Raw genomic sequence first — 169871 nt, 5'->3', positions numbered from 1 at the left:
AAAACGCTTCTGAGCCCGAATGATCACGCGCTGCTGCTGATCGACCATCAATCGCAAATGGCTTTCAACACGAAGTCGATTGACATCACCATCTTGCGCACGAATGTTGCGATACTCGCTCACGCGGCGAAGAGCTTCAAAGTCCCGACGATCATCACGACGATTTTGAAGGATGCCTTCCGCAGGTCCGCTGTTCGGTGAAATCACCGATGTCTTTCCGAATGCGGACGTCGCCGACCGAACCACCTCGAACGGCAGAAGGTGAAATCACCGGAATCGACCGGCAGAATCACTTCGGTTCTACGGATGCGAAACTGCTTATCCTTCCCAATGTCCGATAGGCATCGCGGTGCGAGAGACTTTTCAATCTGGCTTGCCCGGTTGTTGCCATAACGCGCGCGGATCGTTGCCGCCATCTCCGGTCCGCCACCAGCGGGACGATGAAACAGGATCGTAGCCAGATTTGCGCGTGGAACTCTCACGAGCTGGCACGAAGGCGCCGGCATCGTCGGATCATCCGCGAAAAACCTTCCAACCTGAGGAGCGGAGCCAGATAACCGGCGAACAGATTGCCCTTGTTTTCAAGATCGAGCTCGAACCCCTCCGTCGGAAAGATGGTTGCACAGCCTCTTGTCCCGCTCTGGTCATGTGCAAATGAGATGGCAGACCTCTTGAGAATGAAAAGTCCCCCGATGCGCCCCTTCGCTTCGCGGACGACCCATAATCCATCAGTGTTGCGCCCGATGAAGAAGGCGGGGATAGACCCGCTAATGACGTTCGGGTCCAAAAGTCCAAACTCTACAGCAGGCGTGTCGGCCTGACTGGTTGGCGAAACGTTGAACCGGATTCCGCGCAGGTCATCACGCCGCGAGTGGATGTGCTTGACCGCCGAGGCGGCGTGCTGCATCCGTCTGCTGACAAAGGCGTCGAGCATCGCGCGGCAAGCATCTGGAAGTTTCCTGATCTGCTCCCAGACTTGCGCGCTGCGGTAGGTGTTCACAGTGGTGCCCATCGCGGCCTCCTCACGAGTCCCACCTCTATGATGTGCCGATGAGCATAGGAATGCGAGACGGCTCGTGATGGTCCGGCATAGGGACGGTATAAAGACTGGGCAGGCGATTGGCGGGTCGTCGCCCTTATGCGACGGCTATGCAGGAACCCAGCGAACCGTCTCGATTTCCTATGCGTGCTTGTCCATCCTCATCCAATGACAGGTCTGGCCATGGAACACGAAGATGGCGCACTACCTTATCCATGAGGGCAAATATCCTGGCTCGTCTTACGGCGGCGAGGGTGAACAGCAGCTGCGCGGCTATCGATTTGGCCGAGGCTGCAGGAAATACAGTCCAGGTGCATCCGCGCCCAATCGCGCGAGCTGCTATTTGAGAGATCTGATTCGGTCGATCGCAGATGCAAAGCTGCGTCGCATACGACGTGAGCTGGAGCTTCGGGGCGTACGGCTCGAAGGGCCGAACGATGTGTGGATCGCCAGTTCTCTGCGTGAAGGCGATAGACGCAAGTGGGTCAGGGCGGTGCTATGACGGTACTCTCGCGATTGGCCGCAGACGTTCGTTCGCTTTCACGTAAGGCCATTTCCATGCTGCTGCAGTTTCTGTTTCCATCCTGGTACGAAGCGGAGAAGTACCAGCCACAGAAGCATTACATGCGTGGTCCTGGACCGAAATGGCGCGCCAAACATCTTGCAAACGGGGGCTCGTCTCGGAAGAGCTGAACCCATGTCACTGCCTGCGCCGGACTAGGCGCTGCGGCGCGACGGCAGGCCCCGCGTTCGCCATGGAGCACTGTAAGCCCTTGACCGCTTGGTGGAAATCCGCTCCGGCTGTCCGATCTTCAAGACAGCTGTAAGGGCGCGCTTCAGAAGAGAATCGTCAACTCGCGCGAGGTATTGGTGCAGCAGTGTTTCAGCGCCAACTTCATTCGAGTCCTGAATAGCCTCGCATAACTCTGTGTAGGTCCGCCGGAAGTCGAAATCCGACCGATCATCCTGCGGGCTGCCGAGCCTATCGATTGCATTGGCGATCGCGAGCACGCCGAGCCGATCGGCATTGTCCCGCGTCAGGGCGAAGCGCAGAATTGCCAAATGCCAGGAGCGCAACGTCCTGGAGTGCCACTCGGTGGGATCTTGCTGATCCATTATGATTGCCCCTCTGGCGACCATCACAAAGAGGTATCAGGCTTGAGCGGCCCGGCCAGATCGTCATCGATCACGGCGATAGCCTTGGCGAGCGTAGCTTTGGCGGGGTCATCCAAGGGCACGATCGGCAGACGCGTGCCGGGATCCATCAGGCCGAGCAAGCTCAACGCATATTTTACGCCGGCCGGGGTGTCGTTCGAAACGCAGCACTCCAGCGGAACCAGCGTCTTCTGAAGGTATCTCGCGATCTGCAGCCGCCCCAGCCTCAGGTTGGCAAAAATGGCCTGGCACAGGTCCGGCGTCACATTCGAGATGATCGAAATGCTGGCATCGCCGCCTTCGGCAAGATAGGTCAATGCTGTTGCATCGTTTCCGGACATCAGCCGAAAATTCTGTGGCAGCATAGAACGCAACCGCATGGGACGGGTAACATCGCCTGCCCCGTCCCTCAATCCGATGAATTGTTTGGTTTCAGCCAGCCGTATAAGCGTGTCGTCAGCCAACTCCCGGACGGTCCGCGCAGGGATGTCGTGCAGGATTATCGGTAATTCAGTCGAATCCGCGATCGCCCAGAAGTGCGCGTAGAGGCCATTCTGCATCGGCTTGTTATAGTAAGGTACGACCGAAAGAACCGCATCGGCGCCGGCTGCTTCCGCGCGTCGTGTCAATTCAATGGCGCGACTGGTGCAGTTCGAGCCTGCGCCCGCAATGATCCGCACTCGGCCGCTTGCGATCTCGACCGCCGCGCGGATGATCATGTCCCGCTCAGCCGTTGAAAGGGTCGAGGCTTCCCCGGCAGTCTCGCAGACCACCACGGCGGAAGCGCCAGCGGCGATCTGGCGCTCGCAAAGTCGCCCCAAGGCTCGCAGATCGACGCGGTCTGCGTGATCAAACGGAGTTGGGAGATCAGATATGTAACCCGTCAGCCAGGCGGTCGCGGTTAGCGGCGAGATCACGCTGCAGGTTCCATTTGAGCGAAGCCTTGCCGATCGGCGGAAAGCACAAGTCCGCGACGGCACCTCACGCCAGCTTCAATCCGAAAGCCCAGCTGGTGCAGCTTGTGTCGTATCTCAATCGCGAGCTTGCCTTCGCGAGACTCGATCAGAATTGCGACAGCCGAATTCGTGCTGAGAAACGGCGAAGCCTGGGCAAGCGCCGCCACCGGATTCTCGCCTGTGACCAGACCGATCGCATGCTGCCGCCTCGGAGCGGGACATGTCACAGGGGTGGAGACCCGACAGAATCCGCGCCGCCGCAGCGCGAGATATAGCTCCATGCTTTCGCTACCAGTAACGATAATTCCACGTAGACTGGAAGGGCGCGTGAGCGCGATCATGGTGTCGACGACCTGCTCCTGGTCCAATGCGAAACAAGGCTCGGCCATTGCGGTCTCCTGAATTTGCGCGGTCGCATCAGGTCACGCGTCAAGCTCGATTTCGCGTGACAGTTCGATGATCGTTTCGAGATGGCGGCCGTTCTCGAAAGAGCGTATTTGATAGCTTCGGCGCGGTTGACGAACAGGCCGCCAAACAAGCCGTTCTGTTCGCGGGCAATCCAGTTGCCACGCCGGTCCCTGCCGATAAGGATAACGTTGGATACAGCAGGGCTACACGAGGGAGGTTCGACAGGCTTCACGGTCATAGTCCTGCCAGAGAATTCGATATGTACGCTCTTCAGCGACCGTCGCGATCCGTTCTCGACGATCTTTGAAAGATTGTCGGCACGAAGCCGCGTCACTTGACGGCTTTCAATATCGGTCCAGTCGGATATGAAATCGATTGCGAAGGCATGCCCATCTCATAAGAGCCGCATAAGGTCTCCTCTGGCTTCATGTGGAACGCATTCCTTGTCAGGGCCGTCCAATGCGCGGCCGCAGCCATGCCATGATCACATCGTGCGGCGGCCGCCTGCTGCGAGGCAGATGGTGCCGTTGCAGAGCCGTTTGCGCAAAAGCGCTCGCTTGCTGAATTGATTGTCGCTTCTCGCGGGCAAGTGATGTCCACTCACGAATAATCGCGCGGCGCGGGTTGGACTTTGCCATCTGGATTCTCCTTGAGAGTGCGGCGGCGAGACAGTGCGCAACGGGCTCCCGCCGCCATCCCCCATTCCCTTTGGGCTAATACCGTTATGCCGCCTTCGTGAGCGGAGTGTCTCGCTGTGCCCGCGCCGAGAGTGCACAGCCGCAGTCATGCACGGTCGCCTGCTCGATGACGTAGCCGCGCTTCTCGAGTGAGGCGCGGAGGCTTTGATTGGCCGCAGGCTTCTGGGCATCGACCCAGACCACCAGGACCCCGGCCGGACAAAGAAACCTGCCGAGCCAGTCCAGCGTCGTCTCAAGATCGGGGAGGCTCCGTCGTCGCCAATCAATCAATGCAACATCGTATTGACAGGCGGGACGACCGCAGCTTCCGGTCGATGCCGCTCCGACGTAGCCGCGCCGATGCAGCTCAATCATCATCTCGGTGCTCTTTGATCCGGCCACGAGGATGCGGTGCTGCGTCGAGCAGTGCGCGAGCGCGATCATCGGATCAATAATTCTGTCGCCAGTAGCGACCCTAGAGGTAGCCATGACATCACCTATACTCGTTACCCTTCCATTCTCGCGAATCCAGGCCGATTGCGCTTTGGAAAGGGCGCTGCGCATCGAAGCCGCGGAACGTCCGATGCTTTGGTGCGCCCGCGGATGTTTCAATCGCTATCGTAGGCTGGAGAGTGTTTGACTCATGCGCGCAATATGCATGGGATCGCATATGAATTCGAGAGAGGCGCAGGACCGATCGTATATTCGCCGCATAGAATTGCGGCGACGTCAGAGTGCAGATGCGTGCGCGAAAATGTTGATCAGGGAAAACATGGCCGCGTAACCGACCATGTCATCCCAATGATTGAGAGTTGATCCGAATGGCCGTTCTCGTCTGACAGCAGCAACGACCGAACTGACGATCATAGCCATCCAGGTCAGCGTGCCAAGGCTTCGGGCAAACCCAATGCTGCTGAACGCGGCAGCGCTCACCAGGATGATTGTAGTCGCCGCAAACCGGATCAGGACCCGACCGGATCCGAGTTGCGGCAGATGGTGAGGCTGCGCCAAAGGTTCGAAGCTCCGACGACGAAAGATAGACGGCTTACGCGAAATTATCGCAGCAAAGGGGAATGGAGTCTGAGCTCAGTTTGCCGGACGCTATGCGAACGCTTGTGCCGCTTGACGCGGTAGCGGTCGCAGCTTCGATAAGTGCGGACAGGATCGCCAGGGCGAGGTCCGGATGCCGGGCCTCGATCGATTGATTGAGCCAGTCAGGAAGTTCTCGCTGGCGCGAGAGCGCGCAGTGCCATTGGCCGGCGATGCGCCGGAGCTGCCAGAGGGGCAGCTCCAAGTCGATCAGCGCCAGCGCGGCGTCGGTCCAGGCGTGGGCCTCTGCCAAGTGCTTAAGGCGCAGCACCTTTACGCTGCGCCCCTGAAACGGAGCGCGCCGGCAGATGACATCAAGAATTTCCTTCATCAGTCCGGGCGTCACATCATCGGCAGCGCGCAGCTTCTCACTGAGAGCCAATGAGGCGCAGTTTTCAGAGGCAAGTCGCATGGCCGGTTCACGCACGAGGTCGTGGCTCAGGTAAGAGCGTTGACTCAAGAGAATGGCGCAAAGCGGATTTAAAAGCGATACGAACCAAAGAGCCCAGGCATAAACGCGGCATAAAGTGCCGCTCGCTCGACGTTGGTTCCGGGCTCCTTTATGGGATTCAAATAGCTTTCCATCCGCAGGTTTCTCGAAAACATAGGCGCGAAGTGGCAATGAACGCAGAATTACGGCGAGGGGCAGGATCGCCGAATGATCCGCCATTGATGTATCGCAAGATGCCTTGCCGAAATGCGCAGGAAGCGTTCGCAAGGTGGCAAACAAGGTGCGCATCACAGGGCAGCTGATAGAGGCACCCACCGGCGCGCATTGCGGGCGGATCATTTTGACGGTAGCGTCGAGGATATCTTCGATCTGCAGGACGAAGTCACCAGGAAGGTTATCGGACCGATCTCGCCGAAGCTTGAACAGGCCGAAATCGAACGTGCCAAGCGCAAGCCGACCGAAAGGTTGGCCACTCACGACTATTTTCTGCGTGGTATGGCCAATATCTATCAAGTCAGGAGACAGGCCAACTTCGAGGCTCTGCAGAACTTTCAATGGGCGATCGGCACGGACGAAAATTTTGCAACGGCCTACGGGATGTGCGGCTATTGTTACGTCTGGCGGAAGGCAAATGGCTGGGCAAGCGATCGGGAAGGAGAAGCCGCCGAAGCGGAACGATTCGCCCGCACTGCGGCACGATACGGTGTGAATGATCCGGTGGCCCTTGCTCATGCCGGCTACGCTCTTACCTAAGTGGTTGGAGCCCTCGACGATGGCGCTGCTCTGATCGAGCGTGCGCTCGTGCTCAATGGCATCTTGGCGCCGGCATGGCGATTTAGCGGATGGGTTAGTGTCTTTCTTGGCGAGCCGGACCGTGCGATTGATCATTTGCAGCGCGCGATGCGCCTGAGCCCGCTCGATCTGCTCATCTTCATCGTGCAAACCGGCGTAGTGCTGGCTCACTTCTTTGGCGGGCGCTACGGAGAAGCGCTGTCCTGGGCCCATAGAGCCTTGAGACACAGCCACAACTATGTGACGGCAACTATAATGACCGCAGTGAGTGCGGCACGGGGCTGCGCTTCAGCATCCAGGCCAGTGCGATCTGGCCGGGCTTTGCGCCCTTTTCCTTGGCAAGCCTGTCGACCGCGCCGCCAGGCTTCGCAAGATCGCCCGCCGCGAGCGGATACCAGGGGATGAAGCCGATCCCGTTCGCCTCGCAATAGTCGAGTACGGCCTCGTCAGCTCGGTCAGCAAAAACTCGCGTTCGTCAACGCGCACGCCGATCGGCGGACGACAAGCCCCGACCGCCTGGTGAGGCCAGCATCGCCCTTTGTTGTTCAGGCGGGGACGGTCATTCCCGCTGCTCTCATCACGGGAATCCGGTCTGACTTGCCGGGACAGATCACGGCGCAAGTGACAGAAGCGGTATTCGATACTCCGACCGGGCGTGTCAGGCTAATTCCGCAAAGAGTGCGGCTGATAGGGACCTACGATACAGAGGTCGCATTTGGGCAGTCACGTGTGCTCCTGGTCTGGACCCGGCTCATCATGCCGAATGGGCGCTCGATCGTGTTGGAGCGGCAGCCCGGCGCGGATGTCGCGGGATATTCCGGCCTTGAGGACGAGGTCGATTACAATTGGAAAGAGTTACCCGGAGCAGCGGCGCTATCGACGCTGCTCACCGTCGGGACTGAGGTGAACTCGGGGACGGACGTTAACAATACCAACAGCGCCATCATTCAGGCGCTGCGGCGTGGGGCAGGGGACTCCCTTAATCAGACCGGTCAACAAGTTGTTCGCCGCAATCTCAACATTCAGCCGACATTGACCATTCGACCGGGATTTAAAGTGCGGTGTTGATCGCGATCTCGCGCTCGAGCCGTACCGAGAATGACAAAAATGGCAAAGCTGAGGATAACAGGGCTGACCGAGGATAAACCGGTAAAGGTCACGCTTGAAGTGCCCGCAAGTGTTCACCGCGATCTTGTCGCATATGCGAAATCCTGGGACAGCAAAGCGCCCACCCGATCAGCGATCCCATCAAGCTGATTGCACCGATGCTCGCACGATTCATGGCGACGGATCGAGCGTTTGTGAGGTCACGAAAGTTGCGTCAGCAAGCGAACAAATAATCCGCATAGAGGTAATCCGACGAGACCTTCCGGCGAGCTCGCCAACCCATGAACCTTCACCCGGAAGCGGATCACACTTAGCGATCTTGGCACCAAACTAGACTTGGTTGCCGTCGACTGTTGGAGGACCGATTATCGCACGTGCACTCCCTTTTCCGTGTCGCGCCGACAACGGCTCCGTATTGCCAAAGTGGTCGGCTCTGGAGGCGAGCGCCATAAACCTTCGTATCGTTCCTGGCCCCATTTGGATCAGCGGCGATTACCCACGTTCAATTGATCCGCTGATCGCAATCGACTTAGGTTTTATGCGTTGGAAGAGCGCACGGGGTTCATAGGTGCGACTGTGAGAAGGATGATCGACGAACACGTCGATAGTCGCCAAGCGGAGAAGACAATGCCGAACAGCTACGAGAGCCTTAGATCTAGCGGAACCGCGCGATGCGCAATTTGTCATGGCAAGTTTGGTCTCGTCCGGCACTACTCGTGGCGAACCCCGCTCTGTTCCAAGAAGTGCGTCGATTGCTTCACGGCTCGCAGGGAAAGTGACCGCAATTGGGCGGGCTGGTTCGAAATCGCGTTCGATCGGCTGACCGAGAACCGCACGGGGGCGCTATGACGGTCCAGATCTCACCACGAGGCAAGGAATATTTGGAGACGGCACCGACCTTGCTCCGCGCTGCCCAAACCATGACTGACTCAGTGATTGCGGGTCAGCTTAAGGCCCTTGCCGACGACTATCAGCGCCGAGCGGAGAAAGCTTCGCATGCTGATGCGCAAAAGGAATCTGCGCGGTCGTCTGGTAGCGTTGAACGCGCGTGGCGTACGTGACCTGATGGGCAGGTTCATAGGGCACCACGTAAGAAAATGCCTGGTATCGTTGGGACGGCCGGCCTAGTCGCGAGCTTCTATCGCTTCGACAGCATCTTCCGGCCGACTGATCCAGTAAGCGAGCAGCAGGACAAGGCACCCATGGTCAGTAGCGCCAATCACAGCGAAGGGGTTCTCCAGTCGTGATCAAAATCATCGCCGTGCTCTGCAGTCTCTCCTCTCCAGAAAATTGCCATGAGCAGACCGTCACTACCTCGGATTTCGCTGACGTTTCGATGCAGTCCTGCCTGATGGGGGCGCCGCAGCTCGCCGAGTGGATGAAGCAGCATCCGGCTGAGCGCCTGGCCGCGTGGCGATGCGTGGTTGGGAAACAGGATGGCAGCGCAGCTTAGATGTAATGCAGCTTTTCCTGACGCTTTGAATTACTTAATCGCAATGGCGGGACTACTGGCCGGGTCCCTTCGAACGCCACCAAGGCCTGTCAATCGACCAAGTCCCTTGCTACGATCTGGCCCCTTGCCAAGATTCCGACCCGGTCGTTCTGATCGAAGACACAAGAGAGCTTCAGTGTAAGGCTCGGGGGCCTTGCGGAAGGTCATCCAGAAAGCCGTTGTCTTGGTCCCGGGAACATGGCTCTGCCAGTTTGCATTGGCGCGACAGAGCGCTCGCTGGGATCGCTCCAAATAGTCAGATTGAGGCGGAGCAGCTGGACGCCTCATTTTGGGCAATCGGTACTGTGGAGTCCTATAGAGGCCGGCGCAGCAGCCAGTCGCGCAGCGAGACCGCAAGTGCTGTCAGGGCTAGGAATGTTAAGGAAAACCAGATGATCGCATATTGCAGGTGATGGTCGACGAAATACACGTGAAGCGGTCCGGGTTTCGGAACGCCACTCGCCGGCACCGGCGTCTCCAGATCGATATAGAACGGCGCGACTTCACCCCATCCGAGGGCCTGCGCCATCGCGAGATGATCGCGGCTGAACCACAGCCGCTTGTCATTCTCCAGGTTAGGCGTAAGCGCACCAGCCGGTTCAGGGAAGCGAATGTAGCCGGTCATCACGACGGGCTTGTATGTGATGAGCTGGGCCATCGCGGGATCCTGTTGGTCTCGGTCCAGCCTCGCGTTTGGCACGAATCCCGCGTTGATCGCTACGATTTCGCCAGTCGGCAGTCGCCCGGGAATGAACGCCCACGTGCCCGGACCTGAAATATCGGTGCGCTCGGGGGAGGCGGAACTGTAGACCATTGCATCCAGGCGGGGTTCATAGGTTGTGCTAAAGTTGACGCGCCGGAATTCGTCGCTCGCTGCGCTCAGGGAGTGCCACTGCGACGGATCGGGCAAAGGTACGGACGCCGTGCGAAGACGTTCACCCAGCGCCTCAACGAGCGTGCGCTCCTCGATCCGACGCTGCAGTTGCCAGATGCCCAAGCCCATAAACAGCGCCGCCATCGCTATCGTCAACATGGCGACGCGCCTGCTACCGTGTTGTCTGACGGTGTCAGTCATCGTAGGGCTCCAAGTCTCTTGCACTCCAATCGCCCGCCCTCGGGGAACATCGGACGAGATCGCTTGATCCGGTCCGCCAAGTCTCCGCGAAATGCCGAAGTCAAGCTGTGTCATGCAGCCGGATGCACGGAATCACCGGCGGGCGGCGCCTCTGGCAAGCCTTCGTGTACGTCGAGACGCGAGGGATTGCTTCTGTCGAGGATGGCTTTCGCCCGGGCCATTTCTTCGGCCGTGCCATGCGCCATAACCAGAAATCCGTCGGCCTTCAGGGCTGTCTCGTAGTCGAGCACGCTGTCTTTCGGGATTCCGATGCTGTAAAGCGCCGCCCCCAACGCGCTCAGACCTCCGACTAGCACCGCGCTTTCGATGGCGGAGACGATCACCGCGGCCAGGTATCCAAGGACTACGACAGGCCCCACCCCGGTGACGGTCACGAAGATGCCCCCAAAGAGCAACCCCCACAAACCGCCCCAGAATGCGCCGTACTTGCCCCAGAACTTGACCCGATCGCCTGTGTTATAGAATCTAACCACCTTTTCTTCGCTATGATAGCCCTTGCCGACTAGAGTGAGTTTCTTCATATCGAAGCCGGCCTCGGCCAATTTCCTTATGCCGGTCTCGGCGCCCGGATGATCGGTGAAGACGGCGATAATGGCGTCGTTCTGTGGCATTTGTTTCTCCTTCCGATCCGTGGAGTCCGTCGCGGTGGAAGAAGCTTATGGAACGAAAGCGAGAAGCTGAATCATCCAGGTGGTTGTTCGCGTGGCATCCTTGTATAAGGGCTCGAAACAAAGGTTCGATCTCAGGCCGCGGATGAACAGATTCCCAACGTGGAGCAGGAGAAGCCAAAGAGCAGGCCGAGCGAGCGGTCAGCGACACCAGTCGAAAATTGCGATGACTTAAGAGCGTTTGCGTCAAAGGGGATTCGCAAACTTGTAGCTCCGCGCTGTCTACCTACTTGACCTCCTGGGGCGCATGAAAGGAGCAAGAGACATGCGAACTTCTTTTGTAATTGTCGCAGCCACATTGATCACTGCTTCCGCAGCCTCCGCACAGAGCGCTAGCTCGGCTAGCACACCGCCCTCCGGTTCGGACTCTCAGCAGAGCTCGATTCAGAATCAGGCGCCGATCGGAACCAACATCCAGAAGAATCTGCAGGCAGCCGGCTTCACGAACATTCAAGTCATGCCGAGCTCGTTTTTGGTACGTGCGAAAGACCAGGATGGAAATCCTGTGATGATGGTCGTCAATCCGGATTCAGTAACGGCCATTACCGAGGTCGATCAAACGACAGGCCCGGCGCGCCAAGCTTCAAAACCGTAGACTTCGTTCAACCCGAGCAATGCCGCATGCAAGGCGAACGACTTGGACCAGCGCATATCTAGTGCGGGAGAACGGCAAATCCCCTGCTACGAGCTGAGAGTACGCGCATAGCTCTTCGGCCTTCGGGCCGCAGAGCTCTCGCCTGCTTTCCTTCCAAGAGATGGATTCGCAAATGGCGGTGCAGGACAGGCCTAGTTCCGGTAACACCAGCACGAACTGCTACGGGCACTCGCATTCCGCTCCGCATGTACGTTCCCGGCTCGTCCACGCGCATCATCAAGACCAGCCTGCCGTCACAGCGATAGACCCTGTGTGTGGAATGACCGTCGACCTAACCACGGCACGCCACAAGACCGAGCGAGATGGCAGGATTGCTTACTTCTGTTCGGACGGTTGCAGGACAAAATTTGCCGAAGATCCGGCAAGGTACGTCCAGGGCAAGGTGCCGGAAGCCCCGCGCGTCGAGGTCCCCGAGGGCACGATCTATACTTGCCCGATGCATCCGCAGGTCAGACAGGTCGGGCCTGGCAATTGCCCGATCTGCGGCATGGCGCTCGAACCAGAACTTGCAACTGCAGAGACGGAGCCCAACCCCGAGCTGATCGACATGACCCGCCGTTTCTGGATGGGGCTCGTGCTCGCCGTTCCTGTCGTGATCCTGGAGTTGAGCGGTCATCTCATCGGCGGCCACGGCTGGTTAGATCAATCGCTCACGAACTGGATCCAGTTGGTGCTCGCGAGTCCGGTCGTGCTTTGGGCGGGCTGGCCGTTCTTCGTGCGCGGCTGGCAATCGATCGTGACCCGAAATCTGAACATGTTCACGCTGATCGCGATGGGCACCGGGGTCGCGTGGGTCTACAGCGTCTTAGCAACTGTCGTGCTCGGCGTCTTTCCCGGGACGTTCACGAGCCCCGCCGCCGCGCCAGCAGGGAGCGCCAACAGAGCGAGCACCAGGAGGCTGCCATGGCTCTCCGCAGGATCTGAGCTAGCCATGCCAAGAGTGCTCGTTGTGTTCAGCTCTGCTCCGCCACTCTGAACGCAATGGCGGTCAAAGTCGCGCCCACGCCAAACATCAGCGCACAAGTGCCGACGAATGTAAGCGTGGTGTCGTTTGGGTTTGACCCCATGGCGATAAGTGCTCTCACGCCGAAGACCGGGGTAATGATTAAGATCAATGAGAAGGCAAGACCCAAAGCAACGCCCATGGCAGCGTGGGTGGCGAGCTGAAGAAGCACAGACGTATTAATCAGCCCTGATGGTCGATTGGTGCGCATTGATATGTCCGCTTTTGACGCAACTGAGACACCGAGTCTGGCCGCCGTGCCTATGACGACGTCAATTCGGGACTCGTGATAGGCGTGGTGACGCAGAACTACTCGAACGATCCAACTTACCTTTCGGCTCGAAAAGGAGCTTGCTCGAGTTTGCCGCCAATGATGTTCCGTTGCTGCTTCCGCACTCTGGGATCTCCAGGGCACAACTTGCTGCCACGCGGGCGCACACCATGATGTGATGTGCTTCATTTGGCTCTTGTGAGTTAGTCCTCTCCCTTTCCGGCGTATTTCTTGAGCCAATCCTTCATCCAGCTGATCTGCTGTCCCTGTTCTCTGATCACTTGCTCCGCGAATCTTTTAACTTCAGGGTTATGCCCGGTCTGCAGGACGACCTCGGCCATATCGACGGCGCCCTGGTGGTGAGGGATCATTCCGCAGATGAACCCGACATCAGGACTGTTCGCCATGATGCCCATCCGCATCGGTCCTCGCATCTTCACCATCGATTGACGATAGCCGTTCTGAGCCTCGCTCAGATTGGCCATGCCTTGGCCTTCCTGCGGCATACTTTGAATGTCCAGGCCCTGCTCGCTCCGGTGTGCAATTATCGGCACTCCTTGGGCAGGCTGTCCGCTGCTATCGGCATCGCCCTGCCATCACCCCTCGGCAGCGTCTGCTTCTGCTGGGCCGCCGCGCCGCAGGCGAGGGCGGCCGCAGCTGCAGCAGCAAGGATCAAAATACGGGTCGACATGGAATTCCTCCGGTATCAGTGCTGAAATGGGCATCGCGGTGAGCCCGACGCGCTCCGAAATGCCCCATCCGAATTGTAGACAGGCGCAGGTAGAGGAGCCGCGAAAGTCTCGCCAATGCCAACGCAACTAGATCCAGTCCCGATGATTGGCTCTATTGATATTGCGGCGTGCAGCTTCGCCTTTGCCCTATTCGTGATGTTTGGCCGCCGTCATTGAGTGCGCAACGTCCGTTTCTGACTCTGGCTGCATAAAAACGAACATCGAAATGCGGCGAGGATTACATCTTAGGATGCGGATCTCTGAGCCCGGAGGAAGAAAACGAAACTCTTGTATTAAGCCATCGATTCCTTTCGATAGAGAGCACTTACGTCCGTACAATTGAATGGCCAGCGTCCATCGACTTAGTCTCGCTCCCAATCGCGAATAGGAGGCGTCAAATGAGAACTGGAAGATGGAATAGCCGCAACAGGGTTACCAAAGAAATTTGCGAGCAAATCCTGCATGCTTATCTAGGCAATCCCATCAAAGGGACTGAACTTGCGATGAGCAACGGACTAACCGCCGCTTACGCATACGAGCTTGCTTATGAGCGCGGGTTATTGCCGACCCGCGATGAAAAGTGGCTTGGGCGCACCCATTCAGCGAGATTGGCATCAACATAATTGTCCTCACTCCCAAAAAAGCAACGCCTTGAGGCAATCAGAGCCGAGTCTGATCTGGGAAGTGTCCCAACGCGGCGGAGGCTGGCGGATCGTCTTTCAGTTGCAAGTACGTTTGCGGGCCTCGTGTCACACGGAGGGCTTCAATATGCGTTCCACCGCCGGCACAGTAAACTGAAAGACGGCGCCCTGGGGATGGTTCATGCTCGCCCACAAGCGTCCGCCATGAGCTTCCACAATCGAACGCGAAATCGACAGTCCCAAGCCCATGCCGTTGGGCTTGGTCGTATAGAAAGATTCGAAGACGCGATCGAGAGTCTCAGGCGCCAGTACCGGACCCGAGTCTCGCACCGTAACGAGGACCTCCCCCGTCTCAATTGTGCCGCTACCGATTATTAAGTCTCGCGCCTCCTCACCGAGGTCGCTCATGGCTTCGATCGCGTTGATGATCAAATTCAGGACGACTTGTTGCAGTTGTACCCTATCAGCTTGAACAAGCGGTAAGCCGTCCGCGAGTTCGACATGAACAGAGACGCTGTTCTTTAGCGCTGCTCCGCGCGTAAGCTCCATCACTTCGCGGATCGCTTCGTTAATTTCCAAGCGATCGCGCCGCGGTGGCGTTTTCTTGATAAGATCACGGATGCGGTTGAGGACCTCGCTTGCTCGATCTCCATCTTTCACGATGTCATTGAGTATCTGTCGCACCTCATCCAGGGCCGCCGTCGGGCCGTCAATAAAGTGCAAAGCGGCTCGTGCATTGGTCATCGTCGCGGCGATCGGTTGCTTCACTTCATGGGCGATCGAGGCCGTTAGCTGCCCCATTGCCGCAACGCGGTTCGCATGCGCCAGCTCCATCTGCACTTCGCGATATCGCCGTTCGCTCTTTTGCGCTTCAGCTTCGGCTCGCTCGCGCTCAGTGATGTCGCGTGACACTGAAAGCAGTTGTTCCGGCCGGCCGTCCGCATTGCAAATGGGAGTCGTTATCACCTCCCACCAGCGCGGAGTTCCCTTTGCTGATGGACAGAACGCCCGAAATCTCCCAATTCCTCCAGCCCGTGCCGTAGCGAGCGCTTGGCGTATCTTTGGGCGGTCTTCCGGCTGCCAGAAGTCGATCCAGCACGAACGCAGGTAAGGCTGGATATCGTCTATTTCGAGCAACTGCTGACCGCCGCTGCTCATGAACAGCAGGTTTCCATCCAGGTCCAGCACCTTGATGCAGTCCCTGCTGCTCTCGATGATCCTCCGCTTAAGCTCTTCGCTCGCGCGCAGCTCATCCTCGGCCCGTTTGCGCTCGCTCAAATCGAGCACGAAAGCGACACCTTGGCGTCCGCTTTCCTCGAAATCCGCCAAGCCAATCAGGACCGGCACACGACTGCCGTCCTTCCTAAAAAAGTCCTTCTCGAAGGGGTGCCAGCGCCGTGTCGACGTGCACTCCGGCGGCCGGAGCTCATCGCTTTCGAACCAATCTGGCGGCGCCAATTCCGTCCAACGCAATCGGCCCGCGGCGAGATCTTCGCGGTCATATCCCACGATGCGGAGAAACGCGTCATTGGCTTCAAGAATTCCGCCTTCGACCTCCCAGATGAAGATGCCGATGATATTGGCGTCGACCAGGCGCCGGATTTTGGCTTCGCGTTCCCTGAGATCGCGGTCCAAATGGGCACGTTGAATCGCAACCCCCGCCAGATGCGTGACCTGTTCTATGATCTCCTGATCACGCGGGGTTGGGCTGCGGGGCTCGCGGTAATACATCGCGAAGGTCCCGATCACCTTGCCTTCGGAGGAGATGATGGGAGTCGACCAGACGGCGCGATAAAGCGACAATGCGAGGTCGCGAAGGCCGTCAAACAAAGGGTCGCTCATGATATCGGGAACAATGACCTGTCTGGCGAAATACGCCGAAGGTCCGCATGAGCCGACGGTGGGTTGGACCGAGATGATAGCATCGACGGCTTCGACATAGTCTTTAGGAAGGCTCGGCTTGCCGACATGCCACAGACGGCCGTCCTCGACCAAGAGGATCGCAGTGAGCGCATTCTTTGTGTGATCTTCCACCAGTCGACAGAGGGAGTCGAGGATGCAAGGAAGCGAATCGCCTTTGGCCACCATCTCGAGAATGCGTTTCTCTCCAGCCAGCAAGGCCTCCGCCCGTTTGCGATCTTCAATGTCCATCAGGATTCCGTACCACCTGAGAATATTTGCCTGGTCATCTCGAAGCGGGTCAGCGCGCCCCAGGAACCAACGGTATTCGCCGTCGCCAGCGCAGCGGAAACGCGCTTCAGCTTCGAACGGCTCACCTGTGGCCAGGGACGCACGCCACTTGCGCAAATATTGCTCAACATCTTCTGGATGTATTGCGACCTGCCAACCTGCACCTGCGGTATCCTGCGCAGACAGGCCTGTATACTCGGCCCACCGCCTATTCGCGAATGCGTTGGAGCCGTCAGGCAGTGTTGTCCAGGCCATCGCCGGGATCGTTTCGATGACGTCGAAGAGCTGTTTGTCACCCGGACACACGGCTTCGCCAGCGCCATTCAGCTTCGTGCCGTCGCGGTTCATATGGCGAAATGGCGCCACGCTGGTCGGGGGCGGCTGGTGTTCGCCCCTGTTGCGTGCTTCGATTTCGAAGGAATCACCGTAAGGACCCAGGGAGCATTCAAGGGCAATGGCCCGGCTTGTCCGAAATAACGAACGTCTTCTTGCCAATCGCGTCCAAAATCGGCGTCACATCCACAATCGCGTCCTTGGTGCCACCGGCAATGACGGATAGATCTCCTGCTGCCGCAACATCAGGCCGCCCAAGCACTGGAGCGGCAACGAAGCGTTGCCCGGCACTCGCATGATCGGTCGTAAGGCGTTCGGAAAGGGCCACACTGATCGTGCTCGAGGAAATATGTAGACGACCCGCAGGAAGATTCGCAAGCAGTCCCTCGGGACCATATACGACGCTCTCAACTGCTGCGTCGTTGGCGAGCATCGTGACGACCGCATCAGCATCACACGTCTCAGAGATGCGCAACGCCGCAACCGCGCCCTCTTTCACCAATTCGTCGGCCCTGGCGGACGTACGATTATAAACGGTCACATGATGGCCTGCCCTCAGGAGCGAGGAAGCCATCCCGCTGCCCATGTGGCCAAGCCCTATGAATCCGACTTTCATCTTCTACTCTCCGTGGAGCGTTCAGTGGTGCCTACTGCACTGCTCGTGACGTGGGACGAGATATGGCGACCAGCCGCTCGAGAGCCTGCAACGTGAAGCCGAGGAAAGCTTGATCAAGCATCCCATCCTTTATCTTCGCGGCGACGCCCCCAATGACGACCTGCGGTCCCGCCACGATGCGAGCGGGGATGGAGAGAAGCGTCTCGTTGACCTGTGCCTGGGCGCGCACGCCGCCGGTAAAGGCAGGAGAGACCGATATTACCAGGACCGGCTTGTCGATCAGGACCGACTTGCCAAACGGGCGTGACGCCCAATCCAGGGCGTTTTTCAGGACACCGGGAATACCGTGATTGTATTCCGGAGTCGCAATGACAACGCCATCGCTGGCGCCAATCGTGTCGCGAAACAGCCGTACGTCATGGGGTGAGGCAGCTCCGTCCTCGTCCTCGTTGTAGAGAGGAAGCCGCAGATCGCAGATTTCGAGCTTTACGGCTCCAGGAAGATGTTCGCGCAGGGCCAACAAGGTTGCTCGCGAATAGGAGGCTTTGCGTAAGCTACCTGCCAGCCCGACGAGCCGCGTGGACGTTCCGACACCATGCATACTCAGTCTCCAGGTTGTGCGTCAGCAAGCCGGACATCGCCACAGCATGCGGCCTGAGCGTCCGGCAAGAAAAGGAAGCGGCAGTCCATTAAGGGCCGAATGGACCGCCGCGGCCTCGCTGCGGGAGGAGGTCAACACCAGGCTCCAATGATCTAGCAATCTCTAGAGGACGGAGCTTTGTCGTTGTTGCCGTGTTGGGCTTGATCTTGCGCTGATCAGCGTCCGCAAACGGGTCGCCCCCCTCACGTCCGCGCACATGGCCGGGAGAGCGATGCATGAAGGGCTGCATCCGCACTCCCAAACATCGTTCCTATCGGCCGCTCACAAGCTAGGATCGCTACTCTGGAACAGTGCTACGCATTGCGTTTGCACGGGCTGAGGCTCGATGACTCCCGAAGGAAAGGCTCGATGATCATTTTCGGGACAATCAGCCCGAAGGCCATGGCCAGCATGATCAACAGAGCAGTCACGCCATCCGTAACCGCTTCGGCAAGCAGACCGGGTGGCGCCTTCGCGCCAAGCGTTATCAAACTAACAAATCCACTGGCCATCCGAAAGAGATATACGCCGGGTATCAGAGAAACCACTGATGCGAAGGCGAAAGCCGCGAAGGGCAGGCGCAGTCGATCGGCGATCAGCGTAACGAGGATGCCGACAATCAGACATGCGACGAGTGCTCCCGCCTCGACGTTCGCACCAGCCATCGAGATCAGCGTCCAGCGTACGGCATGCGCAAGCATGCCAACCAGGATAGGAAATGGCAGCATCCGCCAAGGCATCGAGAAAAAGGTGCCATAAGCGGCCACAGCAACACCGGCTGCCAGGACGTCATAGACCACCGGTACCGGGATCGATGGCGGTTCCGGGGGCAAGGTCGCACCGCCGAGCGCCAATCCGGCCAGCAGACCGGTACAGATCATCAGGATGATCAAGCCCGCATAAGCAATGCGTGCAGCCCCCAGGCCGATGCGAAGTCGCGCAAGATCGATGGCGCCATTGAGAAGATGCGGGCCGGGTACAAGCACCATGCAGGGACACACCGCGACTAGCCGCAGAAGCGAACTCTGATCCAGACGCACCGCGATGGCGCCGATAATGCCGGCGAGAATTGCTGCGCAGAGCGGCTGAACGAGTGGACTTTGGCTGATCATGGCAAGGCCCCGGCGCAGAACTGCGCCGAGGCCGGCGCTGAAGGCGATTAGCGCGAGGCTGGGAAGATGCGCCGCCCCAAAAATCACGCCGAGCGCCGCCGCTCCAGCCGCCGCCATTAACGCAAAACGCAGGGTCGAGGCCGGCGGGTATCGCCCGATAGCTTCGAGGTCGGATTGCGCCGTACCAATATCGATTCCGCCAGCGTGGAAATCATCGACAAGCTGCATGACAGCGGCCACGCGGTGCATGTCCACACCAGCCGGTTCGGCCGCGAAAGACTCGTAACGAGAGCTCGTGTCATCGTCGGTTCGCAGCGTCAAATCACCCCAGCGAGGAATCAACGTGGCTCGAAGGCCCAGCGTTTCTCCCATCTGCGCGACGGCTTCCACTGTGCGTCGCGTGGTTTGGCCATTTTCAAACAGCAGTCTCGCCGCGAGCGACATCAACTTATCGGCCGGCGAAACGGCCGCCGGCTTCATCTGTTCCATCTGCTCGCACGCCATTTGCTTGCTCATTTCGCGGGGCGCCCAGATTGCGGATCGACCTGGACGGTTGCGGTCAGGCCGGCGACCAGGCGAATGCCATCAGGTACCTGATCGATCCGGATGTGCACCGGCACGCGCTGCGCAAGGCGTACCCAGGTAAAGATCGGGTTGACCGTGGCGAGACCTTGCGCGTCGGATTGCGCATTTGAGACGTTGATGCCACGCGCCACTCCGCCGACCTCGCCTTGCACGATCTGGCTGTAGCCCATCAACTTGATCTTCGCAGGATCGCCTTCGTGCATGGATCCCAGTTGAGTTTCCTCGAAATAGGCGTCCACCCAGAAGGAATCCGCGTCGACGACCGAGATGACGTTCTTTCCGACCGCGACGTAGTCACCGACCCGCGCCAAAAGGTTGGTGACCCACCCGTTCACGGGAGAGTGGATCTCCGTGCGATTGAGGTTCACCTTGGCTTGCTCGCGGTTGACAAGAGCCTGCTGGTATTGCGCTTGGGTCGCGGCAGCGTTGGCCTCATAGGTCTGCCTGTCCTCCACGGTCTCCGCCAGATCGGTCATCCTGCGACGCCGTTCCGCCTGTCGCTGCGCGTTATCTGCAGTAGCCTGAGCCTGCGCGACCGCGGCCTCCGCGAGCCGCAGCGCGTTCCTGTAATCGATCGGGTCGATCACCAGGAGCAAATCGCCCTTGTGCACGAACTGATTGTCGGTAACGGGCAGCTCAACAATGCGTCCTGCGACCTCTGGCGCCATGGTGACGACATAGGTGCGTACCGTGCCATCGCGCGTCCACGGCGCTCCCATGTACGCGTTCCACGTCGCCCAACCAAGCACCAAAGAAAGCCCGGCTGCGACGAGCGTGATCAAGAACGGGGTGATTCTGAGCCGCACCTTGTGCGGGGTGCTGGCTTTTGGCTGGACGGTGCGCACGACTCGAAGATCAGCATCCTTCCCCTCGAATTTGGCTTCGGCATCCGACATGGCGAGATCAATGGGCGATGACGAGTACAGTTGACGACAGCACGATGATATACACCGCGAACACGAACAGCGCCGGATGCCAGACGTGGACCAGCAACCCGATTCGGACTGCAATCCTGCGCAAGAGCATGATGACGAGCCACGCGACAACCATCAGGACCGAGATCGGCGAAACGTAGACGCCCAGCAGGTTGATCTCGACGAACTTCAAGTGAATGCCCCTGCGTCGAAATAAGCGCCGTGCCGGACCAAGGCGTCGCAGATCGCAAGGACCCGGCCGCGCTCTCTCAGCACAAGAGAGTCCTCTGGGCCGGTCACGCTGAGAGACGCAAGACGCTGATCGAGCACATTCAGCCCGGCGGTTGCGGCGGTGCTGTCTCCTCGTGCAAATGCCGCGAGCGCCGCGTCGAGTTCCTGGACCAAGGCCAGTCGAGGTGCGAGGCGGCGAAGCTGGATGATGTTGGTCCCGACCGACAACGCCGCGACGAGCTGCGCGCGCTGCAACGGCTCGGCTTGGTCCGGCAAAGCCTCGAGGCGGCTGTACATGCGGCCTTCCCAATCGCCTCCCGGCCGCTCGACAGCGGCAGTCGCGAGCCGGCGCAAATCGCACAAGGTTAGCGCCAGCAGCCGCTCGCTCCGCAGCGCCGGTGATAGCGGCGGCAGCAGGCGAAACGACAGCGCCGCGGCGCCGCACCCCGTAACGATCGCGAGCGCAGTGTTGTAGAAATGTACGGTATCGTAGCTCATCTGGTTGGCGGGCCCGAGCAGAGGCACGAAGTTGCCGGCCATGGGGGCGAACATCGAGGCCTGCCATGGTTGGGCCATCAGGGCACCCACCGGTATCAGGTAGAGCGCCAACACGATGCTCAAGCCGGCGAAGGTCGCGACGTTCGGCAATATCGCAAATGCGATGACCGCGGCGCAAACCGCGGCAAGGCCAGTACCCAGCGTGAAGTTGATCGCCTGGGCGTGGGCCTCGTCGGCCTTTGGCGCAAACACAATCACCGAAATGGCTGCCCAGGTGATGGCCACCGCGCCGTTTGGCCATTCGGTTGCGATCCAACAGACCTCGACGACGCCGATGGTGACAAATGCGCGGGAGGCGCTGACGAGTGCTGGTAACCAGTCGGGTACGTGTAGCCTGAAGCGGCCAGGACGAGAGGCGAGACGGGCAGGGCCGGCCACCAGCAAAGCCAGTCCATCAAGCACCTGGGAGAAGCCGGCCAGGACTCGGGCGGTCTGGTCGGCCAGCAGCCGCAGGGAGGGCGTGACGGGCGGCATGGCGATTAGCCTCCGCACCGCATCGTCACACAGAGCGCGCATCCCGATCGGATCGGTCATCCAGGGCATCGGATAGCCCCGCGACGCCGCCGACCGCAGCTCCCGTGGCACGTTGCGCAGCACAGCATCGGCCTCCTGCTGAGCGGCATCATCTGGCAAGCGCACAAGCCGCCAGACCACGGCGCACCAACCGGCCAGCGCCTCAAAGAGGCCATCGACCGCCGCCTGCAGCAGAGGCGAATGATAGCGAAGCACTGAGGATTCCCCCTTTACCTGGTCGATGATCGGGTCGAGCGCAATGACCTGCCGGACGAGCTCGCGGCGAACCGGCTGCATGTCCGACAGGGCCGATCCAGCCAGTGCCAGTGCCGAGCTGAACCTGCCCGCGATCTCGGCAGACAGGCCCGCGAGCAATCCAGCGAGCTGCCGCCGGGCGCCGCCGAAATCGGTCCCGGCGAGGACGATGCCGGCGCACGTGATGCCGATCCAGATCTCACTGACGCGGGTGATGGCAAAAGTGAAGACCTCACCGTTCGCGCCTCCGGTCGCGCCGAGCTCATCGCTGGCGATAATCGCGGCCGTGTAGCCGGCTAGCGCAGCGCCGTAGGCCGCGAAATTGCGCAGCAGCGTCGCGACAAGCGCGCAAGCCGCACCCCACAACGCCAAGCCGATAAGAAAGCCTGCGCGGCTTTGCGGGAACCACGCGGTCAGCGCCACGATGACCACCGCGCCCACCAAGGTGCCAATCATGCGAAACCACCCCTTGCGCAGCGATGCGCCAAGATGCGGCTGGCACACGAGCGCCGCGGAAGTGCCGGCCCAATATGCGTTGTCCAGTTGCAGCCAGAACGCGACGTAAAGGGCGAGGCAGACGGAGCCCCACAGCCGGACGCCAAAGAGCAATGATGGACCGGCGGCCCTGATCGCGCTTCTCAAAGCGCCTGATCGTGTCGCGGTCCTCGCGCCGATCAGGCTCGTTTCGTCAAGGAGGTCCGGCATTGGAAGTTGTCCCTAATGCGCTTGCGCGATGGGAGACGCCGAGTTGCGAGCTCGTTTCGAGCTTGGCTGCAATAGCCATGGCAAGCGCCACCAGCGCAAGACCGGCGGGCAGCGCCAGCGACCATAGACCTGTGATGGCCTGACACCCGGCGCCGACGCCACAGCCTACGACGAAGCCGGCGATCGCTAGTCCGGTGCGCCTCGCGCGCCCGCCTGCGTTCATCCTGTCGTTTCGACTGCGCCCGAGCAGAGCCTCGCCGAGATCCATGACGAAACGGGTGATATTTGTTGTCATCACTGCGGTGGACGGCGACCCCTTCAGCGAGATCTGCACGAGAGCATTCTGCACTGCCATCGCGGAGACGCCCAACATCCCCGCAACGGTCGCCGTTGCAGAGTTTAAATCGAGTGGCGCACTGCCGCCGACGCACAGGGTGAGAAAACCGGCAAGGAAGAGCAATTGGAGAAGGAGCAGGGGCTTGAGCGAGGCGACGTGCATTCGCTCCAGGCCTGCTGCCAGAAGTCGCGTCACAGCGAGCACGACAATGAATACCGGAACCGACAGCATGAGCGCCAATGGTGCCTCGTCACTGGCGACGACGTGCGCCGCTAAAATGACAAGATTGCCAGTGACGTGCGCGGTGAAGAGGCCGCCGAGCCCGAGAAAGCCAATGATGTCGACGCTGCCGGCGGTTAGACTGAACACCACTGGCAGAAGCGTCGCTGCAAGTGACCGCTCGATCAGGGACTTCGGGGTAACTGCGCCACTGGGCTGCCGTTGATCTTTCGTCATCGCACAGGCTCGCCGGTGATTCTAAAAAAGACATGTGAGGCGATCCACTTACATGCAACGCCGACTGCGATTCCGACGACCGTGTCGATCAGGCGCAACAACGGTTGATGCCATGCATTCAGGGGAGACATTCCAGCGACGACCATAACGACAGCAGTCGTTATCCCGGTCGTTACGATGTCGCCGCGCCGGTCCAACAGCATCATCGCCAGGGTTCCTATTCCGAGCAAGGCGGCCATACCCAGCGGGGTAAACGGAAAGAACCACAAATAGATCAGGCAGAGCGCAAAGCTGACACATGTGGCGATCAAACGCGCCACACCGGCCGTGAAGCTGTCTTGGCGCGTTTCGCGGAACACGAACACGGTGGCGGCCACAGCCCACATCCCTCCCAGCAAATCGGAATCTCTGTCAGTCAGAGGCTGAAGGGCATGGGTGATGAGCCAGTACGAGATCGCGCATGCGATGGCCATGTCCAAGGCGTAGACGACATCCCACAAGGACAGCCTTGTTAGTTTACTCATCGCATGCGCTCCTCAGCGAAGCTGATGATGTCTCGAACCGATCATGTGCACCGGAGCTATGCTCCGGCGAGCCCATGCCCGACCATCTTCTTGGGGTCGACGATCTCGTCGAAGCGCTTCGCGTCGATATAGCCGGACTGAAGCGCAGCTTCCCTCAAGGTCAGATCGTCATCATTGGCCTTGTGCGCGATCGCCGAGGCCTTATCGTAGCCAATCACCGGACTGAGCGCGGTCACCAGCATCAGCGAACGCCCAACCGTCTCGTCGATGCGCTTGCGGTTGAGCCGCGTTCCCTCGACCGAGAAGCGCCGGAATTTTTCGCAGGCGTCGCCGAGGATGCCGGCGGAATGCAGGAAGTTGTTGATGATGACCGGGCGCATCGCGTTAAGCTCGAAATTGCCCTGACTGCCGGCAAACGCTACCGCGTTGTCCTCACCGATCACCTCGATGCAGACCATCACCATCGCCTCGCACTGGGTCGGGTTGACCTTGCCCGGCATGATTGAGGAGCCCGGCTCGTTCTCCGGCAACAAGAGTTCGCCCAGGCCGCAGCGCGGCCCGGAGGCGAGCCAGCGCATATCGTTGGCGACCTTCATCAACGCAACCGCAAGCCCGCGCATCGCCGCCATCGCGGCAACCATCGCGTCGAGCGAGCCCTGCGCCGCGAATTTGTTGGGCGCAGTAATGAAGGGATGGCCAGTCAGCTCGGCGATTTTGGACGCAATCTCCTCGCTGAAGCCTGGAGGGGCGTTGATTCCGGTGCCGACGGCGGTCCCTCCTGCTGCCAATTCGAAGAGGTCCTTCTCGGAGAAACGGATGCGCTCCAGTGCGTCACGGATCTGACGCGCGTAACCCGACCACTCCTGTCCCACTGTCAGCGGCACGGCATCCTGCAGATGCGTCCGCCCGGTCTTGACGACGTCGCGCCATTCCTTTGCTTTTTCCTCGATGGCGTCTGCCAAAGCCTCGGCATGCGGCAGCAGATGCTGCTCAAGCTCCAGCACCGCGGCGATGTGCATCGCGGTCGGGAAGCTGTCGTTGGACGACTGCCCCATATTGACATGGTCGTTAGGATGGATCGGTGACTTGCTGCCGATCTTGCCGCCGAGTAGCTGGATCGCGCGGTTCGACAGCACCTCGTTGACATTCATGTTCGACTGGGTGCCCGATCCCGTCTGCCAGACATAGAGCGGAAAGTGTTCATCGAGCTTGCCGGCAATCGCCTCGTCAGCGGCGTGCACGATGGCATTTGCTTTGCCTTGTGGCAGACGGCCGGCTGCTGCGTTGACCAGCGCCGCCGCCTTCTTTACGTAGCCGTAGGCGTGATAGACCCGCTTTGGCATGCGGTCGTCGCCGATGGAGAAATGAACAAGGCTGCGCTGCGTCTGCGCGCCCCAATAGCGGTCGGCCGGCACGTCGATGCCGCCCATCGAATCGGTTTCGTGACGCTTGCCGGTCGCGCTGATGCCGACCGGGATATCGCGCAAGATAGAGGTTGTAGATTCGTTCATGGACATGGTTTCCGTTGGATGGATTTTGGGGTTTGTGGATCGCGCGATGGCTCGGAGCCGAGCGGCCTGAATTCGCTGCCCGGCTCTCTCTCGATCAGTACTGAGGCTTGTAGAGCTGACCCTCGATCCAGGCGCGGATGTCGCGCGGGCGCTCGACTTGCGCCAGGCCCTGATCGAACATGAACTCCGCGACGCGGACTGCGGTAGTTACTTCCTGCTCCAGGATGCTGGACTGGTCGGGAAACAGCATGCCCTTGGCGCGCAGCTCGGGGCCGACCTGGTCGGCGCACGCCTGAGCCGCTGCAATGAAGCAGGCATCAGTGAGCCTCTTCGGCCGTGCCACGTAGGTTGCGAGGCCGACCGCCGGAAAGATATAGAAGTTATTGGCCTGTCCGGGGTAGAAGGTCTCGCCGTTCAGCGTCACGTTGGGGAATTGCACCCCGGCCGCGAACAGCGCTTTCCCCTTTGACCAGGTATAGGCCTGCTCTGCGGAGCACTCCGCCTTTTCGGTCGGATTGGAAAGCGCGAAGATGATCGGCCGCTCATTGGCCCGGCTCATCGCCTCGACGACGCGCTGATTGAACGCGCCGCCCTTGGTGCTGACTCCGATCAGGATCGTCGGCTTCAGCCTCTCGATCGTTTCGGCGAGATCCTTGGACGGCGCCGCCTCGTGCGCATACACCTTCTGATCTTCCGATAGATCGGTGCGCGATGGCTCCAGCAACCCATTGATATCGAACATGGAGATGCGGCTGCGCGCCTGAGCCTCCGACAAGCCCTTGGTCTGCATGTCGGCTGCGATCAGATTGGCGATGCCGATTCCTGCGGAACCGGCGCCGAGAAACAGGATGCGCTGCTCGGTCAACGGCGCATCAAGGATCTGCAACGCAGTTATCAGGCCGGCGAGGGTCACGCTGGCGGTGCCCTGGATGTCGTCGTTGTAGCACAGCACCTTGTCGCGGTATCGCTTGAGCAACCTAATGGCATCGGTGCCCTTCCAGTCCTCGAAGTGGAGGCAGCAGTTTGGAAAGACCTCCTGAACCGCTTGCACGAATTCGTCGACGAGCTCGTCGAGTTCATGCTCGGACGGCGGCTTCTCCCGCATGCCGAGATAGAGCGGATCGGCGCGCAACGCGTCGTTGGTCGTACCAATGTCGAGCAGCACCGGAAGCAGGGTGGTCGGCGGCACCGCTGCGCAAGCCGTGTAGAGCTGCAGTTTTCCAATCGGAATGCCCATGCCATTAGCGCCAATGTCTCCAAGACCGAGGATGCGCCCACCCGTGGAGACGCAGAGAAAACGGACGTCCCGCTGCGGCCAGTTGCGCAGAACCTCGGCGATTCGGCCCTTCATGTCGCGGCTAATGTACATGCCGCGGGCGCGCCGATAGATGTGGCCAAAGGTGAGGCAGGCATAGGCCACAGTCGGGTCATAGAGGATCGGTATGAAGCGCGCCGGATCGGACATCACGGTCCGGTAGAACAGCGTCTCGTTTCGATCTTCCAGGCCGGTAAGATAGATGTATCGTTCGAGATCGGTCGGCTTGGCCTCCAGGTGACCCAGCACGCGCTCGACCTGATGGTCGATGGTGTCGACCGAATACGGTAGAAGACCTTCGAGGCCCCACAGGCTGCGCTCCTCGCGCGTGAAGGCCGTTCCCTTGTTGCGAGTAGGGTCGCTTAGCAACGCAAAGCCTTGCGGAACCGCAACGGCCTTAGCCTTGGCACCAATTTTTACGCGTTCACTCATGTACTTCTTCTCCTGTGGTGAAGTCGGTCGGGTTTAGAGAGTTCTGGGGCTAGGCAGAACAGACAGCGAGCGGACGCCCTGCGCGCCATGGATAAGCACGCCCTCAATGTCCGCCGTGGCGGAGGGACCAGTGTGGAAGCTGGCATAGTGCCGATCGCGGAATTCGGGTCGGCGATAGGCGTGATGCAGGTTGACAACGATGTCGGCGGGATCAAGCAGCACGATCAGGTGCTGGGCGAGGTACGCAACTGCGTTGACGTGTAGGTCCGTGTCGCTCAGGAGCACGGAACCAGTTTCGGCCACGGCAAAGGTAGCGCGGACGATCGCGAAATCCACATCCGCAAGGTCCTGCGTGGCATCGACTCTCGCGATATCGCGGTTGCCGGCGATCTCCGGCACGGTCGAACACACGACTTTCGCGCTTGCGATCTTCGCGCGCACCGGCGCGAGGACATCGCCGGTATCAGGCGGGTCGAGGAATATCCCTCCCATGCGCTCCAGGCTCTTTTTGAACGCGGAGAGAAGCGATGGGGGAGGGCTCTCGTCGAAAAGGGGAACGTGCGGCAGCGGCCGGTCGACTCGCGGCAGGTTGGCCCGGATCGACGCCAGGATATCATCGCGGCTCGTCATTGCTTGCCTCCGCGGTTTGCCTGGTACCAGCTGTGGAAGGTGTGCTTCGGCGGATGCGGCACCTCGCGGTGCTTTCCCCAGGCATTGAGGCCGTTGTAGATGACGAAGCGCGGCAGATGCGCCAGCGCAACATCAGCAGCCGCGATCGCAGCGCGGTAGGCTACGGGCCGGGACAGCAACTCGCCGGCGGCTTTCATCGCGGCTTTCTTGACCAGCGGGACGTCATGCCGCTTCACCAATTCCCTTCGCCAGGCGTAGATCTGCTCATGAATATTGATCCTCACCGGACAGACATTGCTGCAACTGCCATTGAGCGATGAGGCGAAAGGCAAGTTGCTGTACTTGCGTGCGTTGAAGGTTGGATCGATGATGAGGCCGATCGGACCGGAGTAGGTTGCGCCGTAGCTCAGGCCGCCGCTGCGCCGATAGGCCGGGCAGGTATTCATGCACGCACCGCAGCGGATGCATTTGAGCGAGGTCCAAAACTCTTCCAGGCCGAGACGCTCGGAGCGGCCATTATCCACCAGCACCACATGCATCTCGCCGCCAGCCCGCGGGCCGCGGAAGTGCGAGGTGTACTGCGTCATCGGCGAACCCAGCGCGCTGCGCGACAGCAGGCGAACAAACACTGCCAGATGTTCCAGGCGAGGAATGATCTTCTCGATACCGATCGAGGCGATATGCAGTTTCGGGACGTTAGCCGACAGGTCGGCATTTCCCTCATTGGTGCAAACGACGAAGGTGCCAGTCTCCGCGACGACGAAATTGCCTCCCGTCATGCCAGCATCGGCGGCGAGGATCAGCGGACGCGTCGCCTCGCGCTGCGCTTCGGCGAGATAATGGACGTCGTTGTTGTCGGGATCGGTGCCGATCGTGTCGGCGAATACCTTCGCCACATCTGTCCGGAGCTTGTGCACGGCCGGCACCACGATATGGCTCGGGTCTTCCTTGTCGAGTTGCTGGATGCGCTCTCCCAAATCTGTTTCGGTCACCTCAATCCCGACGGAAGCCATGTAATGGCGGAAGCCGCACTCCTCGGTCAGCATCGATTTGCTCTTGATCAGCGATTTCGCGCCGTGGTCGCTAAGGATGCCATGGACGATCCTGTTGTGCTCGGCGGCGTCGCGGGCCCAGTGCACATGAATGCCGTTCGCCCGCGCGTTGGCCTCGAATTGATCGAGGTATTCATCGAGATGGGTGAGCGTGTGCTCCTTGATGGCGGAGGCAAGCGAGCGGAGCTGTTCCCATTCCGGAATGTGATGCATTTCACGGTCGCGCTTCTGGCGCAGATCCCAGAGGCGCTCGTCATGCATCTTTTCGTGCTCGGGCGCAGCAATGAAGCGCGCAGCCGCTTCCGCCTGGTTGATCGGCCGATTACCGTGGACCTTCGCGCCGCGCGGCTGCGGTTCGGGCTGCGAGCGAAATGGTTTTGAGGCGCCCTCGGCGTGATCGAGGCGATGGCCGTCGCGGTAGATGGCATGAGTGTCCTCGGCAGCCACCATCTCTGGATGCAGGACGGCAGAGCCGGACGATTGCTCAGCAGGGCTGGTCATGCACTGGCTCCGTTCAATATTTCCGCGATGTGGATGAACTTGAGCGGCACGCCTATGCGCTCGGCGCAGCCTTGCTGATGCATCAGGCAGGAGCTGTCGGCCGATACGATGTACTCGGCGCCGGCGCGGGCATGATCGCTGACCTTGTCGTATCCCATCTTGGTGGAAACGACTTCCTCGAACACCGAGAAGGTGCCGCCGAAGCCGCAACACTCGTCAGGTCGCGCCGGCATAACGAATTCGATACCGTCGACCTTTGACAGCAGATCCATTGGCTTGGAGAAGAACGGCTCGTTCAGCTCGGAGGGTTTGGCGTGCTTAAGCCGGCGCAAGGTGCCGCAGCTGTTGTGCAGGCCGACGCGATGCGGAAACCTGGCCCACGGAAACGCATCGACCTTCAGGATGTCGTGCAGGAATTCGACGAGCTCGTAGGTGCGGGCACGAACCTGCTTCACCTCGTCGCTCTGCTCGATGGCGTCGAAATTATCGCGCACGTGGTGAACGCAGCTGCCGGACGGTCCTACAACATAGTCGAAGCCGGAGAAATTGCGCACGAACAGCGCCTCCGTAGCCGCACATTCGGCGTTGAACCCGCTGTTCGCCATCGGTTGTCCGCAACAGGTCTGGTCACGAGGGTACACGACCTCATGTCCGAAGCGTTCCAGCAACTCGAGAGTCGCAATGCCGACTTGCGGAAAGAAAGCATCGATGTAGCAAGGTACGAAAAGCCCAATTCGCATGTATTACTCCATTATCTCGGACGTATTGGATTTCACCTTTTTGTCGTCCTGCCGGTGCTCGACAGCGCTGCATTAAGCGGTATTTGTCGGAGCGATGCTGCCACCGGGCCTAACCACGCCACGCCGCGTCCAAAAGACTTAGGTTCCTTAGGCGCGTGTGATCCTAGCTCAATCTGCGGATGTTGCGCCGTGGTCATCTGAGTCCTGCTGCTTCTGGAATAACGCCGATGTGCGATAGAGGGAGGTTAGCTCCTAGCTGGGCACCTGTCTTTTCGGGGAGAGCACTGTGTTTTTCTCCGGAGCGCACGCTGCTGGGATGCTTGCGCCATCACTCAGCGGCAAGAAGTGTCCTGCGTGGCGAAATGCCAAAGCGGTTTTTGTAGCTGACGGAGAAGTGTGACTGGCTTCCGAATCCGCAGCGGTAAGCAACTTCTCCAAAATTGGTCGTGCCGTGATGGCGGCTGCCGATAATGAGCTGATGCGCCTGTCTCAGCCTTTCTTCTCGCAGGACCTGTCCGAACGTCGTGCCGTGAAAATGGAAGATCTTGTGCAAGTAGCGAACCGAAATTCGGTGATCGGCGGCGACGCGGTCTGGTGTCAACGAATGATCTGCGAAATTTCGTCGGATGTAGGCGTTGACCCGGTTGAACAGGGATGTGCCAAGGGTCTGCCTGATGAGGGCACCAGTATCCCCCTGATCATGGCATTCGATCATGAGGCAAAGCAGGTCGATAATGGAATCTTCGATCCGCGCGGTGTGCTCTGTCGGTTGCAGCTTGAGCACCTGCTCGCCGAGGGTGGTAATGGCGGGCGCTAACAGCGGGCTGGTGAAGTCGGCGCTTGCGCACAAGTCATCAATTCCGGCGATGCGGCCGGCAAGGCGCTCGCGATTAACCTTGAGCGTGATGCTCTCCGCAGCGTCGGGCACATCGACCACATAGGGCTCCGCTGCATTCAAGATGAAGACGCCGCCCGGCGGCACCAGGCACTCGCGACCGCGCTGCTCGAAGCGCCTCCCCTGGCGGGTCGGAAACGAGAAAATGAAATTTTCGGTTTTGTCGGCCTTCGCCGCCTCCCTGCGACGGATTATGCGGTACGCGTCCGCCCTGATATTCGAGACTCCCAGGACGTCCGATTGCCAAGCCCGAATTTCGCCGCGCACTCGATCGGCATGTGCGGACTGGATATCGAGCCGACAGTATACTTCGGCCATGGCCTGTCTCCAGGCCCCGACGCTCTGCTGTCCCTCCATGCCGGCGGTCGAGAAAAAGATGCTCTGCGTCATGGCATCCTTGGCCAAGAGGGACCCTCTATGATGGGGCGTGGCGAACCTGGTGTCGCGGGGACGATCGGCACTGCCCAAAGCGACTAAATACAATTCCGATGACTGGCTTTGTCGACTTTGCTGCGTTCGGCTTTGCGTTGCGCTGATTTGCGCATCATTGTGGCCGACGATAACAGCCGTCATATCGTTTCCCATTGCGTCGAGTACCCCAGCGTCAATGCAGCTTCACCGGTGGGCCGGCGCGATGCGCCAGAGCCCGGGCTAGGAGGCTCAGTACGGCACGCGGCGTGCCGCCGATCGCTCGTTCGTGCATGATGCGCAGCGAGAGGTACATGACCCGGGCAAACAGGCCGGCGACGAAGATGCTGCGGCCCGAAAGGAAACCCATCAGGTTTCCGACCGTGCTCCATCTGCCGAGGGAAACCAGCGAACCGAAGTCACGATATGCATAAGGCCGCAAAGTCTGGCCGCGCAAACGGCGCTCGATCTGGTGCGCCATATGCGATGCTTCTTGATGCGCCGCCTGCGCCCGCGGCGGCACTGGCGCTGATGAGCCTGGGCGAGGACAGGCGGCGCAGTCGCCGATCGCGAAGATCGCGGGATCGCGAGTCGTCTGCAATGTCGGCTCGACGACAAGCTGATTGATGCGATTGGTCTCCAAGCCGTCGAGTCGCCCTAACACGTCCGGAGCCTTCACGCCCGCTGCCCATACCACGAGCTCGGAGGCGATGAAGGAGCCGTCGGCGAGCGTGAGGCCCTGCGCCGTCACCTCCTTCACTTTGGCGCCGGTACGGACCTCGACGCCGATCTGGTCGAGGAGCCGTTGCGTCGCCTTCGAGATGCGCTGCGGCAGACCAGGCAGGATGCGCTTTGCAGCCTCAATCAAAACGATGCGGATGTCGCGTTCGGGGTCGATGCGATCGAGGCCATAGGCAACAACTTCTCGCGTCGTGCGATAAAGCTCGGCGGCCAATTCGGTGCCGGTCGCACCGGCGCCGACGATCGCCACATGAAGTTGGCCCGGCCGCACCGGGCCTGGCTGCGTCTGAGCGCGCAGACAGGCGTTGACCAGGCGTCGGTTGAACCGCTCCGCTTGCGCCGGCGTTTCCAAGGGCACGGCATATTTTGCGACGCCGCGCGTGCCGAAATCGTTGGTCACGCTGCCGATCGCCATCACCAATGTGTCGTATCCCACTGAGCGCAGCGGCGTGATCTGACGTCCTTCCTCGTCGACAGTGGCAGCGAGGCGCACTTCCTTCCTTTCCCGATCGAGCCCGATCATCTCGCCGAAGTGATAGCGGAAGCCGTGCCAATGCGCCTGGGCAAGGTAGTTGACCTCGTATTCGCCGGAATCGATGCTGCCGGCTGCCACAGAGTGCAAGAGCGGCTTCCATAGATGGGTCCGCGCAGAGTCGATCAGGGTGACCGATGCCCGCGAGCGCCTGCCGAGGCGATCGCCGAGTCGGGTGACTAGTTCCAGCCCAGCCGCGCCGCCCCCAACGACGACGACGCGGTGCAGCGCCGTCTCGCCAACGCGCTTGCCAGCGCGCAGCGTCGTCGTCTCGGAGCGCGGAGTTGGGCGCACCAAGTCATGATCGATCTGACGATCGAGGATCTCCGCCATCGATCTCACTCCAGATAAGTGGGACGGTAGACGCGGCTGCGGATCAGCGCGCCGATATCGTCCGGCCGCTTCACCCCCGCCAGTCCCTGGTGGAAAATGCACGCCGCAACCCGTTCGGCGACATGGAGCGACGCCTCAAGGATACGGCTCTGCGGCGGGTAGATCAGCCCGATCGAAAGGTTTTCCTCGGTGACCTGCTCGGCGAGAGCTTGCGCAGCAACCAGGAACATCTCATCGGTCACACGCGTCGCTTCAGTGGCAAACACCGCCATGCCCATGGCCGGAAAGATGTAGACGTTGTTGCCTTGGCCCGGCACGAAGCGCCGCCCGGCGATCTCGACCGGCGGAAACGGACTGCCGCTGGCGAAAATGGCCCGACCGTCGGACCAGCGATAGGCCTCCTCGGCCGTGCATTCGGAGCGGGAGGTCGGGTTCGAGTAAGGGAAGATAATGGGACGCTCGTTGATCCGGGCCATCGCCTCGATCACCTCGCGATTGAACAGTTTTGGCACGGCGCTGACGCCGATGATGGCAGTCGGCCGCACCGCCTCGACCGCTTCGACAAAAGTGGAGATTGGCGGTCGATCGTCGGCGAACGGCTTTTGAAATTCGGCGAGATCGGTGCGCGAGGTGACCAGCAGGCCGTTGATGTCAAATAGCGCGTTGTGGCGCCGCGCCGCGGCGAGGTCCATGCCCTCCCGCGCCATCGCGAGGCTGATCAGTTCGGCGATGCCCGTAGCGGCTGATCCCGCGCCGAGAAACAGGAAGCGCTGCTCGGAGAGCTTCTGTCCGGTAATGCGGGAGGCGGCGAGAATGCCGGCCAGCGCGATGCCCGCAGTGCCCTGGATGTCATCGTTGAAGGTGCAGACATTGTCGCGATAGCGCGCCAAAATCGGGACTGCGTTGAAGTTGGCGAAGTCCTCCCACTGGATGCAGCATTTCGGGTAGAGCTGCTGCACCGCTTCGACGAACTCGTCGACAAAGGCTAGATAGTCATCACCGCGCTCGCGGTGCTGGCGCAGACCAAGGTAAAGCGGGTCGTCGAGCAGCGCCTGATTGTTGGTGCCCACGTCGAGAACGACCGGCAGACAGCCTTGTGGCGGCACGCCGGCACAGGCGGTATATAGTGCCAGTTTGCCGATCGGAATGCCCATGCCGCCGGCGCCGAGATCGCCGAGACCGAGGATGCGCTCGCCGTCGGTGACAACGATGAAGCGCACATCCTTTTCCGGCCAGTTGGACAACAGCTCCTTCAGCCGGCCGCGCGCGGTGATCGGCAAGTACATGCCGCGCGGCGCCCGGAAGATATGGCCGAACTTCTGGCACGCCTCTCCGACGGTCGGCGTATAGACGATCGGCATGTAGGTCGCCGGGTCCGACATCAGGACGGCGTAATACAGCGACTCGTTGCGCACCTGCAGATCTGATAGAACGAGATATTTCTGCAGATCGTTGTCGAGCGCGGCGATTTCGGCGTGCCGGCGCGCCACCTGCAGCGCCATATTGGTGACCGCGGGGGGGAGCAGACCTTCGAGACCCCAGGCTCGGCGCTCCGCATCGGTAAAGGCCGTGCCCTTGTTGAGGCGCGGATTGTGCAGCAATTGGTAACCAGTGGGGTGGCCCAGCGTCGGTGCGGTCTTCTTGTTGATGAGTGCGGTCATCTACAATCACTCCGTCGAATTTGCCTTGATACGTCGCGGTATCGAACGCGTCAGATCCTTGCCGATGCTGAAATATCCAAGTGACCCATGCGTCGCTCACTCGCTTTGTGGGTGTTGCGGCGTTTTGCGCGATCTTGCCACTTCGTAAGTGATTGGCTGGGATCGCATCATGTGAACTGCTCCGCCATGATGATGGCGATGCTAATGGTTGCGACCGAGCCGACCGTACTCAGCAGCGTGGAGGCTGCCGCTTCATCCGAGTAGATGTGATAGCGCAGCGCGAGTACGGATGCGGTCGTTGCCGTCGGGATCGCGCCGGTCAGGAACAGCTCCTTGGCCGACGCTCCTTGAATGCCGAGCAACAGCACCAACCCAAGGAGGACGGCCGGCTGTCCGACGTTTTTCAATAGCGCGTTCAGCGCGACGTCGCGATTGATGCGGAAGCGTTGGCCGTAGAGGATCAGTCCCAACACGAATAGCGCGACGCCCGCGGCGGCCTTGCCGATCAAGTCAAACGAGAGCTGGAGAACCTGGGAAAGATGGACGCCGCTGAGCGCGAGCGCGGCGCCCGCGGCAGGCAGCCAGACCAGAGGCTGCTTGACCGCGCCAACAAGGCTGTGGGCGGCGAGTGACATCATGTTCCCTTTGGCAACGGTGCCCCCTGACCGATTTCGGCCAGGATGAGCGTGAGCGGGATCATGATCAGACTGGTTACGAGGTTGCCGATCACAACCACCGGCACGCCCTCCGGCCCCAGCACCGCCTCCAGCACCGGAAGCCCCGAATAGGCCATGCTGGGAAACGCGCAGGTAATCGCCTGCATCGCGCTTTCGCTTAGGCTATGGCGAAAGATCGCTCGACTGAGCATCAAAGCGAAGACGTAGGTGCCCATTAGTCCGACCGCAATCGCGAGCAGAAAGGGGCCATCTTTGAGCGCACTCGGAGAGACGCTCATTACGCCTTCGAAGAGGGCGAGCGGTAACGCAAAGTCGATGACGAATTTCGCAAACAGCGGTGCCGCGCTCTTCTTAATGATGTCAAAATGGGCTGCCAACCCTCCCAGAGCGACCACGAATACAACCGGCAGCAATGCTGATAAAATAGTCTGTGTCACGTTTCGGCTTTCTAGCGAGGGCTGCGGATCGTTTTGCCAACGGGAATGCGAACGCCGCGAGCCCTTCCGTTCTAGTAATTGTCCGTCGACGCAGCGGTCTTGCCTCTAAACACGGAGAGGCTGATGATCGTGTAGAGCAGCATGAGCGGGAACACGAAGAGACCCTCTCCCCAGAACATGAAGGCGAGGCTTGAGTGAGGGGCGGCCGCCTGTTCGATCGTGATCGAGAACGGAATCATGTAGGGCCAGAACGAGATCGCCAGCGTGCCAAAGGCCGCTGCGAAAATGACGGCGACCATCGGGAACGGCAGGGCGTCGTCGCGGCGATGAACGCTGGCGGCGAGGGCGATTGCGCCCAGCGCGCCGATCACCGGGAAGACGAATAAGGAGGGCCGGTCAAGCCATCGCGTCATGACCGGCAGGTGTTCGGCCAGGGCATAGGCGAACACAGCGATCAGGAAGACGAGCAGCGCAGCCGACAGATAAGGAATGAGGCGGTAGGCGTGATCGCGGACCTCACCCCCGCATTTCCGCACCAGCCAGCAGGCGCCGAGCAGTGCGTAGCCGATGCACAGGCCCGCGCCGCAAAGCACCGCGAACGGGCCAAACCAGTCGAATTCGCCACCAACATACCGGCCATCGGAGATTGGAAGACCTTCGACGAGAGCGCCTACCATCAAACCCTGGATGAACGTCGCGACCAGTGAGCCTGCCGCAAAACTTGCGTTCCAGATCCAGCGCATGCGTTTGGCCTTGGAGCGAAACTCGAAGGCTACGCCGCGCAGGATGAGCCCCGCCAGCATCAACAGGACAGGGAGATAGAACGCCGACATCAGAATCGAATAGACGAGGGGAAAAGCGCCCCAGAGGATCACGCCCGAGACGACGAGCCAGGTCTCATTGCCGTCCCAGACCGGCGCCACCGCACTGATCATGGCGTGCCGTGACGGCTCGCCTCTGGCTATGCCGAAGAGCATGCCGACGCCTAAGTCGAAGCCGTCCAGCAGCACGTAGATGAGAATGCTGATGGCAAGCAGCGTCACCCAGAACATGACCATCGCTATTCTCCTGGAACGTGAAGAGCTGCCGACGCCGCATCTGGTTCATCGACGACAGACAAGGGCCGGTTAGAGAAGGCGGCCGCCGGCGGCTGCACGAGGCGCCCAACCGGTCCTGCGCGCAGCAGCCGGTAGATGTAATAAATGCCGAACGCAAAGATGAAGGTGTAGATCGCGCAAAAGACGACAAGCGAGATCATGGCCGTCTGGGTCGTCAGGAACGGCGTCATTGCGTTCGCAGTCCTAAGTACGCCGTAAACAACCCAGGGCTGGCGCCCCACCTCGGCCGTGAACCAGCCGGTCAACGTCGCGATAAAGGGCAGCGGAAAGCTGAGAAACGTAGCCCAGAGCAGCGTCCGGTTTCGCGCCAATCGCCCCTTGCGGCTCAGATAGGCTCCGATCCAGGCCACGGCCAACATAAGGAAGCCGCAACCGACCATGATCCGGAAGGTGAAGAATGGAATGAGGACCGGCGGCCAGTCGTTCTCGGGAATGCTGTCGAGCCCAACCTCCGCGGCGTCGAGGCTGTCGGAGTCGATCAAGCTGCCCAGGGGTGGAGGCAAGGTGATCGCGAAGAGATTGCGCCGATTTGCCACGTCCGGCCATGCGAGCAGCACCTCGGATGCTGGCTGTTCATTGTGCCATCGCGCCTCGATGGCGGCCATCTTCGCGGGTTGGTAACGGACAACGTATTCACCGTTGAGGTGCCCGAACACGAGTTGGACCGGCACGAGCACCGCTGCCAAGTACAGGCCCATGCGAAGCATGATCTTCGCTTCAGCGATAAACGTTCGCCGCAGCAAATACCAGGCTCCGGCCGCAGCAACGCAGAACGCGCCGGTCAGGTAGGCGGCGAGCAGCATGTGCGGAAAGCGCGACCAGACCACCGAGTTGAAGATGATCTTGGTCCAGTCGTTCGGCGCGAACATGCCGTTCTCGACGACATAACCGAATGGCACCTGCATCCAGCTGTTGTTGATCATGATCCAGAACGCCGACAGGGTGGTGCCGAGCGCGACCATCGCGGTCGATAACAGGTAGAACCACGGGGCAACCTTCGGGCGGCCGAACAGCAGCACGCCAAGGAAACCTGCCTCCAGCGCGAAAGCGGTGAATGTTTCGTAGGAGAGAAGCACCCCTTGGATCGGTCCCGTCATCCGTGAAAAATCACTCCAGTTCGTGCCAATCTCGAAGGCCATGACGACCCCTGAGACGACGCCGAACCCGAACGCCACAGCGAAGATTTTGAGCCAGAACTCAAACAGCAGGCGGTAGGCCGGGCGCCCGGTTGCGAGATGGAGCGCTTCGAGCACGGTGAGCCAAGCTGCCAGGCCGATCGTGAAGGATGGAAAGATGATGTGAAACGAGACGGTAAACGCGAACTGCAGCCGCGACAGAAGAAGCGCCGTGATGTCCATGGTGCACGTGCCTTTATCGCCAGAGATTGGTCTTTGCGAGGTCGATGACCTCGTCGGCCCGGCCGCTCATGATTGCCTTCACCATGTAGAGCGAGAAGCCCTTCGCCATTTCGACGTGGATCGATGGCGGCACGGCAAGCTCTGTCCGGCTGACGACCGCATCGATGAGAACAGGGCCGTCGTGTGCGAGGGCAGCGGCTACCCCGTCCTCCACTTTGGCGGGGTCTTCGATCCGGATGCCGCGAATGCCGACGGCCTCGGCCATGGCCGCGAAATTCGGGTTCTTGAGCTCCGTCCCAAAATCGAGAAAGCCGGTGCCTTTCTGCTCAAGCTCAATGAAGCCAAGTGCGCCATTGTTGAACACCACAATCTTGGCGGGAAGGCCGTACTGCGCGAGCGTCAGCAAATCGCCCATCAGCATGGTGAAGCCCCCGTCACCGGAGAGCGAAATCACCTGCCGGCTGGGAAACGTGGCTTGCGCGCCGATTGCCTGCGGCATCGCATTGGCCATCGAGCCGTGCCAGAATGAGCCGATCAGCCGCCGTTTGCCGTTCATGGCGAGGTAGCGCGCGGCCCAGACCGTCGGCAGACCCACATCGCAAGTGAAGACCGCATCATCGGCGGCCAGGTCACTCACGGCCTTCGCGATCTGCTGCGGATGTATCAACTTGCCGCTGCCCGGGCGCGCAAGCTCATCGAGGCCTTTGCGCGCCTTGCGGTAGTGTTCGCGTGCTTGCGCAAGATGGCTATCATCTCGCTTCTCGTTGAGAAGCGGTAGAAGCGCGTCGATGGTCGCGCGCACGTCGCCGATTACGGCGAGATCAACCGGTGTACGGCGCCCGATGACTTCTGCCCTCAGGTCGACCTGCGCGATCTTCACTCCCGACCCGCGCGGATAGAACTGCCGATAGGGGAAGTCAGTCCCGAGCATGAGCAAGACATCGCAATCGAGCATCGCGTAATAGCCCGATGAAAAGCCGAGGAGCCCGGTCATGCCGACGTCGTACGGATTCTCCCACTGGACATGTTCCTTGCCCTTGAGGGGGTGAACGATAGGAGCCTTGATCCGCTCGGCGAGAGCCACGATCTGCTCATGCGCTCCCTGACAACCCGAGCCGCACAGCATGGTGACGCGGCTCTCTGAATTGAGCAGCGCGGCCAATTGATCCAAAGATTCGTTTGCCGCCGCCGCGGCGGGGCGGGCCGGCAGGAGATTCGCGGGCTGCGGGTCCGATGCTGCAAGCGCGGGCTGCAGCGCGACATCGCCGGGAATGACCACCACGGAAACGCCGCGGTCTGTGATGGCCTTGCGGATCGCGAGCTCCAGCGTACGTGGCATCTGATCGGCGCCGGAAATCAACTCGCAATAATGACTGCATTCCTTGAACAACTGCTCAGGATGCGTCTCCTGGAAATAGCCAGAGCCGATCTCGCTCGACGGGATTTGGGCGGCGATGGCGAGCACGGGCACGCGGGAGCGATGACAATCGAACAGGCCATTGATGAGATGCAGATTGCCGGGTCCGCAACCGCCCGCGCACACCGCAATGTCGCCGGTGAGATGGGCGTCTGCACCCGCCGCGAAGGCTGCGACCTCCTCGTGCCTCACATGGATCCATTCGATCTTGCCCTGACGACGGATCGAGTCCGTCAGTCCGTTGAGGCTGTCGCCTACGATGCCGTAGATTCGTTTGACCCCGGCCGCGACGAGGATTTCCGCGAATTGATCCGCCACCGTTTTTGACATGCTCTTGCTCGCGTCTGGAGGGGGCTAATTCCTGTACAGAGATAAGTCATGTCCGAAGCGTTCGGCTTGAGTGAAATTGCCATGTCACGGCGTGATTGCTTAAATGTCGCCTCGGAGCCGGCCGGGCGAACCAAGATTTGGCTTTGTCCCGTAAGCGAGCGGAACGACAAAGCGACCTTCGCCAAGAAGTTGGAGGCAAGTCAGCCTCATCACCGGTTTATTTCGGCGCGACATAGCGCGCTGGCGGCGCCATGAACTCCGGGCCGATCGGATCGGTAATCGTTTCGCGCAGGATGCGATCGATTTCCGCCTTTGCGGACGTATCGAGTTGCCAGCCGCTCACATCGTCGACCGGGAGCAGCTGCGCGGGGTTGCGCGCACCCCAGAGCGCCGTTGTGATGCCCTGGTCAAGCATCCACCGGATCGCCAGGTGGATAACACGCTTGCCGAACCGTTGCTGCGCAACCTGATCGAGCCGCTCTACGGCGGTGAGATATTGCGCGAAGCGCGGTGTTTGAAATTTCGGATCCTTGCGGCGCAGGTCATCCCCATCGAACTTGCTATCCGGGCGCATCCGGCCGGAGAGAAGACCGCGGCAAAGCGCCCCATAACCGAAAGTCGCAATATTGTTCTCGAGGCAATAGGGAAGGACGTCGGACTCGATGCCGCGCTCGAACAAATTGTACGGCGACTGGAGGACGTGCAACGGGGCAATTCGCCGGAACCGCTCCATCTGTTCAGTCGAAAAATTGCTGACTCCGATCGCGCGTATCGTGCCTTGCTCGAACAGTTCGCGCATGGCCTCGGCAGTTTCCTCGATGGTCACCAGCGGATCCGGCCAGTGCACCTGATAGATATCGATGTAATCGGTTCGAAGCCGACGCAGCGACTGCTTGACCTCCCAAAAGATTCGGGCGCGAGTGGCGTCGCGGAATACACGCTCGCCTTGCCATTCCAGTCCTGCCTTTGTTGCGATCAGCACGCGCGAGCGCAGGCCTCCCTCCGCAAGCGCCTTGCCGACGATCTCTTCGGAGCGGCCAAATCCGTAGACCGGCGCGGTATCGACCACGGTGACGCCATGCTCGATTGCACCGCGGATCGTTTTGATCGATTCCGCTTCATCGGTGCCACCCCACATCCAGCCGCCGATTGCCCACGTCCCGATCGTGACTCGCGATACCTGAAGCGACGTTCCAGGAATTTCAGCGCATTCCATCGCCGTTTCACGCGGCCTGACCTCGACAGCCTTGGCTTCACCATCCATAAGCTTTGCTCCTTCGCTTGACACAAGTGCAGCTCGCCCTGGAGACAGGACGGCCCGTCCTCGGTTCAGGTTGACTTCAATTGCGCGGGATCGATCGGTAGCGCGCGAATCCGCTTTCCGGTTGCGGCGAAGATCGCGTTGCAGATCGCCGGCGCAATTGGCGGCACTCCGGGCTCGCCGACACCGCCGGGAGGCGCGCTGCTCTCGACAAGATGGACATGCGTTTCGGGGGTGATGTCGGTACGAGCGACGAGATAATCGCTGAAATTGCTCTGTTCGATGCGTCCCTGATTGATGCTGATATTGCTGTAGAGCGCATTGCTGATGCCCATGATCACGGCGCCTTCGAGCTGCGCGCGCACGCGATCGGGATTGACGACGAGGCCGCAATCGAGTCCGATATCGACCCGTGGGATTGTGATCTGGCCGTCGGCGCCAACGGCAACCTGCACTACCGCGGCTGCGTAGCTCAGGAAGCTGCGATGGACGGCGACGCCGCGACCATGCCTCGACGGCAGACGGCTGCCCCAGCCGCTGTTTTGCGCGACCAGATCGAGAACTCCCCGTAGCCTTCCGGTGTCGGCCGGATACATATCAAGCGATGCGCCGTAGTTCGGATAGTCGACATGCATCGCAGCGAAATCGAGTTTGCGCGGCTCGCCCAATAACTCGCGCAGATATTCGAGCGGGTCTTTGCCGGCCGCATGCGCCAGCTCATCGGCGAATGAGCAGACCGCGAAGGCATGCGGAATGTTGTAGACCGAGCGATACCAACCAATCCTGACGTGATTGGCCGCCGGACCGTTCTCGCACCGGACGTTGGCGATCGCGTAGGGCATGTCGGTGACGCCCTGCTGCAGTTCGCCGGCGCTGCCGTATGTTACGTCCGGCTGAAACGTTGACTCGATCGCGGGAAAGACCGTGCGATGCAGCCAGGCCGATGGACGCCCCTTGGCATCGAGCCCGGCCTCCAGATGCTGGGCCGAAATCGCGTGGTAATAGTCATGCTGGATTTCGTCTTCGCGCGTCCACGTCACCTTGACGGGGGAACCGATTTTGCGGGACAGCAGCGCCGCCTCGGCCACATAGTCGGACTTCGACTTGCGGCCGAACGCACCTCCGAGCAGCGTGACATTGACGGTAACGTCTTCCTCGGTCAGGCCCAACACTTGCGCCGCGGTCGTGCGTGGCGATTGCGGGAATTGGGTTGGAGTCCAGATTTCGCATTTGCCGTCGACGAAGTGCGCGACAGCGTTCGGCACCTCCATCGGCGCATGGGCGTAATAGGGCACGAAATAATCTGCCGCGATGTGGTGCTTGGCGGCGCCTAGCGCTGCGTCGACGTTGCCTTGATTGCGAACGACCCGACCGGGCTGCTTCGCCGTCGCCTCGAGTTGGGCACGATACGCAGTCGAATCGTGGCTGGCGTTGGGGCCGAAATCCCAGGTGATCTTGAGCTTTTCGCGGCCCTGCTGGGCCGACCAGGTGTTGCTTGCGATGACGGCAATGCCGCCGAGCGGATAGAAGCCGGACGGAATCGGTGTTGCCGGAATCTCCACGACTTGCTCGACGCCGGGCACTTTCATCGCCTCGGTGGCGTCGAATTGCGAGGCTTTGCCGCCATAGACCGGGCAGCGCTCAATAGATGCGTACTTCATCCCGGGAAGGACGACGTCGATGCCATAGGTGGCCTTGCCACGAACGATGGCGTTGAGGTCAACGATCGGAACGGGCTTGCCGACGTAGCGCCATTCATTCGCCGGCCGGAAGCGCAATTCCATATGGTCGGGTGGTGCTATCTCAAGCGTTGCCGCGATCCTCGCGGCGTCGCCAAACGACAGCTGCCGTCCGCTTGGGACATGAACGATCGTGTGGTTGCGCGCCTGGCAATCGTTTGCGTTGACGCTCCAGACATGCGCCGCAGCCGCCTCGAGCATCTGACGGGCTGAGGCGCCCGCGATGCGCATCGGCTCGTAGAATTGACGTGTGCTGCGAGATCCATCGGTGTTCTGGTCACCATATTTCGGATCGCCCTGAGCTTGTACGATCTTGACCCGGGTCCAGTCGGCGCCGAGCTCATCTGCGAGCACCATCGGCAATCCCGTTTTGATTCCAGTCCCCATCTCCGAGCGGTGCGCAACGATCGTCACATCGCCGCTTGGATCGATCGTCAAATAGACGTTGGGTTCGAAGGCTGCGCCGGCGTGAGCTTCTGCCGCCACTGCCGGAAATTCCCGAAATCCGATCGAGAAGCCAAGAACAAGGCCGGCAGCGCCGCCTACGAATTCACGCCGGCTGAGATTTACGACAGTAGTCATCACATGGCCTCGGCGACTGACTTGATTGCCGCGCGAATCCGCACATAGGTGCCGCAACGGCAAATGTTGCCCGACATGGCATCGGTGATTTCCTGATCGGTCGGCTTGGCGGTCTGCTTCAGCAGGGCGGCCGCCTGCATGATCTGGCCAGGCTGGCAATAGCCGCACTGGGGTACGTTGTTGGCCTGCCAGGCGCGCTGCACGGGATGTGTGCCGTCAGTGCTCAGCCCTTCGATGGTTACAATCTTGTGCCCCGTGGCTGCTGACAGCGGCGTGACGCAGGAACGCACCGCGTCCCCGTCCAGGTGCACAGTGCAGGCGCCGCAAGCGCCGACGCCGCAGCCAAATTTGGTGCCGGTTAAACCGACAAGATCGCGGATCACCCACAGCAGAGGCATTTGTGGATCGGCGTCAACGTCGTGCACAGCACCGTTGATGTTGATTTGTGGCATATCAATTCTCGCAACACTGGTGAGATGAACGCAAGCTAATCACCATGGCGATGGCCCTCTTGAGGGTGCTTGCGGTTTATTGACCGCAGTTGCTGCGATCGTGATTTGGGTTCGGCGCTGACGGCGGCTAAGGAGCGCAGGAGGCTCGGTCGGTTTGACGAAAGCTGCTTCAGGCAGGAATTCGGCTGTTGGAGCAATTCCCAACAAGCGTTCCTGCCCGGCATCGCTGAGAACGCTGCGGGAAGGCGCTTCCACTTTTAGGACAATGCCGGAATGAATCTCTGGATCAGCTCGGCCATTGCAATGCTCGCCACGCTTAGCGCCGCGATTGTATGCGCGGAGGAGGCGAGCACGAATCTATCGCCGGCCGCGCTGGAGGAAATCGAGAAGGTTGAGGCTGATATTGACCGGATCGAGACCGAAGTGCTCCAGCGGCTATCCCCACCGCCGAATAACCAGGTGCAGCAGATCGAGCTGCTCGGCAAACTGATGCTCTACGATAAGGAGCTGTCGGTGAATCGCAACGAGGCATGTGCGTTCTGCCACACGCCTGAAACTGGCTTCACCGGGCCGATATCCGAGCTCAATCGCACCACCGGCTCCTATCCTGGTTCGGTGCGGACCCGCTCCAGCAACCGCAAGCCGCAGTCGCACGCCTACGCACCGCTTTCGCCCGTGTTGCATTACAATCCCGGCCAGGGTGATTTGGTCGGCGGCAATTTCTGGGACATGCGTGCAACTGGTCGCCGCCTGGGCAATCCCGCGGCCGAACAGGCCGAGGGCCCACCAACCAATCCGGTCGAGATGGGATTGCCTGACATCGCCTGTGCAGTATACCGGGCTTCACAGCGACCCTATCGCGGCCTCTTCGAGATGGTCTGGGGCGAGCAAGCCTTTGCAATTCAATGGCCGAATGATGTCGAGCAGGTATGCAATCGGCCGGGTCCGGCCACTGACAATGACAAGATGCCGGTTCACTTGACACCGGTAGATCGCGGCCGCGCCGCAGCCACGTTTGATCAGATGGCGCAGTCGATCGCGAGCTATGAGGCTTCCGCAGAGGTGACCGCGCTTACCTCCAAGTTCGATGCAGTGCAGGCGGGCAGGGCGCAGTTCACACCCCAGGAGCAGGCGGGTTACGCGCTGTTCCGCGGCAAGGCGCAATGTAACAATTGCCACCGCGACGGCGGCCCCGGCGAAGACCCACTGTTCACCGACTTCACCGCGAGCAATATCGGAACGCCCGCGAACCCATTGCTGCCCTATTACGCCGAAGCGCGACCTGATGCAGCGGGCTACCTCGCCAACCCGGCCGGCTCTTCTTATGTCGATCCCGGCGTCGCCGGCTTTCTCGCCACGGATCACCTGCTGAGCCAGCCTTCGGAAGTCGATGCGCACTGGGTGCCGCTCGCACCGCAGAACGAGGGGCGCTTCCAGGTCCCGACGTTGCGCAATGTCGACAAGCGGCCCAATGCCACTTTCATCAAGGCTTATGGACACAATGGCTATTTCAAGAGTCTCAAATCGATCGTGCATTTCTACAATACACGCGACGTCCTGCGGCGCTGCAGCCCCAATGACCCCGGCGAGGGCATTACGTGCTGGCCTGCGCCGGAGTCGACGAAGAACATGAATACCAAATTCGTTGGTAAGCTCGGCCTTTCCGACGAGGAGGAAGATGCGCTGGTGAGCTTCATGCAGACGCTTAGCGACGGCTTTATGCAGCGGTAACTGTCGCGCGATCGACGCCAAGGGATACTTCACGCCGCGCTAGAAAAACGCGCAATCGATCACTTCAAGGTCTCCAGATAGGCGATCACATTCTGGCGGTCCGTCGCGTTCGGCACCGAAATGAACATCTTGGTACCATGGATATCGGCGGCCGGGTTGGCGAGAAACTGGTCGAGGCTATGTTCGTCCCAGCTGATATTCGCCGCCTTCAACGCTGGTGAGTAGTTGTAGCCGGCTTCCGTTCCGCTTTTGCGCCCGACGACGCCGGCGAGCGATGGGCCGATCTTGTTTTCGCCTGGCTTTGTCGAATGACAGGCCGCGCAGCGCGCGAACACCTGCTGCCCCGCTGCTGCGCTCCCGGCCGCGCTGGCCGACGATGGAGCGGCGACCACTGCGGCGCTTGCTGCGATAGTAGCGAAAGCAGCGAGAACTGCATCAGTTCTGTTTCGCATGTTTTGAGCACCTCGCAATTGAGACCGCGACGAGTCTAGGCGGGTCGTGCCAATCTTGCTTGTTGCGGCTTGCTGGGATCGCGGTGTTCTTGCCCTCTGCACGACGCGGGGTCCCGATTGAGGTGAAAGGCGTTAACGAGATTGCATCGCGTCCCGCGACCAGGACGTCCGATCACGGTCTAAGTCTAGGCTGCGCCGATGAGAATACCGACTGCGAGCACAATGACGCCACCGAGCACGATCTGGAATACGGCCTTCAAGAACGGCGTGTCCATGTAACGCGCACGAATAAAAGCGATTGCCCACAATTCGAAGAACACCACGACGCCAGCAACTGCGGTAGCAATCAAGAAGGCATTGGGCCAGGAACGAGATAGGGCATCGAGTGGCCGAGACCGCCGACTGTGGTCATCAGCCCGCAGGTTAATCCGCGCAGCCAGGGCGAACCGCGTCCGGTTAGCAGTCCGTCGTCGGATAAAGCCTCGGCAAACCCCATGCTGATGCCGGCGCCGATCGAGGTCGCCAATCCCACCAGCAAGGTCTGCCCGTTCTGGTGCTTAGCAAAAGCAGCGGCGAACAGCGGCGCCGACGTCGACACCGAACCATCCATCAACCCGGCTGGACATATTGCAGGACGAACACCCGACGCCGCGTCTTGTCCTCGGCCTCGCGTGCATCCGGGTTCAAGATCCGATCGGTCAGCTTCGCCGCGAACTGCTCGTCATCCTTTTCCGCATCGGCAAGGTCGCAGAGCAACCGGCGTATGCTGGCGTTCTCGGCGTGTGCAGCCGCCTTGGCATAAAAGCGTTCGGCTTCGAACTCCTAGCGTCGACTTCATTGCGAATAGTGTCCAGCGACTGGTTCTTCGTCAGCCAGACCGGACGGCGCTTCAGGAATCCTCTGACATCTTCTTTCCGGATAAGCGGGAGACCTTTGCCAAAACGCTTTTCATACATTTCCAAAAGCAAATGTCGATGACCGCGTGGCCATCTCCTCGAACACCTTGTCCGGATAGCGGTCCGCGAAATCCTCGGCGAATGTCATGTAGATGCGGCTATCTTCCTCCTCCGAGGCGATCGCGACTGCCAGCAGCTCGCGCTCGGTCAAATCTGAGAAATTCTTCGCGGCAGCCCTTTTTGCTTGGCTTGGAAGTGATGCGGGGGTCGTGTTCCTCTATTCGGGGGCCACTGTCGGTGAGATATCGGATGCCGTCAGTCCAAGGCGCTCTGCAGCGCCGATGCCATATTCCGGATCGGCCCTGTAGAAGTGGGCAAGCTGGCGCCTGATGATTTCGAGCGGGACTCCCTCCATGGCATCTTTGATGTTCTGGAAGAGCTGGTCCTTCTGCCTAGCCGTCATCAGCCGGAACAGTTCGCCAGGCTGGCGGTAATCGTCGTTGCCGTCGCGATGATTGTATCGATCGGCATCGCCGAAAATCTTCAGTGGGGGCTCGCGGAAGCGTTCATCCTGAACCGGGCCTCCCATCGAGTTCGGCTCGTAGTAGGCATCCGGATAAGGATGGCCCTGGAGCCGCATGGCGCCATCGGCATGATAGGTGTTTACCGGGCAGCGCGGCTTGTTGACAGGGAGCTGCTCGGCGTTGACGCCTACGCGGTAGCGGTGCGCATCGGCATAGGAGAATATGCGGGCTTGTAGCACTTTGTCGGGCGAATGGCCGACGCCCGGCACGATATTGGCGGGCGAAAGTGCCGCCTGCTCGACTTCCGCAAAATAGTTCTCGGGATTGCGGTTCAATTCGAGGATGCCGACCTCAATCAGCGGATAGTCCTTGTGCGGCCAGACCTTTGTCAGGTCGAACGGGTTGTACCAGTGTTTGCCGACGTCAATCTCCGGCATTACCTGCACGGAGAATTTCCACCGTGGAAAGTCACCGCGCTCAATCGCTTCATAGAGGTCGCGCTGATGCGTCTCGCGGTCTTGTGCGACTTTCTCGGCGGCTTCCGCATTGGTCCAGTTCTTGATCCCCTGCAGGGTCTTGAAGTGGAACTTGACCCAGTATCGTTCGTTCGCAAGGTTGATGAGCGAGTAAGTATGGGAGCCGAAACCATCGACATTGCGGAAGCTCTGCGGCAGGCCGCGATCGGACATCAGGATGGTGACCTGGTGCAGGCTTTCCGGCGACAGCGACCAGAAATCCCACATCGCCGTCGGCGAACGCAGGTTGCTCCTGGGATGGCGCTTCTGGGTGTGGATGAAGTCGGGGAATTTCAGGGGATCTCGGATGAAGAATACCGGCGTATTATTGCCGACAATGTCCCAATTGCCGTCCTCGGTGTAGAGGCGCAACGCGAAACCGCGAACGTCGCGCTCGGCATCCGCCGCGCCGCGTTCACCGGCGACGGTGGAGAAGCGCAGGAACGCTTCGGTTTTCTTGCCGATCTTCGAGAGTGCCGCAGCGCGAGTATAGCGGGTGATGTCGTTGGTCACGCTCAGCGTCCCGTAGGCGCCCGATCCCTTGGCGTGCACCGTACGCTCGGGGATGCGCTCGCGGTTCTGATGCGCCAGCCGTTCAATCAGATGAAAATCCTGCATCAGCACCGGCCCCATCGGCCCGGCCGTGATCGAGTTCTGATTATCGGCGACCGGCATGCCGCTTTCGGTCGTCAGCCTAAGTCTCTTGGTCATTGTGTCCTCGCTGAGAAGTACGCTCTGTCGCGGTCGGGCAGTTAAAGGCAATCTAGACGCGGCGCGTCCTATCGCTTGCCGGGCTTTGCTCAACTTGGCGAGTTCTTGCGGAGAAGAAATTTCACCTGTGTGTCAATCGAATTGCTGCACGGCCGCCAGCATTGCGCTTGGCTCCATTCGCCGGGCACTCAATCGTGATGAGGAGGAGGGTCGCTTGCTCCTATATCAGGCGGAGCGGTTAAAGCTGTCGCGGGACGCTGCCCAGCGGCATTAATCTCAATTCAGCGACGGTGCTCTTGCGCCGAACAGGCTTCAGATGGCTACGACAAAACTCGGAATTAGCGCTGCAATATTTGCAACGGTCTTTTGTATGTCGGCCGAGGCACAGACCATCAACATCTCGGTCCTCGATCAAGCCGGGCCCAGACGGTCCTGCAGGCAGCCAGGATCGTGCGCTGCAACAGAATGCGCCTTCAGCCATCGCGGTAGTTGATCCCGCTGGGGATCTGCTTGCTTTCCAGCGCATGGATGGTGTCCGCCCGGCAAGCGCGGAACTCGCCATCCAGAAGGCACGAACGGCTGCTCGGCTACAACGACCTACGGCGGAGATCGAGGACGCCATCAATAAGGGCAGAACTGCATTCATCACCTCCGGCACCATGGTGCTGCGCGGCGGCATGCCAATACGGCTAAATAGCGAGGTCGTTGGCGCAGTGGGAATTGCCGGCTTGAGCAAGGAGACCGACACCGGGATCGCAAGCGTCGCCGCAGCAGCACTGAACTCTCCGCAGAAGGCATCGGAGCATCACTGACGGAAGATCCCCTACGTGCCGCGAATACCGTCCATTGCCGTTTTCAGAAATCCGGCGCTTCTCTGAAGGCCAACACGCTCTTCGTCCGACATGTCAGGCTCCAACACGTCGAGAACACCGCCCCTTCCAACGACGTGTGGCAACGAGAGAGTGACGCCAAATTTGGTCTGAAAGCTTCCGATCTGGATCACGGCGCGTTCGTCGTTGCAAACCATTTCGGCAATACGGGCGGACACGATTCCGATACCATACTGGCTGGCGTTATGAGCCTCGATGATCGTGATGTTGGCGTAACGAACCTCCTTTTCTACCTTCTCTCGTAGGTCAGCGAGCTTTTCTCCCCGACTTTTAAGCAAAGCGGCGATCGGAACGCCGCCCACCCGGGCGGATGACCAGAGAAACACCTGGGCCGTCCCATGGTCGCCAATGACATGGGCTTCGACATGCGCGGGATCAACGCCGAAATATTTGCCAAGGTGAACGCGGAAGCGCTGACTGTCGAGATACGTGCCGGCACTCAGGACGATAGCGCCGGCGGCTGCCTCGCGCGCCACGTCCGCAAGTGGATCCGGCGGGTCGGTAACAACGAGCCGCACGGCTCGCGGCGCGGCATTCACGATCCTCGGAATAATGTCGCGATAGATCTGGGCGTTCTTTTCCAAGAGCCTGAGACGGCCCTGCGGATCGTTGCGGGAAGTGGCCCCTCCGGTTTTTTCGTTCAGCCCGGAGGTGATCAACAAGACCTCGGCGCCTTCGAGATCGTCGTAGTCGCCGTCGGCGATCTCGACTTTGCGTCCGAGGGGGATGCCGTATCGAATGTCGGTCGCTACGGCTTCTGCGGTTTTCCCGGGTGCGGTTGACCAGGAGAATCTTGCTTGCGCTGCCGCGCACGGCAGCGGCTATCGCACACGCGCAGCCGACATTTCCTGTCCTAATAATGCCGATCTTCATCAGTGGCTCCGAGATGATGACACACCAGCCGGCCTTAGATAGTCAGCTCCTCGAATTTCAGTAGGAGCAGTAGCCGGATGCCAAACCAAGGTATCGCAGGGGGAACCAAAGTATGTGAGCGGTAAACCGCGAGTAAGTGCGGGCGACACCACTTGGTCAATCATATCAACCTCCGGACGATTGAGAGGTTCGTAGGCGCGTGGCCTAGTCGAATGAGAGGGGCTCCCAATAGCAGGGTAGGACGCCCTGCATGTTCCTCGCTAGCCGCTACGAGTGCCCGTTATCCGAATTTCAGCGAGCGGCGAGCGCCGGCTGCAGGATTTCGCGGAGTCGCGAGTGCACAACGTTGCTCAAGGATCGGCTCGCGGTTCGAGCTGGTTTTCGGCATGGAGATCGACATGCAAGCTGCAACCTTGATTTCCGGCAGCACTGCTCGCTATCTGAGAGAAGTCGGTCGTTTTCCCATGTTGAGACCCGACGAAGAATACAGGCTGGTGAAGCGCTGGCGTGAGCAGGGCGACGCAAACGCGGCGCATTCGCTCGTCACCAGCCATCTGCGGCTCGCCGCCAAAGTCGCCATCGGCTATCGCGGTTATGGGCTGCCGGTCTCCGACTTGATTTCAGAGGGCAATGTCGGGCTGATGAACGCGGTTAAGCGCTTCGATCCAGAGAGGGGCGTTCGATTCGCCACCTATGCCATCTGGTGGATTAAGGCAGCGATCCATGAATACATCCTGCGTTCGTGGTCGCTGGTGAAGATCGGCACCACGGCCAACCAGAAGAAGCTGTTCTTCAACCTGCGCAAAGCGAAGGGTCGCATCTCGGCGATCGAGGAAGGCGATCTGCATCCCGATCACATCCAGCTGATTGCGCGAGACCTCGGTGTCCCCAAGCAGGAGGTCGTCGAAATGAATCGACGCCTCGGTGGCGACTTCTCGCTTAACGTGCAAGTCCAGAGCGACGGTGGTCCAGGTGAATGGCAGGACCATCTCGTCGACGAGGATTCCGACCAAGAATCGCGACTCGCCGATGCCGACGAGTTGGCGATACGAGGGAAAGCGCTGAACGAGGCGCTAACCGTCCTCGGCCAGCGGGAGCGGCGCATCATCGAGGCGCGGTGGCTCGCGGATGAGCCGATGACGCTCGATAGGCTTGGGGCCGAATTTGGCATTTCGCCCGAGCGTATCAGGCAGATTGAATTCCGGGCCTTTCAGAAGCTGCAGAGTAAAGTTAAACGCGCGATAGCTCGCAAGCAGCTCTCGGTGGACCCCCCTGGCCGCATACAGAATTGCGCTAGTCAGATGCGATAAGGGGACAACGGCTGCAACCGGTGCGGCGGAGTGGGACTGTCTCGTCGAAGATCCGTTTTATACTACGGGCGCAACGACCGCATTGCAGTCTGCAGCCAAGACGGTCGCAGATCAGGCGTGCATTCAAAGGCAGTGCAGAAGCCAACGCCAGATTCCGTATATCGTGGTCGGCCAAGACGTTGCACGAACAGATGATCATGGAATCAAGGCCATTACGCTAGGCCGGACCAATGCTTCTGCCGCGGAGCCATTGCCTGACGCTCATCCGGCCGCGAGCGGTTGCGCGTTCAGTGCAAGCCCGAGCCGTCGCCAGACATTGAGAAGCGCGGTCCGCAAGAGGTCGTGATCTGGTGCTCAAATGATTATCTCGGGATGGGGCAACGGGTCCCACCTGCGCCCGCGCCGAAGGATGCCGTGGCGGCAATCATCGCCGCGATGACATCTGCATAGGGAAACCGGCCGGCGATCCGTTCAAGATCCACGAACATGCGGTAGCGCTGCTCATCCCTCAACCGGTCCACAGCCGTTGCGAGGAAGGTTTCGTAATTCATGTCACTATCTCGTTCTCGACTTGATTAAGAAGCTGCTGCTGAGGCACACGAAATGCTGCGTATGATACAAACCGGCCGGCATCATCCGGGATTTGGACACTGTCGGCTATTTTGGTCTTGCCGCAATTGGGTTGGCCTTGTTGTAACCGTGTCAAATTTCATTCGGCCGCCGTTGGCGCTGGTTCGCCAGACGCCGGTTTTTCGTGTCGCGCGCCGAACAGCCAGGTCTGCAGCTTGTCGAGGTAGATATAGACGACGGGCGTCGTATAGAGAGTGAGCACCTGAGATACGGCGAGGCCGCCGACGATGGCATAGCCGAGCGGCTGACGAAGCTCGGATCCGGCTCCCGTTCCGAGCATCATCGGAACGCCGCCGAGCAGCGCCGCCATTGTCGTCATCAGGATCGGCCTGAAGCGCATGATGCATGCGCGATAAATGGACTCTTCGGCGGTCAGGCCCTGCTCATGCTCGACGTGCAGTGCAAAGTCGACCAGCATGATGCCGTTCTTCTTGACGATGCCGATCAAGAGGATAATGCCGACAATTGCGATCACGCTGAGATCGAGGTGAACCGCCATCAAGAGCAACAAGGCGCCCAGACCTGCTGAGGGCAGCGTCGAGATGATGGTGATGGGATGAATGAGGCTTTCATAGAGCACGCCAAGGATGAGGTAGATCACGAACAGCGCGGCTACGATCAGGATCGGTGTAGTCGACAGCGACTGTCCAAAGGCCTGCGCGTTGCCCTGGAAGCTGGTCTGAAGCGAGAGAGGTTTGCCGAGCTGTTCCTCGATCCGTTGGATGGCGCTCACCGCTTGACCGATCGCGGTGCCGGGCAGCAGGTTGAACGAGATTGTCACCGACGGGAACTGACCCTGGTGGTTGACAACGAGCGGGGCGACCTTCACCACGCTATCAACCAGCGTCGACAACGGCACCTCCTGGCCGCTGGAGGATTTCACATAGATGCCGTTCAGCGCCTCGGGTCCATACTGGAATTTGGGGTTGACCTCCAGGACGACATGATACTGATTTAAAGTCGTGTACATGGTCGAGACAATGCGCTGGCCAAAGGCATCGTCGAGCGTGTTGTCGATGGTGTAGGGGAGGATGCCGTAGGTCGAGGCCACTTCGCGCTTGATGGCAATGTCGAGCATTGGTCCGGCGTTGAGCTGGTCCGTCGCTACGTCGGCAATGCCGGGAATGGTCTTGATCCGGTCGAGGAACATTGCAGCCCAGTGATTGAGCTCGCCCGGATCGGCATCGGCGAGTGTGTACTGATACTGCGTCTTGGAGACGCGACCGCCGATGGTGATGTCCTGCGCGGCTTGCATATAGAGGGTGATGCCCTGGATTTTTGCGAGGTTGGTGCGCAGCCGCGCGAGCACGTGATCGATGCTGTCCCGCTGATTCAATGGTTTCAGAGCAATATAGACGCGGCCGTTATTGACCGTAGTGTTGCCGCCACCGGCGCCGACCGCTGAGCCGATTGACGCGACCGCCGGGTCTTTCATGATCGCGTCAAGCAAGGCTTGTTGGCGCTCGGCCATGGCCTGGAAAGAGATGTCCTGCGCCGCCTCGGACAGGCCGATGATCAACCCAGTGTCCTGCTGCGGAAAGAAACCCTTTGGGATCACGACATAGAGATACCCGGTCAGCGCGATCGTGCCGAACATCGTTATCAGCGTGATGAAGCGGTGCCGCAGCGCAACGACCAGACCAGCCTCATAGAGATTGAGCAGGCCATCGAAGCCGCGTTCGAACAACCGGTAAAGCCATCCGTGCTCCTTGCTCTCCGGCTTTAGCAGGCGCGAACACATCATCGGCGTGAGTGTCAGAGATATCAGGAGCGACAATACCAATGACACGCTGACGGTGACGGCAAATTCCCGGAACAGCAGCCCAACATATCCGCCCATCAGGAACAGCGGAATGAACACAGCGATCAGCGACAGCGTGATCGATACGATGGTGAATCCGATCTCGCCGGCGCCCTTCAGCGCTGCTTCGTAAGGCGAGGCGCCTTCCTCCATGTGCCGCACGATGTTCTCGATCACGACCACTGCGTCGTCGACTACAAAGCCCACCGCGATCGACAAGGCCATCAGCGAGAGGTTGTCGAGGCTGTAGCCAAGTTCGTAGAGCACGGCAAAGGTACCGATCAGCGACAAGGGCACGGTCACGGCGGGAATAAGGGTGGCCCAGAAATTGCGCAGGAAGATGAAGATCACCATCACCACCAGCGCGACCGTCAGTATCAAGGTGAACTGCACGTCGCTGATTGAAGCGCGAATGGTTTCGGTGCGGTCGGAGATGACGTTAATTTTGATCGCGGGCGGGATCGAGGCCTGCAGCACCGGCATCATCGCCTTGATCCGATTCACGGTGTCGATGACGTTGGCGCCGGGCTGGCGCTGGATTGCCAGGAGGATCGCCCGGTTCTGGTTGAACCAGCCCGCGATCAAATCATTCTCGGGCGCGCTGATAGCACGGCCAACATCGCGGATGCGGACGGGCGCTCCGTTGCGATAGGCGATCACCAGGTTGGCGTATTGGTCGGGCTGGAATAGTTGATCGTTGGTGCTAAGCGTGTAGGTCTGGCGCGGGCTGTTCAGGGTTCCTTTCGCAAGGTCCACATTGGCCTGGCCGAGCACCGTGCGCACATCCTCGAGGTTGATGCCGCGAGCCGCTAACGCATCCGGATCGACCTGCACACGGATGGCGGGCTTCTGCTGACCGGGGACGCCTACGAGACCAACTCCGGATATCTGGGATATCTTCTGCAGCAGAATATTTTCGGAAAAAGCGTCGACGGTAGTCAATGGTAGCGTGTCCGAGGTCAGCCCGAGCACTAGGATCGGCGTGTCAGCAGGATTGACTTTGCGGATCGTCGGCGGATACGGCATGCCCGTCGGCAAATAGGGGCTGGCGGCATTGATCGCCGAGAGCGTGTCGCTCACTGTGCCATCGATTTGGCGGTTCAAGTCGAACTGCAGCGTGATCTGGGTGTAGCCGAGCGCGCTCGCCGATGTCATTTGGGCGAGCCCCGGGATCTGCCCGAACTGCAATTCGAGCGGCGTCGCAACCGAGGACGCCATGGTTTGCGGATCAGCGCCGGGCATTTGTGCGGTGATTTGCAAGGTCGGATAATTCACGTTCGGCAGCGACGCCACGGGTAGTAGGGGGTAGGCGACCAGTCCGCCAACCAGCAAACCCACCATCAGAAGGGCGGTGGCAATCGGCCGTTGAATGAACGGCGCGGAAATGTTCATGGGATTGGCGCCTGCTGTGCGTCCTGTGCGGCTGCTTCCTCTGCCGCCTTGCCACGCAGCAGCGTGACACGTGCGCCCGGCTGTAGTTTATATTGCCCGTCGACAACGACCCGCTCATTGGCCTCGAGGCCGGAATCGATGAGCGCCTGCCCGTCACTGATCTGCGCGACCTTGATCGGGCGGACCGCCACGGTGTTATCGGGATTGATGACGTAAGCGTAGGGGCCATTCTGGCCTTGCTGCACGACGGCTGCGGAAACCGTCAGGCCGTTGTGCCGCGTATCCACGAGCAGCCGTGCATTGACGAGTTGGCCCGGCCAAAGCCGGTGCGCGTTATTGGGGAAGTTCGCCTTGAGCTGAATCGAGCCGGTTGTCTGCAGGATCTCGTTGTTGACGAGGCCGAGTTCGCCTTGATCCAGCTGTATCCTGTTGTCTTGGCTAAAAGCGAGAACGGGCAGCGGCGTCCTGGATTCTTGCTGCTGCAGCTGGATTTGCGGCAGATCCGTCTCTGGGAGCGTGAAGATCAGCGAAATTGGATTGAGCTGGGTCACGACGACAAGCCCGTTGGTCGTCGACGGGCTGATGATATTGCCGACATCGATCTGACGGATGCCCACCACGCCGTCGATAGGAGACGTCAGGCGTGTGTAGCTGAGCTGGACCTTGGCGGCCTCGATCAGCGCCTGGTCAGTTTTGATCGCCGCCTGCAACTGCCCAACCTGCGCCTTCTGAGTCTCGACCAATTGCGGAGTGGCCCAGCCCTTGTCGCCCAATTGGGTGTAACGCTTGAGATTGGCCTGGGCATTGGTGAGTTGGGCCTGATCACGTTCCAGATTTCCGGTGTATTGCTCGACCATGGCCTGGTACGGCCGCGGATCGATCTGTGCGAGCAGGTCGCCGGCATGAACGGTTTGGCCTTCGCTGAAGTTGATGCTGATGATCTGGCCCTGGATCTGGGCGCGCACGACGTCCGTGTTGTATGCAATCACAGTGCCGACACCGCTCAGATAGATCGGCACATCGTGCTGGGCGACTACGCTGGCGACGACCGGAACCGCAAGTGGTGGCGTGGGTGTGGTGCTGGCATCGACCTGCTCGAACGGTTGGATGTGCACCGCGTAAAGACCTGCGCCCGCAACTACGGCCGCGAGCAAGGCTGCGGAAATAACGACTCGCTTTTTCATGATCGTCACGCGCGTTGGGTTGTTTCTTTAGTGGAGCGTTCCCGCGGCCAGGCCCGGTACGGTTGATGAGGTACCTATCGTTGGAAGCGTACTTGTTGTGGGCGACGAACCGGCTGCTGGAGGCGTAACGGCCGGCATCGTCGGGATCGACCCCAGCGGGCCCATGATGGGCGATACGCCCATCATCGGCACCGAGGTTGCAGGGCTAACCCCAAGATTGCCGATCTCAGTCGATCCCAACGGGATCCCCATTCTGGCGACTCCGCCCGGCGACGTCGATGTCGAGGTCGACGATGCGGCCACGCTGCTAGAGCCGGAGCCACACATTCCGGACAGGCCCGAAGTATTCGTCATTGCCGAGGTCGTCGGCATTGCGGACCCGGCGGATGCCCCTGATGAAGTTGCCATGGGCCCTGCCGACGCTCCGGTGGCGGGTGTGGCGGATCCTATCGCCATTCCACCGCCGTCATAGGTCGTGGATGATCCATACGTTCCAGATGGCGAGGTCCCTACGGTCGAGCACGCTGTGCCGTTGCTCGTCGTTGTGATTGTGCCTGTCGCAGTTGACGGCGCCGGACTGAGCCCGGGTGACGTGATTTCCGTGGCGCCGAGCGGGATTCCAGTCGGGCCGACTGCCGAGTTCGTTGGCATACCTAGGGGGGAAGTCGCTGCCATTGCGGGAGGCCCACCGCTCGAACTCATCTGCGCATGACTGCAGCCGCAGCCCAGTACAATCGCCGTCGTTGCAACAAAAAGAACGCGCGGCATTGAGATCTCCGTATTATTCGACGCTTCGGCGATAGCCGGTTGGGGTCGAGCCAGTCACCCTCCGGAAGCAAGCTGTGAATGAACTGGTTTCGCTGAAGCCTACCGCCAGCCCGATTTCGGTTACCGAACATCCTGGCTCCGCCAACAACGACTTCGCACGCTCCATCCGACGGATGTTGTGATAGCGATGCGGCGGCACGCCGAATGATTTCTTGAAGGCCCGGCAAAAGTGGTAGACGCTCAGCCGAACGCTCTGCGCAAGCTCGGTGAGCGATATCGGATCCGCAAGATGTTCCTCTATGTACGTGGTGACGATTCGCTGCTGCCATGCCGCCAGTCCCCCTCGCAATGGCAGATTGGATCGCCGAGCCTCGGCATTGAGGCGCACGATCTCATGAGCCAGCACGGTACCAAGGGCTTCACAATAGCGCGGGTTCGCGGAGCCGCTCTCGACCATTGCCGCAACCTTCATGGCCCACTCCCAGACCATGAGGTCCTCAACGAACAGCAGTGGCGCGAACGGCGTAGCCAAAGCACCCGTCTCCGAATCGCAGAGCAGATTGGCAGGATCGAAATACAAATATGCGATCCGGCCCGGAGCGCGCGCCTTGTGCCACTCGCGATATTCATGACCGGCCGGTACAAAGGTCAGTCTACGCCTGACCTCTCGCAACTTCGAGGCAGGCAACCCCTCGACGTAGATCTCGCCGTCACGGCGCGTGCCTTGTTCATATGCAATCAGCAAATGGAATGGTGCGCGGAAGCCAAACTCGGTCCTATCGCAACTCATCACCTGGACGACTTCGGCTTTCCCGCCCTTCCAATTGACAGCGCGGCGATCGATCGCATTGGGTGGAAAGATATTGACGCCACACTCCAGAGCGCTGTCGCCATCGTTGCGGGCGAGCGCCGCCATGGCATCTTCGCGGGGCGCCCTATCTTCCTCGTCGAAACGAGGCTGCGTGTGCATGGATAACATCACGCCGCTTTGCCCGCGTCGCGAGTCGCTCCGTTCAAAGGCCGAACCCCCTTTGGTGCGCAAAGCGGCGTTCGCTCGAAGCGAGTAACTCAGCATGTCGCCTCCGTAAGGGAGAGATCACCAGACGGCTGCTACGTTGCAGCTCCTACCGAGGCAAAGAAATGCGTTATGTGAGAGGAACTCCAGTCTACGGAGGTTCGCGCAGCTATCTCATTGGTTCAGCCGCCTATACTTTGGTTATCTGGCGGACCTTAGCGCGCAGACGGCTGTAAAGAAGGCAAGATGAGATGAAGAGCCGCGCCGCAAGGCTCATTGGCGGCAGCCCAAATCCGTCCACCATGCGCTTCGACGATCGAGCGGCAGATCGATAGTCCAATGCCCATGCCGTTAGGCTTGGTGGAGTAGAATGGCTCAAAGAACCGGTCGAGAGAATCCGAATTGACGATCGGACCCGAGTCACGAACGGTGATCAGGATGGTGTCCTCTTGCCCTTTGGCCGTGCCAATCAGCAGCTTTCGTTCGCCTTCGATCGTGCTCATCACTTCGACGGCATTCATCACCAGGTTCATGATGACCTGCTGCAGCTGGATCCGATCTCCACGCGTCAGCGGCAAAGCGACGGCGAGCTTTGTCTCCAGGGAAACTCCTTGTTTTTGGAGCTCACCACGGGTCAGCGCGAGGGTCTCGGTAACCACTTCGTTGATATCGAGTGGATTCCACTCCGTCGGTTGCTTCTTGACCAGCGCGCGAGTCCGATCGATTACCTCGCTGATCCGCCGCCCATCCTTGATGATGTCCTCAAGGGCCTCGGTGGTACGCTCCAGGTCAGCCGGCTGGGCCCTGAGCAGGCGCAACGCCGCATGGGCGTTGGTGACCAACGCTCCGACGGGCTGGTTGACCTCATGGGCGATGGAGGCCGTCAGTTGACCGATAGTCGCAACCCGGTTTGCGTGCGCGAGCTCGGCCTGCGCTTCACGCAGCCGTTCTGAAGCCAGCATTTGATCGGTGATATCGCGGCCCAGCACAAGCGCGGCCTCCACGCGTTCCGACTCGAGCCGTAACGGCGAATGGGTGACAGCCCCGTATAGGCGGCCAACAGGGGTATCGAACCACTCTGCAAGGGTGACTCTTTCGCCGGCAAAGCAACGATCCAGATATGGCTTGGCCAGTCGCTCGAACAGTTCTCGTCCCAGGACGTCCGCGACGTGCATCCCGACCATCTTCTCAGCCGGTACTCCCCAAACGCGCTCGTGCGCCGCATTGGCCCGGCGATAGCGGTAATCCGTGCCAACAATGGCTACCGTGTCGGGTAAGGTCTCAAACACACGTCCAGCCAGATATTCTGCTCGTTTGCGATCGGTCACATCCTCGCAGGCGACCAGGATAACCGGCCGGTCCTTGATCAATGTCGCTCTGCCGGTTTCCCGGACCCACAGTATCGTTCCATCCTTGCGCCGCTTTCTCGCTTCCCAGCTCATCGACTGGCCGAGCCGTTCAAGGCAAATAGCGACATTGCGTTCGACTGCGGGTCGATCCGCCTCATCAAACACGTCCAGTACGGGCCGGCCTAACAGCTCGCCCGCTGAGTAGCCCAACTGCGCGGCGCCATGCGGATTCACCGACACCACCAAACCGGCGGCATCGATCATGAAATACATGGTAGGATTGTGTTCGAAGACGGCTCGCCATTGTTCCTCGCTTTCCCGCAAGGCTTCCAATGCACGTCTTCGTTCCTCGATGTCGCCGGCGGTACCGAACCACTTCGAGATTCTACCCCGCGTGTTGAGCAGCGGCCTCATGCGAAGTAAGAACCAGCGGTATTCCCCAGTAGCGCTTCGAATGCGCACCTCTTTTTCAATCGGCGTTCCGGCCGCAAGCGCAGCGCGCCATTCTTCCGCCCCGGAGTCTTCCGGCTGCAGAGCATTCATCCAGCCGAACCCGACTAGTTTGTCGCGGGATAAGCCCGTGTAGTCGCGGAAGCGTTGATTGGAGAAATCAGCCGAGCCATCGGATGACGTGGTCCAGACCAGGACCGAAAGACCGTCGAGAATGTCCGTCAATTCGTCTCGTCTGCTCCTCAATCTTGCCACCAGCCCGGTGATGACCAACGACGTGATCAAGAACGCGGCCAGCCTGATCGTGTCATCCAGGTACTCGATCCTAAAACTGAAAATAGGAGGGACAAAAAGGTAATTCAGACACAGAACGGCAATGCACGACAAGGCAATCAAGGAAATGAAGCCACCCGCAAGCGACAACAGAACGATCAGAAGCAAATAGATGAGAGCCGTTGAGCCAACGCGGAAGTCGAGCCAAAAGCACAGCGCTGTCAGCAATGCCAGGCCGATAATCCCAACCAAGAATCTTGCTGTCTCATGGATTGCACTGCGCCTCATTCCCATCGTCCTGGCTTGGAGGCCAGTGCCTCTCGACCGCAGTAACTCCGTCCCTGCTGAACTTCCGTAATGATAACTCTGGTGTGACAGTACGGGAAGGGTAGTCGGTGCTGAAGCAGTCGGCAATGTCGGCGCCCGGCTGACAAAATCCTCCCAATGTAAGCGCATGCGGGGGGATGGCGGATCGTCACAAAGCCCCGCTACCGCTCAAATCGAGGTAGAAAAAGGGCCGGATTTGCCTGTTTTTCTGTTTCCGTTACAATGTCACCCGTCAGATTTGGCCGATCCCCTAGCGGTGACTTGTCTTCCAGCCTGGGACCAGGTGCTTATCATACGAGATGATCAGGGCTGTACCGAATGATTACGCAGCGCAATTCGTCGGCAAAACCCGTGGGAGACTTGGAGCGGCCGACCGTGTTCGTCGTGGACGACGACGCGTCGATGCGGCAGGCACTTGCAAGACTTTTTCACTCGGTGCAATTGAAGGTGGAAGTATTCGCTTCGACGCAGGAGTTCCTGCAGGGCGAGCGCCCGCAAGTTCCGAGCTGCCTTGTGCTCGACGTTCGACTGCCCGGGCTGAGTGGTCTCGACTTCCAGGCGGGATTGATGAAGGCGGATGTTCGAATTCCGATCGTCTTTATTACAGGACATGGCGATATTCCCATGTCGGTCCGCGCGATGAAGGCCGGCGCGGTCGATTTCCTCACCAAGCCGTTTCGTGACCAGGATCTGCTAGATGCGGTAGCGGCCGCCATCGAGCGCGATCAGAAACGGCGCAAAAACGAACATGCGCTGGCGGAGTTTAGGAAGAACTTCGCGTCCCTGACGTCTCGCGAGCGCGAAATCATGGGGCTGGTCGCGAGTGGGCTGATGAACAAGCAGATCGCAGCCAAGATCAATCTCAGCGAGATCACCGTCAAAGTGCATCGCCATCACCTCATGAAGAAGATGGGAGCCAGAACGGTGGCCGATCTGGTCACGATGGCCCAGGCACTCGGGGTCAAACCCGATACTGCGGAAGGATGAGATCAGCTCACAGCTCACCTCTAGGCCTGCTGGTTTCGAAACCTAAGTATAGTTCTCATCCCCAAAGGCCGTCGTATCATGGCTGAGGCGGCACCACATCGAGGGTGCGATCTCGGTCGCCTGTCCCCGAACAAAGGTCAGCCGCGTGGACGAAGTCCCGATAATCTCGATCGTTGACGATGATGCTTCGGTGCGTACCGCGACCGCGCGGTTGTTGAGGTCACTTGGATTCTCCGCCCATGCGTTTGCTTCGGCGCAAGAGTACCTATCGTGGTCCCGATTGCGCGAAACGTCGTGCCTCATCGCCGATGTTGAGATGCCGGGCATGACCGGCGTTGAGCTGCAAGAGTACCTGATTACTAACGGCCACAGGACACCGATGATCTTCATCACGGCGTTTCCGGAGGACCGGATTCGAGAGCGGGCGATGAAGGCCGGCGCAATCGCTTTTTTGAGCAAGCCTTTCGATGAACCGCAGTTACTTGAATGCGTGGAGCGGGCCTTGCAGAGAAACCAAGACCGCCCGAATAACCCTTGATCGTATGCACCGTCGGCCAACTCTACCGCCGCCGGAGCCAGTCCGACAAGGCAAGCTGCGTGATCCCACGCGTGAGCGACCCAATGGGCGCATTTCGGAGGGTCGTCGAACATGAGCGCTGTGCCCGGCCGACTGGAAAACGAGGAATTCATCCTGTCTAGCTTGGCGCCGAGCACGACTCAAAAGCGGCTTGCACTTGCCGTCGTGTTGATCCTGCTTCTTGGATTTTTCATTACGGCAGGACCGCTCTCCAGCGTTCAGCTGGCGCCGGTCGGTGCATTCGTGCCGGCCTATGCCGCAGCGATGCTGGTGAACGACTCGATCACCGCGGTCTTGCTGTTCGCACAGTTTTCCATCCTGAGGTCGCGCGCGCTTTTGGCGATCTCGAGCGGTTACCTATTCACAGCGCTTATAATGATCCCATGGATGCTGACATTTCCCGGCGTGTTCGCGCCTCGTGGCATGCTTGGTGCCGGGCTCCAGACCACTGCGTGGCTCTATATCGTCTGGCACGCCGGCTTTCCCACATTCGTGATCACCTATGCGACGCTGAAAGACCGCAATCCCGCACGACGGGTCTCGGAGAGCTCGGTGCGTGCGGTCATCGTGTTCAGTATCGCTGTGACTGCGAGTTTCGTATGTGCGGCGACATTTCTGGTGATAGCCAGCGACCCGCTGCTGCCCCACCTTATGCTAGACACCGTTCATCTTTCCAGTCTTTGGCCATATGCTGCCGGATTCGCTTCGCTGCTGAGCCTTTCCGCCCTCGTTCTGCTCTGGGTACGACGACGCTCTGTGCTCGATCTATGGCTCATCGTGGTGATGTGCGCATTTGTCATAGAAATGGTCTTGATTTCGTTTCCCGTTCCGGCCCGTTACACCGTTGGCTGGTATGCCGGGCGGGTCTTTGGATTTTTGTCCGGTTGTCTGGTTCTATTTGTGCTGTTGCACGAGATCACGACGCTATATGTACGGCTGCTTCGGGCGATGCTGGCGCAGCGGCGCGAGCGTCAGGCGCGGTTGATGACCGCGGACGCGGTTTCGGCCTCGATAGGCCACGAAATCAAACAGCCCTTGTCGGCAATGATAGCCAACGCCGCTGCCGGTGTTCGCCTGCTGGATCGCGGAACGCCGGATTTGGAAGAAGCTAAGCTGGCCTTCCGCGAGATCGTAGCCGATGGTCTTCGTACGGGAGAGGTGATCGACGGTATTCGGGCGATGTTTAAGAAAAATGCAAGGACCAGGACATCACTCAACATTCATGAGCTTCTTCGAGAGACGCTCGCTTTGTTGGCGGGGGAGTTGCAGGCGAAGCGGATCTCTGTCCGGGTCCAGACGGACGAAGTATTGCCCGAGGTGAAAGCTGATCGAGTTCAGCTGCAGCAGGTGTTCGTGAATTTGTTCACGAACGCCATCGACTCGATGTCATCCAATGATGGGCCGCGGGTGCTTGGTGTGACATCGGAAGTTCACAGCTCTGGCGGCGTGATTGTATCGGTAACAGACACTGGCACGGGAGTGGACCCCAAACAGCTCGATCGAATATTCAATCCTCTTTTTACGACAAAAAGCCACGGCATGGGCATGGGATTTTCGATTTGCCGCTCGATCATCGAGGCGCATGACGGCCAGCTCTGGGCCGTCGCGAATGGGTCGAGCGGCGCTACCTTTCAGTTTCTGCTGCCCGCTCATCCAGCCGACCACCCAATGAAGACGAGCGAGAGATTGAATGATCACCCCCGCGTGTGTCCGCAGGTATTGGGTCAACAATGATGAGCGGAATGGCCGAGTAACCGCGGGCGTGATGATGGAGGCCGACAATTGAATCGATCGAGCGCTAAATGTCCACCAAGGCACCACGTTTTGGCTTACGTCGGTTATCCCTCGGAGCATGCATCATGACAGACGCGTGAGACTGCCGATTGTGCTGAGCCTGAGCATGCCGAGTGGGTCTGATCAGGCGTAAACTTGATTTGGAGACTCTCAATGAGGAAAAGCAAGGGCATCTTGCTCGCCGCAGTTTGCACTACGGCATACGTGATTGCATCAACTGTATTCGCTGGGTCGGCGGAGCCAAAGAAAGTGGCGGTCTCTTCCTTGGTACAACCGCTTGTTAATCCGTGGGTCGCAAACAATGTCAATTTCCAGAAATTAGTGGCGAAAGCGCTCAAATTCGAGCTCTTGGTCGTCAGTGATAAGGGCACCGAGGATTCCAACATCGCCGCCATGCACGGGCTCATTGCCCAACGTCCAGACGGGATATTATTCGATCCGATCACGCGGGCTGCCGGCGAAGCGGATGCGAAAGCGCTCGAGGAGGCGGAGATTCCCGGCGTAACCGAGGATCGTCTCGTTGTTCCGAACATCAAAGATTACAAGGGCAAGTTTCTCGTAGCGCAGGTCACACAGAGCAATGAGCAGTGGGGTTACGACATGATGATGACCCTCGTAGGCCAGGGCGCAAAGAATATTGTCGCGATCATGGATGGTCCCGGGGTCACCACAGTCGAGGAGGCGTGGAAGGGAGCGCTACGGGCAGTAGCCGAGCATCCGGGCCTCAAAGTCTTGCAAGTAAGTAGGCAATCAAAATCGCGCGAAAACGCGATGGCTACGATGGAGCGGTATCTTGCTCGCTTTGCACCAGGCGAGGTCGATGGATGTTGGTGCATTGGCAGCACTGTCGGACTTGGCGCCCTTCAGGCGATCAAACAGGCTGGACGGCAGAATGAAATCAAGGTCTCGACAGCCGACGATGATGAGTCAGTGATTGCCGCCATCAAGGACGGAAGTCTCTCCTCCACCCTCGGGGGGCACTGGATGAACGGCGGGTTCGGACTAATCGTGCTCTACGATTATCTGAATGGTCACCCCCCGCTCTTACCGCAGCCTCAATTCAACTTGGTCCCAATCAATAAAACAAATGCAGACGCTTATGCGAAACGTTTCCTGAATAGCGAACCGTTCTCTGCGGACGAAATTCGCGCCATGTCCATGACTTACAATCCTAACGCGAACATCGCGGAAACCATGAAAACGATCGGGGCGATTTGGAACAAGTAGTTGCTCTATCAGCCGGAGAAACGGCTTCAAGCTGCGAGTTCGACCATGAAGACATTTCCTTCCACAAAGTCCGATGCGACGATCAACGTGCGAGACGGGCGCCGACGCAAAGTTGTGGCGGAAGCAATAAGCTTAAGTAAGCATTTTGGTCAGATCCGGGCTTTGCAATCAGCTTCCTTTACCCTCTCCGAAGGCGAGGTGCTTGCAGTTGTTGGAGCGAACGGCGCAGGTAAATCAACCCTGTTGAAAATTCTTGCGGGCGTCTACCCCCCAGATGGAGGGACCCTGCGGGTCAATGGCGAGGAAGTGACCTCCTTCAGTGCACCTGAAAGCCGAGGACGTGGCATTGAAATGGTTTATCAGGACCTGGACGACGTGCCGAACATGGATGCGGTTTACAACCTCTTCGTCGGCCGCCCCATCCGCAAGTGGGGAATTTTTGCGGACTACAAGAGCATGATTGCCAAGACCCGGGAGGTGTTGACCGGGTTAGGTGTGGCGACTGTTCAAGATGTGACCCAGCCGGTCGAGACCATGTCTGGGGGCCAGAGGCAAGCGCTAGCGATCGCACGAGCTGTTACATGGGGTAGCGGAATCATCATTCTCGATGAGCCAACTGCCGCCCTCGGCATCCTTGAAACCGAGCGAGTGCTGCGTCTCATTGGGGATCTCAAAGGTAAGAGGGCTTCAATTTTGCTCGTCACGCATAATCTCGAACACGTGTTCCGCGTCGCCGATCAGATCTTGGTCATGTATCAGGGTCGAAGCATTGCGCAGATGCAGCGGCAGGACACGAACTTGGCAAAGCTTGCCGCGGCCATTGTCAGCGGCGCTCATTGAAGGCTTTCTCATGCCAATCGGAACGAATCTATCGGCCGGAGAGACCCCCGAAGGCAAGTCAGATTCACATCCGACTGCTATCGATTGGATGCGCACGCTCCGCGACAACGCGGCACTTATAGCACTTCTCCTCCTGATTCTCGTCTTCTGGATTGCCGCAGGCGACCGTTTCATGTCGGTCAGGAATTGGGCTTACATCGCCCAACAAGCACCTGTGCTTATAATCGTCGCTATGGCCCAGAGCTTTCTTATCAGGGCTGGCTATGTCGACCTGTCAGTAGGATCCCTGCTTGGCTTGGCAGCGTACCTCGCCGCCTGGGGTACTCAGACACGTGGGCTCATGGTGGGCCTGAGCTTGGGCCTGGTCATCGGCGTCCTCGGCGGGCTGATCAACGGCGCAATCATTGCGTTCGCGCGCATTCCGTCATTCATGGTCACCCTGGGCATGATGGTGATCTTACGAGGCGCCGTCCAGATCATCTCTGGTGGTGAAGCGATCTATCTCTCCGATGAGAGTAGTGGGATAGCCGGCTATGCTCGCTTCGATGCGATCGGTCGCTTCCCCGGCATCCTGATTGCCACGATCCCGCTATGCGCGATCGCGTGGGTTATCTGCAACCAAACCGTCTTCGGCGATGACCTGAAGGCGATGGGCGGTAGTGAACGCGTCGTTGGACTATTGGGTGTTCACGTCAATTCTCGGCGACTTTCAGTTTTCGCACTCTCGGGATTTTTCGTTGGCCTCGCGAGCATGATAAATCTCGCCCGCATCGGCGCGGCCACGACAATGACAGGAACTGGGCTCGAGCTCGAGGCGATTTCTGCGGTTGTCATCGGGGGCACTCCGCTGACAGGCGGATATGGGAGCATCTCGAAGACCGTTATGGGTGCGGTTGCTCTCGTCACGCTTTCGAGTGGCCTGACGATTGTGGGCATCCCGCCGTCTTGGGACGACGTCGTGAGAGGTGTTTTGATCATTGCCGCGATAGGGATCGCTCTGGATCGCAGAAAGATAAGTCTGGTTCAAGGCGATCTCGATGAGTCGCGTCCAGAGTACCGGCATCTGCATCAAGAGATTCGCGCCCGTTTTTTCGGCATCGAGAACACCCGTTTGTATCGCGATCTCGAACGACGCGAGGCCAAAATACGGCGTCTAATCGATGCGAACATCATCGGGATATTTATCTGGGATTTCGAAGGTCGGATCATCGAGGTCAACAATGCATTTCTCCACATGCTGGGTTACGACCGCGACGACTTCGCGGCGGGCCGGATGAGTTGGATGGATCTGACGCCGCCGGAATGGCGCGACCAGGACGCCAGGCTAGCACAAGAGATTGAGGGGATGGGGCACTTGCCACCATTCGAGAAGGAATTTTTCCGCAGGGACGGGAGCCGCTTGCCTGTGCTGATGGGTGTCGAGACTTTCGAAGGTGGAGACGATGGTGTCGCCTTTGTGCTCGATTTGACTGAGCGCAAGCGGGCGGAGCAAGCCGTCCGGGAACGCGAAGCCAAGATTCGGCGCCTGGTCGACGCCAACATCATCGGGGTCTTCGTCGCCGACCTCGATGGTCACATTACCGATGCCAATGACGAGTTTCTACGCATCGTAGGATACGAGCGCGAAAATCTTAGCAGCGGTCGGATGCATGTGCTCGACATGACGCCGCCGGAATGGTTGGACCGAACGATGCAGACACAGGAAGAGGTCAAGCTGGGAAAAACCGTCCAGCCGTACGAGAAGGAGTATTTTCGAAAGGACGGCAGCCGTGTGCCGGTACTAGTTGGCTCCACGATATTCGATGAAAGCAACCTGGCTGTGCCATTAGGCGTGGTTTTCGTCGTCGATATGACCGAGCTCAAGCGGGCAGAGGCCGGAGCGCGGGATATCGAACGGCGACACCGCGAGATCCAGATGGAGCTGGCCCACGCCAACCGCGTCGCGACCATGGGACGGCTCACGGCCTCGATTGCCCATGAAGTCAACCAGCCGATCGCCGCAACGATTACCAACGCGCAAGCTGCGCTACGCTTTCTTGAGGCCCAAACAGTGCATTTGGACGAGGTGCGGCAGAGCCTCAATGATATCGTGAAAGATGGAAAGCGGGCGGGCGAGGTGATTAGCCGCGTCCGCGATCTCATTAAGAAAGCGCCGCCCCAGCGCGACGACTTGGAGATCAATGGAGCGATTCGCGAGGTGATTGGGCTTATCCACACGGAAGCCGCGAAGAATGGTGTCTCTATGCAGGCCGAGCTCACAGACGGCTTGCCGATCGTTCAAGGAGATCGAGTTCAGCTGCAGCAAGTCGTTCTGAACTTGATCATCAATGCGATCGAGGCCATGAGCGTCGTCAGCGAAGGGCCTCGAGACTTGTTGATCTCCACGGGAAAGATCGAGTCCGGCGACGTGTTCGTGAGGGTCCGAGATTCGGGTCCGGGCCTGGCGCCAGCGACTCTCGAGCGAATCTTCGAGTCATTCTACACGACCAAGCCGAGCGGCTTGGGACTCGGGCTCTCGATCTGCCGTTCGATCGTCGAAGCGCACGGCGGACGGGTGTGCGCGAGCGCCAATGTCCCCCGTGGTGCCAGTTTTCAGTTCACGCTGCCAGCGGCCAAACGAATATAGTCTCTGTGTGTTGACGGAGGCGCTTCGCGCACCTTCGCCGGATTGGCGGCCATCCGCATCCGAAGGTTGACCGCGGACGCGGCGCGGAGATCGTTGTTGAGCGCTACTCTTCTCTGGGGTCGGAGCGCCGCGGGAAAATCAGGATCGATCTTGATCCCCCAGTTCCAAACTCATGCCGAACGCTTCCCGCAAGTGTCCTTGCCAGTTCTCTGACTATCTTCAGGCCACGTCCAGGCTGGATTGTGGGGCCGGCCGAGCCGTCGTCAAGAACCCGGCATTCGACGAACGCGCCTGCGCGAAATAGCTGGACGCGAATCTCGCCACCGCCATTAGGGAACGCATGCTTGGCCGCATTCGTTATGAGCTCGTAGACGATCATTCCCAATCGGCAGCAATCATTCGATTGGAGTTGCAAGGGAGCCGCCGCAAGCACGAGCCTTGTTTTCAGATGATCGAGCTTGGAACGGCTGATTGACAAGCACAATCTTCGAAGATATGCCGCCGCGTCAGTGCAGGCGTCATGTTCGGGAATCTGTAGTGCACGATGCATGTCAACCAGTGGTTGAACGGGTTTCGCGACACTTGCCAATGCGGCCTTGACTTCCTCATTCTGAGAACGCTTGGCGATGACAGAAACGACGCTCATAATGAAGGTAAATTCGTTGACGATCCTGTGGTTCGCTTCGTGCAGGAGCAATAGTTCTTCCGCGAACGGCAACTTGACGGAAGGATCGATTGTATGACCTACGTGCGGCTGGTGAGTATCAAGCGTGCTTCGATAGCGCATATCCATCGGGTCTATCCTGTTTCGTTCGAGCCGATCGGCCGTACCCTGTTCAGCTGCCGTCCATGATGAGATGGAAGGGTATCTGGCCGCGACGGGTCTATTGTATCGGGGTCGAACAGATCGAAACCTTGAGCGAGAGCCAGCGCGGATGCATGCGGATTGAGCTGTTTGTTTACAGAACGAAGTGAGTCCCGTCCGGCGTTCATGTCGCGCGCAACGCAGCCAGCATCTTGGCGGGCGTGAACGGCACCGAGCGCACCCGTACGCCAGTCGCCTCGAATACCGCGCCCGCAATCGCGGATGGTACAACCGCGCAGGTCGGCTCTCCGCCACCCCATGGCACCTCTTGCGGCCGATCGATCAGGTCGATCACCACTTCCGGGGTCTCGGGAAAGGTCAAGATCGGATAACTCGCCCAGTCGAGGCTCGTCACCATGGATCGATCGAAGGTGACCTCCTCCTTGAGCGTGCGGCTCACTGTCTGCAGTATGCAGCCTTCGATCTGGTTGCGAAGTCCATCGGGATTGATAATCTGACCGCAATCATGCGCGACGTAGAAGCGCTTGGCGGCCAGCACGCCGGTCTTGCGATTGACCTCGACCTCGGCAACGACGCCGACATAGGTGCGCACCAGCTCGTATTTGACATAAGCCAGCCCACGTCCGATCGACACGTCGGAATTGCGATCGGGCATTGGGCGCTTACGCCAGTTGCTCAGGCGGGCAAGGCGCTCGAGCAGCTCCTTGCCGCGTGCATCAGTGAGATAGCGAAGGCGAATATCGAGCGGATCCACGCTAAGGCTGGCAGCGATCTCGTCCAGAAAGGACTCGTTCGCGAACGTATTCTGTAGGCGGCCGGGCGAGCGAATCCAGGCCGGACGAAGCGGCGTCGACCCCAATCTATGAGCCGTCGTCGTCAGGTTCGGTATGGCATAGGGGATCGCGAGGTCATTGAGCACGCCGCCGGGGTTGAGCGTGCCGAGGCTGTCAAGCCCGGCAAGATCGGCGCCAGTGAGCGCCACCATTCCTGCAGCTCCGTCCGGCACAAACAACTCTGATTCCCAAGCCACCACGTCGTGTTGGGCATCGATTCCGGCGCGCAGATCAACCAGCGTCGGCGGCCCTTTCGGGTCCCAGCCGTGCTCGTTGGCGCGCATCCACTGCACACGAACCGGCTTGCCGACGGCGCGCGCTAGGAGGGCTGCATCGGATGCGGCATCTTCATGCCCATTCCGGCCGTAGCAACCGGCCCCTTCGACATAAATACAGCGCACGTCCTCGTCTGCGACGGAGAGCGTCGCGGCGAGTTGCTTGCGCAGGCTGTGCGTTGCCTGCGAGGCAGTCCAGCAAGTGAGCTTGCCATGACCAAAACGCGCCACCGCGCAGGAGGGGCCGATCGATCCGTGGGTATGGATGGCGAAATCATAGCTCGCCTGCAACTTGCGTGGCGCGGCCTCGAGTGCTGTACGCGAGCTACCGATTCGGCTTGTGACATCATCGCGCACGACGGGCGTGCTCCGCACATGCTCCCAAAGTTTGCTTTGCTCCGGGAGTCCTTGCCAGTTCGACCACGTGACCTTCAATTGCTGGGCGGCCCTGATCGCGCTCCACTCGCTTTGGGCCACGATCCCAAGAAAATTCTTGATGCGAACGACTTGCACGATGCCCGGGATGTTGGCGATCGAGGACGGATCATAGGAGATCAGCTCTGCACCGAAGCCCGAGGGACGTACGACCCGGCCGTGCAACATGCCCGGCAGATCGAAATCCTGCATGAAAGTGAAACGCGCATGTACCTTGCCGGGAATATCCAGACGGCGCACCGGCTTGCCGACAAGCGTGTATTCGGCGGGTGGTTTTTCCGGCGCAGTGTCTTCGATCTCGAGCGCCAAGCTCGCGGCTTCAGCAAGGCTGCCGATTGACAGGTGCTCCCCGCTTGCCGCGGCGATCATGCCGTTACGCATCGTGAGCGTGGAGATTTCACACTGCAGCCGCCTCGCGGCGCTGCGCAGCAGCGCCTGGCGCGCCGTGGCTGCCGCCCGCCGGAGCTGCATGCCGCCGTTCTGGATAGAGAAGCTCCCGCTCGTGACCCCCTGGTCTGGCGTGAGCGCGGTGTCGCCCTGGATGATCGTGACGCTGCCCAAGGGAACGTCGAGCTCTTCGGCAACGATCTGCGCTAGCGCGGTTTGGACGCCGGTACCGAGATCGACTTTGCCGGAATAAACCGTGACTGCTCCATCCGGTGCGATCGCAAGAAAACCGTCGACGCGGTCGGCCGAGACAGTGCTGTTTGCCTTCTTCGCTGTCGTGCGGTCGAGCGGGAGACTGAAGGCGACAATGAGTGCGCCGCTAGCCTTCAGCAGCGTGCGCCGGTCGATCGTCTTGTTCATGGAGCCCTCGAGCTCAGGAGCTTGCCGCGGCGCGCATCACCGCGCGGACGATGCGCAGATGCGTGCCGCAGCGGCACAAATTGTTTGCAAGTGCGGTCTTAACCTGCTGCTCGCTCGGCTTCGGCCTGCGCGCGAGCAGGTCGGCGGATTGCATGATCATGCCGTTGATGCAATACCCACACTGCACGGCCTGCTCTTCGACGAACGCCGTCTGCAGGGGATGCGGCTTCACTTCGGTGCCGAGCCCTTCGAGAGTGACGACCCGGCCGGAAACGGACGAGAGGGGCGTGACGCAGGAGCGCACCGCCGTTCCGTCGACGTGCACCGTACAGGCGCCGCATTGGCCAAGGCCACACCCGAAGCGAGGGCCGTGCAAACCGAGTTCGTTTCTCAGAACGTAGAGCAGGGGGATATCCGGATCGTCGATAGTGACCGAAACGGTTCTGCCGTTCACATTCAGGGACGTTGTCGCCATCGAGGCCTCGTTGTTTCGGTGCCGCCGTGGGCATCGCCATGAACAGGTGCGGATCGGTTCGGCCGCGATGCGGTAGAGATATCAGCAGCCGCGGCAAATGCCCTTGATGATACGGTCGAGCGCGGCGTTCTCCTGGTTGATGGGATTGTTCGGATCCATGAGGTCTTTCTCCGAGGGTACTTGGTCGGCACGGGGCTGACGATGCCCGACCGGCGCCTCCGGCAATGATTGCTGTCCCGAGACCATCGGGCCAGGAACGGCTGGATTTGAGCGACCAACGGGCTGCGCAATCGCCAGGGACGTGCCGACAAAAGTCATCAACGCTAGGGTCGCCGCAAGCTTTCGCATGATGAACCTCCGGCGTTTGTTTCGGTCTTCGACTAGTCAATCGGGAGGCGACCTTGCCAGCTCTCTGCAGAGCGAGATTTGTCGTTGTTGCCACTCTCGTTGTGATCTTGCTCATTTCACCCTCCGACGGTGAAACGCACCAGAAAGGTGCGGACGACATCGGAATCGAAGCAAGTGTGATCAGCGCAAGGACCTGCAATGCGCGACAAAACCGCACACGAATCTTCATGGCTAGGCCAATAAATCCCCTGTGCTTGCAGCAACAGGGCGCACGCGTTGCGCTCGACACTACACGACGGAGAAACATATGCGGCGACTTGTTAGCACTCTTGTAGCGGTCTTTTTGGCTGCGAGCGTTCCCACCGAGGTAGCATTGGCGAGCGGAGCGCCAGATCCAGTGTGCCTGCCTGCGGTGATAACAACTCCTTACGGTGCGACTTCGCAAGGTTTGGGCAATGCCGCGCCAGCGCGTCCGGTGGTTTGGGCTACTGCGTCACTAACCCGGTATCCGCCTTCAATGCGTACGGGAAATTCGGTCGGGCCACCGAGCTCGCTTATTGAGGTCGAATTGATCGACAGCAACTTTCGTAACCATTCTGCCGCCAGGCCGAGTGGATCGCTATCGTGTTAACACGCTCGAACCTACGGTGAGCGACCACTTGAGCCGGGCCTTGCCGCTGATGTGGGCGCGCACGCCCGCCTCAAAGGCGCTTGTTCTGTGTAGCCGGCGCGTGTTCTGAGCGAGTAGTCAACAAAGCGATGAGTCGGGTTCACGGCAAAAGCGTATCAGTGTGCCCAGGCTGGTCCGAGCATCGGAGCCAGCTAAAGACAGATCGGAGTTCATTCGGAGTTGAGCTGCTTAGCTTGGCAGACTTCGCAGTTTGCTAGTCCCTGCAGAGCAGAGCGAGACCGCTATACCCAGGTCTCCAGGGGCAGAAGCGGCCAGTTTCATTCGATAACGCCAGCAGCGCGCACGAGCAAGGATAGCGACACCTCAAGATCGAGCGCCTTTGCGGCTTGAGATTGATGACCAGATCGAACTTAGTCGGTGCCTGGACAGGGAGTTCGGCAGGTTTTGCACCTTTGAGGATCCGATCGACGTATATTGCCGCTTCTGGAAACTGTTCAGCGAAATCGCTACCGTAGGCGACGAGACCGCCGGACTCCGCGAAGTAAGTGGGCGTAAAATAAATCGCTGGCACGCCATAGCGGGCCGCCAGCAGAATGATTTTCTGGCTGTTGGTCACGTTGAACGGGTCCGGCATTACGATGATGCTGCCTCCCGGAGGTCGTGCCTGTACCGCAATAGTTTCTTCGATCTCGTCTTGTCCGTGAACCGGTGCTGTATTCACCTCGACGGCTGAGGAAGATGCGGCACCCGGAATGGAGGGCATGTAAATTTTGAGCGGCGCTGCGGTCGCCGGATTGAATAGCAGAGCTACACGTACCGTGTGTGGAGCGAGCTCCCTTCAATTACTCAACCCACTTGCCGCCGAGCTCTGAATTGTCGCTCATGAATCCGGTCAAATTGCCACCTGGACGAGAGAAGCCTTAGACGAACCCATTACCGATCGGGTCGGCTACATTCGTGAATACGGTCGGGATTGTGTTTGTCTCCCGAACAAGGGCGACAACTGCGCGAGTGCCGTTAGCGACGATAAGATCGGGCCGCAGATTGACCAACTCCTTTGAAGACGACCGGATTCGTCCTGCATCACCGGTGCCCCAGCGAAGCTCGGTTTGAACATTGCTGCCCTCTGTCCACCCGAGCCCTTTCAGGGCGCCCAAGAACGCGGTCACCTCGGATTTGCGCTACCGGACCGGCATTTGCCATCAGCACACCGATCCGCCGGGCCCGCTTAGACCGTTGCGCATGAGGGACAAGCGGCCACACCATTGCAACACCGCCGACAAGAGCGAGGAACGGCCGCCGCTCCATATAACTCACCACGGGGTTGAATAAGGCGTCAGCGCCGCTGCATCCGCCATGGTCGCTCTCCTCTGAAGGGCTCAAACCCCTGCGCCTCGACGCGGGCGAGGAATCGAACGTTTCCTGCAGGCCCCGTTTTCCAGTTTGGGAAAACAATGTTGAATTCAGTTTCGAGGCTTCGGCCATTGGCAAAGCAATGCCCATCGCGGTCAGCCTCTCAACGTCTTCGTTCTTGTTGAACCTCATTGACGATGAGCGCTTCTCCGCATTGGTATTGCTGCGATTGGCTGCTGCTTACGCCGAAATCCGCTAAGTTCCCGGCTTCGGTTGAGCGCTCGGGCGAGCTGACGACACGCGCCAGACGGTGTTTCCAACGTCGTCAGCAATCAGCAATCCTCCGGCGCGGTCGAGCGCAAGACCAACCGGTCGTCCGCGGGCGCGGTTGTCTTCATCGAGAAAGCCTGTGACAACGTCCCGTGCCGCGCCACTGGGCTTTCCATCGCTAAACGGCACGAAGACGACCTTATAGCCACTGAGCGGAACACGGTCCCAGCTACCGTGTTCGCCGACGAACGCACCGCTTCGATAATCGGCGGGAAGATCGCCGCCCGCGGACATTGCTACTCCCAAGGGCGCCACGTGGGAGCTTAGCGAGTAGTCCGGCACAATGGCTCTAGCCACCAGATCGGGGCGCTGCGGCTGGACGCGCGGGTCCAGATGCTGACCGTAATAGCTGTACGGCCAGCCATAGAAGCCTCCGTCCTGCACCGAGGTGAGATAGTCCGGGACCAGGTCGGGACCGATTTCGTCTCGTTCGTTCACAATGGCCCATAGTTTGCCGGTTTCGGGCTCCCACTGAAGCCCGGTCGGATTGCGCGTTCCGCTAGCGAAAATGCGATGTGCGCCAGATGCGCGGTCGACTTCCCAGATCGCCGCTCGTTCATATTCGGCTCCGACTCCGTTTTCGGTGATGTTGCTGTTGGATCCAACCCCGACATAAAGCTTTGAGCCATCCGGGCTTGCCAACAGGGTCTTTGTCCAGTGATGATCGATCGGACCGCCGGGAAGATCCGTCAGCTTGCTCGGCGCGGCACTAATGCTGGTCTGTCCCTCCTCGTAGGGATACCGGACAATGGCATCGGTATTGGCGACGTAAAGGTCGTTACCAACGAGCGCGACGCCGAAAGGCGAATTCAAGTGGTCCAGAAAGACCGTCCGCACTTCGGGAATGCCGTCGCCATTGGTGTCACGCAGCAGCGTGATGCGGTTCGCATCCTTTGCTGCGGCGCCGGCGAACCACTTTACCCAGGCAGTGACGACATCCTTGGGACGGTAGATCGGCGCCTTCGGACCATTGCTCTCAACGACCAGCACGCCGCCGTTCGGAAGGACATAAAGAGATCGCGGATGCTCCAAGCCAGTCGCCAATGCCTGGACCTGCAGATCCTGCGGCACGGTCGGCTTTTCGTCTTTTCCCCACCCGACCGGCTGCGCAATCCGAATTGGTGGCAGCAGATATTGCTGGAGAGCGGGCAGGCTCGGATTTGCGCCAATCTGGTTTCTTGGGTCGCCGCCGGTATTGTCACAGCTTGCGAGCCCCAGGCCGGCAACGGCGACGGTGAGAGTGGCGAAGCGCGCCAGGTTCGTCGCACGGGCAGTCTTGAGGGCGGGCATCACGCGTTTGCTCCAGAATGACGAGGAGAGGTCAGGACCCAGCCGGTCGGGGCCATGCCCAACAGAATTATCACGACGACCGCCGAGAGCATCAGTCCGGTCGGCACAACCGCGGTGTAAGCGTCCCGGCTGTGTACGAACACGTTGACGAGGCCGAGGAGGACAGCAACCAGATAGGCAGTCGCGCGACCCCAGGCTGGCTTGTGGCCGCCCGCTGCAAGGTCAATTCCGGCAGCGATCATGGCCAGGCCCGCCACGAGCAGGCCGGCCGTTATCAGCCAAGCCGAGAAGTTTTCCCACATCACCTCCGCTGTCCGCCAATAGGCGAGATCGGTTGCAAGTGCGCCTGTAAAATAGGCGACGGGAAACGGCGTGAGTACCTGGTGAAGCGAATAGCTGGCGGCCCCAGCGCCTTCGCGCCTGAAACTCGCATTCGTTGTCGCAACGTGCTGCATCTCCGTAGTCCTCGTAGCTCGCGGGTGGGATCACCAGGAACCCGGCAACAACCAGCGCCCTGATGCGATGTTTTGCGTCGCGCATCTTCGTGGTGACCCGGGGGTCGGCTGGCGACGCCTTGTTTCCAAATAATAGACAACGTGCACGACGCGACTTGCCGAGAATTGCTCTTGCTGCGGAACTCCTGCCGCTAAAGTACTTGCAATGGCTAGGTGGTGCGACTGAAGGGGCTGTCGGAATCTCGTGGAGAAGCTCCGCCAGATGCCGCCGCGCGGCAGACAGCTCGGCTGAGCGTGGAGATGTGAGGTGTGGTCTTGGAGCGACGAACGCCTTTCAGGGGCGGTTTCGCCCAAACTGATTCTTTCCCCCTTCATTCCGTGTGACTACCTTCCGTTGGGGGAGCTTCGCTAGGCCGTCTGCGGCATCGATGCACCTACCGGCACCGGTCAGGACAGAATGGGTCGTCGAGTTTGTTACTCGCTCACTCACACTCCGCCGTTTTGCACGAAGCAGTAGACGAATCCGGCGGTGCTCAGAAACACGATGCTATGGCCCGTCGGATTGCCGTCCTTCCAGGTCAGTTTATTGTCCGGAATCTCGATCTCGGTGCCGACCGGGACCGGCGTTCGCCTCAGCTTGATGTTGTCGCGATCGTCGGTGATGGTACAGAAGGTCTTGCCATTCCTGACATGGATGTCATCGCACCAATAGGCGTCGGCTTCGCCGCAGCAAGATGCAGTGGGGACATCCGGCATCATCAAGGCCTGATACCACGCGCGGATCTTGGGGTCGGTGTTCTCCCATTGCCCGAGATCACGGGATCGAGCTGTTGCGGTCAAGACCAGCGAGCCTAGCGCCAGAACCGCCAGCCTGCGCACAATGGAGCCGAAGGCTTTCGAGATATGTCGATGTTTCATGTCCAGTTCGTCGGTTCTCATGGTGTGTTGAGGGCCGCTGGCTCATACGCTGCGAACTCTCGCCGCGCCGAGAGGAGGACGTCGCTTCACAAAGGTCTCCTGTTCCCTCTTGTGTTTCCTATTCCACCGGAACGGGCCTGTGGCACCGACATGGCTGAGAAGTCGATTGCACTGTGGAGAGCACTCCAATTCGAGATCTTGAGACAGAGCTTAGCGGCTCGCGTAGGCGCCGGCTTTAGAACGATTGCTCTCTTTGGCGTGCGGTTGCCCTCAAGCGCACGAAATCCGCCAGGCCCTTCCTGGAGCGAAGTCCGGTCAGGGCAGCAAAAGAGTTGGCGACGCTGGACAAGCTCTCGTGAGTCAGGCCAGTAGCGATATGGTTCTCGTGAGCGGCTAGATCCAAGCGGCGGCGTTGGACGTTAAGCGGCGCCAAGATCCCTCAAACTACGGCAATTCCCGCAAATTCAGTGTCAGGGTGGATCACTAATCTCAAGCAGTGACGTTTCAACTGCGTGAGGCTCTGCCATGGACTTTATTTGCAAACTCCTCATGTGGAGCTTTATTGCTGCCTATTGGCTGAACGAGGTCAGCCGAAAGAATCGGGATCGGGTCAAGGCGCTGCCCGTGACGATTGCGCCGACCCCGGAGCGTAACAAACCGCCTGGATTTCATCGGAGCTCCGCTACAGCGGCTGAGGTGCAAATCCTTCGAAATAAACACGGGCCTCGTGGGGCTTGCGTTGATATTTAATTGGCATCCGATCGCGGCAGTGGCTCTCTTGCGTTGTGCCGCCGCGATCCGCTTGATGCCGATGGACCTTGGGGCAGGACAAGCCGTGATCTCAGCTGGCCACGCGAAGACGTTCGGTGGTCCGGCGCGTGCGGTTTCGAATCTCGAAGAACGCAAGTTGCCGATGCAGTTCAGCTGGGTCGCGTGCTAGCCGAATTGTCGCGGCTCGGTTCGCGCCGTCGGCATCGTCACCGCGGACACCCCGAATGGTTTCGATGAATTTGCTCGCGGGCGTGAGCTCTTCGGCGCGACGATCGTGCTGGATTCCAGGGCGGGTCGGTCAATGATGCTATCGCGCTGGGGCGGCGCTGGCGCAATCTTGGCATGCTGACGACGGTCGGCACCGGCATCGATGCAAACGGCGAACATGCCGAAATCGTGCCGCAGGCCTATTGTGAGTCCATCTGCGTGTTTCTGCTGCTATCGGGCAGAGTGCGTTATGTGCCGGATGGCACGCATGTGGGTGCATCAGATCTGGAGAGGATCGCACCGATAACGCCGAGGCGGCGAGCTACAGTGCGGACGACATGACAATCGTCGAACGCGATATCGGTCGCCTTGCCAAATACACGTTCGATATGAGCGGCGGTGGCGATCTCTTGTCGCTCGCGCTCAGCGTGCCGCCGTGGGAAGACTTGCACGAATTGTCGCCAGCAGAATTGCGGTTGACCAATTTGGTAACGAGTGACGCAGTCGCCGACGTAGTCCCGCGAAATAGCACGGCCCCATCGAATGACGACGGCAGCCCAAAACCCGTGCAGCAGGACGAAGCTGCAAGCGCGGAAAGGACCCTTCTGGCGGCCGAATCGACCAAGGACCACTAAAGCCACCGTCGCGCCTGGCGGCGTCGCAGTCGCCTCTCCTGAACAGCCGCAAGTTGGCTGTGGAATGAGGAGCCCAGTCAAATCAAGATGACCAAGTCGATCCCCAGTCCTACGAACAACAAAAGCTTCTTCTATCCGGTGCGCAGCGGCGAAACGATGATCGAGATGATGTATCAAGCGCAGCCGGCACGATGATTGACGCTTCAGCCCGAACTCCAATACATCATCCGGCCGGGTGGCGGTGTCCTCAACCCGGATGGCAGGCTCCGGCTGAACGCGTGGGGCATCGGTCTTCGCTCGACGCTGAAGTTCTAGGCTTCGGCATAACGCACAGTAAGTCAGGAAAATGTCTGGCCGAGACTCTGAAACTGAACGATGGCAGAATTGCTCAGACGATTCCGGGGTAGCGAACCTCAGTCATCATGCCCGTCATCATGTGGTAGAGGTTGTGGCAGTGAAATGCCCAGCGGCCCGGATTGTTGGCGTCAAAGGCGAAGGTGACGCTCCCCATCGGTGGCACCAGGACAGTATCGCGGACGGCGCCTGCGATTGGGGTACCGTTTATCGCGACCACCTGGAAAGCATGGCCGTGAAGGTGCATCGGATGCGCCATCATCGAGGCGTTCACCATTTCGATCGCCACACGCTGTCCCGAGGCAACCATCAGCGGGGTTATCTCTGGCCAGAATTGACCGTTCATCGACCAAGCATATGGCGACATGCCGCCGGCGAGGATCACGCGGTGTGTTACATCGGGCGCGCGCGGGGCCAAAGGTGCGACCGCTTCCAGGCGATGTTCAAGCGAGAGATCGACAGGCGGCGCATTTTCTGCAGCTTCCGCGGTAAGGCGCGAGACGGACGCGCCAGACGCTGCGAGGATGATCCCGGTGCGTGCCCGCTTGCCCTCGACGTGCGCGAAGATTGGATAGGCACCGTTCCGAGGAAGATCGATCACCACGTCGAGCCGCTGGGCAATGGCGAGTGGCAGGCGCGTGCCGCGCACCGGCCGAACCGGATGGCCGTCGGCGGCGATCACGGTGCCGGTGAGCTCACCGAGATCTATCCAGAACCCCGTCGAGCACGCGCCATTGATCAACCGGAGCAGCACGCGCCCGCCGGGTTCTGTGCGGATGACATCCGGGTCGGTCAACGTGCGGTCATTGGCGAGGAATGCATCGTAGTCGATGTCGTTGAGGTTCATCTTCATGTCGGACTCCATTTTCATCGCGGCCATGGCAGAGCCCGTTTTCATGGCTCCCTCTCCAGAGGCCATGTTCATGGCGCTACCCATGCCACTCTTCGCCATGGCGCTCGGGCCGCCGTTGGATTTGGTTAGTCCCGCGAGCAATTCTTCCGGCGTTTTGAAGCTGAAGTCATGCAGCATCAGCACCACTTCCTGCCGGTCGGCGCGCAAATCCTCGGCGCTATGCACGATCAACGGCGCGGACATCAAGCTCTGTTCCTGCATGCCCTGATGCGAATGCATCCAGTATGTGCCGGCGATTGGCGCATAATCATAGGAATGGGTGTCGCCCGCGGGGATCGGCGGTGTTTGCGGCCAGGGAAAGCCGTCCTGCTTCCAGGGCGGCAACTGACCGTGCCAGTGGATGATGGTGGATGTGCCGGCTTGATTGGTCAGATCGACGTGGAAACGGTCGCCGGGCGCGAGCGTGATACCGGGTTTTCCGTTCGGCCCGATGAGGTTGAATACTCGCGAGGTTCTGCCGTTGACCGACAGGACTCGGGTCCCCGCAACCAAGCGAAGCTTCTCGGTGCCGCGTTCGGGCACGGCAGCAGCCCGCATCATCGGCATTGTGCCGGCTATGGCAACGCCGGACGCGAGGATTTGCCTGCGCGTTTGGAGCGCGCGATTTTCATTCACCTGAATGGCAGCTTGGCCATCTCTGCCCATGGCGGCGGTCTCCGTTCGATCACGTTTGGAGAATAGCCACTGATCCAATTTCATCGTGGTCTGCCATTGCCGTGGTTTGCGGTTACTTGCGAGAATTGCGGGCGCCGAGTGTACGGGAGCTGACTTCGTGCACAGGATCGGACAATCCCTTTATGCGGTGACTCTTGGTCCGCGACGATGGAATAAGAGGTTGTTTGGTTGCGTATGAGTCCGTTGCTGACCCATGGCGGACGAGCACCTTCGGCACCGAGCTGCCTCATTCGGATGGCTAGTTGGTGAGGTCACCGAGGCATGCCGATTCCGGGCGGGCCTACACCAGCCGTAATGCCTTTGCCAATACGCCACGAGTCGTGAGTAGGTCCCATCTTTGCTCCAATCGCGCAGTGAGCACTGCGATAACACCGATCAAGGCACCTTCGAAAATGAAAGTCTGACGCAAGATCAATAAAATCGCGACAAGCCGGGCCAAGTCAGTGCCGGGTCAATGGGTGCATTCTAGCCGGAGCGCGAACTCAGGCTGAGGCGTGAGCATGGAAAACCGAACCCAACCAACCGGCTCCGACGACGCAATATTCGGGAGCGTGATCTGGGCGCAGCCAGAGCAGGACCTCGCCTATCCGGTCTATCTTAATGCAACATTAGGACGAGGCGGGGGCTTCCCATGCTTGAGGGCGCCACGATCGTCTGGTTCGCACTGACGGCCGGCAGCGTGGTCTTCGTCGTCTGGGACTCGATCTTCAACGGCGTCACCAGCTGGTTCCAGCGCATCGCCTGGATCCTCGTCACGATCTATACCGGGCCGGTCGGCGCGTTCTTCTACCTGCTCGCCTGCCGGAGGCCCCTGCCGGGCACCCACGATGCCTTCACCGCAGCGACGTGGAAGCAGTCGCTCAATAGCGAGATGCACTGTCTGGCGGGGGACGCCACCGGCATTGTCGTCGCGGCCTCGATCCTGCCGGTCTTCAGCCTCACCAACGGCTGGGACGCGACCCTCGAATACCTGGCGGGCTTCGTCTGCGGCCTGTTCATCTTCCAAGCGCTGATGATGGTTGGCATGTACGAGGGCGACTACTGGAAGGCGGTGCGCAAGACTTTCTTCGCCGAGACCGTGTCGATGAACATGGTGATGGCCGGCATGATCCCGGTCATGCTGATCCTCGGCTCCCATTGGACAGGCTCGAAGGAGCCGCAGGACCCCTCGTTCTGGTTCCGCACGAGCATGGCGACGATCGTCGGCGGCCTTTTTGCCTATCCGATCAACCACTGGCTGGTAGCGAATCGCATGAAGCATGGCTGCATGACTCCGCCGGAAGCAGATAGACCTGCGCCGGGCCTCGGCAACGCCTCGCCCGAGCCCTCCACGATGATGGACAACACTCACATGCACTACGCGGCGGGATCGGCCGGCGCGATGTATCAACACCATGATCACGCGATGAACGAGCTGCCCGCAGGCCGCGCCGCGGTCATCATCGCCATTACGTTCGCGGTTCTGCTCGGTGTGGTGTGGCTGACGAGTTTCGTGGTTCCGGTGAGGTTCCAAATGAGATTGCTTTGAAGTGGAGTGGCGAAGAAGCCAAGGTTGCCCAATTGAGTGTGCTGAGGCGATGCTCCATTTTGCCTTTCGTGAACTCAGTTCTCGTCCTTGCCGGCGTACTTATTAAGCCAATCTTTCATCCAGCTAGTCTGTTGCCCTGCTCCTTCACTTGCTCCGCAAACTTCTTGGCTTCAGCATTATGCCCAGTCTTCAGGACGACCTCGGCCATATCGACGGCGCCTTGATGAACAAGAAAGACAACATCGATCGCGTCTGGGACATTATCGAAAAGGTCGGCGTGTGCATGTTAACGACGCAATTCGCGGGCGCGCTAGGTGCCCGCCCGCTCGAAGCAAGGCCCCGATCGCGAAGCTGGCCTAATGTTTTTTGTCGCCGATATTCACAGCGCCAAGGAGGAAGAGATCGAGTCCACTCCCGACGTCGGCATCGTTTTTATCGATCCTGATGACAGAGCCTAGAGCCGATGCCTTGCCTCATGCCTCGATCCATCGCCGAGAGACCTGAAATTCGAGTGCTTGCCGGCCCGGGACGGTGGTACACAGCGGTGGTCACAAATCTCCGCCGGCCATTCAGTCGAGCCCTTGTTTTGCAGTGCTTTTCGGGAATCTTTGGAAACGTGAAGGGAATCCCACTCTCTCGGATCAGTCTGCAGGGGCCCGGGTCGCGCGCGCTGCCTTGCGTTGTTCCTTGACGGCCTTAACCACAGCGACCTCTGCGTTCGTGCGCCTACATCGCTTGTGAGGAGCCGTTACCGCCTTCAAGGCTTTGATGTCGACACGCGGATAGACTAGGAGTCCAAGATCATTGCAAGGCGAACAACAATCGCGCGCCCGCTCCGATCGCGTCGTGACTTCCCTCGGCGTTGCGACAGATTGCGGGCCCGTCAGCTTCATTCGATCCTTCTGGATCGTGGCGAATTGATCATGTGCGGGTGGGTGCATCATTGTAATGCACCGATCGCGGCGGTCGTGGCATTGCCACTCCCTCAGAGCAAAAGTCAGAAGGGCCAGCGCTGCCCGCCGACCCGTCAACAGCACGTCAACAGCAAATCAGCTTCGTTCCAGCTTCGCTCATATTCAGAGTCGCACTTCTACCGGGCTTTTCGTCTTGATTGCTCACGAGAATTGGTGTTTCGGACTATCTTGACGTGGCAGGGTCACGGGTGTGATCCCTGTCATGCCGACCATCTTCAATGACTTGGATGCCTCTCGCCGGGCCTGAATTGCCGAAAACTGCGGACGGCAATATCAAACGGTTCGAACTGAGAGAGATGGAGAAGGTGCTTACGTAGACTGTGACCGCTCCTTGAGTCGGCATTGATGACTTGTGCGCCATGAACCACAGCAGGTAGCGTCGGAAACCAGGTGCTACGCAGCGGCCTATTGCCTGTCGGAAATGCGGGGCGCTCGAGGTGGCCAGTTTCCTCCTGGGCCCAGCACGGATTCGAATTCCCGAAGGCGCAATCGCCGGCGAGTGGGAAGCTCGCCGGCGACGCATCGCCATCAGCAGAGTGTCACCTCATTGCCGCGTCAGGCGAACCACGTCCTGCCGCAGGAGGTAGAGCGACACGGCGAGCAGCACGACGTCCTTCATCAGGAAGGGCACGTTGCCCGTCATGGCAGGAAAGCCGCCCGCGGCGACGTCCCAGCCTTCCGGCATGAACGGAATGATGGTGACCGTTGCGATGAAGGTGCCGGTCGAGCCGAGGGCGCCGAGAATGCCGAGCCGCTTGTCCCAAAAGCCTGCAAGCAGAAGGGACCCGAACGTCCACTCCGAGACGCCCAGGAAATAGCTGGCGCCAGCGTGGCCGAAGACCGGATAAAGCCACCAGATCAAGGGCCCGTTGCTGATGAACGGGACCAGTCGCTCGAACTCGTACGGAAACCACTTCTGGTAGCCGAAGAAGAAGAACATGGTTACCATCGAGGCGCGGACGACGTGGTAGTCAAGGTCCTCAGCAAGCAGTCCGGACCCGTACAGCGCCCGGACGAGCGGATTTCGAGCGGTTGTAGAAAGCGTAGTCATGGTCGTGATCCTGTCATTCGAGATTCGAAGGACGCACGGTCGCTTCATGCGACTGCGGGGAAGTCGATCTCGGTGTCGTTGATGCGGTTGAAGACGTTGCTGAAGACGGTGGTCGCGAACGCCAGGCTGATCTCGACCAGTTGGGCATCGCTGTAGCCCGCGGCCTTGATCGCCGCGAAATCGGCTTCGCTAACAGTACCGCTGGTCTGCGCCAAGCTTCGGACGAAGCGGACCAAGGCATCGCGCTTGGCATCGCCTGTGGGCTTGCCATCGCGGATGTTCTTGAGCTCGTCGGGCTTCAATCCTGCAAGCTTGCCAAGCAAGCTGTGCGCAGCCACGCAATAATCGCAGCCGGCGACACCGCTGATGATCAGCTTGATGGTTTCATGGTCGCGCTTGCTGAGCGAGCCCGATGCGAGCACGGCATCAGCGGCAAGCACGGCCTTCAATGCAGCCGGTCCATGGGCGCCGATGGCGGCAAAAGTGTTCGGAATCCTGCCAATTGCTTTTTTGATCTGCGCATAAATCTCAGCGGTGGCACCGGTGGCGGATTCAACACTGGGAACGGGAAGACGAGACATGGTGACACTCCTTGGTTAGCGTTGAGAAACTGTTGGGTTGAGCAACGATTGCGGAGTGACTGTATGGTCCCGACATGGGACTTTGAATGTCACTAGGTCTCGAATACATGCTCAATCATCTCAAAGCGCGCTGGATTGTCTTCATTGGGCCTGGCGCTGGGTGTTACCTCATCGAATACGGGGAGCTTCTTGTGGTTTCCGCACGACAGGACGCCCGCAGCGCTGCTGCGCGCTGCGGGCGTGAAGACAAGAGCAAGCGGGTTGCCGCGTTATTTGTGTGCGGCCGTTCTTGCGCGATGTACGCCAGGCTTGGCGTTAATCGCTTTCGGTGCGTAGGCCAGGGTGTCGGCTGAGGGAAGAAACGGATCGCGCAAGCAATCGCCGCCGAGGCCCGAGGAAGTCCACTTGCATTGCTCCCGCGTATCGAAACTGCATTCGAGCAATTGGGAGGTGACGCCCCGCCGACAGTATTCGTACGTATGCGCGGAAGCCGGTGTGGAGGTGGAGACGAAGGCGAGGGCAGAGAGCGCCGCAATCGGTGCACCTAGTTTCAAGAGATGCTTCGCGTTATCGACGACGGATCCAGGGCGGGGCGCTGAAAGAACGGACATAGGACACTCCATTGTTGGGTTGGATGGAGTGATCGCATGAGGCGGTGACGAGACTTTTAATGTCTGGACACCTTGCTTATATGCTCGTTCGTATCAAGGCGGGATTTATACAAGGCCGCGCATGGATTGGCTCAGCCGATTGTTTGAAATGGTGCCGGTGCGCGGCCGGCTCGACCTGCGCTGCTCCTACGGCGCGCCGTGGCGCATCGACCAAGGGCCGGGCGAGGCGAACGAAATCCCGTACCACGCGGTCCTCGGTGGCTCGGCCCTGCTGGAAGACCCGGCCGGCGGCAAGCCACTGCAGCTGGAGACCGGCGACATCCTGCTGCTTCCCGGCAATCCGCGCCATGTGATGCACGACGGCAGCGGCGCGCGAGCGAAGCCGGCGCGCGATCGCCAAGAGCTCAATCTCGTGATCAGCGAGAACGCTGGCAGGGGCGAGCGGCTGGACTTGCTCTGCGGACATTTCGCCATCGCGCCGCCGCACGATCGGCTTTTGCGCACCTATCTCCCGGCGCGCCTGGTCGTGCACGCCGGCGCGCGAGCCGGGCAAAAGGACACCGGCGCGCAGCTCGCAGGTCTCGTTGCCCTGATGCGCGGCGAGGCGGCGGACGGTCACCTGGGCGGTCGCGCGATGCTGAACGCGCTGTCGACGGCGATGTTCGCGCTTGTGCTACGCCTCGCCAGCGAGACGGAAAATGCGCCCCGCGGCATTCTTGCCCTGGCCGGTCATCCTCGACTGGCACCGGCGGTGGCCGCGCTTTTCAACGAACCAGCACGGCCATGGTCGCTCCCGGACCTTGCTCGCCTGTGCAACATGTCGCGCGCCACGCTCGCGCGGCAATTTCAAGAGAAGCTCGGGCGATCCGCCAGCGACCTTCTGACTGACATCCGGATGACGCTTGCAGCGAACGAACTGAAGAACTCGTCCCTCTCGACGGGCGCAGTGGCGGAGGCGGCGGGCTACCAATCCGAAGCGGCCTTCCAACGTGCTTTCAAGAGCCATATGGGCGTGACTCCGGCGCAGTGGCGCAAGACGCAGGAGCCGTCCGGCCGGGATGTCTTCGCAAGGCCTGCAGCTGCAAAGCCGGCGAAGGCCACCGACGCGGATACGCCTAACAGGCGTAGGCCAGCGAGAGGCGGCAGTGCGCCCTCGCTGGCCGACAGATGAGCGAGGTGTCGGTCAGGCCGCAGGTGCGGGCTCGGCGGCCGGGTAGTCGATGTAGCCGCGTGCGTCGCCGCCGTAGAAGGTCGACCGGTCATAGCGGTTGAGCGGCAGACCGCGGCGCAGCCGCTCGGGCAGATCCGGGTTGGCGATGAAATGGCGGCCGAATGCGACGAGGTCGGCGTCACCGAAGGTGACGATAGCCTCTGCCGAAGCCGGGGTGAACCCGCCGGCCGCGATCAAAGTCCGTGAGAACTTTGGCCGCAAATGCTGAACCGCCACGGCCGGCTGCCCATGCGCGATCTCCTCGGTGCCCTTGATGCGCGGCTCGACAACATGGAGATAGCCGATACCCAGGCGATTGAGCTCCGTTGCCACGTAGCCGAAGGTTGCGGGCGGATTGCTGTCCGACATCGATCCGTACTTGCCGCTGGGCGAGATACGCACGCCAACCCGGTCGGCACCCCAGACGGAGATGGCGGCTTGCGTCACCTCCAGCAGGAAGCGAGCGCGGTTTTCGATGGGACCGCCGTATTGGTCCGTGCGCTTGTTCGTGCCGTCCTGCAGGAACTGGTCGGGCAGGTAGCCATTCGCGCCGTGGATTTCGACACCATCGAAGCCCGCCCGCAGCGCCCGCTCGGCGCCGGCGCGAAACTCTTCGATGACGCCAGGGATTTCATGCAGCTCGAGGGCGCGCGGCATCGAGAAGGGCGCTTCGCCATGCTTGGTGTAGGCGTAGCCCTCGGCTGCAATCGCAGAAGGCGCGAGCGGCGCTTCGCCGTTCGGCTGCAGGTCGACATGCGACTGCCGCCCGACATGCCACAACTGCTGGAAGATGCGGCCGCCCTTGGCGTGGACCGCGTCGGTGACGCGGCGCCATCCCGCGATCTGCGTGTCCGAGTAGATGCCCGGTGCCCCGGCATAACCATTGCCGCGGATCGAAACCGGCGTGGCTTCGGAGACGATCAGGCCGCCGCTGGAAGCGCGCTGGGTGTAATATTCGACCATCAGGTCACTTGGAATATCGCCGGGATCGGAGCGCATCCGTGTCAAGGGCGCCATTACCACGCGATGGGATAATCGGTAAGGACCGACCTGGACGGGCGTGAACAGCTTGGACATCGGTATCTTCCTTTCGGGAGCTTGAGTGAAAAGACAGCGGCCGATGGTCACGAGGAGTTTGCGCCCCACCGGCCGCCTCGTGCGCCGTCACGCCTTGACGGCGGCCGCACGCTGGAGGACCGGGATCATGTCTTCAGGCTCGGGTCGTCGCGTGTAGTCGGGATTGACTTCGGAGTAGAGGATCACGCCGTCCTGGCCGATGACGTAGCGGGCCGGCATCGGCAGCGTCCAGCTCGGATCGTCGTTGAACGTCGGCAGATCATTCTTCAGCTGCTTATAGAGCTCGACCAGGTAGTCGGGCAGATTGAAGCGCAGTCCGAACGCGGCGCTAACCTTGCCCTTCACATCGGACAGGATGGGGAACGACAGCTTGTTCTGTCGTACCGACTTGCGGCTGTTCGGCGCGGTCTGCGGCGAGATCGCGACCAGCGAGGCGCCGTACTTGTCGAATTCCGGCTTGGCGGCTTCGAGGGCCTGTAGCTCCATGTTGCAATACGGGCACCAGACGCCGCGATAGAAGCTGAGCACCAACGGGCCGCGCTTGAGCAAGTCGGCCGAGTTGACGACGTTGCCTTCCGGATCTTTCAGCGAAAAGGACGGGGCGACATCGCCGGCCTTTCTGGCGTGCTGGGCGGCCCCCGAGTTGATGAGTTCTGCGGTGGCTCGGTGCATCGTCTCAATGACGGAGCGAGGGACATTGTAGGGCGGCTTTCCGGCCTCGAAATCGGCTTTGAAAGCGTCGAGCTTGGCTTGAAGCGACATGACGGTTCTCCTTTGGGCCTTGTGCGTGGGCGGGGACGCCGCCCGTTTCGTTGAAATCACACCGCAGGAAGCTAAAGGAGTCCGTCATGCCGGGTAGCTGGCACGGCGGACTAGCGCTTATTCCGTGTGGGAATAGGGGCCGCGCAGCTAGTCAACACCCGCGGCAGATGATCAGCTTGCGATCCAGCTCCCGGTCGGCCTGCTGCTGCTCGCGCTCCCATGCCGAGACAGCCCCGTGCTGCGGGACGTCGGCTTGGTGTGGTTGCCGATGGCCGACAGGAGCAAGCCAGGGCAGCTGAGAGGTTAACGCTGTGGGCGCGTGATCTGCAGTCGCGCTGATCGGCAGATTGGGGAAGACCCTGACGCCATCGTGCTGGTAAGCCGCGTGCGCCGGCGAAAGCATTCCGGCAAGGATAAGACCTGCCCTTGCCGTGCTGATTGCGCGCTTCAGGATCGAGATGCGGGACATGTCGACACTCCCTCAAGGAGAAGGCTCGGGATGAGCAACTCCGTTGCGTGTCACCGTACTCATTCACGGAAACTGCTGAATGCTGGCTGGGATCGAAGATATGCCCGCTCGTCTCATGAGCGATGCGAGATGCGCCATGGCCGCAAGGTCGATCCGCTTTTCGCCTACGCGTTGAAGGTACGTTCGAAGAGATCCACGAACGCCCGCGCCTTGGCGGTCGCGCCGCGCCCCGTCGGAAGCACGGCCCACGGGTCGAGGGGAGGCAGACTCCATTCCGACAGAACCGCGCGCACGGCGCCTGATCGTCGTTCGGGGCTGAACATCCACTCCGACGCGATCGTCAGCCCCACATCGGCAAGCACGGCAGCTCTGACACCCTCCGCAGCGGTCACCCGCAATTTGCTCTGAACCGTGACAGGCAATTCCGAGCTCGCGCGCTGAAATGACCAGACATTGCCTTCCTGAAGATAGACAACGGCCTGGTGCTTGTTGAGTTCGCTGAGATCGATGATCGGCGCATGGACATTGTCCGCGACCACGTTAGCCAGGATGGCCGCCACTAACTCGTCAGCCCTCATACCTCGGAGCCGCTGTTAAGCGCGGCGAACGGTCCCGGCGTCGCACTGAGTGCTGCCTGCGAGCCGGGACCCGTTGAGCGGGCGGTCAGCGGATATCGAGAATTGCTCGCTCCCAGTTGCATGCGTTCAGGCGACCGGGCCTCAAGAGCCAGATCTCCAAGTTGAGACGATCCGGCAGAAAGATGATACCGGCTGAAATTCAGACTCTCGTGTCGGGCTCATACGGTCACTCCGCAAACAAGTGTTGCTTAGCCCAAGGAGAGTCTGAAATGTCCTCTTTGCAGATCACTCAAGCATTTGAACAGCCGTCGAAAGCCCTTTGCGCACCGGGATCCATGTTGGACGCCGAAAGGGGTCAACATTCAAAGCGGAAACACACACTCGCCTTTTCAGGATTTATCGCACTCGCCGTTCCCGCAATGATCGCACTCGCCTCCCTCAGCGTGACCCCGGTCGCGGTGAGCGCGCATCAGCCCTCGGCCGCGGCGATTGCACATCAGCAATGGGTCGAGTCGGGCGCGCATCAGAGCAAGTATTGCCGCCATCTCACCAACGGCGACGTGCGGGTCTGCGAATTCGATAGCATGAAGCAATGCAAGCTGACGTCGTCCAGATGCGAGCGCTATCCCTTCCTGGCTTATTGTCACTTCTCCCCCACCGGTTGGGTTCAGCGCTGCGACTTCGATACAGTGGCGGAATGCAAGGCTACGAAGTCCGGATTTGATGGCTATTGCGGACCCAGTCCGTGGCCGACGACACCGGAATCGCCCGCGTATTCGAAACAACCCGGCTGATCATCATCAGCCATCCCGCAATCAAAATGGAACCTCCGCAATGATGTTACGACATCGGTGGCGCAAGGTGGATCCGCTTTTCGCTTACGCGTTGAAGGTGCGTTCGAAGAAATCGACAAACGCCCGCGCCTTGGCGGTCGCTGCGCGTCCGCTCGGAAGCACGGCCCAGAGGTCGAGGGGCGGCAGACCCCATTCCGACAGGACCGCCCGCACGGCGCCTGATCGCAGCTCAGGGCTGAACATCCACTCCGACGCGATCGTCAGCCCCACATCGGCAAGCACCGCAGCTCTCACGCCTTCCGCAGCGGTCACCCGCAATTTGCTCTGAACCGTAACAGCCAATTCCGAGCTCTCGCGCCGAAATGACCAGACGCTGCCTTCCTGAAGATAGACGACCGCCTGGTGCTTGCTCAGTTCGCTTGGCGTGGACGGCGTACCCACACGATCGAAGTAGGCCGGCGAGCCCAAGACGAGGCGTTTGCATCGTGCGATACGGCGAGCGGTCAGCGTCGAGTCCATCATCTTTCCCATCCGGAGAGCCACGTCGATGCCCTCCTGGATGAGGTCGATCTGGCGGTCGTCGAGGATAACCTCGAGGTCCAATTCGGGATGCTGCGCCATGAACTTCGGTAGCAGGGGAATGAGATGAATCCGGGCGAAAGTCACGGCAGCGCCGATCCGCAATCGTCCCTTGAGTCCGGCTCCCGCTCCCCTTGCAGCGAGCTCGGCCTCGGCGGCCTCCTCTAATGCCCGCTTGGCACGTTCGAGATAGCCGAGGCCCGCTTCCGTCGGGGTGAGTCCGCGAGTCGAGCGGGTCAGCAGCTTGACCCCGAGATAGTCCTCGAGTTGCGCCACCGATTTCGAGACGGCCGGTTGGCCCACCCGAAGCTGCCGGGCCGCTCCGGAGAACGAGCCCGTTTCGACCACCCGCACGAACGTCTCCATCGACGCCAGACGATCCATCCTATTCTCCGCAGGAATGAGCAATATTGCTTTGCCCTATCTGCCATGCCGCAAAAGAATTGGCCATCTCTCCAGCCGTCCAAGCCGTTGCGCGAGAAGGAGAAATGCAAGAGCATCCACCAATACCCGATCGCAACGCAGGCCCGAACCTCCGGCGCAGGCTCCCTCCGCATGAAGGCAGCGGCCCTCGAGACCGTTCAGACGCTGAGCGCGACTGCGAGACATATTCTGTTCGCTCATGTGACGACGGGCAGTGCGGTGGCGAGCCTTGCCATCATCGCCGTGCCGCATCTGGAGATACTGCTGCGCGGCGTCTTCCATGTCCGTGGGTAGTCCGGCTCGGGCCGCCTCTGTCGCCGACGGTGGTTGACAGGCCTTTGCCAAAGCATTGAATCCGGCGCGGCAAGCGCATCCCGGAAGCGCCAAGCAGGAGTCTCGAATGCAGCGATCGACGAAATCTCCTCTTGACCCGGATTTCTCACGTACCGCCTCGAACGCGTTGCCCGGCCAGATCGTGTTGGTACTGCAGGGCGGCGGGGCCCTCGGGTCATACCAAGCCGGTGTCTACCAGGCGCTGCACGAAGCCGGTGTTGAGCCGGATTGGATCGTCGGTACGTCCATCGGGGCGATCAACGCCAGCTTGATCGCTGGCAATGCCGCGCAGGACCGCTTGGTGCGGCTGAAGGAATTCTGGAGCAGGGTGCAGCGCGCCCCCACGTGGGAGCTCCGTGGCCTCCTGCCGGGATCGGTCGACAAATGGTTGTACTGGACGACGCTGACCCGTGGCATTCACGGCTTCTTCACGCCCAATCTGCTCGCCCACGCCGGCGATAGCTTTCCGCTCGGTGCCGATCACGCCGGCTACTATTCCACCGCGCCGCTCGAAAGCACTCTCAGCGATCTGGTGAACTTCGATCTCCTAAATCAAGGGTGCCCACGCCTGACCGTCGGAGCTGCGCACGTGCGGACCAGCCGGATGCGGTATTTCGATAGCCGTTGCTGCAAGATCGACGTGAAGCACATCATGGCTTCCGGCGCTCTGCCCCCGGGATTTCCGGCCGTGCGCGTCAACGGCGAGCTTTACTGGGATGGTGGCATCCTCTCCAACACGCCGACCGAGGTGGTATTCGACGACGACCCGCGCAGGGACTCGCTGATCTTCACGGTACACCTGTGGAATCCGGTCGGCACCGAGCCAACGACGATGGCACAGGTGCTCAACCGTCAAAAGGACGTTCAGTATTCCAGCCGTATCGCGAGCCAGATCGCACGGCACCAGCAGACGCACCGGTTGCGTCATGTGATCAACGAACTCGCGGCCCGACTGCCTGACAGCGAACGGGACAGACCTGAAGTCAGGGAATTGATCGGCTACGGCTGCCAGACACGGATGCACGTGGTGCAGTTGCTCGCTCCACAGCTGGAACATGAAGACCACACCAAGGATGTCGATTTTAGCGCTGCCGCCATCGAAGCACGTTGGGGCGCGGGCTACGCCCACGCCAAGGCGGTGTTGGCGGTCGAGCCCTGGGTCGGCCAGTTCGATCCACTATCGGGCGTGATCCTCCACGAGGCGGGAGTCGGGGCGCTCGCCGTCGAGTGAGGCAGGCGGGCGCCGCAATTGCTATCCTGCACCGGCTGCACTTAGCTGATAGAGCCGCCCGGTTGCGTCCAGGTCTTCGATGCGCCATTCGTCGCCGACACTTTCGATCATCCACCTGAGCAGCGCCCACAAATCGGCATCGACATCGGCCTCGTCCAGGGGCTCCAGCGCAGAGGGCAGGGCGTAGATCTCAAGCCCGTCCGGAAACGGCTCACCGCTGCGTCCGATGAAGACAAGCGCGTAGACCATTCCGGAAGGAGCCCGCACGTAGCCGGGTCGCGACAATCCCGCGGAATCCAACGAAAAGCGGCGCACGAAGAAGTCGCGGAATTCAGGATAGTGTCCGACGCGATCCTCCGTCAGCACCAGCGCGCGTCTTGTCCCTTCAAGCTTGGGATTATCGACGACTTCGATCTGCGTCATGACTGCCCTCCGTCGATACGGTCGAGGAAACTGTTGATCTTTTCGGCGATCTCAACGCCGGAATCCTCCTGCAGGAAGTGTCGGCCCGTCACCAGTTCAGGCCCTTCGGCGTGCGGCAAGAGCTCCTTGAATCGCGTCGCGAACGTCTTTTGGTCGAACACTTCGTCCTCTCGGCCCCACACCAGGAGCGTCGGAAAGTTCGACGTCTTCAACTCACGCTCCAGCCATTCGAAACGCGCGAAGCCGCGCGCGCTCTCGTCCAATGGGATCCAGCGCGGCCAGGTCCACGTGAGGAGGCGCGACCCTGGATCAGGTAGCACCTCTTCGTAGATGGGCTGAGCCTCGGCCGCGAACTTCTTTCGGTCGACCACGGAAAGATACATCCCGCGGCCAGCAAGCGCGTTGTGGCGCCCGAGCAGGTAAGGCCCGACGAGCGGCGCGTGCATCATCCGCCAGGGAAATATGCGCTTGTGGAATTCGGCCGCAGGCAGAGGCCATGCCCACGTGCTCATGATCACGAGCGCGCGGACGCGGTCGCGATTGGATAGCGCAAACCCGAGGCCGGTCGGCCCGCCCCAGTCGTGACAGACCATCGTGGCATTGCGCACGTCCAACTGCCGCAGCAGGCTTGTGAGGTTCGCGATGTGGCCATCGAGCGTGTGCGCCTGTTCGCGCGTGGGTTTCTCTGACAGTCCGAATCCGATCATGTCGGGAACGATGACGCGCCGCCCTGCCGCCGTCAGCGGCTTCACGAACTTCCGGTAGAGAAATCCCCATGCGGGGTTGCCGTGAAGGAGAACGACCGGGTCGCCGGCGCCCTCGTCGATATAGTGCATGCGCCAGCCGTTGACGCGCCTGAATTTCGGCTCGCACGGCCATTGCTCATGCGTGAATCGCTGCGCTCCTCCCGACGTCTGCATTCCTTTTCTCCTTAGCCAAAGAAGATCACAGCCTGGCCATTGAGGCCCGGCGGCCTGACCACTGCGCCCAGACATTTGCCTGTCGTGAAATCGAATGCGACGACTTCGTCCTCTGCGCCTTCGAGCGCGGTACTCACGTGCTATGTCGCGCGATCCACACCATCCAGCTTCGATGCAGGCATAGCTTTTATTCCGGCCCGGAATGATGCCGGCGGCCGACGGGTTAGCTAGGCTTACCCATCTTTCAATTGCCTGCCCCATTCTTTCGAGGAATGATTCATATCGCTTCGGCATTTCTGCCGGGCGGAGGGGGAATGAAGCAGGCTGCGAGCGTCAATTCGATGCTTGCCCAAAGGAGAGCACAATGATCAACGGCTTCTCGCTTCACGACACCTCCAATGCGCCAGCGGCCTCGGCGGAGATTCTAAACGGCGTTGAAAAAGCTTGGGGCTTTGTGCCCAACCTCCACCGCGTCCTCGCCGAGAGCCCTGCCGCGCTCGAGGCCTACAGCACCTTGTGGAGAATTGCGGAAAAAACCGGCTTCACGCCCCGGGAGCGCAACATCGCCTATCTAGCGATCATCTACGAAAACGAGTGTACCTACTGCATAGCCGGCCACACCTATCTGTCGCGGATGGCAAAAGTCGACAACGACGCCATCGCCGCGGTACGTGAGGGGCGGCCGATTGCAGATCCCAAGCTCGAGGCGCTCTGCCAGTTCGCGGCCAGCATCACCCGCCAGCGCGGCTTCGTGAGCGAGGCCGACGTCGCCGCGTTCAAGGCTGTCGGCTACGACAATCGTGCGGTGCTCGACGTCCTCGTTCTGGCGGCGACCAAGCTCATCTCGAACTACACCAACCATCTCGCGCAGACGCCTAATGACGCCTTCATGAAGAGCGCGGAGTGGAGCGCGCCGGGCAAGCTGAAGCCTGCCGCTTAAGCCAAATCGATGCCGCCCTTGCCCCGCCGGCAGGGCAGCGTCCGCAGCCGATGCGTGCGGCGAGGCGCTCGGATACGAGGACGTTTTCACGAAGCTGGAGCACGCGACCAAGCACTACGACGCCGTCGGGCTCGACGGGGACCATGTGAGGAGTTCGATGACGAGGCGCGAAACAGTCGAGGTAGGCGGCGTTCCGATCAGCTATCTAACCGCTGGCGAGGATGGTCCGTTGGTCCTCCTGCTTCACGGCACGTATTGGAGCAGGGTGTGGCTGCCCGTGCTCGCTGGCATCGCTGCTGCTCGCCTCCGCCCGGTAGCAGTCGATTTCCCCGGCTTCGGGCGCTCCGGAGGCGAGCTCACGGTAAGCGAGGCTTCGGTGCCGCGTCTCTCCGCCTGGCTGGTGCGTTTCCTCCAAGCGCTTGGCCACGCGGGTCCGGTCATGGTCGCCGGCCACGACATCGGCGGAGGCGTCGCGCAGTATTTGATGCTCGCAAAGGAGGTTGAGGTGCCCCGCGTTGCCGTGGTGAACGGGATCATGTACGATTCGTGGCCGGTCCCTGGGGTTGCCCGCTTCCGGGAAGCGGCCGTGGCTGCCGCCACGACACGGGATGACGTCCTGGCCGCGCGTCGCGTCTCCGTCGTGAAGGCGCTCGGACGTCCGGTCAGCGAGGCCGAGATCGCCGAATATCTTGATCCGTGGACCGATCCAAGGGTCGCTCAATCCTGGCTGGCGCTCGCGGGCGCCGCGGACAACCGCTACACCCAGGAAATGCTGCCGGACCTGCTCCAATCCAGGACGCCAAAGCTTCTGGTGTGGGGCGAGGACGACCCGTTTCAGACGATCGACTATGCCGAACGGTACGCACGCGAGATCCCGGAAACCAAGCTCGTCCGGATCAAGTCTGCCGGCCATATTCCGATGGAAAACGAGCCCAAAGCGGTAGCGGGAGCTCTGGCCGAGTTCTTTGCCGCCAAGCGCTGACAGGAGGGTACCATGAAGGTTGCGATCCTCGACGACTACCAGAACGTCGCGCTGCAGCTCGCCGACTGGTCGGGCGTGCTGCGCTACGCCGAGATCACCGTTTTCAACGACCACATTGCCGATCCCTCGGCAGTGGTGGCGCGGTTGCGGCCGTTCGAGGTGGCATGCGTCATGCGCGAGCGCACCCCGCTCACAAGGGAGATCCTGCAGCAGCTGCCGAACCTAAAGCTGATAGCTTCGACAGGACCGCGAAACGCCTCTATCGACATCCAGGCCGCGGCCGATCTCGGCATCGCGGTCACTGCGACGGGCTACGATTCCACTCCAACCATTGAGTTCACCTGGTCGCTGATCCTGGCGAGCATGCGAGGCATCGACCGGGAGGCCGCCTCGTTGAAAGCGGGTGGCTGGCAGACGGGCCTTGGCTCAAACCTGCGAGGCAAAAGCCTTGGGGTCGTTGGGCTAGGCAACATCGGAAGAGAGGTCGCGCGCATCGGTGTCGCCTTCGGCATGAAAGCGATCGCCTGGAGCCAGAACCTGACGCAGGAGAAGGCCAGCGCTGCCGGTGCCACTCTCGTCGACAAGCAGACACTCTTCGGTGAGGCGGATGTCGTCACGATCCATCTCGTCCTGAGCAGCCGCACCAGAGGCCTAGTCGGGGCGCCGGAGTTCGCCCTGATGAAGCCGACCTCCAGGTTCGTGAATACATCACGGGGTCCGATCGTCGACGAGGCAGCCCTGATCGAGGCGCTGCAGGCGCACAGGATCGCCGGCGCGGCGGTCGATGTGTTTGATGGCGAACCGTTGCCCGCCGATCACCCCTTCCGTAAGATGGATAACGTCCTCGCTACGCCTCACATCGGCTACGTCACCGAGGATCTCTATCGAACTTTCTACGGCGACGCCGCGGCGAACATTGCACGGTGGCTGGAGAACAACGCAGCCAACTAGTGGCGGCGCCGCCTTGGCCATCGCTCCGTAACGTTCGGCCCCAATTTCCCGGACGCCTTACCGGGATTGCGGCCCCGCTGTACGACGGAGACGCCGAATATGCACTTCTTTTCGGGTTTCCGCGACATCGGCGGCTTTCGTCCGACACCGGGGTTCGTGGCCTTCGAACGTCCATCTTTAAACGTGTAAAGGCTGAGCTCGCTCAGGGGCTCACGAACCGTCTTATGCGAAAGATCGGATAAGGTGTCGTAAGTTCGGTTGGTGTGGGAAAAGGCGGTAGCGCTCCCCGCTACTATCTATAAAGCCGACACTTCCGCGCCCATTAATTTAGGGCCGCCAAAGGGCGCCTGATACGGAGCTCGTACTCTTCCCCGGCCTTACACGGTTGAACGAGCACACCTTCTATCAATGACCGGCAACGAACGACTATGATCGTGCGACGGATGCCCATTTTCGGCCGGATAAGCCCAGGCGTGCGACCGGCGAGTCATTGATTGTACTTGCCCCGTGGCTGTCTCTTAATCAGCAGCTCTGTCGGAAATTTCAGACGCTTACATCAAGACGCTCTCATGCATGATGGCGCGAGCGCCGAAGATCATGGTCACGCCGCCGGCAAAATAGACGACGAAGCCGACTTCGACAAGCGGCTGGCGGACCTCAAAGCTCCGGCGTTTGATCCACAGTAGTTCGCGAAGTGCTGGATGATGCTCGGCTCGGGAACGACGCTCGCTTTCTAGCCCTTGGCCTCGATGTAGGCCGCCTCGTCTCGGTCATTCCGACGAGGGCTTTTGCTTTGGAAGCAAAGATGGAATCAAACGGGCGGGAAGAAATTGAAAAATCCTTGTGTACCAATGGATTATTGCAGGGTTCGATCCCTCCCGCCCCAGCCAAAAAGTCCGGCCAGGACAACGGACTAGCGCGAGGGAAGGCAGCGCGTTCCTGCCCGATTTGCATATCGGCGGCCAAAGCCTCCTGGTAAGCATGTGCATCGGCAGCCCTTACCGGCGGCGAACGGTTGGAGCCCGGCCACGAGGCGCTCGGCAAATGGAAGGAGACGAACGATGATTGAAACGGTTGGCATTATCGGGGCGGGCACGATGGGCAATGGCATCGCCCAGGTCTGCGCCGCGGCCGGACTGAAAATCACCATGGTCGACATCTCCGACGCAGCAGTGGCGCGTGGGCTCACAACGGTGGGCAACAGCCTGGACCGCCTGGTCAAGAAGGAGAAGATGACCGTCGCCGACCGTGAGGCGACATTGTCGCGCATCAGCGGTACGACCGATAAGAGCAAGCTTGCCGGTTGTGATCTCGTCATCGAGGCGGCGACCGAGAACGAGGAACTGAAGATCAAGATCCTGAAGGACCTGTGTCCGACGCTGAAGCCGGAGACGCTGATCGCGACCAATACCTCGTCGATCTCGATCACCAAGCTCGCAACGGCCACCGACCGTCCCGACCGATTCATCGGCATGCATTTCTTCAACCCGGTGCCGATGATGGCGCTGCTGGAATTGATCCGCGGCTTGCAAACCTCCGACGACACTCATGCGAAAGCCGTGGCGTTCGCAAAGCGCGTCGGCAAAGTGCCGATCACCGCCAAGAACAGCCCGGGTTTCGCCGTCAATCGCATTCTGTGTCCGATGATCAACGAAGCGATCTTCGCGCTTCAGGAGGGGCTCGCCACCGCCGCCGATATCGACGAGGGCATGAAACTGGGCTGCAATCACCCGATCGGACCGCTGGCCCTGGCCGATCTGATCGGCCTCGACACCATGCTGTCGGTGATGGAGGTCTTCTACAAGGGCTTTAATGATCCGAAATACCGTCCGGCACCCTTGCTCAAGGAGATGGTCGACGCCGGCCGGCTTGGCCGCAAGACCGGGAAAGGGTTCTACGATTACGGCGCGCCTTCTTAAGGCATGAATTGATGCGTCACCGGCTGTCGTCAGAGCCAGGGGAATCCGTTTGCGATAGTCGACATCGTTACAGCGGCGCGGCGTGGCCTTCGCGAAGGGCGCGCCACGCTCCAGCGCGAACACGCGATCGGCCAGGGCCAGCACGGGGTCGAGATTGTGCTCGACGATGATGGTCCGGCGCTGACTTTCGGTCACATGGCCGGCAAGCCCCTGGGGCGGATGGAATGAGGCAGGGAGGTCAACACGATGCAGGACGAACCGATCATGGACGTGGCCCATCTCGGCCATGTCGAGATTTTCTCGCCGGTACCGGACAAAAGTCTGTCGTTCTTTGTCGATGTCCTCGGCATGACGGTCAGCGGCAGCAAGGGCGATTCCGTCTACCTGCGCGGCTGGGACGACTATGAGCGGTACTCGCTGAAGCTGACGGCATCGAAGACATCGGGCCTCGGGCACGCGGCGTTTCGGGCGCGCAGCCCGCAAGCGCTTGAGCGCCGCGTCGCCGCGCTCAGGGGATCAGGCTTTGACATCGGCTGGATCGATGGCGACATCGGGCACGGGGCCGCGTTTCAATTCCGCGATCCCGATGGCCATTTGCTGGAGCTCTATTATGAGACCGAATGGTTCAAGCCCGCGCCGGAACAGACGCCGGCGCTGAAGAACCAGGCACAGCGGTTTCCCGCGCGCGGCGTCAACGTGCGCCGGCTCGATCATTTCAACGGCCTTGCCGCCGACGTGTCGGCAAACCGGCGTTTCTTCGAACAATATCTGGGCGCGCGCTTGACCGAGCAGATCGTGCTCGATGACGGTACCGAGGCCGGGATGTGGCTGACCTTCACCAACAAGAGCTATGACTTCGCCTATACGCGCGATCATACCGGCACCAAAGGCCGCTTCCATCACGTGACCTTCGCGCTCGACAGCCGCGAGGAAATCCTGCGCGCCGCCGATGTTTTCCTGGAGAACGGCGTCTACATCGAAACCGGCCCGCACAAGCACGCGGTTCAGCAGACCTTCTTTCTTTATGTCTATGAGCCGGGCGGCAATCGCGTCGAGGTCGCGAATGCCGGCGCCCGTCTCGTGCTGGCGCCGGATTGGAAGCCGATCGTCTGGACCGAGACCGAACGCAAGAAGGGACAGGCCTGGGGCCTGAAGACTATCGAGTCCTTCCACACCCACGGCACGCCGCCGGTCGAGGTGAAGCATTCGTGAACCGCGCGAGCGCGGGGGCGCCCAAGCAGAAGGATCGATTGGGCGTCTTTCGGCTACAGTACTGACGCCCATGTTTTTTGTTGACCAGGCCTAATCTTTTGTACATTAGTACAAATAGCATGGTCCGTAAGTCTCCAGCCAAGTCGGCCGCGGCGCGCAAGGCCAACATGCGCGAGGCGATCTTGTGCGCGGCGGAAGAGCTGTTCTCGACCAATGGCTTTAATGCTGTGTCGGTCCGCGATATTGCGCAGGCTGCTGGTGCCAATCCCGGCAGCGTCACCTATCATTTCAAGACCAAGGATGGTCTGCTGCTGGAAATCTACCGTCGGCATTGCGGACCAATGAACCTCCGCCGCTCGGAACTGCTCGCGGCGGCAAAGCGCGTGCGTGACCTGCAGGATCGGCTCGAGGCGATCGTGCGCGCCTATGTGCTGCCGGCCTTTTCGTCCGGCAGCGACGTGGCCGGCGGCGGCGCGCGTTTCACGCGCTTGCGTGCGGTGATGTCGGCTGAGGGCAACGAAGTCGCGCGGCGGATTATCGCCCAGACTTTCGATGATACCAGCCACGCGTTCATCGACGCGATCCACGAAAGCCTGCCGCACATCCCGCGCACCGAAATCGTCTGGCGCTGCCACTTCCTGCTTGGCGCGCTCTACTATTCGCTGGTCACGCCCGAACGCGTCTCGCGCCTCTCACGGGGCGAGGCGGATGGGGCCGATGCGGGCAACGCGATCGAGCAGCTTGTCCGCGCAACCGTCGCCTCGTTGCAGGCGCCCCCGCTGGACGAGCCGGCACGGACGCCCCGGCGGGCCGCGGCACACACAAAAGCATAAGACGGCACCGACCGCCGCGCGCTGAGCGATGGCGGTCCGGCGTTGTCTCGAAACGTTCAGGGAGGAGGAAATGAATGGGCCCAACCACGGCGAGATCGTCGACCTGAATTCCGCTCTATGCGCCTGACCCGGTGATCCAGCACAAGCTTCTCGTCGAAAATCCAGCACGTCTGTTCAGGTTTACCCAGCGATGACGTTCACGCCGACCATTCCGGGTCCTGATGCCAACACCAAGATCCCGAAATTCAAGCTGCCGTCGCTTGCCTGCGATTCGCATTGCCATATCTTCGGGCCGGGTTCGAGATACCCTTACGCGCCGGACCGACCCTATACGCCGCCGGATGCGCCGCTGGAAGACTTCAGGGCGCTGCATGCCAAGCTTGGCATCGGGCGCGCCGTCATCGTCAATGCCAGCGTCCATGGCACCGACAATCGCGTCGCGCTGGATGCGATCGCCGTGAGCAACGGCGCCTATCGCGCCGTCGCGAACATCGATGACAAGATCAGCGAGCGAGAGCTGCACGCTCTGCATGAAGGTGGCTTTCGGGGCTGCCGCTTCAATTTCGTTCGCCATCTCGGCGGTGTCCCGGACAAGCGGGTGTTCGAACGCGTGGTCGAGACGATCGCGCCGCTCGGCTGGCACGTCGACCTCCATTTCGATGCAATCGACATCCCCGAATATGCCGGCATGCTGGCGCAACTACCGGTGCGCTATACAATCGATCACATGGGCCGGGTGAAAGCGGCCGATGGCCTCGACCAGCTTCCGTTCCGTACCCTGATCGAACTGCTGCAGCGCGATGAGAAGTGTTGGGTCAAGGTTTGCGGCTGCGAGCGGGTCTCTTCGGCAGGACCGCCTTTCATGGATGCGCTGCCATTCGCGCGCAAGATCGTCGAGACCGCGCCCGATCGCGTGATCTGGGGCACGGATTGGCCGCATCCCAATGTGAAGGTGATGCCGAACGACGGCGACCTTGTCGACCTCGTGCCGCTGTTCGCGCCGGAGGCGGAACTGCAGCAGAAGATATTGGTGAGCAACCCGGCTCGATTGTTCGAATTTGGCCGCTCGTGAAACGGGCGCGCCGCGCGAAGGCCTAGGTTCGAGATGACGACGCTGATCATCGAAAAGCAGCGCATGAGAGCGTGGTGGAAGGAGCTCTGGGTCCAGGTGCTGATTGCCATGGCGCTCGGCATCGCGCTTGGCGTTTTTCATCCTGATCTTGCCACCAGGATGCAGCCGCTGGGCGACGCCTTCATCAAAGCGATCCGCATGTTGATCGCGCCGATCATCTTCTGCACCCTCGTGCACGGCATCGCTCACATGGCCGACGTCGCGCGGGTAGGGCGCGTCGCGCTGAAGGCGATCGTCTATTTCGAGATCATGACGACGATCGCACTCATCATCGGCTTGATCGCAGTCAATCTCTTGAAGCCGGGCGCCGGGATGAACATCGATCCGGCCGCCATCAACACCAGCGCTATCGAACCCTACATCAAGCAGACGGCCGCCGTAGGCTTCTCGCCGTTTCTGCTGAACATCATTCCCGGCACATTCGCCGGCGCCTTTGCTGAAGGCAATATCCTGCAGGTGCTGTTCATTTCCGTCATTTGCGGTTTCGCGCTGGTGCAGTTGGGCGAACGAGGAAAGCCGCTCGTCGACCTCATCGATATCGCCGCGAAAATGATCTTTGCCGTGGTCGGCATCATCATGTGGGCGGCGCCCATCGGGGCTTTCGGCGCGATCGCATTCACTGTCGGCAAATTCGGCGTTGGGGCGCTGGCTTCGCTCGGCAAGCTGCTGGCGGGCTTCTATTTCACCTGCGTTGTTTTCATCATTGTTGCGCTTGGCGTGGTTGCGCGGTTTTGTGGCTTCAGTCTGGTGAAATTGATCCGCTACATCTGGGGTGAACTCTTGATCTGCATCGCGACGACGTCCTCCGAGACGGTGCTGCCGCGGATGATTTCAAAGCTTGAGGCCCTTGGATGCGAGCGGAGCGTGGTCGGGCTCGTGATTCCCACCGGCTATTCCTTCAATCTCGACGGCACCTGCCTCTATCTGGCTGCGACCAGCGTGTTCCTGGCCCAGGCGACCAACACGCCGCTGGATCTGGAGCGGCAGGTCGCGCTTCTCCTGATCTTACTGGTGACCTCCAAGGGTGCGGCCGGCGTGGCAGGGGCGGCGTTCGTTGTGCTGGCGGCAACGCTTGCGGCGACGGGCAGCATTCCCGTAGCGAGCGTGGCGCTGGTGCTGGGCATCCACCGCCTGATGTCGCAGGCGCTGACCCCGACAAATCTTGTCGGCAACGCGGTCGCGACCATCGCCATCGCTAAGTGGGAGAGGGCTCTCGATGAAGGCCGGCTCAAGCGAGTGCTCGATGGCGAAACGACGGCCGCGATGACGTAACGGAGCAGCGTGATGCGTTCGGCAAGAGAATGGAGTGCCAAAAAATGAGAACCGGTCTTGTGATCACAGCCCATCCCGGAGATTTCGTCTGGCGCGCCGGGGGTGCCATCGCGCTCCACGCCAACAAGGGGTACCGGGTCAAGATCGTCTGCCTGTCGTTCGGCGAGCGCGGCGAAAGCCAATTCGCCTGGAAGGAGGCGGGCGCGACGCTGGAGTCTGTTAAGGCCGGGCGAAGGGATGAGGCGGAGCGCGCGGCAAAATTGCTCGGCGCGGAGATCGAATTCTTTGATTGCGGCGACTATCCGCTCAAGCTCAACGAGGCCCATTTCGACCGCATGGTCGATATCTACCGTGAGCTCAATCCCAGCTTCGTGCTGACGCATGCGCTCGAAGACCCTTACAATTTCGATCACCCTGATGCAGCGCATTTCGCGCAGCAGACGCGCGTGGTCGCGCAGGCGATGGGCCATAAACCGGACGCGAAATACAAATACGCAGCGCCGCCGGTATTTCTGTTCGAGCCCCATCAGCCGGAAATGTGCAACTTCAAACCAAGCCTGATCCTCAAGATCGACGAGGTCTGGAAGCAGAAATACGAGGCGTTCCAGATCCTGGCGGCGCAAAAACATCTCTGGGGATATTACGAGCGCGTGGCGCTCAACCGCGGCATCCAGGGCAGCCGCAACACAGGCGTTCCCATGACCTATGGCGAAGCCTATCAGCGCCTATTTCCGACCGTGGAGGAGATCCTGCAATGAAGCCTGTCGTGGTCAGGAACATCAAGCGCGCCGATGCGAGCGGCATGGACATGTATAAGATGCGCAAGGCGCTGGCCAGGGCAGGTCTGGTCCATGTCGATCATCCCGAGCGGGCTTAGGCGTCCGGCCGCTCGCGCGAACTCGTCATTTAGAGGTGGTTGAGATGGCTAGTCCACGACTGCGCACGGTCCTCGGCAATTATCCCCATGTGCAGCCGCTCAAACGCGGTGAGATCCGCTCGGACCTTTTTGATCTCGAATTCATCGACTACACGCCGACCAACGCGGCCTTCAAGCCGATGGTGCGTGAGCAGGCGTTTGACATCTGCGAGATGGCGATCGTCACCTATCTGATGGCGAAAGCCCATCGCAAACCGCTGGTGTTGCTGCCGGCCGTGATGCTCGGACGGTTTCAGCACGCCTATGCGATTTACAACGGCGAACGCGGGACGATCGGGCCGCGCGATCTGCAAGGCAGGCGTGTCGGCATCCGCTCCTTCACCACGACGACCGGCGCCTGGATCCGCGGAATCCTTGCCAATGATTACGGCGTCAATCTCGATGGAATCCATTGGGTCACTTTCGAGGATTCGCATGTCGCCGAATATCGCGACACGACCGAGCGCGCAGCGGAAGGCAAGAACATCATCCAGATGCTCTTGAACGGCGAACTCGATGCCGTGCTTGGTGAGACCTCCAGCGATCCCCGGCTCAAGTCGCTATTCGCCGATCCGGCGGCGGAGGCCCAGCGATGGTTTGCCAAACATGGCGTTTTCCCGGTCAATCACCTGGTAGTCGTGACTGAAAAGCTTGCGGGCGAGCGGCCCGACATCGTGCGCGAAATCTATCGGCTGCTCAAGCAAAGCAAAGCCAGGGCGGGGCGGCCGGCGGCTCCCGATCCCGTTCCCTTTGGCGTCGAAGCCAACAGGAAATCGGTTGAGCTGATTATAAGCTACGCCGCCCAGCAATCTCTGATCCCTCGACGCTTCCAGGTCGATGACCTCTTTGACGAGACGACACGGGAGTTGAACTGATGACGAAGCCTCCTGATCCGAAACGTTGGCAGATCGGCCTTATCGGTTATGGCGAGGTCGGACGAATCCTCGCTGAAGATCTACGGAAGCAAGACGTCAGGGTTTGCGCTTACGACATCAAGCTCGGCGGCGGGCAATCGGGGGCGTTGCACGAGCATGCTGAACGGTTCGCCGTTGCGCTCGCTCCCTCGCATGCGGCTTTGGCGGCGGATGCTGATTTCATCGTCTCCGCCGTTACGGCGAGCCAGGCCGTCGCGGTTGCGCAGGCCTGCGCCGCCGCAATCAGGAACGGCTGCTGGTTCCTGGATTTCAATTCGGCTTCGCCTGGTGCCAAACGACGGGCAGCGGCGATAATTGATGGCGCAGGCGGTCGTTATGTGGAAGGTGCCGTCATGACTTCGGTGCCGCCCTATCGAATCAAGGTGCCGCTCCTCCTCGGTGGCGGTGGCGCGCGGGAACTGGCGCAGCTGTTGGTTGCTCTCGGCTTCGATGCGAAGGTTGCCAGCGGGGAACTGGGTGTTGCCTCGGCCGTGAAAATGTGCCGCAGCATCATGATCAAGGGCATGGAAGCCATGGTCATCGAGAGTTTTACGACCGCGCGGGCCTATGGTGTAGAGGATGCGGTGCTGGCCTCGCTTGCGACGACGTTTCCCGGCATCGATTGGGAGAAGCAGGGCGCTTACTTCTTCCAGCGCGTGATCGAGCATGGCAGGCGGCGCGCCGAAGAAGTGCGCGAGGTCGCGGAGACCGTCCGCGAGATCGGGCTCGCGCCCTGGTCCTCGCAAGGGACGGCGGAGCGGCAAGCCTGGATGGCCGATCTCGCCGATACCGGCGTGTTTGGGACGAGAGATAGCAAGGCGTTCGCGCGCAGTCCCGACTGGCGGACCGAGGCCGACAGGATCTTGGATCAGCTCAAGAGAGCGTAGGATCGGTTGAGGGGTAGCGGAACCCATCAACGAGAAGGTGGGTTTCGCGAGGTTCAACCCACTCCACGACGACTACCTCTCACGCCACGCGGTGCACCGGGTTCATCTGCTCGATGATGTGACCGACATCGCCGGCGGAGCATGGCTTGCTGAAATAAAAGCCCTGGACCGCGGTGCAGCCGGCCTGACGCACAAGCTCGAGCTGTTCGGCGGTTTCGACGCCTTCCGCGGTCGTCTCGACGCCGAGATTGGCGCCCAAGCTCGCGATGGTGCGAACGATCGCACCACTCTCGTGGGATTCGCCAAGGGAGCCGACGAAGGAACGGTCGATCTTGATGGTGTCGAAGGGAAATTTGCGCAAGTAGCCGAGCGAAGAATATCCGACGCCGAAATCGTCGAGGCTGACGCGGATGCCGAGCTTGCGAAGCTGGTGCAGGACCGCGACCGTCGCTTCGTCATCTTGGAGCAATGCGGTTTCGGTGACTTCAAGCTCGAGCCGCTTCGGGTCCAGCCCGGCGGCGGCGAGCGCACTGGTGACCATCGCCACAAGGCCACGGGCGCGAAACTGCACCGGCGACAGGTTCACCGCGATCTTGATGTTGTCCGGCCAGCCGGCCGCCGTCGCGCAAGCCGTACGCAGCACCCATTCGCCGAGCGGAACGATCAATCCTGTCTCTTCCGCGATCGGGATGAATTCGGCCGGTGAAACCAGGCCGCGCGCGGCGCTATTCCAGCGCAGCAACGCTTCGAAACCGGTCAGCTCGCCGGTGCCCAGGCGAATTTGTGGCTGGAAGGCAAGATGAAACTCGCCGGCTTCCAGCGCGCAGCGCAGGTCGTTCTCCAGTATGTGCCGGGCCCGCGCCTGCGCCTCCATTTCGGGCCGGAACAATTCATACGCGCCTCGTCCCTGCGCCTTGGCCTGGTAAAGGGCGAGGTCGGCGCACTTCATCAGCTCATCCGGATCAAGCCCGTCGTCGGGCGCGATCGCAATGCCGACGCTGACGCCGGTGTGGATAACGTGGTTCTCCAGCGGCGGTGGGCGGCCGATGACCTCGACCAGGCGGCGGGCAAGCTGTTCGGCCGATTGCGGTTGCGGCCCGCGTTGCAGCACGGCAAACTCGTCACCGCCGAGACGCGCGACCGTATCGTTCTCGCCCACGCATTCCTTAATGCGCGCGGCGACCCACCGCAGCAATTGATCGCCGATCGCATGTCCGAGCCGGTCGTTAACGGTCTTGAAGTTGTCGAGATCGAGGCACAGCACCGCCATCTTGCCGCCGCGCGCCGCAATCTCCGCCAGGCCTCCGCTCATCTTCTCCCGGAACAGCACGCGATTTGACAGATCGGTCAGCGGATCGTGTTGGGCCATGTGGGCCACGCGCGCCTCGGCTTTGCGATGCTCGGTCACGTCCTCGTAGGTGATGACCCAGCCACCCCCATGCTCCATCGGGCGATGCGTGAGTTTGATGATGCGGCCGTCACCGAGATGACGATGCAGGATATGTCCGCCCCTCCTGAGCTTTTCGACATAGTCGTCATAGAGCTGCTGCGGCGTGGCGGTCGGATGATTGCCGATGGCGCAGCTATGCTCCATGATCTCGCGCATGGCGACGCCGGGTTTCACAACGTCAGGTGACAAGCGATACATATCAACATAGCGCTTATTGCAGACGATGACGTGCAAGTTGCTGTCGAGCATGACGAGACCTTGCGTCATGTTGTTCAGCGCGGCATCGAAGCGACGATATTGCTCGCCTAGCTCCTCATGCGCCCGTTCGCGGTCGGTGATGTCTTCATAGGTGGCAACGCAGTTGCCGTCCGTTAGCGGGCGATAGCGCACGGCGAGCAGCCGCCCGTCGCACATGCGGCGCTGCACCGTCAGGTCCTTCATTTGGGAAAGCCGCTGACGCAATTCTTCGAACAGAGCGTCGATCGGGAAGTCGGCGGGGTAGACGCCGTGCCCCACCACCGTGCGGATCAGGTCGGACAAATGCATGCCGGGCTTCGCCTCGTGCGGGGCGAGGCCATAGATCTTGAGATAGTTGCTGTTACGAACCAGAAGCCGAAAATCTTTGTCGTAGACGCAAAGACCGTTCGCCATGTTTTCAAGTGCGGCATCGAAAAGGAAATTCTGTCGTTTCAGCGCTTCTTCCGCGCGCAACCGCTCGGTCACGTCCTCGCAGGCGGTGACCCAACCGCCATTCGGCATCAGCCGTGAGATGGCCTGGACAACGCGACCGTCGGCGCGGGTCAGGAACGTGGGTTGGGAATTTCCGCCACGGATTTCGCTCATCTGCATGTCGTAGAGCTTCTCCGCGGAGAGCCCGCTCGCGTTACCCCTGGACACCCAATGCTCCACGATCTCGCGGTAGCTGACGCCCGGTTTGATCACGCCGGCATCAAACCCATAGACCTCGAGGTACTGGCTGTTGCAGATGATCAGCCGCTCGTCGCGATCGAACATCGTCAGCCCGTGGGACATGTGGGCGAATGCATGCTCGATGCGTTCGGTCTGCACCCGCAAGGCGCTCTCGAGCCGCGCCCGGCGCGTGATGTCGTCGCAAACGGTGAGCCAGCCGCCATCGGACAGCGGTTGAATATTGAGCGTCATCACGATGCCGCTCGGCAAAACCTGCTCCGTGCTGAACGGCTTTCTCGCGGAAAGGAGCTCAGCGCGCGCGCGCCAGATCTGTTCGAATCTGTCGGCTGGAAAATTCCCGCGTGAGGCGCTGTGTTCGAGTACTTGGCGGTAGGTGATCCCGGTCCGGATCACGTCCGGTGACATGTCGAACAGTTCGAGATAGCGGCGGTTGAATAGAACGACGCGATTGTCCGCATCATAAACACAAACGCCCTCGGCCACGCCGTCGAGCGCGGCTTGGCTGAGCGCGAGCAGTGCTGACATCGGGGGCCTTCTACGCGGGCGGGTATTTTTCTTGCGAGGCGCAGCCATCGGCTGTTCAGAAGTCCAAAAAATTCAATGCATCATGTCTGCTGCACCTCCGACGCTAATGGTGAGGCGGGAAGATTGTCTTAAGGAGGGTAGTTTACGGAGCGTGACCGCACTCGTTCGCTTTTGTGACGCAGCGGTTTTGAAGGCGCGCGAGTGCAAATTTGCCCTGTGCCAAGGCGGCGGATCGGCGCAAAGGCGATGCACTTTTATCTGAGGTATTTTGATACTTCCACCTGCGTCATTCACGACCGGGTCGCGGGCGCCGATTCGAAGCAGTCGCTGAAAGCGGGTCGCCCGAAGGCTTGGGCTCGGCCTCTATGCGAGAACTGCCTTGACAGGCGCGGCCTCAAACGGCTTGTCGGGGTGCATGCGGAACGCCAGGGCTGCGCCCAGCAGCAACAGGCAGATCGAGCCGGTGAACGGCAGCGTCCAGCTTCCGGTGCGGTCGACGAGATAGCCAAACACGAGCGGCGAAATGATGCCGGCGGTGCCGAAGCCGAAGTTCATCATTCCGCTCGCGGACCCCGAGTACTTCGGTGCGATATCCATCGGCACGGCCCAGATCGGACCGACAATAAGCTCGATGCAGAAGAAGGCTGCGGCAAGCGAAACTGCGGCGATATTGATGTCGTGAATCAGTATGACTGGGAGCAGGAATACGAAGCCGCCAAGCAGGCCGGCTACGATGACATTGCGTCGCGCGGCGACCCTGTCCCCGGTCCGCTGCAGGATGCGATCGCTCACCGTACCGCCGAGCGTGTCGCCGATCACGCCGCCCAGGAAAACGCCGGCGGAATAGAGCGCCGACTGTCTTAGATCCTGATGGTAGTTCTGGTAGAAGAAAGATGGAATCCAGCTCACGAACAGCCACAGCGTCCATCCGTAGCAAAAATCAACCATTGTGACCGGCAACATGCGCTGGAACAGTTTGAGCCAGGGCACCGGCTCCTTGGGATTGTTGCGGCTGCGGGTCGGCAGCGCGGCGAACTCCTCCTTGCTCAGCGGCGGAGTCGTCGGCACATCCCGGAAATACCAGGTCCACAGCACAACCCACATCAGGCTTGCCAACGCCAGCACGACAAAAGAGCCGCGCCACGATACCAACTCGATCAATAGAGCGATGAGAGGCGGCGTGACGGCATTGCCGATGCGCGCGAAGGAGTGGGTGATGCCTTGGGCAAAGGCCCAGTTTCGTTCGGGCGTCCACACCGCCATGGCGCGCGTTGCGGTGGGAAAGGTCGCGCCTTCGCCGATCCCGAGTGCCAGTCGAGCGGCGACCAGGGTCACAAGACTGTCGACCAATCCGGTCGCCGCCGTTGAAATGCAAACAATCAGGCCGCTGACGCAAAGCGTGAGCCGCGCCCCGAACTTGTCGCCGAAATAGCCGCCGATCAGTTGGAACAACGCGTAAGGATAGGCAAAGGCCGAGAAGGCGAGACCAAGCTGCGTGTTGCTCAAGCCCAAATTCGCCTTGATCAACGGAGCTGCGGTCGAGATGTTGACCCTGTCGACGTACAGGATCATGTACATCAGGCACAGCAGCAGCAAAATCCAGTTGGATGCGCCGAACCTGCGCATCAGGCCGGTCTCGCATGACCTTTTATCTGGGTGCGGTGCATGATCCGTCGGGTCGAGTCGTCGAACGGATCACGCCGATGCATGGTGCAGCGGTTGTCCCACATCACGAGATCGCCGACCCTCCAGATATGCTCCCAGGAAAATTCCGCTCGCTCGACATAGGTCCAGAGCTCGTCGAGCAAGGCTTCCGATTCCCCAAGCTCAAGTCCGAGCAGATAGGCGTTGCGACGCCGGCCAAGATAAAGCATCTGCCGGCCGGTGTCCGGATGGACGCAGACCAGGGGATGCACGGCGCCGGGCGAGGTTCTGGGATCATCGGTCGGAGTGACGCCCTGACGGACATAGCCGCCGCTGTTGTAAGTGCCATCGTGCTTGATCTTGAGCGTCGCGATCCGCCGTTTCGTCTCCGCGGGGAGCGCATCGTAGATCGCGTACATGCTGCAGAAAGACGTATTGCCGCCGACCGGAGGCACCTCGATCGCATAGAGCATGCTCGCCATCGGCGGCACCTCGAGATAGGACATGTCGGTGTGCCACACGGCTTCCCCCGCGCCGAGGCTGCCGATCGGCTCGCCGTTCACCCTCACGTTGGACACGATATAGATTTCGGGTATGCCCTCGACAAAACGCCGGCCGGTTTCCTGGACCGGAGCCAAATCGAGATCTCCGAAGCGGCGGCTGAATGCGACGAGATCCTGATCGCTCAGCGTCTGGCCGCGAACGAGAAGCACTTGATGCTGGTGCCAGGCGCGCTTGAGAGCGGCAAACTGCCGATCGTCGAGCGACCGCAAGTCGACGCCCTGCACTTGCGCGCCGAGCGCAGCGCCGGTCGGAATGATCTCGATTGCGTCGTGAACCGCGCCGCGTGCAATTGTGCTTTCGACAGACATCGTAACCGACCTCCCCAGCATTCCCGATCACGCGCAAGATCGACCTTACGCATTTATTGTTTCTGTTCGGCGACAACCGCCGTCGGAGCCATGGCGCAGCATCGGCCGAGTCCACGAAAGCGTCGGCCAGGCCAGCGTCAAAATTTAGACGGTTCGGAAGGGAAAATGAACTGGTTGTATGGCAGTTATGTTTGATATTTAAGTAGCGCGGCGCCTCAAATGGGGTCAGTCGAAAGAAGGAGGAACGGAACCGGAATCCCGTTCCTGCCGCAGTGCTCCCGCCCTCACTTCTTCATCGCCTCGTAGACGGTGAAGCTGTAGGCGCCTTCCGGCTTCTTGGTGATCACGGGGTCGGAGCCGCCCGACATCAGGGTCGCCACCGTGCGCTCGTAGTCCTTGACGTCGAGCTTGCCGTCGGCATCGCCGAGCAGTTTGGCAATCTCGGTCATCATGCGCTTCTGATCCTTCTCGGTCTTGGCGCCCGTGGTGTCGGCGGCGAGAATGATCTTCACCGCCTCATCGGGGTGCGCCTTGGCATAGTCCCAGCCTTTCATCGAGGCCTTGACGAACTTCGCCATCTTGGCGACGAAGGCCGGATCCTTCAGGTTCTTCTCCAGCACATAGAGCCCATCTTCCAGCGTTGCGACGCCTTCGTCTTCATATTTGAAGACGACAAGGTGGCTCGGCTTGTAGCCGCCGTCGACGACCTGCCAATATTCGTTGTAGCTCATGGTGGAGACGCAATCGGCCTGCTTCTGCAGCAGCGGGTCGACATTGAAGCCCTGCTTGATCACCTTGACGCCACCGGGCGAGCCATCGGTCTTGAAGCCGAGCTTCGACATCCAGGACAGGAACGGATATTCGTTGCCGCCATACCAGACGCCCAGCGTCTTTCCCTTGAGATCGGCGGGCTTCTTGATGCCGGTCTCGGCACGGCAGGTCAGCTCGAGTCCCGAGCGCTTGAAGGTCTGCGAAATATTGACCAGCGGCACGCCCTTCTCGCGCGAGGCAAGCGCCGACGGCATCCAGTCCACGGTGACATCGGCGCCGCCGCCGGCAATCACCTGCGGCGGGGCAACATCCGGCCCGCCCGGCTTGATGGTAACGTCGAGCCCAGCCTCCTTGTAGAAGCCCTTCTCCTTTGCGACGAAGTAGCCGGCAAACTGCGCCTGTGCCACCCATTTGAGCTGAATGGTGACGGGATCGGCGGCCTTCGCGCTCGACAGCGACAACCCAACCGCCAAGCCTACGACCAAGGCCAAACTCTGCTTCATGGATAACTCCAAATTGAAAAAGACCTTGCCGACCTAGGTCCGGTACGACGGATGCCAGAAAGTTGTCGCGCGTTCGGCCAGCGTGACAAGACCGTAGAAAGCCATCCCGGCGAGGGCAGCGAGCGCGATCTCCGCCCAGACCATGTCAATCGCCATGCGTCCGGCTTCGGTAGAAATGCGAAAGCCGATACCTTGCGTCGGGGTGCCAAAAAACTCTGCAACGATCGCGCCAATCAGCGCGAGCGTGGCGTTGATCTTCAGCGCGTTGAAGATGAAGGGAAGGGCGGCCGGTAGGTGCAGCTTGGTCAGGCTCTGGCCATAACTCGCGGCATAGGAACGCATCAGGTCGCGCTCGATATGGCCGGCGGCTGAGAGGCCCGCGAGCGCATTCACCAGCATCGGGAAGAAGGTGATGAGCACGACGACGGCGGCTTTGGAGGGCCAGTCGAAGCCGAACCACATCACCATGATTGGCGCGATGCCGACCAAGGGCAGGGCAGAAAAGAAATTGCCTAGCGGCAACAGGCCACGACCCAGGAATTCGAAGCGATGCGCCAGGATTGCAACCAGAAGCCCGGCGCCGCAGCCGATCACATAACCGATCAGGACGCCGCGGATGAAGGTCTGGACAAAATCGGTGGCGAGGATCGGCAGCGATGCCGCGAACCGCGCGGCCGCCGCGCTCGGCGAAGGCAACAGCACCGGCGGGACGCCGAACCCACGCACCGCCACCTCCCAGAGATAAATCACGGTGGCGCCGAACAGGAGCGGGATCAGCAGATCAAGCGCGCGCTGCCGGTTGCGCCGCAATTGGTGCGTCGCGCCGAGATGGACCACGCACAGAGCGGCCGATAGCCAGCAGGCGATGACGATCGCCCAAAATCCTCCGCGCGCGGAGCCCGCGACGGCCGGATCCCGCAGCAGGAGAAGCGAAGCGGCGGCGCAGAGTATCGCCGCAGCAAGTCCAGCGGTGATCGCGCGCAGGTCCGCGAACCAGGCAGCCAATAGTAAAAGCACCGCAGCGCCGGCGCACAACTGCCAAACGAGGGGCCGCGCCAACAAGGGCGCCGATTGCGGCGCCGGCGACAGCACAAACGCCAGCCCGATGGCGCCTGCGGCAAAAAAGAAGCCGAGACGAAATGTACGCGCGTCCATCAACGAGCCCCCATGCGGCGGGCGACGGCTCGCTCGATAAGGCCAATGACGCCGATCAGTGCGGATGCGAGCACGGCAGCCGCGACCAATGCGGCCCAAAGCTGAATCGTCTGGCCGTAGTAGGAGCCGGACAGGAGCCGCGCGCCGATGCCGGCTTCCGCCCCGGTCGGCAATTCCGCGACGATCGCGCCGACCAGCGAGATGCTCACCGCCACCTTCAGGCTCGTGAAGAGATAGGGGACTGAGGCCGGCCAGCGCAGTTTCCAGAGCACCTGTCGCGGTGTGGCCGACCAGGTCCGCATCAGCTCGAGTTGCAACGGCTCTGGCGAGGTAAATCCTTTGACCATGCCGATCGCGACCGGAAAGAAGCAGAGATAGGCGGAGATAATCGATTTCGGCAGCAAGCCGTGCAGGCCGAGCGCGCCCAAAACCACGATAAAAATCGGCGCAAGCGCGAGCACCGGAACCATTTGCGAGCAGATGATCCACGGCAGCAGACCTCGCTTCAGCACCCGGCTATGCACGATCAGCAGCGCCAGAACGACGCCGAACAATGCGCCGAGGAAAAAGCCGAGCAGGGTCGCCGACAACGTGACCAGCGCGTGATAGACAAGGCTGCGCGGCGCCAGCGGCGGATAGCCGAACACACCATCGTAAAAGGCCTCAAGCACTTGGTGCGGCGCCGGCAGCAATGGACGCTCCGCCTCCATGGTGCCGAGCAAGACGTCCGTGGTCGCGTAAGTCGTTTCTTCGCGCTCAAAGCCGTCGCGAACCAGCGACCAGTTCATCGCCACAGCTGCGATGTACCAGATGGCGACCAGGGCTGCGACCATTGTCGCGATCGGCGCGTAGCGTGCGATGATGGGATGCTTCAGCAGCGCGCGCGACCGCGGCGCGGGCAGGGCGAGCGAGTTACTCGTCATAGGAATGTCCTGCGCGCAGGCCGATGCGCACGCGCTGGGCGACTTTGAGAAATTCCGGCCTCTCACGGATCTCCAGCGACCGATCGGGCGGGAAATCACAATCGATGACGTCGATGATGCGCCCCGGACGCGGCGACATCACCACGATCTTGGTGGACAGGAAAACCGCTTCGGGAATCGAGTGCGTGACGAACAGCACCGTCTTTCTGGTGGATTTCCAGAGTTGCAGCAGTTGTTCGTTGAGGTGATCGCGCACGATTTCGTCGAGCGCTCCGAACGGCTCGTCCATCAGCAACAAATCAGGATCGAAGGAGAGCGCGCGGGCGATCGACACGCGCTGCTGCATGCCGCCGGAGAGCTGCCAGGGAAATTTGCGCTCAAAGCCGGTCAGGTTGACCATCGAAAGATAGCGCTGCACCCGCTGCTGCTGCTCGAACTCCGAATATCCCATGATCTCCAGCGGCATCTTCAGGTTCTTCTCGATCGTCCGCCAGGGAAACAGCGCCGGGGCCTGGAAAACGTAGCCGTAAGCGCGAGCGAGCCGCGCCTGCTCGGCGCTCATGCCCTTGACGGAAAGGGCGCCGGACGACGGCTGCTGCAAATCGGCGATCACGCGCAGCATCGTGGTCTTGCCGCATCCGGAAGGCCCGATGAAGGAGACGAATTCGCCTTCCGTTACTTGGAGGTTGACATTGGACAGCGCGTCCACGCGCCCGTCGGCGGTCTCGAAGGTGAGGGAGATGTTCCGTGCGTCCACCACGAGCCGCTTCGGTGCCTTTGGGGCGGAGATTGGGTCAGGCGAGCGGACGTGAGAAGCGCCTTCGCCGCGGTCAGTTTCAGCGGTCGCTTCGCTGACAATCGAAATGCTTGGCTTGGGTGATGCCATGTCCCGATACTGTCAAAAGCGATTTGGAGTGGCGCGCTGATTCTTTGAGCACGCAGAAAGAATAATGAGCAGGACTTTGCTGTATCTCCATGCAGAAATGGAGCGGGTCGCGGCGAGTGGCTTTTGACTTGTTGACCGGGCCGAAGATAGTTTCGAGTTGCGTTCGCCAAGTCGATTGCGAATGCACTCGTCAAAACGGAGCCAGATGAAGCCCGCACCTTTCAAATACATCAAAGCTTCCTCGGTCGCGCATGCGCTGTCTCTGAAGGCCGAATACGGCGATGACGGCCGCTTTCTCGCGGGTGGTCAGAGCTTGATCCCGGCATTGAACTTTCGCCTGGCGCGACCTGCCGTGCTCATCGACATCAACGGCTTGGCCGAGCTTGAGGCCTGCGATTGCCTCGAAGGAGGACGCCTGCGGCTCGGCGCGCTGACGCGTTATCGGACGCTGGAGCGGAACGGCGATCTTCTAAGGGCTTGCCCGCTGTTCGCGGATGCGCTTCCGCATATTGCCCACCCGCAAATCCGCAATCGCGGCACCGTCGGCGGCAACCTCTCCCATGCTGATCCTGCCTCCGAATTACCGGCGGTCACTGTTGCAATGCGAGCGCGCATGCGCGTCAAATCCGAGGCCGGTGAGCGTGAGCTGGACGCCGCGGACTTCTTTGTCGGGCTTCTCACTACGGATCTTCGGCCGGACGAAATGCTGATCGACGTCACTTTGCCCGTGCAAAAGCCGCGTAGCGGAGGCTGCTTTCTGGAAGTGGCGCGACGGCGCGGCGATTTCGCGCTGGCAGGTTGCGCCGCCGTCATCACGCTGGATGACGGGAGCCGCTGTACGGATGTGCGGCTGGCGCTTTGCGGAGTGGGCGAGACGCCGGTGGATGCGAGTGGCGCCGCGGCCGCTCTGATCGGTGAAAAGGGCAGCGATAAGCTGATCGACGCGGTCGCGACGGACGTGCAGCGGGGGATCGCGCCGGCAGGCAACGTCCACGCCAGCCCTGATTACCAGCGCCATCTGGCGGGCGTTCTATCGGCTCGTGCTCTGCGCAAAGCCCTTCAGCGGGTCGCCCATGCAGCCTGACCGGCACGAGGTCCAGGTCTCGGTCAACGGCTCCGCGTATCGTCGCGAGGTGGAGTCGCGGATGCTGCTCAGCGATTTCCTGCGCCATGAGCTGCTGCTCGCCGGCACCCATGTCGGCTGCGAGCACGGCGTCTGCGGGGCTTGCACGGTTCTTTTGGATGGCGAGCCCATCCGTTCATGCCTGATGCTCGCGGTCCAGGCCAACGGCCATGAGCTCTCGACGATCGAAGGTCTTGCGCAAGACACTGGCGAGTTGCATCCGATTCAGCAGGCCATGCACGCGCATCACGGCCTGCAATGCGGCTATTGCACCCCCGGTATCTTGATGACCATGATGGCGTTCTTGCGGGAGAATCCCGCGCCTTCGGAACAGGAGGTGAGGGAGGCGCTGTCAGGCAATCTGTGCCGCTGCACGGGCTATCAGAACATCGTTGACGCGATGCTGGTCGCGGCCAAGGCAATGCGGGCGAGCGTGCCATGACCACGCGTTTCTTCGGTGCCGCCGTCAAGCGCAATGAGGACAAGAAGCTCCTCACCGGGCAGGCGCTGTTTATCGATGACGTGGAGCTGCCGGGCATGCTGCATGCTGCGTTTCTGCGCAGCCAGGTGGCGCATGCCCGTGTGAAAGGGATTGATCCGTCGAAGGCGTTGAAACGCGACGGCGTGATCGCCGTCTACACCGCGGCTGACCTCGGCGCCTATTGGCAATCGGGGCCATTGCTGGTGCCGCCGCCGCCCGTACCGGGACTCGTCTTCAACCTGCGCACCCACGTGCCCCTTGCCAGAGACACCGTCCGCTACGCCGGCGAGCCACTGGCGATCGTCGTCGCGGAAAGCCGCTACATCGCGGAGGATGCGCTCGACGACATTGCGGTGGATTTGGAGATCCTTCCAGCAGTCGTCGATCTTGAGAAGGCTCTGGACAAAGACGCAATCCCTGTTCACGGCGATCTTGGCACCAATATCGCTGCGCATGTCCATCAAACCAAAGGCAACTATCGGAGTGTCGCCGCACAAGCGGACCTGATCCTCAAGCGCCGTTTCCGTTACGAGCACGGCATGTCGTCACCGATCGAGACGCGCGGCATTGTGGCCCAGTGGAATGCGCGCGCCCAGCACATGACGGTCTGGGACACCACGCAGGCGCCGGTCTTCGTGCGCAATGGTCTCGCGGGCGCGCTCGGTCTCGGCGAACGGCAGGTCCGGGTGATCGCCCCCTTTGTCGGCGGCGGGTTCGGGCCGAAGATCATGATGCTTTATCCGGAAGAGGCGATGCTGCCTTGGATCTCGATGCGGCTGAATCGCCCGGTGAAATGGATCGAGGACCGGTTTGAGCATTTCGTCGCGACGACGCACGAGCGCGGCCAGATCCACGACGCCGAGATCGCGCTGACGCGCGACGGCCGCATCCTCGGGGTGAAGGACGTCTTCCTGCACGACAACGGCGCCTATAACCCTTATGGGCTGACGGTGCCGATCAACAGCCAGTGCACGCTGCTGGGACCGTATGTCATCCCGGCCTATGACAGCACTTTTACTTCTGTGTTCACGAACCTCCCGATCGTGACGCCGTATCGAGGGGCCGGACGCCAGCACGGCGTGTTCGTGATCGAGCGCCTGCTCGACCTTGCCGCGCATGAACTCGATATCGACCCGGCCGAGATCCGCCGGCGTAATCTGATCCCAAGCGATGCCTTCCCGTATCGGAACGAGATCATCTATCAGGATTTTCAGCCGCTCGAATATGACAGCGGCAATTATGAGCCCGTGCTCGACAAGGCGCTGGAGGCGATCGGCTATGCCGATTTCGTCGCGGAACAGCCGAGGCTGCGCGCGCAAGGCCGCTACGTCGGCATCGGTGTTGCCTGTTACGTCGAGGGCACCGGCATCGGGCCCTATGAAGGCGCCAAGGTGCGGGTGCAGGCCAACGGAAAAGTCAGCGTCGCCACCGGCATCGGCACGCAGGGGCAGGGGCATTTCACAAGTTTTGCCCAGATCGTTGCCGATCAGCTTGGTGTCGATGTCACCGATGTCGAGATCGTCACCGGCGATACCGACCAGTTCTATTGGGGCGCCGGGACTTTTGCCAGTCGCGGTGCCGTGGTGGCCGGCAACGCCGTCAACGAAGCTTCGCGCGCGGTGCGAAAAAAAGCGCTCAAACTCGCCAGCGATGCTTTCGAATGCGCCGAAGAGGACCTGGTGCTCGCCGACGGCAAGGTCTCGATCATCGGCATTCCCGAAAAATTCATCCGCCTCGGCGAACTCGCGCAGCGCGCCAATCCGATGCGCGGCGCGGTCAAGCCCGGCACCGAGCCGGGGTTGGAATCCACGCAATATTTCGGGCCGCCGAGCGGCTCCACGGCCAACGGCGTGCATGCCGCGATCATCGAAATGGATCCGCTCACCTTTGAGCTGAAGATCCTCAAATATGTCGTCGTGCATGACTGCGGCACCGTGATCAATCCGATGATCCTCGCCGGCCAGATTCACGGCGGGGTGGCGCAGGGGATTGGAAATGCGTTCTACGAAAAGCTATCGTTCGACGAGCACGGCCAGCTCCTCAATGCCTCGCTTGCCGACTATCTGTTGCCCACCGCGCTCGAAGTGCCGCGGATGCAGCTCGATCACACCACCACGCCCTCGCCGCTCAATCCTCTGGGGATCAAGGGCGCAGGCGAGGCGGGAGCCATTCCGGTCGGTCCGTTGTTTGCGCAGGCGATCGAGAATGCGCTGGGGCTCAAGCAGAACGGGGTCGAGCTGTTGGAGATCCCCTTGAGCCCGAGCCGGCTGTTCGAATTGATCCGCAAGGGCAGCAAGGCATGAAACTAGCGCAGGTGTTCAGGCTCTCGATGGCACATCCGGGCGATCTTTCCGGGCTCGAGCGCCTGATTGTCAATGGCACGGTCCGCGCGGCGGATGTCGTCGCCATCATCGGCAAGACCGAGGGCAATGGGGGCGTCAACGATTTTACCCGCGGCTATTTCACACAGACCTTGATGGCGGTGCTGTCGCAGCACTTGAACAGGCCGCCAGCGCAATTGATCCGGGAAATCCCTTGCGGGCTCTCGGGCGGCACGGAAGGCGTGATGAGCCCGCATTATAGCGTGTTTTGCATCAGCGAGGCGGAGCCCGCCGCACGGAGAGCTGGCTCGGCACTTGCGATCGGAACGGCTTTGAGCGAGCCCGTCCCGGCGGAGGACGTCGGCCGGCGCGCCCATGTCGAGAGCGTCGCCAACGCGGTCCGCGAAGCCATCGCCAATGCGGGAATCCAGCAGCTCGATGATGTGCATTTCGTGCAAGTGAAATGTCCGTGTGTGACGGTGGCGCGCGCCGCCGCTGCGATCGCCGTGGGCAAGCAACCGTTCACCAGCGATCCCAACAAATCCATGGCTTATGCGCGCGCGGCTGGCGCCTTCGGCGTCGCGTTGGCGCTCGGCGAAATCGGGCCGAGCGATTTCACCGACGCCTCGCTGCTCAGCGATTTCTCCATTCAATCGCCCCGCGCCAGCATTTCATCGGGCGTGGAGGTCGAGAGCAACGAGGTTGTCGTGCTCGGCAATAGCCCGAACTGGGCCGGATCCTTGCGCATCGCGCATCGGCCGATGATCGATGCGCTCGACATCGGCGCGGTGGTGGATGTGCTGGCCGATCTCGACATTGCGGCGAAACCGCAAGTATCCGCGGGCGATGCGGCGCGCATTCGGTCCGTGCTGGTGAAATGCGAGCCCGACCGGCGCGGCCAGGTCCGCGGCCATCGCCATACGATGCTCGACGACACCGACATCAACGCCCAGCGTCATATCCGCGGAGCGGTCGCGGGCCTCGTTGGCGGCGTGATCGGTGATGGTCGGATTTTCGTCTCCGGCGGCGCGGAGCATCAGGGGCCGGATGGCGGCGGTCTGATCGCGGTGATCGCCGAGCAATGAGGTGCTCCTGATGCGGGTTGTCATTATCGGGGCAGGTGTTGCGGGATGCGTGATGGCACGCAGGCTGTCGCTCCTGGATGGTGCCGAGGTGACCTGCCTCGAACGCGTTAGCGCGGACGACCACTCCCAGGCCGGCACCGGCCTCAATATCGGTCCGAACGCGGTGAAGGCCTTGCGGGCAGTTGATCCCGAACTGACCGAGCGCATCACCAAGGCCAGTTTTCCCTGGCGCAATTGGCGCATTTCGCTGACCGACGGCACCGTGCTGTTCGATTTGCCGTTATACGAAGTGGCGGAAGGGCCGGGTTGGCGCATCAGGTGGTCGGAGCTTTACCGCGTGCTGCGCGAGGCGGCTGGCGCAAGCGTATCCTATGGCTGCGAGATCACCACGATATCGCGTGACGCCGCGGATCCGCGAAAGACGCGCGTGGCGTGGATGCAAGGCGGCAAACAATTTCGGCTCGACGGCGTCGATCTCCTCATCGCGGGTGACGGGCGCTATTCGAGCGTCCGGCGCACCATGTCCGGTGAAGTCGCGGTACGCCAAGTCGGCGTCGCGATCTCCCGCGTGCTGGTGCCGGACATGTCGAACGGTCTGATCGACGATTACGAACAGTGGTTCAATGGACCCAATCGCCTGCTGTCGTTCCGCGTGCCGCCCAACCATATCTATATCGCCTGCGCTTTTCCCATTCCGCCGCAGGCGGATATCCCGCAGCATCTGAAAACCGCTGAGGCGCTGCGCGCCGCCTACACGCCGCCTCATGGCGCGCCTAGCGCGCAGGCGCGCTGGATGATCGACACGGTCTGCGCCAATGTGCACGACACCCATTGGGCGAGGATGCAGGAGCACGATATTCTCTACCGCGCTGCTGACAGCAACGTGCTTTATCTTGGCGACGCCGCCCACGGCATGGTGCCGACGCTCGGCCAGGGCGCAACTCAGGCCATTGAAGACGCGGCCAATGCGGCGGCGTTGATCGCGCGCCGCCACGGCGATGGGCAGCGCAATGTCGCAGATTGGTTGAAGGACATCGAGGCGCTGCGGAAGGAGCGCTTGCGCTTCGTCATGGAGTTCTCGCTTGAGGCAACCGATACCATGTTGGCCGGCGCCGATCCGGTGAAGGGAACCAGGCAAAAGACCGGAGCGCCGTTCCGCAATCGCCTGGCCGCGCTCTATCGGAACGTGGGGCCGCTGTTGGAGAGGACGGAAGAGGAGATGAGGCAATGACCGCAGCCGCTGAGGGAATGAGAGCCACCGAGATCGCACTGCCGCTTGCCACCGTGCATGGGCTGTTTCACATTGCGATCAAGACCGATGATTTGGCGGCGACGCGAAGATTCTGGACCGAGATCATCGGCTTGCGCGAATTTCCGCGGCCTGATTTCGGCTATCCCGGTGCCTGGCTCGGCTGCACCCAGCCGGGTGGGCTTGCCATCATCCACATCTATGCCGGCGGACCGGCACTCGGGCCCGAAGGCAAGGCGCAGGCGGGCACCGCCGCGATCGACCATATCTCGCTGTCCTGCTCCGGCTATCGCTCCTACATTTCACGCTTCAAGGCCGCGGGGCTGGACTGGCGCGAGTTCATCGTGCCCGGCACCTCGCTGTGGCAGTTGTTCGTCTATGATCCGAGTGGCGTGCAGCTCGAGCTAACATTCGAGTCCGGCGGCGAGGGCGAGGAGAGACCGGATATGTCTCCGGGTCGCAAATATGTTGCGGGCTCGAGCTTCTTCGACAAGGCGGCCTATCCCAAGCTCGCCTGATTGGATGCGGGATGTCGATCGCGCCGCCTACGGTCGCGACACTCCTTCTCAGAGTGTTTAAGCGCGTAGCGCCCGCGATCAAACATGCACGGGCGTGCGAACACGACCCGCGCTGCCGAACACACGCAAATAGCGTTCGACCTCAGAAGGAATACCGGTCGCCTTTTCCGGATTGTCCGACAGCTTGACGGCCGGCCGGCCGTCGACCGAGGACACCTTACAGACAATGGAGATCGGATCGAGATTGACCGAAGGGTCCGGCGCGCAAGCGACGAAGTCATTGGTCAGGTTGGTGCCCCAGCCGAAGCTGAGTCTGACCCGGCCGGCGAAATGGTGATAGGTCTCTTCGATCGACTCCACGTCCATGGCGTCGGAGAAGACCAGCAGCTTTTCCTTCGGGTCGCGGCCTTTCTGCTTCCACCACTTGATAATGTCTTCGCCTGCTTCGATCGGCGGCGCGCTGTCGGGGCGAAAGCCGGTCCAGTCCGCCACCCATTCCGGTGCATCGCGCAGGAAGGCCCTGGTGCCGAACGCATCGGGCAGCGCGACCAGGAGATTGCCGCCATAGGTGTGGCGCCATTGATCGAGGATGCGATAGGGCGCCCAGCGCAGCTCGTTGTCGTCATTGGCGAGCGCGGCTGCCACCATCGGCAACTCATGCGCATTAGTGCCGATCGCCTCGAGATCGTTGTCCATCGCGAGCAGCACGTTCGATGTGCCGGTGAAGGAGGGCCCAAGTCCTTCCTTGACGGCCTCGACACACCAGCGCTGCCAGAGAAAGCCATGACGACGCCGCGTGCCGAAATCGGACAGGCGCAAGCCCTCCAGCCTTTTCAGCCGCTCGACCTTGGCCCACAACTTGGCCTTGGCGCGGGCATAGAGAACATCGAGCGCAAACCGGCCGAGCCCCTTCATTGCCGCGCGCGAGCGGAGTTCGTTCATGATCGCGAGCGCCGGGATCTCCCACATCGTCGTGTAAGACCACTTGCCGTGGAAATGCAGCTCATACTGGCCCTCGACCTTGCGCAACTCATATTCGGGGAGCTGAAAGGTGGAGAGCCAATTGATAAAATCCGGCGAGAACATCTGGGTCTTGCCGTAGAACGTGTTACCGGCGAGCCAGATCAGCTCCTTCTTGGAAAAGCGGATGGTGCGGGCGTGATCGAGTTGGGCGCGCAGTTCGCCCTCGTCGATCACATCGGCGAGCCGCACATGGGTCGAGCGGTTGATCACCGAAAAAGTCGTCCTTGTGTCCGGGTAGAATTCCCGGATCATCTGCTGCATCAGCAGCTTGTAAAAATCGGTGTCGAGCAGGCTGCGCACGATCGGGTCGAGCCGCCAGCCATGGTTATAGGTTCGGGTCGCAATATCGGTTACCGCTGTCATGGGCGCGAACTTATCGCGTCGGGACAGCGGTAACCAGTACCCGGTGCGGTCGAGCAGCCTGCGATTTTGGCAGGCCACGCCCGCCAGGATTGCGGTATGTCCACATATCCCGGAGGGATTGCCGGGTGCCGGCGCGCCCGGGACGGCTTATTTCATCGTCAGCGCCTGATCGATGTATTTCTTGACCACAAAGCTCTTGTAGTCGGGCTGGGTCGCGAGGTTACCGAGCGCGATTTGCGTATCCATCGCCACTTTCAGCGCCTCCGGGGTAATGTCGACGCTTGGCGGGTAGACGCCCTCGGCGAGCATGCGCTTGACCGCCGCCTCCACCACGGCCGGGTCGAGAGTGGGAAATTCCTTCTTGGCGATCTCTACTGTTTTCGCTTCGTTCTTGGCCATGAAGCGCATCGCCATTTCCATACCGTTCACGACACGCTGTGCCAAATCGGGATCCACATCGTTGCGGGCGGTGACGGCCGAGAAGGCGTACGGGCCATAGGCCTTCGGAAAACCGAACACCACTTTCATCCCCTTGGCGACCACCTGGTCGAGACCCGGCTCATACATCACGGCGACATTGGCCTGTTTCGCAAGGAATGGGCCCGGCTCGCTGCCGATCGCGACCTGGATCATCTCGACATCTGACTTTGCATCCATGCCATTCTCCTTGAGGAGCTTCATGAACAGCGAGGTGCTGGTGGTCGGCATCAGCCCGGTGACGACCTTCTGGCCCCTAATATCCTTGATGCTGTCGAACTTGAAATCGGGCGCGGTTGCGATCCACACGGCGGCGCCGTTCACGACGTTGGCAACGATGCCGACGGGCGCTCCTTTTGACGCCGCGATCGCCGTCCATTCGGGGCCGTGTATCGAGAACTGGGCACTGCCGGAGATCACCGCCGACAGCGCGACCGTTGGTGCACCGGCGGTCTCCTTGGTGAGATCAAGACCCTGCTGCGCGAAGAAACCCTCATCGATCGCGACATAGAGCGGCAGATAGAGCATCGATTGGAACGCTTGCGACAGCGTCACCTTCTGATTCTCGGCTTGTGCGGGTGCGGCGAGCAGCACCGAGACAAGTGCCGTGACACCGGCAATCCGCTTCAACAACGACATCTTACATTCTCCGTGTCTGCGATTAAACCTGGACCTGATGGGTTGTGCTGGCCTGCTTCCAGGGCAGGCTCGTCCGCTCGATCAGGTCGATCACGTAATAGAGCGCAAATCCCATGATCATCAGCGTGAACAGGCCGGCCCAAACGGTGTCGAGGTCGTAGAGGCTGGACGCGGTGTAGATCAGGTGACCGAGCCCGCGTTGCGAGGAGATGAACTCCCCCACGACGGCGCCGACCAACCCGAAGCCGATATTGATGCGGAAGGTCGCGATGATCGCAGGCAAGGTCGATGGCACCACGGCCTTGAAGAACACCTGGTGCTTGCTGGCGCCCATCGAGATCAACAGCGATTGCAGGTCGACATCGGCATCCTTGGCCGCCTGATAGGCCGCGATCAGCGCCACGATTGCGGTCAGCGACACCGAGAGCGCCACCTTCGAGATCAGGCCCGTGCCGAACCACAGCACGACGATTGGCGCCAGCGCGATTTTCGGCACGCTGTTGATGGCGACAATGAAAGGTTCGACCAGCCGCGCCACGAAAACCGAATACCAGAGCGCGAGGCCCAACAACGATCCGATGATGGTGCCGATGACAAAGCCGAGAATGGCCTCGAATAGCGTGAACCAGGTATCCGCCAGCAACTCGCCGCCTGTGATCATTTTCCACGCGACCGCGAAAATGCCGAGTGGCGAGCCGACCAGGAATGCCGAGATCCAGCCTGCGCGCACGCCGGTTTCCCACAGTGCGAAGAAGGCAATCACGGCAAGCGCCTGCAGCAAGGAGCGGCCTGCAGCAGTGTCGAGGGCGGGGCGTTTGGGCGCGCGTGCTTTGCGCTTCGGAAGCCGGTCCGCGCCGGGCAGGCTAAGGGTCACGTCGTTTTCTCGGTTTGAATGTCGAGCTCGGCGCAGAGCGCGTGGAAATAGCCGGAGAACCGGCTGTCGCTGCGGGCCGCAATTGGAGAGGCGGCAGCAATATCGATGTCGTGCACGATCTTCGCACGCGCCGGGCGGCCGCTCAGCACCACGACGCGCTTGGACAACGCGACCGCTTCATCGATGTCGTGGGTCACCAGGATGACAGTCTTGTGATAGGTCTCCACCGCTTCCTTCAGCACGCCTTCGAGATAAAGCCGGGTCTGGTAGTCAAGCGCCGAGAACGGCTCGTCCAACAGCAGGATATCCGGGTCCATGATCAGCGTGCGGATCAGCGCCACGCGCTGCCGCATGCCGCCGGACAGCATCTTTGGATAAGCGTTCTCGAAACCGCCGAGCCCGAACGCTTTCAGATATTCACGCGCCTTGCCTTCGGCCTCGATGCGGTCGACGCCGCGCGTCTCGAGCCCCAGCAGCACATTGCCGAGCACCGTTCGCCAGGGAAACAGCAGGTCCTTCTGCATCATGTAGCCGACGCGGCCGCGCAGGCTTTCGATCTCCTGGCCGAGATAGTGCATGGAGCCGGCATCAGGCTCGATCAGGCCGGCGATGATGTTGAAGATGGTCGTCTTGCCGCAGCCGCTTGGTCCGATAATGCTGACGAAATCGCGCGCGTTGATATCGAAAGAGAGATCATCGAGCACGCGCACTTCGCCGGCTTTGCCGTGGAAGGATTTGCGGACGTTGCGAACACTGAGCTGGATCGGGGCAGGTATCATGGCCTGCATACACGCAACTTGTATGCCAGACCGACGCGGTCAGACTCACTTATTCGTCAACATCTTGAAGTGCCGGCCGCATCGTCCTGCTGCGTCACAAACGGCTCTATCCCCCATGCGCAGCATCGTCCGGAGACGGCGCACTCGCGCCTCCTCACTATGAGAGTTTACTGGGCGCGGTGCCGCCTCTTTAGGCAGAGATGTTCAATGCAGCGCTGACGCCCGGAGCCGGCTGACGGCGTCGCGCACATCGCGCCACTGCGGCTTGTCGGGGGCGAATTGCCGCCGCAGATAGGCGACGAGTTCGGCGATCTGATCGTCGCTCATGGCGTCCTGGAAGGCCGGCATGTAGCCGAGATCGCTGGATGCCGGCTGGGTAATGCCGTGCAGGATCACCTGGATCAGATTGTCCGGAATCGCGCTGTGCAGATTGCTGTTCAACGCCAGCGACGGCCGGCTGCCGAATAATGGCAGCCCTCCGAGCTCATGGCAAACCGCGCAGGCGCCTTGGTAAAGGCGTGCGCCAGTCGAAGAAGCGAGCACAACTCGCGTTTCGCTTTCAAGCTTTGCGGCGAGCGCTTGCTGTGCATCCGGCTCGAGAGCCGGTTCATTGAAGGACGCGAGATAAGCCGCTATCGCGCGAATGTCGTGATCGGGCAGGGCAGCAAGATCCTTCACGATCGGCGCCATGGGCCCGGCGGCAACGCCGTGAAAGCGGGATTCGCCGGTCCGCAGATAGGAATAAAACTCGTCCTCGCTCCATGGAATCGGAGCGTGCGAGAGCGAGGTCAGCGGCGGTGCCTCCCAGCGGTCGGCAAGCCCGCCGGCGAGATAGCCATCGGCTCTCTCGGCGCCGAGCGCGTTGCGCGGCGAATGGCAGGCGCTGCAATGGCCGAGACTTTCGACGAGATAGGCGCCGCGATTCCACAGCTCCGATTTGCTCGGGTTGGGCTTGAACACACCAGCCTGATGGAAAAGCGCATTCCATCCTGCGAGCAACGGGCGCAGGTTGAAGGGAAACGCGAGCTTGTTATGCGGAGTTGACGCGCGCACAGGCGCCTGCGCCATCAGATAGGCATAGAGCGCCTGCAGATCGGCTTCGCTCGCTTTGGCAAAATGTGTGAAAGGAAAGGCCGGATAGAGATGCCTCCCATCGCGATGGATGCCTTCGCGCATGGCGCGCTCGAAGGCGGGATAGGACCAGCCGCCGATGCCGGTCTCGACATCTGGGGTGATGTTGGTGCTGTAGATCGTTCCGAACGGCGTCTCGATCGGTCGCCCGCCTGCGTTCACAGCGCCATCCATTGCAGTATGACAGACCGCGCAATTGCCGAGTGCCGCTAGCTGCTCGCCACGAGCGATCGTCGCTGCCGAATAGACGGACGGATCCGGCCGCGCGATCGGCGCGATGGCGCGTCCCGGCAACACCGCCGCGCCAAGGCCGATGACGGCCGTGCAGAGAGCGGCGATCCTTGCGAAGACGCCGCTCCTTCTCGAAAACGGGCTTCGCCAGATCTTCGACGACCGCGACATCGTCGGCGGTGGCAGCGTCTCCGGCTTCGTGGGCACGTCGCCGCGCAAGCCCTTCAGGATGCGCTCCGGCGTAAAAGGCGGCTCGCGAAAGCGCACGCCGGTCGCATCGAAAATCGCGTTCGCGATGGCGGCTGCGCTTGGCACCGAGGCGGATTCGCCAACCCCAAGCGGCGGCTGATCCTGGCGCGGCAGCATCAAGACATCGATCTTCGGAAGGTCGGGAAACTTGATGATCGGATAGGCGCCCCATTCCCGCGTCGCCACCGTGCCGCGCTCGAACGATACCTCCTCCATCAGCGCGCGGCTGGTCGATTGGATGACATTGCCCTGGATCTGATGGCGCACGCCGTCAGGATTGATCATCAATCCGGAATCCTGGCCCGCCACCACGCGGGTGACGCTGACCTCGCCGGTGGTCTTGTCCACTGCGACATCGGCAACCCAGGCCGACCACGCCGCGCCGTAGCCGGGAAATTTGCTGTGCACATAGAGCGCGTAGGCAAAGCCGCGCCCGTGCACGACGTCACCTTCTTTTTCTTCTCGGACCGGGCGTGGTGTCCAGCCGGCGCGTTCCGCCACCGCATTGACGAGATCGATGGCGCGCTTGTCCTTGAGGTAACGCAAGCGATATTCGATCGGGTCGACACCTGCTTCCGTCGCCAGCTCGTCGATATAGGATTCATGCGCAAAGGTGTTCGGCAGCGCCGAGACCCCGCGAAACCAGGAAGCGCGCACGATCGGCGGCATGTCATGCGCAACGACCCGCATGTGGTCGTAGTCGTAGGGCGGGATCGCGGTGCGGTCGCCCATTTCGTAGACGGCGGGGATCGGCGCAAGCTTGCCGGTTAGCAGCAGTGCCAGGGTCGGCGCGCCATTCGATGGGTAGCGCGTGGCAAAATCGTAACCGGCGACGGTGCCGTCGGCGTCGAGCCCGCCATTGACGTCAATGAGCTGCGCCGTGCCTTTGGGCTCCCAGGTATGCTCCTGCTCCCGGGTCAGTTGCACGCGGACGGGACGGCCGACCGCGCGCGACAACAGCAGTGCATCCGCACTGACGTCATCGGCGCAGTTGCGGCCGTAGCAGCCGGCGGCCTCCAGCCGGATCACCTCGATGTCGCCCTCCGGCCGATCCATCAGCAGCGCAAGGTCGCTGCGCAAAATGTGCGGGTTCTGCGTGCCCGACCACACCCGGATGCGGTCTTCGTGATAGTCGGCGACTGCGCAAGACGGGCCCATCGACGCATGCATCTGATAGGGCCAGGTGTAGGTGCGCCGCATCGGCTTGGCGGCGCCCGCCAGCGCACCTTCGACATTGCCCTTCTCGATCAGCGTGCGCGGTGTCGACGGGTTGGCGCGAAGTGCAGCGTCCAGGTCGTCCAGCTCGGGCAGGGTGGGAACAGCCTTCCAGCTCACGCTTAGCCGCGCCGCTGCTTTGACCGCGTTCTCCTCGCGCTCGGCTATCACGCCAACGAAATCGCCGATCGTTACCACCGCGACCAGGCCAGGAATATCACCCACTGAATCTTCATCGACAGCGATGAGGCTATTGCCAACGAAAGGCCCTGCATCAACGCCGGCATAAGGCGGGCGCACCACACGGCCGTGCAGCATGCCGGGCACGCGGATGTCATGGACATAGACGAGCTCGCCCGTCGCCTTCGCCGGAAGGTCGACACGGGGCACGGATTGCCCGACGATGGTGTAGCTGCCTGTCGCTTTGAGCGGGACATCTTCGGCGAGGTCGAGCCGGATGGTCTCGTCGCCGATCAGTTCGCCATAGCTGACACTGCGGTTGTCCTTGCCGCGGATCAGGCCGTCCTCGATCGTGAGATCGGCGCTCGGCACCTCCAGCCGCTCCGCCGCGCGCGAGATGAGAAATTGCCTGGCCCGCGCTGCGGCTTTGCGCAAGGGGACCGCCGTGATCTGGATGGTCTCGCTGGCGATCGTTGCGCCCTGGTTTGGCACGAGCGAGGTATCGCCGAGCACGATAACCACGCGCGCAAAGGACACGTCGAGTTCCTCGGCGACGATCTGTCCCAGCGCGGTGCGAATCCCGGTCCCGAGATCGACATGACCATTATAGGCGGTAACCGAGCCATCCGCCGTGATCTTGATGAAGGTCTCAAAGCCGCCCGAGCCATCGTTTGCCGCGCGGACCACGGATAATGACCCCTGCCGCTGCGAACGCATGTCGGAACCATTCAACGAGGCGGTCAATCGCAGATCTCAACAATATGGCCCGCCGCACGCAGAGCGGCGCGCATGATTTCGACATGGGCGCCGCAGCGGCACAGATTGTACCGCAGCGCTTGCGTGATCTCCGCTTCAGACGGATGCGGGTTGATGTTCAACAACGCCTTGGTGGTCATGATCATGCCGTTGAGGCAATAGCCGCATTGAGCGGCCTGCTCGGTGATGAAGGCTTGCTGGACCGGGTCCGGCCTGTCGCGCGAACCGAGACCTTCCAGCGTCACGATCTCGCGCCCGACGCAGCCCTCGATCGGGATCACGCAGGCCCGTGCGGCAGTACCGTCGATCAGCACCGTGCAGGTGCCGCATTCACCGAGCCCGCAGCCGAATTTCGGACCGTTCAGTTCGAGGTCGTTGCGCAGCACATAAAGCAGCGGCGTATCCGGCGCCGCCTCCACTTCGCAAGCCCTGCTGTTGACGATCAAACGGACCTTCGTCGGCGCCATCTCGCTAATCCCGCCCCTGCGGCTGCGCTGCAATCATCATTCGAGACTACCGTTTGTACACAAACGTGCAAGCCGTGCATGCCGCACTGCACGCGCCTGCTTGCTTTATGAACAGCGGGCCTAGGCAATTGAGCTATTATTCGGCAGTGACGGCTTTTCGCGCGCGGCGCCGCTTGACAGCTCCTGGAGCCGCGCGCAAGATCGTTCGTATACGAATGATGAGCGGGATTATCGCCCGCCGTTCAGCGTCAACCGCTTGCAGGCTTTGAGATGGTGACTGAAGCGACTGCCGCCACCGACAAGATCCGCTGCGATGCCTGCCCGGTGATGTGCTACATCAAGCCGGGTGCGGCCGGTGCCTGCGATCGCTATGCCAATCACGATGGTAAGCTCGTCCGCGTCGATCCGCACATCATCCTGGAGCGGACGGTCGAGCATGGCGGCCGCTTGGTTCCCTTTCAGGCCGGCGGCGATTGGGACGGTAAGATCGTCCACCAGCCCGAGACCTTTGTCACTGCCATCGGAGCCGGCACCACCTATCCCGATTACAAGCCGGCGCCCTTCATCGTGTCGTCGGAAGTGGACGGCGTCGACATGGTCACGGTCGTCACCGAGGGCATTTTCAGCTATTGCGGCGTAAAGCTGAAGATCGATACCGACCGCTATCTCGGTGCGGAGACCGCGACCGTGCGCGCGCAGGGCGAGGCGGTCGGTCATGTTACGACCAGTGAATATGGCTCGCAGATGCTCTCGCTTGGGGGCGTGCATCATTTGACGGGTGGCTCCAAGAAAGAGGGGCGGGTCACCTGCGATACGTTGATGGACTTGAGCAACTGCAGGCCGGTCGAGCTCACCATCGATGGCGGTGCGACCGTCATCGTCCAGGCCGGTCAGCCGCCCGTGGTCAATGGTGTGCGTGAAGAACGCATGCGGGTCGGCTGCGGCTCGGCCACCATCGGCATGTTCGCCAAGCAATGGCATGGCAAGGTCGATGAGGTCGTCGTCGTCGATGATCACATCACCGGCGTGCTCAGCGAGCACCAGGCCGGCAAGCTGCTCGACATTCCCGATACCGGCATCAAGATGAAGGGGCGTCGCTCGACGCCCGGTCGCTATTTCCAGGTCGCCGATCCCGGTACTGGTTGGGGAGGGACCAACATCTCCGATCCACTCTCCATTCTTGGCTCGTTCGATCCCAAGGTGGCAAAGCCGGGCATGAGCCTGTTGATGGTCTCCACAACAGGCGAACACGCCTCGTATTACGTGCTCGATGCGGCATTGCGGCCCGTCGAGCAGGAGATGCCGTCATCGCTTCGCCACTCGGTCGAGCGCATCCAGGAAAATTGCGAGCCGGCGCTGTGCACCGTGCTGTTCATGGCCGGTGCCGGCGGATCGCTGCGGGCCGGCGTGACCGACAATCCCGTGCGGCTGACGCGCTCGGTGAAGGATGCGCTGACGCGGGTGACCAGCGGCGGCGCGCCGGTCTATGTCTGGCCGGGCGGGGGCATCACCTTCATGGTGGATGTAACGCAAATGCCGGCTGGTGCTTTCGGCTACGTGCCGACGCCGGCCTTGGTCGCGCCGATTGAGTTCACGCTGAAACTGTCGGATTATGCTGGGCTTGGCGGACATATGGATTATGTGCGCCCGCTGGCCTCGCTGAGACAGAACGGAGAGTTTCGACCCATCCCGTGGCCGATTTCGGGGCGGCAGGCATGACGAGGCGGCCGCAGATCGCGTTTCTTGCCGATGGCCGGCGACTGCATCTGCAGGACGGCCCGATTGACCTGATCATCGAAGCGACGGGCGAACAGGCCGATGTGCGCGCGGCCCATGACGCCGCGGCGCGCCGCTTCACCGGTCTGCTCGATGAACTCTGCGCGGAATTGACCGAGCTGCGCAAGGCAGCCCATCCGCAATATTGTTTGGTTTCTGGTGTTGTGGCCCGCCGCATGCATGCTGCCGTCGCGCCTTTTGCGGACAATCAATTCATTACGCCGATGGCGGCGGTGGCGGGCAGCGTCGCGGAAGAAATTCTCGGTGCGATGCTGGCTGCGGCACCACTCGCACGCGCCTATGTCAACAACGGTGGCGACATCGCATTCCATCTTGCGGCGGGCGAACATTTCACCGTCGGCCTGATGGATCGTCCGGACCGCCATGGCGTCATGCGCACCATGGCGATCGATGCCAGCCATCCCGCGCGCGGAGTTGCGACCAGCGGACGTCATGGCCGCAGTTTTTCCCTGGGCATCGCCGACGCCGTCACCGTGCTGGCGCGCACGGCCGCGCTGGCAGATGCAGCGGCGACTGTTATTGGTAACGCCGTCGATCTGCCCGGGCATCCGGCGATTAAGCGCTGTCCCGCCGACAGCTTGCAGCCCGATAGTGATCTCGGCCCGCGTCTGGTCACCCGCGAGGTCGGGGAGTTGTCCGTTGCTGAAGTCGCCGAGGCGCTTGACGCCGGCGCGCGTTGCGCGCGAGAGCTTCTGCGGGCAGGGTTGATTGAAGGGGCGGTGCTACACCTCTCCGGAGAAATGATTGTTGTGGGAACGCGAGAGGTTGCGCAGAGTGGACCGAACGCGCTTCATGAACTTGCGGCAGCTTGAGCGGAAACAGGACGGAAAGCAATGAGCGCCATCATTCGCAAGATCGTCACGGTGGTCGAGGAAACGCATATGGAGATGGGGAAGTTCGTCTCTCCACCGACGCGCCGCGCGGCGGCGATCGCCGTCATCGAAAATCCCTTCGCCGGGCGCTATGTCGAAGACCTGTCGCCTCTGATTGCCATTGGCGAAGAACTTGGCGAGTTGCTGGCAAAACGGGCAGTTGCCGCCCTCGGCATCGAAGGGGCGAAGGCGCACAGCTACGGCAAGGCGGCGGCCGTCGGCGAGAACGGTGAACTCGAACACGCGGCAGCAATCTTGCATCCCAAAATGGGTGCGCCCGTGCGCAAGGTCTTGGGCAAGGGAGCTGCCCTCATTCCCTCGTCGAAGAAGCGCGGCGGCGCGGGGACGACGCTCGACATTCCGCTCGGCCATAAGGATGCGGCCTTCGTGCGCAGCCATTTCGACGGCATGGAAGTGCAGATCAATGACGCGCCGCGTGCCAACGAGATCATGGTCGCCCTGGCGGTCACCGACAGCGGTCGGCCGCTTCCCCGCGTCGGCGGTTTGACGGTTGCGGAGGTCAAGGGCGAAGACGGCTTGCGGTAGTCTTCTTTGGAGGAGTGGAGGCAAGGGATGCGACGAAGCAGATTTATCTTAAGCGCGGGGCTCGCGGTCATCTTGGCCGGCATGGCGAATACGGCCATGGCGCAGAGCGAGATCAAGATCGGCGAGATCAACAGCTACTCGCTGCTCCCGGCCTTCACCGAACCCTATCGCAAGGGCTGGCAGCTCGCGGTCGAGGAGATCAACGCGGCCGGCGGCATCAACGGCAAGAAGCTGGTCGTCATCTCCAAGGATGATAGCGGCAAGCCGGCCGATGCGCAGACCGCGGCCAACGAGCTGGTCTCGAGCGAGAACGTCGCGATGCTCGCAGGCACGTTCCTGTCGAATATCGGTCTCGCTGTCAGCGACTTCGCCAACCAGAAGAAGGTCTTTTTCCTCGCTGCAGAGCCCCTCACCGATGCGATCACCTGGAGCAAGGGCAATCGCTACACCTTCCGCCTGCGCCCCTCCAACTACATGCAGGCGGCGATGCTGGTCGAGGCCGCGGCGAAGCTGCCGGCCAAGCGCTGGGCGACGATCGCGCCGAACTATGAATATGGCCAGTCGGCGGTCGCCGTGTTCAAGAAACTGATGTCGGAGAAACGGCCCGATATCCAGTGGGTCGACGAGCAGTGGCCGCCGCAGGGCAAGATCGATGCAGGTCCTGTGGTGCAGGCAGTAGCGGCCGCCAATCCGGAGGCCATCCTCAACGTCACCTTTGGCGCCGATCTCGTCAAGCTCGTGCGCGAAGGCAACACGCGCGGCTTGTTCAAGAACCGCGCGGTGGTGTCGTTCCTGACCGGCGAGCCCGAATATCTTGATCCGCTGAAGGACGAGACGCCCGAGGGCTGGATCGTGACCGGCTATCCCTGGTACGACATCAAGACCCCGGAACATGCGGCGTTTCTGAAGGCCTATCAGACGAAGTACAACGACTATCCACGGCTCGGCTCCATCGTCGGGTACGAGACGATCAAGGCGGCCGCCGCGATCCTCACCAAGGCCGGCTCGACCGATCCGGAGAAGCTGATCGCCGCGGCGGAAGGCTTGAAGGTGTCCTCGCCCTTCGGCGAGATCACCTTCCGCAAGATCGATCACCAATCGACCCTTGGAGCCTTCGTCGGCAAGACCGCGCTGAAGGACGGCAAGGGTGTGATGGTCGATTCGGTGTATCGCAACGGCGCCGACTACCTGCCCAGTGATGCCGAAGTCGAGAAGATGCGCCCGAAAGATTAACGTTAGTCTCTTCCCTCCCTCTCACCGCTCTGCGCGGGGAGAGGGTTGGGGTGAGGGGCTAGTCTCCACGGATTGCGTTAGATGGAGGGTCCCCTCACCCGGGTCGCATCTGACGATGGACGTAGCCGAAGCTTTGCTTCGGCGTTAAGAACGGCCGTCCAAGGCGGCCTATGCCTCTCCTCGCGCGGGGAGAGGTGACCCGAAGCAAGCTTGCGCGGACCACCCATGGCTTTTTTTGTCGTTCAGTTCCTGACCGGTCTCGCCAGCGCAGCGTCGCTGTTTCTGGTGGCGTCGGGTCTGTCGATCATCTTCGGCGTGACGCGGATCGTGAATTTCGCCCATGGCGCCTTCTATATGCTGGGCGCCTATGTCGCCTACACGCTGACGGAACGTTTCGCCGGCGCATTCGGATTTTGGGGTGGCATCGTCGCCGCAGCGATCGTGGTCGCCGTGATCGGCGCCGTGGTCGAGATCGTGCTGCTGCGGCGTATCTATCACGCGCCGGAGCTGTTCCAACTGCTCGCCACCTTCGGCCTGACGCTGATGGTCGAGGATCTCGTGGTGCTGACGTGGGGGCCGAATGATCTGCTTGGTCGCCGAGCCCCGGGCTTCAAAGGCGCAGTGGACTTTTTCGGTCAGAGCGTCCCGAGCTACGACCTGTTCCTGATCGTCTTCGGTCCCGTCGTGCTTGGCATCCTCTGGCTGCTGTTCCAGCGCACCCGCTGGGGAGTCTTGGTCCGCGCGGCGACGCAGGATCGCGATATGGTGGCGGCGCTCGGCGTCAATCAGAAATGGCTGTTCACCAGCGTGTTCGCGGTCGGCGTTTTTCTCGCGGCACTGGGTGGGGCGCTGCAGATCCCGCGCGACGCGGTCAACCATGCGATGGATCTGCGGGTCATTGTCGACGTGTTCGTCGTGGTCGTCATCGGCGGGCTCGGCAGCATTCTCGGCGCTTTTGTCGCGGCGGTGCTGGTCTCCGAGCTCAATGCCTTCGGCATCCTCATATTCCCCAAGATCTCGATCATCCTCGTGTTCCTGGTGATGGCGGTGGTGCTGATCGTGCGTCCCTGGGGTCTGTTCGGCAAGCGCGAGGCGCCGGCGCGCCGCACGCCGGGTCTTACCGTCAATCCGTGGCGGCCATTGACGGGAAGCGAGCGGCTCGCAGCCTGTGCCCTGCTCCTCTGTGCGGCCGCGCTGCCTTTGGTCGGCGGCAACTACGCCGTCTCGGTCGGCTCGGAAATCGCGATCTTCGTGATCTTCGCGATCAGCCTGCATGTACTGATGGCCGTCGGTGGTCTCGCTTCCTTTGGTCACGCCGCCTATTTCGGGCTCGGTGCCTACGGCGTCGCGTTCCTCGCCAAGATGGCGGGCCTGCCCATGATCGCTTGTTTGCTGCTCGGCCCGCTGCTCGGCTGTGTCGGCGCGGCCGTGTTCGGCTTCTTCGCCGTGCAATTGTCCGGTGTCTATTTCGCGATGCTGACTTTGGCATTTGCGCAGATCGTCTGGTCGGTTGCCTTCCAATGGGTTGAGGTTACCGGGGGTGATAACGGCATTTTGAGCGTGTGGCCGGAGCGATGGGCGGCGAGTCCGTCGCATTTCTATTGGCTTACCCTCGCCATCGCCGCGCTGGCGGCCGTCGGCTTGCGCATTCTCGTGTTCTCTCCATTCGGCTTTGCGCTGCGCGCGATGCGCGATTCGCCGCTGCGCAGCGAAGCGATCGGCATCAATGGCAAGCGCATCCAATGGACGGCCTTTGTGATCAGCGGCACGGTGGCCGGGGTTGCCGGCGCGCTATTTGCGTACCTCAAGGGCAGCGTGTTTCCCGACAGCTTGGGCATTCCCCTGTCGGTCGATGCCCTGGTGATGGTGCTGCTCGGCGGCGTAGAGACGGTCTCCGGCGGCATCATCGGCGCCATCGTGTACAAGGCGCTCAACATCTGGCTGGTGAGTCAGACCGACCTGTCGAAACTCGTGCTTGGCGCTTTCATCGTGCTGATCGTGGTCGCGTTCCCGAAGGGCGTCGTCGGGATGCTGGAGATGATCCGGCATCGTCATCGTGACGGCACGCCCAAGGCGACCTCGCTCATTGCTTCACGGATCGAGACCGCCGAATGAGTACTGCGCCCACATTGCTGTCGGTCGAAGGCCTGACCAAATCCTACGGTGGCGTGCATGCCGTGCGCGGCGTCTCGTTCTCGCTTCAGGCCGGCGAGATCCTGGCGCTGATCGGCCCGAATGGCGCGGGCAAGAGCACCTGCTTCGACATGCTCAACGGCCAGATCACGCCCGATAGCGGCCGCATCCGTCTGCTTGGCGAAGACACCACCGGGCAGCCGCCGCGTACGATCTGGCGCCTCGGGGTCGGGCGCACCTTCCAGATCACCGCGACCTTTCCGACCATGACCGTGCGCGAGAATGTGCAGGTCGCATTGGTGTCTCATGGCAGACACCTCTTCAATGTCTGGACCACGATACGGAACTTTGCGGGAGCAGAGGCGGGCGGTCTGCTCGAGTTGGTCGGCATGGGCGGCTATGCCGATCGCCCTTGCGGCGAATTGGCCTATGGTGATCTCAAGCGGCTGGAGCTTGCAATCGCGCTCGCAAACAAGCCAAGGCTGCTATTGATGGATGAGCCGACCGCGGGTATGGCGCCGCGTGAGCGCATCGAATTGATGCGGCTGACCGCGCGGATCGCGCGGGAGCAGTCGATCGGCGTGCTCTTCACCGAGCATGACATGGACGTGGTATTCGAGCATGCCGACCGTATCCTGGTGCTCAACCGCGGCACTTTGATCGCGCAGGGCTCTCCGGCCGAGGTGCGCCGGAACAGCGAAGTTCGGGCGATCTATCTTGGCGAAGGCCTGGTCTATGATGCCCGGCATCGCGAGGGAGCGGCTCCATGAAGCTGTCCGTGCAAAACCTCAACAGCTACTATGGTCCGGCGCATATCTTGTTCGATATTGCGCTCGAGGTGGGCGCGGGCGAAGTGGTGGCGCTGCTTGGGCGCAACGGCGCCGGAAAGTCGACCACCTTCCGCTCCATCGTCGGACTGGTCGCGCAACGCTCGGGGCGCATCGAATTCGAGGGAAGAGACGTATCCAGTCGGCCGACGCATGAGATCGTCCGCGGCGGATTGGGCTATGTGCCCGAGGAGCGGCGTATCTTCACCGACCTGACGGTCGAAGAAAATCTGGAAGTCGGCCGCCAGCCGAAACGAGCGAACGCGCCTTATTGGACGCGTGAGAAACTGTTCGCGCTGTTTCCCAATCTCGGCGAGATGCGCCATCGTCCGGGAGGGCGGATGAGCGGCGGCGAGCAACAGATGCTGACGATCGCGCGGACCTTGATGGGCAATCCTTCACTGGTGTTGCTCGACGAGCCGTCTGAGGGGCTGTCGCCGAAAATCGTCGAGCAGATGGTCGAGGCCATCCAGACCATGAAGCGCGAAGGTGTCAGCATCATCGTCTCCGAGCAAAACCTGCATTTTGCAAGATTGATCTCCGACCGTGCCTACATCATCGAGCGCGGCCGGATCTGCTTCGGCGGCACCATGGCCGAACTCGACGCGCGTCCCGACATTCGCGACGCGCATCTTTCTCTGTGATCGGCGGTCGTTGAGAGGGCGGGCAACAATGGCAAGGGGCGCAGCGGCAAGGAGGAACGCGAAATCCGCGCGGCCGGCCTATATCCTCGATGAGCAGATCGGCTTCATCCTGCGCCTGGTCTGGCAGCGTCACACCGCGATCTTCGCGCGCGACATCGGCACTAACCTGACGCCGACGCAATGGGCGGCGCTGTCGAAGCTCGCCGAGACCGGGCCGTGCTCGCAGAACCAGCTCGGACGGCTGACCGCCATGGATGTCGCAACCATCAAGGGCGTGATCGATCGCCTGACGGCACGCGGGTTGACGGAGACGAGTTCTGATCCCGAGGATGGCCGACGCCTGCTGGTGAGCCTCACGCGCGCCGGCCAGCAACTGGCCGACAAGGTCGCGCCGAACGCGCTCGCAATCTCGAAGGAGACGCTTGCCCCGCTCGACGCCAAGGAGCGCGAAACGCTGCTCGCGCTGTTGAGCAAGCTGCGGTAAAGCCACACGCATCGCTGGCCTCCATCACCGTCACCCTGAGCGCGGCCGTCTCGAAGGCCGACGGCCCGGCTGTCGCAGCGGAGCCGTTCATCCTTCGAGGCTCGCTTGCGCTCGCGCCTCAGAATGACGGAACGGCCATCCTGCCTTACCGTCCCACGATCTCCGGCACCTTGGTTGCGGGCGGGGTGTTGCGGCTGCGCTGGGTGCGGACGATGCCGTCGATGATGGTCATGCCGACACCAGGGAGATCGCCGAGCTGCACGCTCTCCAATAGGTTCTTGCCGGGCGAGTGCTGGGCCTTGTCCATGATGACGAAATCGGCGGAGCGTCCGACCTCGATCAGGCCGCAGTCGAGCTGGCGCATGCGTGCGGTGTTGCCGGTAGCGAAGCAGAAGGCGATCTCCGCCGGCACTTCGCCGAGCGACGACAGCATCGAGATCATGCGCAGGATGCCGAGCGGCTGCACGCCGGAGCCGGCCGGTGCGTCGGTACCCAGAATGATGCGCGCCAGGTCACCCATCTCGCGTGCGGTGCGCAGCGTAAACAGCGCCGAGCGCTCATTGCCGTTATGAACCAGCTCAAGCCCGCGCTTGCAGCCCTCGCAGATGCAGCGGATCTGGTCGTCGGGAAGGGCGGTATGGCCGCCATTGATATGCCCGACCACGTCGGTATCGGCCTCCAGCACCACGTCCTTGTCGATCAGGCCGGAGCCGGGGATCGAGGGGCCGCCGGTGTGAATGGTGCTCTGGATGCCGTATTTGCGCGCCCAGCCGACCATCTTGCGCGCAGTGGGGCCGTCTTTGACGCCGCCGAGGCCCACTTCGCCGAGCAGCTTCACACCAGCTGCGGCGAGTTCCTTGAAGTCGTCTTCGACCATCTCGCATTCGATCACCGGCGCGCCGGCATGTACCTTCACGCCTCCGGGACGCAGCGTCCAGAACGCGCGTTGGGCGAAAATCGCCATCGCCTTCAGCCCGATGACGTCGCGCGGCCGGCCCGGCATATGCACCTCGCCGGCCGAGATCATGGTCGTGACACCGCCATGCAGGAAACTGTCGATCCAACCGATCTGGTTCTGCCGCGGCGTCCAGTCGCCCGCCACCGGGTGGACATGGCTGTCGATCAGGCCGGGCGCGATCGCCGTGCCGTTGGCATCGACGATGGTGGTGGCGCCCGCGGTGTCGACGTCTTTGAGGCGGCCAATGGCAGTGATCTTGCCGTTCTCGGCGACGATCGTGTCGGCATCCAGGATCGGCTTTTCCAGCGCGCCTGACAGCATCAGCCCGATGTTGCGGATCACCAGCTTGCTGGGACCGGTGGCTTGGGGCGCGTCATGGGCCATGGCGGCTGTTTCCTTCTGTTGGATTCGCGAGCTTTCCCAAATTTGAGCCCGGCTTGACGAAAGGATCAAGCCGGATTATTCATTTGTATACAAACGATCGTATACGAATAAATTGCCGGGTCAATCGCATCCTTGGAAAGGGCGAGATGAGCAATTTCAATCAGGAAAGCGTGCTGAGCGTCCATCATTGGACCGATAATCTCTTCAGCTTCACCACCACCCGCAATCCGTCGTTCCGCTTCCGCAGCGGCGAGTTCACCATGATCGGCCTTGAGGTCGAGCACCGGCCTCTGCTGCGCGCCTACAGCGTCGCCAGCGCGCATTATGAGGACCGGCTCGAGTTCTTCTCGATCAAGGTACCGGATGGCCCGCTCACCTCGCGGCTCCAGCACCTGAAGGAGGGCGACGAGATCATCGTCAGCCGCAAGGCGACGGGCACGCTGGTCATCGACAATCTCGAAGACGGTCGCAATCTCTACCTGATCGGCACTGGCACGGGCCTTGCACCGTTCCTGAGCGTGATCAAGGATCCGGAGGTCTACGAGCGGTTCGAGAAGGTGGTGCTGCTGCATGGCTGCCGCCGCGTTGCCGAGCTCGCCTATGGCGAGATGATCACGGAAAAGCTGCCGAACGACGAACTGCTCGGCGAGCTGGTACGCCGCCAGCTCATCTACTATCCAACCGTGACGCGCGATCCGTTTCGCAATCGCGGCCGGATCACGGACCTGATCATGTCAGGCAAGTTGTTCGCCGATATCGACCTGCCGGATCTCGAGCCACAACATGATCGCGTGATGATCTGCGGCAGCCCGGCCCTGGTGCGGGATTCCCGTGAGTTGCTGGTGGGCAAGGGTTTTGTGGAGGGCAACCACGGCGAACCGGCGCAGTTCGTCGTCGAGAAGGCGTTTGCGGAGCGGTGAGCGCTTGCTCGCGGCGAACTCTTAAGTAAGTCCCGTCACCCTGAGGCGCTCGCGACAGCGAGCCTCGAAGGGCGACGGCCTGGCTGTCACAGCGTGGCCGTTCATCCTTCGAGCCTCGTGGAGCCTGTCATCGGGCCGCGCTTCGCGTGGACCCGGTGGCGAGCACCTCAGGATGAGGGATTGAGTGGAGTGCCCGCTTCGGCACACGACGATCGTGCTCTAGCGCGCGGCCGCGCGCTCATCGCCACAAATTGGTGCGCGCGAGTTCGAGGACTTCGTCCGTCCGTCCGCTGAGCACCGCCTTGACCATGTAGAGCGTAAAACCTCTGGCCATCTCGGTCGTGATCTTGGGCGGGATCGCCAATTCCTGGCGGTTCACCACCGCGTCGATCAAGACCGGCCCGTTATGTGCGAGCGCTTCGCGGAGCTTGGTGTCGACGTCGCCGGGATCTTCGATCCGGACGCCGCGGATACCCGTCGCCTCCGCCATCGCAGCGAAATTGGGGTTTTTGAATTCCGTGCCGAAGTCAAGAAAGCCGGTCGATTTCTGCTCGAGCTCAATGAAACCGAGCGCGCCATTGTTGAAGACCACGACCTTCACGGGCAGGCCGAGCTGCGCGAGGCTGAGAAAATCGCCCATCAGCATAGTGAAGCCGCCGTCGCCCGACAGCGAAATCACCTGGCGCCTGGGAAACGCCGCCTGCGCTCCAATGGCCTGCGCCATCGCATTGGCCATCGAGCCGTGCCAGAACGATCCCAACAAGCGCCGTTTGCCGTTCATGGCGAGATAGCGTGCCGCCCAAACCGTTGGCAGGCCGACGTCGCACGTGAAGATCGCATCCTCCGCGGCGAAATCGCTCAGCGCCTTTGCGATCTGCTGCGGGTGTACCGGTTTGCGGCCCGGCGCGCCGGTCGCAAGTTCATCAAGTGCGGCGCGGCTCCTCGCGTAATGCGCCGACGCCTTGTCGAGATATCCGCGATCCTTCTTTTCGGTCAGAAGCGGGAGCAGGGCGCGCAGCGTCGCGCCGATGTCGCCGACGAGCCCGAGCTCGATAGGCGTGCGCCGGCCGAGATTCTCGGGTCGGATATCGACCTGCGCAATGCGGGCGCCGCCTTGCGGATAAAACTGGCGGTAGGGGAAATCGGTTCCGAGCAGAAGCAGCGCGTCGCAGTCGTTCATGGCATAATAGCCGGAGGCAAAGCCGATCAGCCCGGTCATGCCGACGTCGTAGGGGTTGTCCCATTCGACATGCTCCTTGCCGCGCATGCTGTGCACCATCGGCGACTTCAGCTTTTCGCCCAGCGCAAGCAGCTCATCATGCGCGCCGGCACAGCCGGCGCCGCAAAGCAGGGTGACGCGTTCTGCGCCATTCAAGAGATCGGCGAGCGCTTTGATGTCGTCTGCCCTGGGGACCACGATCGGCGGGTGCGGAACCAGGTCGATGGCTGACGCGTTCGCCGCCGTGGTCGCGGACTGCAGTGCGACATCGCCGGGGATCACGATGACTGAAACGCCGCGCTTGCCGATCGCTTCGCGAATGCCGATCTCGACGGCGCGCGGCATCTGGTTGGCGTTGGAGATCAGCTCGCAGAAATGGCTGCATTCGCGAAACAGATTCTCGGGATGAGTCTCCTGGAAATAGCCGGAGCCGATCTCGGCCGAGGGGATGTGCGCGGCGATCGCGAGCACCGGAACGCGCGAGCGGTGGCAATCGAACAGACCATTGATGAGATGGAGATTGCCGGGGCCGCAGCTTCCGGCGCAAACCGCGAGACTGTCCGTAAGATGCGCCTCGGCGCCCGCCGCAAAGGCCGCGACTTCTTCGTGGCGGACGTGGATCCACTCGATCTTACCCTGGCGGCGGATCGAGTCCGTGAAACCGTTCAGGCTGTCGCCTACGATTCCGTAGATGCGCTTTACGCCCGAAGCGGCCAAGGTTTCGGCGAACTGGTCTGCAACCGTGGTCATGATGGTCTTTCCTTAGCTGATAGCCAGACGTCTCTCTCGGAAAACAAGTCTACGACTTGAGCATTTGTTCGCCCATGCATCGGTCGAGATTTTTCGTGCGTTCTCGACAAGGGCACCGAGGGATTTTGTCACAAGAGGGCATGGAGAGTGCATCTCCGGAAGCTTCACAAGTACGATGCCACCGTCAATTTTGCGGCAGATTGCAGTAGAGTATCAAACCGGATTGAGGCGAGATTTCCTTCCCGCGCTTCACGCGCTTGGCATCGGGCGGGATATTTCGACCCGCTCGGGTGCAATCAGGCAGAGCCGCCCATCGATGTCCCTGACCAGGGTGTGGATATAGAAATGCGTGGACGCAGCATCGTCCGCGCCCATCACCGGCGAGGGGGCCGATATGATCTTCATTGAGCCGCAGGTGCCGATCCAATCGGTATGACGATGACCGTGCATCACCACGATGCGCGACGCGAAGGGCTTGAGCTTGCGTACGAACCAACTGCCGTTGACGAGGGCCGTTCCGACGCGCTCGGAAAACGCAACAGGCATCGGATATTCCAGGAGGTGGTGATGCAGCGCGATGATCCACGCCGCGTCGGGGAATTTGTCGAGGGCGGCGACAAGACGACGCGCCTGTTCGGCGGATATGACGCCCAGCGCGTTCGTGAAGGAAAAATGGCTTTCGGTGTTGGAATTGAGAATCGCAACTCCCAGGCCATCCGGCTCGCCAGGCAGCACAATCATGGGAAATTGATCCCCGAAGATATGGCCGAGGCCCATGGCGAGACGCAAGCCGCCGTGCTCCGCGAAGTTTGCAATTGGCGTGCGATAGGGCGCCAGCGCCTCGTTGAGGCTACGCATCGGTTTGTCGTCGACATTGGCAATGTGGACGCGATCGCCCTGCACCGCTGCAATCGCAGATAGCGTGCGCATCTGCCGCAGGCGCTTGCCGGGGCTGAAGGGCAGATCGAGCCGCGCCGGGTTGGCCCGGTCAACGATGTTCAAATCGTGGTTGCCCGGCAACACAATCATGCGGGCAATGAGGGCCGGATAGCGGGCGATCGCGTCGAGGAATTCGGCCCACTCGGTGGCGCGGCCGGCATCCGTCATGTCACCGCTGATGAGGATGAGGTCCAGAGGGCGCGTCGCATGGATCTCCGCGAGGCGCTCGAGAGCGCGACAAAGGCGCGCGTTGCCGCGCGGACCACGGCGGCCGCTTTCGATGCGAAAGCCATATCTCTCTCCGACCGTGTGCAGATCCGAAAGATGCGCGATACGAAAGTGGCGGCCAGCGGGCGCGACGTCGAATGCGGGGAAATCCGCCGGCTGGTCCATGGTGGCATCCGCGAAGCCCCAGACCAGCGAGGCGGCCGCAAGATAAGCCGTTACCAGAACGACGGCATTCGCGATCATCGGCACGATCAGGCGATGCACCAACGCAAGTTCAGCGACCGTTCCGGTCCAGCGTGAATACGGCCAGACCAGCACGAGGATCACAATCGCGCATGCGCACATGATGACGCCGGCGGCAGCCGAGCTTGCCGCACGCAGCCGTGCCCGCCGGATATTGGTCATGCGGCCGGCGAAGGCTCGCTCCGCCAGGTGGCGGAGCAGTTCGGCGCCGAGGAGGTAGCCGGGCTGCACGACCAGCGCGTTGAGCGCCCAGAAGTTGCTCTCGGCGATGCGCAGGAACGGCCGCCATGCGAGCCATCCGATCGCCGCGCTGGCGGCCAGCACGAGGGCGGCACCGATTTCCGTCAGCGCCTTGACGTGTGCGGAGAGGCTTGCGAACCACACCGTGACCGCCAGCGGTGCAAGGCCGAGCAGCACGGCCGGGAGCACCAGCGACATGATCCAGGCGAACAGCAATTTGGGCAGGCTGATTTCCACCAGCACGCTGCTCGCTATGGCGAGCAGCGATCTCTGCGCCGGGCTGGCGGCATCGTCCTCGACGTCGCCGCCACGCGGATCGATGAGCCGGCGCTCAAGATCGCCGGCATCCTCCGATGCGCCGGATTCCGTAATCGACCGCGTCATGGTCCAGGCCCATGCCTCGCATCGAACGCGGAGGAGTTTTCCTCTGCTCAGCAGAGAGTATCAATCTCCTGGCGGAATGCCAGCGACCGATTGCGCGTGATCCCCCTCTACAGGGCTCGTGAACGACTCTCAAACTAGCTCGCGCGGACATTGAGCCGGTCGAACCGCGCCTTTTGCTCGTCTGTCAGGGAGCCATAGAACTTCGTCAGCGCGGCTTCGGTGGTGTGGAGCGCATCCGACATCGCGCTCAGGCGCTCTTCCATCGCGGCAAGGCGGCCGGTCGGCGTCAAGCTCTGCGCGGGCTGGCATTTCGCCTGCATGATTTGCGCGGCCTTCGCTGTGGCGTCGTCGAGCGCTTTCAGGCTGTCCTCCTGATCGGGATTGAGATGCAGGCTGCGCACGATCTTATCGATGGGCAGGGCTTGCGTGCCGGCGTCCTGCGAGTTGCAGACGCGCTCGATGTCGGCGGGCTGCGCGGCGGTCGCCTGCGCACTCTGGTCCAGCGCATTGAAGCGCTCGCGCTGCTCGTCATTGAGCGATTGATAGAATTTGTCGAGCGCCGGCCGCACGATCTGCACCGCCTTCAGCATCGCATCCACCCGCGCGCGCATTGCGGCGAGCCGGCCGGTGGGCGTGCTCGGCAGTTCGGTGGGGCATGCCGCCTGCAGGACCTTTACCGCCTCGATCGACGCGGATTTCAGATCATCAAGCAGCCCTTGTTGCTGCTGATCCGGATTGACCTGCTGCGCGATCTTCTGGATCGAGAAATCCGTCACACCCTGGGCTTCACCCGAGCAGATCCGCGAATTGCCGCCAAAGCTGTTAGTCGTCGTCGCATTGGTTGTTCGCGCGTAGACCCGTTGCGAGGCTGCGGAGCCCGCGTAGGCATAAGCGTCTTCCGGCGCGTAATATTCGGGTGCATAGCCGCCATAGATGCCGGCATAGACATCGTCGAAGGCGTAGGGCCAGAACGTGTCGTAGGCATAGGGCGCGAAGGTGTAGTCGATGAAGTCGTCATAGGCGTAGGGCCAGAACAGCGGGCCGACAAACCCCAGCACCGCGAGGTGGTGATGATGGTGACGACGCCAATCCTCCGCCCAGGCCGATTGCGTGAAGCGGCCGCGGAAAGTCGGTTGCGCCGGGCTCGCCGCTGTCCGACCAACCCTGGCCGCCGCCTGGCTGGCGAATACCGGATTTTGCAGGATCGGCGCGCGTCGGGCTTGCGCCAAGCGCGCCTGATCCGGCGCGGCCTGGCCGCGTCCTATCGTCTGGCCCGGGGCCATGTTTGGATGAGCGGTGGCACCAATGGTCTGACCCGGAGCGGGGACGTGCTGCTGCCGCTCAGCCCGGGGTGCGCCGGGGCCCGGCCTCTGGCTCACCACCGCGGGTCGGGAAGGTGGCAGATTGGACAATGCGTGCCGGTTTGGCTGTGGACCATGCGCTGCGCCGAAGTGTTGCGGCGGGCCTGATACGATCCTTCCAGGGTGCGGTCCGCCGGGGGCATGGGGCGCATGCGCGAACGCATTGTGGGGCGCCACATGGGGCGCCGCGCGCGGCGCGGCAAAGTGCGGAGCAGCGTGCATTTCCCCAAAGTTGCGTGGCGGCGCCGAGATGTGCGGCGCGGCGAAATGCGGTGCGGCCGCATGCGGGGCGGCGAAGTGAGGCGCCGGTGCCGCCACATGCGGTGCCGCGAAATGAGGAGCTGCCATTTGCGGCGCGGGATGTGGCGCCGCCATCTGTGGGGCCGCGATGTGCGGGGCACCTCCCATTGCCGGCGGGCCGCCACGCCCCGGATGCCCCGGCTGCGCCATTGCTTGCGCTGCAAGCGCGAGTGGCGCCGATACCAGCGCGCATACCACGATACGGTGCACACGGCACGACATGGTCAGAACTCCACATTGCGCCCAACTTCAAACGCTTGCGCAGGTGCAATTGTTCCCATCGGGTGAAGGCGCGTCACCCTCTTAAGGGCTGCATCGAATAAGGTTGCGTCGAAGCGCATTCGCTGCATCCCGTCATAGGGTGGCGTCATCGTGAAGCGGGGGCCTCAAAGCAAGCCGGCCCGGCTCTCGCAGCCGATCCGATGTCATTCATATCGCCCGCCGACCATTGCCGACGTCGCAATCGATCGATTGCATCGTTCATTTTGAACAAGACGATGCGTTGGATCGGTAGACCAAAGCGGCCTATCCCTCCAGAGATGTCACCGACCACGAGGAGGGCTTCATGAACAATCGGAGATCGAACGTCGACCGGACGCTTCGAGTCGCGGATCAGGCGCGATCAGCCGAGCGGCTGACCCGCCGGCACTTTCTCGCGCAGGCAGCTCTCGCCGGGGTCGCCCTGTCTGCAGGACCGGCTTTAGCCGGCGAGATGATCAAGCTGCCGCTCGCCGGCGAACCCCGGGAGCGGCTGGTCACGAATGACTTTCCTCAAAAGGGCAGCATGATCCTGCAGCGCACGCGTCCGCCGCTCCTGGAGGCGCCACTCGAGGTGTTCGATCGCGGTGTGTTCACGCCGAACGAGCGGTTTTATGTGCGTTGGCACTGGGCGGTGATTCCGACCTCCGTGGATGTCAATGCCTTCCGCCTTGCGGTCCGCGGCCACGTCAACCAGGTTCTTTCGCTCTCATTGGATGAACTGGTGCGGATGCCGCGCGTCGAACTGGCCGCGGTCAATCAGTGCTCCGGCAATTCGCGCGGGCTGTTCACGCCGCGCGTAGCGGGCGCGCAATGGGCGCACGGCGCCATGGGCAATGCACGCTGGACCGGCGTGCGACTGAAGGATGTGCTGGATCGTGCCGGCGTCAAGGCGGGTGCGATCGCGGTTCGCTTTGATGGGCTGGACGAGCCGGTTGTGCCGGATGCGCCCGACTTCAAGAAGTCGCTGCTGATCGATCACGCCCGCGATGGCGAGGTGATGATCGCCTATGCGATGAACGGCGAGCAATTGCCGCTCCTCAACGGCTTTCCATTCCGTCTGATCGTGCCCGGATGGTACTCGACCTACTGGGTCAAGATGCTCAGCGACATCGAGGTGCTGGACAAGCCCGACGACAATTACTGGATGACGACGGCCTACACGATTCCCGATACGCCTCACGCCAGCATCGCGCCTGGCCAGACCGGCGTGAAGATGGTCCCGATCAACCGCATGGTGCCGCGGTCATTCATCACCAACATCGAGACCGGCGCATCCATCCACGTCGGCGTCGGCTCTGTGGTGCGCGGCATTGCCTTCGGCGGCGATGCGGGTGTGAGCAAGGTGGAATTTTCCGCCGATGGCGGCATGTCCTGGCGTGAGGCGCGGCTGGGCAAGGATTACGGCAAATACAGTTTCCGGCAATGGGAGACCGATCTCACGCTCACCCAGGCGGGCAGTCACACGCTTATGGCACGCTGCACGAATGCGCAAAACGTCGTGCAGCCGAGCACGGCAAACTGGAACAACAGCGGCTTCATGCGCAACGTCGTCGAGCCGACGCAGGTCAGAGTGATCTAGGAGTTGGTCATGTTCAGAGCAACGCTCTCCATCAGCCTCCTAGTCATCGCCGTGTCCTGGTCGGCGCCGGCGCACGTTCAGGAAGGGCCCGCATTCAAAGCGGTCAGTGTTGATCTGCCAAGCGGAGACGCTCAATTTCCAGGCGGAGCGGAGGCCGATACAATAAACAACAATTGTCTCGCCTGTCACTCCGCCGACATGGTGTTGAACCAGCCGTCATTCCCGAGGGCGGTTTGGGACGCGGAGGTACACAAGATGATCAAGGTTTATCGGGCGCCGATCGATGAAGCCGACGCAGCGCGAATTATTGACTATCTGGCGAACACCAAGGGGACGAATTGACGCATGGAGCGAGAGGTGCCTGCACCATAGTCGCCGCCTTGCAGGGCGCGGGGGATGCTGGGAGCAAACGGCCATGAGCGCGGACGGATTGATCACAATCCAAAGTGAGGCGGCCATTCACACCATGATCGGTGTGCTCAGGGCAATTGCAACCGCAGCCATATCGGCCGAAGAAGCCGAGGAATAAGGTTCTCGTTCTTACGTTGCAAGGCAACGCGCTACAAGCAATAAGCTTGTTGTCGGCAAGAACCGATCGACGGAAACTCCGTTGTCCTTGTCTCGAACAAGCACGACGGATGGTTTCCATGAGTGCAACGGGTCTAGACGTATTCGACAGGACAATCCATCTCACCAATACCTGGCTCGACGAAATGATGGCAAGCCTGCCGCGCGACAAGCAGTTGGCTTGGCACGCCCTCGGTGCTGTGTTGCGGACGGTGCGTGACCGGGTTCCGATCAATCTTGCGGCGCATCTTGGTGCACAGTTGCCGCTGCTCGTTCGCGGCACATATTACGATCAGTGGCGTCCGAGCGACACGCCGCAGAACTGGCGCTCGGCGGACGAATTCTTCGCGCTGGTTTCCGCGCAGCTTGCATCCGTGAAACCCATTGACGTGGTTGATGCGTCTCGCGCGGTGTTCCGAGTGTTGAATCATCATGTCGATCCTAACCAGGTGGAGAAGATCAAGCACGCGTTGCCGGAGGAAGTTCGTTCCCTCTGGCCGGCGAACAACGCGCAACAGTCTTCAGCCGCCTGATCAGACGGAGCCGATTATGACAAAGAAGCCTCCTGTGCCGCCGGACAACCAAAGCCACAAGGGTACCGGCGACGCTAAATCCGGAAATGCACACCAGGTCCAGCGCTCGTCGACGCGCGCAACCAACCCCGATGAGCAGGGCCAGCAGGCCAATATCAAGCAGAACACGACCAATCAGGGCTACCAGCAGGACCGTTAGGATCATGTCCACTTCGACCAAAACGCCCGCGAGTATCCGTCAGGGCGGTCCCGGCGCTGCGCATGAAGATGCCAAGGCGCCGCGGGAGATCAAGAAACCCACGGCCGATGATCCGCAGCGCAGGCATAGCCGCGTATCGGGCGGCGGCGGCGAGCACGACAGTCATCATGCGCACCAGCCGGAACAAAAGGGCGGTGGCAGCCATCCAGCCGAGAAGGGGAAATCATGACCAAGCATCCGAAGTTGAACAGGCCCACCAATACCGATCTTCTCCGCAATCCTCTGATCGGCGGTTCGAAGGGCCTGACCATGGCGCAGGCCGCGCCTGAGGACCTCGACGAGATCGTTGGCGAAAACACCATCGAGGGTGACGTAGAGAATGATACCAACCCTCAGGGCGGCATCGACGAAGGGCCGCGCCTGCAGGGGCGGATCCATCGCGGCGGCGACCACGGCGGCCCATCGCGAAGGATGCAGTTACAGGGCAAGAAGACCCATGAGCAGCAATTGCGAATACTGGAGCGGAAGCCCGATGTTCCCGACTCGCGACAGGTCGAGCAGGATATCGCGCGCCTGCAGGCGAATGGCGGCGCGCGTCTTGCCAGGCACGAGGGGCGGCAGTCCGAGTTTCCGGTGAGCCGCGGCGGCCTCAATCAGGAGAGCCGGCACAACAAGCATAACCGTCCGGCTGCGAAGGGACGCCCCTGACGACGAACAATGCGTTCGCTGGAAAAGGATCGACTATGGTCAATAGAGCAGGCAAGCATTTTGGCGGCAGCGCTACGGACAAAGGCAAGGGCGCCGGGACCGGCGGGATGACGGACCTTCAGGACGATCTCGTCGGCGAGAACATGGTGCTGTCCAACCGCGACAAGGCCGAGCATTCGCGCGATCGCGGCCAGGATCGGAAATGGCTGGAAACTGAACAGCGGCACGATCACGCAGCCAACAAAGGGCGGGGATAGGGCACGCGTAAGTGGCGAGCCGTGCAGAGCGTCCGTCGGTCAGGTTGCAGAACCGGACAGCGCCTAGACTAGTCGAGCACGGAAGCTCCGGTAATCACGCCTTCATTGCCGCGCAGATCGAGCGCGCCGGAGATTCTCTCTCCGGTGCGGTCCATGAACGTCGAAAGTAGGATTTCGCCGTCGAGCCCAATGGCGTCGGAGGCAAGTGACACTGGATCGGGGCCCAGGTTCAAAACCACGGTCAGCGAAGCGCCCTCGCGGTGGCGCCGATAGATCAGGAGATCGTCATGCGCAGCGATCGGCGCGTAGCTGCCGATGACCAGCGGCGGCCGTTCTCGCCTCAATCGGATCAGCGCTTTGTAGAGACTGAGGATCGATCGCGGATCCGCGTCGAGATTGGCGACATTCTCGTGTATGAAATCATCGGCGAGCGGCAGCCATGGCAGTGCGGTGGAGAAGCCGGCATTGGTCGTCGCCTCCCATTGCATCGGCGTCCGGCAGCCGTCACGGCCGACGCCTAATCCCGGCACGTTCTTCTCAAAGGGATCGCGCACCTGCTCCGGCGCGATGGCGACCTGATGCATGCCGATCTCGTCGCCGTAGTAGAGCGTCGGTGTGCCGCGCAAGGTCAGCAGCAGCATCGCTGCGATGCGCGCCTGGTCTGTGCCAACCCGGCTCGCGACCCGGGGACGATCGTGGTTGCTCAGCACCCAGTTGGGCCAGGCGCCCACGGGCAGTGCCCGCTCATATTCGGCGATCAGTGTTTCGATGCTGCGCGCATTCCATGTCGCCGAAAGCAAGGTAAAATTGAAGGGCAGGTGTGCGCCGAGGAGGTCCTTGCCATAGTAGGCGACCAGCCGCTCGATCGGCAGATAGATTTCGCCGATCAACACCCGCGCGTCGAATTCGTCCGTCACGCGGCGCATTTCCGCGATGACCTCGTGAACTTCGGGCCGGTCGGTCGAGAACAGGGGCAGAAATCTCTGGTGCGGCGGCTGGCCCTCGCGAAAATTCGCATTTGGTGGATTATCGCGAAACTCTGCGTCCTTGATCAGATGCCAGATCACGTCGACGCGAAAGCCGTCGACGCCCTTGCGCAGCCAGAACCGCATGACGTCATATATGGCCTTGCGTACCGCCGGATTGCGCCAGTTCAGATCTGGCTGCTGGGCCAGGAATGCGTGATGGTAATATTGGCCCGTCGCTACATCGTATTGCCAGGCGCTGCCCCCGAAATCTGAGAGCCAGTTGTTGGGCGGCTGGCCTCCAGGCCTGCCGTCACGCCAAAGGTACCAGTCGCGCTTCGGGTTGTTGCGCGAACTGCGGCTTTCGACAAACCAGGGATGCTGGTCGGACGTGTGGTTCGGCACCAGATCGAGAATGAGCTTCAAGCCGTTTGCATGCACGGCCGCAAGCAGTGCGTCGAAATCGGCCATCGTGCCGAACAGCGGGTCGATAGCGGTATAGTCGGAGATATCGTAACCGAAGTCCGCCATCGGCGAGAGAAAGATCGGCGAGAGCCAGACCGCGTCCACGCCGAGAGAATTCAGATAAGGAAGCCGACGGATAATGCCCGGCAGATCGCCGATGCCATCACGATTGGAATCCTGGAAACTGCGAGGATAGACCTGATAGAAAATCCCACGTTGCCACCATAGCGTGTCCTTCATTTCCATATCAGAGCATCCATAGAAACTGGACCTGTGGTTCTCGGCGAACGTCGCCGGGTCGTACACCGTCAAGCTGACCATGTCCTGACAAACTGCTCTAGGAACAATCAGGCCCCGCAAAGGTTGCCTTGGCCAGCGGAGCGCATCGATGTGAATTTTCGGAAATTTTCGGAAAGACGATAGATGGTGGCAGCACGCCGTCATTTACGAAGTTGCGCTGATATCCTTTCAAGATGGTAACGGCGACGGCAAGGCGGATCTTCCCGGGCTCCTGCAGCGGCTGGACTATTTGAAGTGGCTCGATGTCGATGCAGTGTGGCTGACGCCGATTTACAAGACCCCGATGCGGGATTTTGGCTACGACATTGCCGATTTCTGTGCGATCGATCCGGCGTTTGGCGCGATGGAAGATTTCGATCGCCTGCTCGAAGCGCTGCAGATGCCGGCATCCGGCTGATCCTCGATCTCGTGCCCAATCACACGTCCAACGATGCGCGCGCGCAATGATGTGTTGTGCTACTACCGCACATTGGGCCGCACCAAAATGATGGTCGGCCTGAACATCGCCAATGAGCCGAGGCAATGGAAGTGGGACGGCCGCGCGCAGCGGCTGATCTCGACCTATCTCGACCGCTCGGAGCATCGCGTCGAGGGCCGATGTTGCTGCGCGCGAATGAAGGCATGGTCGTGCTGCAACAGTCGCCTTCATAGCCCTGCTATCGTTCGAAATCGCACAACGCCAGGAACGCTTGCGTGCCCCGCTGGTTGGCAGGTCTTCGAAACCTCCAGGAGCCAGTGATGAAGACATTGATGTTGGTTGCGGCGGGCGTACTCGCTCTTTCGGCAGCTTCAGCTTCGGCGCAAGCCGTTGAGGGCAGGCGGGGCTATCACGATAATAGCGGAGTGACGACCTACGGTCCTGCCCCCATGGATGGCGGCTATACGCGTGAGCGCGGCCGCCGCGTCGTACCGGACGGAACGGTCGGCATGGGCCGCGATAGGTTCGGCAACACCTCCAGTGAAGGCAATGTCGGTCCCCGCACCAATAACAACAGCGGTCCGCAGCCGGGCGGCAGGTAAAGGCGATCTTGGCTGTTTCACACGATTCCGGACGCCTGCCTCGGCCGGCGTTCGGGGGCGCCGCCGTCGCTGACAACGGCTTTGACGAAGTCGATACCTTTCGCCTCCGTTCCGAACAGGGTCAGCACAACAATCGCCACCGCGACGGTTGCTGCCACCATGGCAAGCGCCAGGCCGAAGCTGCCGCCGAATTGCGCGGCCATCGTCGCTTGCAGCGGTGCATTGACGGAGGCGAGGAGGTTGCCGATCTGATAAACGAATCCGGGAAATGTGCCGCGGGCGGTCGCGGGCGAGAGTTCGTTGAGATGTACGGGGATGACGCCCCAGGCGCCTTGCACCATGAACTGCATGAAGAATGCGCCGATTGCGAGCACGACGACGCTGTTGGCGAAGGCCCAGGGCGGGATGGCGAGCAACGAGAGAAGGGCCGCGACGATGATACAGCGCCGGCGGCCATAGCGCTCCGACAGTGAGCCGAACAGGATGCCGCCGCAGATGGCACCGACATTGTAGATGATCGCGATCAAGCTGACCTCGTGCGGCGAAAGCTTCCGTTCCACCTGCAGGAAGGTCGGATAGAGATCCTGCGTGCCATGACTGAAGAAGTTGAAGGCGGTCATCAACACCACGGCATAAATTCCGAGACGCCAATGCGATCTGAGCAGCTTCATCGTGTCCGCACTGTCGGCACGGTTGCGCTCGAAGCTGGGCGATTCCGGGACGTTTCGGCGAATGTACAGGACGAGCAGCGCCGGAACGACGCCGACCATGAACATCCCGCGCCACCCGATATACTGAAACAAGAGGCCATAGACGATCGACGCAATGAAATAGCCGGCCGGATATCCCGATTGCAGCAGCCCGGAAACGAAGCCGCGGGCATGAGCGGGAATGCTCTCCATCGCGAGCGACGCGCCGACGCCCCACTCGCCGCCCATCGCGATTCCGTAAAAGGCGCGCAGCACGATCAGCGCCGTCAGGTTCGGGGCGAAGCCCGAGAGGAATTCGAGCGCCGAGTAGAGCAGCACATCGGCAATGAGGGTTGGACGACGCCCCCAGCGATCGGCGGCGCGGCCGAACAGAAACGCGCCGACCGGGCGCATGGCGAGGGTGACGAGAATCGTAGTGCTGACGCGGGAGATGTCAGTGTTGAACTCGGCCGCGATGTCCTTCAACACGAAGACCAGCAGGAAGAAGTCGAACGCATCGAGAGACCATCCGAGGAAGGTTGCCGCGACGACGTGTCTTTGCTCGCTTGTCCAGCCCGAAAGCGCACGAATGGTCACCAGCTATCGCCTCCCGCGGCGCAGGGTGCGGAGAGTAGATGCAGCCGGACCCCGGGGCTTGCTCACGTGCGGTCGCACGCCGCGCCGATTCTTCGGTAAATATCCCTGATTGGCAGCAAAGTCGCATGCTGCCGCAAACATGATTTTGACGGAACGAACCGCCGGGATTCGGCGGCTCGTCGATTGGTGAAAATTGCGTCGCCGTAAAGTGCGGCCGCCCGTCAGGTCACCGGCACCGGCCGGTCTGCCTCGATGGTGCGCTCGGTTGCCGTGCGCTTGCTGGCGGGGTCAGCCGGCATCTGGACGATCCGCATCCGCTGTCCGAGGACAAGGTCCGTCACCTTCACGATCTTGCCGTTCGAGAACTCAAGCGCGTCATGGTGTTGCGCGGGCTTGTCCAGATCGATCTGCCGGAATCGCGCGAGCCTCGCGCCGATACTCTTGCGGAAAATCGTCCCCTCGGCAAAAGCGTTGTGTTCGAAGGCGATCTCGGTCCCGGGACGCAGGCAAACAGCGACCGTCGGATCGGCAGGCGAGGCGAACCCTCTGGTATGGGTGCCCAGGAACTTGGTGGACACCAGGATTTCCGAGGCTTCCGCCGGTCGCGAGGCCACGGCATGCAGGCTATAGTCGCACATGACGAACTCCTAATTGTCATCAGCACCAAGGCCGCAACTTCGGACTCACTTACTTGTTCCTCTGTAGCGCTGCGCAACGGCGAAAGTGATGAGTTGGGCGTCAAGCTGCGTCTTAGGCAATCGGAATAGGCGGCGCGGCTTCGCCCGAGGTGGGCGCCCGCAAACGCGAGAGCTGGGATGAGCGCACTGACAGTCTTCCTGCGATGCAGCTTGCACTCGCCGGCGGAATTGGACGATTAGTAGACCCGGGCTGGCAGCCAGGCCTCGTGCTACAAGGCAGCTTCAGCAAATGAGCTGCGGAAAACTCCTGGAGGGCTGCTCCGCTTCTTCCTTCTCGACGGCCGCGATCGCCTTGTTGGCGAGCATCAAGGGACGGTGTTCGCCTGAATTGAACATGGTCAGGATGCGTCGCGCGGCCTTCTCCTGCGCGCCCAGACGATCATAGCCGCGCAGCACCAAGTATCGCGTCGCAATATCAAGCGCCTCATATAACACTTTGGTCTGGTCGCTGGGATACGGCAAAAACATACGTCCTCCTCATGAAGCGAACGCCTGCCTTGTGCTGTCGTTCCAGCCCGAGCGAGGCAATCCTCGCGCGCACTACGTGGCGCGGCGACCCGTCTTGGAGCTATAGGGACCCATGGGCGGGCGTCTCAGGCCTTCCGGCAAGACCTCTTCTTGGCTTGGCATCGGTTCGGACCGCACGTCCGCGCCGTCCTGCGCCGCTTCGTGCTGCGTGATCGCTTCATGGACCTGGTCCGGCTGCGGCCGGCCTGCATCATTGATGGCGTCATAACTCCCGGAACGGACGTCCCGGAAATCGGTACCTGCAAAGCTGTCTCTCTTGTTCATGCGAATAATCCTTGGCGGCTCTCGAATGATAATCGGCATACGGGGATTCGTTCCGGGCTCGCCGCGCCAGGCCTTGAACGCTCAGTAATGTTTGACGGCCGCGCCAAACGCGACCCACAACGCGACCGAGAGCAGCCCCAATCCGCCGAGCAGAAGGAAGGCCGGGGCAAAGCCGATCCATTGCGCGATCCAGCCACCGAGGGCCGGGCTGAGTGCTGCACCTGCACCCTGGATCGTGATCACGGCGCCTTGCGCGAGGTTGACGCGGCCGGTTCCGTTCAGCGAGCGCGCCACCATGCCCGGCACGGCGACGCTCTGCAAACCGGCACCAATACCGTCCAGGATCTGGACGGGAACGACGCCCCACCAGCCCGTCAGGAAAAAAGCGAGGATTCCGCGTAGTGGCAAAGCCAGGAAGGAGGCGAGAAGGATGGGCCAGTAGTTCCGGCTTTCCGCGGCTCGCATGCCGAGCACGGAAGCGATGATCATCACGCCTTGCGCGATGACGATGGTGGCGGCGACGAAGCTGGGGCCATTCGTCGTCTGACCGTCCGATACCGCTGCCATGCCGTAGAGGGGAACGATCGCGGCGCTTCCAAGGTGAAACGCCGCCAGCGCGAATGCGAGGACCAGCAGCGGCTTGTGCTTGAGCAGCACCCGCAGGGCGCTCGGGCGGCTTTCTGGATCATCCTCCTTGCTGCCGCGCGCGGCGCGGTCGTTGATCGAGCGAGGCGGTATCATCAGTACGCAGGCGATCGTGATCACGCCGAACAAGGCCGACAGCAGAAAGACGGCAACGTAACCGAACTGCCACCCCAGGTATCCTGACAGGGCGGCCCCCGCCATGTTGCCGGCATGATTGAAAGCCTGGTTAAGGCCGTTTTGGCGATTGAATCCACGCTGCCGGACGATGCCGAGGGTGATGCCGGTGACGGCCGGCACGATCGCGGCGCCCGCGATGGAGGTCGCAATTTGCGACACGGTCACCGCCCAGAAGCTTTGCCGGAGCAAGATGATCGAGGACGCGGCGACCACGGCCACGCCCGGGATGATGACCCATAAGCGCTTGCGCTTTGATGCGTCGATAGCCGCGCCCACGGGCGTCGTGATCAGCATGCCGGCAACATTGCCGACGGTCATGGCTGTCCCGATCATGCCGCTGGCCCAGCCGTGCTGTAGCAGGAACACGCCGACGAACGGGCCGATGCCGGACTGCATGTCGGCCATGAAGAAGTTTATAGCGAGCAGGGGCCAGAGGCGCGTCGCTGTTGTCTTGTTTCGTCGCGGCGGCTTGTCGGCCATTCCTTGCAGGTTCCGTCAACGCCCGGGACGCTGGAGAGCGTGATTCCTATAACAGGCTGCTCATTTGCAGGGTTCATCATGCGATCGTGTATTTTGCCGCATCGGTCGCGGCGGCATGAAGCTGCAGCTCGGAGGAACGAGTTCGCGCGCAACCGGTTGAGCGCATGAAAGCTCCAAGCGGGAGCAATATCATGCTTCAGTCCACTGAGCCGCTTTATTCTCCTCAACGGCGGGAGGTCCCGCCGCCGTTTTCGTCGATCAGCACGCAATTCGGCGACAAGGGTTTCATGATCGCCTCGATCGATGAACTCGTCACCTGGGCCCGCACAGGCTCGCTGATGTGGATGACCTTCGGGCTTGCCTGCTGTGCCATCGAGATGATGCAGATGTCGATGCCGCGCTACGATGCCGAGCGCTTCGGCTTTGCGCCGCGCGCCTCGCCTCGCCAGTCGGACGTGCTGATCGTCGCCGGCACGGTCTGCAACAAGATGGCGCCGGCCCTGCGCAAGATCTACGACCAGATGCCGGAGCCGCGCTATGTGATCTCGATGGGCTCATGCGCCAATGGCGGCGGCTACTACCATTATTCCTACTCGGTCGTGCGTAGCTGCGACCGCATTCTCCCCGTGGACATCTATGTCCCGGGATGCCCGCCGACCGCGGAAGCCTTGCTCTACGGCGTGATGCTGCTGCAGCAGAAGATCCGGCAGACCGGATCGATCGAACGATAATCACAGCACCTGAGGCAACGAGCCGCTAGCTGCCGATAACGCTCGACATCAAGGCGGCTTCCGCCTTGCTCACGTGCCGCTCCTTGTGTCTGATCGCGTAGAACGAGCGCTGGGCGAACTCGCCTTCCAACCGGAACAGGGTCTTGGTCGCGATGGCGTTTTCGACCACGAGGTTGGAAATGGCGGCCGCGCTGGTGCCGGCTTCGACCGCACTGCGGATCGCTTCATTTGAGGCGAGCACAAGCTGCACATTAAGGTCCGCAAGCTTCAGGCCACGCTTCTTCAGGGCTGCTTCGAGCATCGCGCGTGTGCCGGAACCGGATTCGCGCAGTATCCAGCTCGTGCGGGTCATCCAGTCCTGAGGCAGCTTTCTCTGCTTGGCGAAGGGATGGCGAGGGCCGACGACGATGACCAGGGCATCGCCGTCGAGACGGCGCACAGCGAGCGCGCCGTCATCGATCTCCCCCTCGACGAAGCCGACGTCGGCCGTGCCGTCGCGCACATCGCTTGCGACCCGTTCGGTATTGGCGATCCTGACGCCGACCTCGATGCCGGGATAAGCCGCCTGAAACGCCTGCAGCCTGGGCGGCAGCCAATAGTTGGCGACAGTCTGGCTGGAAGCGAGCGTCAACTTCCCGGTTTTCAATCCTGCGAGATCGTGAAGGGCCTGTTCGGCGGAGCGGGCCCTTGCGAGCACGCCGCGTGCTTCACCCAGGAAGATTTGGCCCGTCTGCGTCAGAACGATGCCGCGTCCGACGCGATCGAACAGCCTGATGCCGTAACGCGCCTCCAGCGCCGCGACGGCCGCGCTCGTGGCGGATTGCGTCAGATTGAGTTCGCGCGCGGCCTGCGTGACATGTTGCTTCTCTGCGACCGCAACGAAGATCCGGAGCTGTTCGAGCGTCATGACGGAATCACCCCAAGAAGGTTGGACTAAACGAATTGTTAGACGAGCTTAATCAGGGCCAGGCTGACGCTTGCTATGAAAAGAAAGGAAATCGCGCCCAGAAGGGCCGGCCGCAGTCCCTTCGCCCGGATTTTCGAGACGTCAGTCTCCAGGCCCATCGCGGCCAGCGCGACCGACAGCAGGAACGTCGTGACAAGCGCGATCTCCTTGCTGACCTCCGGTGGAATCCGCATCGCGCTGTTGAGCGCAACAACGCCAATGAAGCCGAGAACGAACCAGGGCAGCGGCGGCCGTGCCGTCCCGGCCGCGCTGCGGCCGGCCGCGAGGCGTTGCATGATGCTCAGGGCGAACACGACCGGTGCAAGCAGCATCACCCGGGCCAGCTTGACGATCGTGCCGAATTCGCCGGCGCGCTGGCCGTTCTGGAAGCTTGCCGCAACCACTTGCGCGATTTCATGGATCGAAGCGCCGCTCCACAGACCGTATGCATGCGGATCGAGATGCAGCAGCCGGGGCAGAAGGGGATAGGTAAACATCGCGACGGATCCGAACACGGTCACGCATGCGACGGCATAGGCGACGTCCTCATCATGGGCCTCGGCAACGGTATTCGTCGCGATGATCGCGGACGCGCCGCAGATCGATGTCCCGGCGGCAATGAGCTGCGTAAGCTTGCGATCGAGCTTGAGGAGGCGACCGAGCCAGACGGTGAACAGGAAGGTCGCGGTCAAGCTCGCCGCGACGATGATCAAGCCGCGTCCTCCGACGTCAAGGACTTGGCCCACCGTCAATTGAAAGCCAAGCAGGACGATCGCAATGCGAAGCAGCCGCCGCAGGCTGAAGTTGATACCGGGTTTTGCGATTGCTGGCGTGCCGATGAAATTGTGGAAGGCCATTCCGAGCACAATGGCAAGGATCATCGGACTGAATGCAGTCATTCCCGGAACGGCATGTGCGAGGAATGCGCTCACCGCGATGGCTCCGGCAAGCAGCACGCCCGGTGCTGTCTCCAGCGCGGCGGGCGGATGGAATGCAAGTCCTGCATGAGCGGCGCAATCGGTGGCGGGAGATGCAACTCGGTTCTTGGGTGCGGTCGTCATGGGTGGCTCCTCAATTGGGCTCGCCCAAATATCGATCGCTGCGATCGATTAATCCAATAGATCGTTTATGTCAAAATATTCGATGTTATCGATTAATCGAGCGCGGGGGCATTTTAGTACAGGACAGGCGGCCGTGCGCCGCCGTCCCAGAGAGGCTGGCCGCGCGGTACGAAAAAAGCCCCGCAAAGGTGCGGGGCTCTTTCTGTTCTGCGTGTTCTGGGCGCTGCGCCAGTCGATGCGGTCAGCGGCCGCCGGGAGCCGGACCGTTGTTGTTGGTCGTGCCCGGGCCGACATTGCCTTCACTCGAGGTGTTGCCCCTCGTGCTGCGGCTCATGCCGGTCGTTCCACCTGATGACTTCATGTTGGAGCCGGTCGTCATCGACGAGGTGTGAGAATGCCTGGTGTGCTTGTACGACTTCGCTTGCACGGCAAGAGGCGAGGCGGCCAAGCCCGCTGCCAGCAGTACGGCAATTGCCAGTCTGGTCTTCATCATGAACGGGAACTCCCTTTGTTGGATGACACGCGTGGGAAACTTCTTTCCTTGGGAACGGTTCCCACCTTGCTGCTCAAACCACCGGCTGCTTGTCCTTTCGTATACCATCAAGGAGGCTGCGTTCGATCTTCAGATGCGCCTCGACCAGTTCACGTGGCGTCAGCGCCATCCATTGCGCGAGCGAAACGTCCATGAATCGCGGTGATCTGAACAACTCAAGGAAGCGAAGCTGCTCGTTGCCGGTATTCTCGATGAAGTGACTCATCGACATCGGCACGTAGCCGACATCGCCGGCCTGGAAGTCGAATGTCCGTGCGTTGGTCTCTGCGGCGAACACCGTCATCCGGCCTTTACCGGAAATGTAATATTGCCACTCGTCTGCGTTCGGATGCCAATGGATCTCGCGCATATGGCCGGGATCGACCTCCACCAGAGCTGCCGCGACGTCGGTGGCGATCGGGAAATTCCGCGTATCGGCAATGCGCACACGCCCGCCGGGCGAGGTGGTCGGCTGCTGTTCCATCAACTTGAACATCATGTTTTGCGGCACCCCGCCGAGCGGGTCGTTGACGCTGTCGGTGTTCAGAGGCGGCGGCGGCTCGGCTTGGAAGATGAACAGCTCCTGCTTTGGAATATTATCGAACGCCTTTGCGTCGACGCCGAAATTCCTCGCCAGGACCTCGCGATCGGTATGCGCAAAGAGATCGGTGATGGCGAAGGTGGAGTCTTCGGAGAACTGGCCGTCGGGAAACGCCAGCAGAAATTCGCAGCCGTCGTTTGGTAATCCCTGGATCGAGTGGGGGATCCCGGATGGAAAGTACCAGAGGTCGCCCTCGCGCACATCGGCGATGAAGTTGTGTCCATCGTTGTCGACCGCGGTGATCCGCGCGTTCCCGGCAAGCATGAAGGCCCACTCGGCCTGCTTGTGCCAATGCAGCTCGCGCACCGCGCCCGACTTCAAGCGCATGTTGACGCCGGCCATGGTGGTCGAGATCGGCAACTCGCGCTGCGTCACCTCGCGCGACCAGCCGCCGTCGCGCATCTTCATGTGGGCGTCGGCGAAGGAGAATCGCAAATTCGGTAACGTACCGTGATCGGTGGACGGCGGCCGCAGGATGTCGGGGTTTTGCTGCTCGCGATCGTGGTTGCGCGGACCGATGATCGGGGCGCCCTTGTTGCCGATAACAGGCTCGTTACTTTGACTGGCCATCGCAGCGTTGGTGCCCAAGGCGGCCGCGGCCGCAAGCAGGGTTCGTCGGCTCGGGAAATTCATGCGTTCACCACTTGCCGGCCGAACGCGAGCCGGTTCTGAAAGTTCGTAGCGCGCACGTCACGCAAAGCTTATGGCGGCGGTTCTGCAACCTAACGGAGCGCTGCGGTTTGTCTCGCATTCGCAAGTCGGGAGCTGCGCCATGCCGCAGAAGTCGGACATTGATCGCCGGGACTTCATTTCGATCGCAACCACCGGATTGGCGCTCGCGAGCGTGAATGCACGTCCGTCCGCGGCCGCGGAACCGAGCGAAGTCACGTCTGCCATCTCGCCGCAGCCGGCGCCGTCATTCGGCGGGGACGAGACGACCGCGGACATTATCGTTGACACATTGGTCGCCTGGGGCGCCACGCACGCGTTCGGTGTCGTCGGCGACGGCATCAATTCGGTGATCGAGGCTCTGCGCAAGCGCCAGGACAAGATCCGTTACATCGGCGTGCGCCATGAAGAAGCCGCGGCTTTCATGGCCTCGGGCTTTGCCAAGCTTACCGGACATCTCGGCGTGTGCGTCGGCACCACGGGGCCGGGCGCGATTCATCTCCTCAATGGGCTTTACGATGCCGCCCTCGACGGCGCGCCGGTGGTAGCGCTGACCGGCCTGACCTTTCACGACCTCACCGGGCTGCGGTATCAGCAAAGCGTCGATACCGTAGGGCTGATGCGAGGCGTCGCGCTCTACAACGAGGAGGTGACCGGACCGGAGCACGCCGTGATCGTAGCAAACCGGGCCTGCAGAGCGGCGCTGGGTGAGCGTGGGGTGGCGCATCTGACCATCTCCAAGGATGTGCAAATGATGCGGCTTTCCGCCGGCAAGCGCTCGATGCGCAATCCGGGCGTTCGCACGTCCTCGTCCTGGACCACGCCGCTGGCAGCGGCGCCTGCCGATGAGGTTCGCGCCGCAGCCGACATTCTCAATTCCGGACGGCGGGTCGCCATTCTCGCCGGGCAGGGCGCGCTGCATGCTCGCGAGGAAGTGACCAGGCTTGCGGACGCGCTCGGCGCGCCGGTTGCAAAATCCCTGCTGGGCAGGGCTGTGCTGGCCGACGACTCTCCATTGACCACCGGTGGGATTGGCGATCTCGGCACCGCACCGTCGTCATGGATCATGAAGAATTGTGACACCGTCTTGATCCTCGGTTCGACCATGCCATGGGAAGAGTACTATCCGTCGCCCGGGCAGGCGCGCGGTGTCCAAATCGATCTCAAGGCCGATCGGATCGGCCTGCGGTATCCCGTGGAAGTCGGTCTGGTGGCTGACGTCAAGGCGACGCTGATGACGCTGTTGCCGTTGATCACTCCCAAGCAGGATCGTTCGTTCCTCACCGAAGCGCAGCATCGCGTCGCCGATTGGAACACGCTGCTCGACAAGGTCGAGGGCAGCGCGCGCAGCCCGTTGCGTCCGCAGATGGTGGTGCGCGCCCTCAGCGACCTCCTGGCGGATGATGCCGTCATTTGCCTGGATTGCGGGGCGAACACGCATTTTGCGGCGCGCTGCTTGCGCCTTAGGGAGAACCAGCGCCTGACCGGAACCGGCATGCTGGCCAGCATGGCGCCTGGCCTGCCTTTCGCAATCGCGGCACAATTGGCCTTTCCGAAACGGCAGGCGGTGACCGTGGTCGGCGACGGCGGATTTGCCATGCTGATGGCGGAATTGTCGACCGCGGTCGCACAAAACCTGCCCGTCAAAATCATCCTTCTGAAGAACAACAGCCTTGCCGAGGTGAAGTTCGAGCAGCAGGACATTGGCAACCCGCCCTTCGGTTGTGACCTACCGCCGATCGACTTCGTGGCATTCGCGAAGGCCTGCGGTGCGGATGCATTCCGTTGCGAGAAGCCGGATGACATCGTTCCCGCGATCCGCGCAGCGCTGGCTTCATCGAAGCCGGCCCTGGTGGAGGCCGTGGTTGATGCGGAAGAGAAGCCGACCAAACCCAACGAACTGAAGGTCTAAAGCGCGATAGGTCTTGGATCGGTACCAACCGCGGGACTCGGTTCACCTCTCCTCCGTGTTGGGAGAGGTGAACGGCCGCGGCAATCAACTGAACCTAAGCCTCGTCGCGCTTTGGCAGCGCCAGACTTTGCGAGACTCCGGCGCCTCTCAGGAGAAAATGAAATCGGAGTCCGGATCGCTGACCTCATCCGGACTCGACTCGCAAAACTTGATCTTGAGATTGCCGTCCAGGACCTTCTCGCCATCAGGTCGGGTCTCGACCAGGCCGGCGCGTTCTGCAGCCGCCCAGACCTCTTGCTCAGTTGGGAAGCTGCGTGTCAGCCGCTCATTCTCTTCATACAGGGCGTAGGGCATGGCGCCCTCCTAACAAACCCCGTCCGTTATCGAAAGCCGAAGACGGGGCTTCGAGCTATTCTCTTCGGCTGGATATCTCCTTGCGAAATTTTCCAAGCTCCGGCGAACAATTCCGCCATCTGCCTCCTGTTCCTTGTGATGGATGCGGAACGGTTGCTCGGGGGCCGAATTATGGGGGCATGGCAACCACCACAATCACTGTTCTGGAAAAGCCCATCGCGCGTATCAAGGAGACGTGCGAGATGATGGGCATTGCGGAAAAATTCGACCAGGCCCTTCCGGACCTCGAGACCTATCTCGAAGGCGAGGTGGCGGCCGGGGAAACCAGCGAAACGCGGCTGACCTATAACGGGCTGGTGTTTCTGAAGCAGAACCTCGCCAAGCGCTAGACTGAAGCCGCACCCCGCGCCACGGAACGATGCGGGCAATTGCCGATTGACGCGGACACGCTTTTTGCAAGGGAGTGTCCCATGGAATTGAAGGGCAAGAAGATCGCCATTCTGGCAACCAACGGTTTCGAGCAGTCCGAGCTGGAGGTGCCCCGCGACAGGCTGAAGCAGGCCGGCGCCACCGTGGAGATCATCTCGCTTTCGGCCGGCGAGATCAAAGGCTGGGACATGAAGGACTGGGGGCGGCCGGTCAAGGTGGATAAGACGCTGGACCAGGCCTCGCCGTCCGACTACGAGGCGATCGTATTGCCGGGCGGTCAGATCAACCCGGACCTACTGCGGGTCGAACCCAAGGCGTTGAAGTTCATCAAGGACATTTTCGATGCCAAGAAGGTGGTCGCCGCCGTCTGCCACGCGCCCTGGCTGCTGATCGAAACCGGCATCGCGAAGGGCCGGAGGATGACGTCGTACAAATCGATCAAGACCGATGTCATGAATGCCGGTGCGAAGTGGGAGGATTCGCAGGTGGTCGTCGACCAGGGTGTGATCACCTCGCGTAATCCAGGCGATCTCGAAGCCTTTAGCAAGAAGATTATCGAAGAGATTAGGGAAGGCCGCCACACCCAGCGTAGCGCCGCTTGATCATGGAACGGACAGGCGGACGGCCCTAGAAGATCACGGGGGCAGAGTTCGAAAGAGCCTGCCCCTTCACCTTGTGCGCGCAAGACGCGCGACGCCTTACCGAGGAACGAGGCGGTGCCGTGCCGGGTTGCCCTCGTAGGAGGCGCGCCCATGAGCAAAATCCGTAAAGTCAGGTTTCATCGTTTCGGCGCAAAGGATGTGCTGCAGCTCGAGGAGCTCGAGCAGTCGCAGCCGGATGCAGGCCAGCTCCTGGTCGTGGTGCGCGCGGCCAGCGTGAACCCGGTCGATTTCAAGATTCGCCTGGGCAAATACCCATCCGTGCAAGAGGATCGTCTGCCATATACGCCGGGCCGCGACGTCTCTGGCGTGATTGCGAAATGCGGCGCCCAGGCGACCCGCTTCAAGATCGGCGACGAGGTCTTCGGGATGGTGCCGGTTTATGGCGGCGGCTATGCGCAGCAGGTCGTGTTGGATGAAAGGGCGGTTGCGGTAAAACCGTCCGGGCTGGACCATCTGTATGCCGCCGGCGTTCCGCTGGCGGGGCAGACCGCTTGGCAGGGACTGTTCCGGCATGGCGGCCTGAAGGCGGGACAATCTGTCCTGATTCACGGCGGTTCGGGCGGGGTTGGCCATTTTGCCGTGCAGTTCGCCAAGGCACGCGGCGCGCGCGTGCTCACGACGGTCTCAACCGACAACGTCGATTTTGCGCGCGGTCTCGGCGCCGATGTCGTCATCGACTACAAGAAGCAGCGCTTCGAGGAGGTCGCCTCCGACCTCGACATGGTGTTCGATCTGATCGACGGTGAAACGCGCGAGCGTTCCTGGCAGTTGCTGAGGAAAGGTGGGGTGCTGGTTTCGACCTTGACCGAGCCCTCGCAGGAGAGGGCGGGAGAACTCGGTGTGCGTGCGCTGCGCTATACGGTGGAAGCCAATGGCGATGAGCTTGCCGAAATCGCCGCGCTCATCAACGCCGGAAAGGTCAAGCCTCATGTCCAAAAGACGTTCCCGCTCGATGCCGCGGCAGACGCCATGGGCTCCGTCGAGCAGGGGCATTCAGTTGGGAAGGTCGTGCTGACCGTCTCGTGAGAACCGGACAAGCGACGCGCGCTTCACGTTCTTTCTTCCGGGCATTAAGCGGGCATTAAAGGAGATCGTAAAATGGGTCTTGCTCAATATGCGATCGTCGCGGTGGGGGACCAATGGGGCGTCCTCCATGACGGGGACATCAAGGGCGAATATGCCACCAAGGAATCGGCTTTCGAATCGGCCGCGGCCGCGGCCTCGCTTGCGATCCGCCAGGGGCACGAAGTGCATTTGAGCGTGCCCGGCGGCGAGCAAGATAAGGCAGGCCGCCAGCAGCTTTAGCGCGCGATGCAGAATTCGTTCCAAGCAAGTGTCGCTTTATTTGCACCAGCGCGCTAAATTAGGTTAGCGACGATGCGCCGCCTGTGGCGCAGACTCCGTAGAAGTCTCGAAGCAGGAGGCTTCCATGATGAGGAGAAACCGGCGCAAGCCCACGGCTTCGTTCGACGAACGCCTCCAAAAGGCCGCCGATGACGCGCGTCAAGCTGCCGAGAAACTTCCGCAAGGGCCAGAGCGCGATATGCTGTTGAACAAGGCGAGTCAGGCGGAGACCGCCGTTCGCATCAATCGGTGGTTGAGTTCACCGGGGCTGCAGTCGCCGCGGTAAGGACGATTCGCGGGAATCCGCTGAGGCGGATTGGCGCCTGGAGCGGCTTGCGTGCGCCGACATTGTCGCGTGAGGCCGTCAAGGGAAAGGGCGCATGCCGCGCCGCGCAATTGGCTTTAAGAGGCGCAGCCACCTCGATCGGGCCCATCATTCACTGGGAGAGTCGATAGCAGCTCCGCCGACGGTCCCAGCGTTCAAGGGGCCGAACGCCGAGACCGCCATTCCACACGGAGTGCTCCCGACGTGACAGGGGGGATCGGCGCCGGAAGCACTATCAAGACTCTTGGTCGGCCAGATGGTTCCTCAAGTCTACCAATCAATGGCGTTGCTTTAACCTGTGAAGGCAGGAACCAGCCCGCGCCGGTGAGATTGGTGTCACGTGAACCTGATCCAGGAAACGCCATGAGCCGCGAGAAGCCGACCGACGATCCCCGGGAAAAGACCGACAAGCGTTCGTTCAAGCAGACCGATGAGCCTTGGAAGAAGCCGGTGGAAAAGGAACAGAGCACAAGCGTGCGGAAGTCCGATCTCGAGAAGTGGCAGGAGACCGACACGCATTGAGGGAGCTGGTTAGCGGTCGGTCATGAGCTCAAA

157 protein-coding genes and 10 pseudogenes (1 of these 167 cut by a window edge) are annotated in these 169871 nt (G+C 61.1%); 69 read left to right on the top strand and 98 right to left on the bottom strand.

The window, feature by feature from the left end:
- The 9 genes and pseudogenes from F758_RS51700 to F758_RS47510 form a co-directional block, all read right to left on the bottom strand.
- The coding region (locus F758_RS51700) for a hypothetical protein (RefSeq protein WP_245286461.1) at positions 1-207 on the bottom strand (207 nt) is incomplete at its 3' end.
- A gap of 271 nt (positions 208-478) precedes the next feature.
- Positions 479-1012 carry a hypothetical protein gene (locus F758_RS46410; RefSeq protein WP_024507992.1) on the bottom strand — a complete coding sequence of 178 codons (534 nt, stop codon included), beginning with the start codon at positions 1010-1012 and terminating at the stop codon, positions 479-481.
- A gap of 744 nt (positions 1013-1756) precedes the next feature.
- A complete protein-coding gene (locus F758_RS0111410) occupies positions 1757-2155 on the bottom strand; it encodes a hypothetical protein (RefSeq protein WP_157449953.1) in 399 nt (132 codons plus the stop codon).
- 23 nt (positions 2156-2178) lie between these two features.
- Complete coding sequence (dapA, locus tag F758_RS0111405; protein WP_024507990.1) at positions 2179-3111, bottom strand: 4-hydroxy-tetrahydrodipicolinate synthase; 933 nt, start codon at positions 3109-3111, stop codon at positions 2179-2181.
- Positions 3108-3539: a hypothetical protein gene (locus F758_RS0111400; protein ID WP_024507989.1), complete on the bottom strand. Its 432-nt coding sequence runs from the start codon at positions 3537-3539 to the stop codon at positions 3108-3110. Before F758_RS0111400 ends, dapA begins: the two co-directional genes overlap by 4 nt.
- Before the next feature lie 33 nt (positions 3540-3572).
- A pseudogene (locus F758_RS51695) lies at positions 3573-3790 on the bottom strand (hypothetical protein).
- 490 nt (positions 3791-4280) lie between these two features.
- On the bottom strand, positions 4281-4799 hold the full coding sequence (locus F758_RS0111395; RefSeq protein WP_157449952.1) for a hypothetical protein: 519 nt from the start codon (positions 4797-4799) through the stop codon (positions 4281-4283).
- Positions 4800-5280: 481 nt separating this feature from the next.
- Positions 5281-6738: a hypothetical protein gene (locus F758_RS49435; protein WP_157449951.1), complete on the bottom strand. Its 1458-nt coding sequence runs from the start codon at positions 6736-6738 to the stop codon at positions 5281-5283.
- A gap of 103 nt (positions 6739-6841) precedes the next feature.
- Positions 6842-7024 (bottom strand): annotated as a pseudogene (locus F758_RS47510) (aldo/keto reductase); the annotation flags it as partial.
- Between F758_RS47510 and F758_RS43655 the strand changes: the two are divergent.
- The 3 genes and pseudogenes from F758_RS43655 to F758_RS0111355 form a co-directional block, all read left to right on the top strand.
- A pseudogene (locus F758_RS43655) lies at positions 7015-7669 on the top strand (TraB/TrbI/VirB10 family type IV secretion system protein); the annotation flags it as partial. The pseudogenes F758_RS47510 and F758_RS43655 sit on opposite strands and share 10 nt — an antisense overlap.
- 5 nt (positions 7670-7674) lie before the next feature.
- Positions 7675-7907 (top strand): annotated as a pseudogene (locus F758_RS47505) (DUF2274 domain-containing protein).
- A gap of 1010 nt (positions 7908-8917) precedes the next feature.
- Positions 8918-9127 (top strand): hypothetical protein, encoded by a 210-nt coding sequence (locus F758_RS0111355; RefSeq protein ID WP_024507982.1) that lies wholly within the window; start codon positions 8918-8920, stop codon positions 9125-9127.
- 352 nt (positions 9128-9479) lie between these two features.
- On the opposite strand, the gene F758_RS0111350 is transcribed toward F758_RS0111355, so the two are convergent.
- Together F758_RS0111350 and F758_RS0111345 are read right to left on the bottom strand one after the other, a co-directional pair.
- The gene (locus F758_RS0111350) at positions 9480-10241 is read right to left on the bottom strand and encodes an SURF1 family protein (protein ID WP_024507981.1); all 762 of its coding nucleotides are present in this window, start codon (positions 10239-10241) and stop codon (positions 9480-9482) included.
- 110 nt (positions 10242-10351) lie between these two features.
- Complete coding sequence (locus F758_RS0111345) at positions 10352-10912, bottom strand: hypothetical protein (protein WP_024507980.1); 561 nt, start codon at positions 10910-10912, stop codon at positions 10352-10354.
- 322 nt (positions 10913-11234) lie between these two features.
- Between F758_RS0111345 and F758_RS0111340 the strand changes: the two genes are divergently transcribed.
- Positions 11235-11564 carry a hypothetical protein gene (locus F758_RS0111340; RefSeq protein ID WP_157449950.1) on the top strand — a complete coding sequence of 110 codons (330 nt, stop codon included), beginning with the start codon at positions 11235-11237 and terminating at the stop codon, positions 11562-11564.
- Between the two features lie 172 nt (positions 11565-11736).
- Positions 11737-12600: a YHS domain-containing protein gene (locus F758_RS0111335; RefSeq protein ID WP_084305254.1), complete on the top strand. Its 864-nt coding sequence runs from the start codon at positions 11737-11739 to the stop codon at positions 12598-12600.
- Here the strand turns inward: F758_RS0111335 and F758_RS0111330 are convergent.
- The 3 genes from F758_RS0111330 to F758_RS49430 form a co-directional block, all read right to left on the bottom strand.
- Positions 12578-12838: a hypothetical protein gene (locus tag F758_RS0111330; RefSeq protein WP_024507977.1), complete on the bottom strand. Its 261-nt coding sequence runs from the start codon at positions 12836-12838 to the stop codon at positions 12578-12580. The genes F758_RS0111335 and F758_RS0111330 overlap by 23 nt on opposite strands.
- 263 nt (positions 12839-13101) lie before the next feature.
- Entirely contained in the window at positions 13102-13404 is a 303-nt protein-coding gene (copM, locus tag F758_RS0111325) for a CopM family metallochaperone (RefSeq protein WP_024507976.1), read from the bottom strand.
- A 38-nt stretch (positions 13405-13442) separates the two neighbouring features.
- Complete coding sequence (locus F758_RS49430) at positions 13443-13589, bottom strand: hypothetical protein (protein ID WP_157449949.1); 147 nt, start codon at positions 13587-13589, stop codon at positions 13443-13445.
- 438 nt (positions 13590-14027) lie between these two features.
- Between F758_RS49430 and F758_RS50780 the strand changes: the two genes are divergently transcribed.
- Complete coding sequence (locus tag F758_RS50780) at positions 14028-14252, top strand: hypothetical protein (RefSeq protein WP_198026457.1); 225 nt, start codon at positions 14028-14030, stop codon at positions 14250-14252.
- Positions 14253-14378: 126 nt separating this feature from the next.
- Here the strand turns inward: F758_RS50780 and F758_RS43650 are convergent, their stop codons facing one another.
- The 25 genes from F758_RS43650 to F758_RS0111200 all read right to left on the bottom strand — a co-directional run bounded on the left by F758_RS43650 (position 14379) and on the right by F758_RS0111200 (position 44361).
- Entirely contained in the window at positions 14379-16808 is a 2430-nt protein-coding gene (locus F758_RS43650) for a PAS domain S-box protein (RefSeq protein ID WP_024507975.1), read from the bottom strand.
- Between the two features lie 97 nt (positions 16809-16905).
- Positions 16906-17409: an NAD(P)-dependent oxidoreductase gene (locus F758_RS0111310; RefSeq protein WP_024507974.1), complete on the bottom strand. Its 504-nt coding sequence runs from the start codon at positions 17407-17409 to the stop codon at positions 16906-16908.
- 31 nt (positions 17410-17440) lie between these two features.
- Positions 17441-18010: an NADPH-dependent FMN reductase gene (locus F758_RS0111305; protein WP_035721629.1), complete on the bottom strand. Its 570-nt coding sequence runs from the start codon at positions 18008-18010 to the stop codon at positions 17441-17443.
- Between the two features lie 353 nt (positions 18011-18363).
- Positions 18364-19677, bottom strand: coding sequence for a threonine/serine exporter family protein (locus F758_RS0111300; RefSeq protein ID WP_024507972.1), 1314 nt, complete (start codon positions 19675-19677; stop codon positions 18364-18366).
- The gene (locus tag F758_RS0111295) at positions 19674-20642 is read right to left on the bottom strand and encodes an efflux RND transporter periplasmic adaptor subunit (RefSeq protein ID WP_024507971.1); all 969 of its coding nucleotides are present in this window, start codon (positions 20640-20642) and stop codon (positions 19674-19676) included. The genes F758_RS0111300 and F758_RS0111295 overlap by 4 nt, the downstream gene beginning before the upstream one ends.
- 7 nt (positions 20643-20649) lie before the next feature.
- Positions 20650-20853 (bottom strand): DUF1656 domain-containing protein, encoded by a 204-nt coding sequence (locus F758_RS0111290; RefSeq protein ID WP_024507970.1) that lies wholly within the window; start codon positions 20851-20853, stop codon positions 20650-20652.
- A complete protein-coding gene (locus tag F758_RS0111285) occupies positions 20850-22922 on the bottom strand; it encodes an FUSC family protein (protein WP_024507969.1) in 2073 nt (690 codons plus the stop codon). Before F758_RS0111285 ends, F758_RS0111290 begins: the two co-directional genes overlap by 4 nt.
- The gene (locus F758_RS43645) at positions 22906-23715 is read right to left on the bottom strand and encodes a YoaK family protein (RefSeq protein WP_024507968.1); all 810 of its coding nucleotides are present in this window, start codon (positions 23713-23715) and stop codon (positions 22906-22908) included. Before F758_RS43645 ends, F758_RS0111285 begins: the two co-directional genes overlap by 17 nt.
- Positions 23712-24239: an FUSC family protein gene (locus F758_RS0111275; RefSeq protein ID WP_024507967.1), complete on the bottom strand. Its 528-nt coding sequence runs from the start codon at positions 24237-24239 to the stop codon at positions 23712-23714. Before F758_RS0111275 ends, F758_RS43645 begins: the two co-directional genes overlap by 4 nt.
- Positions 24240-24295: 56 nt before the next feature.
- Positions 24296-25756, bottom strand: a complete 1461-nt coding sequence (gene fumC, locus F758_RS0111270; RefSeq protein WP_084305242.1) for a class II fumarate hydratase — start codon at positions 25754-25756, stop codon at positions 24296-24298.
- Positions 25757-25844: 88 nt separating this feature from the next.
- On the bottom strand, positions 25845-27497 hold the full coding sequence (locus F758_RS0111265) for an NAD-dependent malic enzyme (RefSeq protein ID WP_024507965.1): 1653 nt from the start codon (positions 27495-27497) through the stop codon (positions 25845-25847).
- A gap of 33 nt (positions 27498-27530) precedes the next feature.
- Positions 27531-28127, bottom strand: coding sequence for a LutC/YkgG family protein (locus F758_RS0111260; protein WP_024507964.1), 597 nt, complete (start codon positions 28125-28127; stop codon positions 27531-27533).
- The gene (locus F758_RS0111255; RefSeq protein ID WP_024507963.1) at positions 28124-29680 is read right to left on the bottom strand and encodes a lactate utilization protein B; all 1557 of its coding nucleotides are present in this window, start codon (positions 29678-29680) and stop codon (positions 28124-28126) included. The genes F758_RS0111260 and F758_RS0111255 overlap by 4 nt, the downstream gene beginning before the upstream one ends.
- Complete coding sequence (locus tag F758_RS0111250; protein WP_024507962.1) at positions 29677-30420, bottom strand: (Fe-S)-binding protein; 744 nt, start codon at positions 30418-30420, stop codon at positions 29677-29679. Before F758_RS0111250 ends, F758_RS0111255 begins: the two co-directional genes overlap by 4 nt.
- A gap of 328 nt (positions 30421-30748) precedes the next feature.
- Complete coding sequence (locus tag F758_RS0111245; protein WP_024507961.1) at positions 30749-31720, bottom strand: AraC family transcriptional regulator; 972 nt, start codon at positions 31718-31720, stop codon at positions 30749-30751.
- A 199-nt stretch (positions 31721-31919) separates the two neighbouring features.
- Complete coding sequence (locus F758_RS0111240; protein ID WP_024507960.1) at positions 31920-33329, bottom strand: NAD(P)/FAD-dependent oxidoreductase; 1410 nt, start codon at positions 33327-33329, stop codon at positions 31920-31922.
- Positions 33330-33334: 5 nt separating this feature from the next.
- Positions 33335-34990: an NAD-dependent malic enzyme gene (locus F758_RS0111235; RefSeq protein ID WP_024507959.1), complete on the bottom strand. Its 1656-nt coding sequence runs from the start codon at positions 34988-34990 to the stop codon at positions 33335-33337.
- 167 nt (positions 34991-35157) lie between these two features.
- Positions 35158-35628: an AEC family transporter gene (locus F758_RS47500; RefSeq protein WP_051386799.1), complete on the bottom strand. Its 471-nt coding sequence runs from the start codon at positions 35626-35628 to the stop codon at positions 35158-35160.
- Positions 35625-36104, bottom strand: a complete 480-nt coding sequence (locus F758_RS47495; protein WP_084305238.1) for an AEC family transporter — start codon at positions 36102-36104, stop codon at positions 35625-35627. Before F758_RS47495 ends, F758_RS47500 begins: the two co-directional genes overlap by 4 nt.
- Positions 36105-36175: 71 nt before the next feature.
- Positions 36176-37162 carry a cytochrome d ubiquinol oxidase subunit II gene (gene cydB / locus F758_RS0111225; RefSeq protein ID WP_024507958.1) on the bottom strand — a complete coding sequence of 329 codons (987 nt, stop codon included), beginning with the start codon at positions 37160-37162 and terminating at the stop codon, positions 36176-36178.
- Between the two features lie 2 nt (positions 37163-37164).
- Positions 37165-38580 (bottom strand): cytochrome ubiquinol oxidase subunit I, encoded by a 1416-nt coding sequence (locus tag F758_RS0111220; protein ID WP_024507957.1) that lies wholly within the window; start codon positions 38578-38580, stop codon positions 37165-37167.
- A gap of 13 nt (positions 38581-38593) precedes the next feature.
- Positions 38594-40327 (bottom strand): ubiquinone-dependent pyruvate dehydrogenase, encoded by a 1734-nt coding sequence (gene poxB, locus F758_RS0111215; RefSeq protein WP_024507956.1) that lies wholly within the window; start codon positions 40325-40327, stop codon positions 38594-38596.
- A gap of 217 nt (positions 40328-40544) precedes the next feature.
- Positions 40545-41591 (bottom strand): aldo/keto reductase, encoded by a 1047-nt coding sequence (locus tag F758_RS0111210; protein ID WP_349542569.1) that lies wholly within the window; start codon positions 41589-41591, stop codon positions 40545-40547.
- A 65-nt stretch (positions 41592-41656) separates the two neighbouring features.
- Positions 41657-43909 (bottom strand): xanthine dehydrogenase family protein molybdopterin-binding subunit, encoded by a 2253-nt coding sequence (locus tag F758_RS0111205; protein WP_024507954.1) that lies wholly within the window; start codon positions 43907-43909, stop codon positions 41657-41659.
- Positions 43909-44361 (bottom strand): (2Fe-2S)-binding protein, encoded by a 453-nt coding sequence (locus F758_RS0111200; protein ID WP_024507953.1) that lies wholly within the window; start codon positions 44359-44361, stop codon positions 43909-43911. The genes F758_RS0111205 and F758_RS0111200 overlap by 1 nt, the downstream gene beginning before the upstream one ends.
- Before the next feature lie 273 nt (positions 44362-44634).
- On the opposite strand from F758_RS0111200, the gene F758_RS0111195 reads away from it, so the two are divergent.
- The gene (locus tag F758_RS0111195) at positions 44635-46092 is read left to right on the top strand and encodes a cytochrome-c peroxidase (RefSeq protein ID WP_024507952.1); all 1458 of its coding nucleotides are present in this window, start codon (positions 44635-44637) and stop codon (positions 46090-46092) included.
- 59 nt (positions 46093-46151) lie between these two features.
- On the opposite strand, the gene F758_RS0111190 is transcribed toward F758_RS0111195, so the two are convergent.
- From F758_RS0111190 to F758_RS0111165, 3 genes and pseudogenes are all read right to left on the bottom strand, one after another.
- Positions 46152-46544: a c-type cytochrome gene (locus F758_RS0111190; protein WP_035721625.1), complete on the bottom strand. Its 393-nt coding sequence runs from the start codon at positions 46542-46544 to the stop codon at positions 46152-46154.
- A 185-nt stretch (positions 46545-46729) separates the two neighbouring features.
- Positions 46730-47651, bottom strand: a pseudogene (gene mbfA / locus F758_RS43635) (iron exporter MbfA).
- Positions 47652-47717: 66 nt separating this feature from the next.
- Entirely contained in the window at positions 47718-49190 is a 1473-nt protein-coding gene (locus F758_RS0111165) for a catalase (protein WP_024507949.1), read from the bottom strand.
- Between the two features lie 290 nt (positions 49191-49480).
- Between F758_RS0111165 and F758_RS43630 the strand changes: the two genes are divergently transcribed.
- A complete protein-coding gene (locus F758_RS43630; RefSeq protein ID WP_024507948.1) occupies positions 49481-50002 on the top strand; it encodes a GlcG/HbpS family heme-binding protein in 522 nt (173 codons plus the stop codon).
- Between the two features lie 11 nt (positions 50003-50013).
- On the opposite strand, the gene F758_RS47085 is transcribed toward F758_RS43630, so the two are convergent.
- Complete coding sequence (locus F758_RS47085) at positions 50014-50898, bottom strand: lactate/malate family dehydrogenase (RefSeq protein WP_283805854.1); 885 nt, start codon at positions 50896-50898, stop codon at positions 50014-50016.
- 453 nt (positions 50899-51351) lie between these two features.
- Here F758_RS47085 and rpoH point away from each other — a divergent pair, with 453 nt between their 5' ends.
- Positions 51352-52263 carry an RNA polymerase sigma factor RpoH gene (rpoH, locus tag F758_RS0111150; RefSeq protein ID WP_051386820.1) on the top strand — a complete coding sequence of 304 codons (912 nt, stop codon included), beginning with the start codon at positions 51352-51354 and terminating at the stop codon, positions 52261-52263.
- 380 nt (positions 52264-52643) lie between these two features.
- On the opposite strand, the pseudogene F758_RS0111145 reads toward rpoH, so the two are convergent.
- The 3 genes and pseudogenes from F758_RS0111145 to F758_RS0111135 form a co-directional block, all read right to left on the bottom strand.
- A pseudogene (locus F758_RS0111145) lies at positions 52644-52814 on the bottom strand (5-aminolevulinate synthase); the annotation flags it as partial.
- 158 nt (positions 52815-52972) lie between these two features.
- Positions 52973-56086, bottom strand: coding sequence for an efflux RND transporter permease subunit (locus F758_RS0111140; RefSeq protein WP_024507945.1), 3114 nt, complete (start codon positions 56084-56086; stop codon positions 52973-52975).
- The gene (locus F758_RS0111135; protein ID WP_024507944.1) at positions 56083-57270 is read right to left on the bottom strand and encodes an efflux RND transporter periplasmic adaptor subunit; all 1188 of its coding nucleotides are present in this window, start codon (positions 57268-57270) and stop codon (positions 56083-56085) included. The genes F758_RS0111140 and F758_RS0111135 overlap by 4 nt, the downstream gene beginning before the upstream one ends.
- 97 nt (positions 57271-57367) lie before the next feature.
- Between F758_RS0111135 and F758_RS0111130 the strand changes: the two genes are divergently transcribed.
- Positions 57368-57742 carry a hypothetical protein gene (locus F758_RS0111130; RefSeq protein WP_024507943.1) on the top strand — a complete coding sequence of 125 codons (375 nt, stop codon included), beginning with the start codon at positions 57368-57370 and terminating at the stop codon, positions 57740-57742.
- A 309-nt stretch (positions 57743-58051) separates the two neighbouring features.
- On the opposite strand, the gene F758_RS0111125 is transcribed toward F758_RS0111130, so the two are convergent.
- The gene (locus F758_RS0111125) at positions 58052-59113 is read right to left on the bottom strand and encodes a helix-turn-helix domain-containing protein (protein ID WP_024507942.1); all 1062 of its coding nucleotides are present in this window, start codon (positions 59111-59113) and stop codon (positions 58052-58054) included.
- Positions 59114-59268: 155 nt separating this feature from the next.
- Positions 59269-61377 carry a PAS domain S-box protein gene (locus F758_RS47490; RefSeq protein ID WP_024507941.1) on the bottom strand — a complete coding sequence of 703 codons (2109 nt, stop codon included), beginning with the start codon at positions 61375-61377 and terminating at the stop codon, positions 59269-59271.
- 393 nt (positions 61378-61770) lie between these two features.
- On the opposite strand from F758_RS47490, the gene F758_RS0111115 reads away from it, so the two are divergent.
- The 6 genes and pseudogenes from F758_RS0111115 to F758_RS50775 all read left to right on the top strand — a co-directional run bounded on the left by F758_RS0111115 (position 61771) and on the right by F758_RS50775 (position 69503).
- The gene (locus tag F758_RS0111115; RefSeq protein WP_024507940.1) at positions 61771-62439 is read left to right on the top strand and encodes a response regulator transcription factor; all 669 of its coding nucleotides are present in this window, start codon (positions 61771-61773) and stop codon (positions 62437-62439) included.
- 145 nt (positions 62440-62584) lie between these two features.
- Positions 62585-62977 carry a response regulator transcription factor gene (locus F758_RS0111110; RefSeq protein WP_024507939.1) on the top strand — a complete coding sequence of 131 codons (393 nt, stop codon included), beginning with the start codon at positions 62585-62587 and terminating at the stop codon, positions 62975-62977.
- Positions 62978-63088: 111 nt separating this feature from the next.
- A complete protein-coding gene (locus F758_RS0111105; RefSeq protein WP_024507938.1) occupies positions 63089-64750 on the top strand; it encodes a sensor histidine kinase in 1662 nt (553 codons plus the stop codon).
- 213 nt (positions 64751-64963) lie between these two features.
- Entirely contained in the window at positions 64964-66037 is a 1074-nt protein-coding gene (locus F758_RS0111100; RefSeq protein WP_024507937.1) for a substrate-binding domain-containing protein, read from the top strand.
- Positions 66038-66211: 174 nt separating this feature from the next.
- A pseudogene (locus tag F758_RS0111095) lies at positions 66212-66877 on the top strand (ATP-binding cassette domain-containing protein); the annotation flags it as partial.
- Positions 66878-66887: 10 nt separating this feature from the next.
- Positions 66888-69503, top strand: coding sequence for an ABC transporter permease subunit (locus tag F758_RS50775; protein WP_245286459.1), 2616 nt, complete (start codon positions 66888-66890; stop codon positions 69501-69503).
- A gap of 103 nt (positions 69504-69606) precedes the next feature.
- Here the strand turns inward: F758_RS50775 and F758_RS43610 are convergent, their stop codons facing one another.
- From F758_RS43610 to F758_RS0111065, 4 genes are all read right to left on the bottom strand, one after another.
- Positions 69607-70296, bottom strand: coding sequence for a sensor histidine kinase (locus F758_RS43610; protein WP_024507934.1), 690 nt, complete (start codon positions 70294-70296; stop codon positions 69607-69609).
- Between the two features lie 196 nt (positions 70297-70492).
- Complete coding sequence (locus tag F758_RS0111075) at positions 70493-72679, bottom strand: xanthine dehydrogenase family protein molybdopterin-binding subunit (RefSeq protein ID WP_024507933.1); 2187 nt, start codon at positions 72677-72679, stop codon at positions 70493-70495.
- 13 nt (positions 72680-72692) lie between these two features.
- Complete coding sequence (locus tag F758_RS0111070) at positions 72693-73154, bottom strand: (2Fe-2S)-binding protein (protein WP_024507932.1); 462 nt, start codon at positions 73152-73154, stop codon at positions 72693-72695.
- An 81-nt stretch (positions 73155-73235) separates the two neighbouring features.
- Positions 73236-73502, bottom strand: coding sequence for a hypothetical protein (locus F758_RS0111065; protein ID WP_024507931.1), 267 nt, complete (start codon positions 73500-73502; stop codon positions 73236-73238).
- 399 nt (positions 73503-73901) lie between these two features.
- On the opposite strand from F758_RS0111065, the gene F758_RS53205 reads away from it, so the two are divergent.
- Positions 73902-74063 carry a DUF3551 domain-containing protein gene (locus F758_RS53205; RefSeq protein WP_198026454.1) on the top strand — a complete coding sequence of 54 codons (162 nt, stop codon included), beginning with the start codon at positions 73902-73904 and terminating at the stop codon, positions 74061-74063.
- 323 nt (positions 74064-74386) lie between these two features.
- On the opposite strand, the pseudogene F758_RS52760 reads toward F758_RS53205, so the two are convergent.
- Both F758_RS52760 and F758_RS53200 read right to left on the bottom strand, forming a co-directional pair.
- Positions 74387-74956: pseudogene (locus F758_RS52760) on the bottom strand (ABC transporter substrate binding protein); the annotation flags it as partial.
- 97 nt (positions 74957-75053) lie between these two features.
- Entirely contained in the window at positions 75054-75302 is a 249-nt protein-coding gene (locus F758_RS53200; RefSeq protein ID WP_084305225.1) for an ABC transporter substrate binding protein, read from the bottom strand.
- A 155-nt stretch (positions 75303-75457) separates the two neighbouring features.
- Here F758_RS53200 and F758_RS0111055 point away from each other — a divergent pair, with 155 nt between their 5' ends.
- Entirely contained in the window at positions 75458-75745 is a 288-nt protein-coding gene (locus F758_RS0111055; protein ID WP_024507929.1) for a hypothetical protein, read from the top strand.
- Here F758_RS0111055 and F758_RS0111050 read toward each other — a convergent pair.
- From F758_RS0111050 to F758_RS0111040, 3 genes are all read right to left on the bottom strand, one after another.
- Positions 75742-77106, bottom strand: a complete 1365-nt coding sequence (locus F758_RS0111050) for a PQQ-dependent sugar dehydrogenase (RefSeq protein WP_084305223.1) — start codon at positions 77104-77106, stop codon at positions 75742-75744. The genes F758_RS0111055 and F758_RS0111050 overlap by 4 nt on opposite strands.
- Positions 77106-77561 carry a DUF2231 domain-containing protein gene (locus F758_RS0111045; protein WP_024507927.1) on the bottom strand — a complete coding sequence of 152 codons (456 nt, stop codon included), beginning with the start codon at positions 77559-77561 and terminating at the stop codon, positions 77106-77108. Before F758_RS0111045 ends, F758_RS0111050 begins: the two co-directional genes overlap by 1 nt.
- A 486-nt stretch (positions 77562-78047) precedes the next feature.
- The gene (locus F758_RS0111040) at positions 78048-78479 is read right to left on the bottom strand and encodes a hypothetical protein (protein WP_245286458.1); all 432 of its coding nucleotides are present in this window, start codon (positions 78477-78479) and stop codon (positions 78048-78050) included.
- 811 nt (positions 78480-79290) lie between these two features.
- Here F758_RS0111040 and F758_RS43605 point away from each other — a divergent pair.
- Together F758_RS43605 and F758_RS53195 are read left to right on the top strand one after the other, a co-directional pair.
- Positions 79291-80183: pseudogene (locus F758_RS43605) on the top strand (COG3904 family protein).
- Between the two features lie 104 nt (positions 80184-80287).
- Entirely contained in the window at positions 80288-80407 is a 120-nt protein-coding gene (locus F758_RS53195) for a carbohydrate porin (protein ID WP_157449948.1), read from the top strand.
- A gap of 73 nt (positions 80408-80480) precedes the next feature.
- Here the strand turns inward: F758_RS53195 and F758_RS0111005 are convergent, their stop codons facing one another.
- On the bottom strand, positions 80481-82004 hold the full coding sequence (locus F758_RS0111005) for a multicopper oxidase family protein (protein ID WP_024507921.1): 1524 nt from the start codon (positions 82002-82004) through the stop codon (positions 80481-80483).
- A 661-nt stretch (positions 82005-82665) separates the two neighbouring features.
- Between F758_RS0111005 and F758_RS0110995 the strand changes: the two genes are divergently transcribed.
- Both F758_RS0110995 and F758_RS51685 read left to right on the top strand, forming a co-directional pair.
- Complete coding sequence (locus F758_RS0110995) at positions 82666-83562, top strand: DUF4396 domain-containing protein (RefSeq protein WP_024507920.1); 897 nt, start codon at positions 82666-82668, stop codon at positions 83560-83562.
- Positions 83563-83876: 314 nt separating this feature from the next.
- Positions 83877-84020: a pyridoxamine 5'-phosphate oxidase family protein gene (locus F758_RS51685; RefSeq protein WP_245286457.1), complete on the top strand. Its 144-nt coding sequence runs from the start codon at positions 83877-83879 to the stop codon at positions 84018-84020.
- Between the two features lie 1060 nt (positions 84021-85080).
- Here the strand turns inward: F758_RS51685 and F758_RS0110980 are convergent.
- The 3 genes from F758_RS0110980 to F758_RS47470 form a co-directional block, all read right to left on the bottom strand.
- Positions 85081-85587 (bottom strand): YkgB family protein, encoded by a 507-nt coding sequence (locus F758_RS0110980; protein ID WP_024507919.1) that lies wholly within the window; start codon positions 85585-85587, stop codon positions 85081-85083.
- A 44-nt stretch (positions 85588-85631) separates the two neighbouring features.
- The gene (locus F758_RS0110975) at positions 85632-86168 is read right to left on the bottom strand and encodes a carboxymuconolactone decarboxylase family protein (protein ID WP_024507918.1); all 537 of its coding nucleotides are present in this window, start codon (positions 86166-86168) and stop codon (positions 85632-85634) included.
- Positions 86169-86437: 269 nt separating this feature from the next.
- Positions 86438-86779, bottom strand: a complete 342-nt coding sequence (locus F758_RS47470) for a DUF3551 domain-containing protein (protein WP_084305221.1) — start codon at positions 86777-86779, stop codon at positions 86438-86440.
- A 121-nt stretch (positions 86780-86900) separates the two neighbouring features.
- Between F758_RS47470 and F758_RS0110965 the strand changes: the two genes are divergently transcribed.
- Entirely contained in the window at positions 86901-87950 is a 1050-nt protein-coding gene (locus F758_RS0110965) for an AraC family transcriptional regulator (protein ID WP_024507916.1), read from the top strand.
- 12 nt (positions 87951-87962) lie between these two features.
- Here the strand turns inward: F758_RS0110965 and F758_RS0110960 are convergent, their stop codons facing one another.
- The 4 genes from F758_RS0110960 to F758_RS0110945 form a co-directional block, all read right to left on the bottom strand.
- Positions 87963-89066, bottom strand: coding sequence for an alkene reductase (locus F758_RS0110960; protein ID WP_024507915.1), 1104 nt, complete (start codon positions 89064-89066; stop codon positions 87963-87965).
- An 87-nt stretch (positions 89067-89153) separates the two neighbouring features.
- Positions 89154-89828 (bottom strand): peroxiredoxin-like family protein, encoded by a 675-nt coding sequence (locus tag F758_RS0110955; protein WP_024507914.1) that lies wholly within the window; start codon positions 89826-89828, stop codon positions 89154-89156.
- A 151-nt stretch (positions 89829-89979) separates the two neighbouring features.
- Positions 89980-90297 carry a hypothetical protein gene (locus F758_RS0110950; RefSeq protein WP_024507913.1) on the bottom strand — a complete coding sequence of 106 codons (318 nt, stop codon included), beginning with the start codon at positions 90295-90297 and terminating at the stop codon, positions 89980-89982.
- Between the two features lie 164 nt (positions 90298-90461).
- Positions 90462-90875, bottom strand: a complete 414-nt coding sequence (locus F758_RS0110945) for a LysR substrate-binding domain-containing protein (protein ID WP_024507912.1) — start codon at positions 90873-90875, stop codon at positions 90462-90464.
- A 269-nt stretch (positions 90876-91144) separates the two neighbouring features.
- On the opposite strand from F758_RS0110945, the gene F758_RS0110940 reads away from it, so the two are divergent.
- Entirely contained in the window at positions 91145-91669 is a 525-nt protein-coding gene (locus tag F758_RS0110940; RefSeq protein ID WP_157449946.1) for a hypothetical protein, read from the top strand.
- Between the two features lie 84 nt (positions 91670-91753).
- On the opposite strand, the gene F758_RS0110935 is transcribed toward F758_RS0110940, so the two are convergent.
- The gene (locus F758_RS0110935; RefSeq protein WP_024507910.1) at positions 91754-92632 is read right to left on the bottom strand and encodes a LysR family transcriptional regulator; all 879 of its coding nucleotides are present in this window, start codon (positions 92630-92632) and stop codon (positions 91754-91756) included.
- A 171-nt stretch (positions 92633-92803) separates the two neighbouring features.
- Here F758_RS0110935 and F758_RS49415 point away from each other — a divergent pair, with 171 nt between their 5' ends.
- Positions 92804-92965, top strand: coding sequence for a hypothetical protein (locus tag F758_RS49415; RefSeq protein ID WP_157449945.1), 162 nt, complete (start codon positions 92804-92806; stop codon positions 92963-92965).
- Between the two features lie 106 nt (positions 92966-93071).
- On the top strand, positions 93072-94235 hold the full coding sequence (locus tag F758_RS0110925) for a DUF3734 domain-containing protein (RefSeq protein ID WP_035721698.1): 1164 nt from the start codon (positions 93072-93074) through the stop codon (positions 94233-94235).
- Positions 94236-94256: 21 nt separating this feature from the next.
- Here the strand turns inward: F758_RS0110925 and F758_RS0110920 are convergent, their stop codons facing one another.
- The 3 genes from F758_RS0110920 to F758_RS52755 are packed head-to-tail and all read right to left on the bottom strand — an operon-like array spanning position 94257 to position 95715.
- Positions 94257-94658 (bottom strand): hypothetical protein, encoded by a 402-nt coding sequence (locus tag F758_RS0110920; protein WP_024507907.1) that lies wholly within the window; start codon positions 94656-94658, stop codon positions 94257-94259.
- Entirely contained in the window at positions 94655-95578 is a 924-nt protein-coding gene (locus F758_RS0110915; protein ID WP_024507906.1) for an alpha/beta fold hydrolase, read from the bottom strand. Before F758_RS0110915 ends, F758_RS0110920 begins: the two co-directional genes overlap by 4 nt.
- 11 nt (positions 95579-95589) lie before the next feature.
- Positions 95590-95715, bottom strand: a complete 126-nt coding sequence (locus F758_RS52755) for a hypothetical protein (protein ID WP_283805853.1) — start codon at positions 95713-95715, stop codon at positions 95590-95592.
- 227 nt (positions 95716-95942) lie between these two features.
- On the opposite strand from F758_RS52755, the gene F758_RS0110905 reads away from it, so the two are divergent.
- The 12 genes from F758_RS0110905 (at position 95943) to F758_RS0110845 (ending at position 107536) form a co-directional block, all read left to right on the top strand.
- Positions 95943-96518 carry a carboxymuconolactone decarboxylase family protein gene (locus tag F758_RS0110905; RefSeq protein WP_051386786.1) on the top strand — a complete coding sequence of 192 codons (576 nt, stop codon included), beginning with the start codon at positions 95943-95945 and terminating at the stop codon, positions 96516-96518.
- A 157-nt stretch (positions 96519-96675) separates the two neighbouring features.
- Positions 96676-97500, top strand: coding sequence for an alpha/beta fold hydrolase (locus F758_RS0110900; RefSeq protein WP_024507904.1), 825 nt, complete (start codon positions 96676-96678; stop codon positions 97498-97500).
- A gap of 12 nt (positions 97501-97512) precedes the next feature.
- A complete protein-coding gene (locus F758_RS0110895; protein WP_024507903.1) occupies positions 97513-98451 on the top strand; it encodes a D-2-hydroxyacid dehydrogenase family protein in 939 nt (312 codons plus the stop codon).
- A gap of 1061 nt (positions 98452-99512) precedes the next feature.
- On the top strand, positions 99513-100370 hold the full coding sequence (locus tag F758_RS0110885; RefSeq protein WP_024507902.1) for a 3-hydroxybutyryl-CoA dehydrogenase: 858 nt from the start codon (positions 99513-99515) through the stop codon (positions 100368-100370).
- A gap of 246 nt (positions 100371-100616) precedes the next feature.
- Positions 100617-101582: a catechol 2,3-dioxygenase gene (locus tag F758_RS0110880; RefSeq protein WP_024507901.1), complete on the top strand. Its 966-nt coding sequence runs from the start codon at positions 100617-100619 to the stop codon at positions 101580-101582.
- 119 nt (positions 101583-101701) lie between these two features.
- Entirely contained in the window at positions 101702-102415 is a 714-nt protein-coding gene (locus tag F758_RS0110875) for a TetR/AcrR family transcriptional regulator (protein ID WP_024507900.1), read from the top strand.
- Positions 102416-102605: 190 nt separating this feature from the next.
- Positions 102606-103487, top strand: coding sequence for an amidohydrolase family protein (locus F758_RS0110870; protein ID WP_024507899.1), 882 nt, complete (start codon positions 102606-102608; stop codon positions 103485-103487).
- Positions 103488-103520: 33 nt separating this feature from the next.
- Entirely contained in the window at positions 103521-104819 is a 1299-nt protein-coding gene (gene dctA / locus F758_RS0110865) for a C4-dicarboxylate transporter DctA (protein ID WP_024507898.1), read from the top strand.
- A gap of 44 nt (positions 104820-104863) precedes the next feature.
- Positions 104864-105577, top strand: a complete 714-nt coding sequence (locus F758_RS0110860) for a PIG-L deacetylase family protein (protein ID WP_024507897.1) — start codon at positions 104864-104866, stop codon at positions 105575-105577.
- Positions 105574-105696 carry a hypothetical protein gene (locus F758_RS52750; protein WP_283805852.1) on the top strand — a complete coding sequence of 41 codons (123 nt, stop codon included), beginning with the start codon at positions 105574-105576 and terminating at the stop codon, positions 105694-105696. Before F758_RS0110860 ends, F758_RS52750 begins: the two co-directional genes overlap by 4 nt.
- A 44-nt stretch (positions 105697-105740) precedes the next feature.
- Positions 105741-106610 (top strand): substrate-binding domain-containing protein, encoded by an 870-nt coding sequence (locus tag F758_RS0110850; RefSeq protein ID WP_024507896.1) that lies wholly within the window; start codon positions 105741-105743, stop codon positions 106608-106610.
- Entirely contained in the window at positions 106610-107536 is a 927-nt protein-coding gene (locus F758_RS0110845; RefSeq protein ID WP_024507895.1) for a DUF1932 domain-containing protein, read from the top strand. The genes F758_RS0110850 and F758_RS0110845 overlap by 1 nt, the downstream gene beginning before the upstream one ends.
- Positions 107537-107615: 79 nt before the next feature.
- Here F758_RS0110845 and F758_RS43595 read toward each other — a convergent pair whose 3' ends face one another.
- From F758_RS43595 to F758_RS0110810, 7 genes are all read right to left on the bottom strand, one after another.
- Positions 107616-110441 (bottom strand): PAS-domain containing protein, encoded by a 2826-nt coding sequence (locus F758_RS43595; protein ID WP_024507894.1) that lies wholly within the window; start codon positions 110439-110441, stop codon positions 107616-107618.
- 363 nt (positions 110442-110804) lie between these two features.
- On the bottom strand, positions 110805-112067 hold the full coding sequence (locus F758_RS43590) for an MFS transporter (RefSeq protein ID WP_035721619.1): 1263 nt from the start codon (positions 112065-112067) through the stop codon (positions 110805-110807).
- Complete coding sequence (locus tag F758_RS0110830; RefSeq protein ID WP_024507893.1) at positions 112067-112957, bottom strand: TauD/TfdA dioxygenase family protein; 891 nt, start codon at positions 112955-112957, stop codon at positions 112067-112069. The genes F758_RS43590 and F758_RS0110830 overlap by 1 nt, the downstream gene beginning before the upstream one ends.
- A 284-nt stretch (positions 112958-113241) precedes the next feature.
- A complete protein-coding gene (locus tag F758_RS0110825; protein WP_024507892.1) occupies positions 113242-114231 on the bottom strand; it encodes an ABC transporter substrate-binding protein in 990 nt (329 codons plus the stop codon).
- Between the two features lie 33 nt (positions 114232-114264).
- A complete protein-coding gene (locus tag F758_RS0110820) occupies positions 114265-115386 on the bottom strand; it encodes an ABC transporter permease (protein WP_024507891.1) in 1122 nt (373 codons plus the stop codon).
- Positions 115386-116309 carry an ABC transporter permease gene (locus tag F758_RS0110815; RefSeq protein WP_051386783.1) on the bottom strand — a complete coding sequence of 308 codons (924 nt, stop codon included), beginning with the start codon at positions 116307-116309 and terminating at the stop codon, positions 115386-115388. The genes F758_RS0110820 and F758_RS0110815 overlap by 1 nt, the downstream gene beginning before the upstream one ends.
- Positions 116299-117195 carry an ABC transporter ATP-binding protein gene (locus tag F758_RS0110810; protein WP_024507889.1) on the bottom strand — a complete coding sequence of 299 codons (897 nt, stop codon included), beginning with the start codon at positions 117193-117195 and terminating at the stop codon, positions 116299-116301. The genes F758_RS0110815 and F758_RS0110810 overlap by 11 nt, the downstream gene beginning before the upstream one ends.
- A gap of 205 nt (positions 117196-117400) precedes the next feature.
- Between F758_RS0110810 and F758_RS0110805 the strand changes: the two genes are divergently transcribed.
- Genes F758_RS0110805 through F758_RS0110780 form a run of 6 tightly spaced genes read left to right on the top strand, consistent with a single transcriptional unit; the run spans position 117401 to position 123972 of the window.
- A complete protein-coding gene (locus F758_RS0110805) occupies positions 117401-118279 on the top strand; it encodes an FAD binding domain-containing protein (protein ID WP_024507888.1) in 879 nt (292 codons plus the stop codon).
- A complete protein-coding gene (locus F758_RS0110800) occupies positions 118269-118760 on the top strand; it encodes a (2Fe-2S)-binding protein (RefSeq protein WP_024507887.1) in 492 nt (163 codons plus the stop codon). Before F758_RS0110805 ends, F758_RS0110800 begins: the two co-directional genes overlap by 11 nt.
- On the top strand, positions 118757-121102 hold the full coding sequence (locus F758_RS0110795; protein ID WP_024507886.1) for a xanthine dehydrogenase family protein molybdopterin-binding subunit: 2346 nt from the start codon (positions 118757-118759) through the stop codon (positions 121100-121102). Before F758_RS0110800 ends, F758_RS0110795 begins: the two co-directional genes overlap by 4 nt.
- Positions 121099-122205: a cyanuric acid amidohydrolase gene (atzD, locus tag F758_RS0110790; RefSeq protein WP_024507885.1), complete on the top strand. Its 1107-nt coding sequence runs from the start codon at positions 121099-121101 to the stop codon at positions 122203-122205. Before F758_RS0110795 ends, atzD begins: the two co-directional genes overlap by 4 nt.
- 10 nt (positions 122206-122215) lie before the next feature.
- Positions 122216-123436 (top strand): FAD-dependent oxidoreductase, encoded by a 1221-nt coding sequence (locus F758_RS0110785; RefSeq protein ID WP_024507884.1) that lies wholly within the window; start codon positions 122216-122218, stop codon positions 123434-123436.
- On the top strand, positions 123433-123972 hold the full coding sequence (locus tag F758_RS0110780) for a VOC family protein (protein ID WP_024507883.1): 540 nt from the start codon (positions 123433-123435) through the stop codon (positions 123970-123972). The genes F758_RS0110785 and F758_RS0110780 overlap by 4 nt, the downstream gene beginning before the upstream one ends.
- A gap of 78 nt (positions 123973-124050) precedes the next feature.
- Here F758_RS0110780 and pncB read toward each other — a convergent pair whose 3' ends face one another.
- The 6 genes from pncB to F758_RS0110750 all read right to left on the bottom strand — a co-directional run bounded on the left by pncB (position 124051) and on the right by F758_RS0110750 (position 132356).
- Positions 124051-125358, bottom strand: coding sequence for a nicotinate phosphoribosyltransferase (gene pncB / locus F758_RS0110775; protein ID WP_024507882.1), 1308 nt, complete (start codon positions 125356-125358; stop codon positions 124051-124053).
- Between the two features lie 147 nt (positions 125359-125505).
- Positions 125506-126474, bottom strand: a complete 969-nt coding sequence (locus F758_RS0110770; RefSeq protein ID WP_024507881.1) for an ABC transporter substrate-binding protein — start codon at positions 126472-126474, stop codon at positions 125506-125508.
- Between the two features lie 22 nt (positions 126475-126496).
- Positions 126497-127348, bottom strand: a complete 852-nt coding sequence (locus F758_RS0110765; protein WP_024507880.1) for an ABC transporter permease — start codon at positions 127346-127348, stop codon at positions 126497-126499.
- Complete coding sequence (locus F758_RS0110760) at positions 127345-128127, bottom strand: ABC transporter ATP-binding protein (RefSeq protein ID WP_024507879.1); 783 nt, start codon at positions 128125-128127, stop codon at positions 127345-127347. The genes F758_RS0110765 and F758_RS0110760 overlap by 4 nt, the downstream gene beginning before the upstream one ends.
- A gap of 204 nt (positions 128128-128331) precedes the next feature.
- Positions 128332-131850, bottom strand: a complete 3519-nt coding sequence (locus tag F758_RS0110755) for a molybdopterin cofactor-binding domain-containing protein (protein ID WP_024507878.1) — start codon at positions 131848-131850, stop codon at positions 128332-128334.
- A gap of 23 nt (positions 131851-131873) precedes the next feature.
- On the bottom strand, positions 131874-132356 hold the full coding sequence (locus tag F758_RS0110750; RefSeq protein ID WP_024507877.1) for a (2Fe-2S)-binding protein: 483 nt from the start codon (positions 132354-132356) through the stop codon (positions 131874-131876).
- A gap of 270 nt (positions 132357-132626) precedes the next feature.
- Here F758_RS0110750 and F758_RS0110745 point away from each other — a divergent pair, with 270 nt between their 5' ends.
- The 8 genes from F758_RS0110745 to F758_RS0110705 all read left to right on the top strand — a co-directional run bounded on the left by F758_RS0110745 (position 132627) and on the right by F758_RS0110705 (position 140892).
- On the top strand, positions 132627-134075 hold the full coding sequence (locus F758_RS0110745) for a hypothetical protein (RefSeq protein WP_024507876.1): 1449 nt from the start codon (positions 132627-132629) through the stop codon (positions 134073-134075).
- Entirely contained in the window at positions 134072-134965 is an 894-nt protein-coding gene (locus F758_RS43585) for a UPF0280 family protein (RefSeq protein ID WP_035721677.1), read from the top strand. Before F758_RS0110745 ends, F758_RS43585 begins: the two co-directional genes overlap by 4 nt.
- A 21-nt stretch (positions 134966-134986) precedes the next feature.
- Positions 134987-135571: an amino acid synthesis family protein gene (locus tag F758_RS0110730; protein WP_024507873.1), complete on the top strand. Its 585-nt coding sequence runs from the start codon at positions 134987-134989 to the stop codon at positions 135569-135571.
- Positions 135572-135598: 27 nt separating this feature from the next.
- The gene (locus tag F758_RS0110725) at positions 135599-136804 is read left to right on the top strand and encodes an ABC transporter substrate-binding protein (protein ID WP_024507872.1); all 1206 of its coding nucleotides are present in this window, start codon (positions 135599-135601) and stop codon (positions 136802-136804) included.
- 225 nt (positions 136805-137029) lie between these two features.
- The gene (locus tag F758_RS0110720) at positions 137030-138919 is read left to right on the top strand and encodes an ABC transporter permease (RefSeq protein WP_024507871.1); all 1890 of its coding nucleotides are present in this window, start codon (positions 137030-137032) and stop codon (positions 138917-138919) included.
- The gene (locus tag F758_RS0110715) at positions 138916-139707 is read left to right on the top strand and encodes an ABC transporter ATP-binding protein (protein ID WP_024507870.1); all 792 of its coding nucleotides are present in this window, start codon (positions 138916-138918) and stop codon (positions 139705-139707) included. Before F758_RS0110720 ends, F758_RS0110715 begins: the two co-directional genes overlap by 4 nt.
- Positions 139704-140408 (top strand): ABC transporter ATP-binding protein, encoded by a 705-nt coding sequence (locus F758_RS0110710; RefSeq protein ID WP_024507869.1) that lies wholly within the window; start codon positions 139704-139706, stop codon positions 140406-140408. Before F758_RS0110715 ends, F758_RS0110710 begins: the two co-directional genes overlap by 4 nt.
- Positions 140409-140436: 28 nt before the next feature.
- Positions 140437-140892: a MarR family winged helix-turn-helix transcriptional regulator gene (locus F758_RS0110705; protein WP_024507868.1), complete on the top strand. Its 456-nt coding sequence runs from the start codon at positions 140437-140439 to the stop codon at positions 140890-140892.
- A 145-nt stretch (positions 140893-141037) separates the two neighbouring features.
- On the opposite strand, the gene F758_RS0110700 is transcribed toward F758_RS0110705, so the two are convergent.
- The gene (locus F758_RS0110700; RefSeq protein WP_024507867.1) at positions 141038-142234 is read right to left on the bottom strand and encodes an amidohydrolase family protein; all 1197 of its coding nucleotides are present in this window, start codon (positions 142232-142234) and stop codon (positions 141038-141040) included.
- Between the two features lie 146 nt (positions 142235-142380).
- Here F758_RS0110700 and F758_RS0110695 point away from each other — a divergent pair, with 146 nt between their 5' ends.
- A complete protein-coding gene (locus F758_RS0110695) occupies positions 142381-143154 on the top strand; it encodes a ferredoxin--NADP reductase (protein WP_024507866.1) in 774 nt (257 codons plus the stop codon).
- 238 nt (positions 143155-143392) lie between these two features.
- Here the strand turns inward: F758_RS0110695 and poxB (F758_RS0110690) are convergent, their stop codons facing one another.
- From poxB (F758_RS0110690) to F758_RS0110680, 3 genes are all read right to left on the bottom strand, one after another.
- Positions 143393-145123 carry a ubiquinone-dependent pyruvate dehydrogenase gene (gene poxB / locus F758_RS0110690; RefSeq protein ID WP_035721616.1) on the bottom strand — a complete coding sequence of 577 codons (1731 nt, stop codon included), beginning with the start codon at positions 145121-145123 and terminating at the stop codon, positions 143393-143395.
- A 249-nt stretch (positions 145124-145372) separates the two neighbouring features.
- Positions 145373-147157, bottom strand: coding sequence for a metallophosphoesterase (locus tag F758_RS0110685; protein WP_024507864.1), 1785 nt, complete (start codon positions 147155-147157; stop codon positions 145373-145375).
- Between the two features lie 134 nt (positions 147158-147291).
- On the bottom strand, positions 147292-149040 hold the full coding sequence (locus F758_RS0110680) for a Spy/CpxP family protein refolding chaperone (protein ID WP_084305217.1): 1749 nt from the start codon (positions 149038-149040) through the stop codon (positions 147292-147294).
- Positions 149041-149383: 343 nt separating this feature from the next.
- On the opposite strand from F758_RS0110680, the gene F758_RS0110675 reads away from it, so the two are divergent.
- The 7 genes from F758_RS0110675 (at position 149384) to F758_RS0110635 (ending at position 152922) form a co-directional block, all read left to right on the top strand.
- Positions 149384-150658 carry a molybdopterin-dependent oxidoreductase gene (locus F758_RS0110675; protein WP_024507862.1) on the top strand — a complete coding sequence of 425 codons (1275 nt, stop codon included), beginning with the start codon at positions 149384-149386 and terminating at the stop codon, positions 150656-150658.
- A gap of 9 nt (positions 150659-150667) precedes the next feature.
- On the top strand, positions 150668-151000 hold the full coding sequence (locus F758_RS0110670) for a sulfite:cytochrome C oxidoreductase subunit b precursor (protein WP_035721610.1): 333 nt from the start codon (positions 150668-150670) through the stop codon (positions 150998-151000).
- 305 nt (positions 151001-151305) lie between these two features.
- A complete protein-coding gene (locus F758_RS0110660; RefSeq protein WP_024507860.1) occupies positions 151306-151758 on the top strand; it encodes a DUF2267 domain-containing protein in 453 nt (150 codons plus the stop codon).
- A 16-nt stretch (positions 151759-151774) separates the two neighbouring features.
- Positions 151775-151957, top strand: a complete 183-nt coding sequence (locus F758_RS0110655; protein ID WP_035721607.1) for a hypothetical protein — start codon at positions 151775-151777, stop codon at positions 151955-151957.
- Positions 151958-151961: 4 nt separating this feature from the next.
- Positions 151962-152186 (top strand): hypothetical protein, encoded by a 225-nt coding sequence (locus F758_RS0110650; protein ID WP_024507858.1) that lies wholly within the window; start codon positions 151962-151964, stop codon positions 152184-152186.
- Positions 152183-152665, top strand: coding sequence for a hypothetical protein (locus tag F758_RS51675; protein WP_245286456.1), 483 nt, complete (start codon positions 152183-152185; stop codon positions 152663-152665). The genes F758_RS0110650 and F758_RS51675 overlap by 4 nt, the downstream gene beginning before the upstream one ends.
- Before the next feature lie 35 nt (positions 152666-152700).
- The gene (locus F758_RS0110635; protein WP_024507857.1) at positions 152701-152922 is read left to right on the top strand and encodes a hypothetical protein; all 222 of its coding nucleotides are present in this window, start codon (positions 152701-152703) and stop codon (positions 152920-152922) included.
- A gap of 68 nt (positions 152923-152990) precedes the next feature.
- Here F758_RS0110635 and F758_RS0110630 read toward each other — a convergent pair whose 3' ends face one another.
- The gene (locus F758_RS0110630; RefSeq protein ID WP_024507856.1) at positions 152991-154598 is read right to left on the bottom strand and encodes an alpha-amylase family glycosyl hydrolase; all 1608 of its coding nucleotides are present in this window, start codon (positions 154596-154598) and stop codon (positions 152991-152993) included.
- A gap of 148 nt (positions 154599-154746) precedes the next feature.
- Between F758_RS0110630 and F758_RS53190 the strand changes: the two genes are divergently transcribed.
- Together F758_RS53190 and F758_RS0110615 are read left to right on the top strand one after the other, a co-directional pair.
- The gene (locus F758_RS53190; RefSeq protein ID WP_502689131.1) at positions 154747-155049 is read left to right on the top strand and encodes an alpha-amylase family glycosyl hydrolase; all 303 of its coding nucleotides are present in this window, start codon (positions 154747-154749) and stop codon (positions 155047-155049) included.
- Positions 155050-155390: 341 nt separating this feature from the next.
- On the top strand, positions 155391-155672 hold the full coding sequence (locus tag F758_RS0110615; protein ID WP_024507854.1) for a hypothetical protein: 282 nt from the start codon (positions 155391-155393) through the stop codon (positions 155670-155672).
- A 17-nt stretch (positions 155673-155689) separates the two neighbouring features.
- Here F758_RS0110615 and F758_RS0110610 read toward each other — a convergent pair whose 3' ends face one another.
- The 5 genes from F758_RS0110610 to F758_RS0110590 all read right to left on the bottom strand — a co-directional run bounded on the left by F758_RS0110610 (position 155690) and on the right by F758_RS0110590 (position 159750).
- A complete protein-coding gene (locus F758_RS0110610) occupies positions 155690-156961 on the bottom strand; it encodes an MFS transporter (RefSeq protein WP_198026460.1) in 1272 nt (423 codons plus the stop codon).
- A 218-nt stretch (positions 156962-157179) separates the two neighbouring features.
- Positions 157180-157596: a hypothetical protein gene (locus F758_RS0110605; RefSeq protein ID WP_024507852.1), complete on the bottom strand. Its 417-nt coding sequence runs from the start codon at positions 157594-157596 to the stop codon at positions 157180-157182.
- A 282-nt stretch (positions 157597-157878) separates the two neighbouring features.
- A complete protein-coding gene (locus F758_RS0110600) occupies positions 157879-158124 on the bottom strand; it encodes a hypothetical protein (protein WP_024507851.1) in 246 nt (81 codons plus the stop codon).
- Between the two features lie 72 nt (positions 158125-158196).
- On the bottom strand, positions 158197-158448 hold the full coding sequence (locus F758_RS0110595; RefSeq protein WP_024507850.1) for a hypothetical protein: 252 nt from the start codon (positions 158446-158448) through the stop codon (positions 158197-158199).
- Positions 158449-158529: 81 nt separating this feature from the next.
- Positions 158530-159750: an MFS transporter gene (locus F758_RS0110590; RefSeq protein WP_024507849.1), complete on the bottom strand. Its 1221-nt coding sequence runs from the start codon at positions 159748-159750 to the stop codon at positions 158530-158532.
- A 272-nt stretch (positions 159751-160022) separates the two neighbouring features.
- Between F758_RS0110590 and F758_RS0110580 the strand changes: the two are divergent.
- Positions 160023-160481: pseudogene (locus F758_RS0110580) on the top strand (NuoB/complex I 20 kDa subunit family protein); the annotation flags it as partial.
- Positions 160482-160506: 25 nt separating this feature from the next.
- Here F758_RS0110580 and F758_RS0110575 read toward each other — a convergent pair.
- From F758_RS0110575 to F758_RS0110560, 4 genes are all read right to left on the bottom strand, one after another.
- Positions 160507-161388, bottom strand: coding sequence for a LysR substrate-binding domain-containing protein (locus F758_RS0110575; RefSeq protein ID WP_024507847.1), 882 nt, complete (start codon positions 161386-161388; stop codon positions 160507-160509).
- Between the two features lie 38 nt (positions 161389-161426).
- On the bottom strand, positions 161427-162488 hold the full coding sequence (locus F758_RS0110570; protein WP_024507846.1) for a YeiH family protein: 1062 nt from the start codon (positions 162486-162488) through the stop codon (positions 161427-161429).
- Between the two features lie 241 nt (positions 162489-162729).
- Entirely contained in the window at positions 162730-162981 is a 252-nt protein-coding gene (locus tag F758_RS0110565) for a hypothetical protein (RefSeq protein WP_024507845.1), read from the bottom strand.
- 73 nt (positions 162982-163054) lie between these two features.
- A complete protein-coding gene (locus tag F758_RS0110560) occupies positions 163055-164254 on the bottom strand; it encodes an oxalate decarboxylase family bicupin (RefSeq protein WP_024507844.1) in 1200 nt (399 codons plus the stop codon).
- A gap of 139 nt (positions 164255-164393) precedes the next feature.
- Between F758_RS0110560 and F758_RS43565 the strand changes: the two genes are divergently transcribed.
- Positions 164394-166202: a thiamine pyrophosphate-dependent enzyme gene (locus F758_RS43565; protein ID WP_084305248.1), complete on the top strand. Its 1809-nt coding sequence runs from the start codon at positions 164394-164396 to the stop codon at positions 166200-166202.
- A 147-nt stretch (positions 166203-166349) separates the two neighbouring features.
- On the opposite strand, the gene F758_RS43560 is transcribed toward F758_RS43565, so the two are convergent.
- Complete coding sequence (locus F758_RS43560) at positions 166350-166556, bottom strand: hypothetical protein (RefSeq protein WP_035721600.1); 207 nt, start codon at positions 166554-166556, stop codon at positions 166350-166352.
- 179 nt (positions 166557-166735) lie between these two features.
- Here F758_RS43560 and F758_RS43555 point away from each other — a divergent pair, with 179 nt between their 5' ends.
- The 5 genes from F758_RS43555 to F758_RS50770 all read left to right on the top strand — a co-directional run bounded on the left by F758_RS43555 (position 166736) and on the right by F758_RS50770 (position 169838).
- Positions 166736-166945 (top strand): hypothetical protein, encoded by a 210-nt coding sequence (locus tag F758_RS43555; protein WP_035721597.1) that lies wholly within the window; start codon positions 166736-166738, stop codon positions 166943-166945.
- 81 nt (positions 166946-167026) lie between these two features.
- The gene (locus F758_RS0110545; RefSeq protein ID WP_024507843.1) at positions 167027-167587 is read left to right on the top strand and encodes a type 1 glutamine amidotransferase domain-containing protein; all 561 of its coding nucleotides are present in this window, start codon (positions 167027-167029) and stop codon (positions 167585-167587) included.
- 150 nt (positions 167588-167737) lie between these two features.
- Positions 167738-168673 carry an NADP-dependent oxidoreductase gene (locus F758_RS0110540; protein WP_024507842.1) on the top strand — a complete coding sequence of 312 codons (936 nt, stop codon included), beginning with the start codon at positions 167738-167740 and terminating at the stop codon, positions 168671-168673.
- Positions 168674-168745: 72 nt separating this feature from the next.
- Entirely contained in the window at positions 168746-168952 is a 207-nt protein-coding gene (locus F758_RS0110535) for a hypothetical protein (protein WP_024507841.1), read from the top strand.
- A gap of 727 nt (positions 168953-169679) precedes the next feature.
- A complete protein-coding gene (locus F758_RS50770) occupies positions 169680-169838 on the top strand; it encodes a hypothetical protein (protein ID WP_198026453.1) in 159 nt (52 codons plus the stop codon).
- A gap of 9 nt (positions 169839-169847) precedes the next feature.
- Here F758_RS50770 and F758_RS0110520 read toward each other — a convergent pair whose 3' ends face one another.
- Positions 169848-169871, bottom strand: the 3' portion of a protein-coding gene (locus F758_RS0110520; protein WP_024507839.1) for an MgtC/SapB family protein. Its footprint extends 684 nt past the window's final position; 24 of the gene's 708 nt are visible here — the last part of the coding sequence; the start codon falls outside the window, past its right edge; the stop codon is at positions 169848-169850.

It is taken from the genome of Bradyrhizobium sp. ARR65 (genome assembly GCF_000472385.1).
Lineage (GTDB): Bacteria > Pseudomonadota > Alphaproteobacteria > Rhizobiales > Xanthobacteraceae > Bradyrhizobium.
This window is presented reverse-complemented; position numbering and strand designations above follow the sequence as displayed.

Coding starts and splice junctions, on each gene's coding strand:
- F758_RS0110995 (WP_024507920.1), top strand. CDS start 82,666: ATGCTTGAGGGCGCCACGATCGTCTGGTTCGCACTGACGGCCGGCAGC.
- F758_RS0111295 (WP_024507971.1), bottom strand. CDS start 20,642: ATGTCGGATGCCGAAGCCAAATTCGAGGGGAAGGATGCTGATCTTCGA.
- F758_RS0110955 (WP_024507914.1), bottom strand. CDS start 89,828: ATGTCGCTTCAAGCCAAGCTCGACGCTTTCAAAGCCGATTTCGAGGCC.
- F758_RS43590 (WP_035721619.1), bottom strand. CDS start 112,067: ATGCGCAGGTTCGGCGCATCCAACTGGATTTTGCTGCTGCTGTGCCTG.
- F758_RS43565 (WP_084305248.1), top strand. CDS start 164,394: ATGCCGCAGAAGTCGGACATTGATCGCCGGGACTTCATTTCGATCGCA.
- F758_RS0111335 (WP_084305254.1), top strand. CDS start 11,737: ATGGCGGTGCAGGACAGGCCTAGTTCCGGTAACACCAGCACGAACTGC.
- F758_RS0110785 (WP_024507884.1), top strand. CDS start 122,216: ATGCGGGTTGTCATTATCGGGGCAGGTGTTGCGGGATGCGTGATGGCA.
- F758_RS0111305 (WP_035721629.1), bottom strand. CDS start 18,010: ATGCATGGTGTCGGAACGTCCACGCGGCTCGTCGGGCTGGCAGGTAGC.
- F758_RS0111195 (WP_024507952.1), top strand. CDS start 44,635: ATGAATCTCTGGATCAGCTCGGCCATTGCAATGCTCGCCACGCTTAGC.
- rpoH (WP_051386820.1), top strand. CDS start 51,352: ATGCAAGCTGCAACCTTGATTTCCGGCAGCACTGCTCGCTATCTGAGA.
- F758_RS0110885 (WP_024507902.1), top strand. CDS start 99,513: ATGATTGAAACGGTTGGCATTATCGGGGCGGGCACGATGGGCAATGGC.
- F758_RS49430 (WP_157449949.1), bottom strand. CDS start 13,589: ATGTCGACCCGTATTTTGATCCTTGCTGCTGCAGCTGCGGCCGCCCTC.
- F758_RS43585 (WP_035721677.1), top strand. CDS start 134,072: ATGACGAGGCGGCCGCAGATCGCGTTTCTTGCCGATGGCCGGCGACTG.
- F758_RS0111235 (WP_024507959.1), bottom strand. CDS start 34,990: ATGACCGCACTCATCAACAAGAAGACCGCACCGACGCTGGGCCACCCC.
- atzD (WP_024507885.1), top strand. CDS start 121,099: ATGAAACTAGCGCAGGTGTTCAGGCTCTCGATGGCACATCCGGGCGAT.
- F758_RS47470 (WP_084305221.1), bottom strand. CDS start 86,779: ATGTCCGTTCTTTCAGCGCCCCGCCCTGGATCCGTCGTCGATAACGCG.
- F758_RS0111350 (WP_024507981.1), bottom strand. CDS start 10,241: ATGACTGACACCGTCAGACAACACGGTAGCAGGCGCGTCGCCATGTTG.
- F758_RS0111040 (WP_245286458.1), bottom strand. CDS start 78,479: ATGAAACATCGACATATCTCGAAAGCCTTCGGCTCCATTGTGCGCAGG.
- dctA (WP_024507898.1), top strand. CDS start 103,521: ATGACGACGCTGATCATCGAAAAGCAGCGCATGAGAGCGTGGTGGAAG.
- F758_RS0110870 (WP_024507899.1), top strand. CDS start 102,606: ATGACGTTCACGCCGACCATTCCGGGTCCTGATGCCAACACCAAGATC.
- F758_RS0110600 (WP_024507851.1), bottom strand. CDS start 158,124: ATGTTTTTGCCGTATCCCAGCGACCAGACCAAAGTGTTATATGAGGCG.
- F758_RS0110875 (WP_024507900.1), top strand. CDS start 101,702: ATGGTCCGTAAGTCTCCAGCCAAGTCGGCCGCGGCGCGCAAGGCCAAC.
- F758_RS0110605 (WP_024507852.1), bottom strand. CDS start 157,596: ATGTGCGACTATAGCCTGCATGCCGTGGCCTCGCGACCGGCGGAAGCC.
- F758_RS0110780 (WP_024507883.1), top strand. CDS start 123,433: ATGACCGCAGCCGCTGAGGGAATGAGAGCCACCGAGATCGCACTGCCG.
- F758_RS0110630 (WP_024507856.1), bottom strand. CDS start 154,598: ATGGAAATGAAGGACACGCTATGGTGGCAACGTGGGATTTTCTATCAG.
- F758_RS0110920 (WP_024507907.1), bottom strand. CDS start 94,658: ATGACGCAGATCGAAGTCGTCGATAATCCCAAGCTTGAAGGGACAAGA.
- F758_RS0111050 (WP_084305223.1), bottom strand. CDS start 77,106: ATGCCCGCCCTCAAGACTGCCCGTGCGACGAACCTGGCGCGCTTCGCC.
- F758_RS46410 (WP_024507992.1), bottom strand. CDS start 1,012: ATGGGCACCACTGTGAACACCTACCGCAGCGCGCAAGTCTGGGAGCAG.
- F758_RS0110660 (WP_024507860.1), top strand. CDS start 151,306: ATGAGTGCAACGGGTCTAGACGTATTCGACAGGACAATCCATCTCACC.
- F758_RS0111125 (WP_024507942.1), bottom strand. CDS start 59,113: ATGCTGAGTTACTCGCTTCGAGCGAACGCCGCTTTGCGCACCAAAGGG.
- F758_RS0111205 (WP_024507954.1), bottom strand. CDS start 43,909: ATGACTACTGTCGTAAATCTCAGCCGGCGTGAATTCGTAGGCGGCGCT.
- F758_RS0110905 (WP_051386786.1), top strand. CDS start 95,943: ATGATCAACGGCTTCTCGCTTCACGACACCTCCAATGCGCCAGCGGCC.
- F758_RS52750 (WP_283805852.1), top strand. CDS start 105,574: ATGAAGCCTGTCGTGGTCAGGAACATCAAGCGCGCCGATGCGAGCGGC.
- F758_RS50775 (WP_245286459.1), top strand. CDS start 66,888: ATGCCAATCGGAACGAATCTATCGGCCGGAGAGACCCCCGAAGGCAAG.
- F758_RS0110825 (WP_024507892.1), bottom strand. CDS start 114,231: ATGAAGCAGAGTTTGGCCTTGGTCGTAGGCTTGGCGGTTGGGTTGTCG.
- F758_RS0110675 (WP_024507862.1), top strand. CDS start 149,384: ATGAACAATCGGAGATCGAACGTCGACCGGACGCTTCGAGTCGCGGAT.
- F758_RS0110750 (WP_024507877.1), bottom strand. CDS start 132,356: ATGGCGCCGACGAAGGTCCGTTTGATCGTCAACAGCAGGGCTTGCGAA.
- F758_RS0111100 (WP_024507937.1), top strand. CDS start 64,964: ATGAGGAAAAGCAAGGGCATCTTGCTCGCCGCAGTTTGCACTACGGCA.
- F758_RS43610 (WP_024507934.1), bottom strand. CDS start 70,296: ATGGATATGCGCTATCGAAGCACGCTTGATACTCACCAGCCGCACGTA.
- F758_RS0111340 (WP_157449950.1), top strand. CDS start 11,235: ATGCGAACTTCTTTTGTAATTGTCGCAGCCACATTGATCACTGCTTCC.
- F758_RS0111190 (WP_035721625.1), bottom strand. CDS start 46,544: ATGCGAAACAGAACTGATGCAGTTCTCGCTGCTTTCGCTACTATCGCA.
- F758_RS0110535 (WP_024507841.1), top strand. CDS start 168,746: ATGGGTCTTGCTCAATATGCGATCGTCGCGGTGGGGGACCAATGGGGC.
- F758_RS0110980 (WP_024507919.1), bottom strand. CDS start 85,587: ATGACTACGCTTTCTACAACCGCTCGAAATCCGCTCGTCCGGGCGCTG.
- F758_RS0110635 (WP_024507857.1), top strand. CDS start 152,701: ATGGTCAATAGAGCAGGCAAGCATTTTGGCGGCAGCGCTACGGACAAA.
- F758_RS0111005 (WP_024507921.1), bottom strand. CDS start 82,004: ATGGGCAGAGATGGCCAAGCTGCCATTCAGGTGAATGAAAATCGCGCG.
- F758_RS0110565 (WP_024507845.1), bottom strand. CDS start 162,981: ATGATGAAGACCAGACTGGCAATTGCCGTACTGCTGGCAGCGGGCTTG.
- F758_RS0111400 (WP_024507989.1), bottom strand. CDS start 3,539: ATGGCCGAGCCTTGTTTCGCATTGGACCAGGAGCAGGTCGTCGACACC.
- F758_RS43650 (WP_024507975.1), bottom strand. CDS start 16,808: ATGAACCGCGACGGCACGAAGCTGAATGGCGCTGGCGAAGCCGTGTGT.
- F758_RS0110680 (WP_084305217.1), bottom strand. CDS start 149,040: ATGTCGTGCCGTGTGCACCGTATCGTGGTATGCGCGCTGGTATCGGCG.
- F758_RS0110685 (WP_024507864.1), bottom strand. CDS start 147,157: ATGACGCGGTCGATTACGGAATCCGGCGCATCGGAGGATGCCGGCGAT.
- F758_RS0110715 (WP_024507870.1), top strand. CDS start 138,916: ATGAGTACTGCGCCCACATTGCTGTCGGTCGAAGGCCTGACCAAATCC.
- F758_RS0110820 (WP_024507891.1), bottom strand. CDS start 115,386: ATGGACGCGCGTACATTTCGTCTCGGCTTCTTTTTTGCCGCAGGCGCC.
- poxB (WP_035721616.1), bottom strand. CDS start 145,123: ATGACCACGGTTGCAGACCAGTTCGCCGAAACCTTGGCCGCTTCGGGC.
- pncB (WP_024507882.1), bottom strand. CDS start 125,358: ATGACAGCGGTAACCGATATTGCGACCCGAACCTATAACCATGGCTGG.
- F758_RS0110570 (WP_024507846.1), bottom strand. CDS start 162,488: ATGACGACCGCACCCAAGAACCGAGTTGCATCTCCCGCCACCGATTGC.
- F758_RS0110695 (WP_024507866.1), top strand. CDS start 142,381: ATGAGCAATTTCAATCAGGAAAGCGTGCTGAGCGTCCATCATTGGACC.
- F758_RS0111260 (WP_024507964.1), bottom strand. CDS start 28,127: ATGACGAGCCGCGATGATATCCTGGCGTCGATCCGGGCCAACCTGCCG.
- F758_RS0110975 (WP_024507918.1), bottom strand. CDS start 86,168: ATGTCTCGTCTTCCCGTTCCCAGTGTTGAATCCGCCACCGGTGCCACC.
- F758_RS0111210 (WP_349542569.1), bottom strand. CDS start 41,591: ATGGATGGTGAAGCCAAGGCTGTCGAGGTCAGGCCGCGTGAAACGGCG.
- F758_RS0110670 (WP_035721610.1), top strand. CDS start 150,668: ATGTTCAGAGCAACGCTCTCCATCAGCCTCCTAGTCATCGCCGTGTCC.
- F758_RS0110700 (WP_024507867.1), bottom strand. CDS start 142,234: ATGGCCCATGACGCGCCCCAAGCCACCGGTCCCAGCAAGCTGGTGATC.
- F758_RS0110710 (WP_024507869.1), top strand. CDS start 139,704: ATGAAGCTGTCCGTGCAAAACCTCAACAGCTACTATGGTCCGGCGCAT.
- F758_RS50770 (WP_198026453.1), top strand. CDS start 169,680: ATGAGCCGCGAGAAGCCGACCGACGATCCCCGGGAAAAGACCGACAAG.
- F758_RS49415 (WP_157449945.1), top strand. CDS start 92,804: ATGAAGGCAGCGGCCCTCGAGACCGTTCAGACGCTGAGCGCGACTGCG.
- F758_RS0110940 (WP_157449946.1), top strand. CDS start 91,145: ATGTCCTCTTTGCAGATCACTCAAGCATTTGAACAGCCGTCGAAAGCC.
- cydB (WP_024507958.1), bottom strand. CDS start 37,162: ATGGTCATGTTCTGGGTGACGCTGCTTGCCATCAGCATTCTCATCTAC.
- F758_RS0111105 (WP_024507938.1), top strand. CDS start 63,089: ATGAGCGCTGTGCCCGGCCGACTGGAAAACGAGGAATTCATCCTGTCT.
- F758_RS0110770 (WP_024507881.1), bottom strand. CDS start 126,474: ATGTCGTTGTTGAAGCGGATTGCCGGTGTCACGGCACTTGTCTCGGTG.
- F758_RS0110860 (WP_024507897.1), top strand. CDS start 104,864: ATGAGAACCGGTCTTGTGATCACAGCCCATCCCGGAGATTTCGTCTGG.
- F758_RS0110950 (WP_024507913.1), bottom strand. CDS start 90,297: ATGTCCCGCATCTCGATCCTGAAGCGCGCAATCAGCACGGCAAGGGCA.
- F758_RS0110595 (WP_024507850.1), bottom strand. CDS start 158,448: ATGAACAAGAGAGACAGCTTTGCAGGTACCGATTTCCGGGACGTCCGT.
- F758_RS0110850 (WP_024507896.1), top strand. CDS start 105,741: ATGGCTAGTCCACGACTGCGCACGGTCCTCGGCAATTATCCCCATGTG.
- F758_RS0111285 (WP_024507969.1), bottom strand. CDS start 22,922: ATGCCGGACCTCCTTGACGAAACGAGCCTGATCGGCGCGAGGACCGCG.
- F758_RS43560 (WP_035721600.1), bottom strand. CDS start 166,556: ATGCCCTACGCCCTGTATGAAGAGAATGAGCGGCTGACACGCAGCTTC.
- F758_RS43555 (WP_035721597.1), top strand. CDS start 166,736: ATGGCAACCACCACAATCACTGTTCTGGAAAAGCCCATCGCGCGTATC.
- F758_RS0111345 (WP_024507980.1), bottom strand. CDS start 10,912: ATGCCACAGAACGACGCCATTATCGCCGTCTTCACCGATCATCCGGGC.
- F758_RS51675 (WP_245286456.1), top strand. CDS start 152,183: ATGACCAAGCATCCGAAGTTGAACAGGCCCACCAATACCGATCTTCTC.
- F758_RS0110965 (WP_024507916.1), top strand. CDS start 86,901: ATGGATTGGCTCAGCCGATTGTTTGAAATGGTGCCGGTGCGCGGCCGG.
- F758_RS0110845 (WP_024507895.1), top strand. CDS start 106,610: ATGACGAAGCCTCCTGATCCGAAACGTTGGCAGATCGGCCTTATCGGT.
- F758_RS47500 (WP_051386799.1), bottom strand. CDS start 35,628: ATGATGTCACTCGCCGCCCACAGCCTTGTTGGCGCGGTCAAGCAGCCT.
- F758_RS0110745 (WP_024507876.1), top strand. CDS start 132,627: ATGGTGACTGAAGCGACTGCCGCCACCGACAAGATCCGCTGCGATGCC.
- F758_RS0111135 (WP_024507944.1), bottom strand. CDS start 57,270: ATGAAAAAGCGAGTCGTTATTTCCGCAGCCTTGCTCGCGGCCGTAGTT.
- F758_RS0110895 (WP_024507903.1), top strand. CDS start 97,513: ATGAAGGTTGCGATCCTCGACGACTACCAGAACGTCGCGCTGCAGCTC.
- F758_RS0111310 (WP_024507974.1), bottom strand. CDS start 17,409: ATGAAAGTCGGATTCATAGGGCTTGGCCACATGGGCAGCGGGATGGCT.
- F758_RS0111300 (WP_024507972.1), bottom strand. CDS start 19,677: ATGAGCAAGCAAATGGCGTGCGAGCAGATGGAACAGATGAAGCCGGCG.
- F758_RS0110705 (WP_024507868.1), top strand. CDS start 140,437: ATGGCAAGGGGCGCAGCGGCAAGGAGGAACGCGAAATCCGCGCGGCCG.
- F758_RS0111220 (WP_024507957.1), bottom strand. CDS start 38,580: ATGGACATCACGGCGCTTCTTCTGTCGCGGCTGCAGTTCGCGTTTACC.
- F758_RS0111075 (WP_024507933.1), bottom strand. CDS start 72,679: ATGAACAAGACGATCGACCGGCGCACGCTGCTGAAGGCTAGCGGCGCA.
- F758_RS0110720 (WP_024507871.1), top strand. CDS start 137,030: ATGGCTTTTTTTGTCGTTCAGTTCCTGACCGGTCTCGCCAGCGCAGCG.
- F758_RS0110805 (WP_024507888.1), top strand. CDS start 117,401: ATGAAGCCCGCACCTTTCAAATACATCAAAGCTTCCTCGGTCGCGCAT.
- F758_RS0110560 (WP_024507844.1), bottom strand. CDS start 164,254: ATGAATTTCCCGAGCCGACGAACCCTGCTTGCGGCCGCGGCCGCCTTG.
- F758_RS0110915 (WP_024507906.1), bottom strand. CDS start 95,578: ATGCAGACGTCGGGAGGAGCGCAGCGATTCACGCATGAGCAATGGCCG.
- F758_RS50780 (WP_198026457.1), top strand. CDS start 14,028: ATGAGAACTGGAAGATGGAATAGCCGCAACAGGGTTACCAAAGAAATT.
- F758_RS0110575 (WP_024507847.1), bottom strand. CDS start 161,388: ATGACGCTCGAACAGCTCCGGATCTTCGTTGCGGTCGCAGAGAAGCAA.
- F758_RS0111250 (WP_024507962.1), bottom strand. CDS start 30,420: ATGCGAATTGGGCTTTTCGTACCTTGCTACATCGATGCTTTCTTTCCG.
- F758_RS0110590 (WP_024507849.1), bottom strand. CDS start 159,750: ATGGCCGACAAGCCGCCGCGACGAAACAAGACAACAGCGACGCGCCTC.
- F758_RS43645 (WP_024507968.1), bottom strand. CDS start 23,715: ATGACGAAAGATCAACGGCAGCCCAGTGGCGCAGTTACCCCGAAGTCC.
- F758_RS0111395 (WP_157449952.1), bottom strand. CDS start 4,799: ATGCGCAGCGCCCTTTCCAAAGCGCAATCGGCCTGGATTCGCGAGAAT.
- F758_RS0111200 (WP_024507953.1), bottom strand. CDS start 44,361: ATGCCACAAATCAACATCAACGGTGCTGTGCACGACGTTGACGCCGAT.
- F758_RS0111070 (WP_024507932.1), bottom strand. CDS start 73,154: ATGGCGACAACGTCCCTGAATGTGAACGGCAGAACCGTTTCGGTCACT.
- F758_RS0110810 (WP_024507889.1), bottom strand. CDS start 117,195: ATGGCATCACCCAAGCCAAGCATTTCGATTGTCAGCGAAGCGACCGCT.
- F758_RS0111255 (WP_024507963.1), bottom strand. CDS start 29,680: ATGACCAGCCCTGCTGAGCAATCGTCCGGCTCTGCCGTCCTGCATCCA.
- F758_RS0110795 (WP_024507886.1), top strand. CDS start 118,757: ATGACCACGCGTTTCTTCGGTGCCGCCGTCAAGCGCAATGAGGACAAG.
- F758_RS0110945 (WP_024507912.1), bottom strand. CDS start 90,875: ATGAGGGCTGACGAGTTAGTGGCGGCCATCCTGGCTAACGTGGTCGCG.
- F758_RS0111140 (WP_024507945.1), bottom strand. CDS start 56,086: ATGAACATTTCCGCGCCGTTCATTCAACGGCCGATTGCCACCGCCCTT.
- F758_RS0110655 (WP_035721607.1), top strand. CDS start 151,775: ATGACAAAGAAGCCTCCTGTGCCGCCGGACAACCAAAGCCACAAGGGT.
- F758_RS0111330 (WP_024507977.1), bottom strand. CDS start 12,838: ATGCGCACCAATCGACCATCAGGGCTGATTAATACGTCTGTGCTTCTT.
- F758_RS0110800 (WP_024507887.1), top strand. CDS start 118,269: ATGCAGCCTGACCGGCACGAGGTCCAGGTCTCGGTCAACGGCTCCGCG.
- copM (WP_024507976.1), bottom strand. CDS start 13,404: ATGCCGCAGGAAGGCCAAGGCATGGCCAATCTGAGCGAGGCTCAGAAC.
- F758_RS0111265 (WP_024507965.1), bottom strand. CDS start 27,497: ATGAGTGAACGCGTAAAAATTGGTGCCAAGGCTAAGGCCGTTGCGGTT.
- F758_RS0111115 (WP_024507940.1), top strand. CDS start 61,771: ATGATTACGCAGCGCAATTCGTCGGCAAAACCCGTGGGAGACTTGGAG.
- F758_RS0110960 (WP_024507915.1), bottom strand. CDS start 89,066: ATGTCCAAGCTGTTCACGCCCGTCCAGGTCGGTCCTTACCGATTATCC.
- F758_RS0110830 (WP_024507893.1), bottom strand. CDS start 112,957: ATGTCTGTCGAAAGCACAATTGCACGCGGCGCGGTTCACGACGCAATC.
- F758_RS0110880 (WP_024507901.1), top strand. CDS start 100,617: ATGCAGGACGAACCGATCATGGACGTGGCCCATCTCGGCCATGTCGAG.
- F758_RS0111240 (WP_024507960.1), bottom strand. CDS start 33,329: ATGGCGGAGATCCTCGATCGTCAGATCGATCATGACTTGGTGCGCCCA.
- F758_RS0110925 (WP_035721698.1), top strand. CDS start 93,072: ATGCAGCGATCGACGAAATCTCCTCTTGACCCGGATTTCTCACGTACC.
- F758_RS0110650 (WP_024507858.1), top strand. CDS start 151,962: ATGTCCACTTCGACCAAAACGCCCGCGAGTATCCGTCAGGGCGGTCCC.
- F758_RS0110545 (WP_024507843.1), top strand. CDS start 167,027: ATGGAATTGAAGGGCAAGAAGATCGCCATTCTGGCAACCAACGGTTTC.
- poxB (WP_024507956.1), bottom strand. CDS start 40,327: ATGTCAAAAACGGTGGCGGATCAATTCGCGGAAATCCTCGTCGCGGCC.
- F758_RS0110815 (WP_051386783.1), bottom strand. CDS start 116,309: ATGACGAGTAACTCGCTCGCCCTGCCCGCGCCGCGGTCGCGCGCGCTG.
- F758_RS0110755 (WP_024507878.1), bottom strand. CDS start 131,850: ATGCGTTCGCAGCGGCAGGGGTCATTATCCGTGGTCCGCGCGGCAAAC.
- F758_RS0110730 (WP_024507873.1), top strand. CDS start 134,987: ATGAGCGCCATCATTCGCAAGATCGTCACGGTGGTCGAGGAAACGCAT.
- F758_RS0111165 (WP_024507949.1), bottom strand. CDS start 49,190: ATGACCAAGAGACTTAGGCTGACGACCGAAAGCGGCATGCCGGTCGCC.
- F758_RS0110760 (WP_024507879.1), bottom strand. CDS start 128,127: ATGATACCTGCCCCGATCCAGCTCAGTGTTCGCAACGTCCGCAAATCC.
- F758_RS0111410 (WP_157449953.1), bottom strand. CDS start 2,155: ATGGATCAGCAAGATCCCACCGAGTGGCACTCCAGGACGTTGCGCTCC.
- F758_RS0110935 (WP_024507910.1), bottom strand. CDS start 92,632: ATGGATCGTCTGGCGTCGATGGAGACGTTCGTGCGGGTGGTCGAAACG.
- F758_RS0111275 (WP_024507967.1), bottom strand. CDS start 24,239: ATGAGTAAACTAACAAGGCTGTCCTTGTGGGATGTCGTCTACGCCTTG.
- F758_RS0110900 (WP_024507904.1), top strand. CDS start 96,676: ATGACGAGGCGCGAAACAGTCGAGGTAGGCGGCGTTCCGATCAGCTAT.
- F758_RS0111045 (WP_024507927.1), bottom strand. CDS start 77,561: ATGCAGCACGTTGCGACAACGAATGCGAGTTTCAGGCGCGAAGGCGCT.
- F758_RS0110615 (WP_024507854.1), top strand. CDS start 155,391: ATGAAGACATTGATGTTGGTTGCGGCGGGCGTACTCGCTCTTTCGGCA.
- F758_RS0111065 (WP_024507931.1), bottom strand. CDS start 73,502: ATGCGAAAGCTTGCGGCGACCCTAGCGTTGATGACTTTTGTCGGCACG.
- F758_RS0110725 (WP_024507872.1), top strand. CDS start 135,599: ATGCGACGAAGCAGATTTATCTTAAGCGCGGGGCTCGCGGTCATCTTG.
- fumC (WP_084305242.1), bottom strand. CDS start 25,756: ATGTCCATGAACGAATCTACAACCTCTATCTTGCGCGATATCCCGGTC.
- F758_RS43595 (WP_024507894.1), bottom strand. CDS start 110,441: ATGTCAGCACTGCTCGCGCTCAGCCAAGCCGCGCTCGACGGCGTGGCC.
- F758_RS0110540 (WP_024507842.1), top strand. CDS start 167,738: ATGAGCAAAATCCGTAAAGTCAGGTTTCATCGTTTCGGCGCAAAGGAT.